The sequence below is a fragment of the Pedobacter gandavensis genome (genome assembly GCF_032678745.1).
GTDB classification, from domain to species: domain Bacteria; phylum Bacteroidota; class Bacteroidia; order Sphingobacteriales; family Sphingobacteriaceae; genus Pedobacter; species Pedobacter gandavensis_C.
This window is the reverse complement of the sequence record NZ_JAVTST010000002.1, coordinates 57,672-288,357: the sequence shown is the minus strand read 5'-3', so window position 1 is coordinate 288,357 and position 230,686 is coordinate 57,672. Positions and strand designations below refer to the sequence as shown.

The window sequence follows — 230,686 nt, the reverse complement described above, 5'->3', positions numbered from 1 at the left end:
GATACAGAATTGCATCCATTACAAGCCCGTTTTCAGGATGCTGTATTTAACGCTGTAATTAGTAAACCAGGAGATTCTTTGAATATAACCGGCAAAGATGGTTATGTTTTTAAATTAGAAAAGAGCGATTTAGTGACCGGTACAGTTTATAATCTTCATCAGGATAGTACAGGATATGGTTTTTATAGATTAGCAATTGTTGCGATTGGACTTGGCGTGTTTGTTTTTGTCTGCAAGGTGTTCAGTAAATTATACTATTTTCTGGACGATTCGGCAAAAGGAGAGATTTTTACATTAAAAAACATAGGTCGTATTAAAGATATTGGTCTTTCTTGTATTTATTTGAGCATACTGCTGTGGGCTGGGGACTTCGCTGCATTTCTAAAGAAACAGGAATTGTTTAAGTTTACAACTTATCAGGTGGTGTACGACTTTGATTTCAACTATACTTTATTTGCGGCGGGAATGCTCACCCTGGTGATCATGTATGTTTTCAAAAAAGGATACGAGTTGCAAAAAGAACATGAATTAACGATATAAAGATGGCGATAGTGGTGAATTTAGATGTGGTGTTGGCGCAGCGCAAAATGTCATTGACAGAACTAACGGAACTGGTAGGGATTACGATGTCAAACCTGTCTATTTTGAAAACAGGGAAGGCAAAGGCGATTCGGTTTGAAACACTCGAGGCCATCTGTTTGGCTTTGGATTGTCAACCCGGTGATCTTTTAGAATACCGTAAGGAGAAGTAAAAAATGTAAAAAATAAAGCCTGTCTGTTTTTTAAATGAAACGGACAGGCTAAAAATATTTGACTGATAATGGTTAACTCAGATCCGAAACCTCGGCGTCTGGTGCATTCTTTTTAACGGATTCAATTCCGTTATCACGACTGGCTTCCGATTCATACATTTCACTGGTGCCAATCACTTGTCCATTGGTGGCTTTTAGATTGAAGTAAGGTTTTCCATTAGTAGAGGTTTTGCGTTCAAATTTACTGTCGTCTTTGGAGTTCTTTTTAACGGATTCAATCCCGTTGTTACAATTGGCTTTAGTAGTATAGCCTTCACTTGTGAGGATAACCTGGCCATTGCCTGCTTTCAAATCGAATTGAAATTCGCCGTTTTTCCTTGTTTTGATTTCGAATTTTCCCATAGTCGTTTAATTGGTTTTTTGTTTCCAGGTTGAAATTTTTATTTCAATTTATAAAAAATAACACAGTAAAACAATATTTTGACAATGATCATTCTATTCATTATCAGTCGATTTTCTCAAAAAACCTTAGGGAAATGGTAATTGTCTTTCGCTTTCATGTAGAAATAATTGGTCTTATAGGGAAATGTATATTTCATTTCGTGATACCTCAGGAGATTGAATATTCTGGAGAATACCTGGGCGCTAAAAAAAACTGATCAATAATCGGTCTGTATTACTCCGTGTTTTCTAGAGTATTTTACCGTCTTTTTGACGCTTCTTGTTTTGCTCTTGTTTTGCTTTTGTTTTGCTTTTCTTTTGCTCAGATTTTGCCGGAGCAAAAGAAAAGCAAAAGAGTAGCAAGTCATTTACAAGGAAAAAATAGGGGCTTATTCGGTTTAACTATTGATTAATATCGGACTTGCTCGGAAATAGGAAATCCCGAAAAAAAAGGAGGGCTTGTAAAAATAACCAGGGCTAAAGGCCAAATTATTTTTACAAGCCCTAGGCTTGATGTTAAAAAAATGAATTATAGACTGGCCAGGTCGAAGGTACGATCCAGTTTAATGCCTTTTTCCGTCTGTTGAAGCGTACAACATTCGTTCACTGCATCATGTTCCAGGATCAGGATGTATTGTTTTTCAGCAGCTTCCTGAAGGAAGGATTTTTTTTCTGTCAGGGTTTGCAAAGGGAACATGTCGTAGGCCATTACATAGGGTAGGGGAATGTGTCCTACCGAAGGCAATAGATCGGCCATGTAAACGAGGGTATGCCCTTTGTATTGAATCTGCGGCAGCATCATCGCATCGGTATGTCCATAGGCAAAGCGAATGTTGATGCCTTCATGAAATTGAACGCCTTCTACATCTTCTACGAAACGCAATTGTCCGCTTTCCTCAATAGGAAGGATGTTCTCTTTTAAAAAAGAGGCTTTTTCTCTATCGTTGGGGTTTACTGCCCAATCCCAGTGTTTGGCATTACTCCAATAAAAAGCATTCTTAAATGCAGGTCTGAGTTTGTCGCCCTCGCGGACAATAGAGCCTCCGCAATGGTCAAAATGTAGATGGGTTAAGAAAACATCAGTAATGTCTCCTCTGGAGAAGCCTTTTGCTGCCAGAGATTTATCAAGTGTATCCTCACCATGGAGGTAATAATGGCCCATAAACTTCTCGTCCTGCTTATCGCCGATACCATTGTCTACTAAAATTAGTCGGTCGCCATCTTCAATCAACAAGCAACGCATGGCCCAGGTACACATGTTGTTTGCATCTGCAGGCGTCGTTTTCTGCCAGATAGATTTTGGAACTACGCCAAACATGGCTCCGCCATCTAATTTAAATAAACCGGTATCGATCGTATGTAAGTTCATTAGGATTTGAATTTGGTACAAAATATAAATGTAAAAAAACCTATTGGAATTCCTACGAGATATGATTACCACGATAAAATACTGCTTTAGTGGTATTTATTGGGCTGCTGTTTCTAGTTAATTTTGTGTGCTAAGATGAATGATCACAAATAAACAACCTATTATGAAAAATCTATTATTGCTGTTTTTATTCTTGCAAGGTGCTACAGTTTCTGCTCAGGTAGCATTTAAGCATCAGAAATTAGCCCTTCTCAATGATGTGTTTTATAACACGACAAAGAACAATATCGCCTCCTATATGAAGGATAAAGGGTTTGAAAAATTAGGTGATGAGCAAGTTGATGATGGTGAGATTAAGGAGATCCACACCTTCAATTCGAAAAATGACTTCGTAAACGTGTATTATACTAAGGAAAACAAGGTGTTTAGCGTGAATTGTATTTATAATGGAGCCCCAAATAATACTTTTATTGAAATGGAGCTAAAGGATAAAGGATATAGTGCTAAAAATGTTCAACAAGAAATTGAAGGAGAAAAAATAGAGAAGAATGTATGGAGCAAAGGAGGGGGGAAGCTTAAATTTATTACCTTTTCGAATGCTGAAGAAAAGATGGGTGCTGTTTCCTATGGAGTTTATTAAAAAAAAGCGATCAGGAAAAGAGTGCTTTTCCTGATCGCTTTAAATATACCTTCTGAAGAAGGTTGTGTTTTTACAAGTGAATTACTTCACCGTAAGCATCAGCTGTAGCTTCCATAATGGCTTCGCTCATGGTTGGATGCGGGTGAACCGCTTTCAACATTTCATGACCAGTAGTTTCCAATTTACGGGCAACTACGATTTCTGCGATTAATTCGGTTACGTTAGCACCAATCATGTGTGCACCTAGTAATTCACCGTATTTTGCATCATAGATCATTTTAATAAAACCATCTTTTGCACCTGCTGCACTTGCTTTACCTGAAGCTGAGAATGGGAATTTACCAATTTTCAATTCATAACCAGCTGCTTTTGCTGCTTTCTCGGTATAACCTACTGAAGCAATCTCAGGAGAGCAATAAGTACATCCAGGGATGTTGTTATAGTCTAAAGGCTCTGGTTTGTGACCAGCGATTTTCTCTACACAGATGATACCTTCTGCAGAAGCTACGTGTGCTAAAGCTTGTCCTGGGACAATATCACCAATTGCATAATAACCTTTTACGTTAGTGTTGTAGAACTCATCTACGATCACTTTACCTTTTTCAGTTTTAATGCCGGTTTCTTCTAAACCAATGTTTTCAATGTTTGCAACTACACCAGCAGCAGAAAGAACGATGTCACATTCTAAAGTTACCATACCAGCAGCAGTTTTAACCTGAACTTTACAGCCAGCACCGCTTGTGTCTACAGATTCAACGCTAGAAGAAGTCATCACTTCGATGCCTGCTTTTTTGAAGCTACGCAACAATTGTTTAGAGATGTCTTCGTCTTCAACAGGAACAATGTTTTCCATGAATTCCACTACAGTTACTTTAGTACCTAAAGTAGCGTAGAAGTAAGCAAATTCAACACCAATTGCACCAGAACCTACTACTACCATAGATTTTGGTTGCTCAGGCAATACCATTGCTTGTCTGTAACCGATGATTTTTTTACCATCTTGTTTCAAATTAGGCAATTCTCTTGATCTACCACCTGTAGCCAATATAATGCTGGTTGCAGTATAGTCTTTCTGAGTACCATCAGCCGCTTTAACTTCCACCTTGTTTCCAGGTTTAGCTTTACCGGTTCCCATGATCACGTCAATTTTGTTCTTCTTCATTAAGAATTGAACACCCTTGCTCATGCCATCAGCAACACCACGACTACGTTTAATTACCGCTGCGAAATCAGCCTCAGCCTCCGCAGTTTTGATGCCGTACTCAGCAGCATGATTGATATATTCAAAAACCTGCGCGCTTTTTAACAAGGCTTTGGTTGGAATACATCCCCAGTTAAGGCAGATTCCGCCTAAAGATTCGCGTTCTACTACCGCAGTTTTCAAACCTAACTGAGAAGCTCTTATTGCAGCTACATATCCACCAGGACCGCTGCCTATTACAATTACATCGTAGTTCATATCTTATATAAAGGAATTTTAACTTAAGTAATTGCCAAAATTAAAAAAATTGTTCATTAATACCGCCTCTTAGATTTTTGTGCATTGCTTTTCAGGTCTTTAATTTAAATACTAGCTCTGAAACACTCTTATTGTGTTTATTTTAGAATTTAACAAATTACTGACAAACTGTACGTTAGATATGTTAAAGAAGATGTTAAATGTTGAAAATTATTGTGATATTTAATAATAATTTAACATTGAAAGCATGCTGCTGGATGAATTAATATTTACCTTTGTGGCGATATTTTGTATTGCAGTATCATAAAAAAACAAACATTAATCAGAAAAAGTATGAAGAAATCTTTACTATTTAAGGTTGCAGTAATCATTTTTGCGTTCGTAGGATTTATCTCTAACGTAAATGCCCAGGTTACTACATCAAATTTAAATGGGATCGTTGCTGATGCAAAAGGTCCATTGCCAGGAGCAACTATAGTAGCTGTCCACAATCCTACTGGAACAAAATACACTGCTTCCTCTAATGGAGATGGAAGATATAGTTTTGCAAACATCAATACTGGTGGTCCTTACACAGTAACAGCTAGCTATATCGGTTACAAATTAGAAAAAATTGAAGGTATTTATTTGAAATTAGGGGAAACATTTACGCTGAAAATTAAATTGAGCGAAGGTGGTCAGGACTTACAAGAAGTACAGGTTATTGCGAAAAACAGCCCTGTAATGAACAGTAAAAGAACTGGTGCTTCTACTACAATTGGTAAAAAACAAATCGAAGAAATGCCAACCTTGAGCAGAAGTCTTTCGGATATCACCCGTTTAACTCCTCAGGCAAATGGTAACTCTTTCGCTGGTGCGAACAATCGTTTCAACAATATCACTATTGATGGTGCGGTAAACAACGACGTTTTTGGTTTATCTTCAAACGGTACGCCAGGTGGTCCAGCAGGTACTCAACCGATCTCTTTAGATGCGATTCAAGAAGTTCAGGTATTATTAGCTCCTTATGATGTTACTCAAGGTAGCTTTACAGGTGGTGGTGTAAATGCAATCACCCGTTCTGGTACAAACACAGTAGAAGGATCTGCTTATTTTCTAGGTAGAAATCAGAATACAATCGGTAAAAGTATCGATGGCTTAAATACTAAAGCCAATGAGTTTTATAACACTACTTTTGGTGCCCGTATCGGATTGCCAATTGTTAAAAATAAATTATTCTTCTTTACAAGTGTTGAAGCAACCCGTGTTCAAACACCTACAACTTTCAACGCTGGTGATCCAGGATCTATCATTTCAAAAGCTGATGCGCAAGCAATTGCAGATAGTACAAAGAAATTTTATGGCTATAATGTAGGTTCTTATGATGAAGTTCAGACTAAAACTCAAAGCAATAAGTTCTTTGCACGTTTAGACTGGAACATTAATGATAAGCACCAATTGACTTTACGTCACAATTACATCAATGCTTATGATGATAACCTTTCAAGAAGCACTACTGGTTTCCGTTTTGGAAACAACGGTTATAGATTCAAAAATAATCAGAATGTATCTATCTTAGAGTTAAGAAGTCGTTTCAATCAAAACCTTTCTAATAACCTGATCGTTGGTTATTCTAGAATCAGAGACAGCAGAAATATTAATGGTGACTTGTTCCCTCAGGTTACAATTAATAACATCAATGGTGCTTCTACACAATCCTTAACATTCGGTTCTGAAAGAAGTTCAGGAGCAAATGAATTGGATCAGGATATTTTTGAATTCACAGACAACCTTAAATTAGTAGCAGGTAAACATACCTTCACATTAGGTACGCACAATGAGTTCTTCAAATTCAGAAACTTGTTCATTAACAATGTAAATGGTTTCTACCAATTCAATAACATTAGCGACTATAATAAAAAACTACCTGCTAGAGTTCAGGCAGCTTATTCAATCGTTCCAGGTGATAACCGTCCTGCAGCTGAGTTTGCAGCAGCACAATTAGGTTTTTACTTCCAGGATGAGATTGAAGTTGATGACAACTTTAAGTTAACTGCAGGATTAAGAGTTGATGTGCCTTTATTCTTTGATAAGCCATTACACAATCCTTTAGTAGCGACTACTTTCCCAGGTTATGATACTTCTAAATTGCCAAGTGGACAAATCCTTGTTTCTCCAAGAATGGGCTTCAATTGGGATGTAACTGGCGACAGAGCGATGCAGGTAAGAGGTGGTATTGGTCTATTTACCGGAAGAGTTCCTTTCGTATGGATGGCTAACCAGTTTACCAATAGTGGTATGTTATACGGTAGTGTGGATCAAAACAATCCTCCTGCGCTTGTACCAGATCCAAACCAACAAAGTACTGCAGGTACTCAAGGTAAAACTTATGAAGTGAATTTATTGGCTAATCAGTTTAAATTACCTCAGGTATTGCGTTACAGTTTAGGAACAGATATTAAATTACCAGGTGGTGTTCTTGCTACTTTAGATGGTATCTACTCTAAAACAGTAAATAACGTTACTTATTCAAACATCAATATTAAAGGTCAAACAGGTGTAATTCCTTCAGCACTTTCAGGTGGTGCAGACAACAGACCTGCTTACGGTGGTAAAGTAAACTCTACTTTCACTAACGTACTTTTATTAGACAATACCAATAAAGGTTCATCATACACATTATCAGCACAGTTGTCTAAAACATTCGATTTTGGTTTAAGCGCAATGGCTGCCTATACTTATGGTAAATCTGAAGATGTGAACAGTGGAGCAAGTAGTACTGCTTATTCAAACTGGCAGTTTGTTCAGATCGTTCAAGATCCAAACAATGCACCAGTTGCTTATTCAAACTTTGATTTAAGACACCGTGTAATCGGTAGCTTGAGCTACGGTGTGAACTATGGTAAAAACAAAACTTTTGGTACTTCGATCTCTATGTTCTACATAGGTAAATCAGGTTCACCATTCACTTACCTTTATTTTGGTGATGTTAACGGTGATGGTGCAAACCAAAATGATTTATTGTATGTTCCTAGAAATGCAAGTGAAATTAAGTTGGTACCTTACTATTCAAGAAATGCTCAAAATGCAGTAGTGGTTACTCCAGGTACAGCTACACCAGCAGAACAATGGACAGCGCTTGATAATTACATCAGCAATGATCCTTACCTAAGCAAACGTAGAGGTCAGTACACTGAGCGTAATGCAGCTAGAATGCCATGGGAACACCAATTTGATGTTCGTATCATGCAAGATTTAGGTGGTATGATTCATGGTACTAAAAACAGACTTCAATTGTCTGTTGACATTATCAACTTCGGTAACTTATTGAATAAAGATTGGGGTAGAAAATACTTCGTAGCTAACAGTGCAAGTACACTTGTTAACTACAGTACTACTAACGCGGCTGATAGAGGTTTTAACTTTAAAACACCTACAAATGGCCAAGCATATACTGAGTCAGCATTTGATTCAAGATGGCAAGCTCAAGTTGGTATTAGATACATTTTCAACTAATATTGATTATTCATCATAAAAAATCCCCGCCCTTTCAAAAAGGAGCGGGGATTTTTTTTAGAGGATTAATTTTCTTTGATCACCAGCATATAGCCTTTACCTGCCGGAACAGGAATCTCCTGATCTAAAGTATAGCTTGCTGCAGGCTGGAAGTTTTTGATCTCCGCTGCAGTTATAGTCGCTTTCGCAGGGTCGATGCCCAATGCTTTCCAATCGATTGCTAATCGAACATTGACAGCTATTGGTGCCCAACTAGCCATTGCCACTAACACGCTTTTATCTTTCTTGTAAATGGTGACCGGTACATTGGCGTTATTACTTTTTACCGGATTGTTTTCTACCCAGTAACCGATCATTTTGCTGCCTTGCATCCCAAAGTTATCCCATACCTTCCAGATTGGACGTGGATCCGCGCCATCGCTCCATGGCATCCTGTTGGTCATGCCGTAGAGCATACCTCTCCAGGCATTTCCTCCGTCCTGCAGCATTTCGCCCATTAAGCCAAAAGGAATTCCAGATACTTCAGTCAGGAAGAAATCAGGACTGTTTTTGTCGTAGTAGAAATATTCACCAAACCAAAGTCTGTTCAGGTAAGGGAAATGTTCCATATAAAGATTTGCGCTGTTGTTGAAGCCATCGCTTTTATTGTACTGATTGGCGGAGTGTAAATCGATGATCCCCGGATGTCCGTCTTTTGTTAGTACTCTTTTTATCCGCTTCATCGTAGTACGATCAAAGGCCACATCATCAAGATAAATACCATCAATTCCTACATTTTGTACCAGCCAGTTCATGCCTTCCACATAGTAATTGTGCCATCTGCTCATGCCACTGTTTACTACTGCTGCATCTTTGATTTCCGGTACATACCAAGCCGCGATATAATCTTTACCCAGGTGTTCCTGTAGCCAGGAATAGCCTCCGCCAGTTCCAGGAGAGTAAATTTCATGCCCAAGGCTGCGCAAAGGGAAGGTTTCATAAGCACTGTTAGACAACTCCCTCACGGTATTGTAGATCTTCACTTTTAAACCTTTCAAATGCGCCTCATTGATATATGATTTCATCTCTTTATGCGCAATAAAAGGATAATTGATAAAGGGATTTATTGGGGTAGCATGATGGATATTGATCAGGTTTGCGCCCGTTGCTTTAATCGTATCCAGGTTGTCATATTTATGATAAAACCTGTTGCTCCATTGAAAGTCAGTATTGATCGGGTGGAAAGGAGTGATCAGTAAATTGAAGTTATAATATAAGGTATCTCCCTTCTTCATGTTTTGAGCGCCACTGTAGTTGTCCGACAAAATAGATTTCCCTTTTTTAAACACATCGATACCACCTTTACCTTCATTTCCCCAGGAAGTAGGGAGTAACAAAGGCTTCTGTAGGTAGAAATTAGTGTTTAGTGGGCGGACGTAATGGTTGTCTTTTAAAGTGTATTGTAAGCCCGCATTGACATCGCCAATCCATGCACCATCCTGGTTTTTGTTCGCAACATCCCATTTCCATTTTAGCGTGTCAGGTCGGTAGCCACCTTTCAATCCTAGGCCCATCATGTATTTGGCCGCTTGTTCTGTAAAAGGAATGTGCAAACGGACATCATTTAATGAGATGTCCTGCAAAGCGATGATCCTCACGGTATAAGCAAGAAATCCATCGAATTCTATGTTTCCGTCAACTTCCATTTTTAGGCTGTCGGAAGTGTTCGTAGTATTCCATCTTACAGTTCCTGGACTTTGTTCGGTAAAGGTTAAAGGGCCGTTTTTCCAGACCAGGTCCTTGCCTTTTGTGTTTTTTACATGGAAATGAATCGGCTCTGTCAGGATGTCTTTTCCTATAGTCGAAAATTCAGTCATTTCCGGAGTAAAAAACGTCTGGATCTGCGCAGGGAATCCATCTTTGTTTAAGCTTATTTTTCTGCCCAGCAAAGCGATGCTTTGGTCTTTTACCAGCAAGGGAATGTATGGAGCAATCACTTCATTTTTCTGCGCCAGGCTAGAGTTTAACCAGGTTAAACGGGTTTGCTTCCAGGGTTCGTTGATACCTCCATCAGCCAGGATCTTAGTACTCACAGTCAGGTTTAAACGAATTGGGGTAGCAGGAACGCCATTGGCAGTAACAGTAATGGTGCCGGTATAGGTTCCTGGAATGGCATTCTTTGGAAGGTTGGCCAATACCCAAAGGGCTTGAACCTGCGTTTTAGCTACGTCAACTGTTTTGCGTAAAGTTTGCGTATTCCAGTTCGTTCCATCAGTATTTAAACAGGAAAGTATACTGGCCGGGAGACTTGCACCGGTTTTACTTTTCAGGTCGCTGAACTTTAGTTGAACATTTTTGATGTCCTGCTTTACAGGGTAAATACCCAATTGAAAAGCATAATGCTCTCCTTTAGCAGCTGTTCCGGAGAACTGATGCTGTAAACCTTTTAAGATCCAGCGCTGCGGTAAATCATCGACCATCTTTATCGGATTCAGGCGGTCTTCCGGAAATACAAGATAGGATTTTTGGGGATGTGCCTGGATCAGATCTTTAGTTTCTTTTGCAGTAGCGATGACTTCCATCGGGTAATTGCTGTTCATGGCATTAACCGATTGGATCTCCTGGACTTTGACGGTTGCTAATTTAGCTTCGAAAGTCGGCCAGGAAGGGTTTGTATTGGCTTTTCTCTTGAGGTAAACTGCATTGGGGTAATTGGAACGGCCGTCTACTTTGTAGGGTTGATAATAGAGATAATAGGTGCCGATTCCAGAGCTGGGTTCAAAATAAATAGTGCCTTGCTCCCTGTTGATTTCTCCAACCTTGAGTTGTTTTACCATTTGATTGGTTTTCGCATCTACTACCCAGATTTCCTTTAGTTCGGGCTGTAGGTCTCTTCTGCGCCAGGGGATGATAGCTTTGGCTACAGCTCCATTACTGGTCACATTTAGTACCACGCGGTGGTTTCCCAGGGAGTCTGGGTTCCATGAATCTTTCCCATTGGTATATTTCAGTTCCTGTGCCGATGCAGACCCGGCCAGAAGCACCAAAATAAATGGTACAAAGTATTTTTTCATAAAAACGGTTGTGTTGATTTTTAACTAAAATTAGTTGTTATTTAGATGCAGTGTGAAAAATAATCAACGCAATCGTTTGATCATGAGTATAGATATCTTGAAGGGGGTTTCGTAAATAAAAATTGGCCTAAGTAAACAATGTTTGGGACTTCATTGTTTTAGAGTAAGGCTTGGCAGATTAAAAAGTATCCTCATAACTTTCATCTGTATGGCAATAGCTTTCGAATTAAAATCCATGAAAATGAAAAGGTCTTACGGTATCACAGCATTGGTAGCAATCTTAGTACTTAGTTTTAGTTCCTGTGGCGGAGGGAAAGAGGATAAATCAGGAACGAACTCAACTACCGAGGAGCAATGGGCACCTCCACCGGTGGAGGAAATCAGTAATACGCTAAACTTGTCAGCACATGATGAAATGAAGTATGATCAAACGGTGTTAAAAGCCCTTGCAGGGAAGCCGATTACCTTAACATTTACGCATATTGGGACCATGGATAAAAATGCGATGGGACATAATTTTGTCCTGCTTAAACCAGGAACCGATATTGACGATTTTGCGAAAAAAGCCTTGACTGAAAAAGCCAATGACTTCATCCCACAATCTGAAAGCAGTAATATTATAGCGCATACAAAATTACTCGGAGGGAATGAATCTGATACCATCGAATTCACAGTTCCTGAGAAAGGTACCTACGACTATATCTGCACCTTTCCCGGACATGTGGCTACAATGAGGGGTAAACTGATTGTAGAGTAAGTTTTTTAGCTTAAGAATGCTGTTTTTTAGCCAGGTATTGTCTGGCCGAATCAGACAATGCCGTAAAAGCCCCAGCCATCATAATCAGGTCTTTCACAACCAATCTTCCTCTGGCAGAAAGTAAGGGAAAGCCATTGTTTGGATCTCCAAGATCTGGAACCCAGGAGTCTTTGGTCGTGATTAAAAAGGAAAGAGTAACGATTGACATGATGATCACCAATGCAGCCCCTGCCAAGCCAATACCAGGATGGTAAGTGTTTAACAATAGCATGATTCCCATTATTACCAATACAGCTCCTAGTCCATAAGAGAATAAATAGGTATGATTTGCAGTATGCCAGGCAATTTTTTCATGATTGGCTTCTCCTTCTTTTTGCATATACGGCTTGTATTCGTCAGGATGCGCGTAGAGGAAGGACATCACCGGAGAGTTGGCTACAAAAGGAACAATCCCTTCCGCCTCATAGTTGTAAACTTTTAAAGCACCAATCCAGATGAGTACTATGGCGATGGCAATGCGGATGAAACGGATACTCAGCGATGATAAACCTGCTAAGGTTTGAAGTAAAGAGGAAAATTGACCTGACATAATCTTAAATTTTATGGGCCAAAGTTCGGAATCATAGGGCGGTTAAGCCATGGACATTACCTGCGATTAGATGGACAAATCAGCCACAATAGATATTCCGGTCTTTTCTCTGAAGATTTGAGGGGATACGCCTGTCATCTTTTTAAAGAAACGGCTGAAATAGTATTCATCCTCAAAATTAAGCGCATACGCTACTTCCTTAATGCTTTTCCGGGTAAGGTGGAGTTGTTTTTTAGCTTCTAAAACCAATCGCTCCTGGATGAGGGTGGTAGGTGTTTTTCCAAAATGTTTTTTGCAGCGCTTGGTAAAGGTGTTGGGATTGAGGTGTAGCAGGTTGGCATAGTCGGCAGGTTTTCGCAACTGCAGGAAGTTTTCTTCCAATGCGCTTTGAAAGGATTCCATCAGTTCTTCCCTTGCCGGCTGTACTTTTGTTGTACTGGTTTTTAGTTTAATGCGACTGGATTGGGCGAGGAACAATTGCAGATAGGCAGTCAACACCGCCTCATTTGGCTGCTCCTGATGTAGCTCTGCTTTTAGTTGGCCTAATAAAAAGTCAAATGATTGCGCTTCTTCAGGTACTAAAGTGATGGAAGGTTCCAGAAAAATATTGTTGAACAAAAGGCCATTACAAGCCACTTCTGCTTTATGGTAAGCGATGCAGTAGAAATCACCATGAAACTGCAACATCATGATTTTCCCCTTTGGGACTTCTTTAAAATGAATGGTTTGGAAGGGTGTTGCAAAAAAGATCACTGGGCCTTCAAATGGGAAGTTTCCAAAATCCGCCTGAAAAGAACCTTTGCCATTGGGAATCAACAAAATGGTATAGAGCGGATAGGATACCGGCTCTGCAAGTTGTTTCGCAGAAAGCTGTGTAAGGGATAACAAGGGGGCACCTGAAACCGAAATGATCTTTTTTTCTGTATATTTCAATTGTTGTAATTTTGGTCAATATCTATAAAAATATGAATTCATCCAGTATAAGCAATTATATCAATACGCTTTTTCCTCAATTTGAACCCGCTTTAAGACAGTTGTTAATTGAGCAGGTAACGATCAAAGATGTTAAAGCTGGAGAACACCTGATGCAAACCGGGCAATATTTTAGGTCTACGGTACTGATTGTAGAAGGTAGGGTGAAGTTGTACCGGGAAGGTAATGAGGGGAATGAGTTTTTTATGTATTACCTGCAACCGGGAGAAGCCTGTGCGCTATCTATGATCTGTGCGGCTAAACAGGAATCCAGTAAAATCATGGGAAAGGCGATCGAGGATAGTACAATTTTGATGGTGCCGATTGCTTTGATGGATCGGTTAATGAAGGAATTTCCAAGCTGGTATTATTTTGTGATGGAAACTTACCGCTCCAGATTTGAAGAATTATTGCTGGTGATTGATAGCATCGCTTTTAACGGATTGGATGAAAGGCTCAGCTTTTACCTTCAAAAACAAGCGGAGCATCTTCAAACAAATGAGCTAAAGCTGACACATCAGGAAATTGCCTCCGACTTGAATTCTTCTAGAGAAGTGATCTCCAGATTACTGAAGAAAATGGAACAAAAGGGCGAAATAAAGTTGTATAGGAACTATATTGAGTTGAAAAAATAAAACTCGGTGACAAAAGTCACCCTAAGTAAGGTGCAGAATCTACATCTTTGTCCTAAAGGATTTAAATATGGAAATTGTTGCATACCTGGCCTCGGCGCTAATTGGTATTTCATTAGGGTTAGTAGGCGGTGGTGGTTCCATTTTAACTGTTCCTGTATTGGTGTATTTGTTTGGGATTGCACCATTAATGGCCACTTCTTATTCTTTGTTTATTGTAGGGAGTACGAGTCTGGTTGGGGCATATCAGAATTATAGAAATGGACAGGTACAGGTGAGAACCGCCTTGCTATTTGGTTTAAGTTCGGTTAGCACTGTGTGGCTCAGCAGGAAGTTCCTGATTCCAGCCATTCCCCCGCATATAGCCTCTTTTAAGCATTTTGAGCTTACCGAAAATATGTTGATGATGAGCCTTTTTGCTATCCTGATGCTGATCGCTGCAATAGCCATGATCAGAAGCGGAAAGGATAAAACAGCGGAAAGCGCTCCTGCAAAAAACTTAAATCTGCCAAAACTAATGCTGTTTGGCGTTGGTATTGGTTTAACTACTGGACTGTTAGGTGCCGGAGGTGGTTTCTTATTGATTCCAACACTAGTGGTTTTGCTGGGATTGCCGATGAAGGAAGCGATTGGTACTTCCCTTTTTATCATAGCGCTCAATTCCTTAATCGGATTTTCCGGAGACCTTGGTCATTTTAATATCGACTGGATATTTTTATTGAAGATTACACTGATTGCCATCCTGGGGATCTTCATTGGTGGTAATCTGAGTAAGAGGGTAGATAGTAAGAAACTGAAAATTGGTTTTGGCTGGTTTGTTCTGGTTATGGGGATTTATATCCTGACTAAAGAGCTTTTTTTTTAGAAAGAATTGCCTTTTGCTAATGCTATAGATGGAATATAATAAATAATAGAAAAAAATAATAAGATGAATGAGATGTTAGAATTTATAAGACAACCCTGGCCCTGGTACTTTTCGGGCCTTATGATTGTAGTGATTATGTTATTGCTCAACTTTTGGGGTAAATCCTTTGGTTTTTCGTCCAATTTAAGAACGATGTGCAGCATAGCCGGTGCAGGGAAAAAGGTTAAGTTTTTTGATTTTGATTGGAAAACGCAACGATGGAATTTGTTGTTTTTAATTGGTGCTATTGTTGGTGGCTGGATTTCTTCCACCTTCCTTTCCAATCCTAATGCATTGGAATTATCTGCTGCTACAGTAAAGGACCTTGAGGGGATGGGAATTCAATTTAATGGGCAATTAAATCCTGATGAGTTGTTTAGTCTGGAGGCGCTGACTTCTGTGAAAACCTGGCTGTTGTTACTTTCAGGAGGAGTTTTGGTTGGCTTCGGTTCGAGATATGCTGGGGGTTGTACTTCCGGTCATGCGATATCAGGCTTGTCGAACCTGCAATTGCCTTCTTTAGTAGCCGTAATAGGCTTTTTTATCGGAGGATTGATCATGACCTGGTTGATCTTACCTTTCTTGATTTAAGGAATCACATTATTAAAAATTAACACATGAAGTCATTAAAATATATACTTGCCGGCATACTCTTTGGCATTATCATGAGTAAATCAGAAGCGGTATCCTGGTTCCGTATTCAGGAGATGTTTCGCTTTCAATCTTTTCATATGTATGGAATTATTGGAACAGCAGTGGTACTTGGTGCCCTATCCGTTTTTCTGATTAAAAAGTTTCATTTGAAAGATTCAGAAAATCAACTGATTCAATTTCCTGAAAAAGACAAGCGCTATAAGAAGTACATTATTGGAGGTACGATTTTTGGGCTGGGTTGGGCGCTAACCGGTGCTTGTCCGGGACCAATGTTTGTGAATCTTGGCTATGGCTACCTAACGATGGTTATTGTCATTTTTGGTGCTTTGCTGGGAACTTACCTTTATGGATTGTTAAAAGATAAACTCCCACATTAAAATAGGAGGATTAAATGATCAATAGCTTAGTGCTGTGTGATTTTAGTCACAGATTAACTGCCTTTTATTGCTGAAATTTGTATAGTAATAAATGCCAAAGGGTATAGTAATTAGGTTTTTACGTTAAATAGAATAAAATGATTATAGAACAGTTTAAAGATGAATTTTTAGCACATTACAGCTATGCAATACTGAGTGAATGTGAGCAAAAGATCGTGCTGATAGATCCTGCACGTAATCCTGAACCCTATTATGAATTTGCAAAGAAGTTTGATGCTCAAATTATTGGGGTCATAGAAACACATCCACATGCCGATTTTGTAAGTAGCCACCTGGAGATTCATGAAACAACTGCTGCAAAAATATATGCCCATAGTTTAACAGGAGTTGCTTACCCGGTAATTCATTTTGACGAGGGTGAAAGCATCAGTTTTGGTAAAATAAAATTAAGCAGTATCCATACTCCGGGCCATTCTCCAGACAGTATTTCGATATTGTTGGAACATGATGGAAAGGCAAAAGCAGTTTTTACCGGAGATACGTTGTTTATCGGTGATTGTGGCCGTCCGGATTTAAGAGAATCTGTGGGAAACTTGCAGGCGAAAAGGGAAAAACTAGCACTTCAAATGTACCATTCGCTAAGAGATAAATTAATGGTACTGGATGATGAGGTATTGGTTTATCCTGCCCATGGCTCCGGCACTTTATGTGGTAAAGCCTTAAGCACGGCAAATTCCAGTACTATTGGTGCAGAAAAGCTGAGCAACTGGTCGCTACAGGAAATGACGGAGATAGATTTTATTAAAGAACTGACCACAGATCAACCATTTATTCCTAAATATTTTGGTTATGATCTGGACCTGAATAGAAAGGGTGCCCCTCATTTTAGACCATTGGTGGATCAGGTGAATGTGATCAAACAACCGGAACTGGAAGAGATCAATGCCGCCATTATAGTGGTGGATGCACGTCAGGAAGCTGATTTTAAAGCAGGTCATTATCCAGGAGCAGTGAATATTGTTTACGGTAAAAAGTTCGAAACCTGGCTTGGAAGTATCATCAGACCCGGTGAACATTTTTATTTAACAGCCGCCAACGCTCTGGAGCTGCAAGAATTAATTTATCGTTCTGCAAGTATAGGATATGAAGGCTTTATTAAAGCTGCATTTGTGACGCATTCTGGAGATGTATTCATGCCGGTATTGCCTTTGGAATGCTTTATTGCTAATCCAGAGGAGTTCACCATTATTGATGTCAGGAATGAAAATGAAGTGAGAAATAAAAAGGTATTCGACAATTCCATGAACATTCCCCTAGGAGAATTAAGGGAGCGCATTCAGGAAGTTCCGGCAGATAAACCAATTGTGGTACATTGCGCAGGAGGGAGCAGAAGTGCTGCCGGAAGTAGCATCATCGCTGCGGAATTTGGCGCAATAACTCCTGTTTATGATTTGGGTGCCATAGTTCGTGATTTTGCGAAACCTGAGGAATAAGCATGGAGGACTAAGTCCATTTTCTTAAGATATTAGGCAATAAAAAAGCAATTGAGCCCTGGTTAAAATACCTTAATGTAACTAATCATTAGTGTTTTAGCTGGGGCTTAACAATTTGTTTACATAGATTCTAACTCAGTTTTACAGAAAATTTAATTAATATTGAGGAGGATCTTCCAGAAAATTGGTAATGAATCCTCAATAATGACCCCGTATACCACTTTAGCCGATTCTGATTTAGTTGTCTTTTTGAAAAATGGCGACAAGGCTGCTTTTACTGAGATTTACAATCGGTATAAAGGCTTGTTGTATATCCACGCCTATAACAGACTTAGAAATCAAGCGGAAGCTGATGATGTGGTGCATGAACTTTTTGCGGCACTCTGGACCAAAAGGGCAGAGTTGGTTTTAAAAACACATTTGTCGGGCTACCTCTATCAGGCCGTTAGAAACCGGATTATTGACCTGATTTCCCATAAAAAAGTAGCTTCGGAATATATGGTCTCACTACAACATTTTATTGACCATAGTGCAGCTGAAACCGATCATCTGGTACGGGCAAATGAGTTGGCAGCCTTGATTGAAAAAGAAATCACCGCATTGCCACCAAAAATGAAAGCAGTTTTTGAGCTGAGTCGAAAGGCTAACCTTAGTCATAAAGAAATTGCTACCCAATTGGAACTCTCCGAAACTACGGTAAAGAAACATGTCAATAATGCGCTTAAAATCCTCAGAGGAAAGTTCGGTATACTAGCTTATCTGGTGTATATCAGCTACCGTTAAAAATATTTTCATTTTCTTTTACGCCCAAAGGCCTAGCTAACCGTCTATAGGTTAATTAGCTTAAAAAGAGGTATGCAGGCACAAGAATTATTAGAGAAATATAAAGCAGGGAATTGTACAGATGCGGAAAAAGCAATTGTAGAAACCTGGTATTTGAAATTCTCCAAACCGGCAACTGAGCTGAGTCATGATCAATTGGAAGAGGCTACAGACCGGATCTGGGAGCGGTTACCTATTCATGATCATACAGAAGAAATACCTACTCCTGTTAAAAAGTCTTATTTATGGCCTCGTATTGCCGCTGCTGCCGCAGTATTGCTGGTCACAGGCATCGCCCTCTTTATTTTTAAAAGTAACAGTCCTTTAACTGATCCTGATTTATCGGCAACAGCAAACTATGGTGCAAAAGCTCCCATCCTTCCAGGAGGGAATAAAGCAATATTGACGCTTGCAGATGGTCAGCAGATTACACTTGATGAAGCCGGAAATGGGAAACTGGCAGAGCAATCGGGCATTACCATTACTAAAACCAAAGATGGCCAATTGGTTTATACAGTTTCTGCAGCTGCAAACGCCCTTAAAACCGCCATGAATACTATTGCGACTCCTAAAGGCGGACAATACCAAATCAACCTTCCGGATGGCACAAAAGTATGGCTCAATGCCGCATCTTCTTTGCGTTATCCTACTGCATTTTCAGGGGAAGAACGTGAGGTTAGTCTAAGTGGTGAGGCCTATTTTGAAGTGGCCAGATCAATACCTAAGAAATCTTTTAAAGTGTCTACCAGCAAACAAACCGTTGAAGTATTGGGCACTCATTTCAATATCAATGCTTACGCGGATGAGCCAAGTACAAAGACTACTTTATTGGAAGGCTCGGTAAAGGTGAAAAGTAATGCAGGCGAGGACCGTTCTATGGTGCTTAAACCTGGTCAGCAGGCAGCCCTAACTGATCGTCAACTCCTTGTTAATTATGGAAAGGAAGAGGAGGCTATCGCATGGAAAAACGGGGTATTCAAATTTGAAGATGAAGATCTGCAAAGTGTGATGCGCTCCGTAGCACGCTGGTATGACCTGGATGTAGTGTATGAAGGTACGCTTCCAAGCCGACAGTTCTCTGGTGAGATTGATAGAAACAGTAACCTGTCGCAGGTACTGGACATCCTCAGCTTCTTTAAAGTGCATTTCAGTGTAAACGGAAAGCAGATTACAGTGAGGCCTTAACCAGCAGGCTTAAAATTAAAAAATTATAAATACCAAACCATATTCACCAAACAAACCCATTCAGAATGAAAACAAAACTACTAGAACACTGACCACCACAAGGGATAAACAGCACCGGTTTTAAGGTATAAAAAGAACCGCAGAAGTGTTCGAGCACAACTGCGGTAAATGCTGAGTTAACCCTTCCCGGAAAAGATCCGGGACAAACAATTTTGCTAACTATTCACGGTATTAACCCAAACATTACAAAAGTATGAATTTTAATGCTATTACTACAGCTATGTCTAAGACATGGCTGCCCCCTAAATTGCTACTTATTATGAAGTTGACCACAATCTTATTGTTTCTGGCTTTTATGCAGGTCAGTGCAAAAGGATATAGCCAAATCAATTTAAAAGAGAAGAATGTCCCGCTGGAAAGGATTTTAGAATCCATCAAAAAGCAAACGGGCTATGTGTTCTTTTACGATAGTAATGATGTCCGCCAAACCAGGATGTCGATTGAAGTAAAAAACGCTTCTTTGGAAACTGTATTAAGGGAATGTTCAAACGTGCTTCCTTTAACCTTTAAGGTGGTTGGAAATAATGTCTTGCTGAGAAGAAAAGACCTGAGCATTTCTATGACCAATGATGCCTTTAAAATGGTGGTGTTGAAAGGAAAAGTTTTGGATGAAATCGGAAAACCGTTGCCAGGCGTGAGTATTGTCCTGACCAGTGATGATTTTAAACAAAACACCCAAACCAACAGCAATGGTGAATATGCCTTTAATCTTTCAAAATCCGGTAAATATCAAATGACTGCCTCTTTTGTAGGTTATGAGAAATTTGTATCCAATATAGAGGTGAAAAATGCGGATGTGATGGCCAACATTACATTGGTTCCTTCTAATCAGGATCTTGCTGAAGTAATGGTTGTTGCTTATGGTACGCAAACGAAAGCTTCCTACACGGGTTCTGCCAAAATGTTGAAAGCAGCTGTGATCAACGGTAATCCAAATGCGAGTGTTCAGGAAACTTTACAGGGAAATGTGGCTGGTGTTGCAGTATCTAGTGGTTCAGGACAGCCAGGTGCGGTTCCTAACGTAAGGATTCGTGGGATTGGTTCTGTTACTGCAAGTAGCAGTCCACTTTATGTAGTGGATGGAATTCCTTTGGAATCCGGACAAATCAATGGATTGAATAACTTTGATGTGGAGTCGGTAACGGTATTGAAAGATGCTGCTGCGGCTTCTATGTACGGTTCAAGAGCAGCAAATGGTGTAATCTTAATCACTACCAAATCTGGTGTTGCTGGTAAAACAGTGATCAGTGCTTCTGCTCAGGTAGGTACAAACAGGGTGACTAAAGTTAAAGGTCATGACTTGTTGAATACCGGCGAGATGTTAGAACTGTTAAGAGAAGGTTGGGCTAATAAGAAAAATGATCCAGCCCTTTTTGATAAACAAATGGTGACTGATGGGGTAAATTCTGCAGTGAATACTGACTGGTATGATTTACTAACCCGTAATGGAAACTATTCTCAATTTGACCTTTCGGCGAGTGGTGGTACTGAAAAAACAAAATTCTATATTTCAGGAAGTCACTATGTAGCTAAAGCAGCTTTATTGGGTTCAGAGTTTACTCGTAGTACAGGAAACTTGAAATTGACAAACCAGGCTACCGACAAGCTGTCGTTTTCTGGTGGATTACAAGTGAATTACCGTAAAAACCAAACTCAGGCAGATGGCGGAACTTTCGGAAATCCAGTGCGTATGTACACACTTTATCAGCCTTGGCTAAGAGCTTATAACGACGATGGTACTTACGATTTTAGCTATTACAATCGTTATAACCCGATGGCTCAGGTAAAAGAGAGTTATGATAAAAGCAATTCTTATGGGATGCTGGGTAATTTCTTAGCGAAATATCAAATCCTTCCTTCTTTATCTATTGAGAACCAGAGTAATATCAATTTCTTGTATAGAGAGCTGATCAGCTATAACAAATCTGGTGTAGGTACTTCGCGTTCAGATGGTGGTAGAGCAACTAGTTCTACAGCTAGAATGAGCAATTTTGTAAATACCCTGATTCTTCGTTACAATGAAACTTTTGGTGATTTTGGCTTGAAATCTTATGCAGGTTATGAAGAACAAATCGTTGATGAAGTAGGAAACTATGTTTCTAAACGTAACTTCCTGCCTAATACTTATACTTTAGACAATGCTTCCATCTTAACCGGTGGTGGATCTACCGCAACAGGTAATTCCCTGAGCTCAATTTTCTTCAATGCTTCATTTGATTATTTAAACAAGTATTATTTAAGTGTTTCTTCTCGTCGTGATGGTTCTTCCAGATTCGGTTCAGAAAAGAGATATGGTAATTTCTTCGCTCTTGGTGCTTCATGGAACATCAGCAAAGAAAACTTTATGCAAAATCAGAATGTGATTTCCGACTTACGTTTCCGTACCAGTTATGGTGTAAATGGAAATCAGGACATCGGGAATTTTGATTCCAGAGCTTTATACAACGGTTCCAGCTATGACAATGCTCCAGGCTTGGTATTCGCCAACTATGGTAACAACTTGCTGACCTGGGAGAAAAATAAGCCTTTCAATGTGGCCCTTGATTTTGGTGTGTTGAACAACCGCTTAACAGGTACTTTTGAATACTACACCCGTGCTACTTCAGACTTGTTACTGGACAAACCAATTTCGGCAACCAATGGTGTAACCAGCTTTACGGATAACATCGGTGCCATGAGAAACTCAGGATTGGAACTGGAATTAAACAGTGTCAATGTGAAACCTGATAATGATGGCTTTGGCTGGAATACCAGTTTCAACATCTCTACCATGAAGAACAAAATTACCAAATTAAATAGCCCGCTTGTGGGTGGTAGTTACAACCGTTTTGTAGGTGGTGATTACTATCAATTGTATCTGGTAGGCTATGCTGGTGTAGATCCTGCAAATGGGGATGCATTGTGGTATAAAGATGGTTCAAAAACAGAAACTACAAACGAATATAATAAAGCTACTCAGTTTAATCAAGGTAGCGCTTTACCGAAAGTATTTGGTGGTTTAACGAATGCGTTTACTTACAAACGTTTCTCATTGAGTTTCATGCTGTATTTCAACTTGGGTAATAAAATCTTTGATAACTATGGTGCAACAAGTTTCAGCGATGGTTCAGGAGGTTTTGCGCCAACTACTAAGATGACACGTTACTATTACGAGAACAGATGGACGCATGAGGGTCAGGTTACAGATCAGCCTAAAGTGGTGTTCAACGGAACGCAATCGGGTTCTTCTTCTCAAAGTTCTACCCGTTTCCTTTATGATGGTGATTATATACGTCTGAGAGATGTAACGCTAGGTTATCAATTGCCTGATCAATGGATCAAAAAGCTGAACTTATCCAGCGCAAGAATCTATTTCAGAGCGAATAACCTATTTACTTACATCAGAGATAAACGCATCAGCTTTGACCCTGAAGTAGGTATTGACGGATTTGCAGATAAAAATATTCCAATTTACAAAACTGCCCTTCTAGGTCTTGATCTTAAATTTTAATTACAGCTACAGATGAAAATGATAAAATATACCTCAAAAATATTACCATTAATTGTGGTGGCCTTGTCCTTTGGCGCTTGTAAAAAGGACCTTCTTAATATTGATCCTCAGCAACAAACTGATGTGGAATTGGTGGTGATCGATTTACCAACTACTAAAGCTGCAGTAATGGGTACCTACGGACTTTTGCAGTCCGCTTCTTATTATGGTCGTAACATGATGATTTTGCCAGATCTAATGGCAGATAATATGTATATCAGTAAGAAAAACTCTAAAAGATATATCAATTACGATTCATATACAGTAGCTACAAATGATACCTATTCAAATGCTACCTGGAATATTTTATACCGTACCGCGGTGAATGCCAATATCATCATTTCCAAAGGGAAAGTATTGACGGTTCCTGAATCAGAAACTGCTGAGGTAAACCACCTGTTGGGAGAAGCTCATGTGTTAAGAGCTTTGGCTAATTTTGATTTGGTGCGTTTATATGGTGCCCCTTATAATGCTACTGTAGACGCAAGCCATATTGGTGTACCGGTAGTAAGCGTGAGTGGTACCAGTAAAGAAGATATCATCAGTCCAAAGAGAAATACAGTAAAAGAAAGCTATGCGCTGATCGTGGCAGATTTAAAAAGAGCAGTAGAGATTTTGCCAATTGCGCCAGTAGGTTTTACGGCCAGCAATAGAGGTCACATCGGTCATTTTGCTGCAGAAGCCTTGTTAGCAAGGGTATATCTGTACATGGGCGACTATGTGAATGCAGAGCTTGCCGCTACAAACGTGATCAATAGTGGTAAATATACTTTGTTGAGTAATGCGAATTACCTGAATTTCAGGACTCAGAATAACTCGGAGTCGATCTTTGAAGTACTTTTCAATACCACCAGCAACAATGGTACAGATGCTTTATCCAACTTCCTGACTCAAGGTGGTAGTTATGGTGATGGCCTGGCAACCGAAAATCTGTTCAATGCTTATAAAGCAACGGATGTGAGAAGAGGTTTTATTGTGAAAGGTAAAAGAACGGGTTCAGGTGGTGAAGATCCAGCTTATTTGATCACGAAGTACAATAACATCAGTACTTATGAGGAAGGAATCAAAGTGATTCGCTTCGCAGAAGTTTACCTGATCCGTGCAGAAGCCAGAGCAAAACAAACTGGAAAGGATGCTTTAGCAGCAGCTGATCTTGATGTGATCGCTAAACGTGCAGATTTAACAGCAACCACAACTACAGCAACAGGACAGGCTTTAGTGGACCTGATCATCGCAGAAAACAGAAAAGAATTCGCTTTTGAAGGACACCGTTTGTTCGACTTAACGCGTAATAAACTGGCCTTTACCAAATATGGTATGAGCGATCTGATTATTCAGATTCCTAATAATTCTTTGAAAACCGTTCTTCCAATTCCTTTGAATGAGATGAACGCAAATCCAAACATGGAACAAAACGAAGGTTATAAATAACAATTATGAAATTACTAACGATAGCCTTGCCGCTGATTTCCAGCTTGATCGCATTTTCTTCCTGCGCTGCCACTCCTTCAGGAGACGGTCCTTATGTGTTGTACAAAAACAACCAGATTGAAGTAAGGAGTATTGTGATGGAAAACGGTGTGCAGAAAGTAAAACTAGAAACCTATCCCATCAGTAAGAAAGCTGAGGTACCGGTAAATGTGGAATTTTCTGAGCATCCGGAATGGAGCTTCTCGGTAAAATTGCAAGCCGCAGTTAAAAATGAACCTGCAGAATTTAAGCAACCGGATAAGTTGCTTGCCCTTTCTGATATAGAAGGGGAGTTTGAAGCACTTAGGAAGCTCCTGCTGGCCAATAAGGTGATGGATGAGCAATACAACTGGACTTTTGGTAAAGGACAGCTGGTGATCTGCGGTGACTTATTTGACCGCGGACAAGAAGTGCCGGCCACCATCTGGCTGTTGTATAAGCTGGAGCAAGATGCGAAAGCTAAAGGAGGGTATTTACATACCATTCTTGGCAATCATGACATCATGAACCTAAGCGGCGACCTGCGTTATGTAAAATCAAAATACTTCGATAATGCTAAGCTGATGGGCTTGGATTATATGCAATTATATGGTCCGGATGCTGAGCTTGGTAGATGGTTAAGAAGTAAAAACCTGATCGAAAAGATTGGTGATAACCTTTGCCTGCATGCAGGTGTAGCGCCTGTCATCAATACTTTGAAGATGAGTTTAAAAGACATCAATAACCGTTGCAGACCTTATTACGATCAATATAAAAAACCAGGGATGATTCCTGATAAAGAAGTCATGATGTTTTTTGATGGTACACGTTCTTCTCTATTCTGGTACAGAGGATATTTTGTAGAACCTAAGGCAACAGCAGCAGAAGTAGATCAGACACTGGCACTGTATAAGGTGAAAACCATTATCGTTGGCCATACGATCACCGATACCAATGTAGGCTTTTACTATAAAGGAAAGGTGTTAGGAATAGATGTGAACCAACACGCAGGAAAACATGAAGGTGCTTTATATGAAAATAAAGTCTGGCATAAAATCGATACCACAGGAAGTAAAACTTCTATCGGTACTTATTAATTAAGGAAATGAGCTCCATTCTATAAGGAGATCATTCCGAATTCTAAAACAGCTGCCTATCCAAAATAGGCAGCTGTTTTTTTTGAATCAAGATCTGATAAACTTAGCACCTTCTAAGTAATCATTCTTTATTTTAAGCTATTTATTTGTTAATTAATGATTTAATTAATGGATATTATCAATAATTTATGTTATTTTTAATCCTTGTATTTAGAGAGATTTGGATATTTTGATAATACTGGCAATATTTATTGTCGGTTGCTCCTGAAAAAAGGGGCGATCAAATACATTCCGGGGGGAGTGGAATATTCCGATATTGATCCGCTCTCTTATACTATCTTCAGCAGCTCTTCGATAAAAAGAGTTGCTGATTTCTTTCTAAACGCGCCTTTCTGCCACAAAATATAAGCTTCTTTATACAACTCTTTCCCTGTGATGGGTATTGCTACGAGGTTTTCCCAACCAGTAATCGCTTTTTCATTGATGATCGTAACCCAGTTTCCGGTATCGACCAGGGAAAGCAGGGAATGGGTATCATTCATTTCTATTTTAATGTTAGGAATAATGTTGTTTTTCTTAAAGATTTCATCCAGCATATCCCTTGAGCTGAATCCTTTATTGGCCAGGATCATTTCCGTTTGTGCCAACTCTTTTAATGAGATCCGGTTTAATTTCGAGAGGGGGTGTTTTTTAGAAGTCACCATCTTTATTCGGGAAGAAAACAAGAGCTGCATCTCGAGTCCCTCATTGTCGGATTGCTCATGAAAGGCCAGGATAAAATCAAGGTCTGCGGTTTTTAGTCTGGCTTCCAATGCGCCGGCGATGCCGGATTCTATGTGCAGCTTTATGCCAGGGTATTTATTGGAAAAAGGAGTGAGGGAGGGAAGTAATAAGGAACTGAAGGCATAGGTAACTCCAATCCTCAACTCTCCGTTCACGAGGTTATTCAATTCAAAAATCGCTTGCTTAGATTTCTTGATTTCCAGCATGATCTGTCTGGCATGATTTAGAAACAGTTTTCCCGCCTCAGTGAGTTGTACATGTTTTCCCACCCGATCAAAAAGTAACATTCCCAGTTCTTCTTCCAGCTGCTTTACCTGTTGAGATAAGGTAGACTGGGTAACGAAACATTGCGCTGCGGCCTCAGTAAAGTGTAATAATTCGGCGGCTTTAATGAAATAACTGAGCTGTCTGAATTCCATAATGAAGGGGGTTGAGATAGAATAATCAATCGTTAAAACTAATGAATATCATTAAAACTATCAATTTTACAAATATATTCTTTATCCCGAGATTTGTGATCAGACGATAAAAGCTCATTAAATAAGCCCGCATGACATTATTCAGATCACTCAAATCCCGCAACTTTAAACTGTTTTTCTACGGACAATCTATTTCCCTGGTGGGAACCTGGATGCAGAAGACGGCTGTGAGTTGGTTGGTGTATCAATTGACGGGATCGGCCTTATTGCTGGGGGTGGTAGGCTTCGTAAGTCTGATTCCTTCCTTACTGTTATCTCCCTATGCTGGGAGTTTAGTAGACCGCCATAATCGTTATCATATTCTGGTGCTTACTCAGGTTGCCTCCATGGTTCAGGCAGCTGCCCTGGCAGGAATCATATTCTTTGGGTATTACAACATCCTGCTCATCATTGCACTCAGCCTGATTCAGGGGATCATCAATGCATTTGATATGACCTGTCGACAATCACTGATGGTGGAAATGGTAGACCATAAAGAAGACCTTCCAAATGCAATCGCACTGAATTCAACAATGGTGAATTTTGCCAGGATCGCTGGTCCTGCGGTGGCAGGGATTATTTTAAGCACTTTCGGTACGGACTTTTGTTTTATACTGAACTTCCTGAGTTATATTCCGGTGTTGATCTGCCTGTTCATGATGCGTTTAAAGGTAGTGCTGATAACGAAATCTGAGAAAAGCATCTGGACAGAGCTGGAAGAAGGATTTAAATACGTTTCCGGCGATAAAAACCTCAGCAGTATGCTGATCATGATCGGACTCAGCAGCTTATTTGTGATCCCTTTTAATACGCTCATGCCCATCTTTGCCAAAGATATTTTTAATGGTGATGCAAGAACATTCAGCTGGTTTGAGAGTGCTGCCGGACTAGGTTCTATCATCAGTGCGGTTTATCTGGCGAACCTAAAGCACAGCAATGGCCTGATGAAAATGGTGGCGATAGCTGGCGGAATCCTGGGAGGGAGCCTGCTTTTTCTTGCCTACGCACCACAATTGCCAGTAGCTTTGTTTTTCATGACGCTGACCGGGGTAGGGATGATGGGACAAACTTCTGCCATCAATACTTATATACAAACACATTCAGTTCCGGAGATGCGTGGCAGGGCCATCAGCTATTATGTAATGGCTTATCAGGGAATTCTTCCTATCGGTAGTCTGCTCATCGGTTGGCTGGCAAATGTAATGGGCCCCAGACCAGCCATCTTCCTGGAAGGGCTGATTGGTATCGCTGCCACCATTGGTTTCGTCATTTATAGGAGTAAATATACCCAGAGAAAGACGGTAAGCTTGTAATTTATACCTATTAATGGTCACAATTACTTAACTTTGGTTATCACTAACTAATTTATTATATCATGAGAAAAACAGTTTATCTGCTGTTGTGTGCAATGGTTTTGTCCTTTGCGAACACGGTTAAAGCAGATGAAGGGATGTGGATCCCAATGCTGATAGGAAAGAACTATGAGCAAATGAAGAAGCAAGGTTTCAAGCTAACCGCAAAAGACCTTTACAATGCAAATGGTTCTAGTTTAAAAGATGCTATCGTTCATTTCGGTGGCTTCTGTACTGGAGAGATTGTTTCTGATAAAGGACTGATCTTTACCAATCACCACTGTGGTTACGATGCGATCGCTTCGAATTCTACTCCACAAAATAACATCCTTGACAATGGTTTCTACGCTAAAAATTATGGTGAAGAAAAACCTATCGACGGATTATTCGTTAAATTCCTATTGAAAATGGAAGATGTAACACCTCAGGTGGAAGCCGCTACAAAAGGTCTTACAGGTGCTGAAAAATCTTCTAAAATGTTAGAAATATTCAATACGATCTCAAAAGCCGCAGTAACCGGCCCAACCATCGAAGCGAATGTAAAAGACTTTTATAAATCTAACCAGTTTATCCTTTTTGTATACGAGCGTTTCGACGATATCCGTTTGGTAGGTGCGCCTCCTCAAAATATTGGTAAATTTGGTGGTGATACTGACAACTGGGAATGGCCTCGTCAAACAGGAGATTTCTCGGTGTTTAGAGTATATGCCGGTAAAGAAAATAAACCTGCAAAATATACTGCAGCAAACGTTCCTTATACCCCTAAAAAGTTCCTTCCGGTTTCTATTAAAGGTGTGAAAAACGGTGATTTCTCTATGGTTTATGGATACCCTGGTCGTACGGACAGATATTTAACCTCTTATGGTGTTGATCTTGCTACTGAAAAGGTAAGTCCTACTATCGTTAAATTGCGTGATATCCGTCTAAAATCATGGAAACAAGAAATGGATAAAAGCGTTGATACGCGTTTAAAATTATCTTCTCAATATGCGAATATTGCCAACTACTGGAAGTATTTTATCGGTCAGACTGAACAGTTGAAAAGACTTAAAGTGGCGGATTCAAAAAGAAAAGAAGAGAAAGCTTTCACGGATTGGGCAGCTCAGAAAACAGAATTTGCTGGTCTGATGGAACAATATGCTCAGATCTATAAAGACATCGACCCGATCTCTGTACAACGTACTTATATCAATGAAGGTTTTATGGCTTCTGCATGGGTGCCTAATGCTATTGCTATTGTACGCTCTTACGCTGCCGTAGAAGCGAAAAAAGGTGATGCTGCTTTTGCTGAAAAAGTAAAAGCAAGTCTTCAGACTGCTGCCAATGCTTATGAGGAAACTTATGTAGAGCCAGCAGATAAAAAGATCTTCGCTAAAATTCTAGCTTCCTTCTATCAAGATGTTCCGGTAAAATCTCAACCTAAATTCTTCGCCGAAATCGCTGAGAAATACTGGACAGGAAATCCTGAAACTACTTTTGAGAAGTTCGCCGAATACCTATGGGAAAACAGTAACCTGATTAAACCAGCGAAATTGAAAGCTTTCTTAGCTAGCAACCCTTCGTTAGAGGCAATCAAAGCTGATCCAGCCTATAAATATGCTGCTAATGTTTACCCTCCAGATTACATAAAAGCCAACTTTGGTTCTTTAGTAGCTGATTTTGAAACTAAAAAAGCAGAACTAGATCATCTATACCTGAAAGCTACTCTGGAGAAAAACAAAGGTAAACTGATGTATCCAGATGCAAACTCTACCATGCGTCTTTCTTATGGAAATGTTCAGGATTACTCTCCTAAAGATGGTATCGTGTATAAAACTACGACCACTATTGATGGTATGATGAAAAAATACATTCCTGGCGACAGTGAGTTCGACCTTCCTGCCAACCTTATCGAAAACTATAACAAAAAGAATTTCGGTCAGTATGGTAATAACGGCACACTAACTGTAAACTTTATCACCAACAATGATATTACTGGTGGTAACTCAGGTTCTCCGGTAATCAATGGTAATGGCGAGTTAATAGGTCTTGCTTTTGATGGTAACTGGGAAGCAATGAGTGGAGATATCGCTTTTGATAAAGAATTTAAACGTACGATCTGTGTGGATGTGCGCTACGTATTGTGGTGTATTGACGTGTTAGGTGGTGCGAAAAACATTATCAACGAATTGTCTATTAAAAAGTAGTCTATTCGAAAATAAAGGATATTCGCTCTTTTCCTACTCGAATCTTTGCTGAAGGGCAAACCTTCGCAGGTAGTCAAAGAGGAACATCCTTTATTTTTTAAAAAAATACTATTACATCATAATTTTACAGCCGGTATGGTGTTTAAAAAACAGAAAGGGATCAGATGTTATGTCTGATCCCTTTTTTTTATACGCTAGTTTCGGGGTTTAAATGGTTTATCCTTAATAAGCCTGTTAAATATGTTGTTTGATAATCCTATGTTGCTTGATCAGCCTGTTTAGCAATCCTACTCTTTAACATTTTCCTTTAACCTCTCTCCCTATTTTATTTTCCGGTTGTCGAGTGCCGGGAAGAATAACCTATTTGCTGAAAAAAAGGAATACCTTCTCAGAAAAGGCATAGCAGGTTTTGCGCCCTTCAGCGCAAGGCTTGCAGCCTTTGAAGAGTGAGGTATTCTTTTTTACTTCTTTAACTTCCCAAAACAAGAAAACCGGCAATAAAATCACCGGTTTCCTTTTATAATCGCGCCTTTCAGCGAAAAATCTAATTAATTATATACAAACGTACCTTTGTCGCTTTCAATCGTTACTTGTTTCTTTTCAGAAGCTTCTACACGACCAATAATTTGCGCATCAATATTGAAGCTTTTAGAAATTGCAATGATGTCCTCAGCAATTGCTGCAGGAACATATAATTCCATTCTATGGCCCATATTGAATACTTTGTACATTTCTTTCCAATCAGTACCAGACTGCTCCTGAATCAATTGGAACAATGGAGGAACAGGGAACATATTGTCTTTAATGATATGAACATCATCATTTACAAAGTGAAGCACTTTAGTTTGCGCACCACCACTGCAATGTACCAGACCATGAATCTGATCTCTATGAGCATCTAATACTTGTTTAATTACCGGTGCATAAGTACGTGTCGGAGAAAGTACTAGTTTTCCAACTGTAATCTCAGTATCCTCATCAATCTTAATCGTATCCGTTAACTTTTTGCCACCAGAAAATACCAGGTCAAAAGGAACAGAAGGATCGAAACTTTCCGGGTAGCTTGTGGCTACCGACTTATCGAAAACATCATGTCTCGCAGAAGTAAGTCCATTAGAACCCATACCACCGTTATATTCTGTTTCGTAAGTAGCTTGTCCGGATGAAGAAAGACCAACAATTACATCGCCAGCCTGAATTTTATGGTTGCTGATGATCTTATCTCTTTCAATTCTGCAGGTCACGGTAGAATCTACAATGATGGTACGCACAAGGTCGCCCACATCAGCAGTTTCACCACCTGTAGAGTAAATTGAGATACCTAGTTCTCTAAGTTCTGCAAGGATTTCTTCCGTACCATTGATAATTGCAGCAATTACTTCTCCAGTGATCAGATTTTTATTACGTCCGATGGTAGAAGATAAAAGGATCTGGTCTGTAGCACCTACACAAATCAAATCGTCAATGTTCATGATGATGGCATCCTGAGCAATTCCTTTCCACACGGAAAGATCGCCTGTTTCTTTCCAGTATACGTAGGCGAGGGAAGATTTAGTTCCTGCACCATCTGCATGCATAATGTTGCAGAATGTATCGTCATTCCCTAAAATATCAGGTATGATTTTACAGAAGGCTTGCGGGAAAATACCTTTATCTATATTCTTGATGGCTTGGTGCACATCTTCTTTTGACGCAGAAACGCCACGTTGGTTGTACCTGTTATCACTCATGTTGTTGCAAAGATAGGGAAACGGCCGAATGTTGAGGCCTTAACTATAAAAAAATAACCCTTCAAAATTCATTGAAGGGTTATAAAACTAAAATTTAGTGGTTTATTAAGGTTTGGTTTATTTCAAAAACAATAATTCTCTGAATTTTGGAAGAGGCCATACGCTGTCATCAACGATTTGCTCCAGTTTGTCAGTGTGGTAACGGATGGTATCGAAGTATGATTTAACATTCTCATCGTAAGCGATTGCTTTATCACGGCTATCTTCAATTGCATTCGTTAGTTTACGTTCTTCCAACATCTTATCGATGTTTACTTTAAGACCGCTTAAATGCTCAGAAACTTTGTTGATAATGTTAACCGGAGTTTCTAATGCTTCTTTTGATAAACCAAGATCTTTAAGACCTTTAGCGTTTTCAATTAATACATTTTGGTAAGTGATGGTTGCAGGGATGATGATACTGTTTACCATTTCGCCCATTACTCTTGCTTCGATTTGAAGTTTCTTGAAATAGCTTTCTAATAAGATCTCATGACGAGCGTGTAATTCACGTTTGCTGAAGATGTTAGTATTAGCGAAAAGCTCAGTAGTTTTATCAGTTACATAAGCATCAAGCGCCTTAGGTGTAGTTTTGATGTTTGATAAACCACGTTTCGCAGCTTCATCTTCCCACTCCTGGCTGTAACCATTTCCTTCAAAACGGATGTCTTTTGATTCTTTAAGGTATTTTTTGATGATGGTTAATAAAGCCACATCTTTTTTCTCTCCTTTTTTGATCAACTTGTCAACTTCAACTTTGAATTTATTCAATTGATCAGCAACGATTGCATTTAATACCGTCATTGGTGCTGAAGAGTTCTCAGAAGAACCTACTGCTCTTAATTCAAATTTATTACCTGTGAAGGCGAAAGGAGAAGTACGGTTACGGTCGGTAGTATCAAAAGAGATCTGTGGGATCTTAGGAATACCTAACCATAATGAGTCTTCGCTTTTTACTTTTTTAATGATGCTTCTTGAAGATTCGATTTCATCTAACACATCGTTCAATTGAGAACCAAGGAAGATAGAAATGATGGCTGGTGGAGCTTCGTTAGCACCTAGACGGTGGTCATTGCTCACTGAAGCAATACTTGCTCTTAAAAGGTCTGCATGTTCGTGTACCGCTTTGATGGTGTTCACGAAGAACGTTAAGAACATTAAGTTGTTTTTAGGCGTTTTTCCCGGAGACAATAGGTTTTTACCAGTATCCGTAATTAATGACCAGTTGTTGTGCTTACCTGAACCATTGATACCTGCATATGGTTTTTCATGTAATAATACTTTGAAGTCATGTTTTACCGCAACTTTCTCCATTAAGTCCATCAACAATTGGTTGTGGTCAATGGCAAGGTTGATTTCTTCATAAATCGGCGCACACTCAAATTGAGATGGTGCAACCTCATTGTGACGGGTTTTCAAAGGAATACCTAATTTCAAAGCTTCGTTTTCAAAATCCACCATATACGTAAATACACGCTCAGGAATAGATCCGAAATAATGATCTTCTAATTGTTGTCCTTTTGCAGAGATATGTCCAAATAAAGCACGGCCTGTTAAAGCTAAATCCGGACGGGCATTATACAATGCACGGTCTACAAGGAAATATTCCTGCTCAATACCTAAAGAAGCGGTTACTTTAGTGATGCCTTTGTCAAAATACTGACAAACGTCAACTGCAGCTTTATCTAAAGCAGATAATGCTTTTAAAAGAGGGGCTTTATAATCAAGGGCTTCGCCTGTGTAAGCAATAAATACAGTAGGGACACAAAGTGTTTTACCTGCTTTGCTTTCCATAATGAATGCTGGAGAAGAAGGATCCCATGCAGTATATCCACGTGCTTCGAACGTGTTACGGATACCACCATTAGGGAAACTTGAAGCATCTGGCTCTTGTTGAATCAATGCACTTCCTGCAAATACTTCAATTGCACCATCTTTACTTGGCTCAAAGAAAGCATCATGTTTTTCTGCAGTAGAACCAGTTAATGGCTGAAACCAATGCGTATAGTGTGTTGCACCCTTAGACATTGCCCAGGTTTTCATTGCTGTAGCGATGTGGTTAGCATCTTCATGATTGATTAACTCACCCTGGTCAATTGATGAACTTAATTTTTCAAATACTTCTTTTGATAAGAAATCTTTCATTTTTTTCTTATCAAAAACATTCACTCCGAAAAACTCAGAAATCTTAGTCGAAGGCGACTTTACTTCTGGTGAAATTCTTGATTGTGCCTCTTTTAATGCAGTTGTCCTTAAGCTTTTCATTTATTTGTTTAAAATTTGGTCAAAAATATATTTTTTGTTTGGTATTTCTCTTGATTTGTTTGTAAAAATACGAATGTCGTTAGATAATCAAAGAAATATTTCTCGTTTTTTGGTGTTTTTGGAAAAATAGGTCCTAAAATGGTCTTATTGGGCTTTCTGTTTAGGGGTTTTCTGGTTTTTCGCTTAAACTAGTAAAAACAGGCTGTGATTATGGAATATCGGGAATAATTCCATCATTAACTAAAATAAACCCTTCGAATTATGCTAAACTCCTCTTCAAACCTGTACAAGTCCGAGTGGCTCGACCTTGTTTTTAAAAACAGAAACCAAAACTATGGTGCCTTTGTGTTGAGGGCGGAATCTTCAAAAATCCTTTTGCGTTCCCTGCTGATTGCAACGCCTGTATTCGTGATCCCCTTTTTATTAACGATGATCAATCGTCAGCCAGATGTAGAAAAAAGAACAGATGTGGTGTTCGAACTTCGTCCGCCTGCAGTAAATCAGCCGCCTAAAAAGCAGGAGGAAGCACCGAAGTTGGAACCTGTAAAAGAGAAGTTAAAGATGTATAAAGCTGTTTCCAGTCCGGTGGTAGTGGCAGAACCGGTAGCGGATCCACCTACTTTGGAAGAAATGGATCATGCGGTAGCCGGTCCGGTAACGCAGTCTGGCTTGGAAACCAATTTACAGGTGCTGCCAGAAACAGGAAAAGGTGGTAAAGGTACTGAGGGTACAGGTTCAGGTGGTACGGCAGAAATAGACAATCAAATATATAATGCATCAGGCGTGGAAGTCTATCCTGAATTTGAAGGAGGGATGAAAGCCTGGGCGAGGTACCTGCAAAGAAATCTGAGGTATCCTAATCAGGCGCAGGAAAATGAGGTGCAGGGAAGAGTATTGGTGAGTTTTGTGATCGAAAGAGATGGTTCCATTTCTGATGTAAAACTGATCAGTGGTATTGGTGCAGGCTGCGATGAAGAAGCCCTAAGGGTGATTCGTAAATCTCCCAATTGGAAGCCTGGCCGACAAAATGAGCAGACCGTAAGGGTAAGGTATACCATGCCATTGGCTTTTGCATTGGCGCAATAATAAGATGAATTTGATATTTATACTATATGTATTATATATACATATAGTATAAATACTAGTCCCTGGTTTATACTGCTGTCAGTTTGCCTTCATAATTTTGGGGAGTATAAACGCTTTTTTTCGACTTCTTCTTTTTCTTTTTTTTCAACCAAATGATAAAACCAGTGATTGGTAGGCTTGCAGAAATCAAGCTGGCTATGGTGGCTACAATTTTACCGAATAGACCAAAAAACTGTCCGGTGTGTACATCATAGATACTGGCTTCAATTACATCAGCGCGATTAAAATCTTTATAAAGTTTAGAGCGGATGAGCTGCCCATTCTCTGAGTTGTAAAAAAACGTGTTCCGTTTCCTTGCCCATTCTGCAGGGTAATTTAAGCGGAGTCTGATGTTCCCATCTTTACGTATCGATAAACTGGTTAGGTTGGCACCAGGAAATTGAACCATTGCTTTCTGGTACATGTGTTCATATCGTGCTGAAGTTGTGCTTGCCGTGTCAGGCATTATGCCTGGAGCCGCTTTTTTTCCTTCAGTTAATTTAGATCCGCTAAAAAAGCTAAAGACAGTTTTTATTTCTTTAAAGCCAAAATAGAGTCCGGTTAAAGAGATGACCAACAAAATGCCTGAAGCATAAAAACCAAGGACATTGTGCAGATCGTAATTCACACGTTTGGTAGAACCCTTCCATTTAATAGTTAGGGCTTGTTTCAATAATCTCATTTGGCCCGGGAACCATAAGATTAAACCGGTAATCAGCATGATCACAAAAACCACTACCGACCAGCGGATGATAAATTTACCTTGATCTCCCAGTAGGAGGGAAGTATGGATTTCTTCCACGGTATCCAGGAAGTCTAGCTTAGACTTTTTTACCAGTTGACCATTGTATGGATTCAAATAATAAACCAGGTGTTTGTTGGTATTAAAAGCAACAGTGGCATTTTGTGCGGTATGACGAATGGTGATGCTGCTGATCTTTTGATCAGGAGCCATCTTTTCAAAACTCCGCAATAATAAACCTAAACTGGCTTGTGGCGCTTGTTGGACAGGGACAAAAGCATAGTCTTTATCCAGGTATCCCCGAATTTCCTTTTCGAAAACATAGATGCATCCGGTGAGGCTAATGATCAATACAATAATACCAGTTAAAAGGCCCAGCCATAAATGGCTAAACCTCATTACCTGCTTAAATTTTTTATTGATTTTCATTAGTAAGTATAAGTTAGGGCAAGATTAAACCTACGACCGTTTCCTCGGGCATAAATGTTGTTATTTCCGTAGAACTGAGAAATACTTGGGTAATAGGCTTTATTGAATAGATTTTCCAATCCCAGGCTTATTTTTAAAGCTTTCGATGCTTGATAAGCAGAGGCCAGGTTAAACAGGCTGTAAGCTTTTACAGGTCCTTCTCCGATGGAATATCTGTTGGTTTTAGGGTTAACTTCAAAGCGATCTCTACTGCCAATGTTCATCCAGTTTAAGTCCAGCATTAGATTTTTTATGCCGGTATACCTTAGGTAAACTGTAGCTTTTGAAGGCGGGATACGGGTAGTATTTAAGTATACATCTGTTTCACCATCATATTTGCCATCATCATCTACATCACCTTTTCCTTCTACATAAGCATAATTACCACCTATTAGTAGTTTATCCATCAAAGGATAATCTGCTTGAACCTCAAATCCTGAAACCCTTTCTGGTATCCTTTGTGAAATGTAAACACCATCAACTTCTAATAGGTTTGCACCTAGTTTAGAGGTACTGATATAGTATGCTGCGCTCACATTTAAATCACCAATTCTACTGCTAAAACCAGCTTCGTAATTGTTTACGATAATCGGTTTGGTTTGTAATTGTGATAAGGTATTGCTTTTAGCGGAACGCAATACTCTACCCAATTCAAATACAGAAAAAGATTGTGCGTAACTGATAAAAGGATTGAATAGTTTATGAGCTGAATATCTGGCACCCAAGTTAAATACCAATGCATTGTAGTTTAAGTTTCCACCTTTAACAGCGATACTTCCAGCATTATTGGCGCCGGTAGCAATGGTGTTAAAATCATCAACATCAATATTGATGTTCTCTACCCTCAATCCACCTTTAATCGTTAGGTCGTTTAAAATGGTGGTGGTTGCCTGTAAATAAGGGGCAAAGTTAACCATGTTCATTTTTGGTACCCAAACTCTACCGTCAACCAGGTCTTGTGAGGTTTGGTCATTCATTAAATCTATTCCATAATTAAGTTGTGCATATACGCTTTTTGAAACGGAGAATGGGGTGTTGAAATTTACCCTTGCACCCTTTTTAGTAGATTTAATGGCAGATTGGCCGCCTTCATAAAATGAAGCTACATTGGAATATATGGTGTAAAAATCCTGTAAATAAACGTTGGCTTGAAAGTCAGTCTGACCAAATATTTGGCGATGGCTGTACTGAAGATTTGCATTGTGATTGTAGCGTGTACCTTCATCTGCACCTGTTCTTGTTCCTTTAACTCCAATTGCAGGCTCTTTTCCATAGATACCGTCTTTCAAGACGTAGTCAGAATGTTGTCTGGAACTGAAATAATTGTACATTAATTCCAGTCTTTGTTTTGAAGAGAAGTCATAGCCAATTTTAGCAAAAGCATTGTAGGTTTTTGTTTCACCCAAACCGTAATCCGGGGAAATGACAAGGCCCTTAGCATCTTTGAAGACTCCTGTTTTTTCATAAGAACCGCTGGCAACATAATCAACTTTTCCGCTTTTTCCATATAATTGTTGTACTACGCGGTAGCCAAGTGTACTGTCTCCCTTAGTATTGCCTGTCATACCCATTTGAGTATAGCCACCAAGGATTTTGTTGGTTGGTGCTTTTTTGGTGATGTAATTGATTAAACCACCTTCTGCACCATTGCCATAAATCGCAGTTGCGCCTTTAATAACTTCAATTCTTTCTATTACTGAAGGATCTATGCTACGGATGTCGCGTCCACCTGCTCTAAGCGGGGTAGATTGTGGGATGCCATCAATTAATACCAAAACCGTTCTTCCGCGTAGTGTTTGACCTGAGTTTCCGGTTTGGTTGGTCGCTGCACCTAGTCCGGGAACACTATAAGCTAGTATGGTGGCTAAATTCGGGCTGATAATTGATAAGGAACTGATCTCTTTAGCGGTAAGAACGGTAACTGACGAAGGGGTTTGTGCCAATGATTCTGCTTTTCTACTCGCTGAAACAATGACCTCCTTCAAATCCGAATGTTTATCTTTTAATATGAAATCCAATTTTAAGGTGTCATTTTCAATCACAGAGATCTGAGTTTCATTGGTTTCAAATCCGGTCATTGAGATGCGGAGTTGATACGTTCCTGCAGGAATGCCCTTTAATTGAAATTCACCATTTTTATTTGAAGTAGTTTTTAGGTTGAGCTTTTTTAATTGTACCGTAGCATAGCTGATCTTTTGATGTAGACTGTCCGTTACTTTTCCAATCAGTATGCTTTTTGGCTGCTGAGCTTGGGTTAAGATTGGGAAGAGCAATAGGGTTATAGGTAAAAGGAGTAAAAGTCTAAGCTTCATGGAGTTTGTATTTTCGGCAAATATATAATTATTTAGACTAATTATAGATAGAGCTATTGAATCTTTCTTTTTCCTTCTTGGTTTCTCTAAAATGGGGTATTTATCAATTTCTTAGACCGATCTGGGATGATGTATTTTGAAATAGATAATTAACAATTGGGATCAGGAATGTCTGATATTTTTTAGGAGGTGAAATTTCTGTTCAGTGAGGATATTGTATTCATTTCGATCATTTTTGGGTTAAAAGTGTTATTGGGGCAGTTTTTATTGTTTTTTTTAATGGAAGCCTATAGATTAGTCCAGTTTATATAGGGGACAATGAAAATACTTTTTTTATGCATTTGCATGATGGTCATCCATTTTGCCAAATCGCAATCTATTCAACGCCTGGAAGAGGTGTTGCCTGAGGATACGCTAAGGGAGGGTCAGGGGATTATCTACGGGAAGTTTTTACAAAGGATTGGTTTCAGCGGATTGGGCTTTCCTCAGGATATCCAAATAGAATGTCTGGAAACGAGAAAGAAGTTCTCTTTTAGGGTGAAGGATGCCTTTAAAATTAAGAAATCACGGGCTTTCCTTTATCATGTCCCCGTTGGGAATTATAAGATCCTGAATTATTGCTGGACACAAAGTAAGCTGTTGGGGAGTGTGGTTTATACTGAGCCAATATATAAGGGCTGTAATGCTTTCGAGATTTATAAAAGTAGCAAGGCTGGTGATTTCTTTAAGAAGCAGTTACAGCACTTTACTTTTTTTGTAAGCGGGGGGACCTTGAACTATTTGGGGACCTGGCGTTTTGATCAATCAATTGTTTCTTTTGAGGAAGATAGGGAAGGATTAGAGAATCGGTTGAGTGGAAGGTACCGTCGCCTTAATTTTATAGCAGCAAGAGTAGCATTACCAAAATGATGATCAGGGTTGCATTTCCAGATCAAAAGATTTGTATAAAAAAAAAGCAGCCTTTTCAGACTGCTTTTCAAAACTGGGGTCCCTTATGGTACTGATTAATTCTCGGTTTATTGCTGATTTGAAGCGGTTGGCCGATTTGAAAAGAAAAATGGATGAGTTTGACGAGCTTGGAAAAGGGCTAAAACTAGCGAATTCTCGTCCACGAAAATGATATTGTATCCCGCTAAATTTCATCACTACTAGAGGTGTATTAATATCTCTAGTAGTGATGTTTAGTTCGCTTTTATTACCAGTAGTGATAAATATCTAAGTTGATTCACGACGAACTTAGAATTCCACTTTCCTCGTCCTTATAGCTTTTGAAATTTTGGTAATAGCCGGTAATGGCGTTGATGACTCCCTAATTTTACAACGTTCATAGTCCCATTCATAAAACTGTATGGTTTTTACTGAAAGTTAATGATTTCGGCTAACTTCACGGTCAGCCAAAACCTTCAACTATGGACACTCAACAACTGATTAACGATTTTTATCTCAAGCCCTACATTCAAAAATTTGATAGCCTTAGAGGCCTCCTCAACCCTGATCCAAAGATGCATCTATATTCGCATCAAGTTAACCAAAACTTGGATTTTGAGGAACTTAACCAATTGAAGTTGGGTCTTATCGTAGGCGAACCCGGATGCGGAAAAAGTCAGATGATGCAAAAGCTTAAAGAACATAAGGGCCAAGACGCAATTATCATTGACTGTAAAATACTTGCTAACTCTACGTTATCAGCTATAGCTAATCTGGATCATGCGACTCATATTTATTTTGATGGTCTGGATGAGGTAGCTCCCAGGGATTTCGGTCTTATTTTACAGTCTATTGCAGATTTTTCAGAACAACATAGCCACTGCCACTGTTTTGTATCATGTCGTATCCATTATTTAGAGCGTTACTTTGAGTTCGTCAGCAAACTAAAAGATGCTTTCTACATACTCGTACGGCCATTTGAAGATCATCAAATCCGTGCCTACCTTGATGAGTTCATCAGTGATCACGATCTGATCAGTAAAATACTACAAAACTCTAAAGCTGTCAACTCACAAAAATCAGTACTAACGATCCCCCGATACCTGAGTGCCTTTGTCCTTTTCATAATGCAATCAAAAAAAACAGCTTCAGAAATAGAAAAAATGAAGCGTACAGAAATCTTCGAAGAGGTTATCTATTACAAACTACACAATGACATAAAAACGCAGCGGCCAGTATCTATGCTTAGTGAGAACAGTAATCCAAACTCGGAGACACAAGTTGCTTCTTTGATTGAACAGGTCATAAACCGGCTTTCAGAAAAAAAAGTTCAATACAACGAAAAATTTATTACCAAACGAGTACTGGAAAAACTAGCCTTCATCATGGAAGTCTATCAGCGAAATAGGATCAGTCATGAAGAACTAGTAACGTTTCTCGATGAAACTAAATCAAACATTAACCTCATCTTCCTTAATCATAGCAGTCTGGACACATTTATAGAGCGGACTTTAAAAACAGTCGACTTTGGTTTCATTGAATTTGAAAACACCGAGTTCCAGGAATATCTGGCTGCCAAAGAAATGGCAAGACTAGCCAACAGCGAACAGGCACTTTATGATCTTATCCTGCAACCTGACCTAAACCTTATTTATCTCAGCTGGTATGATGTTTTACAATACGCAATAGAGTTAAATACTTCTCCGGTCATCTCGGCATTGAAAAACTACCTGAATTTATATTCAGCCCGCCCACTGGATATACGATTGATAGATCTCCTAACCAGCTCTGAAGTAGCGCAGGCGGAAACTGGATTGCAAACTCAGCTCTTTCAAGTCTTGTTTAACTACTATCAGTCAAGTGGTACGTATATCTATCAAAAATATGATACCATAGCCCAACTGTACCAACCGGCGAATAACGAACTCATTATTCTAAAGGAACTGCAAAGCAAAAATCAAAAAGAGCTCATTCAATTTATTAATCGAGCCTTACTGGTCGGAAGCGTAAGTAAAGTAGCTAACCTCGATTTCCAGTTAACAGAAATCTGGAAAAGCTATCTGATTAAATTACTAAAAGACAAGGGGTTTAGTGGTTACGCAGAGACTTTATTTTGGGTCTTAAATGCCTTATGCGCGGAAAAAGAATTAGTTGAGATGTATCAAGAAATTCAATCCAGACCTTCTGAATTCGTAGAGATATATGCAAAATCACTTGCCAATACCTGTGCCAATCAAGGAGGAGACATACTTATCGATCTCCTTCAAAATTATCCGTTAACTGCGGGAAAGGATATATTGTTAGAGCACATTACAGATCCAGTTGTCTTGCACAAAGTATTAGATGCCATAGCCACCGATGAAGCTATGATTGTAAGCTTATTTGCTGATGACAACAGCCACACTTTATTCTATACATTGTTTGATCGAATCAAAGAGATCAATGATGTTCAGTTGGACAAGAAAATAGAAGACCTGTTCTTCAAATGCTGCGCTGCTCCTCGTCTTTATAGCAGAAGTGGTGCAAGTAAATATTTCCTGGAAAGAACTTTAGGATATCTGTTGGAAAAAGATGAGCAGTTTTTAAGTAAATTCATGAGGGTACCTGACTTCGATGAAGTTCAGCACAATTTTGCAGAAGAAATCAGCAAAAGGCTGACTAAAGATCAATTTAAGCGAATCCTTGATGAATTTCAAACCGGAAGTTTTTATTTTTACGGGGTTCGGAACATCGTACATTACCTGACCCATAGTGCCAATCCTGACCGTATCAACCTTACCGAGGACCTGAAAGCCGCACATCCAGATCATTTCAACCAAGATGAAAAAAGCAAAGAAGCGCGCAGAAAGCAACTGGAGCACCAAAAACTACAAATTAAACAACAATTCACCTCTTTAACCTGCCCTGGACAACCTATATTTGATAAAGAGTTACTGAAATTTTATTATAGCAACCGGGAAACCCTTGATGAAATCATCACACTTGATCAAAAAGAATATCTCAAAAAGATCGTTACTGATCACATCAACCTGATTGACCCTGACCAATACATCATCAAGCTGACTGTCAGCGCAGGCGGCAAAGCGTTTGATATCAACAGTGACATTTGGTTTAACTTTGCGTTATATTTCCGTTTGGCTCAGCATCTAGGTCTAACTTCGATCCTAGAAAAAAATCGCCATAAAATTTTAAAGTATGTACCTCTGATGAATCAATACTTGGTTAACGAGCACAGTATTGTTGAAGAGATTATGGATTTTTTAGGTACAATCACCGAGAAAGAAATCAATGATTTATTAGATTTTTGTATTTCCCGCAAAGACGATTATCTGTTTTCTTCCGCGCGGAGCTTTGCGAATCTGATCGGCCAGTTTAAACTTAAATCCTTCAAACCAGTGCTAAAACTCATAATCCATTCCCCGAGCTGCGATGTTTCAGACAAGCAAGAAGCCTTGTACACTTTCGGTAAAATGGCTGAACCTGAAGATCAGTCGTTTCTCCAGGATATCTTCAACCAAAACCTAAATATATTTCCGACACTTGCCGAGGCAGCAAATGAAGCACTGATCATCCAATTTGAAGACAGAAATGCCATCGATTGGAGGATAAGTCAAATGAAGCAAATGCAAATTGATCTGAATGGCCAGGCCAGCCAGGGGGAACATGAATTCTTTATGGGGCGTTATCTGGAACAGCGGACGCTTGGCAGTTGTTTCTGCGATTTCGACCTACCAAAATTCGATGCAGAAATTGAAGACCTGTTCCGCTTCGCTTTATCTAACCGTAAAACAGGTATTACTGATAAGAACAGCGACTATCTTTATCTAATCATCTCCAGTTATTTTAAACGTTACATATCCCTGCCAGGCCTCAGCCTATTGAGAAGAATCATTGAAGAGCCAGTAAATCAGTTAGTTGGGAGTACATTTCAACTATATCTCCTAGAGCTAGAATATGAGTACGTTGGTAACTATCAGCAATTCAAGAATATCAGTGAAGCCATCAAACAATATAATCAAATTAAAGCGAAGTCGTATTTGCCAGTTTACAATGATGCCGATCTCCAGCTCATCGTCTCTCAAAGTTTTGATGGCCTTAAAGACTTTGTGACCTACGAAGGCTATGGGCGAAATGCACAACAGCTTTCAGGAAAGAAAATCGGCAAAAGTAAATTATTCAATGAAGACATTTTACAAAAAACATTCAAGCTTTTTCTGGAAAAACATCTATTGAGCAGAGGCATCCGTCAAACCGATATTTACCGAGAAGTGCAGCTCTACGATGACAAAAGGCTGGACATCTTAATTAAATATGGGTTCATCGGGCCAATAATGGCCGAATTGAAATTGCTCAGCAATGACGAAATTACTGACGACGCGAAAAGAACCGCTTACAAGCCAAAACTTATTCAATACATGAAAGCCACCAACAGCAAATACGGATTTTACCTCATCTTTAAAACCGCGGATGATCCCAATGGCAAGCACATGGCAAGCTATACAAAGCTAGTCAGCGAATATGCCGACATACCCGGATTGGAATTCAAGCTCATTGACTGCACATAGGGCAATTCCCAGTTTATTGCTGATTTGAAATGGTTGGCTGATTTAAAAGAAAATGGATGAGTTTGATGAGCTTGGAAAACGGCTAAAATTAGAAAATTCTCGTCCACGAAAATGATATTTTATCTCTTTAAATTACATCACTACTAGAAATGAGATAACGTCTCTAGTAGTGATGAATGATTTCTTTTTATCCATACAATTGTCTTAATATAGTTTTGGTGGGTAATGTTGATATTTATTTACTGAACTTTACCAGCAAGCAAACTTTTATGTACAACAGATATCTAGACGAAGATTATTTAACTCCAGCAGGCACTCTCGTTGAGATATTAGCACACCCTTTGTACCAAAATTCTGAGAGCATTGAACTGGCGATGTTCTACGAACATCGGTATGCATTCTTCTTTTGGCTAAAATGGACGCGCAAATTAAGGGAAGAAAAACACACACTTTCTCCACCGGCTCTGATATCATTAGATTGGCATCAGGATCTATGTTATCCGGAAGATAAAACAGCTCTAGCTGCACTTGATCAAAGTAACAATAAAGAAATCGCCACATATTCTTGGCTTGGACTGAACCCCAATAATGACGGACAAATTATGTCTGCGGCCTACTTGAATGCAGTTGGCAATATATATGTTTTATGTAGACAAGGTACTTTTTCATCTGATTGGGAAGATGAATACTTAACAGATGTCGCGGGAAATGTGCATACTGTCAGAAAATACAAAACCTATGCGAACTTGCTTCAAGACTTAAAAAGCTCTGATGAAACGGCTATTTATTTCGATATCGATCTTGACTTTTTTACGATTGATAATCCATATAACGACAGCAGTGATGAGTTTACATTTTTAAGCACTGAAGAAATAAAAGAAATCTTATCCCCGGAAAGCGAACTTATGACGTGGATTTTTGAACGGTTGTGTGGTTTCACTATCGCCGTGGAACCCGAACATACGGGAGGATTAAGTATTGCGAATAAATACCTTGATTTAATTAACGATATCTTGTTCAGTCCACCCTTATTTACAAATTATGGAGATCAGTGGACAAAAGGTACTCAATGGCGACATCTAAGTAATCATAAATTCTAGCATGGAAAATCTATTTCAAGAGCTATATTTATCTTCCTATAAAAAGAAACTTGAAGGGACTAAGTATTATTTGGCTTCAGTAAAACCAGTTAGCGGGGGTGAATGTATTCCTGAAAACATAATGTTTTCAGGAATTTTAATTTTGTTTCATTAGTATAAAACGGCTATATTTAAGTTATATGCTCCAAATGCTTGAAGAACTAAAGTTTAACGGATGGTGTGAAATTTCCTCAGACTCTAGCACAGATAAGCAATTACTTGATTTAGCTAGCCAGATAGGTAGAATTTACGCGCATCCAAATGGAAATTTAATCGATCAAATAATACCAAAAACCAAAAGTCAATCGACAAAAAACACTTTCAGTTATAACTATCAGCTTGAGGCATTTCCTTTTCATACTGATACTGCTTTTTGGAATTTACCCGCAAGATTTGTTTTACTAAGCAACGCAACATCAAGCAATGTAGCGACGACAATTATCCATATAAATCAATTGTTGGCATCGCTGACTGATAAAGAGAAAAATGTAATGAGCAATGCGATCTTTTTATTGAAGACACCAACGGCTAATTTCTACACAAAGCTTTTAAATAAAGTCAATAACAAACCTTTTTTTAGGTTTGACCCAAACTGTATGAAGGCCATGAACAAAGACGCTATGGCTGCAACAGAAATTATTAAGTTTAAGCTCGAAGCAATTTCAGTAAATCGGATAACTTGGGAACGCCAAAAAATCTTAATTTTTGACAATTGGAATACCCTTCATGCAAGAGAAATAATTGGTTGTGATAGAAAAAGAATGTTAAAACGTATATATATTAATGAAATATGAGCTGGGAAAGAGAACCACTATTTTTAAAATCCAAACTGTTTTTCGAGAAAGCGTTTGAAGAAGACAAAACTAGTCCATTTTTTGGATTATGGTGCGCAATGGGTCTTGAATTATTGATAAGATCTGCTGTCGCAAAAATAAGCCCCATGTTACTTGCAGACCCAGATCCTACACATCAAAATTTGCTTCATGCACTTAATTACGGATCTGCAACTAGCAAAAAGAAGTCGTTAATTACAATCCACGTTTTAGGATTATGCAAAACATTAATACCAGATTTTACAGATGATCAATCTAAGATAGCATCATCAATTATTAATCAGAGAAACGAGGAACTGCATTCTGGAACAGCTGCATTCGAGGCGTATCCTACTTCTCAATGGATAGGTGGCTTTTATAAATGTTGCAAAATATTGAGCGAATTTCAAGGTGAAAGTTTAACATCACTTTTCGGTGAAGAAGTTGAGGAGGAAGCCACAGTTATCTTAACTGAACTACAGCAAGAAGTAGTTAGCAAAACCAAAGGTCTAATCGCCGCTTATAAAAAGGTTTTCGAAGAAAAAACACCAGAAGAACAAAGATCTTTGAAAGAAGAAGCAGAGAAAAATAGTGAAAAGCTTGCCTATCGTGGTCATCATAGAGTTGAATGCCCTTCATGTGGAAGTTTAGCTACAGTTTATGGGGAGCCATTTGGAAAAGAAAATGTGCATATTGGCGATGGTGAAATAACAACAAAGCAATCCATACTACCTACTAAATTTCATTGTATTGCCTGTGACTTGAAGCTGAATGGATATAGTGCATTAAATTCAGCAAATCTTGCTAGTCACTATACCAGAAGAATAACAATTAGTCCTGAAGAGTATTTTGATATGATAGATCCGGACGATCAAGATGCAATTTCAGCTAAATTTAGAGAGTTTCAGGGATATGACGAATACAACAATGACTAAGAATGGGAAAAAACTTCTTATTGATATTGGTAGATATAAAAGCTTACCTGGACTACCGTCATCTTTTTATCTTTATTTATGACAAAGCTGATCATGTTTCCAATAAGCGTGCCTTTGGTGCTGATCTGGAGAAACAATAACTGTCGATTTGGCAATTTCAACAGTTATTGTTCCTGAGTAAATTACCAAAGAAAACGTCCCTGAAGCGATGATAGAAAAAAAACATCTTGATACCAGTTATTTAATAAGTAAGACAACAAACATTTTCGATATTGAAGATGAGGCTTGTGCTGATTATGTAGCTCGCTTTAAAAGTTCAAAAAAATTTATAGCAGCTTTCAGGAAGTCTTATGATTTTTTATTGGCCTATCATGGAACAAACATCGATGAAAATGAAGCTTTAGTAATCAAGTCGCATGGTTTGAAAATAGCGTCGATTGAAATGCTCACATCTAAGGCAGGTATGCGGTTTATTAAAGAAACAGATGATGAGATGCTGAAAGAGAAGATCCTCAACAGTATTAGTGAATTTTATAGCACCAAAGATCACATAACTGTTGGGGAAATCAACTTTACACTAGATAAAGACCCTTTGCAAGGTGAAGCCTATCAATACTTACTATTTGGCCCCGAATCTATGCTACCACTTGCTGATTCGCTGAATAAGGATTTCAATATCAACTTTAGGCGACGTATGGCGGATTTTGGCATTCCAACAATCGTCAAAGTTCATGTTCCTTTAACAGACATAAAGAATTGTTGGTTAGAAGGTATATTTGAGTACATCAATCACGGCTGGGTCGAATCCTGTGTCGTAATTAGAGCCAATGTTCCGCCAGTAAATGTCTTGGCACTTGAGCGTGTAGAAAGGCCATGCGACAAGTATGGCTTCCTAGGGATATGACAAGTGATAAGTTTTTTCTTTGCTACCGGCATTTCCCAAATAATGGATTTGTTACCGGACTTTTCCAGTACCATTTTTTCAATTTCTGGCTATTAAAATCATAGGAAATACAGGTGAGGTCTATTTCATTTGAGTTGTAAGGTAAAAGCCAACTTTTCTGCACCTGCATTATGAGGTAAGCTATTTCAAAATATCATCGCACTCCACTCATTTCCACCGTGACATCTTATCTACCAGAAAAAACAAACAGTTACAAGTAAAAAAAATGGGACAAGGTCTTATTTAAAGAGCTTGTCCCGTTTAGGTCGTTGATGATACTGATCGACCAATATTTATTTACTTAGACAGTTAAAATGCGCTCTCGACAACCATATATTGCTCTCTAATTGGACGTAATCTGCATCTTCCTTTATGAAGTAATACCAGTAAAATTTTCCTTTACCTTGATTTTGTGCAGCCATAACATTATGCAATATAGATTTAGACACAATTACCGGAGTACTTCCATCAGCATAGATAAATTCCGTAACATCAAGTTGATCAACTAAAACCTCCTTGAAAGGATTTACGGATTGATCCTTGTTTGAAATCTTAAAAGTATATTTTTCCAGTTCTCCCTTGCTATATCGTTGTACATCAGCATTGATCAAAAATGAAATAGCCGGACTGTATTTAGCTACCTTCTCACTGTTGATTGCAATCCATTCCTTTTTATAATCATCGTCACTCCAGTACCATTCCGGATTTCTTACAGAGATATTAATTTGTATTTCCATGATAATGCGCTATGTATTTATTAAACCCTTCCGTGGTCACTCAAATATTTAATTGTATTGGAGAGTTTTTCCTGAACACTTTCATGTGTGGCATCCTTATTATACTGAGAAAAGTTATCTACTATTCCCTTTGACACATTCTTAAAAAACTCGTCGTTAATACCAGTCACTAGTTTGAGGGCATATTCCTCATAAGGTATGTCAAATGGTGGCTTATAAGGCACTTTATAACGCTGAGCAAAAGGCTTAAGAACATGGTCAATATCAATCTCATCATTTTTGAATTTATCAATGATTTCCTCACCAATTACGGTTCCAGCCCATTGTTGCTGTTCTGCTTGAAGATGCGCCTTTACAAGGCCTTTTCCGAAAACCGAATTAATGTTATAACTACCACCAACATTATTTTTATAGTTAAAAGCTACTGACTCAAGTTCATCTAGAACAATCATACCCCTAATCGGGAATGTCATTGTTACAGAGCGATGGTTGAACCGATATGCCGCTTCAAGTAGTTCCATAAAAGAATCAAGGCTATCATCATTTGTCCAGATTACAATTGTGTCAGAAAAATTTATCGCATTTAAAGTAGACTTGCTAAGATCAGCTACATATCCTCCGTGTTTACCCAGTCTATGTTTACCTTGTGCTATGCCATCTTCAATATCCCTAAAGTTATTGTTCATGATTTCTATCTGAAAATTTAGATCATTTTTTTCAATAAAATCCTTAAATCCTAGATAGTCAAAGTATGCTATAAATTTTTTCATTCTGTATCCATTAGCCATAAAGCTATAGAATATTTGTGGCAATTAAAAAGTAGTAAGCTGTTTCCTAGGCCTTAAATTTTTCTGCATAGAGCAGTGTATTCGCCAATTTTAACGGTGCCGTTCCTCCCATTCCCTTTTTATCACGTTTAAATATATTGTCCAAATCTCTGCACAGATTTTTAAATGCCACGTCATTTAAAGAGCTTGAAACAAGCCTTAAAGCATACTCTTCAATTTGATCAGCAGGGGGAGTCTTATATGGCACCATATATTTAATAGCGATCGGAGCTAAAACTGAACTATCACCATTGCTTACTATAAAATCTTCAAGAGACTTATCCATAACAGTACCTGCCCACATCTGGTTTTCGCATTTCAGATGTGCATTGATTAATCCTTTACCATACATAGTATTGACGTTGTACATCCCACCAGCCAAGGTATTGTGCGCTCCTTTTATGATCTCTATTTCTTCGTAGACTAACGCTCCGCGTACCGGGAACTGGTATGTATTCATCTCCTTGTTAAACTTGTAACAGACATCCATAAACTCTGTTAAGCTGGCCTGGGAATCATCTATTGTCCAGAACATGATCGTATCGGAAATGTTCAAACATTGGATTCTGGAGTTTTTCAAATCTGCTGCATAAGTACTATCAGAGACATCCTCACGCTCTCCACGGCCAAGTGCACTTTCGATAGTTTGGAGAACATGTCGCAATCTTCGTCTTACCTCGGCAGTATCATTGTTTAAAATGAATTCCTTATAGCCAAGTAGATCAAAATATCCAATAAAACGCTTCATATTTGGGGGAGTAGAATACAAATGTAACAAATCATTCACCATAATTATTTATTGCCTATATTCATTATCATTAAAAAAAATAAAAAATGGCATCCAAAAAAAACATGCTTAAGGAGGATATTGAAACCTGTTGGAAGATATTAATTATCACAAAGGAAGTGCTAAAATTCTGGGCATCCTTCGAGAAGCCAAGCACTCAATTGGAACGATTCTATTTGTCAAGGGACAAACATTTGACTTTCCTAGGCTTGTCATTATGGCGACTGTTAATTATTGAGTTAAGTAAACTTTTTAGCGATTCGGGCAATCAAAACTATAACCTCCTAAAACTACTCAGAAAGCTAAGCAAAGCGGGAGATTACAGGTCACTTCAATTTGAGGAAAAAATACTAAACAGTTTACAAGGAAAAACGAATCATCTACAAACTGCTATCAATGAGATAACAAGACTTCGTAACGGCTTTTACGCACATGCAGACAGCGACCCATTTGGAAAAATTAAAACTACTCTTACTACCGGAGATTGCGAAAAACTAATTGATCTAGCGGAGGAAATCATCAGAACCGTAGCAGGCAGACTTACAGAGATTGACTATATCGTTTATCCACTTTATTATAACAGTAAAAATTTTGACCTCATATATAACCTTGCCTACTATGAACAGGAAGAATATCAGAAAATCGCCGATCAGCAAGGCATGAGCTTTAAAGACCTAGTTGGACATGATCCCTTGAGTTAATAACTTAGCTATCTTTCCTCCGTCACATCATATTTGGCCAACCTGATCAAAGCTGCCAATAAAAGGTGTATTTTGTCCAAATTATAATCCAGGAAATTATAGAAACAATGTGCCACATTATTCCTTAAATTCATACCGCCCTCATTAGCAAACATATATTTAAAAAACTGGATATCCTCGGCATCAAAATATTCCCGAATAATATCGTTGTCCAGAATATGGTTGACATAAGCTTCTTGAGTCCCCTTCTTTCCACCAACAGTCGTAGAAACATTCAGGCGTTCCGCAAAATTCCTGAATAACCCCTCCATCTTCAATGTCAAGCTGTCGATGCAAAGAATAAAATTAGGCTGATAAGAATTATTCTGGCTCAATACCCAGCTTTGAACCTGCATAAAATAATCACAAATAGCAGGACTGATCAAGCTCAGCCAATTTATGTCTATTCGATCACCACCAAGATCTGCCTTAATATAAGGTTTGCCCAACCAGGTGTTTTCGGCAAGAAAGGCAATAAAATTCTTAAATGTTAGGTGTCCTGATTTTATTCCAGGAATGAAAGTCATATGGAGATATTGTAGCGTAATGTTGTACAGATAGCTCTGGTATGCTTCATGAAATTGCTTATTTTTACTTACATCATTTTGCTCATTGCTTACATTTTTATTCCTATCAAATTGGATTACCGTAAAAAAATCAAAACTTGATTTAACCTTTGCAGTCTGTTTTTCGATCGTATTTTTTGAAGGGAAAAACCACCCCTCGATCAAATGGGCATATATCTCTTCGGGCGGTTGCTTTAGCAGCTCCTCACATTCCTTCTTGATATATTCATGAGCCACCTGCAAGGCGGCGATCTCTTCTTCGCTTTTCTTGAGGCGAACTTTGCTGAGCTGTACTTTGGGTTTTAATTCGAATATCCTTTGTTCAATGATTTTCTTTTGGTCTGTATTGCCTGCAGCCCGATAAGCGTCTATCGCCGAGGCATAAGATTTAAGTTTGAGCCACATGCGATCTGGCTTTACCTCTCGCTCTGCAACCTCGACATGCATATCGCCCAGGATGTTGTGCCATCTATTGATATCACTTCCCGTTTTACGAGCGACCTGAATTGCAGTGTCGATATAGTAATGTATCCATAAAAAGCTATCCTTATCATCTTTTTCGTTTAAAGCCTGCTGAAAAATGTTTAGTGTATTTTCAAAATCGATAGGTTTAAAAATGCTGCTTCTTTCCAGCATATGTTTCATAAGGGAGTTCTTTACATAAAACGGAACACTTTTCATATCAAAGAGAATCTTGGCAATGAGCATTTTAGTCTTTTCGATATGAACTTTTACCTCGCCAACCAGTTCTATAAGATTCTCTAATTTATTGGAAGCTTGCAGGTTGCTTTCTCCATCTCCATCCTGATCAAAAAGATTAAAGAATGCTGGAATAACTTCTAAATAAGCATCAACCGCGGATATCGCGTATTCTTTGTTTTTAACTCCTTTGGGCGATTTCCATAACAGATGGTTATACCGAGCAATCAATAATGGATTTTTAGCTTCCTTTGCCCTTTTCTTTAAATAATCAAACCCTTCAATCTGAAAATTATCCAGTTCAGGAAACTGCTTTATCTGCCCTATATCCTTTCCGGTAGAGTAGGAATATGAAAATACATCGTTTCCGCGTATGGTAAAAAGAAAACATTCAAGCTCCCACTGCGCAAATTGCTTTTCTTTATCAACTGCAGTTTGATTTCTATACTTGACCAGGATATCAGTTATATCCCAATTACGGGTCAACAATAAGGCACTTTCTTCAAGAATCAGGTAAAGTTCATCCATAGTGTGGATGTCTGTCATATCAATATTGGAAGATCTCATGATTTAAAATAAGTGATATTATAATAACGGAAATTGTTTGAATCCTAATTTAAAACTATTGGATTCCATATATGCCTGAGTATATTTGATTCCTTTGTACCCCGATGATTCAAGGGTATCTACGATAGAATAAACATCCTCTTGCCTAACTTTACATCCGAAAATAATTTCGACAAGAGCATTTTTTCGAAAAGCAACAGCCCCGTGATTCGGGTTAATGCTCCTATACTCGCACTCATAAGCCCAATCATCCGATTTGGTCACTATTAGGAACATCAAGCCAATATGATTCTGTTCGTAATAATTGACAGGTATAAATTCCTTGGCATAGCGTACTTTACAGATAAAAAATGATTGAATATCTTTTCTGGGTTCAAAAACCATACAAATTCCAGAGTGGTTTTTAGCATAGTGTGACCACATTAAAGTATTTTTATAATTAAGAGTAAAACAACAAATGCCTTGTTCGTTAATTGTATCAGGCAGATTAGAAAACTGTGCTTCAGGAAGGAATCCAGGGTTTGCTAGAAAATATTCTATTTCCAGCTCCAAAGCTCGCCCTTTTAAATGAGTAGTCTTAGTAACGAAAGCTAAAATATCATCCTTTGACGGTTCAAATTTTAAAAGGTGCCTGTAACAATCGTAGGGATCATTGAATGATGAGGGGCTGGAATACCATAAATAACCCTCTCGCAAAGCCTTAAGTGTATTTTCGCTTATCGATGCAAACTTATAGATTTTTTCGGGAAGTCCATCAGGTAAAAACTCTTTCATATACGTTTTAACTGGAAAATCCTCGATTTCATTGTTACCGACCATAACGATAGCTTTTTATTTCTAAAAATAATTATAAATAACAAAAAGTGAAAATAGTAAACTTTTCGGTAGAAAATAAACCTTACACCTAAAATGTTATATTTGCTAAAAGTTTGAAAAAGTGTATAATACTGGTTTCAAATCTCAGAAACTTGATGAGTGAATTCCCAACAGTTTCAAAACAAAACAGGATAATTACGAAATTGCCAATGATAAACTGGATTAATCACAGGTTTGGAATAAATCTTAATGCTAATGATCTTGAAAGCATCAAGGATTTTTCATTAATATGGAATATTTTTGAACGCTTTGTTTGTCAAAACAACTTCAGCATACAGGGAGTGGAACAAGCCATTGCTACCAAAAATATCAATAGGGCGGAATTTCAACCGCAATTGGAATATTTTAGAAATAGATATATATCCAATGGAATGGTGAATCTTAAATTCCATAACCTTCATCTCAGGGCAAATGACCGAAGTGCATTCGTCGAATCCGTTTTAAAGGGAAATGCAAATGCGGACTTAGAAGTGATTTTAGGTATGGTCATTATTGTATACCGGTATCGTAACAATCTTTTCCATGGGATCAAAGACATTCAAGTAATAGACCAGCAAAAAGGTAATTTCGATAATGCTAATATCTTTCTTAAATCATTACTAGCGTATTTCTGATATTATTGCCCGTTAGGGCCGCCCACAATCTTTGATCATTTTTAACCTTTAACAACTAGTAAATTTGCATTCAAATTAGAGAAATATTTTTATAGATGGTTTAAATCTAAAGTTGTAACATTTTTTTCTAGCCTTTCATTCGTACTGAGTTTAACAATGACTTCATTATGAAAAATAACTAGGGGATTAATTCCCCTAGTTATTAGTTAACTATATTATTCCTAGTTTTACAAAATCACTACACAAGTCAAATGCTTTTTGGCTTCTCTGCAATCCTGTACCGTACATAATTGATTTGAATTTGCTTTCTTCGTCTCTGTAGCTTTTTACATTTTGGTAATATCCTGTTATGCTATTATAGGCACCGTATAATGTTCCCTTCGTTGTTTCTTCTTGTTGCATAGGGCTAGACATTGCATATTCAAAAACACTTTCTACTGTATTTTTATAAACCGAAGAAAAATCTTCTAAACTGCGATAGCGTAAGGTTTCGATAGTTTCTTTGTTAGGAGCCATAGTAATCTGAATTAACTTCTTCACCTCGTTATCTGTAATTTTCACTCTAGACCAATGATTAAATACCTCCTCCAATTCGTTTGCTAATTGGTTACTTAGCCCCAGCAGTTTATGCGCTACTTTTAACCTATCTTGGACATTAGCTGTATGTTTAAGCCGAATGCAGTTAGTTTTGTTACGCATGGCAGCATTTAATGTATTATTACATACAATTCTTATAGGTGTAAATGCAGCAGTTATACTACCATAACCATCGTGCGAAGTAGTCAAGAAAAGATATTTTTCTATGCAGTCGTCACGACCTACACGAATATAATCAGGCAATTTAGCTGTTATAAATATGCGTTCACCTTTGCCTAATGCACCAGAGGTTTCATATATTATACCTTCTTTACCGCCAACGATACTGTCGAAAAATTCAAATGCCTGTATATTCTGTACAATCTCATAATCCTTACCAACCACACCCAAGGCCTCATTTGTATCTGTACGGATTGTAGCATAATAATTTGGAACTTCCAACTTTGAATATTCCATTTCGTTATATTCATTTAAACAGCCACCATCGACTGTAAATAATGACCGTTTTTCTACATGATAATTTAAACCTGCAAATTCTAGAGCTTCAGCACTTGTCGGAAAATCTTGCACTAATTGACCTAAGCCATGCCATGCTTTTTCCTTTGTGCTGAAAAATGAGTGTTTGCCTGTCTTTTGATTAAAATGAATATTATGTGCCATGATAATTATTTTAAGGGGTTAAATGATTCTGTTAATAAAATTTTTGTTTGTTGTACTTTCACATTCTCCGCATCATGGAAGATGAGAGTCTGTTTCCTATTCAAATTCCTCTATGATATCAGAAAGACTTTCTAACTGACTGTTTGTCTCTACCCATACACAGGTGAATAAAAGATGAGTTTTTATAATTTAGATCTTCAATAAGGGAGTAAATGCCCCTGTTTTAACAGGGGCACAATTTGTTAGGCTGGAATAAGGTTAACAATATCTAGCTCTACTTCTTCCAGTTTATCAGCACATAGGTTATTAACTTGCTCGGCAACTCCTCTAATGATTGTAGGATTCTTTGTAGTAAAAGTTCTGCCTTTATCATCTTTGATAGTCAATAAACAGCCTTGATAATAATTTCCATCCGTTTCATCAACATTGTCTTTTAATTCCAGTTCAAATTCCTCGAGTGTGGTAATTATATTTTTTAAATTATCCCTGTGTTTGATTTTACGAGCCAATTCATCCCCGAGTTTGATATGACGTTCCAGTGTAGCTCTTTGCTTTGCTATTCTTTCGGCAAAACCGGCCTTTATTTCCAACGTTGTTGGCTCTGCATATGGTGATTGTGCTTGTAAATTAGTTGCAGTCTGCTGCTTTTTTGCTTCTTCGTTCACATTTACGAACCCGCTGTTAACGATTTGATCTCGAATTTCTTTTTCAGTTTCAACCTTTTTAGATACTATGTTTACTGGATTACCTGCTACAAATTGAGGGGCATTTTTTTCTTCTTTTACGGAGTTCACCACTTTAGTGTCTCCACTTGCTTTTACTTTAGTTTCCATTTTTTAAGGTTTTAAATTTTTCAACCTGCCTACTACTATTCAGCAGGAGCCTATCCTGGCTTTTTGTTAAGCACCCTCGCCTGATTTAGCGGAGATTAAAGGCAAGGCTTTTGGAAAAAAAATACTACCCAAGCGAAGCGCAGGTGTGGAGATTATTTTTTCAAAATCAGCGGAGTTTACGGAGCCGCCTTGACTAGGTAATCTCCGTTGATCAGAAATTTCGGAACAAACAGCCTCAAGAAATAACATTTATAATCAATCCAAAACCCTCATTAAAACCACATGAGGATTAATAATTACATTTCATTGTTAACTAGGTTTAGAAAAGATTAATTTCAATAGCAAAAATAAAGTCATTTGTAGCTTACAGTCTTTAATGCTATCTTCATTAAATAACCAGACCTTCAATTAACTCTCTTAAAAGGTGAAAAAAATCGATCTACATATTCATACCGTCTCATCAATTAGTGATTACGAATTTGAATTCTGCCTTGAGCAATTAAAAAAATATGTTTCTAAGCTTGAAATTGATTGCATTGCTATAACCAATCATAACCTATTCGATTTAGAGCAATTCAAACTAATTTCCTCAGAATTAAATATAAAAGTCCTGGCAGGTATTGAAATCAATTTAGAGGGCGGGCATTTATTGTTGATCTCAGAGAATTCAGAATTAGTTGATTTCGATGCAAAGTGCAGAGAAGTCCAAATGCTAATAAAAAATAAGCATGACTCAATAACGGTTGAAAATCTAATTACGATTTTCCCGGATTTAAGCCGCTATTTGTTAATTCCGCATTATGACAAAAATCCCAATATTAGTGACACGACATTGGCTAAGTTGCAGCCACATATCCATGCAGGAGAGGTTACTAGTACAAAGAAGTTCATATCATGTATAAAAGACGTAGATAGATTAACACCAGTAATTTTTAGTGATGTAAGGATTTCAAGTAATATGCAGTCGTTCCCGACAAGACAAACTTTTGTGGATCTTCAGGAAGTAACATTACGTGGCATTAAAGCTTGTCTTTGTGACAAAACAAAGGTATGCTTATCTAAATTGGATGGTAATAATTATTTTCAAGTAACGGAAGATGGTCTTTTCCTATCAACAGGATTAAACGTGATGCTCGGTGAGCGATCTACCGGAAAAACACACACATTGAATAGGATATGTGAATCATTCGATAACGTTAAATATATTAAACAATTTGCTCTTCAACAGGATGATGAAGATAAGTTTGAAAAATTACTTTCTTCAAGGCATAGCACAGTAAACGAACAATTTTTAAGCGAATTTAAAGATGTTATATCAGACATCAAATCAATTGATATCAAAGGAAATAGACTTGAAGTAGAAAAGTACTTAACTAGTCTTATAAAATTTGCAGCCGAAAGTGATAAACTGGATAGCTTTTCCAAGGCAAATCTCTTTAGTGAAACCTTATTTCCTGAATCTGATCTTAAAAACCTTGAGAAATTGATAGAGGCAACCATTTTGCTAATTGACAACAATGAATATCATGATATAATTAGCAAGCACTTGGAAGAAGAAAACTTAAAGAAATTGGCAGTTGAGCTTATTAATAAATACATAGAAATTAATGAACAAAACCTAAAAAAACGCTGGCTAAATGATTTGATTACAAAAGTAAAAGAAGATCTTAGACTTAAAACTTCAACTACACCTCCCAACGAAATTGATTTCTACAATATAATCTTGGAAAATGAAAAGATCAAACGATTCAATAATGTAGCCATTGAAATCCAGAAAGATCGAGAAATTGAAAAAAAACAAATTCGTGGCTTTAAAATAGTAGCTAGAACTAAAAAATTTACTGGAGCTCAACAAATGAAGACAAAAAGTCGCAAACTATTAGCTTTCGCTGTCCCATTTAGTAAATATTCCAATCCATATGGTTTTCTTAACTCATTAAAAGAAATTCAACTCGAGGAAACAGAATTTTATAAGTATTTTGTTGATATTGAATATAAAACATTAAACAAACATAACTTTCAAGTGTCTGGTGGCGAGCGATCGGAATTCAACTTACTTTATGAAATAGGTGATGCTATGCAATATGACATACTATTAATAGACGAGCCAGAATCATCATTTGATAACTTATTCTTAAAGAACGATGTGAATGAATTGTTAAAAGAGATTTCACAGGAAATACCTGTTGTGATCGTTACCCATAATAGCACTGTAGGTGCATCCATCAAACCAGACAACATCATTTACACAAAAAAAAGCATCATTGCTAAAGAAGTGAAATATCAAATATTTTGTGGATATCCATCAGATAAAAAACTTAAATGTATCGATGGAGATGAAATAGATAACTATGATATATTGCTAAGCTGCCTAGAGGCTGGAAAAGATGCTTACAACGATCGAATGACAACAACATATGATATACTTAAAAATTGAGAATAACAAGGGATATTTTCTAAGGAAAAAGTCGGATGAAACTATTGAATTTACTGAAATAGATCAAATTACCAAAGATGACCTTTTTTACCTATTAAATCAGGTTTTAAATGATGACTATGAAATGGATGAATTCAATGAAAGTATTTTGTCGAACAAGGCGCATCAAATAATTTATAAAAATTTGCACGAAAAGTTTATAGAACTACTGTCCAACAAAACTAGATTTAAAGATGAAAGTGAAAATTTATATAAGACTGCTTTAGATAAATATACTGTTCAGGATAACTAAAATTTCACTAAACAAACTAATGTATGAAGCTTCTTAAAATGGAATAAAAGTTGAAATGACTTTCAAATCTATCGTTTTACTTCGGATGACAATAACAACCCTTCGTCATTTATTTTATATGAAGAAGGGTTGATGTGGTATAAAAAATATTATTCTACCAATTCAAGCATAAAATCAATCCTATTAGGGTCCATTGATATTGTTTGTGCTTTACGGCTTACTCCATATGTTTTAAGGAGTGTGTTTATGAAGGTCAATAACTGTGGATCTTTATTGGCACTGATAATTTGATCTATTTCTATTTGATTCAGCGTAATTACTGCTGATTTCTTCTCCGCACTGGTATTAAGTACATCATAGCTAATACCCGCTTTTAGGAGTTTTGCTTTGTTTGCAATAATAGAGACTTTGCTTCTGAAAAGAAAAGTGACAGACCAATTAAACTTATCTGATCCAAAGAAAAGATTTTGGTTGAATTTTGAGGTATAGATTCTCCCAACCATTTCGTCTCCAAATTTTTCCTTAAAACTAATAAGAGACCGAATATAGGTATCCTCGTCTTGTAAAAAAGGATAGTGTTGAAGGATAAAAAGATAAGGTGAGTTAATTTCTATTGAAGATTTTTCGAAAATTTTGATTAGTGAAGTACTGTTGGATAATATGCAGAACTCGTATGCAAATATTGCTAGTTCTTGTTGATTTATTTTTTTAGAATCTAGGAGCTTTGTGAAGCTATCATCAATTAGAGATTGGTGACGAGGAAGAATATAAAGAGATAATAACTGACTAAAAAGGGCCTCCTTTGAATTTATCTTACTCTCTCTAAGCTTCACCGATTTGAAACAACCTATTATCGCTTTTTCAAAAAGCAACCTCTGCTTTTGTTTACTGACATTTTGTAAGTATTTAATAATCTGAAGGAAAAAAAGCAAGGCATCGGTTCCATTCTGGTCTATTTGATTTTCAATTATATTGTCAATTATTTCGGCATCAATCATCTGTTCATCAATTTTACAGATCAAAAGCTCTAAAACAACTGCCCATGAAGATAGGCCAATATTTTCATCTAGTAGTTCCTTAAATACGTCTTGTTTATTGATCTTGTTAAAGATATTGCTATAAATAAAGTAGGAAGCAAAATACTCTAAAAAGGTTTTATGGGTAAATTTATTCTCTAGGTATATCGATCTAGTCTTGGCAAAAGATAAAAAATCTTGGGCTGCTTGTTTTGCCTGGAACTCACTATCATATTCTTCGTTTTTAATCAGGTATTGCTTAACGAAGCTTTCAACCTTGCTAAAAGTTAAATTTTGATCCGTTCCCTTTTGGTTAAATTGCCAGAAGGCAAGTGCGGAAAAGATAGATATCTTGTTTCTTGGCTGGATGGGGGCAGTAAGTTTTTTTTCTTTTGTATCTCTTGAGTCTACGATGGTGTAGGTGCAGCCTTCGTATATTTTAAGTTTACTTGTGGGAATTTCTCTATCGCTTCTGTATAGGATAAGTATTAAAGAAAGTAATAATGGATTATGTTTAAGTTCACTATCAACACCTTTCAGCTGTTCTAGGCAGTGAGCGATCTCATCCTTTCGTATATCGGCGTTCTCTTCCTGTAAGCTATACCACTTGTTTACATACTCCATAACTTGTGTTTCATCGAAGTCTTTTACAACGACGGTTCTAAATTGCTTGGAATTCATGCTTACTTCCTGATAGGACTCAAATCGGCTAGTTACTATGCCTTTTATATTTGGATAGCTTTTGAGGAAGTTTTCAATATCGTTTCGTACTTGAAGACGCTCATGTACATCGAATATCTCATCAAGCCCGTCGAAGAATACCATTATAGGGAAAAATTTGAATAGATATTCAAGGTTACCTGATGAAATATAGGTTTGATATTCCTCTGCTAGAAGATTCTCCATGTATCTAGAAAGAGTAATAATGCGAGTTGCTTTAGCACTATTGTATTTGTGTAATTCTATTCGTAAGGGTAGTTGATTATATATATTAGGTGAAGAAAAGATTGTCTCATCTTCTTCCAAAATCTTACATATAGAATATTTGATCATCGAGGATTTTCCTGCACCTGGATCTCCGAGCACAACAAGGTTTTCAGAACCGTCATATAATTCATCGAATTTAATATTATTGCCAAAGAAATTTTTATGACTGAAACTTGTGAACTTTTCAAAAGCACTGATGTATTGGATGCTTTCGAGTTTTACTGATTTTTGATGGAGATCGATTAGGTTAATCTCTTTAACAAAATCAAATTTCTTAATGGTATTAGATATATTCAATAAATCATCAAATGTATGGGCTTCGAATACTGGAGGGACAAACAGTGAATAAAGCTCTACTTCTCTTGGTTTGTTATTGATGAAAAGTCCAAAGAAATTGAGTCTAGAGAAGTTTGTCAGACACTTTTCTCGATAACTTTTCTTAAATCCATCAAACTGATCGAAAGTGAATCCCTTATGTATAATTGAATCACTAAAGTTTTCCTCTAAGATATCCGCAACGAATTTTGACTTAGGAATGTCATTATTAGATTTAAGCATACCATAGATGTCAGCAGCATCAATAATATTCTTTTTCACTGTAAAGTTCAGGTTTCCTTTGGATCTATCTATACTTTGCTGGGAGTATTTTTTCTGCTTGTCTGTCAGCATATAGATATATACTGTGTCAATTTCATTCCTGAAATTCGACTTTACAAACTTTTCTAAAGTTGATTTTACTTTTGCAATCTTAACAGTTGATGTAACCTGTATTCCAATCCTTTTTTTGACATCGATTAAATCTATTGCTTCAGCATTTTTCTTAGAAATATTTGCATTTACAAAATTGGCATTAAATGCTACGTTTAAGATCGGAATTAAAGTGTTTTCAGAATGGATATTTATATCATACTCATTATTGCTTGTATTGATCTTAACAAGTTGCTGATACCTAGATAGGTATTTTTTAATTTTATTAAGATTATCAATCTGATTCATTTATGTTTAGTTTGGGTTTGCTAATTAGTTAGTCAATTTTTTGAAATTGATTGCATTTTTTTCGTGAACTTAGTGAAATTGTATTTAAAATTCAAAATTTTTGTAAAGAGGTTAACCAGTGTGCAACTCACTATATTTAGTAGAAAAACATAACGTTATAATTTATGGAGGATTCAAATCCACTGCCTTATTAATTGAAGATAGAATATATGGAGTTGAATTGGATAGTTCTCTAGTCGTCAATAATAACATTAACTTTCGAAATGAATTACTCCATGGTTTGATGGAAATGGCACTTTTAAAGAAATATGTCCAATACGTTTGTTAGTTGTGTTTAAAAACAATTGTGCAAACCAAGACGGTCTTTCCAGAAGTAAAGGAATAGGAGTTTTATTCAAATTTCTGGTTTTAATTAAGTGTAAAATCGAATAATGGGACTAGCATATTTTACAAAGTTTCCCTAAGAATGAATTTATCGCAAATAAATAACTCAATAGTTTTTTATAATCTCATAAGAAACCATTGACCACCAATGATCTCTCATGAGATTATATTTACATCAGCAATCGATATTCCTTATTTCTTTAATTTTCTGAAATGCTGACATCCAAGAATAAGGTTTAAGTAGTTAGATGAAAAATAATTTTTAATTGGAGGATGAAGTGTCTAAATTGCAATTTGATTATTTTTCGACTTATCCTTCTCTTTGCCAGGAGACAAATCCTTACCCTGCCTAACCGAATTCTGGAATTGTTCTCTGTTTTCAGCTTTCCCATTCAATTGAAAAAAATTGAGATTACAATAACGAGGTATAGCCTGTATTCGTAAGGTTACTGCCTCATCTTTACCATTAGTAACTGTAACAACCGGACGGTTCCCGTCTTTCATGTCAGCCATAATCTCATTAAGTTTTTCTGGCTTATCTAATTCCTTTATCCTATAGTTTTCAAGGTTCTTTTGAAGATTGAAGGGATAACCTTCACCATATTGCTTGATCTTTAGGTTACCGTATTTATCACGCGCTTCATTGAATTGGTAGGTGTTCCATGCTTGATATCGGTTACCTAAGCGGCTCACCAGATCATCACGATAGGCCGAGCCACCTTCCAGCATATTTCCAGCTTGTATGACATTATAGCCTACACCACCGTTCACATATACTGTGTTTGTGAGAGGCGGACTGTAATATACCTCTTGAAAATCCTTGGTGACATAGTCTACTTTTCCATCTTTCATAGTGGCTACGGGCATATAGTCTTTAATACTTTTCCCTATAGCAAGTTCTGCATCACCTTCGCGTTTCTTGAAGTTTTCAATGGCATCAATAGAGCTTTTAAAATTTTTAAATTGTTTTTTACCGCCCTCACCAGTGGAAATGACCATATAGTTTTTGCCTTCTTCAAGCGGTTTGACCTTACTAAGAGATAGGTCATACCGGTTAAAAAAGTAATAGTTGTATTTGCCACCTTGTTTAATGTGGATAGTCAGATCCTTTGTTCCTTTCAAGGCGGGTAACTGTCCTGTAACTTTAATAAAAGGCAGGCCTTTTTCCATCAAGCCTAAAGCTTCTTCAATCATTTCCTTCGGGACTTTAAGGGCAGTGGCCTCATGTCTGAACTGTTCTTCAATATTTCTGTTCATATCTTTATCTTTTAATGAGTCTTCTATTACTTTAAACACCTAAATCAAGTCGCTAATCATACTTCTGCCTGGCAGTGTCTTTCTCAATACCTTTTCCGAAAACATCTTCGAGCATGATCATTTTGTCCTGCCAGTTTTCCCAAAGCACAATTGCTCTATTAACTTGCCTTCCCATATTACTTTAATCTTTTAGTATTGTCCTTCAAGAGCAAAGGATAACCTGCTTTCAATTTCTGTTTAACTCGCTTAATCCTTTTGGAAAATAAAGATTTAGCTGCATCTAAACCCGTTCCTGCAATTTGAGTCGTTAAACTTTGATCAATGCCCATTAATCCGATACTGCTGATTGCATCACTGCTGCCCCCGTTTATAGCATCAGTCAATAAAGCTTCTGGTGCATTGATACCCAGCATGGCATCACGTTTATCAAAGACGGTGAGGTTTACTGGAATGACCGAAGTACCTAACCTGATATTTTTGATTTGAAGGTTTAGTCGTTGGTTGCTAAATTCTGCAAGACCAAAGACAGAATGCCCTTTGGGGATCATCTGACCATTTAACAAGATGCTATCCAGTAATCTGAGTTCTATCACTGACCCTTGGATTGCCTTTTGATTGGTCGCGATTATGGCAGGAATGGCCTTAAATAAGCTATCTGCACCAGCAGGATTACTTTTATGGGACTGTTGTCTTACCAGTTCTGGATTTTGAATAGCCATAATCTTGTCCATTAGTGAATTGAGTTGTGCCATTTCTGGATCATCACCACTAGAGGATTGCATGTTTTTCATTAGGCTTTCGAGTTTAGCTACGTCTTTTGATAAAAGACCATCACTCGAGCTGGAGACTGCTCTTTTGTTGACTTCTTCATAGCTTTTTGAAGGTACTATTGGGTTATTTATCTCCCTGTTAATCGCTGCGAGTCGGTCGTTGATCTGCTTGGTCTGAGGATCTTCAGATGGAACAAATCCTAAACGTCCGACCACTGCTTCAATTCCATTTGATGTGGATGAATCATTTTCAGTCAGCTTGTAAATGTCCATTTTATCGGTTGGTGGCTCTGTTTTAAACTGCGCATCTGGTAAATTCGGATTGATGCCTTTTGCCGGAACATCTAAGGACGTTTTGTCTGTATTTCCCCAGCCCATAGCATAAAAAATTGCTGCTGAAACCAGGAAGATCACTAAAGGCAGAAATAATAATACTCTGCGTTTGTCTACACGTTGTTTTTTCATCGTAAAATTTTTTGTTTAATAATGTTTTGATGGTTAGTTAAATCCCTGCACCATTAGTAGCAGACAGTAGCATCCAAATGTTGCGAAGAAACAGATCAGTATGAACACCCAGCTTTTACCCGAAATACCTGCTGTTTTGCAATTCAAGTAATCAGCTGTCTTTCGCTGTGCCTTTAGAATGTAGCCGGCTATGTTTTCTGCTTTTTTCTGTTGCCACTGTGTTAAAGTCTTATTCTTGTTTTTCTTAAATAGGTTCATGCGCATTCGGATTTACGTCTGTATTCAATACCGTTTCCCAGCTTTGTATTAAAAAACCATGTGGATTATTATCCGTCTGAACATTTAAGTCTCTTACTGTACCTTGCGTGACCAGCTTACGAAGCACCGTACTACTTGCACGAACTAGTTTTTGGGTAGCATAACAGGTGAAGGTGTAGGGATATTGGTTAATGTTTAACTTGGTGCTATCTATGGTAATTTCCTGCGAAACATTTGCGGAGATGAGGTTATTGTAATAACCTTGTTCTTTAAGGTTATCAAATGCTTTTTTTGCACTTTGATCGGCCAGATACAATGCTTTTGAAATACTGGCTTTTATCGCCTTATCATCAGGACTAAGGTTGAAAAAATATTGATGAAAAGTCCTAATATGATCCTTTAGCACAACTTCAAGGTTACTCTTTTTATCTGAAGCAAAAGCTTCAAGCACCTTGCCATTATACAAGATATGCACCGTTTGTCTTTCTTGCCGAATGACTTCACAAAACTTATAGATGCCAAAACAAACCGTTACTACATTTGCCAATAGAAAAAAGAGGCTAAATTTTTTGATGTGCTGAAAAGCACTATCTATGTTCTTGAGTTGTTTAAACATAATTTTAATGGTTACTGGATAATTTGTCTTTGAAATAATGATTCCCACTTGCTTCAGGGTTCTCTAGCCTTTTTTGGAAGCCATATTGCTTCCAATCATTCCTGCTCCGCCTTGTACAACTCCCATTGCGGTGCTACTTCCACCGGTAACTAGTGAGTTGACTTTGCTTAACATGGCATTACTACCACCTGCCTGAATGATGTAATTGGCAACATTCGGTACGGTAAAGTAGCCTACAATACCAATGACGAGAAAAACTAAATAAGCGGTATCTTGAGTGCTGAAAAATGTATCCCCATCAGCACCAATCTGGGAAATATCAATCTTCAGCATATTTTCCTGTATCTTTCCCAGAATACTTCCGAAAATATTGGCCACGGGTAGCCACATGAAAATATTGACATATCTAGCCATCCAAGCAGTCAAAGTATGTTGAAACCCATCGAAGACCGAAAATCCGAAAACGAGCGGGCCAAGGATAGCAAGTACAATCAGGTAAAAAGTTCGAATGGTATTGATGCAAAGAGCAGCTGCGGCAAATAAAACCTGTAAAATTTCGGACATCCATTGCTTAATAGAGTTCTTGAAATTGTAATAATTCTTATCCATCCAGAACTTCACATCGTTACCCAACCCTTCAAAAACGCCTTCTTTTGTGCGTTCAGGATCTTTTGGATGTGTAAATTTATACCACTTGTCACTGTCGCCATTTCCACTGTCTCCCACGTACATCTGCCATTGTTTACTCTTTTTTACAGCCGCTTCTTTTTGTTTTAATAAGGCTGCAATTGCCTTGTCAGAATCTTTTACCATGCTACCGGTAGCTGTAACGACTGGTTGTAAGATGCCATTCATTACAGAAATCACCAATGGAAACATGATAATGGCCATACCTAAGGCGAAAGGGCGTAATAAGGGATAAAAGTCCACTGCCTCCGCAGCAGCAATCTGTCGCCATACCCTTGAAGAGATATACCATAGGGCACCAAACCCCGCCAGACCACGTGCAACACCAATAAGCTTACTGCAAAGGGGTAGCATATCGTCATATACATTATCCAATACAGGCTGCATGCCACTTATGGAGCCAGCTAGTCCTGAACCACTTTGCGCGAAACAAATTTCAGGTAAAAGCGACAATAGCATAGCTGATGCCGTAAAAAATACGGTCATTAAATTCAATTTACATTTCATAATTAGTTAAGGTTATAGAGCTGTTTTGTTCCTGCTACATCTACTTTTTCTTTTTGCCTTTGGATGTTCAGCATATTGGTTTTGAGATTGAAACTCCTCAAGAACATCAGTTTGTCTTGACTGTCAGCAAAAATCCGATCAATAGCCTGCAAACGTTCATCATCAGTCATTCTAAGCTTATTAGCAGTAATCACCATTGTTAGCTGGTCTAAATTATCAAGACTTTGATTAAAAAGTTGACTGTACACCTTGCTCAAATAATCCAGTTCAGAAAGTGTAAAATTGCCTCCAGAATTGAACCACTTAAATGCAGATTTGTATTCCGAAACAATGTCAGACTGTGCAGTTATAATATCTCCAATTCGTCTGTACTTTTTCACCTCTGGGCTGACCAACATCATGGCATCAAGAAAAACTTCATGTAGAGAAAAATTGCCCTGGGCTATGTTTTTTACCGAATTGTACCCCTTGGAGACAACTACATATCCCTTTTTCATACTGGATAGGATGCCTTTAAGTTGACTTAACTTCTCTACATTTAATAACAATTGTTGTGCTTCCTGCGACTGTCCAAATGATTGGTTTATAGAAAACAGGAACAATAGAAATAAAAAAATCCTTTTCATAGTCTATTCGTTTATGTGAAACATTTTTATCAGATTGCCAATCTCCATCTGTTCTAACTGCTTTTGCCTAATTAATTGAGCAGTATGATTACAGAAATCCTGTGTAAACCCCGACTTGTCCAGCATGCTTTTATAAATTTTGTCTAGTCTTTTCAGGCGTTCATCTTCTTTCATTTCTAGTTTTCCAGTAGTAATGACCAAGAGTAATTCTTCCAAATCAGCATAACATTCAGTCGCAATTCCATCGGCGACCAGTGAGATATAAGCGATATTATCGGCAGACAGAAAAGAACTACTTTTGATTCCAGTAAATGATTTTAGTATTCCTATCTGTAAAGAAATGATTTCCGCTATTCGAGCATCTTTGCGTATTACAGGACTAACTTGTTTTAACGAATTGATAAAAGAATCATGCAGTTTAAACTCACCATTTGAGATATCCTTAATAGTTGTTAAACCACCGTCTACAATTTTGTAGCCTTTATTAAGGTATCCGACATAAACCTCAAGCGCTACGATCTGCTGTAGCAAGTACTTCTTCTGCGTTTTTTTTTGCTTAAAAAATTCTGCCCAAGTTTGGGCATGACATGGAGATATTGCATTCATGAGGCATATAAAAACCAGAAGGAATTTCATTTTCTTAATCCAATTCATACATCTGCTTTAAGGTTTTCACTTCTAAATTTGATTTAGCACGTTGTATAGACAGCGTAATGTTCTGTTGATTGAACTGTTTTAGATCGGAATAATTTTGATTCATTTGATCAGAGGAAGCAACAATCAATTCCAGTCTTTTAGCATCGGACATTTGTGTTTTGAAAGAATTAACGACTACAAATACCTGATCTAAATTCCTAATACTGGCATCCAGTATTCCCCTATATACTTCTTCCATATACAGTAGTTCATCTCTTGTAAAATGCTTATCCTTATGGAACAGACTGATTGCCCATTTATACTCCTGGACAATGGCAGCTTGTGTTTCCGCCAGATCTTTGATCCGTTTATAGGTAGAAATCAAGGATTTGACTTCCCACAACTTTTTATAGTAATCCGCATATAATAGCTTCTGTCGTTCTGTCCAGTCAGAAATTTCCGTGAGTTTGAACTTTGATAGTTGATTTTCAATGACCTTTTGTGCATTTTGAAGCCAAATTGTTTCATTTTGAAGGCGCTGAACTTTGAGATCAACAGCCTTGATTACTTTTTTCACACCTGCCTTTAACACCTCTCCAATTGCCAGCTGCGCATTTGCCCCTTTGGGCAAAGCAACCAGCAAAGTTATGGCACTAAGCGGCAGGACAACCATATAGGTTCTCATACGTTTAATAATATTTTTCATGATAAATTCTGTTAATTGATACGCTTAAAAACGCCTTTCTCAAGCATCAATAAGCCTTTTTTGATGTCAAATGAAATCTCTCTGCCTTTTCTAGTTTCAATAAGGATCTTTGAATCCTCATTATAAGATCCCATCAATTCTTCTGTTTCATAAAGCATTTTACCTGCTTTACCCGTGTTGTCTATGATCTGAACTCCGGTTTTACGATGAATCAAATAATCATTGCCTTTATTGTGTTCTACGATTAAAGTGTCAAAGGCAATACTAAACTCACTCGAAGCTCGATTGATATAGGTTCCAGGGATATTGTTTTGGATAGAGCTATTGCAAGCAAAAAATGATAAGGTAATTAACGTGGTAACCAAGAGTTGAATTTTAAGGCTTTTCATAACATCGATAATTAAATGGTTTATAAACTAGTAATTCCGTTACGGATATCAGCTGCTAGTGCGGCGACCCCTTTATGGATGTCGCCGTATTTGGCAGCGTACTCTTCCACCTTCATCTTTTCACTCTCCTCAGTCGTATAAACCAAATATTCTTCAAGACAAAGTTCATTTCGGTAAACGTTCATCTGCTGACCGCCCTGATCTATAAAGATTTCCCTATAGGGATTTCCTGGTTCATTAGCCAAATTCAATGACAAGAGCAAGGTTTTGGCTTTATCTGACAAGCCTAATGCGTCTTGTAACTTCTCAAATTTGTTCATGAACTTCCGCATGTCTAATAAGAGTTTTGTATCTGAAAGATTGATTACCGTTTCCTTAATGATCGGCGAGCTGATCAGGTCGTCTACTTCCTGAGTGATCAGAGCAGCAATCCCGTTGAACTTTCGAACCGTCTTGTACAAGTATTTAATGAAATTTGCCATACCAGACTTAGCAATAGCAATCCAGGCCTCATCAATAGCCAATATTTTACGTTTCCCCTTTAGCTTACGCATTTTGGAAATGAACATCTCCATGATGATAATTGTTACCACTGGAAAAAGGATTTCATGAGATTTGATATTATCCAATTCAAATACAATGAAGCGTTCATTCAACAGATCTAGGTTTTCAGTAGCATTAAGCAGATAATCAAATTCTCCTCCTTTGTAATAAGGGTTTAACACATAAAGGAAATTAGATATATCGAAATCTTTTTCCTTTACATCCCCATTCTTTAGAACGACCAGGTATTTTTCCATAAGGAAATCATAAAAGGAGTTAAAACAAGGGAAGACTTCGGTATTTGCACTCAGATGTTCATAATACAAGGTAATAGCACCCGAAATTGCTACATATTCACTTCGATTATAATCCTCACTATCTTTCTTCCAGAGGGCAATGAGCAAAGTTTTTAGGCTTTCTTTTTTTTCTACATCCAGCTTATCATCTTTCCCGATATAAAAAGGGTTAAAACGAATTGGATTATCCTCAGTGTAGGTGAAATAATACCCTTTAACAGCATCACACAAACCTTTATAACTACCTCCAATATCAATGGTTACACAATGAGCGCCATCATCATACAAACTACGTAGGAGGTGGCACATTGCTAGACTCTTCCCAGCACCACTACTGCCACAACAGAACAGATTTCTATTCGTTATCAATCCAGATTTCATTGGAGCATTGAATAAATCAACAAAGAGTGGTTGACCACAAAGCCGATCACCTAAGCGCAGGCCTGACTGATCAGATCTGTTACTGCCTTCCATATTCATAAAACAGGTTGCCTGTTCTGCAAAAGTGTCGAACGTATCGTTCATTGGAAAATCAGCTTCATTGCCAGGCATTCCGGCATACCAGATCTGGGGGGCTCCATCAGTCTCTTCTTTACAAACTGAATCCATAACTGACATTGCAGAACCGATCTTATTCTTTAATTCTCCCAATTCCGAAATCTGATCAGCCCATGCTAGGACATTGAAATGGGCTTTGACTGGAAGTTTTTGAGTAGCAATAGCCTCATTTAAAAAATCATTGCAGGCATCCCTGCTAATCGCATTTTCCCGAGAGTAAGCAGATAAAGACTGTAATCGCAATCTCTTTGTTTCTAGCTTTTTAATGGTTTTTTTGGCATCACCAATAAATACAAATTGGTTGTAAATATGGTTACAGTCCAATAATTGACCTAGTGGGGTAGCAAAACCAATACTGTATTTTGTCTTATCTGTTGAGTACTTATCATAATTAATTCTAGATGCGCATGTAGCTGGTAGGTCTACAGGATCGGACAATGTATATAATTGACAATGCTTGTCGCCAATGCGAATTTCATCTTTAATATGGATGTCTCTGATCACAGACTGCTGGTTCCGACCCAGGAGAAAGCAGTATTTTTCAATAATACCAGGTTTGTTGGCTGTCCCAGCCAATTCATCATCATTTAATCTACGGAGATGAATGGCAGAACCATCCGAAAGTATCCGCTCAAACTGCCCACAAGATGATAAGAAATTAGCCAGTACTTTTTCATCATGAGACATTACTGGTGTAATAGATTTCCGAAGTATATTGGAATACGCTGAGGACGCTAGCTTTCTTCCCAGAGGTTTTTGAGTTAAAAAGATAAAACATTGATGATCTAAGTAAGGTCGTCCTTTGAAGAACTGTCCAGCTGCCTGAGTAAGCAAGTTTTCAGTATTTTCAAATGCTTCTACTTTAGATTTCATGAACCAATCAGCTTTGTGAAAAACCGTTCCATTTCTTAATACCCTTAAAGCTTTAACAAACCTTTGGTGAAGTGCTTCAAAATCCTGAATGGACTGAGTGCCGATCACGGGTAAAGTCACTTCATACGCGATTGTCACATCACCGAACATAGAGATCATTGCACCTGATTCAACTTTCCAGATTGGCAGTATTTTTTCAATTTCGATCATACTAATTTCCTCCCCGATCTCAAGCCAGTAAATGCACGCCTTGATTTAAACTTGATATACCTCGGTAAGCCACGTTTGGTAATGTACTTGCTCAATCCATGTACACCAAAGCGCTTTGAAAGCATCGTGACCGAAAAGAACAATCCAGTTCCCAATCCAACAACTACCGGCAGCAAAACGATCAAAGGCACACCGATGATGTATAACATTGAAAACGAGAGGAGCAGAATCACCAGGCCGGAAGCAAGGTAAGCTATGTACTGGCCATACAGACCCCGAAACTCTATTGGCTTATTAATGCCTTTATTGATTTGATATATTGAACTCATAAAAGTTGTTTTTATTTAATGGCGAGCAGAACAGCGATGCCATTCTTATACAGGCGGTGCGTTCCGCTCACCATGAATTATTTGTTAAATACCAAAGAATGATTTAAGTACAGTTGCCACTACAACTAAAAAAATACAAGAGCCAAACCATGCTGCTGCCACCTTGTTGGTGTCAGGTTCTCCAGCATTCCATTTGTTAAATACTTTCACAGCGCCGATCAAGCCTACTACTGCACCTATGGCATACATTAAATCACAACCGGTATCGAAGTAACCTGTTACTTTGTTTGTTGCTTCTCTTATTCCTGCTTCACCATCCTGAGCGAAAAGCTTGATACTACAAAGCATACTGTAGCTGCAAAGGATGATGGACAGTAACCAGCATTTGGTAATCATTTGTTTTTTTTGACTTTCAAAATTTTCCTTCATGTATTCGTTAATTTTAGTTCCTTAATTAGTAGCTTTCTTTTGCCACCATCGTTATCTGAAAAGAAACAGCAATCGAGTCATACACTTCAAAAAAATATCTCTCCTAAATCCAAAGGCGTTCTAGTTCTTCTTCTTCCAGGTGAAAAGGCAAATGCTCCAGTATAAATTCATCAAGCTGTGGTAATAAATCAGATGAACTAATTTTTGGATATTTATTTTTGATCAAGCTGAATAATGAAAAGAAATCTTCCTTAGTGCCGTCTTCCTTTTCCAAAATCCTGCAAATGCTCTTAATCTCCTCCTGTACATCTGCAAGTTCTCCTAATGAGTCCAACTTCGTAGTGGATTCCAATACAGGTAAAAAGTTGAACTCATCTGCTTCAATCACGCTTACACCATGTTCCTCCACCTGTTTTCCAACGAGGTCTGCATCCGTGTCATCAACCTCGTCTTGCCAGCTATGAAGTAGTGGTTCTGGATTTTGAACGTTTCTGCCAGGTGAAAAAAAATTGGAGATCTCAGTTTTGTAGTATAAAAATCCGACACCTAAGTACCAGACTACACTCAAGATCAGTGCAGCAACTAAGAAGTGCTGCCATGTGAATGCTTCTAACATCATAATTTTTTTGATTTTATCCGCTGCAACATTGCCTCGGAATTACAGAAACAAAATTTGAAAAGTTGGAACTGAGTTAATCTCTAGTAGTGATCAATAAATATGTTATGGCTTTAATTATAGATTTAATGATGTAGTAGCATAGATTTATCAATCATCATCATCCATATAATCCAGCAGGGCTACCCGGATCTGATCAATAAAATGAGTACGGGAAATTCTTTTTCTGCGTTTGATTTCCCTAAAGCGATTAGCAGGGATGCCAATCGTTACGCCAAAGCTCTCCTCAAGCCAACGAAATATATCCGCTAGTGAGGCTTTATTATTATTGAGTTGTTTCGAAAGATAAAGCGCATACCCTAATTCGACCAAGTTTACAACTTCACCAGTCCAGTCAAATCGTTTAACTGTATTTCCGGTTGTGGGTATAATTGTCTGGATTTTTTCATCCAGTTTTTTAAGCTGATTCAAAATAAATTCCTGCAACAATTCATAGGCAATAAATTTGGCGAAAAGGTAATCACCTCCTGTGCAGAAAGCAAGATTAAGCTCAGGTACTTCTGTAAGTAGTTTTGAGGGAACAAAGGCCTGTCTTAGAAATAAAGAGTCATCCAATTCAGTAAATCCTGAACGATAATATTCATAATAGAAAGCGTGTTGCTTAAAAAAACGCGAGATAAAGGCTAGTTCCTCTAAAAAATATGTTCTAACCATTTCATCAGTTCCTACAGGCTTCTGGTTTATTAAAGTAAAAATGGCTCCATGAAAGATTTTCTGAGCATAGTATTCGGGTTTTTCAAATTTAAAGAAATAGATCTCCTCAAATTTGTCTTTAAAGTCCATAGCAGTGACAGTTGTTCTGACTTCATCCAAGAAATTATCAACAAGATGAAGGGACTGGTTGAACTTTTCAAGAGGAGTAAGTTCTTGTTTGCTCAAAATTTCGGAAAGTTTGGTACATAGATTTCTAAAATCTTGCTTAGAGGTGTTTTTACGCATATAGATGATTGTTAAAGTAAACCTACCCTTGCCTGTTGACTGGCAATAATTAATTCACAAGGCGTAGGAATTAGTAGATGTTTACCATAGGCTACTTGATTTTGATCAAAGGCCAAAGTGCAAACGGATCAATAAAAAAACATCAGGGTATACCCTGATTTTCAGATATAGGGATAAACCCCTATATGTCAAAAAACAAACTCATCAGCAAAAAACAAAAAAACACGCTCAGAACTTAATCTGAAGCGTGTTAATCACATTCTAAAATTTTGCGGGTACTTCTATAGCTCCTCAAGCATTTGAGTTACTCCATTATTAGATCTGGATGGTCATTGAAAAGCTCCTTGAGTGTTTTACCTTCCACATCTTGATTGGTGAGTTCCCCAAGCTCAAAACCAAAAAGTTTCTCTAGTCTAATAACTTTTTCGTAAGGAATGTCTTTTGATTCACCAACCTCAATTCGTCTATAATTATGAAATGTATTATAAGCGATTCCTAAAATTTCTGGAATCAATTTACTAGCTTTTTTATAATCTGTTACATTCAAAGAATACAGATATTGATCAATTTTATACTTTTTCATACGATATTAATATTTTAAGTGATTAATAGATGTTTCAAATGTGTCGACAGCTTTTATTGAGTCAATTACATCAATTGTTTGATTTACGTAGTAAATTAAATAAACTGTCTCAATTAATTTTTCAGTATATTCCTGAATAATTACCATCTCACTACCTTCCTCCATGACTTCATCAATGGTGGTTTCCCTATAGGCGTATTCAACTAACTGACTAAAAGTAAGTCTCCATTCATTGAGATTTTTGTGATTAAAGAAATCCTCGAAGAATACATTTGTATTTGACAGTTCCTTAGTCGATAAGAGTCTGAGACAAGAAGATCTAATATTATTGAAGGACTTTTTAAAGGCAATTTGATCTAAATTGCGTAATGACTCACTCTGATACATAGAGAATGTTTCATCCTGAGATAAAAGGATGTGGGATATTTCCAAAAATTTCAATAACTGTCTATAGTTAAAAAAATAATTGTCGCTATTGCCGCATTTCTGATTTGAACAAGCCGATTTTATAAGATCTAAGATCTGCTGTCGGAATTCATTTAAATCACATTCATAGGTGCAAAAATCAACAATAAATGCTATTGGATTTTCTCTTTCATTGTCTGAAAGATGGGTGTAGTGAAGTTTATTTTCCATATACTCATTATTAGCACTGTTATAATGAGCCTTGACTAGTAGATTACCAATAATCACAATAGGGCTGATTACCCACTTAGTCTATTGTTCATTGGCTCTGACAAAGCCATCCTAACCTTTCGGTTAAGCACCCAACAAAAGACATAAGCGAGCACCAGCCCTATAGTACAATATAGGGTTTGGCTGCTACACTTACACTCGTTGGGTTCTAAACTGTCAGATTTATGAACGAGGCTCGATAAGCAGTTCTAATTTTTACATGAAGAACTGCAAAAATATTATTTATTCTTAATTACTATTAGTTTATTTTAAGGTTGCATAGTCTTTTAAATTATAATCAATGTAAAAATTGACAAATAATAAATGAATATAAACAATAATCAATTAAAATCAAATAATTAATCAATAAAAAATAAAGAGTATAGGTTTTACTTTTAGATACGCTAAAATATTTACAAATTGAGGAAACCCAAAGATTTAAAAGGAAGAGGAAAAAGTTTGTATGCTGCGGTAGTAATGAGCAGATTTTCAAATAAAGATGCGGCATTGAATGCAGGATACAAGGAAAATACATTCTATTCTCACATCAAGCAAGAATATTTAGATTTTAACATTCTTGCAAAATATGGCAGAGCAATAAACTATGATTTTTCTATGGAGTATCCTGAGATGGATGATATATTTCCAAAGGTAGTTAGTAAGGGTGCAGATCAATACAAAGACTACGATGCCCTACAGACGAAATACATGACACTCTTGGAAAAACACAAAGATTTAATGGAAAAATACACAGAAATCCAGGAACGAGTTAATTCACTAGAGTATAGACTAAAAAAATAAGTCCTAGTGTATTTACCACTCAAGAAGTAAAATCATTAAAAATCATCAATTAACTCGGGTAACAAAGCCTAGTGTCCCTTGTAAATCTATTTTTTTATTTACTCCAGTTTTAGAAAATATTTTCTGAACATGTGAGTCTACAGTTTTTTCTGTGATGTAGAGCATTTCCCCAATCTGTCTGTAGGTCATTCCAACACATAGGAGTTCCGCAATTTCACATTCCCTTTTAGTCAATTTATAATCATAGCAATTGTGCTTAAAATCCTCTCTCTGCTTCTCTAATAGTTCATCTCTAACAATAAGACGTTCTTTTTGTTTCCTTTCGTCCTTTCCAGACCTCATTAAAAAGAGAATCGTTATGATTACAAATCCAAGGTTGGTAAACAACACTTCAATCCACTGACTGATGTTAAAATATGCAAATACAGCTAAACAAACCCATGGAAATACGGCAAAATAAACCAAAACCATTTCGGTTTTTTTTAATGGGTATGAGGAAGCTTGATTTTGTTTAATATATTTTCGAATTGCCCAGAGAATCGACCATAAGATAAACAACGAGTATAGAAATGGAATAATGAGTCCATAATTAATTGAAAAGTCAAGATCCTTTGTGTACGAATATATAATAACAAAAAACACTACAAAAGGTAAAAGGACAAATAGCGGGACACCATAAATAGCGGTAAAGCGCAGGCTTTCCAGATTAAAGGCCTTGTAAAAATAGTAAGGAAAGTATGATGCCATTAGAAATCCTGATCCATAGGCTATTATATTTTGAATATGAAAGGGAATGAGTGAGATGTTTTCATCAGGAAATAAGCCACCGGTGAGATTGTAAATGATTAGTAACAGAAGTAAAATGAGATACCACAATCGGCCTTTGTCGTCTGGCCATACATAATAACACCAAAGTTGTACGCCAAACATCATAAGTTCAATGATCAGAAAAATAATAGTCAATGCGTGCATTTCGGAATCGAAAACCGTCATAGAGAGCCGTTAATAAGGATGATATTTTGATTAAATTGTAATTAATACCTGAGAAAGTATAACCTGTACCCAACATCCACATCATTATAGATTGACAAACCATTTGCAGTATAAAATGATAGATTTTTCTCAGTTGAAGTCTCCAAAATTAATTGGCGTTTCATTTTTCCACTATCGATTATTAATTCTGAGAGCAGACTTTTACCAATACCTTGCGATTGAAAAGCTACATCTACTCCAATAAACCAGACGTAATATTTTAACCCTTCGGAATACTGAACTTTAGAAACGATAGATTCTTTATTCAGAATTTTAGCGACATTGAACAGTCCAATGACTGATACAACCAATCTGAAATTTCTTAATATTGATTTATAGGTCATCCTTTTTTTCTCAGGAAAGAGAACAAGAGCACATGCTTTCAAATCTTCTGAGATATAGACTATCCCGAAATCCATACATTCATCAAAAGCATAATTCATCAGTTTATAAATCCGATTGTTACGCCCCTTACGATTACCAACCAAGCTACCGATACTCTTATTTTCCCCGAAGGAATAGCTTAAAATTCTAATTATTTGTTCTTTATCTGAAGCTGTAGCTCTTTTCATATCTATAAACAGGATTTATGTCAGGCAATGTGCAGGAATCTTTAGCAGTAGCAATCTTATCTATAGGTATTTAGGCTATTAAACGATAAAATAATTGCTATTATTATCACATTAAAGATATTAAGTTAACAACTAAATAAAACAGATTCTTTTATTTTCTTATTTATTATAATAGAAAAACCCTTAAGCTCTAAAATATCAATAATTGTTTATTTTTAAGATATATGTATTATCATGATCTGACTCGAATCGCTTGATAAAGAAACCTTTAGAGCTTACAACATGTAGATGAAAGCTCATTAAGGATATTTCGCTATACCCTTAGGAATATCTTTTTGGCCTGTGAAGAAATTATTTTATCTAAAATTATGCATTTGAGTATATTTGAAAAGAGAGTTTTGGTATTCAGCCAGCATAATAACCCCAAAATAAATATGAAAAATCATTTATTAGCGCTACTCAGGTATTTTGACCGTCAGCTTCAACGGGGAATTATAAAAATGGAAGCTAGTTCAATGGAAACTATTAACCTTAATACCACTCCTCAACACGCATTTCAATCTTTATCACCTATAAGTAATGCAGATCCAGAAGGCGAATATACAAAAGCACTGACATGGGCACTTAAAAACCGAAAACAGGCCGATATTAAAAATCTTGCCATTACTGGAACTTATGGGTCAGGAAAAAGCAGTATACTCAAAACATTTCAAGCTCAGAATAGTGACCCTGATTTGTCATTTCTTAATATTTCATTAGCTACATTTAAAGAGGAAACTGCAAATAAGAATTCGCCAAAGGGATCCGATTTACTAAGATTGATTGAGTTAAGTGTTCTTCAACAAATCTTTTATCATGAAGAGGATGATAAGATCCCAGACTCTCGTTTCAAAAAGATCAAAAGTTTTAAACGGAAAAAATTATGGCTGTTATCTGTAGGGCTATTTCTTTTAGCTATTTCGACACTACACTTGATTAAACAGACTTGGTTGGAAGATTTAGTCGGGTTCCAATTCTCTAATCTAACTAAACAATTATTAACTTTTTCAAGTTTAATAATCGCCGTCGTTGGATACTTCTATATTATCTTCAAATCTATTCGCACAATTAGCAGTATAACTGTTAGCAAACTCAATGTTCATGATGCAGAAATTGAAATTAATAAGAACATTAGTAAATCTATTCTCAATAATCATTTGGATGAGTTATTATACTTTTTTGAAGTAACCGACTATACCGTAGTGATAATTGAAGATTTAGACAGGTTTGAACAAACGGAAATTTTCACAAAGCTTCGTGAATTAAACTTATTACTTAATTATTCGGATAAGATAAAGCGGGACATTGTTTTTATCTACGCGGTGAGGGATGACATGTTTAAGGACAAAGACCGCACCAAGTTCTTTGACTTTATTCTCCCAGTGATACCAGTTATAAATTCATCCAATTCAAATGAAAAGCTCCTTGAAATCGTCAAAAACAATAATTATACTATTAAATCAGAACTAATTGAAAATTTGTCGCTTTTCATAGATGATATGAGATTGCTGTACAATATTACCAATGAGTTTTATATCTATCACAAAAAATTAGGTAAATTAAATCAGGACAAGCTAATATCTATGGTTGTCTATAAGAATATTTATCCAAATGATTTTGTTGATTTAAGTAAGGGAGAAGGGCAACTGTATAACGTTTTCAATAAGAAAGCTTTTTTTATTAAAGAGAAGTTAAAAGAGGTTGATGATCAGATACATGGAATCAGAAATGATATTAAAGAAATTGAAGAAACCCAGATTACCGATGTCCATCAGCTTAGAATGATATACGTATATAAATATCTTGAAAAATTATCAAACATCTGTGCTTTTGTTATGAATGGCAAAACCTATAAATTCCATGAAGTAACTACTGAAACTGTATTTGAGTATTTTTTAAACGATAAAGTAAGTTATCAGTTTTTTACAAACGGATACAACAACTATACTGTGGCTAGTAGTTCTTTAAACTTAAAATTCACTGACATTGAAGCTGAAATTGATCCGGACCATACCTATTTGGAACGTCTAAATAGACTGAATGAGTGGAATACTGATAAAGTTGAGGACCTCAAAGTAAGAATAACCAAACTGGAAAGTGAAAAAACTAAAATCCGGCATTTTAAAATAAAAGATATTATCGCCTTAGGAGGCTGTAATATGGAACTTGAAAATAAGAAACAGTTACAACTTGTTAATATATTGTTGCGAAATGGATATATAAATGAAGACTACCAGGATTACATCTCTATTTTTTATGAAGGTAGCATAACAAAGGAAGACCGCGAATTCCTATTAAACGTGAAAGCACAGATTTCAAGTGAGTTCGATTATAAATTGAATAAAATTGACAAACTGATACCAAAGATTGATCCTATAGACTTTACTAAGGATTATATTCTTAATTATGATTTATTAGATCATGTACTTTTAAAAACGACTAATAAAACTCAAAAGCTTTTGATTTTTGATATTCTAAAAAATGAATCGGATAATTCAATTGCCTTTATCAATGGCTTCATAGATGATAGTAAGAATTTGGGGCTATTCATTAAAGAGCTTGCTAAGGTTTGGCAAAACATGTGGCATTTTATTTCCCAACAATCTTTATTTTCGAAGGAACAGATCAACGTCTATTTTATACTGATCATGAAATTTGCTGAAATTGATGATATCAAACTTCTTGCATCCAAATCTAAACTTAAGGCCGAAATCGCTAGTAGTCTTGACTTTTTAAACATTGATATTAATACCGAGAAAATAAAGCAAGTCATTACAGCTTTAGATATAAAATTCATTCACCTCAACCTCCTTAACGCCCCACAAGAACTTGCACTATTCGTTTATCATAAATATCACTATGTTTTTAATGAGCAGATGATCAGATCTATGATTATTTTGAACGGTAACTATAACGAAGATGATTTTAACAGAAAGAATTTCTATGCTATTAGCGAATCTGGATGTGCCCATTTAACTACTTATATCGATCAGTATATTGATAGCTATGTTTCAGGTGTTTATTTAATGCTTGATAAGAATACTGAAGAAGATGAAGGTGCTTTACTTGATTTACTAAATCATGCTAACCTGTCAGTGGAAAATAAGGAAGCGGTAATTGATCAGGTAAATACTAAGGTCATTGATATTGAAAATGTCGAGTTGATCGAAATTGCTCAGCTTTTGCTCCAAACGTCCAAGCTCACAGCAAAATGGCAAAATCTGATTTATTATTACCATGAGATTGAAGATGTACTCGATGAATATATTGTGGATTTTATAAATATAGAGTCTAATGCAAAAGACCTTTCAGGTGCCATGATAGACAATAAAAATCCAGTCCCAGACTTGATTACCGTTGAGAAATTTATAAAGAGCTTGATACTTAAAGAAAGTATTCATAATAGTTGCTATAAGCTTCTTTTAAAATCTGTACCTTATACCTATCGTAATTTGGCTTTTCAGGAACTCTCCACTGAGAAAGTGAGTTTAATTATAGATAGTAATTCCTTAACCTTGAATATTTCCAATTACGACTCACTACGAGACAATTATGAAAAATTGCATATAATGTTAATCGAGCAAAAGCAGGTAGCATTTATTGCAGCGATTGATGATTATACGATAGAGGAAATAGAAGTATTTGAATTATTAGCTTCAAAAACCTTCACGGATCAAAACAAAATGCAAATTATAAATCATGTCGATGAAGCTGTGATAATCGGCAGCGCTAGAGTATCCAGTATAATTGGCTTATTTATGATTAATAATGATCATGTGCAGGTAACTAAAAATATTCTTCTTCATATTTTACTCAACTGTCTCGATAGCAATCAGCGATTAAAGTTACTTTTCAGAAAAATTGCGCTTTTAACTAAGATTGAAATTACAAGTGTTTTAACCGCCTTACCTAAACCTTATTCAGAAATTGCTATGCTTGGAAAAAGACCTAAATTGGAAAGCACCCAGGAAAATTGGGCTTTTTCCAATAAATTGCTCAGTTCAGGATATATTAAGAACGCAACGGAAGAGAAAGGTAAAATCAGGATATCAACATACAGGCAATAAAATACCTTTCATTTCTACCGATAGATATATTGAGCCAATAACAGATTACAGGTATCATTCCAATTTTTATTGTTACCACATGTCAAAACAACTGCTTTGTTATTGGATGTTTATGGCTTAATTGTTCTATATCTTAGTTGCTATATTAAAGAGAATTACATAGACATAGGTTTTTGATTTCCTTTAGTTTTTGGAAATGGAACTGCTTTACGGATTGGGCGTTTTTTAGCACTAGACTTGGTTAATGATGTTTCTTTTTGCAGGTCTTTCAACTCATCTTGTAACAATTTTTGAATATCATTTTTGATCTTAATGTAATTCTCCTGTAAATCATCGTAACCGACTTCCTTTATCAAAGGAATAGGCACATAAAGAGCCTCTTCATATGCAATAGCCTCGTGGTCATTCTGTATTTCTGCATGAAACATTTTCAGATTGATCTTTTCATTTGGGCTATCAGCTACAATACCTACAAACTCGCCCGAAGATAAAGTAGCAATCTTTGATCCTGGTATAGCATAATCCATTTGGGTCGATTTCGAAACAGATGTTTCACTACTGTTGATGCTTACGCTTTCCCTGTCTTGTACAATCTTACCAAAAGTTTCAGAAAGCTTCTTGGCGCTATCACCAGTAACCTGGCCACTAATAATATTACCGGAAATCCCGGCAATGATTTCGGCAAATTCGCTACCATATTCCTTCTTCATCTGCTCAATAGACTGAATTCCCAGCGTACAACTAATTAAATTGGATCTGCCTGTACTGATCGTGCTAACGATGCCCATTGCTACTAAAGTCGGAAATTCATCAAAAATTAGGCTGGACTTCAATTTACCCTTCTTGTTAACCAGTTTCAATAGCCTACTTACATATAAAGACAATACCGCACCATAAGTATCAATTTTTTGGGGATTATTCCCCATACACACAATTTTTGGGGCATCGGGATTATTAATGTCCAAAGTAAAATCATTCCCAGACAGGACGTAATACAGTTGTGGGGATGATAGTCTCGCTAATCCAATCTTGGCACTGGCAATCTGTCCTTCTAACTGCGCCATTGCATTGTTCCTATAGGCTGAGATGAACGGATTAATCAATGCTTTAATTTCTTCTTCTTTTTCCAGTAGGGTAAACAAAGGGCCATAATCGATCATCATCAGTTCTATCACATGCGGTAGGGTGCAATATTGACCATTCTTATATTTACGTAAGTACCAGATGATTGCCGTCAAAAAGTTAATCGGACTCTCAACAAAAAAATCTCCGGTCTTTTTTAACCATTCCTTGTTTAAACCGAGCATGATCGTCCTACTTGATTCTGTAGCATCAGTAATGTCATCCATACTTTCAGGATGGAGGGGATTGCAACGATGTTTGGGATGCTCCAGGTCAATGACGTAAAATTTCGGTTTAACCTTATAGTTCTTATAGTATTTAAGCAACTTATTATAGGCCATTTTACTCAAATCATCAAACTTGAAATCATACACGAACATGGAGAATCCCTTTTTTAAATGCTGATCTATAATGTGCCGGATGACAAAATAAGTCTTTCCTGAACCTGCTGACCCAGAAACCAAAATACTCCTGAAAGGGTTCACACAATTGATCCAGCCATTTCTGACTTGGTTTTTAAGTCTATATTTTGTGGGCAAATTGACAGAGTATTCATTTTCTAATAGCCGTTCTTCCTGCGGAAAGGTTTCATTCTCCGAATTAAAAACGTCCTTGCTGAGATTCAACTTAATCAGTCTTGACAGCCAAGTGCCACCAGTAAGGATCAGTAAATACCCGATGCTAGTCAAGCCAATGTATAAGCCAGATATGAGAAAGATACTTCCTGATAAGTAAAACACCAACAGACTAAGAAAGTAAATTAACGTACCACCTAACAGGTAAACAACTATGCTATTCTTTTGAATTTTCTCATCCTTTTTCCCTTTTGTGCCCAGCAAGGATATACACAAAAACAATAAGGTTGCCAGTTTTGGTTTAAGCCAGTCGCTAAAAAGCCCCGTTTTAACAATATTGCTAATTATACGATCTGTGATTTCAGCTGTAAAACCCCATAGCTGAAAATCTTTATAGCATAAGACATAAAAGTGAATGACTAGTATGGCTATACTGATTAGCCTGGTCAGATCAATGATCTTACGTAAGCCTTGTGTATCCTCTCCGGTATTCATAATTTAGTTTTATAAAGTGAGTTCCTGATTGATTTGTTGATAGCGTTTTCTACGCTTTTTCTTTTTACGTGGTATTCCTGTATTATATTCAGGTTGTGGTGTATCCAATAACTTTTCTAATAAATTAGGATTGGGTAATCTTAAATAAGTATTTGAGATGGAATCAGTTTGACGTTCCCTTCGAAGTGCAGGGCGCAATATTGGTTTCTTATCGGCATTAATCTGTTTACTGATTTTGTTGAACCTTTCCGTAATTGATTTTGCACTGTAGTCTTTTCCTAAATCACTACCATTGAATACCACTTTATTTTGGTGATCTATAAACGTGATGCCGAAAATCACCCCTTGTTCATTTTCCCTAAATTGAAGGTCAATTCTGAGTTTATTAGCTTCTTCCTCAAATTTGGATTTGGTAATACTACTGTATTTGCCAAATACCAGATCAATCCGCTGTTTAAGATTAACCTTATGTTTCTTTCGCTTATCCGAGTTTATTTCAAATTTCTTCTCCAGGTTTCGCAGTGTAGGTTTACTATAGAATGAACTGGCCTTTACTGGAACACCTACAGGGACACCTCTTGCATCTAGTAGAGAGAACATCAATCCCTTATTCTGATACATAGGTGTATGTTCTGCACCGCGTAATGCCGTTACATTAAAACATTTCAGGACGGCATTATATTCAGCTAATGATGTAAACTTATAATCCCTAGAGACTGCTGTGATGATGTTACTGATTGCCCGTTTCGTAGGTATTTTACCATACTTCACTTTCTGCGGATCGGCCTTTATGATTCCAGATTCTTGTTTAATGGCTTTGGATTCTGCCTTGATGAGATTGTAATCTTCCTCAATTACCTTTCTAGCTTCTTCGGACTTCAGCGCATTGTTATGTAGATCAATCCTTTTTCCCTGGGCGGTGATGTTTGTCGTTACTATATGTACGTGCATATGGGCGGCATCATCGTGGCGGTAAACCAGAAAAGGCTGATCACCATAGCCAATCTTTTCCATATAGCTATTTGCAATCTGTTGTAACGCTGTATCGTCAAGCTTTTCACTGGAATGGAAGTTTAGTGAAATGTGAATGGTATTCGTTTTTACATTAGGGTTTAATTCCAATAAATGCTGGAAGCGGTTCAATTTCTGATTGAAATTTAGTTGCTCAATTTCCCCAGCAAACCCACTTGCCATAATCAAAATAGCTTCGCCTTCAATTACTTTGTTCTCATTGTAGTGCAGTGCCCCACGAATACTTTTCCCTGCGGTTATTTTTGCAACCATTTGTCAGCGAGTTTGGAAATGAGGATTAACAGATCATCTACTTTTGCATCCACCTTTTTATATTGGTCTGCAATTTTCAATACATAAAATGCCCTGTGCGTTTCTGCTTTATCCTGATTAAAGCTACGTGTGATTTGGTTGATGTTGATACCGATTGCCTTTAATTCCTTACGGATCAGCGCCAGTTCTTCCATAGTGGAATTAAGGGTCATGTCCTTATGGAACATTGTGATCTTTTCCTGGCTCAATATTTTTCTTGCTACACTACCAACAGAATGGCAATCACTGTTCAGGCGGATCTTATCCAGTCGCAGGTAACTCTTTTCTGTTACTCTTGTCCGTACAAAACGGGTAAGAAGCTGATCAGGATGAGGAGATTTCTTTCTTGGCATGACATGTATGTATAGAAGTTAAAAGAGGCAAGTTCCGCAGCCGATTTAAGCCATCGAGAATGGTTTTCGTGGACGAAAATATATCTTTGCTTAGACCACACGGGCTACAGAAATCTCCTTACAGAAGTGCTTTTAAACTCTGATAAATGGTGAAATGAAGATTGATGGGTTGGGGAGAAATTATTGTGATTTCTTTTCTAATTTCTGGATTGAATGAATCTGTTCCAATGGGAGGAAACTCCTCAGCAATTGCCGAATTCTCTGCCGGGTTGATTGTTTCACCATTTTAAATTTAAGGTGAGGGGTGCCGTTAAACTTTCTACCTTTTACATTTGGATCTTTTTGTCTGCTCATGGCTATCTGTTTTTTGATAGTCCAAAATTGAGTAGACTGAAAGTGAGTTGGTCTCTAGTAGAGATAAAAAAGTATCTTTAGTTAACTACTAAGTTGTTAAACTAATATGCTCCACATGATTCATAAATCCCTTTGCTCAACTTTCGATGCAATTGATGCAATAAAAGCGCCTCAAACTCTAAAATTAGAGACAGAGCATTACCTTTTAAAAAACTACGATATATCCATTGTTAAGGTTGAAAAAGCTTATTCAGCAAAAATTTTTTTTAAACCGTTTGCGGGGTACAACTCCAGCCAAATGCATTCTGTTAAATTTTCTCAACCTGTAAAATTAACCAGTACAAATAGTACATATTTTATTCCTGAAAATGCGATCCATCTGAATCAGCACTTTACGGATTTCAACAGTGATGATCCAACTATTGAAATAACCGGTAGCATAGACAGACTTTCAACCGCTGGAGATGATTCTAACTTTGATGGGAAGTATTTAAGACTTGTAATTCCAGTTATTTCGAACCATGGGAAGCTACGGGAGGTTCGAGGATGGAGCTATACTGCTGACCTATCTGTAAAAGACCGGAACCTTATAAAGGTCATTATTAATAATCATGAGTATCATTTTTTTGAATTTAAGTTTGATGAAAATTCATATCTAGTAATTGATACTACAGATATATGTAATGCACACATGTTTAAAAATATAAGCCATAACATTTTACTTGCTCTGGGTTTTCTTTATGGGAATCTTTATTTAGATGAAGGCTTTATCTTGTCTTCTACGACAGCCGAATTTGGTCAAATAAATGATGTAAGCTATTCGACTTACCGTGAATCCATAATGACAGGCTATAGAATCCATACTACAAATGCGTACTCTGTTCACAACATGACAGGTAAGGATGAAAAAGAAATTAAGGCAAATGAAGTTAAAGTCAAAAAATGGATCGATGATCTCGTTGAGATTGAAGAGCCCATATTTAGTGCTCTTTGCGAATTATTTTATAATAATGAACCGATATCCCGCGCCGTTATAGTTACTCTCCAAGGAAATCTACTTGCGTTGGAAATAAAGGGATCAGCATATAGCCTTGCACTTGAAGCAATAACAGCGGTTCTTATGGAAGAAAATAATGAAAACAGACCAAAACCAGTTACAAAGGAAGTATTCAAAGAACTGAAGACTAAATTTCTAAAAACATTAGATGAAATGTTGCCTCCAAACGACGAAAATAAACCTGCTCGTCTGATTTTTAAAAATCGTATAGAAAATTTAAACACTCCTACTAATACAGACAAGCTTAAAAGATCATTCGAGATAGTCGGTTATGATCCAAACAAGGACGAAAAATCTGCTCTAAAAGCAAGAGATAAGTTTCAACATGGCGAACTCCCTGTTTCTGATAACTCCGATGATATAGTATTTCAAGAAGTTTATTTCATGACTTTAATTATGCATAGGTTGATTTATACATTGATTTTAAAACGTATTGGTTACAGTGGCTATATAATTAATTATCCACAACTACACTCTGATATAACACGTAGGGATTTAAAAGAAGATCTATTTTATAAACTATAGCAGAATTATTAATAAAACATGTTTAAACCACTATGGTATAATTCTTTTTTAAGACGGTCTTTTTAAAATTTATTCATCATTACTAGTGATGAAGCTACTTTGTATCTATCCAGATTTGCGGTTTAAACTTCCAAAGTATGCAACAATATTTAAGATTTGAAAAACTTACTGTTAATCCTGAAAAAGCGATTAAACTACTTAAAGACCATGGCACAGTCATCACAATAGAACAGGCAAAAGCTGTATTGGATTTCCTCTATAAATTAAGTAACTTGTCTGTAAGTCAGGCTATAAATCGTGTAATCCAGCACCAAAATGAAGGTTTGATTAAAGAACGATATGGTGAAACTAAAAAACAAATTTTATGAAGACCGCTGATTTGTACATCAGAGTAAGTACAGACGAGCAGGCGGAAAAAGGGTACTCTTTGAGGAGCCAGCAAGAAGTTTTAAAAAGGCACTGTGAACATCACAATATCAAAGTAAGAGAAGTGTTTATTGAAGATTATTCTGCAAAAACATTCAATCGCCCGGAATGGAAAAAGCTATTAATCTATCAACGTAGGAACAAAGGAAAGGCTGATTTATTACTATTTACCAAATGGGATAGGTTTAGTCGAAATGCAGGCGATGCCTATATGATGATCAACAAGCTAAGATCGTTAGGGATAGAGCCGCAAGCCATAGAACAACCTTTAGATCTAGCAGTGCCGGAAAATAAGATTATGCTGGCTTTTTATCTTGCAGCTCCAGAAGTTGAAAATGACCGGAGAGGATTGAATACAAAAGTCGGGATGAGACAGGCCAAAAAAGAAGGTCGCTGGATGGGTAAAGCTCCGATTGGCTACATCAACAGGGTTCGTGATGATGGGAAGCGTTATATTGCCTTGAAGGAGCCGGAAGCGTCAATTATGAAGTGGGTGTTTGATCAACTGGCTGAAGGCATTTATTCCGGTGAACAGATCTTAAAAGCAATGCGCGAAAAGGGTATAGAATGCAGTAAAAACAATTTCTACAACACGATCAAAAACCCTGGGTATTGTGGAAAGATTAGATTAGCTAAGTTTGAAGATGAGGAAGCCCGTCTAGTGCAAGCACTTCATGAGCCTTTAATTACTGAATCGCAGTTTTATACTGTTCAGGAGGTCATAGAAAACAGGAAACCTAAATTGGGAACTCCAATAGCCACGCCAAAGGAATTACCGCTTAGGGGCTTTCTTAGATGCCCCAAATGTCCAACAAGAATGCTTACGGGTAGTGCATCAAAAGGAAAAAGAGGACATGTCGTTTATTATCATTGCACTTCTAAATGTGGTATTCGTTACAATGCAAAAAAAGCCAATGATGCTTTTATTGAAGAACTCATGCAGTTTGTGCCAAGGAATGGCTATCCTGAATTGTTTGTGGAGCTGATTACAAATAGCTATAACAACCAAACCAAATCACTACGTGAGGAACGTAAAGACTACATTCGGGACATTAATGCTCAAACTAAGCGTATGGACACTGCAAGGGAACTTTTGCTGAATAGCGATATTGAAGCCGCTGATTACAGAATAATAAAGGATCAATGTAACGAGAAAATAACCCGGCTGGAAGCAAGATTAAGTGATCTAAACGCAGAGAACCATAGTATTTTGGATATAAAGCCAATAGCCGAAGAAGCAATGAACAGCTTACGCTTATTGGACGAATTTTATGAAAAGGCTGACGTAGAGGGTAAAAGATACCTAGTAGGGATGTTGTACCCAGAGAAATTGACCTTTGATGGAAGCATGTATCGAACACCCTCAATGAATTTAGCAGCCGGACTCATCTATCAGAAAAACAAAGAGTTACAGGCAAAAAAAATGGGACGAAAGTCTCTTTTAAAGACTTCGTCCCATTTGGGGTGGAATATGGGGCTCGAACCCACGACCCTCGGTACCACAAACCGATGCTCTAACCAACTGAGCTAAAACCACCATGTTTTTTTCAAGGCCACAAAAGTAGCATTAAAATTTGATTTTACAATATTTAACTGAAATAAATCTATTTTTTTACCTTTGCCGCGTTTCCAATCCCCCACTAAGGTTTACACTTAGTTTTATATCAACCAATTACCATACATGGGCAGTATTTTTAAATTTAAAGAATTTGAGGTCAATCAAACTGGCTGTGCCATGAAAATCAATACAGATGGGGTTCTACTGGGCGCCATTGCCACACAAAACAATCCTCAATACGGTTTGGACATCGGCACAGGAACCGGGGTTATTGCCATGATGTTGGCGCAACGCTTTCCGAAAATGCAGATTGATGCTGTAGAAATCGATGAATCTGCTGCAAATGCGGCAACCGGGAATTTTGCAGGTTCAAAATTCGCAATACGTACTGCCGCACACCTCAGTCCCATTGCAAACTACCAGACCAGCCGAAAATACGAACTGATTGTCTCCAACCCTCCTTTTTTCGTTAATGATCTAAAGAATCCGGAACTTAGAAAAGGGATCGCCAGACACGCTGACGAAGAGTTTTTCAACTCTTTACTCCAAAAGGCAAGCGAAATCCTAAGCCCAGAGGGTACTTTCTGGTTGATATTACCTGTAAAACAAGCAGAATTACTAGTGGAAGACGCCATCCCCTATGGGCTACTCCTTCAAAAACGGATAGAAATTTGCTCCGACTTAAGCAGACCAGTAATTCGTCACATCATCTGCTTATCGAAAAAAATACCAGCTCCACTAACATCTGAAACCTTTTACATCTATGAATCAAAAGGTGTTCATACCGCAGCTTACAAGCAATTACTGAAAGATTTCTTCCTGGCTTTTTAACTGCGTATTTCTAGCCTTTAAAACATTTCTTTCCGCCCTTTTATGTGGATCTCCTGATCAATATACATAGCTTTGTGTAGACAACAAAAGCTATACTTTGAAAAAAATAGGACTTCTTTCTGATACACACGGTTTTCTTGACGATGCCGTTTTCAAACACTTCGATGAATGCGATGAAATCTGGCATGCCGGCGACTTTGGCCCGGATGTAGCCGAGCGACTCGCCGCCTTTAAGCCACTCAAAGGAGTTTACGGGAATATTGACGACAAGGAAATCCGCGCAGCATACCCGGAACACCTGAGGTTCAACTGTGAAAAAGTCGATGTATGGATGACACATATTGGTGGATACCCCGGAAAATACGCTCCAAACTTAAAGCGTGAAATATACACTAAGCCCCCTATGTTATTTATCACAGGACACTCTCATATCTTAAAAGTAATGTTTGATCCAAAAATCAATTGTCTCCATATAAATCCCGGTGCAGCAGGAAATTCAGGCTGGCACAAGGTGAAAACATTAATCAGATTTTGTATTTCGGAAGAAAAAATCCATACCTTAGAGGCCATAGAAATAGGAAATAGATAACGTATAAAATACACTAAGCAACATGTCAGGCATCAAAACACTAGGCCAATTTATCATTGAAAAACAAGCCGATTTTTCATACGCAAAAGGAGAACTCTCCAGATTGCTTCGAGATATAGGAATTGCAGCTAAAATCGTGAACAGGGAGGTCAACAAGGCTGGTTTAGTCGATATCCTGGGGGATGCTGGCACTGTCAATATTCAAGGCGAAGGCCAAAAGAAACTCGATGTATTTGCCAATATCCAATTCATTAGCGCGCTAACTAGTGGTGGAGAATGCTGCATCGTAGCCACAGAAGAAGAGGATGAATTTGTACGAATTGACTCCCCAGTTTCCAAAAATGCGAAGTACATTGTATGTATCGACCCTCTGGACGGCTCTTCAAATATTGATTGTAATGTAGCCGTTGGAACAATTTTTTCAATTTACCGCAGAAAATCTGTAGAAGGTGAAGCGACATTGGCAGATGTATTACAAAAAGGCACCCAACAAGTGGCAGCAGGATATGTAATCTACGGCTCTTCTACCATGTTGGTATACACGACAGGAAAAGGTGTGAATGGATTTACACTCGACCCATCCATAGGCGAGTTTTGCCTATCTCACCCTAACATGAGAATCCCTGAAGGCGGAAATATCTATTCTTTAAACGAAGGAAATTACGTTCACTTCCCTGAAGGAGTGAAGAAATACCTGAAATATGTACAGGTTCATGATGAAGAAACCAATAGACCGTATACCTCCAGATATATTGGCTCCATGGTTGGCGATATCCATAGAAACCTCATTAAAGGAGGGATCTACATCTACCCTACTACTGCCAAATCACCAAATGGAAAATTAAGACTATTGTATGAATGCAATCCAATGGCTTTTATTGTAGAGCAGGCAGGCGGTACAGCTTCTGATGGCTTCAACAGAATCCTCGATATAGAGCCTACTGAATTACACCAGCGCAGCTCTATTTTCATCGGCTCTAAAGAGATGGTGAATATGGCAGAAGGAATGATGACTGAATTTTCTGCGGAAATGAACGTCAACGCAGTAACTCCACAAAACTTAAAACAAGTAGGCTAGTCCCTACCTCAGCAAATAAATAAAGGAACGTTACAACAACGTTTCTTTATTTCGCTCTTTTTCAAACTCTACATCTATTGCTAGTGCAGCTTTATTTTTACCTGCTGCGACTGCTAACTGATCACAACGCTCATTCTCAGGATGGGCGTTATGCCCCTTGATCCATACAAATTTTACATCATGTAATTTATAGACATCCAGGAAACGAATCCACAGGTCTTTATTCTTTTTGCCTTTAAAACCAATCTTTACCCAACCGAATACCCACTTCTTTTCTACAGAATCTACCACATATTTAGAATCTGAAACGACAGTTACCTGTTGCCCCGGAGTTTTTATCGCTTTTAATCCCTCGATCACAGCCAATAACTCCATCCGGTTATTGGTTGTCATGCGGAAGCCACCACTCAGTTCTTTATAATGCTTTCCTGAGCGTAAAATGACCCCATAACCACCTGGTCCCGGGTTTCCACTTGCTGCTCCGTCTGTAAAAATCTCAATCATATATGGACAAATCTATGTTTTTAAGCTTTAATTGCAATTCATGGTCGATAATAAATATTTTTATGAAAATTAAATATGCTGAAATTGAATCGGTTAAAAGAAAAGCTGATGTTAAACCTCAAAAATATTTGCATTAAATAATATTAATCGTACTTTTGTGACGTTGAAAAAACATGGTGGTTTTAGCTCAGTTGGTTAGAGCATCGGTTTGTGGTACCGAGGGTCGTGGGTTCGAGCCCCATATTCCACCCCAGTTTTAAAAGCAGTCTGAAAAGATTGCTTTTTTTTTTGCCTGAATTTTTTCGCAGCTGATAATTCTTTGTTTTTCGGGTAGATGAGTTCGGCTGCTAGATTCATTGAGGGTGTTCGATACATCACCCCATCAAAGGTCAGTTTCTCTGGGTACAACATCCCTACTAGGGATCTTTTACCCTCTATGTCAGCTTTTTCATAAAATTCGTCCAATAAGCGTAAGCTGTTCATGGATCAAGCGGAATTCTTGGGGGTAATGAGATTTAAGCATAGATCTTAGATAGCCTGAATAGGAAAAATTTAACCCTTTTAGGGATAATTTATATGCCTTGTTTAACTCTGGACTTTTGTATTCAATCCTCTGCGGTCGTTTTCTACTTCTGGGGCAGCAAGTAATGATTGAGCTGGACGGATCTTCCTATATCATTACCGCATCCCATGTTATAGAAGATTGGTCGAATGACAGCAAACTTTTTGTGCCGTTTGACGATACGTTTATATCCGTTGTGGGGCATGCAGGGATATGATTCCCTGAGCGATGACGCTTACACCGGAACTTCTGATAAACCGGATAAGCATCCGGAAGATCATGAAAGTCATACGGGAAGTTCTTCAGAAGATTTTGATGATAAAAATAACTAATTTCCTAAATCAGGCGATAACTACAATTGCGCTTCCCGAATGGTTTTTTTTGAATAGCGGCCCTGATGGGGTCAATTGGAGCAGGGGGGGACATAAAAAACGGCTCCGTCATTTTACTGTGGTGATGGCTCACCTAAAACACATCCTCTGTTACTAAAGTAATTAACAACAAAGCAGGTTAGCTTTGTATATAAATGCCTATTTTTATTTTTTTTGCACGAAATGGCTAAAATTTTTATCGTCGAAGACGAAGCAGAAATACGGGAAGAACTGATACAATTAGTTAGTGCGCGGACTCATGATGGTATCGTAGGGGCCTGCGGCTCGGTAAAAGAAGCATTACTACTCATCCCATATGCGGCTCCGGATATTATATTGATGGACATAGAACTTTCTGATGGCCAGAGTTTTGAGATATTGGAGCGCCTTCCTTCAACACCTTTTTCGGTAATTTTTGTAACTGCCTATGAGCATTATGCGCTACGTGCCATCAAGGCGGGGACATTGGATTATCTATTGAAGCCCATAAAGGAAAAGGAATTGTATGACGCCCTCGATAAAGCCAGCTTGCGACCTAATGTCTTGCATGCGGTACAAAAGGAAATCCTCTTCGATAAGCAATCGACAATGTTAGTATTGAAAACCCTTAATGAAACGTATTTTGTGCGCCATTCCGATATTCTATATTGTAAGGGAGATGGTGGCTATACTACCTTCTTTTTACTTGATGGCAGAGAAATTACAACAAGTACAACACTCAAAGAATATGAAACCTTGTTGCCGGAAGGTTTATTTCTGAGAATTCATAAATCTTTTCTGATTTGTCTAAACTTTATTATTTCGTACCATCATGATGGCTTTGTTTTTTTACAAGGAGGTATACAAGTACCTGTATCTACCCGTAAGAAAGATTTATTGATGCAAAAAATGACAATTAATAATGCATAATAACCCCTTGAAGATCTCCTACCTAATCTCTATTTGGCTAATCATTACCCTATTTATCAGCTGTGGGGGGCCTTCCTCTCCGCGAATAAATCAAGGACAGTTACTAGATAGCTTATTTGAGCAGATAAAACTAAGTAAACAGCCTAAAAAAGCAATACCGCAACTACAACAATTAATAAAAGAAAATCAAAGGGATAGCACCATACTTAGTCGGGCTTATTTTTACCTCAGCTATTGCTTACTTAAAAATAAACAAGATTCTGCTTCGTTTGAATTGGCCCAAAAAGCTTTAAATATATTGCCTTTGTCGGAAAAAAATGGAGCCCAGGCAGCTACCACTTTCTATTGGATGGGCTATCTTGAGCAAAAAAAAGCCCAATATTATGCGGCAACTTATTACTACACACAAGCGGCATATCTTATTGATGCAGGCAATTTGAAGCTCAGTTTTCCAAAATCTTCTGGTTTTATTTTATTATGGGCATCACAACTAAACAGCTTCAATAACAGATTGGATTTATCTAATAGATTTGCTAGGAAAGTGCTCTTTCTTTTGAAAAAAGATACCAGTATGTTGGCAAAAGACTTGTCTATATCCGCGAATTTATTGCTTTCACTAGGGTATTTGGATAAGAAAGGACTGGCTAATGACTCCGTTCGATTCTATTTAAATCAGGCCACAGAAATAAAAAAGAAAACCAAATTTACCCGTATAGATTACAATTATTATATATCAAAAGCAAAAATATTTTACGAGGGTAAAGAATTAGATTCTGCCCTTTACTATCAATTAAAAGCCTATAAATCAGACACCTCCAATGCTCATGTGGCCTACAGTAATCTATTGGGCATTTATGTAAAAAAGCATCAATTGTCAAAAGCACGTGTGGCAGAGGGTGAAGTTACCAAGCGGTTAAGCCAATTTGATGCAGATGATTACCTGATGTATCTGGAAAATAAGATCGCGTTTGCTATTGTTCGTGGCGATAATAAAAAGGCACAATCGTCATTTGAAGAGTATGTTCAAAAAAAGAAAGAGAGAGAAGAAAATGAAAACCGAAAAGCAGCAAACGAAATATCTTCTCTCTATAAAACAGTGCAAAAAGACCAACAAATTGGTGCATTAAACAAAAACGTAGATAAGATAACGGGACAATTGGAGTTGAACAGGCTCTGGTTGGCGGTGATTATCCTTTTTTCAGGATTGCTATTTGCGATCATATTATTACTGTTTTTAGACCGAAGGAGAAAAGAACTCATTACCGAAAATAAGCAGGTTTCAGATCTTAATATCAAACTTGAATTGGAACAAAGGTTGTTGCGGAGCCAAATGGACCCGCATTTTATTTTCAATTGCTTAGCGAGTATTCGTGCTTTGGTTCGGCAAAAGAAAACTCAGGAGACACTCACTTACCTGGATCATTTTTCCGTTTTGATGCGAGAGAAACTAACGGCAGGTAAACAACGAAATATTGACTTGAAATCTGAAGTGGACTTTCTGGAAAACTATTTAAAGCTGCAGCAAATGAGGATGCCAGGCAAATTCGACTATGTATTTGAATTGGACAATGAGGTTGCTAATATGTTTGATGAAATAGAGATTCCGGCAATGTTGCTTCAGCCATTTATAGAGAATTCTATTTTACATGGATTTAAAAACATCAGTTATAAAGGTCAAATACACGTATCAATGGCCATTAACAATGAGGTTTTAAAGATCATCATTAACGACAATGGAGTTGGTTTGGATACCACTGATAAGCCGACCCATACTTCGCGTGCCACCCAAATTGTAACAGAACGAATTCAGTATTTACAAACTGAAGGTTTAGGAGAGGCTAGCCTGTCGATGAATTCCCAGGTGGATGCTCCTGGTACAATTGTCATTTTACGGATTCCGGTTTAAGTGTAGCGCTCGTTAACTGAAAGCCAGCACTTCTTTATCGCTTTGTCCACCTTAGATTTTATTTGTTTTATTTGTTTTTTAAGTAATTAATTGGCTTAAAATGATCTGCTGCGCTTATAGATTTCCAGCAATCCCGATGCCATTTGAAACAAAAAATAAATATGACGAAAACAATTATTTTAACTGCATGTATTGCGTTTGCAAGCCTAAGTTTAGTATCTGCAAAAGCAAAAATCCCTATTTGTACTCCCTGCGAATCCATCGAAACTGTGCAGGAATTACCTACAGATTCTGAAATTCAAAAATTGGCCGGACAAAAAGTAAACCTATCTTATGCTAATAAAGAATATGGCATTTTTGGGTTGTCCATTTTGAACACTAATGGAAGATTTGTATTGAGTGACATTTCAAATAATACGTATTTTGAAATTGATCCCCAAGTAGCTAAAATATTAAAAGAGAAACATGATTTTGATGTGGAAACTGCAGAAAATCCTTTGTCTTTTTGGAAAAAAGTAGGAGGAAAACTCGTTTTCTTAGTAATAATAGCATTACTAATTTGGGCAAGTATTCCTTCAAAAAACAAAACTAAAGATGTAGAACCAACTAATATTTAAAATAAGTATCTTCTATGAATCCATTATTCTTAATTCCTGCAGTATTAGTAATTGCCGGTGTGTGTTTTATGATCTACATGAACAAAAAACATCAATCAGCAAAATCAGAAATAGACTTAGATTTTGAAAGAAATAAATATGATGTTTACAAACAAGAAGTTTTAGCACAAGATTTCCCGCAAATAAAGCAATGGATGAAAGGAAAATCAATAGATGCCTATACCTCTGCATCTGTACCTCAATCTACAGCAAATAAAGTTCAGGATGTGATAAGTGACGGCATAAAAAACGTAGCACTCTCTGCAATTGGTGTAAAACTTAGACGAATAGAAACCGAATGCTTTTGGGTGTTAAGTGGCAGTGATTTACATTTTTTTAGTACCAATACTGTTGGCGAATTAGATGAACATGTGGTTTTTGACAATTTCAGAATTGAAGAAGCAACGCTTCAGTATGGAGGTATATTAAAATCACAGTTAGGTGTTTACTTAAAGTCTTCGGAAGAGTATTTACCAAAAACACACATTATCACATTTAACATCGATGGTACTCCTTTGTCACTCGAAGTTCATGACAGACTAAATTATGTACCAGACCCAACGGATATTTTAAACATGAACAAACAGTTAATCACAAGAGTTAAATATCAAGTAGTGGGTGAAAAATTTGTAAAAATATTGCAAGACAAGTTCCCAAACCTCCAAGTAGCATAATTGCATGAGCATATTTTCGAAATTTATTAACGCCTTTAAAAATCTAAGACTAAACGATAAAAATGCAGTAATTGGGCTGCAATTAGATCATCTACTAATTAGTTCAATGTATGCAGAACAACAAGCTGCCTATCTTAACTCTTATGAAACTGGGCTTGATAAAGGCACATTGAAAACAATTCTAGAGGATTATTGGGAGATATTTGACAAAGATGATGCAATTGAAGTTCTTTCAGATCTGCAAAATAGAAATCAAGACGAGTATTTAGATATTGTGTATAATGCCTTTGAGAATAGGGAAAACTATGTAGCTATTTTAAAATCTAATCTACCGGATGAAGAAGACGTTTTTAAACACTATGTGGAAATATATCGAAAATTAAGCAATGTTGTGCCTGAGCTTGTAGAACAGAATGTATTCCAGGATTTCTCAGCTATTAAGAATATAAGAGATACTGCCTGGAATTATGGAAGAGGTGCATTTTTATCACGCTGTTGTTATGAAGCAGGCTATATTTCTGAAGTAGAATTGATTGAATATTTACAGAAATCACATACAGGGCTAAGAAACTATTGCAGAACCTGGAAAGAATACACAACCAGTTATATTTTCGGAAGAGCAATCTGGGGTGGTTCAAACAACGATGGAATGATACAGATTGCAGACGATCTGCTGAATAGTGAAAAAAGCCCATTGAAAAACAAAATCTATTTGTAAAAAATGCCGGTCAGCCTCTACAATTTGGTAATAATGGAGGTTGACCGGCAATAGGTGGTATCATTAATCTGAATCAATCTCTTTTTCGTACTTCGATTGCAGGTTCAGAATGTATAGTTCCCAAACGATTTCTTCTTCAACAGAAAAAAAATCACATTAGATCACAATTGGGCTAAAAATGAAATTCAATATGAAATTTAGACTTTTAATTTTGTCTTTAGTGATCCTTGGTTGTGAAACAAAAAAACTGGAAACAGTAAATGAAAAATTTCCTATTGGTAACATCAATAATTACAAAGAAAATGACACTTCATTTGTAAGTTTGAAACGGAATATAGAAACCGATGAAATTGAATGCGGAGAAAATAATTGTTTGATAAATATTGAATTTACAGAAAATATCCCCAAAATAAGTATTGACCAAAGTTTGGGGATTTTTATTTCTAAAACGGGAGATTTAAATGGCGATAAAGCAAATGAAATAATAATTTTTTCTCGAACCAATGAGGGTTACTGGAATAATATTTCAGTCTGGTCATTTAAAGGCAGAAAGTGGAATGAAATTGCAAAAACTAGAGCATTTATATCAGAAAATCTAGATTTTGAAAATAGGATAACTAAAGAAGACGGCAACTATTATTTAATTGGAGAAAACCAATGGGAGGAAGATGAAAACGGAGATTTTAAAAAAATAAAGGTCAAAATATAAAATCCACATCGCTACGCTGCGGGAGGTTAGCGTTAAGTTTGACTGGCCGACTGCAAGTGACAGAAATAAACATTAACTTAAAATAAAAAAAATAGGGGAGCTTGGGGATACGGAATATTTGACGACGACACAGAAAAAGTTATCAGTCACAATTCTGAACTAAATGAACTTTGGACAGACAGCGAAGATCTTTACCCCAAATGGAAAAGGAATATTGAAAAATTAATAGAACGACTGAAATAGAAATGAGTAGAAAAAACCAAATTTCAAAACATTTTGGAAAATCAGTTTTAATTGCCTTTAGCCTAGCTGCGGTTTATGCCATAATTGCACCTGTTTTAATAAAAGGAATGTATGCTGAACTTTTTCATTTTTCCGTTGCAGTTGGTCTATTTTTAGGAAGCATTATTTTTTATTTCATTTTTATATTTTTCAGATCTATACAAAAATTACCATCGCTTTTTGGTGGTATTGCTGTTTATATTTTTATTGTAGTTATAGCCAATACTGATGTTGATATTTATTTCAGAAACTTATTTAACATTAGTCATTTACCTCAGCAATACAGTGAATATCAAGACCTAAAACAGCCTGTATTACAGTTTAAAAACAAGGAAATGAAACTTGTAATTGATAGCAGTACTGATTTGGAACACTATTTAACCACAAAAAATCACTTAATAGTAGTTGAGGTTAAACATGAAAGAACAGGTGCTGAAGCTATACAACAAAAAGAATATTCTAAATTTGATAGTCTAGGCAATTTCATGGCTAAATACAAACCAACTAATTCCAACGAAATTTTGTTTGAAGGTTATCTGATCAATGTAGATGAGAACTATTACAGAACCTGGCCTTTAGATGGTGATACTTCGAAAATAAAAATCGAAACGCAGAACGCAGATTTTAGTTTCGATGCGAACAAAGAAGCTGATTTTATTGCAAACTTTGAGGAAAGGGCTACTTTTCTATTTTCAAAACAATGTTGGACAGCTGACCAGCCATCCAGGAAATTTATAAAAACAATATTTAGGGAAAACGATAAATGGATTGCGTTTTATAATGATACAAAAGCCAATCAGACTATTAAAAGTAGAGGTACGGTTTATAATGATCTATTCAGATATTATTCAAGAGAAGATTATAAATTGGTTCCATATGATAATGAAAACATTCAATACCAATATTTTCAAGAAATAAAGTTGAAGCGCAGTGATTCCGGCGCGGAAAATTGGGATGGTTACTTGTATACTAATGTCATTGTTAACAAAGACACTTTGAAAATCAAGGAAGCTTTAAAATTGGGTGTGGAATGGGGAATCAACCAATCAAAAATTAAGGAGAAAGTTGTTGGAGGTCTGTCCAAAAAAAGCCAGGGAGAATATTCACGTTATTTTTTTTATAATAACCCCAAACTTCAATATCAATTATTTACAAACCATCTCGGCAAACTGTATATCATCAAAAATAAATGAAAAAATCACAAAAAAGCATAAAACTAGTTGCATACTATTTTTTAATCATCATCTTTTTAAATTCTTGCTCTTCGAGATATATTAAATTGGTAAGTCCTGATACAAAAACAGAATTTGGAATAACACTAACAACGCCTTCACAAGGAATATTTTTTGTGGAAAATGAAAAAGTTGGTGCCTCAAAAAATAAAATTAAAATCCATACCAAAACTGCTAACTCAATTTACAACAATTATGGACCAGCAACAGACAAAAGGTTTGTAGGAAGAACAAATGCCCGACAATTAAAATTTAATGTCAAAGACAAAACATACCTAATAGATATTACAAAATTTAAAAAAAGAACTGCTATGGTTTTGTTTAACGGAGAAAGTAAACCTATAATTAAGTATAACGCAAAAAAATACAATGTTGTAATTAGGGATTATTTTTCTGCACAATACAAATAATATGCTTACCACTAACAAGGGTTCCTGCTTAATTTAAAAGTGGTTTTACATTTGCAAAGTCAGTATTTAGCTGAAAGTTTATGCTTCGAAACCAGTTTCTTCAACAAGCTACCACAACCGTAGGCGGTAATTTTAGACAGACCAAAACCATATGAAAATAACGGACATTAACACTACGATGAATATCAACAACGTTATAAATTTCGTTAGCTTTTTCATAAAATTCGTCCAATAAAAATCCAATTAAAAGTAATGGTTGGTATATCAGCTTTCCGGGAATACTATTTTAAAAGTTGTGCCTTCGCCAATTTCTGATTGAATACTGATCTGGATTTGATGGTATATGGCAATGCTTTTTACAATGGCTAGTCCTAATCCATAGCCCACATCTCCTTCCAGATTGGTTTTCATGAAACGGTCAAACACGAATGGTAAATCCTGTTTAGGGATTCCTATGCCAGTATCTCTAATGGTTATTTCATAAGCACTGTTGCTTAAATGTTTTTCAGTTATGAATATCTTTCCGTTGTTACGATTAAACTTTATGGCGTTATGTAGCAGGTTGAAAAATAGCTGGAACAGTAGATCCTTATTCACGCCTGTTAGGATCACCTCTGGTGAAACATCCAGAAAGATTTGTATGTGTTTTTCTTCTAATCTATGACTGATTTCTTCTATGATCTCCTTAAATAAAAGTAGTGGTTTAACCTCTTCCTTTCTGATGTATTGCTCATTTTCAATTCTGGAAATTAACAACAGAGACTTTGTGATATTTTTTAACCTGTCTACAGTTTTCATCATTTCTATAATAGCCATAGCCGATTTTTCATCGAGTGTTTCATCCGCGAGCAGGTTTTCCATTTTATTCTGGAGGATACTGATGGGGGTCATCAGTTCGTGTGAAGCATTGGAAGTAAACTCTCTTTCCTTGTAAAAGGCTTCATTGATCTGGTTCATTAAAAGTATGAGTGATTCATCCAGATATTTAAAATCAGCAGTACTGGTTTGAACCCGCTTTTGGTCGTCTTTAAAGGGAAATCTTCTGTTAATCAATTTGCTGCTGATAATTTTTTCTAATGGGCGGATCAGCATGCGGATAAAAGTCAGGTCAATCAACATCGTAAGGACAATCAGGAAAATCAATACATACAAGGCAAATCGTTGTAATGGTTTGTTATACTGATTGATACTTGTTGTCGTTTTTCCGATTTCAAGGAGATAATTTTTCCCCTTGTTTTTAAAGGTATAGCTTAAAACTCTATAATTTAAAGTATCACTTTCAATCAGTCGTTGAGAATCTTTTATGAAATTCATGCTTACTCTTTCATCAACTGGTAGTAAGGCTATAAATTCTTCTTTAAGCATGGTGTAACTACCATAGTTTTTATCACCTTGAAAATAATAATCCAGACCATTTTTTTTGACAATGTTAAGCACTTGTTTTCTCTGCTGCTTTAATGTGAAATTGGTGTATTCAGAAGCGATCTGTTTCACCAGGAAGGGTAGTGCCAGCACAAACAACAATACAGTCACCAGTTTTGAGCCGGTGATGAAAAGGGTAAGTTTAGTAGATAGTTTCATATCATTTCTTAATTCGGTAGCCTACACCACGTACGGTTTCCAGCCATTCGGTATTCGCCCATACATTTAATTTCTTACGAATATTCTTAATATGAGCATCGATATAATTTGAGTCATAATCATCATTGACAAAAGTCCCCCAAATGTGTTCACTTAGCTGAGCACGTGTCAGTACCCGGTTTTTATGGAGGATAAGGTAACTTAGCAGATCAAATTCTTTGCGGGATAGTTCGATCTTTTCCTGCCCAAATGTGACCACTCTTTTTGGGAGATCTATATGGAATTCGCCGATAGCTAATAACTCTTCGGTGATGCTGAATTTTCGTCTGGCAATAGCCTGCATTCTGGATTGCAGTTCTAAAAGGTAAAATGGTTTGGCCAGATAATCATCAGCACCAAGGTCCAGTCCGCTAACCCTGTCTTTTAGTTGAGTTCTTGCGGTAATAATAATGTAAGCTGCGTCGGGGTTGTTCTGTTTTGCTCTTTTTAAAATCTCCAGTCCATCGCCATCCGGTAAACTTAAATCTATTAATATAAAGTCGTACCTGTTCAATTCCAGTTGCTCCAGTCCGCTTTTAAATGAATGTGCAATATCACACAGATAAAAGCTCTTCTTTAGAAAAGCCTCCATTTCATAAGCTAATGATTTTTCATCTTCAACGATTAATACCTTCATAGGGAATTAGATTAAAACTGATAGTAAAAAGCTAGGCCAAAAAAAGATTGCTGACGTTTTAGTTCAGCTTCAGCTTTTGGCCCAAGAAGAGATAACTGGTAACTAATCTCTGCTAAGTAATTTGCCCGGCTTAAGCTTAATGGTAATTTGAAATTGTAAGACAATATATTAAAGCTATCAGAAGATACAGTAGTGGTGATCGTTGAATTGGAATTCCCAGGGGAGACAGGGCTTTTGCCTTTTCCATTAGATTTTTCGCGTTTGCTTTTTTCTATGGTATAGCTTTCATAGAAATGTCTGGTACCGGCTACCAGTTCGATGGCAGGTTCTAATGTAAGGGTGTTTTTCTCATTAAATAAAGTACCGATGCCAATCTCTTTTGAATGGGCGAGACTTATAAAAATATCATCTTGTTTACCAAAAGCATAATCGGTGCTAAGCGAAGTTTTGATCCATGGCCATGCATATTTTACGGATAGGTTCAGATTGTTTTCATTCGAGGCCTGTAATAGTGGTGAGTTTTCAGGAAAAAAAGAGCGTGTATAAGCGATGCCTGTAGAAAAATTATCATTAAAATCATGATCAAAACCAGCTCCAATATCTGTCTCGGATATACCCGAGCCATAATTCAGCAGCTTATAGGAGCCGCCAGAAAGGTAGATACCAATAGGAAACCTTACTGTTGCATTGACAAGTACATAAGGAAGCTTTTCATTGGTAGCCTGACCATAATAACTCACATTACTGCTATATAACGCAGCCAAAGTTATTGTCGTTTTTTTAATGCTGTCCTGTTGTGCCTGTACTTTAAAGGAAGTTATGCAAATCAGGATGACTAAGGATGTGAATCTCATTGGTTACACACTAATGTCTTTTAATATTTGGACGAATAACCTTAATCGGTTTTACTTTAACATTTGGCTTAACTACTACTGGTGGCCTTGACTGCTTACGTGCTTTAGGTACTTCTCTGATGACCGGCTTATCCGGGGTTTGTGTAGGATCAGGCTTTTCTTTGCTTTTTTCTTTTTTTTCATCTTGTTGTTGCTGCCAGGCAGTATCCTCTAAAAATGAAAAATCCCTTGGTATTTTCTCTTTTATAGGGATGCTCGCCCGAACTAAAGGAGCGAGTATCAAAACAAAGATAGTAGTTAGTAATGTATTGAAAATGAATGCTCTGCCCATTGGGTAAATATAAAGAAGTTTGTAGTCCTAACAAATGTCACAGTCGAAGATGAAATTAAGATGAAATTTTGGGCTCAAATAAACTCAGGATTTCATGTTGAATTCATGTTCAGCCTTCAACTTTGAGTAACGAAAATGTTAATATTCACAAAATCTAAAATTATGAGAAAGAGAATTATGTATTCCGGACTAGCATTGTTTTTTATGGGACTTGCTATTCTTATCGGATGCAAAAAGGACAATAACAGTTCAGCAAAGGGAACAACTAAAGTTGAAATTAGAATGACCGATGCTCCAGGGAATTTTGATGAGATTAATCTGAGTGTAAAGGAAATCGTATTATTGTCAGAAGGCAAACCTTATCGCTTTGCTGCAAGCTCAAGTATCTTTAATATTCTTGACTTCAGAATTGGAAGTAGTAATCCTGATATTCTGGTAGCTTCAGGGGAAATGCCAAGTGGCGAAATCACTGAAGTAAGACTGGTATTGAACGATTCAGGAAATACCATTGTTGTTGCCGGAGTTTCACAGGCACTAACTACGCCAAGCGGACAATCTTCGGGCTGGAAAGTTAAGCTTAAAGCAAACCCATCATTGGTACCGGGGGTAACTTATTCATTATTGCTTGATTTTGATGCAGCGAAATCTATTGTAAGTACCGGAAATGGTAAATATCTGCTTAAACCTGTAGTAAGGGGGATCACAGCAGCTACATCTGGTTTAGTATCGGGAACTGTATTGCCGTTGTTGAGTCATCCAGAAGTATTGGTGATTACAGGAACTGATACCGTAGGTACAATTGCAGATCCTTTGACTGGAAAATTCACTGTTGGTGGACTTGCAGGAGGTAGCTATTCTGTGAAATTTGTTCCTGTAATTGGCTACAAAGATAGTACGATAACAAATGTTAATGTGGCTCTTGGTCAAAACACCAGCTTAGGAGTTGTTACGCTTAAACAATAAATAAAAGCCATTTGTTTATTTACTAAAGTAACTAGCTAATATTATGAAAAGGTTATTTATAACTCTTCTGCTCGCAATTGGATTTATTTCATTGAGATCCTCTGCGCAAGTGAGTATAAACGTAAATATCGGATCACAGCCCCTATGGGGGCCTGTTGGTTACGATTATGTAGATTATTATTATCTCCCTGATGTAGAAAGCTATTATTATGTTCCGAAGAGACAGTTTATTTATTTTGATAATGGCAGGTGGAATTTTTCAGTATCCTTACCATCCAGATACAGAGGATATGATTTGTATAATGGATATAAAGTAGTGATCAATTCAAGAGATGCTTATCGTAATTTTGATAATGATAGGGTTCGTTATGCAAAATATAAAAAAGTTAAAGGGCAAAAGGCGATTAGATATAGTGATGATCCCCGCTATTATGAGGTTAAAGGCCATCCTCATGGAATGCCACCCGGACAAGCCAAAAAGATGCATTCGAAAGGCCATGGGGGCGGAAAAGGGAAACATTAATATTTATGCTGTTGTCCTGGGGCTAAAGGTTTAGCCGAAATTGTATATCAATATTGAGCTATTTGAATTATTGAAAAAATAAAACTAATAGAGTAGCGTTTGTATTTTTTAGTTTTGAAAGCAGTCTGAAAAGACTGCTTTTTTGTTTTCAGGTAAATTCTTTCCAAGCTTGAAGCTTTTCTGTACTGATCTATTTAATCTTCAAGGATGTTCCTGCAACGGTTAGTGACTTTGCTAATTCTATAAAGCTGCTGAAGTGTTTTTTATAAACAACATCATTTTCGGCAGAAAAAACACAAACGATTATGGTATGCTTACTTTCTGCAATCAACAGTACCTCTTTTCTTTTATTTGGATATTCGTAGGTTATCGTTTTATATCTGCCAGTCAAATGCTCGTTTTCCTTCAGATTTTCAAACTGAAGATGTAAGGAGTCTACTTTTACATCTTTATAATTATTGACAACAGTTTGGGTATTGCCATTGATCCAGCCATTTATATCTGGATTTATGGAGAAATCAAGTCCATAAACATAAGAGTAAGTTTCTTCGGCGACGTTTTTTTCATCCGGCTTGATTAAAAATGGCAATTGGTCGTGATGGGTTTGTACCCATTGTTTTGGAATTTCCAGTGATATGGTGTGTCGTTCTCCCACAATCCATTTGGTTTGTGAAAATGAGTTTAAAATAGAGGTAAAGAAGAGGCACAAAGTGAAGATTACTATTTTAGTCATATGGCAATTAGGTTAACAGCGCTAATTGACTGTAATACATCCGAACCATACCAGGAAGCCATTTCTGAATGGTACAACATATTTCCCTCAGACTGGATAGCCGCTGTTTCTTTATTTAGGTTTTGCGCCTTTGCTACAGAAAATCCGCAAAAAAGGACGATGGAGAGCGTTTTAAATTTCATTAAATGAGTTGATTTTAATCAATTTAATGGTTTTAGGGCAAAAAGAAAAATTATTTATGCATTCTTTTCAGGCTGATTGATTTCAGGATATTTCAGGTTTCACTACTGTGTAAAGTTGAACGAAAGCTATGTTTAGCAACGATAAGATGTAATGATTGTGGTTGTAATTGTGCTGTATCTTTGAAGAACCGTTATCTTTGTAGCGATGACTAGTCAAAGGTGCGTTTTTTTTAAGCAGCAGTTAGTCAGGTTTTTATTGACCTGTTCTATAGTGCTGTCGCTTTTTTTTACCTCAGGACTTATCAGGTTATCCTCTCTTCCGTTACAAAAGTACCAGACGGAGTTGCGATGGTCAGAGCAGCATAAAATTTCATCACATCATACCTGGAGTTACTTCAATCTTTCAAGGGTAAGTCCGGCAAATGGTATTTTATTCAGAACTCAGTTTGAGTGCCAGGCAATACTGATATATGCCTGTTTACAGATGGTAAAACTGAACCAATTGAAGAAAGAACAAAAAGTGATAAAGCCTAAATTACTTGTTAACTATGATTTTTTGGCTTTTGTTAATCTTCAAAAAAGTCCTTCGATCAGATTCAACTTTTGCCTGCCTCAGGCATATTCTATGAGTTAATCAACGCTACTGAGCATAGTAGCTATTTCTAAATTTTAATGATTGACATGCGAAGTTTAAAGAAAGCTTTTAAGCTTGTATGCTGGACTTTGCTTATTATTTTGGCTTCGTTTGGCATAGGCTTAAGCGGTGGTGTCGCTATACCTTCAGTTAGAAGAAAAGAAGATACTCCTTTCACCATTGAGATGGTTGAATTCGAAAAAGAGACCTCTGAACTTAATTCTGAAGAGGAGGATAAAACATAGAAATGGAATAAATATTAGATAGGAACTGGCATTAATCTAAATATGCCAGTTCCTTATTTGTTGAAGTTATGGTAATATGCTGAAGGATTGGTAACTGGTAGTGTAAATAAGTCCCTGGAATTTTTGTGTAAAAATCTCTATCTTTTTTATAATCAGTCAGTTTTATTTATTTTTGTAAAATAAATAATACAATGAGCTAATAAATATTTAATATTAGCTGATAAAGCAACCAACTAAACCAATAACAAACTAATGACCTCTTACGAGAACCTTTCCGACAGTACTCTGGTAGAGCGACTCCATTTAGGAGATCACAGGGCTTTTGGGGAGATCTATGAGCGGTTTTTTGGATTATTATACAAGCATGCCTACAATCGTTTTCGGGACGAGGAGCAGGCAAAAGATGTAGTTCATGAGCTATTTGAAGATTTATGGCTGAAAAGAGAAGTCATTATTATTGAACGCAATCTTTCCAACTACCTTTATACCGCTACCAGAAATAAAATCTTAAAAATCATTGCACATCAAAATGTGGTGACCGCTTATGCCGCAAAACAAGTGATCCTGATTAAGCCTGACGAGGGACTTACAGATCACCGGGTAAGGGAACGCCAGTTGGCTGAAATCATTGAAAAAGAAATTCAGTTGCTACCTCCAAAGATGAGGGCTGCTTTTGAGCTTAGTAGAAAACACAATTATACCTATAAGGAGATCGCGGAAAAATTAGACATTACTGAGCAGTCTGTACGTAGTCATGTTAAAAATGCACTCAAAATTTTGAGAATTAAATTCGGCTTATTGATGCTTGCTACTGCTTTATTTTGTTTATTTTCATTTTTCTGATAAATATTTAAAATAATTTACCCCCATACCCCCCTAGGTAAAGGTCTATAGTTTAATACGCTTAGAATAGCTTTTTTAAATTTATGCCGGAAAAGATCGACCTCACAGACTTACTTCAGAAATACCATCATGGTACATGTAATGCAGAAGAACTTGCATTGCTGGAAAGTTGGTATAACCAAAGCACTCCCTGTGATCAGCCGATTCCAGAAGAACAACTATTGCTAACCAAAAATAGTGTTTGGCAAGATTTAAAATCCAGCCTTAATTTTAATAGAGAGCGCATTCGTCTATGGACGAGTATCTCTGCTGCGGCAATGTTATTGATTAGTCTTTCTGTTGGTATTTTGTTTTATTTTAAAGAGGAGGATACTAAGTCTACAAATGAGCAGCCTGGCAAATTTGCGAAAAATGACATCAGCCCCGGTGGAAATAAAGCTTATTTAACCCTTGCAGATGGTAAAAAGATAGTTTTAACTGATGCTGGACTGGGAACTTTGGCTGAAGAATCTGGAATTGAAATTAGTAAAAATGCCGAAGGGCAAATTGTTTATAAAATAGCTGATCAGAAAGGTAAGGCCTCTACTTTAACAGCTGTAAATACTATTGAAACTCCGAAAGGTGGACAGTATCAGGTTTTCTTGCCGGATGGAACAAAAGTATGGTTGAATGCCGCATCAAAATTGACTTATCCTGTTTCATTTGTGAATAGAGAAAGAACGGTGGAACTCATTGGGGAAGCTTATTTCGAAGTTGCTAAAGATGCTGCTCATCCATTTAAAGTAAAGAGTATTGGACAAGAGATAGAAGTTTTAGGAACGCACTTTAATGTGAATGCTTATCCAGATGAAACTGCGGTGCGTACTAGTCTGATGGAAGGATCTGTCAAGGTTTCTTCAGGTTCAGGAAATGGAACGCTGCTTAAACCGGGACAGCAAAGTACGCTGATTGGCAAGTCGATTCAGGTTGAAGAGGTCAATCTTGAAGAGGTACTGGATTGGAAAAATGGGAACTTTATCTTTAATGATGAAGATCTTAAAAGTATTTTAAGAAAGGTATCCCGATGGTATGACGTAGAAATTGTGTATGAAATTGATCCTTCAGGACTTTCCCTGCTTGGAAAAGTTTCCCGTACAAAAAACGTCTCTGCTATATTGGATGCGATCGAACAAACAGAACAAGTACACTTTAAAATCGAAGGAAGGAGGATCATTGTGATGAAATAATGCTACTTAACATCATAGGGATCTTGAAAAAAGAGCCGTTGTGCTACCAACACAAACGGCTCAGATAATTAATTATCACTTGTTCGGGAAACCCATTTTACTGCGACTAAACAACTCAATCAATTAAACCCAAACAATCAAATATATGGTTTTTTACCGTCTTTTTAGGGGTAGGCCTTTGGCGTATATACCTATTCAATTCATAAGAGTTATGAAGCTGATAATTATTTTAATGTCTATTGGTATTCTTCATGTAAGTGCCAGTGGATATGCTCAGAGAATTACTTTATCTGAGAAAAATGCCTCTCTCGAGAAAATTATTAATAAAATTAGAACGCAGTCAGGCTACGACTTTCTGGGTAACACCAAGTTAATTCGTAGCGCAAAACCGATTAGCATCAATGTTAAAGGTTCTACTATTGAAGAAGTCCTGCAGATTTGTTTTGCAGGGCAAGACCTAACTTATGCGTTGAACAGCAACATTGTTGTGATCAGAAAAAAAGCTGAAACTACAAGTTTATCCGGTTTTACAGTCGCTGTTGCGGCAATTGACGTACGTGGACGTGTTATTGATGAAACCGGACTTCCTCTTGGTGGCGCTTCGGTAAAATTAAAATCCGGTGCTAAAGCAGTAGGGACGGATGCAGCAGGAAATTTTGTGCTTAAAGGCGTAGAAAGAGGTGCCATTTTAGTGGTTTCTTATTTAGGTTACCTTCCAAAAGAAGTTAAAGCAACAGAAAATCTGGGAGATATCAGACTGGATCAGGACGCCAAAGTACTTGGTGATGTGCTTATTAATGTCGCTTATGGAACTTCAAAGAAATCTGCATATACAGGCGCTGTAGCTACTGTAGATGCTAAAGAATTAGAAAAGAAACCAGTAACTAATTTGCTATCTGCACTAGCAGGAGCCGCACCAGGTGTTCAGGTGAACGCTGGAAGCGGACAGCCGGGTTCAGGGCCAGATATTCGTATCCGTGGTTTTGGTTCCATCAATAGTTCGAATAGCCCATTGTACATTGTAGATGGAATCCAGTATGATGGAAATATTGGAAACCTAAATGCGGATGATATTGAAAATATCAGCATCCTGAAAGATGCGGCGTCCTCGGCTTTATATGGTTCAAGTGCTGCAAATGGGGTGATTTTGATTACCACTAAAAAAGGTAGGGCGAATAAAGAACAACTGACTGTTAGAGCATTGCAAGGATTTACCTCACGAGGTGTTCCTGAATATGATAGGGTTAATGCTTATGAGTATTATCCACTTGCATGGCAAGCTTTTAGAAATAGCTTGGTGTATCCAGTGAGTGCTACCGCGGTACCTATGCCAATAGATGCAGCTAATACCTTGGCGAGTAATGAGATCAAAAACTTGTTGATGAACAATCCATTTAATGTAGCTGATAACTCAATTGTAGGGACAAATGGTTTGTTAAATCCGAACGCACAATTGAAATATGCGGATGATCTGGACTGGTTAGAAGGTTTGAAAAGAACCGGATCAAGATCAGATTACAGTATGGCAGTTAGTGGTGGTTCAGAAAAATCTGATTATTATGTTTCTTTGGGCTACCTAAATGAAAAAGGTTATATTATCCGTTCTGATTATAACAGATTTAATGGAAGGATTAATGTGAATTCTAAACCGCTTAGCTGGTTAAAAACAGGGATGAATATTTCTGGTAACATTACTAAATCTAATCAGGCTGATGCTGATGGAAGTGCAAGTTTTGTAAATCCGTTTAATTTCTCCAGAGGTATGGGACCAATTTACCCTGTGTATGCACATGATCCGGTAAGCGGAGATTACTTGCGTGATTCAAAAGGAGATAAAATCTATGATACTGGAGGTCTACAAGGTGTTTTAGGGATCCCTAACAGACCTTCTGGCGCAAGTCCAGGTCGTCATATCCTTGAGGAGACCTTGTTAAATCAGACACAGATCAAGAGAAATGTATTGGGTGCAAGAACTTATGCCGAAGTTACCTTTTTAAAGGATTTTAAGTTTACTACCAATCTAGGTGTGGATGTTACCAATTATTTTTTTAACGATTATCAGAATAAAATCGTTGGTGATGGTGCGCCAAATGGTAGGGCTAGAAATACGTCGACCACTACGACCTCTTATACACTTGAGCAATTGTTAAACTATAACAAAAAGGTAGATAGACATACTTTTGGTGTTTTATTGGGACATAACAATTACGATTATGATTATAAATATTTAACTGGTGCGAGAACTGGTCAGATTTTGGATGGAAATGTGGAGTTGGGGAATTTTGCGACTACAACTGATTTGGATTCCTACATTGACGATTATAAAAAAGAAGCTTATTTCGCAAGGATGAATTATGATTTTGACTCGAAATATTTCTTTTCAGCTTCCTTCCGTACAGACGCCTCTTCTAAATGGAACGATGGAACCCGATGGGGTAAATTCTATGCCATAGGTGGAGCATGGGTTGCCAGTCAGGAGGATTTTATGAAAAATATAGAATGGATTAATTATTTAAAAGTTAGAAGTTCTTATGGATCATTAGGTAATGATGGTTTAAGTTCGTTATATCCATCAAGAAGTTTTTATGCCTTAGGTTATAACAATGGTCCTGAACCAGGTGTGCTATTTGCTAACCTTGCAGATCCAGTTTTGACTTGGGAAACTAATACTCAGATAGATCTGGCAGTCGAATTCGGTTTATTTAATAATAGACTACGTGGTACATTTGAGTTGTTTGACAGACGTTCAACCGACTTATTGTTTAAAGTGCCATTGTCACTATCGAGTGGTATTGGAATTGAAGATGGGGATCCTTTCGGTAGCAGTATTTCCAGAAATCTTGGAAACATGAGTAATAAAGGTATTGAGATTCAGATTGGTGGAGATATTGTGAAAACTACCGATTTTAATTGGGATCTTAACGTAAACTGGACCTTGGTGCGTAATAAAATCACAAAGATGCCAGAAGTACAGCCTACTATTATCGATGGAACAAAACAATTGGCTGTTGGTGTTTCTCGTTATGAATACTGGTTACGTCAATTTGCAGGTGTAGATCCAAAGGATGGTGCATCATTATATCAAATGAACACTACTGCTAATCACTTACCAGCAGACCTCAGAACAATTGATGGACAGACTTATACCATCAATGCTAATAATGCACTTTTTGCCTATTCTGGAAATGCAATTCCTAGGTTTGACGGAAGCTTCACCAATACATTCAGGTATAAACAACTGACACTTTCTGTACAGATGAATTATGGAGTAGGTGGAAAATCATACGATTCTAACTACCAGAGCTTAATGTCTTACAGTTCTTATGGATCGGCACTACATGTGGATGCATTGAAGAGCTGGAAGGAAATTGGTGATCCTTCGGGAATTCCAAGACTTGATGTGGGTAGATCTACGATGAACAATGCCACTTCATCACGTTTCCTTATAGATGCTTCTTACCTTGATCTTCGTTCAGTAAACCTGAGTTATGCTGTGCCTCAAATGTGGGTAAAAGCTACTGGTTTGAACAAACTTAATGTTTTTGCAACAGGTGAGAATCTTGCCTTGTTCTCTAAACGTAAAGGATTAGACCCAAGACAGAACTTTAGTGGTGTGAATTCAAATGCTTATACTCCATCTAGAATTGTGAGTTTAGGATTAAGTGCAACATTTTAAATTAGACAATTATGAAAAATCTACACAAAATATATTTGCCATTGGTAGTACTCGTTTTGTCAGTGAGTGCGTGTAAAAAAGAATACCTGGATGTTGAGCCTACTAATCTTGTAGCTGTTGATGCAGTTTTCACGACAACAGCAAATGCCATGACTGCCTTGAACGGAATCCATAGGTCTCTGTATGTTCAATATGCCAGACAGGAAGAAGGTGGACAGGGTGCTGTGAACCTGAATATTGATTATATGGGTAACGATCTGATCAATTCTGTAAGTACGACTGCATTTGGTGTTCATAAATGGGTGACTCATAGAAGTGCAACAAATGGTAATAATAGTTTTCTCTATACCTTTTATTATAGGATTATTGAGAATGCAAATATGATCATTGACAAGATTGATGCAGCTGAAGGAACTGATGCTGATAAAAAGCAGATCAAAGGTCAGGCTTATGCCTACCGTGCCTGGGCTCATTTCGCCCTGGTTCAGGTTTATGCAAAACGTTACGACAAAGGTGCTTCAAATACACAAGCGGGTATTCCAATCAAAATCACTTCTGTTTTGGATAATGATACCCCAAGATCTTCTGTTGAGCAAGTGTATGCTCAAATTAATAAGGATCTTGATGAGGCTATTGTTTTATTGAATGGTGCAACTCCAAGAAAGAACATCTCACACCTTAACCTAAATGTAGCAAAAGGACTAAAAGCCAGGGTTGCATTAGCACAAGGACTGTGGACTGTTGCAGCTCAAAATGCTGTGGAAGCGAGAACTGGATTAGCGCTGATGCCGGCTGCCGATTACCTGAAAGGTTTTAACAGTGTAACTAACCCGGAATGGATGTGGGGAAGTATGCAGCAAGAAGATCAGACTACTTATTTCTATTCTTTCTTTGCTTATATGGGTACTTACTCTTCCACTGCAAACAGATCTAATCCTAAACGCATTAATTCTGCCTTGTATGATAAAATTGCGGCAACTGATATCCGTAAAAGTGTTTGGGATCCAACAGGAACCAATACAGCTTTCCCGATCCCTACGGGTGGAATCAGATCTAAGCATATGCAAAGGAAATTCACGAATGCAGGTGCAAGTAGTATTGGAGATGTGGTGAACATGAGGGTTGCAGAAATGTATTTGATTGAAGCAGAAGCTAAAGCTCATTTAGCAGTGGAAGGTAATGCGGCTGAAAATGTGAATGCACAGAACGCCTTGTTTACGCTTGCTAAAAATCGTAATGCGTCTTATGTACTATCAACTAACACAGGTGCTGCGCTTTTAGAAGAGATTCTTGTTCAGAGAAGAGTGGAACTTTGGGGAGAAGGATTTGGTTTCTTTGACCTGAAACGTCTGAATTTGCCTGTAGATAGAACAGGTGGAAATGCAACACTTGCAATTTCTGGAGTGCTTACTGTTCCAGCAGGTGGAATTGAATGGCAATGGGCAATCCCTCAAGCGGAAATCGATGCAAATAGGGGTATTGGTCCAGGCGGACAAAATCCATAGTTAACCTTATATATTTTATAAAAGGCTGCCCCTCCGAAAAGAGAAGGCAGCCTTTTTTGTTTGAATATCCGGGCCAGAGATGAGGCGAAAAAGATCAGATCAGGGTCATAACTCAGGCAAATCAACTGCTTTTACCCAATGATTCTTGTTATTTTAGTCTTTTTCAATTGCATCATTATTACTTTTTAAAGTATCTTTGCAGCACTTTATGAATATGATCTCTTTCTTCGAAACCCCATCTGCCAAGATTTATGTCTTGCAAGTAAACCGAAGCCTTACACCAGCTGATATTTCAAAATTAAGTTGGCTGTTTGGAGGCGCAAAAGTTAAAACCGAAACTTCCTTAAGTGGTTTCTTTGTAGGCCCAAGGGCAGCAATGGTGACCCCATGGAGCACGAATGCGGTAGAGATAACCCAAAATATGGACCTTCATGGTATAGTTCGTATCGAGGAGTTTGAAACGGTAACTGCTGACGCTTCGGATTTTGATCACATGTTGTTTCAAAAATATGAAGGACTAGGTCAGGATGTATTTACAACTAATGTTCAGCCAGAATCTATTCTGGAAATCTCTGACATTGCTGCTTATAACAAGCAGGAAGGATTGTCATTGAGCGACGAAGAAGTAAATTACCTAAACCAGTTAGCTGAAAACCTTGGTCGTAAGTTAACCGATTCAGAAGTATTCGGTTTCTCTCAGGTAAACTCTGAACACTGTCGCCATAAAATCTTCAACGGAAGATTCGTAATCGACGGCGAAGAAAAACCTTATTCTCTATTTAAAATGATCCGCCATACTTCAGAAGCACACCCTAACGGTATTGTTTCTGCGTATAAAGATAACGTTGCCTTCGTAAAAGGTCCGGTAGTACAGCAGTTTGCTCCAAAAAGAGCAGATGTGCCTGATTATTACCAGGTAAAAGATTTTGAATCCGTAATTTCAATCAAAGCGGAAACACATAACTTCCCAACTACAGTAGAGCCGTTTAACGGTGCTGCAACTGGTGCAGGTGGAGAAATCAGAGACAGACTGGCAGGTGGACAAGGTTCATTGCCTCTTGCAGGTACTGCAGTATATATGACTGCTTTGTCGAGATTAGAAGAAAATCGTCCTTGGGAAGCTGGTGTTGAAGAAAGAAAATGGTTGTACCAAACGCCAATGGATATCTTAATCAAAGCTTCTAACGGTGCTTCAGATTTTGGTAACAAATTCGGTCAGCCACTAATTACTGGTTCTGTGCTTACTTTTGAGCATGAAGAAGAAGGTAGAAGATTAGGTTTTGATAAAGTGATCATGCTTGCAGGTGGCGTAGGCTACGGTAAAGCAGATCAGGCCTTAAAACATAAACCAAGTACAGGTGATAAAATTGTCATCTTAGGTGGTGAAAATTACCGTATTGGTATGGGTGGAGCTGCGGTTTCTTCTGCAGATACTGGCGCATTAGGTTCTAGCATCGAGCTGAATGCCATTCAACGTTCTAATCCGGAAATGCAGAAAAGAGCAGCTAATACCGTTCGTGGTATGGTAGAAAGTGATATTAACCCTATCGTTTCTATTCATGATCATGGGGCTGGTGGTCACTTAAACTGCCTTTCTGAATTGGTTGAAGAAACAGGTGGATTGATCGACCTGGATAAACTTCCAGTTGGAGATCCTACGCTTTCTGCGAAAGAAATCATCGGAAACGAATCTCAGGAACGTATGGGATTAGTGATCGGAGCAGATAGCATCGATACTTTACATAAAATTGCAGAACGTGAGCGTAGCCCAATGTATACCGTTGGTGAAGTGACCGGTGATCATCGTTTTACTTTCGCTTCTAAAACTACTGGCTTAAAACCAATGGATCTGGAATTGAAAGACATGTTTGGCAGCTCGCCAAAGGTGGTGATGGAAGATACTACGATCGACAGGAAATACGAGCCTGTTACTTATGATATTAATAAATTAGATACCTACCTTGAGCAGGTATTACAATTGGAAGCTGTAGCATCTAAAGACTGGTTGACGAATAAAGTTGACCGTTGTGTAGGTGGTAAAGTAGCCAAACAACAATGTGCTGGTCCATTACAATTGCCATTAAACAACTGTGGTGTAATGGCATTGGATTATCAGGGAAAAGATGGTATCGCGACTTCAATAGGTCATGCACCAATCTCAGCTTTGATTGATCCTGCTGCAGGTAGCCGTAACGCTATTGCTGAATCTCTTTCCAACATCGTTTGGGCACCATTAAAAGACGGATTAGATAGCGTTTCGCTTTCTGCCAACTGGATGTGGGCTTGTAAAAACGAAGGTGAAGATGCCCGTTTATATGAAGCGGTTAAAGCATGTTCGGAATTTGCCATTGAATTAGGAGTAAACATTCCTACAGGTAAGGATTCCTTATCGATGAAACAGAAATATCCTGATGGAGAAGTAATCGCTCCAGGTACAGTGATCATTTCTGCAGGTGGTCATTGTGATGACATTACCGCAGTTGTAGAGCCTGTTCTTCAGAAAAATGGTGGTTCTATCTATTACATTAACTTATCAAATGATACTTATAAATTAGGTGGATCTTCTTTTGCACAGATCATGAACAAAATTGGTCATGAAACTCCTGATGTAACCGATGCTGCTCAATTTAAAAACTCATTCAATACGATTCAACAATTGATCAAAACTGGTAAAATCCAGGCAGGTCATGACATCGCTAGCGGTGGTTTAATCACTACGCTATTGGAGCTTTGCTTTGCAGACAGAGACCTTGGGGCTGCCATCGATCTTTCTGAATTGAGCAATGATGACTTGATTAAAGTGTTGTTCGCAGAGAATATTGGTATCGTATTCCAGGCTGATGCTTCTGTAGAAGGATTATTAGTAGAAGCTGGTGTTGCTTACCATAAAATTGGTATCGTGAAATCTGAGCCAACATTAACGGTGAAGAACGCAACAAGCAGCCATAGCTTTGATATTGATCATTTACGTGATGTATGGTTCAAAACTTCTTACCTATTGGATCAAAAACAAGCAGGTGCTGTGAAAGCGAAAGAACGTTTTGATAACTACAAAAACCACGTCTTAAACTATACTTTCCCATTACAGTTTGATGGTAAAAAACCTTCTTTTGATGCTTCTAAACCAAGACCAAAAGCAGCGGTATTGAGAGAAAAAGGTAGTAACTCTGAGCGTGAATTGGCGAATGCCATGTACCTTGCAGGTTTCGATGTGAAGGATGTACACATGACAGATTTAATATCTGGTCGTGAGACTTTAGAAGATATCCAGTTTATCGGTGCTGTTGGAGGTTTCTCTAACTCAGACGTGTTGGGTTCTGCGAAAGGTTGGGCTGGTGCATTCTTATACAATGAGAAAGCAAGAGTAGCTTTAGAAAACTTCTTCAAACGTGAGGATACGCTTTCAGTAGGTATCTGTAACGGGTGTCAGCTATTTGTGGAATTAGGATTGATCAATAAAGATCATGAAGAAAAACCCAAAATGCTGCACAATGATTCTCAGAAACATGAGAGTATCTTTACCTCATTGACGATCCAGGAAAATCACTCTGTGATGTTATCCAGCCTTGCCGGAAGTACATTAGGAGTATGGGTTTCACATGGTGAAGGTAAATTCCAGTTGCCATATGCAGAAGATCAGTATGGTATCGTAGCTAAATATGCTTACGAAAGCTATCCTGCTAATCCAAACGGTTCTGATTACAATACTGCAATGATGTGTGATCAATCAGGAAGACACTTAGTAATGATGCCACATATTGAACGTTCATTGTTCCAATGGCATTGGGCTAACTATCCAAAAGGACGTAAAGACGAAGTATCTCCATGGATGGAAGCTTTTGTAAACGCCAGACAATGGTTAGAAAGCAAATCTAAATAATATAAAATTAATCGCCTCCTGAATCAAATTGGGAGGCGATTTTTCGTTTATAAGGAACCAGATTCCTACTTTAGCAATGCTTAAAATCATTGTTATGAAGAATGTCTTGCTAGCCAGCACCTCTACCTTATTTGGAGAAGAATACCTTGCTTACCTGTTGCCGGAGCTTTCTGGTTTCTTTAACGGAGTTTCCGAAATTGTATTTATTCCTTTCGCCCGTCCCGGAGGCATCAGTCATGATGATTATACCGAAAAGGTAAGGGAAACGTTTGCAACAATAGGGATTAAGGTACGCGGATTGCATACTTTTTCTGAGCCTGAAGCCGCCATTGCGAAAGCAGAAGGCTTTTTTACCGGTGGTGGAAATACCTTTTTACTGGTTCAACAACTCCATGACTTAAACCTGATGGAGGTATTGAAGCAGAGAGTAGAAAGCGGGATTCCTTATTTAGGAACCAGTGCAGGCAGTAATATCGGCGGGGTTAATATGAAGAACACCAATGATATGCCGATTGTGTATCCTTCTGATTTTACCACAATGGGCTTAGTTCCCTTTAACCTTAACGCCCATTATCTGGATCCTGATCCAGAAAGTACACATAACGGAGAGACTCGCGAAACCAGGATCAAAGAATTTCATGTATTTAACGATACCCCTGTAGTTGGACTGAGAGAAGGTAGCTGGGTACGCGTAAATGGTTCGGTTGTGACTACGGAAGGCAGTAAGAATTCCAGGATCTTTCTTGCCAATACGGTACCTTACGAATTGAAACCAGGATCAGTATTGAAATTCTGATAACGGAAGGTGATGAAAAAAATAAACACTTATACTTTTTATCCGCTCGGTGATTCAGCTATTGTGATTCAGTTTCCTGATCAGATTAGCGAAGCCATTCATCAACAGCTGAGGGCAGTAACGGCTTATCTTGATGAAAATTCATTCGAGGGATTCATCGAGTATACCCCTGCTTTTACTTCAGTAACGATCTATTATCAGCCCTGGATTATACGCTATGAAGAGATACAGGGCTTATTAGAGGAGATGATGAAGGAGTTGATGGAGGATTCAGCGCCTCGCACTGCAACATTGATCGAAATTCCGGTGGTTTATGGGGGAGATTTTGGCCCTGACCTGGAATTTGTTGCAGCCCATAACCATTTGAGCGTTGAAAAAGTTATTGCCATCCATACGGCTGCCGAGTATTTGGTTTATATGATTGGATTTGCACCAGGTTTTCCTTACCTGGGTGGGATGAATGAAAAAATTGCTGCGCCTAGAAAAGCACAACCCAGGGCAAAAGTTGCTGCAGGAGCGGTAGGGATTGCAGGACAGCAAACGGGGATTTATCCTATAGAAACACCTGGTGGCTGGCAGATTATCGGCCAAACGCCGCTGTCATTATTCGACCTGAACCGCAAAGAGCCGGCTTTACTAAAAGCAGGAGATCGATTGAAGTTTGTGGCTATTTCTGAAAAAGAGTTTATACAAATAAGGAGGAATGATGGGGATTAAGGTTATTAAAGCAGGAATGCTAACTACTGTTCAAGACCTTGGCAGAACGGGATACCGTAAAGATGGACTTACTGTAAGCGGTGCAATGGATGAGGATGCGTTAAGATTAGGCAATTTATTGCTGGGGAATGCAGCAGGAGAAGCCGGTTTGGAATGTACTTTAACAGGTCCGGAGATACTTTTTGAAAGTGATGCACTCATTGCGATTACCGGTGCTGATTTGTCGGCGAAAATAGATGGACTTCCTGCTGAGCTATGGCGTCCGTTGTTGCTGACTAAGGGTTCGGTCCTTACTTTCGGACAAGCCATTGCCGGTTGTCGTACGTATTTAAGTGTTCAAGGTGGTTTTGACCTAAGTCCGGTATTGGGAAGCCTTTCCACTTATCTGCCTGCAGGTTTTGGTGGTTTCGAAGGACGAGCCTTAAAAAAGGGCGATCGGATTGCTTTTAAGTTGGAAGTTCCGCATTTACCGGTAGCTATGAACTGGACCTTAAGTAAGGATCTATATACGCCAACCGATAAAAATATCATCCGTGTAATGAAAGGACCTGAGTTTGAATTGTTCGGAGAAAAAAGCCTTGCCGATTTATTTATTAGTCCATTCAGCATCAGTAAAGCTGCCGATCGGATGGGCTACCGACTGGAAGGTCCAGTATTGCAATTGAAAACAGCTAAAGAAATGCTTTCTTCAGCTGTTACTTTTGGAACGGTACAAGTGACCTCAGAAGGAAGTCCGATTGTTTTAATGGCTGATCATCAAACCACAGGTGGGTATCCAAGGATCTTACAGGTACTGCGTACAGATCTTGGGAAATTGGCACAACTCCATTCCGGAGCGCAGATCCAGTTTGAACTCCTTAGCTTGAAGCAGGCACAGACGCTTTTAATTGCCAGGGAGCAGGAAATTAATCAACTTAAACAGAGTTTAACTTTTAAATATATTTCATCATGATTAAATCCCTTACTGTAGACCTGAATTGCGATATGGGGGAAGGTTTTGGCGCATTTGACATCGGTAATGATGCTGCAATTATGCCTTTTGTTTCTTCCGTTAATATTGCTTGTGGTTTTCATGCAGGAGATCCTGCAGTGATGAAAAAGACGGTCAGGTTAGCGATCAGTCATGGTGTAGCCATCGGGGCACATCCTGGATTGCCGGATTTGCAAGGTTTTGGAAGAAGAACAATGGCGATTTCGCCAGAGGAAGCTTACGATATGGTCATTTATCAGGTAGGTGCCCTTGCTGCTTTCCTTAAAGCGGAAGGTGGAAAGATGCAACATGTGAAACCTCATGGAGCATTATACAATATGGCAGCCACCGATAAAACGTTGGCAGAGGCTATTGCACTGGCCATTTATAAGATCGATCCAGCTTTGATTTTGTATGGTTTATCGGGTTCTGAATTGACCCTTGCTGGTGAGAAAATAGGTTTATCGGTAGCCAATGAGGTCTTTGCCGACCGGACTTACCAAGAAAATGGAACGCTTACGCCTAGAAAAGAACCGAATGCTTTGATCACAGATCCAATATCTGCAGTTGCCCAGGTGATACAGATGATTACAGCGGGGACGGTGCTATCCACGCAGGGAACACTGTTGAAGATTGAGGCAGATACAGTTTGTATCCATGGAGATGGGAAAACTGCGGTCGCCTTTGCCGAACAACTTCATACGGCATTGAAAAGTGCAGGAATGCAACTTGGTTTACCAGATTTATCAAACCCTAACGTATCGACCCAATGAAAGTCATAAAAAACCGAAGTGTCCTGATTGGGGCTGCCTTCTTAATGGCAACTTCTGCCGTTGGACCGGGTTTCTTAACCCAGACTACCTTTTTTACACAGTCTCTGGGCGCAAGTTTTGGCTTTGTGATCCTGACTTCTATCATCATAGATATTGGCGTACAACTCAATATATGGCGGGTAATTGCTGTATCTGGGAAAAGAGCGCAGGATATTGCAAATATGCTCTTGCCTGGATTGGGAGGTTTTATCTCTTTTCTGATTGTTCTTGGCGGATTGGCCTTTAATATTGGAAATATAGCGGGGGCAGGCCTGGGACTTCAAGCGTTATTAGGGATTTCTGTGATCAATGGATCGATCATTTCTGCCGCCTTGGCCATAGCTATTTTTTTAGTCAGAGAAGCAGGGAAGGCGATGGATCGCTTTGCACAGGTAATGGGTTTTGTGATGATTATAGTGATCATTTACATTGCAATTACCTCGGCGCCTCCAATTGGAGAAGCCGCATTACGTACGATTGTACCCTTAAAAATAGATTTTATAAGCATTGTAACCCTGGTTGGTGGTACTGTAGGTGGCTATATTACATTTGCTGGCGGCCACCGTTTACTGGATGCAGGAATTAAAGGAAAAGAGTCACTGCCTTCCGTAAATACGAGTGCAGTAATGGGGATTTCGGTAGCTTCATTGGTCCGCGTATTTTTGTTTTTAGCCTCTTTGGGTGTAATCAGCCAGGGATTGGCCATTAATGCAGCGAATCCAACAGCTTCCGTGTTTCAATTGGCGGCAGGTGATATTGGTTACCGCTTGTTCGGATTGGTGATGTTCTCTGCTGCGGTCACATCTGTGATTGGTTCCGCCTATACTTCGGTGTCATTCATCAAATCTTTTAGCGTTAAAATCAAGGAAAAAGAACGATTGGTGATCATTGTCTTCATTTTGATTTCAACGATCATCTTTGTGCTGGTCGGAAAACCGGTGAAACTGTTGATTCTGGCTGGTGTACTGAACGGATTTATCTTGCCGGTTACCCTGGCTACAATTCTTTTCGCTGCGTATAAAAAGGAGATTGTTGGCGATTATAAGCATCCGATCTGGCTGAGTATTTTTGGCGGATTGGTTGTGCTGATTGTAGGGGTGATGAGTGTAAAAGTGTTGATTGATATGATTAGCGGGTAGCGGTTTCTTAAATAGAAGCCGCTGCCTGCAAGGCTCTTTGTATAAAGCTTTGTTGTTTCAATTTTTCTTCTGCCTCGCCGATCGCTTTTAGTAGGTTGTTTTCGGTATCGGTAACCTCTGTCAATATCTGTGTCATCAGCTGCCATACTGGTTGCATTTTAGCAATCAATTCTTCCCCTTTAGGAGTCAGCTGGATGAGTCTTTTGCGTTCATCTTTCTTATCTTTTTTAGATCGGATCAGCTTTTGTTTTTCCAGTTCTTTCAGTAAGCTGATGGTGGAAGGATGGGTATAACCGATTTCCGTGGCCAGTTCTACAACGCCAAGCGGTTGTTTATGGTGAAGCGTATAAATCACCGGAAACCATTTCGGTTCGAAATCAATTTCATAGGTTTTGTAGAGTAGGGCACCGTCTTTCCGGAGTTGTTCACTCAATCGCTGTAAGCGTGTAGAAAGGGCCAGGATACCAAGTTCGTCAATGACGTTCATTATAATTATAGGGCTAATTGATAAAATACAGAATCTCCACCCATCAATGGGAAGTGTGCTGGTAGTGCTGATTTTTCCATTTTCTGAAAGCCATTTCTCTCATAAAAACGAAGGGCAGCCTGTAGTACTGGAACTGTTCCAAGGTAAAGATGGTCAATTCCGTTGCTTTTACAATGAAGGATCAGGTTTTCCAATAAGCGTTGGGCGATGCCCAGCTCTTTTCCTCTGAAGGTTTTGTTGACAAACATCTTTCTAAGGGCAACAGAATTTTTATCGAATTTAATCATGGCAATGGTTCCCACTAGCTTGCCTTCCACTTTAGCACCCCAAAAGGCGCCACCGCTTTTGTAATAAACGTTATCAATATCTAATAAATCCGGTTGATCGCTTAAAGTAATGGCTACTTTAAATTCGATTTGCTGGATTGGTAATACCAAGTCAATTATTGCTGCTGCAGCTTCATTTTTTATTTGCGCTATTTGTACTTCCATCGGTTTATTTTTATTGTACGGTTCAAAACTACGTAGTTGACTACATATATCCAAATCGATTGTTATATTTTTACTTATCTTTGTCTCCTTGTCAAATTCTATGTCCTGTTTCGGTTACTGTAATGATTGTGGAGAGATTCACGAATTGCCATCTGCACTTGCTATTCCTCATTGTCATGCCCTTATGGCTGAGCTTTCCGCGTATAAAAGAATAGATTTTGATGTGCCATTGGTAGCTGCCGATCCCCGTTTGTCGACGGATATTTTATATTCAAAAATGAGGGGAAGAATGTTTGGGATTCTGGTTTGTGAAGATGGGAATGGAAAGGAAGTGATCCTTCGTGCCTTCTCTTCCCGCCACAATGGCGTTTGGAATGTAGCAGGCTGGGTACCACCCTTGGTAGATGAACATGCTTTTGTTGCTACCGTAGAACGAGGGAACCTGGATCTTCATCCCTTGACGGATTTGATTGATACTCTCCAAAAAGAGTCGAAAGAATGGTATTTGAAACTGGCAGAAAGAAGGTTGGTCTCCCATGGGATTTTGGCCAAACTAAATGCCTTGTATACCTTTCATAATTTTAAACAGGAAAAACGTAGCCTTGAACAGGCATTCCAATTGAAGAAAGGAATTCCTGTAGGAACCGGAGATTGCTGCGCACCAAAACTATTGAACTATGCGGCAATACATCATTTGAAACCTCTGAGTATTGCGGAGTTTTTCTGGGGAAAGGAAACTGCATCAGGTCATCGGATCGAAGGGGGATTTTATGATTCTTGTGAAGAGAAATGTCAGCCTATTTTAGGTTTTATGCTCTGTGGGAGTAAACAAGTTGTTACAGTCTAAACCAACTCTAGCTATAATTAACCTGTTGTTTTAGCGTTGTTATAAATTATGTTTAACTTTGAATGTAATAAATGGAGTCGGGAAACCGATAGAAATTTATATTGATCTTTTTATAATCAATGAAAAACAAACAACGCTCTTTTCTTCTCATTTCCGCAGTTATTGTATTATTTATTGGGTTTTTATTTCGAAATTCAGTAGTTCAAAGGGGGCAACAGTCTACCCTTGTTTCTAGTCTTAAAGAGCTAGAGGATAATAGTTTAAGGATTTCAAAATTAGATACCATTACCCTGAGTTTACAGACTGCTGAGAATAATTTCAGGATGTATACCACACTCTGGGATACCACTTATTTTAAGAAATATACCAGGGATATTAAGTTGATTTCCAGCTTGCTAAGAGAGCTGGAACAAGGAGATAGTAGTGATATCTCTAGTGCTATAGTTGGAGATTTACAGAGTAAGAGGGGGCAAATGACCATCTATGGGGAGCTTAAAAGACTCACAGACTCTTTAAATAACATCAATGTAGAGCTGGAATTGTTAAAGATTACCGGAAATAAGCCGAAGCTACAGGCTTACCCTAAAGTAATGCTGAAGAAGGTGACCAAGGTAGAGGAAGTCGTTGCAGCGCCTGCTGCACCTAAGCAAAAGTTATTTAAAAGGCTGAGAAATGCCATTGCAAATAAAGAAACGCGTAAAGATTCTACGAAAACGCTTAAAACAGAGGTGACTTATGAACAGAATGCTTCTGAAGTAGAGGCTTACAATAAAAAGCAATTGCAGCATATTGAAAGTTTCTATGCCCATCTTTTTGAGGACCTGAAGAATAACAGAAATGTCTTAACTAAAAAGGAAGAAACCATTCTGAAGCTAAATGAAAGTATATTCCAAAATATTAAACGCTTATTTCAGGAGTTTAGAAATAGAGAAAGTGTCAATGCTGAGCTGAAAAAAGCAATTTTAAAGAGTAGAGCAACGACCTCTTTGGATGCTATTGGAAGGTCCAGACAGATTAACTTTGGGATAAGTGTACTTTCTTACCTGGCCATCATTCTATTGATGTGGAAGCTTTACAGAGCCTATGATAAAACTTTAAGGGCCAATCAGCTGGCTGCAGAGCAGGTAGTGATCAAATCCAGATTCTTTACCAGTATAAGCCATGAAATGAGAACGCCATTAAACGCCATAATTGGGGTTTCAGAGCAATTAAAATCTACACCTTTAAATGAAGACCAGCAGCAGATGTCTAAGCTTCTGGACAATTCTTCTTCGATGTTATTATCAGCGGTGAATGAAGTGCTGGACTTTTCAAGATTGGAAACCGGAAAACTGGCTCTGGCCAAAACTCCTTTCCGTTATAAAAGGATTTTAGAGGATATTGCGGCTACCGCAAGGATATTGGCCGATCAAAAAGACCTGACTTTAGAGCTGGTCATGGGTGATTCGCCGGATTTATTGCTGGATGGCGATCCTTATCGCTTAAAGCAGATGGTCATGAACCTGATCGCAAATGCAATTAAATTCACTGATAAGGGCAAAGTGAGCATCAAGGTAAGTGTTAAAAAAGCAGATGAAAAACACATTACTCTGCTCATAAAAGTGAAAGATACCGGAATCGGTATTTCCGCAGAAAACCTTCCTTTGATTTTCAATGAGTTTTCACAAGTGATCAATTCTAACCGTAGTGATTGGCAAAAGGGCTCCGGACTTGGACTAGCCATTAGCAAGAAACTTGTGGAGATGCATAAAGGTAAGATCTCTGTAGAAAGTACGCTGGGTAAAGGCTCTACTTTTGCATTGGAAATCCCTTATGTCATTGCCGAAAAGGATAGTGAAGAACTGGATGTACAAAAGGCTACAGTGATTAATAGCGATCGCTTTAAAAATCTCCATTTGCTGGTGGTTGATGATTCTGAAATGAACTTATTGGTGATTAAAATGATCTTTAAGAAAATAGGGATCAGTTTTGATACGGCTAGTAATGGGCAAGAGGCACTGAGCTTCCTGGAAGCTAAAAGGTATGATATGGTACTCACCGATATTCAGATGCCTGAAATGGATGGGATTGAGCTCACTAAGAGAATTCGTGCGCTGGGTGACCAGCAAAAATCTCATTTACCAATCATTGCCATCACCGGACAAATTAGCAGTGAATCGCATGAGAGGTATCTTTCTGCGGGCTTAAATGATTATATCATAAAACCTTTTACCGAGTCTGAACTGATGGAGAAAATCCTGGATTACCTTAAATAATCCGGAAATCGCTTTTCGGGCCTTCTGAATTGTAAATTACGCAATCGTTTGCAATGCTTAATGCAAACGATTGTGTAATTCTTTCTACTTTTTTATAGATTGTTTTTGGTTAATATTTCCTTACAATTGTGTAAGGACAAGCCTGGATATTGCGCGGTCCTTTACCTTAAACAAACCAAATATTTTTATGAAAATTAAATATCAGGCGCGCTTTTTACTCGCGGTGTTATTGATGGCTACCTCACCGGTACTGGCCCAGTTTAACATTGTTCCTCTCCCACAAAAGATAGTGGAAACCGGGGCTTCATTTCTAATTAAACCACAAACAAAGATTTTTTATACAAAAGGACTGAAAAAACAGGCTGAATTGCTGGTTGCTGCACTATCGCCAGCTACCGGATACGATTTTGTGCTGCTGGAATCTGCTAGTCCGCAAAATGGCATTGCACTGAGTACGGGAGATTCCGGATCAACGAATAAAGAAAGCTATAAATTAAGCGTAAATAAAGACAGGATTAGCATTAAGGGTAATACCAGTGCAGGTGTGTTTTATGGCATCCAAACCTTGCTTCAAATGTTACCTCCTCAGGTTTATCATAAGGAACGCCAGAAAGGCTTGAAATGGGAGATTAAAGGGGCGGAGATTACAGACGCACCCTTGTATCCATGGAGAGGAATGATGTTGGATGTGGCCCGTTATTTCTTCTCAAAAGAATATGTATTGAGGTTCATTGATATGATGGCCATGTACAAAATGAATGCATTACATTTTCACCTGACGGATGATTCTGGTTGGAGAATAGAGATTAAAAAATATCCGAAACTAACTTCGGTTGGTGGATTTAACGGCGTTGGACCAGATAGAAAAGGTGGGTATTATACCCAGGAAGATCTTAAGGAGATCGTTGCTTATGGGATAACAAGGAATGTTGATGTTATTCCTGAGTTGGAATTACCTGCTCATGCACAAGCTGCAGTTGCTGCTTACCCTTATTTATGCTGTACTGGCGAGCAATACGATGTGCCGTCACAACATTTTATCAGTAGAGAGCTTTTATGTGCTGGTAAGGAAAGTACTTATGAGTTTATCGATGACATTATTAAAGAGACGATCGCACTTTTCCCTTCAAAGTATTTGCATATAGGCGGTGATGAGGCGGTTTATACACGTTGGAAAGCTTGCCCACTTTGTCAAAAGAAAAAAACTGAACTGGGTCTGAAAACAGAAGAGCAATTGCGTCTTCATTTCAACCGCCGCGTTCAAAAGATCGCTACTAAATATGGTAAAACCATTGTAGGATGGGATGAAATTATTGAAGATGGTTTAGAAGATAAAGCTGTTGGTATGATCTGGCACGAACCAAAGAAAGCGTTTAAGGCTGCGGAAGCAGGACACTATTCGGTAATGTCATTGACAGGTTATTGCTATTTTGACGTCGCAGAAAGTGCAATTCCGGGAGAAATTAAAGCTGCAGGTTGGTTGCCTCCAATCTCTTTAGAGAAAGTTTATCAGTTGAATCCAATGCTGGAAGGAATGGATGAGAAATACCGTCCGTTGATTTTAGGTGCATCTGCTACATTATGGTCTGATCAGTTTATTCATGGAACGATTCTTCAGGAAATTCCATTGCTGAATGAGAATCGCTCCGAGCAGTATTTTGATTACCTGACGTTCCCAAGAATGTCTGCTTTGGCAGAAGTGTTATGGACACCATTAGCAAGACAAAATTGGAAAGGTTTTGAAAACCGTATGCGCAGTCAATACAGTCGCTATGATGCCGCAGGTATCGGTTACCGCATGCCATTGCCAAAATTGATCAGTAAGGATAAAGGGGCGAATGGCTATGTGATTAAATTGGAAAACCTGGTAGATGGAGCGGAGATTCGTTACACCACAGATGGTAGTATTCCAAGTGTTTACTCCCCGGTTTATACCAATGCAGTTACTGTAAAGGAATTAGAGGATTTTTATGCGATTACCGTGTTAAATAGAAGCCAGTTCTCTTTACCGCTTTACTTCCCAGGTAAACACGAGCAGTTTAAAAAATATGGTGAGCTGGTTGCAGAATGGAACCCTCAAAATGTTCAGGGAAAAGACTTTGGTATTTTAGAAATGAACAGCTCCGGAAAGATCAATGGAAATGGTGCTTACACGCTTCATTTCTGGTATACCGATGGAGATTCCCGTCTGGATATTCAATCTGTAGAAGTATATAAAAACGGTGTTAAGGTTGCAGAGGATTTACACGAAGGCTTTACCGGATCTGCAGCAAAAGATAATAAGTACAGTTTCAAAATTGACAACTATGAAACCGGAGCAGTGTTTACCATCAAAGCAAAAGTTCGCGGCGATGTAAATGATAATACTAACGGCGTGATCATGATCAAAAAGAGCTAAAATTGATCAAGAACTATAAGCAGGGGATACCCTGCTTATAGTTTTACTTGTCGGATGATGTTTTTCACATTCAACTCTATAATGTCTGTCATGGTTTCACATTCCAGATATTGCTCGTCAGCAAAATGAGCAGCCATTCCCAGTTTTAACATATTGATGTTTTCAACGGTAGTAAGGAGCTCCTGATTGGATACGTCTCTTAAGTCAGCCAAACGATGACGCTCACTACGCACCCTGTGGAGTATCGCTGACTTCTCTTCCTGTTGATATTGCAGGAAGGTTTTATCAGTGAGCTGTTCCGTACATAGTTTTACAAAGGGATAGTTTTCTTTAAAAAATTGTGGTAAATATACTTTCACATTTCCCTCATAAAATTGCTGGTCAAAATCTATGGCCCTGATTTTAAATTGGATGTCGTCAAAGTCTGGTGTGACTTGTACCACGAAATTATAAGCCCTCATATCTCCTAAAAGCATGACTAAACATCGCTCATTGAATTTCACGAATTCCTTTGCAATTCGCGTCTGGTTGTATTCCGGATTGTGTAAATAGGTTTTTGCAAATACATCACCAGGGATTCCGGCAATGTGTTCTTCAATTAGCGTGTCCCGATCTACCAGATAATTTACCTGATTTGGTGATAAGATTTCCTCGAGTTCCAGACCATAGATACGGGAAGCATCGGCCCTTTTTACATAGAAATAATCATAAACATCATTTAAGCGATTCACAATCCTGATCCGGAAGGGGTGAGTATTACCAAAAGTACAGTACTCAATCTTATCAATGTATTTATGTTGTACAATACGGAGGTTACCAGACGCTTTTAAATTCGCATAAACCACCTTTAAACCGTTATGAAGATTTTCAATGCGATCAGAAGAATAGATGGGCCCTTCCCATAAAGAATCTCTTCCATATTTATCCATGACGGGATATGACTCATCAAACATCATCAAATCATCGTAACTGATCGGAAGTCTAGACTCCCGTTGGTAGCTTTTCAGGTATTTCTGTAAGGCAGGGGAAACCGGGAAAATCGGTTTCTTCTTGGATATTTTTACGTCATTAGGTTCCATCTTTCGTATTTACGCTCAATTTAGTGTTTTCTCCGGCCAATCAAGCTATCGCCGGAATAATTTGAATCGGTCTTATTTTAAGAGTTTTATGTCGGATCCTTCCATTCCAGGGAAGGCGAGGCCCTTACTTTTGTCTTATAAATCAACACTTAGAAAGATGTCATTAAGAAAATATATAGTCGTAAAAGGAAGACCGATATTATTTCCAACAGATCTGATTCATGCAGAGGTAGCTGGCAAACAAAATGAAGTGGAAAGTGCAGGCTTTTTCGTGATCATTAAAGATAAAAAAGGGAAACGTGTGGTTTGCATTGGTGAAAGTAGCTCACTATCTATTGCCAGCAAGCCAGAGAGAGACCAAAAGCTAATTGCAAGTTACCTGGGCATTGCAGAAGAGCATTAGCCAGATTCAAAATAAAAACAACCATTATTAATTATAAAAACAACAAGATGAAAAACAAATTTTTAGCCGTATTACTAGTGATCGCAGCCGCATTTACTGCCTGTAAAAAAGATAAAGTTCAAGCACCAGAAGAAAAAACACTGCCATCAGGAAAATACAGATTGATTGAAATGGTACAATCGGATGCTGCAGGGAAAGATTCAGTAAGTACCAAATATCCGGTTAGTAGCTTAAGTCTGACCTTTGATCAGGATAAAAAAACAGCTAATGTTTCTGGTAAACCCGAAATACTTCAAATAACAGGAAGTTATAATGTGAAATCTGATGAGGTGTTAGCGGATGCGAAAGTTTCCACTTCAAGGAATGTTCCCGGAGAAAATGACCTGAATGTAGCGGATTTATTAAGCGCAGGAGAAAAATATGAATTAAAAGGAGGGAGCGTAATTATACATGCGAAGAACAAGGGATTCCTGGTTTTTAGTATGCAGAAGTAAGGGATTACTTTTAATTGCGACAAACAGCAGCCGTTTCTTACGCGCTGCTGTTTTGTTTGATCAGTATTTCTCCAGGCAGGGTGTCAAACTTATGTTTATAAACTTTAGTGAAATAATTTGGGCTGGTATAGCCTAGTTCATAAGCAATTTCCTGTACGCTGGAAAAGTTGCCACTTTGCAAAAGCTGTTGTGCCAGCAATAGTTTCTCATTGAGGAAAAATTGGTTGGGACTATCTTTTAGTATTTTTTTGAAGAGTCCTTTATACTTAGAAACAGACATTTCTGCCATGTCTGCCATTTTTTGTAAGCCTGGAAACTCATAGAGTAAATTCGCCATCAGGTATTCGGAAGTTAGAAATACCCGTTCTATATCCTGATTGGAGAGTTTATTGATGATGGGTTCAAACCTGCTGGCCCGTTCTACCAGGTAACCTAAAAGGTATAAGGCTGTGCTTTTTAGTTTCAATTCAAAGGAAGGACTGCTGTAGTCATTTTCCTTTAGCTGGCTCAGTAAGATCTTGCTTCTGCTATCGATATGGCTATAAAAGAAAAGAGTGTTTTTAGTTTCATCAAAAAGCAGGTTATTCGTTTCCTGGTCTCTGGTGGAGCCTGCCAGTTCCTTTAAATGATTTTTTTCAATGAGTAACCTTAAGCTGTAAGAGCGTTGTCCGATAGGGGGCATGAGGACGCCTTTAGAGCTGCAATCCATGAATCCCATGCCCAATTTAGCATGGTAACCGGCTCTATGAACGGTATCTCCAATAATATGTGTGGTGATCTCATCGCCAATATCAAAATATGCCATATAATATTTATGGTCTGTAGGGATTCTGGTGATGGCTACAGGTACTTTAAAAGTCATATCCATCAGGAGTACAGACAGTCCTGGTGTAACTTCCAGAAATATGGAGCCTCCATCAGCAATACTTTCCGGCATCGTTAAAATCTTGTTATCCGTCAGGGTGGCACCAATCCCGTTCACGATTTGCTGTTGCCATTCCGGGCCTAATGTATAATGATAACAAAACTCTATCCTTTCATGCGTCATAATTACAATTGGCTAAGGTATTCTTTGGGTGGGACACCGTAGGTGCTTTTAAATTGTTCTATCAGGTGACTGGAGTCAAAGAACCCAAATTTATGGGCAATTTCGCCAATGGTAAATTCACCTGTTTCCAGCATCTCCTTAGCATAGGAGAGCTTATTGCTTAAGAAAAATGCATTCGGACTAATGCCACTGATCTTTTTGAATAGTTTTTTGTATTTGGTTTCCGACATATTAGCCTCTGTTGCCAGCGCATGAATTCCGGGAAAGGCCGCCTCAATATGGCCGATTAAATAGGCTTGTGAACTCACAATATTTCCCACATCCTCAGGGAGGACCTGTTCAATAATGATTTCCTGATTGATGAGTTGGTCCATATAATCGGCAATTAGGCCGTAGACAGTTCCGGTGATGAAGGTGTCGTATACCGGTCCTGCTGGTGGTACTTTTCTGAGTTCATTCATTAGCCACCAGGCATGATTGCTCATTCTGTCAAAGCGGACAATCGTATTCAGTTCCGGATTGAAAATAGATTCTACGATTTGCTGGTGTTGAGGGATTCGGGACAGATATTGTTTTAAAGCACTTTTCTTAATGAAAATAGCAATCATATAGGTCGTTGATCCGGATTTTACCTGAAAATCACCATTCAAATCGGCATCAAATATACCAAGATTGTATCCCCAGCGTCCGGCAGATCTGGTCACTTCATTTAAGATGTGGATGGAATCCCCTTCACTAAGGTTAAAATAGAGTCCTACAAAGTCGCTACGGGTATTTCTTAGTTTGAAAACTACATCTTGCCGGTAGGTGACATCAATGATAAAGGCTGTTAAATGATCATTGATTGGGAGTACATAACGATTTCCTTTTTGTACTTCATCGGCTATCCGGATGTAATTTCCCTCTACATAGCCGCCTAGTTCTGCGGCGAGACCTGCCACCCAATCTAATTCTACACCATACTGGTGGATCACCTCCTTCATATAAGATCGTCTTTATGTTTTTTCACAAAAAATTAACCTTTAACCAAAGATAGTTTTTTCCGTCTGGTATTTCTTGAGGTTTTGGTCTAGAATTCCTTAAAACAAGGGCTATAGGCCGATTGGATTTTTCATTTCTAAAAATAATACGTAATTTTCTACCTTAATAATTAGCGACAGATTCTCCATCTTACATCTCATGAAAAAACCAGTGCGTTACCGGTCATCATTATTGTCCCGTTTTAAAAAATGGCTGCAATCTATTGTCAATCGCTGGAAAAATGGAGATGATGCCCCCTCAAATCTGGAGAAATTCCCCATATTAAATATTAAAGAAGTAGCCCTGGTTAGAGCGGAAATTAATACCGGAATTGTTTTGGATGAAGCTTGTAATTATGCCGTATATCCTGATCAAAAGATCTATACCGTTTTTGAAAGTATAGAGAAGGGATTGAAACATGCCAGAGAAATCATTGAAGAGCGTAGAAATATCGAATGCGTTCTCTATGGTATAGATCAGAGGGTTTTACATTGCGTAAATTGCAATAATTTCGAAGCTTACTGATATCCTTCAGGATAGTTCGCAGGCCATGATTTTTCATTGTTATTGAGGTAGCCCATAAAAATGGGCTGTTTATAGGGAAATATTCTTTTTATATCCGAAATTGGCCTCATAGATCCTTCTGGTCTTATATCTTGATGGGCAGTAAAATTATTCGGTTTATATTTTTTGGAAATTACTTTGTAGGCATACTGGCTGTTGCATTAACATTGGAAGCAACCATGCAACTTAAGTTGCCCTATAATTCCATCAATTATTACCTATTGTTGTTTTTAGCGCCAACAATTTATTATACCTATGCTTACCATAAAATGTCGGCACAACCTGCGCCAAATAATCCTCGGAGCCAATGGTATTTTCAGCATAAAAACTTTATTAAATGGAGTCAGGCGCTGCTGTTTACGCTCTGCCTGGGCTTAATGATCAATTTGCTGTATCAGAATTACCAGAATATCCTGGACCTTCCTGCGACTTATTGGGCGGCAATAGCGGTGATTGTTTTTGCCGGGGCTTTCTATTATGGTTTGTTGCCAAAGTCCTTCCGACAATTGAATCTGAGAAATACGGGATGGCTAAAGGCTTTTGTAATTGGGTTTGTATGGGCCTGTTGTGCCAATGTGATGCCATTGATCATGCTGAAGATTGAAACTGGTGTAGGCTATCATGATCCCTTACTTTGGACCTGGTTATTCATTAAAAACTGGATGTTCTGTACCGTGAATGCGATTATTTTCGATATCAAAGATTATCCTAACGATGCGAATAAACAATTGAAAACTTTTGTAGTCCAGTTTGGCTTAAGAAAAACCATTTTTTATATCCTGATTCCTTTGTTAATTGTAGGGATCATTGCTTTATTCATTTTTGTGAGCTATAAAGGCTTCGGGCCAATTCCATTTTTACTCAATTTATTGCCCTTCTTACTGACCATTTATATTGCCTATACCATGAGACGCAGAAAAAATATCTTATATTATCTGATGGTAATTGATGGATTGATTCTGTTCAAAGCCATTTGTGGTATGCTGGCCATGCAATTTATGCCTTTACCCTAATACGCTAGGTTTATGATGAATAATTATGATCATATCGCTCGTTATTACGATCGGTTGAGTCGTCTGGTTTTCTTTAAATCTCAACTGAATGCACAGCTGGATCAGCTTCAATATCTTCCGGAAAAAGGACGGGTTTTGATTGTTGGAGGAGGCACGGGTTGGATTTTGGAAGAAATTGCTAAGGTTCGTCCGGATGGGCTATCCCTGGTTTATGTGGAGATTTCAACGAAGATGATTGAATTGTCAAAGCAAAGGGTGATTGCCGGAAATACAGTGGAGTTTGTGAATCTTGGCATTGAAGATTTTTCAAGCGATGCCCCTTTTGATGTGGTCTGTACACCTTTTCTGTTTGATAATTTTGCAGAACAACGCGCAGTGATGGTGTTTAAACACTTGGATGTAATGCTTCGTGGTGGTGGACTTTGGTTTCATACAGATTTTAGCTTAGCAGAAGGAACTGGGAGTAAAAATAAAGTAAAGGGAGGATGGTGGAAAGCTGCCTTTTTATCAGTTATGTATCGGTTCTTTAAATTGGTGGGTAATGTAGAAGCTTCTTCTTTGATCAATATGATGCCCTATTTTATAACCGCAAACTACAAACTATTGGAAGAAAGGTATTATTATAAGAAATTTATTCAGAGCTTAGTTTTTCAAAAAGCAACAGAGAACATCAAGAGGGATAACAATAAAAAAAATTGATCATTAAATCGCATGGAAGCAACAGCGCATTTTTATCAGGATTTGGTTAGCCATAAGTTGTCGCTTCCGGCGCTTTTGATGGAGGAAAAATACTTCGATACCATTCCGTCCGACTGGCATATCATCATTACAGATATTAAAGGTTCTACGGAAGCCGTAGCGGCTGGTCTTCACGAAACTGTTAATTTGATTGCTACTGGAAGCATTGTAGCTGTCCTTAACCTTGTTTATAAAGCAGGAATAAGAATTCCGTTCTTTTTTGGAGGAGATGGGGCTACTTTTATTGTTCCTGAATCCATATTAGCGCCCGCCATGCAGAGTCTGTTAAAGTTTAAAAGCACTACGCTATCTAATTTCAATTTAGAGTTGAGGGTTGGAACTGTACCTGTTCAGGAGGTTTATCAGCAGGGAAAGGAATTAAAGATCAGCAAGTACAGTGTTTCCGAGGTCTTTTCTATTCCGGTAGTTTTGGGCTCTGGTTTAAGCTATGCAGAGAAATTGATCAAAGGGGAGGAGTACCTCTTGCCTGCACAATTAATTCCTGCCGAGGAACTGGATTTAAGGGGTATGCAGTGTAGGTGGGATAAAATTGATCCACCGGAACGGAACCATGAAATCGTTACGTTGCTGATTATTGCAAAAGAGGGGAGGATTTCTTCAAAGGTGTTTAGTAAGGTGATCACCTTGCTGGATGAAATTTATGGTAGTCCAGAAAAAAGACAACCCATATCGGTTGGTAAGTTGCGGTTAAAATCTACATTTGGTAGGTTGAAGATGGAGATGCGTGCAAGAATCGGTCGTACTAAGCTTTTTGAACTGATTCAGTCCTGGTTGATTAATGGGTATGGATATATCTATTTTAGAACTGAAAAGGGAAGGAATTACCTGAATCGCCTGGTGGAAATGTCGGACACGCTGGTGATTGATGGCCGGATCAATACAGTTATTTCTGGTAATTCAAATCAAAGGATGTTACTCAGCAATGCTTTAGATCTGATGGAACAATCAGGGGATATTTTATATGGAATGCAGCTCAGCAGAGATTCGGTCATGTCTTGTTATGTGCGTGATCTTGAAAACGATCACATTCATTTTGTAGATGGCTCGGAAGGTGGCTATACGCAAGCTGCGAGGCAGTTAAAGACTAAGATCGCCAATCAATCGCTTTGATTCTGACTGCCAATAACTTTCGTGTTTTATCAAAGAATCCTTAACTTGGAACGACCAAATGATAACCAAGAACACACTAAATGATGAAAAAATTAATGCTTACGACGTATGTTGTACTCCTGTTCCTATCCGGAACTTTCGCGCAGTCGCGCAACCAGAAGATTCCTGTTGATCCAGCTCATCGGGCAGATTGGTTCAAAGAAGCCAGGTTTGGAATGTTTGTCCACTGGGGCCTGTATAGTATTTTAGGTGGCGAGTATAAGGGACACCGTTTGCCAGATAAGACCTTTAAGTATGGAGACAGCTGGTATGCTGAATGGATCCAGCAGCGATTAGAGATTCCTGAAAAAGAATATCAACAGTTGGCCAGTCAATTTAATCCCATTCATTTCAATGCCGATCAATGGATTCTGGAAGCTAAAAATGCTGGAATGAAATACTTCGTGATCACCGCGAAACACCATGATGGCTTTGCTTTATGGGACAGTAAGGTTTCGACTTTTGATATCGCCAACAGCCCGCTGAAAGGACGTGATGTACTTGGTGAATTGGCAAAGGCTTGTAAAAAGTATGGCTTGAAATTGGGCTTTTACTATTCTCACTGGCAGGATTGGGAGCATCCTGGTGGAGATTGGCCGGAATGGAGCAAGGTTAAAAGAACTGATGCAGACTTCGAGAAATATTGGCAACAGAAGTCATTACCTCAGGTAGTAGAGTTAATTCAACGATATGATCCCGATTTGTTGTGGTTTGATACCTGGGATGAGCCGAATAAAATCACTGAACATAGGAGGGACGAATTGATTGCGGTAGTTAGGAAATGGAGTCCTAAATGCTTAATCAATGGACGTATTCGCTATCAGGGGCCAGGTGATGACATAGACTTTTTAGAAATGCACGACAATCAGTACCCGGATAAGATTTTAGAAAGGCCCTGGCAAACACCAGCTACTATGGTGCATTCCTGGGGATGGCATTCGACAGATTATAGCTGGAAATCGGCGACAGAAATGTTAGGTTATCTGGTTAGCAATACCGCAAAGGGTGGGAATTATCTGCTAAATGTAGGACCAATGCCTGATGGTCGGATACCTGTTGCTGCAATTCACCGTCTTAGAGAAATGGGAGGCTGGTTAGTCGGCAATGGTGCAGCTGTGTATGACACGCAACCACTAAAAGGCATAACTGCTGCTCCAGGTCTGGTATTTACCGAAGCCAGGAAGAAGAAAAAGGGAGAACGCGAAGTATTTGTCAGCATCATTAAGCCCCTGACTACAGGAGAATTAAATTTGCCATTTAATCAGTCGGACCTAATCAGTTGCAGTATGCTGGAAACAGGTGAACCGGTAGCGCTTGGTACAACAAATAACCGCTTGTTGAATCTCAATCTCAATAAATCACAGTTTTCTATGGCAGATGGAATTCCTGTCATTAGGCTACGCTTAAAAACTGTTGAAGATCATTAGGAATTTAAATATAATTGTATATTTAAATTATACCAATCAGGTTTTAGTCATATACAATTATGAAAACTTCTACAAATGATCCCTTCGATTTAGACACTTGTATCAGAGGCCTTAGTATGTTATTGGCCTCTGTTCATTCTGATCTCTATGAATTTGTATATTATTTCACCTTTAAAAAAACTTTTAAAGAGTATTATAGTGAATTTAATAGTCCCTGGGAACACCCAGTTGAAGATGGGACTTTCTTTGAAGATGTGGAAGATCCGTATGTTAAAAGCTGTCTAAAGTCTTTTACACTTGTAGGTAACACAAAAATGGAGCTGATTGCCTGGTTTGGGATTAATGAAAATCGGGATGCCCAATCTGCAAAATATGTTTTTGAAGGAATGCGCTTTAAGCCTTATCAAACGATTTTTAAGCGTGGTCAGAGCTATAAAAAGCTTAGGTTGTGTTATGAACGTTCCCTTGCAGAATTGATTCATAGCTTATTTTTATATGCTTGTGCCCTGACTGCCGAAAGCAATAAAATCCCCTTATTACTGAAAAGACAGTTTAAACTGAACAATGATGAAGCATTTAGATTGCTGAATCGTGATGATGATCAGGTTGCCTTACTTATAGAATTGATGAAGGAGCTGAAAAAAATACTTAATGAGCTTCGCCTGGTGATTTATATGCCCATCATTACCGCCAAAAAACAACAGGGTAAATCCAATGTGAACTCTAATAATCAGGATAACTCCAAAAAATAAGGGCTTAAATGAATTGTTAAATACCCTCCTAAAAAACAATGTCTATCCTAAATCCGTTGTACTACAAATTTAAGTACAATGGATCTATTATTAGGATGACTATTAATTTCTTTGCCATTTACCAATAATCTCTGATAGATCTTTACTTTTTTTTAAATGTACTGTATTTGAAGCTTGTCTTATACAGTCTATTGCAGCTCTGCTCCCTGATTTTGATTCTTTTGTTTTTTAGCAAAGGATTCAGGGAATGGAACCAAGCATTTTGATGAGTGAATTAGGTATATCAAGATGAAAAAGATTAAGGCTCCAGGTTCAGATGTCACATTTGAAAAGCAATTAAAGGCTTATCAGAAGAGAATTTCCAATATATTGGAAAGCTTTACTGATGCTTTTTTTGAGGTCGATAGCAATTGGACGGTTACTTATTGGAATAAAGAAGCAGAACGGATGTTGTTGATGCCCAGGAAAGCAATCATTGGTAAAAACTTATGGGAAGTTTATGCTGAGGCGATTCCGCTTAAATTTTATAATGAATACCATCGAGCTGTTGCCGAAAATACCGCCGTACGTTTCCAGGAATATTTTGAACCCCATAAATTATGGGTAGAGGTTGCTGCGTTTCCATCTGGTGATGGCTTATCAGTTTACTTCAAAGACATTACAGCGCATAAACAAGCCACAGTACAACTGGAAAAGGAAAAACAGAGGTATATTGACTTATTTAACCTCAGTCCGCTTCCGCAATGGGTATACGATCAAAAAACACTTGTTTTTTTGGATGTCAATGAGGCTGCAATCAAGTTTTATGGCTATACGCGGAAGGAGTTTCTGAAAATGACGATTAAAGATGTTCGGCCTATGTCAGATCGGGAAGCATTAAAAGAGGTCTCCATTAAAATACTGGATATCGGTGACAATAGCCAGTCGATTACCCGTCATTGTAAAAAGGGTGGGGAATTAATTTATGTGACGGTCGAAAGCAAGGAAGTTTTATTTAAGGATATTGTGGCTTGTTTGGGATTGGTCATCGACCGTACCAAACAGATTATGGCAGAAAATGCCTTGTTCAGCAGTGAGCAAAGGTTCAAAGCGATGGTTCAGAATGGATCAGATCTGATTGCCATTATAGACACTAAAGGAATTTATAAATATGTAAGTCCGGCGCTGATTGCCATTTTGGGTATTCAACCTGAAGATTTGCTGGGGAAAAAGATTTTCTATTTCATTCATCCCCAGGACCTGGAGGAGACAAAAGACCAGTTTAACCGGATAAAAAAACATAAAGAAGCACCTATTCCTTTATTTCGATTCAAAAATAAAGCGGGAGTTTACCGTTGGATGGAAACGATTATGACTAATATGCTGGATGACCCGGCCGTTCAGGGGATTGTCTGCAATTCAAGGGATATTACCGAAGATATCGAGAATAAAAGTAAAATCGCAGAAAGTATCGGGAGGTATAATATTGTGTCTAAGGCTACTAGTGATGTGATCTGGGATTGGAATATGGATACGGGAAGTATCCTTTGGAATAAGGGCATTAGAGAGGTTTTTGGCTATACTAGTGTCCATAATGATCGGGATTGGTTCCTGGAAAGAATTCATCCTGATGATGTTGAAAAGGTATTTGAGGAATTTGAATTGCTCAGTGCTAATAAAAAGACCAGATTAAAATTGGAATACCGTTTTCGTTGTGCAGAGGGTTCTTATAAATCGGTCTTAGACCGCTCTTTTATTGTTTTTGATGCCATAGGAAAACCAATCCGAATGATTGGCTCGATGCAGGACATTACGGAGAGAATCAACCATATGAAAGCTATCGAATCCCAAAACAGTCAGTTGAGAGAGATTGCCTGGATTCAGGCGCATGAAATTCGTGCCCCTTTGGCGCGGATTATGGGTTTGGTAGATCTATTAGAATCATTTTCTACCGATCAGGTTTTAAAAGATTACATCACTCATTTAAAATCTTCTTCTGATGAACTGGACAAAGTAATCAGGGCAATTATGAAAAATGTAAACCATGAAATTGTGGATGTGAATCGAAAGTAACACTTCTTATCCTACATCAATGGCAGATCGTTCAAGCTGAGGTATCTTTGTATACAATAATTAATTCGCTAAGTGTTAAACAGCTTTTTGTATTAGCGATTGGTTGTTGTCTAAAAAAGGAGAAATATAATGAAAAAGGTAATTGAAAAAATCGTGACAAATTCTGGCAGACCACACATGGTTGGTGATGGGTTTAGGGTATTTAATTATATCCCGGGAGCAGGTATCCCTCAGGAAAGAATCAGCCCGTTTTTACTCCTGGACTTTAATCCTGAGTATGATTTTGGTCCTTCAAATCACGTAAGAGGTGTAGGTGTCCATCCACATAAAGGTTTCGAAACGGTAACTATTGCTTACAAAGGAACTGTAGCGCATCATGATAGTACAGGTAGTCATGGCGTGATCAACTCTGGTGATGTGCAATGGATGACTGCCGGTAACGGTATTTTACATAAAGAGTACCATGAAGAAGCGTTTTCTAAAAAAGGAGGTCCTTTTGAAATGGTGCAATTATGGGTGAACCTACCTAAAAAAGATAAATCAGTAGCACCACATTATCAGGAGTTAACTGCTGCGGGAATGGGGAAATTAGAATTGCCAGATGGGGCAGGAGTAGTAAATGTAATTGCCGGTAATTTTAATGGTATCGCAGGCCCAGCTCAAACTTATAGCCCGGTAAATCTGTTTGATATAAAATTGAATGAAGGTGGAACGGTAAGTACCCAGGTTTCAGCCAGCCACAATACCGCTTTATTAGTGGTAAATGGTAGTGTTGAGGTCAATGGAGAAGCTGTAGGAGAGCATAATTTTGTATTGTTTGCGAATGAGGGAGAAGAAATTCACTTGAAAGCCAATCAAGATAGTGTGATCTTATTGATGAGTGGAGAACCATTAAATGAGCCTATCGTGAGTTATGGTCCGTTTGTAATGAATACAGATGAAGAAATCAGTCAGGCAATCGTTGATTTCAACATGGGTAAATTTGGTGAATTGGCTGATTAATTAAAATATATAGGACTATGAATGAAGAATATGTGAGTCTTCCTCTGGTTAAGAACCCGGAAGAGAATCGTTTTGAACTAAAAGTAGGAGAGTATACAGCGTTTATCGAGTATAAAGAGCGCGATAAAAAGATCTGGTTGATCCATACTGAAGCACCTGTAGAGTTACAGGGGAAGGGGGCAGCTACGGCAGTGATCGAGAAGACCTTAACTTACATTGAAGATAATGGTTATAAATTGATCCCGCTATGTCCGCTGGTTGCTGCTTATTTGAAACGTCATCCGGACTGGAACAGAATTGTAGCCTGAGGTATTCCATTTGTAATCCTTAACAAAAGCAAGCATCAAATAAGATGCTTGCTTTTTTATGTTTAAAGCTTGAGCCAGTCTGCTTTACTGATTTCAAACCAGTCGCATTTTATCCCCTCATGGTCAAAATGACCAGTGATTTTTAACCCTGACTTCTGTAAAGCATGTCTTGACCCTGCATTTTCTCCATGGGCCATGGCATAAACGGTTTCCAGATTCATTTCTTCAAATGCATATTTCAAGCTTGCTTTAGCGGATGCTGTTGCATAGCCTTTGCCCCAGTGTTCTTTTAGAAAACGGTAACCTACTTCATAAAAGTGGTTGCGCTCATTGATGGGGATGGTGATAAATTTCAGACCTCCCCAGCCAACAAAGGCATTACTTTCTTTATCAATAACTGCCCATCGACCGATACCATTATCCTTATATTGTTGCCTGATGAAACGAATATTCTCTTCCGATTCTTCGATGTTTTTAAAAGGTTTATTACCCAGATATTTATGGACATCCGGGTCAGAGTCCATCTGAAACATCGATGGTGCATCTGCTAGTGTAAGCTCTCTTAAAATAATACGATCTGTTTCTGCGAAGATTTTCATGTGGGTATAAACTAATATAGAATTTTTAATGGGACAGCACTAAACGATTGCAAAATTGCTCAATACATTAGAATTATAAAAGTTTTGCTTAATTTAAAAAATAATCATATGGAATATAGTTTAAAGACTAAAATATTCTTATTATTGGGTTAAGTATATCATGAAATCAAAAAAGATAACTACGGAGCGTCTTTATTTACTTCCATTTACGATGCAGATTGCAAAGGAGGTGATGGATGGACAATTTACAGCATTGTCAAAGCTGGGCATAAGCTTAGGTAAAGGCTGGCCTGATGAGGAACTGATGGAATGTTTGCCAAGAATTATTAAAAACCTGGAATTGGTAGAGGAGCCATCTGGCTTTGAGTCCTGGATGATCATTGACAAAGAAAGGAAGATACTGATTGGTGACGCAGGTTTTAAAGGACGTCCGGCTACAGAAGGCATCGTAGACCTTGGCTATGCAATTATTGCGGCAGAAAGACAGAAGGGCTATGCTGCTGAGGCAGCAGAAGGACTGATCAAATGGGCTTTTAAGCATCCAGAAGTGAAAATGATTACTGCAAAATGCCAACATGTCAATGAAGCTTCTACCAAAACACTCGTAAATCTTGGTTTCTATCAGAAGTTCATTAAAGAAGAGATGGTACATTGGTTTTTACTCCGGGAGCCTAATAAAAAGATCGCGCTGTAAAAATTAATAGGCATAAAAAACGGGATAGGAATCTGTAAAGGATTCGCTACCCCGCCGAGAATAGGGAATTATATAGTTTTTGGGGAATATACCTTAATCTGTCCGTCGCCCTCACTACTCAATAATAGCAAGCTCTTTTTAGTAGGACTATTTTTTGCGGCAATGAAAAGCACACCTTCCGGTGCATCTCCTGTTTTAAGCAACTGTAGGAATATAGGTTTTGAAGGATTGCTGACATCATAAATGGCGACTGCATCCGATCTTTCCAATCCTACAAAAGCAAGCTGTTTAGTTCCAACCGTACCAATGGTTATGCCTTCCGGTTCTACACTTTTATCATCACTTCTGGTGTCATCAAAGAATCCTGCCGCTATATTTTTTACATCCAGTTCATTTTTACTGTCGTACAACTGCAAGCCGGTATTGCCATTCCATACACTGAAGGAACGTGCGCCAAAAGAGTACAGTTCGTCATAATCGCCGTCAGCATCGGTATCACCCAAGGTAGTAGTAATGTTTAACCTGCCGAGCTGCTCATCTTTTTTCAATAAGCTTGCAGTAGGAAAGGCTGTAGGGTCTAAAATGATACTTTTGTCTTTGATCCGCTGTAACTCAGAAAAGCCTCCATATTCTCTGGCATCACCTTCATTGGCGCTAAACAAATAAGGTGTTCCTCCGGATTCCAGTACTGCAATGGCATCAGGCAGATACATTCCTTTAACTTTCCACTTTCCTAGCAGAACAGCATTGTCTTTGTCGCTGGGATCAATTTCATTGCCTTCCAGGTTGTAATCTTTAAATCCTAAAGGGAAGATATCGGTCACTGTTTTACTGCTAATGTTAATTTTAGCGATGGCATTGTTTTCCTGTAAGGTTACCCAGGCTGTTTTTGAATCCTCCGAAATGCAGATGTATTCTGGCTCAATATCTTTCGAAAAATCATTTCCAACACCAAAAATACGGAAGCCTTTAGCCATTAAGGTGGCCTTTTGTGAGGCGAAAGCAGAGAAGTCAATGGTGTTTACAGCATAATTGTCTGCCACTGAGATGATAGATACTGTTCCAATAGGGTCATTGGTGTAAGCATCATTTGGTTCTCCTTCATTGGCAGATAAGATGTATTTCCCATCTGGGGAGAAGGTCACCATATCAGGTAAGGCGCCCACGGTTACTACCTTGATTTCGCTATAGTCGCTGGTTTTGAAAACCACGACTTTCCCATTTGCCTGTTTATCTGTTGATTCTATTGCTGCCGCAAGTTTCCCATCATGCACGCTTACACTATTCACAAAACCTCCGTAAGCGGATACAGGGATGTTGCCAATGCTTTTCATCGCTGTAGGGTCTTGAAAATCGATAATTTCAATTCTATTATTTCCTGAGGCATTGTTGACTACAAACAAACGTTTGGTGATCGGGTCGAAGGCTGTTATTTCTGCAGCACCTGCTCCGCCACTAGTTCCACCAACGGCAAAGCTGCTGATTTCAGCAAAAGTTCCCGCATCTTCATTAACGGCAAGTTCCGGAATTTCCTGAATTGGGCTTTCTGATCTTTTACAGCCTACCAAGGCGATCAATAGAAAACTAAATAGTAAATTTTTATTCATATCAGTGGTTTTGGGGGTATAGATTAGCCCAAAGGTATCCTCCTGATATGAGCAGCCCTTAAGTTTAAGATTATGATATTGTTAAGGTCCCAGCCAATTTTACCCGGAATTTGAGTAGAATTTTTAAAACTTAATATACCATTTTGCGTTATCACAATAATTTAAAAGCTTATGTGTTCATTCAATGGTATTATTCTCGACTAAATTTTGGTAAACATGAGCAACACGCTTTCTAATGAATCTGGTGATTGTTTCTATACGGGACCTGATTTTCAGAACTTTTTCAGAGCATCACCACAATCGGTGGTTTTCAAAGCGAATTCTCCGGATTTTACCATTTTAGCAGTGAGTGATCAATTTGTAGAGATTTCTTTAAAGTCGCGGGAAGCCTTATTAGGTCAGAAGCTATTGGACGTTTTTTCCGGTAGAACTAAAGATACCTATGCCAGAGAGTTTGCTTTTAATGCGCTGGAAGAAGTCATTCGTACAAAGAAACGCGTGGATCTTCCGATATATAAGTATGATATTTATTCGAGTGAAACCGGTAAGATGGAGCCTTTATATTGGTCAAATTCCAATCAGCCGGTATTAAACCATCATGGTGAGGTTGCGTACATCATTAATACTACTGCCAATGTGACGGCACAGGTTATGTTAAAAGAGATGGCAAATACCACTGAAGAAAAACTGCTGCAGCAACAACAACGCTTACATAAAATGTTTATGAAAGCGCCGATTGGAATGGCGCTTTATGCCAAAGACGACTATGTCATTGAATATGCCAATGAGGCCATTTGTAAGATCTGGGGCAAAGGAGGACCTTTAGAAGTTTTAGGACATTCCATATTCAAACTGCTCCCTGCTATGGAGGATTTTGGCTATCGGGAGATCTTCGACCAGGTGGTATTGACTGGTCAATCTTATCAGGGTAGGGAATCGCCGGTTAAATACGAGCGTGATGGGCAGATGGAGACTTTTTATTTCGACCTGAACCTGGAACCAGTTTTTGGTAAGGGGCAGGAGGTATCAGGAGTTCTTTCTGTAGTCAATGATGTGACAGGAATGGTACTCACCAGGAAAACAATTGAAAACGCAGAAGAGCGACTGCGGTTGGCTTCTGAAGCCACAGGGATTGGCAGTTGGGACCTAGATCTACAAACTATGGAGGTCTTCTACTCTGCAAGTCTGGCGGACTTATTTGGAATGCCGGGAAAAACCGATCTGACTTTCAGGGAGCTTCGTGGAGTGATTCATCCTGAGGATACCAGTATTGTGGAACAGGCTTTTCAAGCGGCATTGATCTCCGGGAAATATAATTATCAGGCAAGAATTAACAGACCTGATGGGATCATTTACTGGATTAGCGTAACCGGAAAGGTGATCTTTAATAATTTAGGAACACCTGTCAGGATGTTGGGGACGGTGATGGATATCACCGAAAGTAAGCAGGAGGAGCTACAGAAAAATGACTTTATTGCCATTGCAAGTCATGAGCTTAAAACTCCTTTGACCTCTTTAAAGGCATATGCACAATTGCTAAAATCCAGTAAGGCAGCCACAGACCCTGGGTTTATCAAGAGTGTTGGTGCCAGGATAGAAGGGCAAATTAATAAAATGACAAAGTTGGTGTATAGCTTCCTTGACCTGTCAAAAATTGAAACCAATAAGACAGAACTTATAAAGGAATTAATTGATGTGAATGAGCTGATCAAAGAAGTTGTGAATGATTATTTATTTCAGGAAAAAAACCATCCGATTCTCTTTGATGCGAAAGAATTACCATTAGTATATGCTGATAAACATAAAATTACCCAGGTAATTGACAACCTGGTCAGTAATGCGATTAAGTATTCCCCTCAGGGAGGAAAAGTATTGGTTTCTGCAGAACTACAAAATGAAGAAGTATTGATTTCTGTGAGAGATCATGGGATCGGTATCGATAACAACCACCTCCATAAAATCTTTGACCGTTACTATAGAATTGACGATTTACAGGTAAAAAATGCCTCTGGTTTTGGTATTGGATTATACCTTTGCGCAGATATTGTAGAACGGCATCATGGGGAAATCGGCCTGGAAAGTGAGCCTGGCAAAGGAAGTAGGTTCTTTTTCACCTTGCCAGTTGATGCTCCTTCAAAAATCCAATAGGAATAGGTTATGCGAGTACAAAGACAGTCATGTTTTTTGGACCATGGGCACCAAGCACCAATGATTGCTCAATATCGGCGGTTTTTGAAGGACCGGCGATAAAAGCTCCAAAGCCATAACTAGAATTTGCAATTTGCTGATAAGCTTCCTGCATATTGGATAAAATATCTTTTTTATGAACTACCACTACTAACTGCTGACAAATAAAAGGGATTACCCTTTGTCCCATTAAGGATTCCGTTAGCCAAAGTGCCGCATTTTCTGCTACTCCAAAATGGGCCTGAATTATGGCTACATCTACATCTTCATAACTATGTGGATCCTGATCTTCCCATCCTTTTTCCGTTAGAGAATTTAATTCCGGAATCGTAGAAATGATTCTTGGTAAATCAGCGAACTGGGTTTTGATCTGTACGATCATTTCTTCGTAGTCTTTTACAGGATGCATCATCCCGCCAATTCCATCGAGAACTTTACCAAACATTTCCATGGGATCGGGATATTTAACCATGCTGGTTAAATCTGGAGGTAAATCGGTTAAAGTAGGTTGGTTTTCTTTAACACGTGCAAGGATTTGCGCTCTGCTACTCATTGTTGTTCTTTTTATACCATTCACGAAAAGACTGTTGAGGTGGCTCTGGCATATCACGTTGATTATACCAGGCATTTAACTTATTGTTGACCAGGAAAGGTATGTTTTTCATCACCCAACGACCAGCTTTTCCAGCGGTTCTATACGCAGAAGGATGGGAGAGGGTGAATTCCATAGCTTTCATCGCCATCGCTTTTTTAGGATCTGCATAGCCCTCTTTCACGATAACTTGTCGCCATTTATAAAGTTGTTCATGGATGTTGATTTTCACCGGACAAACATTGGTACAGGAACCACAAAGCGTAGAAGCGAAAGGTAAATCTGCATATTGTTTCCTGTCCAGATTAGGCGCTAAGATCGCTCCAATCGGACCGGCAATAGCAGTATGGTAACTATGCCCACCACTTCTTCGGTATACCGGACAAGTATTCATACAGGCTCCACAACGGATACATTTTAGAGAGTTGCGGAAATCTGCTCTTCCCAATTGTTGCGTTCGTCCGTTATCTACCAGGATCAAGTGCATTTCTTGTCCTGCTCTTGGACTACGGAAATGACTGGAATAAGTGGTAATCGGTTGTCCCGTTGCACTTCTTGCTAATAATCTTAAAAATACACCCAGGTTGGCACGTTTTGGGATGATCTTTTCAATACCCATACAGGCGATATGGACTTCAGAAAGGTGTGCCCCCATATCCGCATTTCCTTCATTGGTGCAGACTACAAATTCGCCGGTTTCTGCAATAGCAAAGTTGACACCGGTGATCGCCGCTCTTCTGGTCAGGAATTTCTCACGAAGGTGTACCCGAGCAGCGGCAGTCAGTAATTGCGGGTCTGAAGCGCCTTTTGGAGTGCCCAGGTGTTCATGGAATAGCTCCCCGATTTCTTCCTTTTTCTTATGGATACAAGGCAATACAATATGACTTGGCGGTTCTTCGGCCAGTTGGACAATGCGCTCGCCAAGGTCGGTATCGATAACTTCAATTCCGTTTTGGTGTAAATATTCGTTCAGGTGGCATTCTTCGGTCAGCATGGACTTACTCTTTACCATTCTGTTGATTTCTTTTGCCTTTAAGATGGAGAGAACAATTCTGTTGTGTTCTGCAGCATCAGCAGCCCAATGTACGGTAACGCCATTTTTCTGGGCATTACTTTCAAATTCCGTCAAATAGTCGTGAAGGTTTGACAATACATTGTCTTTGATTTGAGAAGCATTCTCCCGAAGTGCTTCCCATTCGGAAAGGGTATTTGCTGCTTTATCACGCTTTGCGCGTACAAACCATAAGGTTTCATCATGCCAGTCTACGCGGGCTTCATCCTGATTAAAAATATCAGATAATGCGGCGTGGTCCTTTATTGCTGTACTCATTTTCTTAAAATTCTGCGGTAAAAACGTTTGATCATTAAATTTCTTCTGCATTTAGGATTTCTGCAATGTGCAGCACTTTCACCTCACTATTCTGGCGGCGTAAAATCCCCTCCATATGCATCAAACAGGACATATCCGCTGCGGTGATGTATTGCGCGCCATGGTTGATATGGTCTGCAACGCGGTCTTTGCCCATTTTAACAGATACGGCTTCTTCTGCCACACAAAAGGTCCCGCCAAATCCACAACATTCATCCGGCCTACTCAATTCTACCAGCTCCAGGTCTTTGACCATGTTTAACAACTGCATGGGTTTTGAAAATGGAGCAGCCACTAATTCTGTCATTTGAGACATCATTAATCCTCGTTGGCCATGGCAACTCTGATGTACGCCAACCTTATGTGGGAAACGCGCAGTCAATTTCTCTACCTTTAAAATGTCTGTCAGAAATTCCGTTAGCTCATATACTTTTTTACGAACACCAATGGCTTTTTCAGGTTGTCCATCGCTGTGCAAATGGTCTTTAATATGCAATACACAACTCCCGGAAGGAGAAACGATATAGTCGAACGCTGCAAAGTTATCAATGAAAAGTTCATTGCATCCAGTCGTTAGGTGTTCAAATCCTGAATTTGCCATCGGCTGTCCACAGCAAGTTTGTTGTAGCGGATAACTTACTTTAACACCCAATTTCTGAAGGAGCTTTAAGGTGGCGATTGCTGCATTCGGATAGAATTGGTCAATGTAGCAAGGGATAAAAAGGCCAACGGTCATAAAGAAAAATTTAAGGTTTAGTGATACCAGGTACCACATTAACGTTCCTAAGAAAGATGGAAGGTATCACTTTTGAAGGAATTTCAGACACTATCGGTAATTATGCTGAATATATTGCCAAAATAACGGAGGAGAAGGTGTTTTTGTAAAATATGAAAACGTTTTCATATTTATGAAAGAAATGACTAGCTTGCCTGTGTTTAATTTACTGAAAATTCAGTTTTATAGATGAATAAGGATAAAAAACCGCAACAAAACACGATTCTTGATATCGCTGAAGCATTGAAACTATCTCCGGCAACGATTTCAAGGGCGCTGAATAATCACCCTCATGTGAAGGAGAAAACAAAAAGCGACGTATTGAAAATGGCGGCTCAGCTGGGCTATAGAAGGAATCAGATGGCTTCTGGTTTAAGGAGCAATAAAACACATACCGTTGGACTAATTGTACCAAGGATTTCCATGTTTTTTCATGCAGAAGTGATCACTACGATTCAGAATGGGCTACATAAACAGGGCTATAACCTGATCATTTGCCAGTCTAATGATGTACTGAGTATGGAAGAAGAACTTGCAGATATTCTGTATGCTTCCAGGGTAGACGCATTGATTGTTGCCTGTACTTTACAAACGACGGATTTTAGTCATTTTGATAAGCTGGTGAGTAGCGGAATTCCGGTTATTTTCTATGATCGTGTTCCACTCAATTCCTATCGTGCAACTTATATTAAAGGCGATGATTTTCGTGGTGGATATCTGGCCACTTCTCATTTGATCGAAACAGGAAGTCAGCGTATAGCTCATATTTCAGGTAAATTAAGTTCTAATCTTTATCAGGACCGTACCGCAGGCTTTAAAAAGGCAATGGAACAACATCAGCTCCCAATACGTGCCGAATGGGTTTTTCATCAGGAATTGACGCATGAGCATGCAAAAGAAGCGATGGCGGAGCTATTCTCTGGATCGGTTGTTCCCGATGCTTTGTTTGCTGCAAATGATGTGACGGCCATTGCCGCACTGGAATTTGCTAAAGAGAATGGACTTCAGGTACCCCAGGATTTGAAAATTATTGGCTATTCAAATGATCCAAGAACTTCTATCATTAGTCCTGCTTTATCTACCATAGAACAGTATCCGGCTAAGGTTGGGCAAAAGATTGTAGAGGTATTAATTGAGCAACTGAAAAGTGGAGATCGGGGAGTAGAACAAGAACAAAAACCATATGTAATTCCAGTTGATCTGATCAGACGTATGTCTTCTTAACAAGTGGTCAACCTATAATAAAAGCACCTAAATAAATTAAATATAAATTTTGAATTAAATAGTAAATTATGCGGAAGCTCGTAGTTTTTTTAAGTTTTTTGATGATGAACAGTATTGTTCTGATGGCCCAGAATCCACCTGTAAAAGAAGGCATGCGCCAGTTAATTGATGATCAGTTTAAATTTGCCGAACAGCAATATAAGGTGCTCAGTAAAAATGTGCCGGCTGATGTAATGCCGCAAACCTATAATGCCGCGAAAAATAAAGTGCAAACCAGCGATACGAAATGGTGGTGTAGCGGCTTTTATCCAGGTACTTTATTTTATATCTATGAATACACTAAAGATCCTGAAATCCTAACGGAGGCTACCGCGAGATTAGGAATACTAGAAAAAGAAAAACACTATACCGGAAACCATGACCTTGGTTTTATGATGTATTGCAGTTTTGGGAATGCTTACCGCATCACTAAAAATCCTGCTTACAAAGCAACAATAGATACTTCTGCGGCCTCTTTGACCACAAGATATCGTCCTGCGGCGAAAGTTATTCAATCCTGGAATGCCAATAAAAAATGGGGCGGACCAGTAATCATTGACAACATGATGAATCTGGAGTTGTTGAGCTGGGTATCAGATCATGGTGGTGATAAAAAATTCAAAGAAGTGGCGATTACGCATGCCAACACGACTTTGAAAAACCATTTCCGTCCGGATTTTAGCTCTTACCACGTGGTAGATTATGATATGAAAACGGGTGAAGTAATGAAGAAACAAACGGCACAAGGTGCTGCAGATTCTTCAGCATGGAGCAGAGGCCAAAGCTGGGGTTTGTACGGATATACGATGATGTACCGTTTTACCAAAGATAAACGCTACCTGGAGCAAGCTAGAAATATTGCTAAATTCACCTTAAACCACCCTAATATGCCTGAAGATCTGGTTCCTTATTGGGATTTTGATGCACCGGGTATTCCAAATACTTATCGTGATGCTTCAGCAGCAGCAGTAAATGCTTCGGCATTATTGGAGTTGGCACAATATGTCAACAAAAAAGAACGCAAAACTTATGTGACTGCCGCAGAAAAAATGATTCGTTCCCTGGCTTCTGATGCATATCGTGCAAAATTAGGAGAGAATGGTGGTTTTCTTTTGATGCATAGTGTGGGCTCTATTCCACATAAAACGGAAATCGATGTGCCTTTAACCTACGCAGATTATTACTTTTTAGAAGCTTTACACCGTTATAAAAACTGGTATTTATAAGATCAGGTCTTTAAACCAGATTGGGTACTTAGCCTACAACAGCAATTTATTTATAAATAAAAGCCTGATTTTTAACAGGCAAAACATATTCAATTTTAAACTCATATAAATGAAAACATATTTTGACAGCAGGTTTGCAATCAGCCCGAATGAAGGAAAACAATTAGATACTCAGGGATTAAGAGATAATTTCCTAATGGGGCAGCTTTTTGAAGCGGATGCGATTCATTTGACCTTGTCTCATTACGATAGGTACATTGCTGGTGGTGTAATGCCTGTAAAAGGTGCTGTTCTTTTGTCTAATCCTGAGAATCTGAAAGCCAGCTATTTCCTGGAAAGAAGAGAACTGGGGATGATTAACGTAGGTGGTAAAGGTAGCGTAACTGCTGATGGAGTAACTTACGAACTGGAATATAAAGAAGCTTTATACCTTGGTAAAGGCACAAAAGAAGTGAGTTTCTCTTCTGCTGATCCGAATGCTCCAGCTAAGTTTTACCTCAATTCTGCGCCTGCACACCATACCTATCCTTCAAAGAAAGTTTCTAAAGCGGAAGCAGAAGTGGTGGAATTAGGTTCTGCAGCAACGGCTAATCATAGGATCATCAATAAGCTGATTGTAAATAGCGTATTGCCTACTTGTCAGCTGCAAATGGGCATGACAGAATTGAAAAGCGGTAGTGTTTGGAACACTATGCCTGCGCATACCCATGACCGAAGAATGGAAGTTTACTTCTATTTCGAAGTGCCGGAAGGACAAAGCGTGTGTCATTTTATGGGACAACCTCAGGAAACGAGACATGTATGGATGCAAAATGAGCAGGCGATCATCTCACCAAACTGGTCGGTGCATTCTGGCGCAGGAACAAGCAATTATACTTTCATCTGGGGAATGGCAGGTGAAAACCTGGATTATGGCGATATGGACCATTGCGCCATCACTGAGTTGAGGTAATTGCTCGATAAATTGATACCAAACAAAAACCAAATGATCAGGCTGTGTTAAACCCACAGTCTGGTTTTATAAATGTATGAAAAATGAAAAAGATTCACCTGTTTTTATGGGTATGCGCAGTTCTGCCAATTACCCTGTCCGCACAAACTAAAAATCTGAAGGCCACTATTAGTATTCAGAATCCTTCGAAACAGAAAAGAACAGCTGCGGTAACGGCTATTCCCTGGCAAAATGTGCTGGCCAAATTCCCAGCAATTGATACCGCCAACTTTAAAGTACTAAATGCAGCACAAAAGGAAGTTCCTTTTCAATTGGAATACAAAGGCTTAACAAGTCCACAAAACTTATTGGTACAGCTGGATGTGCCGGCAAATGGGAGTGTTAAAGTAACAGTTGTTCCTGGAAAAGCGGCAAAGCCTGTTCAAAAGACTTTCGGCAGATACATTCCTGAACGTAAAGATGATTTCGCCTGGGAAAATGATAAAGTAGCTTTCCGTATGTATGGAAAAGCGCTGGAAAGTACCCCAAAAGAAAATGCTTATGGCATCGATGTATGGGGAAAGAGAGTGAGCAGAATGGTATTAAACGAGCGGTATAAAAGAGGTAAATACCATGAAGATCTTGGTGATGGTAATGATTATTACCATGTTGGTTTGACTTTAGGCGGAGGGGATATTGCCCCGATTTCTGGTGATAAGATCTATTATCCTTTAAATTACCGTACCTGGAAAATTTTGGATCAAGGTGCATTGCGATTCACTTTTCAATTGAGTTATGAAAACTGGGACGTAGCAGGTAAATTAGTGAAAGTCGTGAAAACGATTTCTCTGGATGCAGGCTCTCATTTAAATAGGGTAGAAGCAAATTATGAATATCCAGGTGGCGGCGATTTACCTGTAGTAGTTGGGATCATCAAAAGAGCAGAACCAGGAACTTTACTGTTGAATGAGCGAACTGGAGTAATGGGATATTGGGAACCACAACATGGCGCTGATGGTACCATGGGGATAGGTGTGATCTTATCAGATCCTAAACTTCAAATGAGGGTAACTGCTGCGCAATTACTGGCAGAAACTAAGGCACAAAGTGGATCAGCTGTGGTGTATTATAATGGTGCCGCATGGGATAAAGCAGGAGAGATTACTACTGCTGAGGCCTGGTTTACCTACCTGAACAATTTTAAACAAACATTAGAACAGCCTTTAAAGGTGACTGTTCAATAAGTCTTATTATATAAAAACATCATCAAATGTCGGTACTGAATTTATTTAATTTAAAGGGCAAAACCGCCCTGGTTACAGGTTGTAAACGTGGGATAGGAAAAGCAATGGCTGAAGCACTTGCCGAAGCGGGAGCAGATATTATTGGCGTATCTGCCAGTTTAGAATTGGAAAATTCTGCAGTAGAAAAATCAGTAAAAGCATTAGGACGCAATTTCACTGCCTATCAATGTGATTTCAATGACCGCAGTTCTTTAAAAGCATTTATTGAAAAGGTTAAAGCAGCGCATCCGGTGATTGATATTTTAGTGAATAATGCAGGAACTATTTTGAGAAAACCAATCGCCGAACATCCAGATGAATATTGGGATGAGGTGATTGCTGTGAATCAAACTGCTCCATTTATTCTGACGCGTGAAATCGGAAAAGAGATGGTTATGAGAGGTTCTGGAAAAGTGATATTTACCGCTTCTTTGCTGACGTTCCAGGGTGGAATTACCGTTCCTGGTTACGCGGCAAGTAAAGGTGCAGTAGGACAGTTGACAAAAGCTTTTGCCAATGAATGGGCAAGTAAAGGAGTGAATGTGAATGCCATTGCACCAGGTTATATTTCTACTGATAACACCACCGCTTTAAGAGCAGATGAGGATAGAAGTCGCTCAATTATGGAACGTATTCCGGCAGGAAGATGGGGCGAAGCGGAAGATTTTAAAGGTCCAACAGTATTTTTAGCTTCCGAAGCTTCAAATTATATGCACGGTACAGTCATGACTGTTGATGGCGGCTGGATGGGGAGATAATATGAAAAATATAAGTTTTTCTCTGCTATTTCTGTTGGGCATTTCGCTGGTTGCGAATGCCCAACAAAAGAAAAATGACCGTCCCAATGTGATCATTATCAATATGGACGATATGGGTTATGGCGATACGGAACCTTATGGGATGACTGGAATCCCAACGCCTAATTTTAACAGAGCCGCCGCCGAAGGGCAGCGCCTCACTCATTTCAATACGGCACAAGCCGTATGCAGTCCTTCCCGGGCCGCATTGCTCACCGGATGTTATCCAAACAGGCTCAGCCTTGCCCATGCTTTAAGTCCGGAAGCAAAAACAGCATTAAACACATCTGAGGAAACTATTGCTTCGTTATTGAAAAAAGAAGGATACAAAACTGCGATGCTCGGAAAATGGCATTTGGGTTCTAAAGCACCATTTCTACCTACTTATTTTGGCTTTGATAGTTTTTATGGGATTCCTTATTCTCATGATATGTGGCCAGTGGGTTATGATGGAAAGCCACTGGATTCTTCTACCTATAGAGGAAAGTATCCGCGATTGCCGATCATTAGTGGCGAAAAGGTAGTCGGCTATAATGACAACCTGGAAGACCAGGGGAAATTAACCGGCACTTTTACTAAAAAAGCGGTAGAGTTTATTACAGCACACCAGCAGGATCCCTTCTTTCTATATTTAGCACAACCTATGCCTCATGTGCCTTTAGCAGCTTCGAAAGCATTTAAAGGAAAAAGTGAGCTGGGCGTTTTTGGCGATGTAATTATGGAGCTGGACTGGTCGATAGGCGAGATTATGAAAACACTGGATCGGTATAAGTTGTCGGAAAATACGATTCTCATCATCACGAGCGATAATGGCCCATGGTTGAATTTTGGTGATAATGCCGGCTCATCCGGAGGTTTTCGTGAAGGAAAAGGAACGGCCTGGGATGGTGGTACTCGTGTTCCATGCCTGATCAGATGGCCAGGTAAAATTCCCGCAGGAAGTATAAACTCTCAACTGATAGTGAATACCGATCTTTTACCTACAATTGTTGCCTTAACAAAGGCGAAATTACCAGTTCAAAGAATTGATGGGATGGATTTCTCGGCTTTGCTGACAGGAAAAACAAGTAAAGGTCCAAGGGAAGTTTTTTACTACTATTATGATGTCAATAACCTGAAAGCAGTACGTTATAAAAACTGGAAATTAGTGTTCCCACACAGTTCCAGAGCGTACACAGGTAGTTTACCCGGTAAGGGTGGTTACCCTGGACCAGCACCAGATGTAAAGGTGAAAATGGCTTTGTATAATCTATCTCATGATCCTGGAGAGCAATATGATGTTCAGGAAAACTATCCTGAAATTGTTAAGCAAATACAGGTATATGCAGAAGAGGCAAGAGCCGATCTTGGCGATGACCTGACGAATCGAAAGGGCGCGAATAGAAGGCCAGCCGGTAAAGTGAATCAATAAAAAGAAAAAATTAGCAATTAAATTATCCTCTTAATGATAAAATTGAAAATTAAAGTGGCGGCCAGTATTTCTTTTATACTGGTTGCTGCGGTTACGCTCGGAAGTCCGGAGCAAACCATGGCTCAGGTTAAACAAATGATGGTACAGGATAATTGTCCCATTATTCCTTTGCCCATCAGCGCTATAAAAGGCAACAGCACTTTTTTACTAAATGTAAAGACCCCTTTGGTTGTAAGTGATGAGGCATTAAAACCTATTGCCCAATACCTCCAAGCAGAATTATTGAAGTCGCAACACCTGCCTATAGGTATTCAGCCTGTCTCTGGGAAATTACCAGCGATAAAATTATTGCTTTCCCCAAAAAAGAAAACTGAAAGGGCAGAAGGTTACACTTTGGAAATCAATGCAGAGGGAGTCACGATCTCAGCAAAGGAAGTTTCAGGTGCTTTTTATGGCGCTACTTCTTTGCTTCAACTCATCAGACAAACAAAAAAAGTTAAAGGAACTATAGGTCTTGCGGCCTGGAAAATAACAGATCAACCTGCTTATGGTTGGAGAGGTTTTATGCTGGACGAGTCCCGGTTTTTCTTTGGGATGGAGAAGGTGAAATCGATCATCGACTGGATGGCCTTTTACAAGTTGAACAAATTACATTGGCACCTAACTGATGAGCCTGCCTGGCGTTTAGAGATTAAAAAGTATCCTAAACTAGCTTTGGTTGGTGGAATTGGTGATTTTCTCAATGAATTTACACCGGCTCAATACTATACACAAGAGCAAATCAAAGAGGTGGTTGCTTATGCCGCTCAACGTTTCATTACTGTGATACCTGAAATTGATATGCCAGGACATGCTACAGCAGCCAATAGAGCGTATCCGGAATTTAGTGGGGGTGGAGGCCCAGGACATCCGGAATTCACCTTTAATCCAGGGAAAGAAGCGACTTATGCCTACCTGACGAATATCTTAAAGGAGACCAATGTGTTATTTCCTTCAGCTATGATCCACCTTGGTGGCGATGAAGTGAGCTATGGTAATCATAAATGGGCAACAGATCCAGATATTTCAGCTTTGATGAAACAAAAACAACTTGGCGGAACTAAAGAGGTGGAGACTTATTTTATGAAAAGAATGGCAGACTCTGTGTATCAGATGAACGCTAAGCTTTTGGTTTGGGATGAGATGGTGGAAGCTGGACTTCCAAAAGATAAAACCATTATTTTCTGGTGGCGCCATGACCAGCCTGCAGTTTTAAAACAGGCATTGAATAAAGGATATGAAACGGTATTATGCCCGCGATTGCCGCTATATTTTGATTTTGTGCAGGACAGTACACATAATTATGGTCGTAAATGGAGTAAATTATTCAACCCGATAGAAAACGTGTATGCTTTTTCTGCGGATAGTTATCAATCACAAACTGTTGCTAAAAATCAGATATTAGGTATTCAGGCCAATTTGTGGACGGAAACTGTTCCCAATACACAACGTTTGGATTACCTGTTGTTTCCTAGGATTTCTGCCTTGGCAGAAGCCGCATGGTCTCCTAAAGAAGGGAAAAACTTTTCTGCGTTTATGCAACGTTTAAAAGGACATTATGCGCTTTATGAACAGGCAGGGCTATATTATTATGATCCTACTCAACCCCGTAAATATCCGGAACCGGTAAAGGTGGGGACTGGTGTGAAACGTTTTGATACTGCAGAGTAAAAAGCTAGTTAAGCATTTAAGCCGTAGAGAGGCCGATGAAATAAAGAATAGATCAAATTATAGAAAAGATCAAATTACAATTTAATGAGAAGAAGAAACTTTTTTAAGATTGCCCCATTAGCTGGATTGTTTGGTTTAATCAGTCCGGGGAAGGCGATAGCTGCAATTCCGGAAACCTTTAGTGTGGCTTCATCAGATCGTGAATACTGGTTGGCACTCATGATTCGAATTGCAGAGCCGGTATTGAAGAATGCTGCTAAAGGGGAATTAAAGAAAAATATGCCGCTGGAAACTCCGAAAGGATATGCCAAGAAAGTTGCTGAAGTGACTTATCTGGAAGCTTTGGGCAGAACGCTAGCTGGTGTATCTGCATGGCTTTCCTTACCTTCCGATCAATCAAAAGAAGGCTTAAAGAGAGCTGAGTTTGCTGAATTGGCGAGGAAAAGTATTCTGAATATTGTTGATCCGGCAAGTCCTGATTATACTGATTTCCTGAAAAAAGGGGAATCTCAGTTACTCGTAGATGCAGCCTTTTTAGCGCACGCTTTTTTACGTGCGCCTTTGCAACTTTGGGAACCGCTTCCTGCCGCAGGTAAGCAGCAGGTGATTACGGCTTTCCGTAACTTACGCTGGATTAAACCTGGGCAGAATAACTGGTTGTTGTTTGCGGCGATGGTAGAGGTTTTCTTTTTGAAAATCGGAGAGCAATGGCAACAGGAAAAAGTTACTTATGCCATCGATAAACATAAAGAATGGTATAAAGGAGATGGATGGTATGGGGATGGGGAGAAGTTCCATTTTGATTATTACAATGGCTTTGTGATTCAGCCGATGTTAGTCGATATCGTAAAGGTATTGCTCGAAAAAGGGTTATACAGCGAAAAGGACTATAATTTGATACTACGGAGAATGCAGCGTTATGGCGCGAGTCAGGAACGCTTGATTTCGCCGGAAGGAGCTTATCCTGCAATCGGAAGATCCGTGGTTTACCGCGTTGGCGCATTTCAGCCCTTGGGACAGCTGGCTTTGAATCACCAGTTACCGGCGATGATTAAGCCGGCACAGGTACGTTCGGCTTTAACCGCAGTAATGAAAAGACAGTTCGGAATGAAAGGAACTTTTAGTCCAGCCGGATGGTTACAGCTTGGCTTTTGCGGGCACCAACCCGAAGCTGCGGAAACTTATATCAGCACCGGAAGTTTATACCTGTGCAGTGTTGGTTTTCTGCCTTTAGGATTGCCAGCAAATGATGTGTTTTGGACTAGTCCGGCAGAAGACTGGACCGGTAAAAAAGCCTGGTCCGGACAGTTGTATCCGGAAGACCATGCTGTCAGTTTCTAATCGTTAGCTAAATCAATAATTGTCTAAATAAAAAAACGCCACTGCATCAGACATGCTGATAAAGTGGCGTTTTTTATTTCAAAGAGATTATTTACAGGTTGCTTTCTACCGCAGTTACTTTTTCTCTGTGTAACTCTACCGGGCTATCCAGCAATACGGCAATTACGGTTAAGCTTTTATCTAAGCGATCTTCAGGTACAGGAATGTAGACGATTCCCGGAACTGCACTCCAGTACAATTTATTGTAAATCTCTGGTTCTATCATGGTTCCTTCGCCTACAATACGTATTCTGCTGATCTTGTTTTTAATACCTTTTAAGGCAATAGGGCCTGTTGGCTTACCTTCTACAAACAGGAATAAAGTTTGTTTATCGGCAGATAATGCACTTTTCCCCTGGTAATGACCTTCCGGAAGTCCTTTAGTCGTTTTGTATAAACTTTCCGAATTCTTGGTGATCCAGTTGTAAATTTCAGGAGATAAGGTTTTCTTTTCTGCTTCCAGACCTAATCCATCTACAGTAAGTTTTGTATTCCCGAATGGGTTGTTTCCGTCATGGATAGCAGCGGTAAATTGTGCAATCTGTTGTTTGTCGCTAAGCTCTTTTTTAGGCCTTAGCGATACAGTTGATGTGGTCTTTTCTGCTAAACGAATTGGCTCCTTGAATTCGAGCGCCATCACTGTGACATCTTGATCTGCTGCGTTTTGGGGGATGCGTAAGCTCAGGTTATCTCCGTCTTTTTTGATACTTAACAATTGACTGCTACCTACAATTCTCGCAGATTTAACCTCAGAAAGCAGGCCAGTCAGGTTATATACTCCTCCGTAAGGTGCCCAATCTGCATATAAATACAGTGTTTTCTTGTCTTTTGAAAGACTGGTTTTTCCATTGAAGTGATCAGCAGGAATACCTGCGCGCGTTCCATAAATGGCTTCGCCATGTTTGCTGGTCCAACGGGCAAGACCTTTTAATACGGCAATTTGCTGCTCAGGAATGGTTCCATCGGCTTTAGGGCCAATATCTAACAACAGATTTCCACCCATGCTGATACAATCTACCAAAGTTCTGATGATCATATTTGGAGATTTATATTTGTTGTCGTAAGGCTGATAACCCCAGGAATCATTAATGGTATAACACAATTCCCAGTAATCTGCTGCCGGTTGAACGACAGGAATTCCCTGTTCCGGAGTTTCATAATCACCATGGTTATTCAGGCGGGAATTGATAATGATGTCTGAGTTGTAACTACGTAGGTTTTTAAGCACCTTTTGCACTTGCCATTCTTGGCTATTATGCTCCCAATCTCCATCAAACCAAATCAAATCCGGTTTAAAGTTCGCAGAAAGTTCATTGAGCTGTTGCTGATAATAGCTGCAGAAAGTATCCCATCTTTTTGGTTCAGCCTCCAATTGATACCTTTTATGTTCTCTTGTGAAACCATCATAGTCGCCATAACTCCAATCAGGTAATGAGAAATATAGTCCGGTTTTTAGTCCCGAAGCTTTTAATGCTTTTACAAAAGGAGCAATCAGGTCTTTTTTAGCCGCACTATGTTTAAGGGTAGTCGTGGCATTTGGTGCTTTAGTGTCCCATAAAGAAACACCGTCATGGTGTTTCGTGGTAATCACAGAATATTTGGCGCCACTTTCTTTGATCAGCTTAACCCATTCTTCCGGTTTATATTTGGAGGCATTAAAGCCATCCAATTGTTTCATGTAGTTATCATGACTGATGTAGTTATTGAAAAATGCCCAGGATTCTGAAATTCCTTTTACGGAATATACACCCCAATGGATAAATATTCCCAGTTTGGCATCTTTAAACCATTCCATCTTTTTGGTATTGGCAATAGCATTGGTCTTTTGTTTAGAGCTGTTTTCCTGAGCTTTGCTGGCTGTCATGGACAGGCAAAGAAATAAGGCTGACAGTAAGGTCTTTTTGTTCATAGAATTGTTTGGTTTCTTTGTTGTTTTGTGTGTGGTACTGGTGAATGTTGTTTGGATGGCGGCCCGGTTATTTCTGCAGATAAGATTTCTGGTAGTTTAATGGGCTTTTTCCGGTAATGATTTTAAAGTGTTTGTGAAAGCTGGCGAAGTTGTGGAAGCCACTTTCATAACAGATCTGCTTTACATTCATGCTGTCCTCAATCAGCAGTTTGCAGGCATGTCCCACTCTGATTTCGCTGATAAACTGGGTGTACGTTTTCCGGGTTCTCGACTTAAAATACCGGCAAAATGAATTTGGGCTGATGTTGGCCACTGCGGCCATTTCTTCCATCTGGATTTTTCTTTTGAAATTCGCTAAGGAGTAATTGTAAATCGCATTGATACGGTCGTTCTCTATCTCTTCGAAATCATGACGGAATCCGATAGAAGAAAGCAATTCATGCTGAGAACAGTTTTCAATGGCCAGTAATGCTTCCATCAAAAGAATAATTCTTTTTGTTCCTTCGGAGAGCAGGATAGATTCAATAATTTCTCCGATTACTTTCTTCGCCTTGTCAGAGATTTGAATTCCTCTTTGTGCTTTTTCCAGGATGAGCTTTAATGCCTTGTTTTCAGGTAGGTTCAGGAAATGATTCCCCCAGAAGTTTTCACAGAAATGAACGACGACTACGTCGGCATTTTCTTGTTCGTCTTCCATGAAATAGCTGTCGTCGAACCTCCAGTAATGGGGCAGATGGGCGCCAATCAACACCACGTCTCCAGACCTGAAACGCTTGATGCTGTCGCCAATAAACTGGGTGCCATTGCCTTTTTTAAAATAGATCAGTTCCACCTCGGCATGGTAATGCCAGCGGTTGTTGATGTAAGGGACTTTGTCTCTCCTTGCACTAAATGAATTCACAAGGTTGTTTGAAACTTTGAGTAGTTGTGGCTTCATGAAATTTGGTTAGGTCAGGCTAAAAATATAAAAATCTTTTATAAATACCTTGTAATTTCATTAATACAGTAATAACCGCCAATATTGCTGAATGATTTAACTGGAATCCAGGGCCCCGCTTAACCAACTCAGGATAATCTGTTTAGGATAAACCTTATTTCGTAAAAACTGATAACTTTGGATCATCACACATTTACAACCTTAAACCAACATGATGAAAAGAACCTGGAGAACCACGGTAATGGTCTTTATGCTTCCTATTGCAGTTATTCCAACGAGCCTCCAAGCTCAAAAACAACAAGAGCTGAAGAAAGCTCAAAGAGCTGACGCTCCTAATATCATTTTCATTTTAACAGATGATTTAGGCTATGGAGACCTTGGTGTTTTCTTTCAAAATCAGCGAAAACAAAAAGGGAGCAAGGCTTTACCTTATCAAATGACACCTTATTTGGATCAAATGGCTGCTTCAGGTGCAAAATTCACTAATCAATATAGTAATGCTCCTGTTTGTGCGCCTTCCAGGGCTTCTTTTATGACTGGTATGAATCAGGGGAATGCGAGTGTAAGGGACAACCAATTCGACAAACAAATAGAGGACAACCATACCATTGCGAATATGCTGAAAAGTGGAGGCTATGCGACTGCAGCTATTGGGAAATGGGGATTACAGGGAGAAACAAAAGAGGAGCCCAACTGGCCTGCGCATCCATTAAAACGCGGCTTTGATCAGTTTTATGGCTATATGCGGCATGCCGATGGACATGAGCATTATCCTTTTGAAGGCCTTTATAGAGGTAAAAAAGAGGTGTATGACAATTATACGAATGTAGCTTCCGGATTAAGCAAAAGCTATACTACAGACCTCTGGACTGCCTATGCAAAGAAATGGATTGTAAGTCATGAACAAGGAAAATCAGCTAAGCAACCCTTCTTTATGTTTCTTGCTTATGATGCACCACATGCGGTATTGGAATTGCCAACCCAGGCCTATCCTGCAGGTGGTGGTTTAAAAGGTGGTTTACAGTGGACTGGAAAAAATGGGGCCATGATCAATACAGCTTCTGGCGAAATTGATAGCTATGTACATCCTGATTATGTCAATGCCACATACGATGATGATCATAATGTGAATACTCCTGAAAAACCATGGCCAGATACCTACAAACGATATGCAACGGCGAATCGGAGGATAGATGACGCGATAGGTGATCTTATGAAACTTTTAAAGGACCTGAATATTGCCGAAAACACATTGGTAGTTTTTACTTCTGATAATGGCCCTTCCATAGAATCTTATTTACCAAAAGGATATGTGGCCAATAGTCCTGAGTTTTTTGGAAGTTACGGTCCTTTTGATGGGATTAAAAGAGATGTTTGGGAAGGTGGATTGAGAATGCCAACTCTGGTATCCTGGCCTTCCAAAGTAAAGTCAGGTAAAACTATTGCTAGTCCAAGTATGCTGTCTGACTGGATGGCTACTTTTGCAGCTGCGGCTAATTTGCCAGTACCAGCGAGGTTGAATAGTGTTTCTTTACTGCCAGCTTTAACGGGTACAGGTAAACAAGAGCAAGGGCAGGTATATGTGGAATATACAGAAGGAGGAAATACTCCGGAATTCAAAGATTTTGAAGCGGCTAGAAGGGGCAGAAAACGCAACCAGATGCAAATGATTCGTATTGGTGACCTGGTGGGCGTACGATATGCGATTAAATCAGCAGCAGATGATTTTGAAATTTATAATGTAATTAAGGACCCTAAAGAAAGGACCAATCTGGCCGCAGATCCAGCTTATCGCAGCTTGCAGGAGCAAATGAAAGCAAAAGTATTGCAAGGAAGGAAAGTAGATGCGGAAGCGGCTCGTCCTTATGATATGGCACTTATTCCGTCTATAAAACCTGATGCGAAACTCAGTCCAGGTCTTAACTGGAAATTCTTTAAAGGTGATTTTCCATGGGTAGTCAGCGAAAAAGGAAGAAAATCACAACAGCAGGGGACAGCAACAGAATTGAACGCCAATTCGATTCCTAAGCTTGCAGGTATGGTCTTATATGAAGCCTGGTTCAAGGCTCCTAATGATGGGGAATACAGTTTCTCTATAGAAAGTAATGGGAAAGCGTATGTGCGTTTACATGAAGCCGAATTGTTGGATGCCGATTTTGGATATACGGAAGGAAAGGAGATCCAGACTACCGTAAAACTCAAGGCAGGATACCATCCGATTAAAATTTATGTCAGACAGGAAACGGGTAAAGCAATATCATTGCGCTTAAAGAAAAAAGAACTCGGAGCTAACTGGCAGATACTGAGTGATAAAAATCTTTATAAGGTAAAATAACGTGCTTTAATCATTTATAAAGTAGATTGTACAGTAAAAAAAAGTGTTTAAACTTTCATTTAATCAAAAAGTTAATTACATTTGAGCTTACCCTTTCGAGGGTATGTTTTTCATAGGTAGATGTAGGGTCGGAAATTTATTTCCGATCCTTTTTTTTGCAAGTGATTTTAAGATCGCTACACTATATACATTCCATACACCGTATTTGTTTTAACTTTATCTTTGCAGTTGCTATGGATAAGAAGAAAATCATTGTTGCCATTACCGGAGCCAGTGGCTCAATTTACGCGAAACTACTCCTTGATAACTTAATGACCCTTTCTGATCAGATAGAGACAGTGGCTGTAGTGATGTCGGATAATGCAAAAGAAGTTTGGCGTTTTGAACTGGGCAATGAAGCCTACGACAGTTACCCTTACAAGTTCTATCCGAAAATGGACTTCAATGCTCCCTTTGCTTCTGGCTCTGCAAAATTTGACACTATGATTATCATTCCATGTTCCATGGGAACTCTGGGAAGAATCGCTCATGGCATTTCCAACGACCTCATCAGCAGAGCTGCGGATGTAGTCCTGAAGGAACGTAGAAAATTGATCGCTGTAGTGCGTGATACGCCTTTTAGCCTCATTCACATTAATAATTTAAAGATCGTAACCGAAGCTGGTGGCATCATTTGCCCGGCAAGTCCCTCATTTTACAGTCTGCCGAAAACCATTGAAGAAGTTGCACAAACTGTGGTTAGCCGCGTCATTGACCTTGCCGGTCTCCGTCAGGATAGTTACCGCTGGAATGAGGAATAATCTCAGCTAAAACCTTATCTTTGCGCATTCTCAAAGAAATTTTATAAGGGCTAAATGAAGAAGGTTGCATTTTATACACTAGGTTGTAAGTTGAATTTTTCAGAAACTTCAACCATAGGGAGGTTATTTACCGATGCCGGATATGCGGTGGTGGACTTTACAGCTGGGGCAGATGTATATGTGATCAATACCTGCTCTGTAACGGAACATGCGGATAAGAAATGCCGTAAGGTAGTTAAAGAAGTCCTGAAGTATTCTCCAGATGCTTATGTAACCATTGTAGGTTGCTATGCACAGCTAAAACCAGTAGAAATTGCCGAAATTGAAGGCGTTGATATGGTATTAGGAGCTGCTGAAAAATTCCGTATTGTAGAATATATCTCTGATTTAACGAAACAGCCTAAGGCCGTTATTCATCAGCAAAACATAGAAAAAGTAAACCATAACTTTATTGCAGCCTATTCCATCGGTGATAGAACACGTACTTTCCTTAAAGTGCAGGACGGTTGTGATTACCCTTGTACTTATTGCACGATCCCTTTGGCTCGTGGTGGCAGCAGAAGTGATACCATCGAAAATGTAGTCAATAGAGCAAAACAGATCGCTGAAAGCGGTGTGAAAGAAATTGTGCTTACCGGTGTAAACCTTGGTGATTTTGGAATCAGAGATGGACAGAGAGAAGATAAATTCTTTGACCTGGTAAAAGCACTGGATGAAGTTGAAGGAATTGAAAGAATCCGTATTTCTTCTATCGAACCAAACTTACTCAGCAATGAGATCATTGAGTTTGTTGCCCATTCTAAACGATTTGTACCACATTTCCATATTCCATTACAATCAGGATCTAACAAGATTCTGGGATTAATGAAAAGACGTTACCAAAGAGAACTATATACAGAACGTGTAGCCACTATTAAAGCATTAATTCCAAATTGCTGTATTGGTGTAGACGTAATTGTTGGTTTCCCTGGAGAGACGCATGAAGATTTTCTGGATACTTACCAGTTCCTGAATGAATTAGACATTTCATACCTACATGTATTTACTTATTCTGAACGCGAGCAAACCGCTGCGGCAGAAATGACTGGTCGTGTGGCAGGAAGTACCAGAGCGGACCGTAGTAAAATGCTCCACATCTTATCTGATAAAAAACGCAGAGCTTTCTATCAATCACAAATTGGTACGGTAGGCGAAGTGCTTTTTGAGGACGATCAAAAAGATGGTTTCATGCATGGTTTTACGAAAAACTATGTGAAAGTAAAGGCAAAATATGACCCGGTAATGGTAAACGAAATAAAAAGGGTGAAATTGATTGAACTTACTGCTGATGGCGAAGTAGAAGTTGCAGAAAGCGAAGAAGTTTTAGCTCATTAATCTTATATTCGCATAAAAACCTTTCTAAACGTATGTTTCCAACCGTATCCCATTTTATAGAATATCTCTTTGGTGTCCAGATACCGCTTCCTTTCAATACTTTTGGTGTTTTTGTAGCCCTGGCTTTCATTGCAGGTTACTGGGCATTTACAGAAGAATTTAAGCGTAAAGAGGCCCTAGGGAAGCTTCAGCCAATTAAGAAATACATTACTGTAGGAAAACCTGCGACGACCACAGAACTATTTTATAATGGTATTTTCGGTTTCCTGATCGGTTATAAACTGGTTTATGCCATATCAAATTATCAGTTATTTGTAAATGATGCCCAAACGGTGTTGCTTTCTACAAAAGGCAGTATTTTAGGCGGATTATTCTTTGCAGGTTTATTTGCCTACTGGGATCATAAAGAAAAAAACAGGGTTAAATTACCAGCACCAAAAACGGTAGAAGTGATTCAGCATCCTTATGAGTTGATGGGCAATATGATTGTCTGGGCAGCAGTATGGGGATTCCTGGGTGCTAAAATCTTTGATAACCTGGAGCATTGGGATACCTTTGTGCAAGATCCGATTGGTGGTTTACTGTCTTTCAGTGGACTAACATTTTACGGAGGCTTGATCTGCGGTGGTGCTGCGGTATTATATATTGCAAAAAAGAACGGCATCAAAATCCTGCATATGTTGGATATTGGTGGTCCGGGAATGATGCTGGCTTATGCGGTAGGTCGTATCGGATGCCAGATGTCTGGTGATGGTGATTGGGGAATTGACAACCTGAATCCTAAACCGGTAAGCTGGTTGCCAGACTGGTTATGGGCTTATACTTATCCAAATAACGTGGCCAATGAAGGGATTCCTATTCCTGGTTGCGTAGGCAGATTCTGCCATGAATTGGCAAACCCGGTATATCCGACGCCGATTTATGAAGTCATCGTTTGCTTTATCTTATTCTTTATCCTTTGGCGTATCCGCACTAAGATTAAACTTCCAGGTATGATGTTTGGAATTTATCTGATGATGAATGGTCTGGAAAGATTCTTTATTGAATTGATCCGTGTAAATACCAAATATGATGTTGCTGGGATCCGTTTTACTCAGGCGGAATTGATTTCCAGTATTTTATTTCTATCCGGTTTGTTGCTGGTTATTTATTCAGTAAGGAATAAAGAAAAGCTTGCAAACTATTAAAATCTAAGATTTGAATTACGAATTACTTTGTTCTAAAGTTGTTGCCATTGCCCGTCTGACAGGCAATTTTATCCGCAAGGAGTCCATGAATTTTGACGCTTCGGCGGTAGAAATTAAGGGGCTTAATGACCTGGTCTCTTATGTAGATAAGACTGCGGAAAAGCAATTGGTTAGAAACTTAGTGAAATTGATTCCTGAAGCGGGCTTCATTACAGAGGAGGAGACCATCAATACCACTGGTAAGGTTTTTAACTGGATTATAGACCCTTTAGACGGAACAACGAACTTTATCCATGGTTTGCCTACTTATGCGATTAGCATTGCGCTTTATGAAGAAGGACAACCTGTGATTGGAGTGGTGTATGAAATCAATAGGGGAGAGATGTTTGCTACCTATAAGGGTGGGGCAGCTTACCTGAACAATAAAGAAATCCGGGTTTCTAAACGTACTTCATTGGCGGAGACTTTAATTGCGACCGGTTTTCCATATTATCAGTTTGATAAACAGGAGGCTTATATGCAATTACTTTCCGAAATGATGCGTAGCTGTCATGGCTTAAGAAGAATTGGCTCTGCGGCCACCGATTTAGCTTATGTAGCCTGTGGTAGGTTTGATGGTTTCTTTGAATACAACCTGAATTCCTGGGATGTGGCAGCGGGTGCTTACCTGGTGCAGCAGGCAGGAGGGAATATCCTCAATTTTTCAGGAGGTACAGAATTTATTGAACAACGTGAGATCCTGGCTACAAATGCTGCCATTGATGCAGAAATGCTGGCCATTATGGCTAAACATTTTAAGGGTTAATCTTTAAAAGTATTTATATAGAAAAAGGCCTTGATTGTTAAAATCAAGGCCTTTTTGCTGTGATCAGCTTTATTTTTATAAAGCTTCAGATACTACTTCTTTCACTTCAGGAACCATACGTTGTAATAAATTCTGGATACCAGATTTTAACGTAATGGTAGAAGATGGACAACCACTGCATGAACCTCTAAGTTCTACAGTCACCACACCTTCGTCAAATGATTTATAACTGATTGCACCACCATCTTGTTCTACCGCAGGGCGAACATAGTCGTGCAGGATCTGTTGGATCTTGATTTCGATGTCTGTTCCAGTAAATGCCGGTGCAGCTTCGTCAGTTTCTTCTTTGATTTTATACTCTGATTCTACGGCACCTTTTACAAATTCCTTTAGAATCGGCTCAATATCTGGCCATTCTGCGTCTTCTGTTTTGGTGATCGTTACAAAGTTACTTGCAAAAAAAACGCCGTTTACAAAGTTGAACTTGAACAGTTCCTTTGCAAAAGGAGATTGCTCAGCACTCTCTTTAGTCGCAAAATCTTCGCTGCCATTGATCAATAATTTATTGACCATAAATTTCATGGTGGCAGGATTAGGGGTTTGTTCGGTATATACGTTGATCGTCATTGTCTTTTTTTCTTACAAAAATAAATAATTCAAAGCTGCAAATTACGGTATCGATGTCTGTTTTAGGTCATTAATTCCTAGAAGACACCAGTGTAGTTAAACGGAGTGATCTGCTTTAATTCTGCTTTTATAGTTTCGTTTACATTTAAACCATCAATAAATGTGGCCATAGTATCCGCTGTAATCTTTTGATTGGTACGTGTCAGGTCTTTTAAGGCCTCATAAGGATTCGGGTAAGCTTCTCTTCTCAATACCGTTTGAATCGCCTCTGCTACTACTGCCCAGTTGTTTTCCAGGTCGGCAGCGATGGCATCATTGTTTAAGATGATTTTGTTCAATCCTTTAAGTGTAGAAGACATTGCGATTACCGTATGCGCCATAGGAACACCTACATTTCTCAATACTGTTGAGTCTGTAAGGTCTCTTTGTAGACGGGAGATTGGTAATTTTGCTGCGAAGAATTCAAATAAAGCATTTGCAATTCCTGCATTTCCCTCTGCATTTTCGAAGTCAATAGGATTCACTTTATGTGGCATAGCCGATGAACCTACTTCTCCTTCTTTAATTCTTTGCTTGAAGTAATTTTTAGAAATATATGCCCAAATGTCGCGATCCAGGTCAATAATGATATTGTTGATGCGTTTTAAAGCGTCACATTGTGCGGCAAATTGATCATAATGTTCAATTTGAGTGGTATGTTGCGCACGGGTTAAGCCCAATACTTCATTAACGAAGTTATTAGAGAAATCTACCCAGTTTACGGATGGATATGCAATATGGTGTGCATTGAAATTACCTGTAGCACCACCAAATTTTGCGCTGTTAGGAATGTTTTTTAAATTATTCAACTGGATTTCCAAGCGTTCTGCAAATACCAGGAATTCTTTACCCAATTTAGTAGGAGAAGCTGGTTGTCCGTGGGTAAATGCCAATAAAGGAACATCCTTCCATTCTGTTGCCAATTCTTTAATCTTGCTGATTAAATTACTGATGTTTGGGTAGTATACTTCGTTTAAAGCCAGTTTGAAAGTATAAGGGATCGCAGTATTGTTGATGTCCTGAGAAGTCAATCCAAAATGTATGAATTCTTTGTAATCCTGGAAACCTAAATCATCAAATTGTTTTTTGATGAAATATTCCACGGCTTTCACATCATGGTTGGTTACTTTTTCCGTGTCTTTAATCTCCTGAGCATTTACATCTGAGAATTGCTCATGAATCAGACGTAGTTTTCCATAATTTGCTTTATCAAATTTCGCTAATCCAGGTAGTCCGATTTCACATAGTGAAATGAAATACTCTACTTCTACATATACCCTATATTTAATTAAGGCAGATTCAGAAAAGTACTTAGACAGGCTTTCAGTTGTATTTCTATAACGGCCATCTATTGGAGATATAGCTTGTAATGGTGATAAATTCATGGATATTAAGATTGTTTACGGTCGCGAAGTTACGTATTATTAGCCGTTTTTGGGAATGGAAGGCGCGTTAAATGAATTTCAGGGCATAAAAAAAGGCTTTGGAGATGTCCAAAGCCTTTTTTTATGGAGTTAATTAAAACTAGTGAGCAGCTGGTTTCTCAGCTTCAGTAGTAGTTTTAACAACTGTATCTTTTACAGTAGTATCAACAACAGTAGTATCAACTGTAGTAATAACAGCACCTGAGTCAGTTAATGTAGTGTCAGTTGATTCAGCTTTTTTCTCTGAAGTACAAGCTGCTACTGATAAAGTGATTGCTAAAGCTGCGAAACCTAATTTAAATGCGTTTTTCATTATATTTTGTTTAAATGTTAAATAATCAATTTTGTAGATTAATACCCTAATCAGGAAAAGGTAACCCGGCTTACTAAATTATTTTTATTTTTTTTTCAATTTAGTTTTTGAAGGAGCAGGAATCGGGTACTAGGGCATTGGCGAAGTGTCGGGACTGTCTTCGGGAGGTGCTGCAGGTTCAGATAGGGTTGGGAAGGGGTTCGGTTAGGGTTCAGTTAGGGTTGCTATAGTTATAGGTACGGCAACCCTAACCGAACCCCTTTCCAACCCTAACCAGATTCCGGTCTATCTCCGACCAGTTTCAAATGATTACAGGAGGGTATGGAGGATTGAATTTGCTGTTTCTTGCTGGTATTTCAGGAAAAGTATACCTGAGCCGGGAGATCCGGAAAATAGAGGGTAACAAAAAAGGTGCTGGAGAAATCCAGCACCTTTTTTGTTATTAGCCTTTTGAGCTTATTTTTTTGTTACAGTGTCAGTAGCAACAGTTGTAGTTTTTACAGTAGTATCTTTTACTGTAGTGTCAACAACGTTAGTATCAACTGTAGTAACAACAGCACCTGAATCAGTAAGTGTAGTATCAGTTGATTCACCTTTTTTCTCTGATGAACAAGCTGCTACTGATAAAGTGATTGCTAAAGCTGCGAAACCTAATTTAAATGCGTTTTTCATTATAATTCTATTTTAAATAATTAATTAATTTTGCAGTTTAATACCTGAAAGATTAAAAGGTAACCCAGTGAATTCAGAAAAAAATAAAATATTTTTTATTTGACAAATTTGGATGAGCTGACGTTTAATAAGGTATTAGGGGAAAGATCAGAAAAAAGTATTTTTTTTTGGTTAACATTGGGTTACCATTCACGTATAAATGTATTAATTGGTGAGTAATAAGTTAAGCAGTTCAGTTCCAACAGATAGAGAGGTAGTTTTAGGGATACTAAATGACTCGGAAGATACGCTAAATAAACTGTACACCGGATATTTTCCGATGGTATTGCAGTTTATCCTTAATAATAACGGTGACGAAGACGATGCAAAAGACGTGTATCAGGAGGGAATCATAGTTTTATACAATAAAATAAAGGGCGGAAATTTTGAATTAAGCAGTAAACTAAAGACCTATATATACTCAGTTTGCAGAAGAATCTGGTTGAAAAAGCTTTCGCAGGAAAGTCGGAAAACCAATAATGTCTCAGACTTCGAGGATATCATGGCAGTAGAGGTAGATTTGGAACAACATGAAGAAAAAGATCAGCAGTTTGATAAAATGAATGATGCACTTCTTCATCTTGGTGAGCCCTGCAAAACCATTATTCAGGATTTTTACATCAACGGTCTCTCTATGCAGGACATTTGTGAGAAATTTGGCTATACCAATACGGATAATGCCAAGACTCAAAAATATAAATGCTTACAGCGACTGAAGAAATTGTTTTTTCAAGTTTAAAGGTGATATGAGAAACGAGATTGAGTTAGAGGGTATAATTGAAGATTATTTAAATGGTAAGCTTTCTGAGACAGAAAGAGTAGCTTTTGAGCAACTTCGCAAGAATGATCCAGTTGTGGATCATAAAGTGGTTGCGCATAAGGTATTTCTGGAATCATTAGGAGATTATGCCAATAAGATGGATTTAAAAGCGAAAATGGATCGCTTCCATGCAGAAATTGATGTGGATACTTTAACAGAAACGTTGAGACCTCATCCTTCCTATATAGTTAACTTATGGAGGAAAAATAAAGCAGCCATTGCCGTTGCCGCTTCTTTCATTTTATTAACGGTCGTTACCGTTTATTCAATACAGCAAAACACCAAGCAAAGTGGTAATGTAGAATTGGTGAGCAGGGAATTAACGAAAATTAAGAATTCTCAAAGTAGCCTGATCAGAATTATCAATTCAAAAAATACACCTAAGAATGTGAAACCTGCCAATTTTGGAGGAACAGGCTTTGCATTAACGGCCAACGGTTATTTACTGACCAATCTACACGTAGTAGATGGTGCAGATTCTGTATATGTTCAGGACAATAAAGGAGAATCCTATAAAGCCAAAGTGGTGAGAACAGATTCTCAATACGACCTGGCCATTCTGAAAATTACTGATGCTTCATTTAACGGGCTTTCCAGCCTTCCTTATCGCTTGAAACAAAGTGGCATCGGAATGGGAGATGTGGTATACACCTTAGGTTTCCCTAAAGATGACGCCGTTTTTGGTGAAGGATATGTCAGTTCAAAAACCGGTTATAATGGAGATACCACACAATATCAGGTAGCCATTCCAGTAAATCCAGGAAATAGCGGTGGTCCTTTACTAGACCATCAGGGCAATATCATTGGCGTGATCTCTGCGAAAGAAAAACAAGTTGATGGCGCTACATTTGCCATTAAATCGAAATATATTCAAGAGGCTTTAAACTCTATTCCTAATGATTCTCTAGGTAAAAAAGTAGCCTTTAACAAAAGAAACTCTTTGCAAGGCCTGAGTAGAAATAAACAGGTGCAAAAAATACAAGATTATGTATTCATGATCAAAGTATACAAATAGAATTTCATTATAATTCCTTAGAAAACCCTACTGCTGATCTCGCTGTAGGGTTTTCTTTTTTTTAAGCCATTTTTCCTGAGTTCTTTCTTAAAAATTCCTAGTTTTATATTAAACCGGATTTAATAACGAAGACCTAATTGTAAAAAAACATGGATTTTGGAAAGGTTGCCACAGATGAACTTGAAAGAATAGATTTTAGCCTGCCAGCTGATGGCCAGCAAACCTCGCTGACTTTATCTGGTAAACCTGCAGCAAAAACACCAGCTTTTTATGTGGGCTGCGCGAAATGGGGCAGAAAAGAATGGGTAAATATGATCTATCCCCCAAAGACTAAAGAAGCTAATTTTCTGGATGAATATGTGAAGCATTTTAATGCAATTGAATTGAATGCTGTTTTCTATAGTCTGCCGAAGCCTGCGCAAATCAGAAAATGGAAAGAGAAGGCGGCCCTGAATTCCAGGAATGGTTTTCTTTTCTGTCCGAAGTTTTCTCAGTCCATTACTCACATGAAAAGGCTAAAGGGCGCAGAAGAAGTCACGGATGTTTTTCTCTCCGGTATCTCAGAATTCGGCGAATACCTCGGACCCTGTTTTCTCCAGATGGGAGATAACTTTGGACCAAAAAACAAAGATGTTTTAGCATCCTACCTCGAATCCCTGCCCGCAGATTTATCTATGTTTGTCGAACTTAGAAATCCGGAATGGTTTAGCATAGAAAGTAACCGTAAACCAGTTTTTGAGGTGTTACATCGCTTAAAGAAAGGTGCCGTGATTACTGATGCTACTGGCCGAAGAGATGTGATTCATATGGAATTGACCATTCCAGAAGTGTTTATACGCTTTGTAGGAAATGGGGCAGAATTCAAATCCTCTGATGAAGCGCGAATTGACGAATGGGTGAAACGCCTTAAAATATGGTTAGATCAGGGACTGGAAAAGGTTTATTTCTTCCTGCATCAACACGATGAAAAGGACACCCCAATCCTGGCGAATTACACCATTAAAGCATTCAACAAATATTTAGGAAGCCAATTGCCGGAGATTAACTTTATCGGAGGGGAAAATGGAGAAATTACAAAAGACCCACAATTATTCTGAAAAGTATACTAAATTTGTAGATATTATAATTTATACCCTAAAACCACAACATTATGAGTTTAAGAATAGGGGACGTAGCGCCCAATTTTAAAGCAGAAACTTCTATCGGTAATATCGATTTTTATGAATTCTTAGGAGACAGCTGGGGCGTTTTATTCTCTCATCCGGCAGATTATACTCCGGTATGTACTACTGAACTTGGTCGTACAGCTTCCTTAAAAGGGGAATTCGAAAAGAGAAATGTTAAAGTGCTTGCCCTAAGTGTAGATTCTGCGGAATCACATAAAGGATGGATCAGGGATATCAATGAGACACAAAATACCAATGTGGAGTTTCCAATCATTGCCGATGAAGACAAGAAGATCGCAGATCTTTACGATATGATTCACCCAAATGCTTCAGAGACTTTAACTGTACGCTCTTTATTTGTGATTTCACCAGATAAAAAAGTGAAATTGATGCTAACTTATCCAGCTTCTACCGGAAGAAACTTTGATGAAGTATTGAGGGTAATTGATTCTTTGCAGTTAACTGCAAATTATAGCGTGGCTACGCCAGCAGATTGGAAAGATGGTGATGATGTTGTAGTGATGAACAGCATTAAAACAGAAGATATTCCTGCTAAATTTCCAAAAGGACATAAAGTGATTAAACCTTATCTAAGAATGACTCCTCAGCCAAATAAATAAGATATTATCTATTTCTGCTGATGTCAAGGCATAAAAATGGCCCCATAATCGTTTAGATTTTGGGGCCATTATCATTTAAAGGAGATTGCTTATCCGATAGATCTCGTGAAGATGCTTTCGTAATTACTAAATTTGGATTTAATTGCTTTGTTCAACTCTGGTTGTTGATTTGCCTGAGTCAGCTCATCTAATCCATTTAATATAGAAAGGCCAATTTGTATCTCTCTTAAGCGTCTTCTTTGTTGTTCAGGTTCTAAAGAAGCGATGTATTCCAATTCCAGATCCAAAAAGGAAAGCGTTTCTTTAGCCATTAAACTGGCCTGTTTTATATCTTTCAAGTCATAGAAAAGACGGATGCTATTGTACCTGTTAATGGTATCCTGAATGGACCGTATTTCTAATGGCAGTTCGTTGGCACTTTTTTTCATGACAGCAAGCGCCTGGGCATTTTTACCCGCCAAAATCAGGTTGGTAGCCAGATTATTGTGGAAGGTCCAGGTAGTTTCCCCAATTCTTCTGCTTTCAATATCCAGGTATTTAGTTGATTTGAAACCGGAATAATCCATTTTACGCATCACATTATCGTACATCACCTCGGTATTGGTGACTTGTGATTCATCGCGCTCGGCCTTAGGATCTGTTTTTAGTGGCAGTAAACGGTAGGCATAGCCTTCCAGATAGAGGTATTTTTCTAATCCGATATAGGTGTCGCTAGATACAGAAGTTGCGAAATAAATTGGTCTTTCCCAATTGTTGTGGGCAAGGATATCATACATCGCGAGGTCTGCTTTACCAATATAATTTTTATCTACCAGCCATTCCATTTGTGCCGCGACTTTATCTTTATCAGCCGCTTTAATGGTGTTGGTTTTTACCAATTGCACTGCGTCAATGGTCATCTTAAGTTTTTTTGTTGGCAGGAAGTTCTCAAAAGAACCATCGTTCATCTGTGCTTTGTCGGCCTTTTCATCCGAAGTAAGTACCGTGAACAAGTCTTTCAATTCTACACTGTCCGTGAACCCATAATCAATATATGGGATATAGTCGCGTACGCCTTGCTGGTATTTCGCTGCGGGCATCGTGATCGGTAATGCAGCGGATTTGTTTTGTTGTCTTTTCAATTGATTGATGAAATCCCCATCACTTAAGAATTGGATACAGATCACTCTCACATCCGTTCTAATGCCTTCTACCTCCTGCGCGTACCATAAAGGGTAGGTGTCGTTATCCGCATTGGTAAAAAGGATCGCATTTGGGGCGCAGGAATTCAGGTAATTCTTCGCCCAATCTCTTGCGGTGGTTTTAGTAGAGCGGTCGTGGTCGTCCCAATTTTGTACAGCCATCAAGGTAGGAGCAAGGAGTAAGCCTGTTAATGCGGCAACAATCAGGCTCATTTTGGCCGGAGCAAAGCGGGAAAGTAATTCTTTTATAGCCAATACGCCAAAGCCAATAAAGATACAGAAGGCATAAAACGAACCTACATAGGCATAATCCCGTTCTCTTGGTTGTAAGGGATCCTGATTTAGGTAAAGCACAATGGCCAGTCCGGTGAAAAAGAATAAAGTGGCTATGACTAATGTTGCCGGTTTGTTTTTTCTATAGAGAAAGATCAGCCCTGCCATACCTAGCAGGAATGGTAAGCCGTACAACACATTGTGCCCTTTATTGTCTTGAATGGAAGGAGGTAGCTTAGTCTGCGAACCGAGTCTGATGGCATCTAAAGGTTTAATACCAGAAAGCCAGTTGCCTTCCTCCAGGTTTCCATTTCCCTGAATGTCATTCTGACGGCCAACAAAGTTCCATAAGAAATAACGCATATACATGAAACCAACTTGATAAGAACTGAAAAAACTTAGGTTGTCGGCCATTGTTGGCGCCTGATCTTTTCCCAATCCCATCCATTGCTGGTAAAAATCAATGTGTCCTGGCTTTGAGCTGTAGGTTCTTGGAAAAAGGATGTTTTTATCATAATTGACCTTAAAAGATTTTCCGGATTCTTCATATTTAGACAATCCCTTGCGGTATTCTGTGCCGGTTTCTTTATAATCGGTTTGTTTGGCATCAAAAGTTTTTCCGTATAATAATGGGGTATCTCCATAATTGGTACGCCCGAGGTAACTGTATAAAGAGAATGGGTTATCCGGATTTGATAAGTTGATACTTGGTTTGGCATTCGCCCGGATGAGGATCACAAAGTAGGAACTGAACCCGAAGATCACAAATGCAAAACAAAGCAGACTGAGGTTCAGGTTGTATTTGCGATGTTGAATCGAGTAATAAATACCATAACTGACTGCTCCAATCAATATAAAAATGAAAGCCAAGGCACCATAACCAAAGCTAAAACCTAAAGTGTTGACAAAGAAAAGATCGAATTTGGCGGCCATTAGCACCAGGTATTGTACGATTACAATTTGCACAATACCTACAATAAGACAGGCAATAGCAAAAGCCTTTAAGGTGCCAAACCAGGTCACTTTCTTTGTTTTTTTGAAATAATAAACCAGTACGATGGCAGGAATGGTAAGCAAACTTAAAAGATGCGCACCGATAGAAAGACCCACTAGAAAAGAGATGAAAACCAACCAACGGTTGTCCATGCTCTTTTCCCATTTAAGAATAGACCAGAATACCATTGCGGTAAAGAGGGTAGATAGGGCATAAACCTCTGATTCTACTGCCGAAAACCAAAAGGTATCAGAAAAGGTATAAGCCAGTGCGCCTACAATACCGGCGGCAATGACCCCCAGTGATTCCAGTTTGGTTTTTTCTTCTGAATATAGTTTGGAGGCCATCGCGGTGATGGTCCAGTAAAGGAACATAATCGTAGCCCCACTAAATAGCACAGAGCTGAAATTAACCCAATAAGCGATTTTAGTAGTGTCGCCAAGGGCGAATAAGGAAAATAATTTGCCAATCATCAGGAACAATGGTGCTCCGGGTTGATGGCCGACCTGGATCTTATCACTGGCAGCGATGAACTCTCCACAATCCCAGAAGCTGACTGTTGGCTCCATCGTTAGCCAATAAACAAGTGTAGCGATTCCAAAGAGGAAAAAGCCCACTATATTATTGATGCGGTAATAATTTTTCATGATTTAAGGTTTAATTTAGGGTTAACCAAAAATAATCAAATCATTAAAGCCTAGTCTTTTATAGATGTTAAAGTATGTTAAAAAGTGTTAAATGAATTAGGCGTATCTAATTGATCATGCCAGTGGGGATTTTAATAATGTTGCTCAATTTGAGCATCAATCACCAGATAGCCCTGCTTTTTACTCTGCGTGAAGATTAAAAAGCGTTGTTGATCAGGCTTGATTTTATACTTTTTGACCAGCTGTTCAGCTTTGTCGCGGTAATTTCTGGCGATCACATTTCCTCTCAGGTCTTTTTCTTTTTTCAGATCTGCCGGAGCTATAAGTCCCTTGATCCTGAACCTTCGTCCTGGGAAATCTTCTAATACTTTAGAAGAGGTGTAGAGCTGTGTCTGCGAATGTAATTTCTGCAAACCATACCTGCTGGCAATTAGATTGAAGGCGCCTCCTTTTAGTAAAGCGGTATCAGGTTCGTATAAGTATTGTTGTAAATCCAACCCAGGAATCTCGGCCTCACTATCTTCTTCCCCTTTGATAAAGCTAAAACTTTTTTCTTGCTCGTTAAGAGTGGTACAAACGATTTTTACTGGGCCTGTAGCATCATTTTCAAGAATCCAGAGCAATTCTTTACATTCGTTTTTTACACTGACTATATGGATTTCGCTTACATTTTTCAGTTCCTTTAATCCGGCGCTGAGGTCTAGTAAAGGTGCTGTTTTAACGATGATCCGCTTGGATTTTGACAATAGAAGATCCAGATGTTCCACCACATTTGGCGTACAATCTTTGAGCATAAACACTTTTCCGGAAGTGCTTCTTCTGGCAGGATCGATGTATATATTGTCGTAATGAAGACTACTTTCCTGAAGATATGCGATTCCATCAAGTGAAAGAAAAGCCATATTAGACTGCTTTAATACCACTGCATTGTGCGCCGCAATTTCGGAAAGCTCCGGATTAATCTCACAATGGGTGACAGATTTTAGCTTCCGCGCAAAGAAAAGACTGTCTACACCAAAACCACCAGTCAGGTCGATCAGACTTTCCCCAATGGTCAGGCCTGATTTATAAGCTGCTGTACTTTCTGATGAACATTGCTCAATAGACAATAGCGCAGGATAGTAAATCAGCTCCTGCTGGTACCAGGTAGGTAGTTTCTTAGCACTTTTCTGCCTTGCTGCAATCTGGTTGGCCAGTTCTTTAGAACTGACCTCCGGAAATGGACTTTTAGCCATAGCAATGGTAAATACATCCCCATTTAAATGGTTATTGATATATTCCTGTACTTCGCCAGCTAAAATATTTTTGTTCAAAAGGTTTTATTTTAAGCGTTAAGGGTACGGTCTTTCATTACAATCTGACAGGTATGTCTGCTTTTAACTTCCAGCAAAATGCTTTTGTTTACTGTCACACGATCAATAGTTTCCTGGTTGTAATATCTAATTGTAACCAATTCTAAACCCGTATTGTATTTTACTTTGTAATGAACGGAAAGTTCTTCAATTAGTTGCTTCAATTTCTCTGGATCTTCATCAATACTTACCGAAAAACTGATGGCAGAGTTCAGCATGGTATTGATCTTCACCTTGTGCTTATGAAAAAGACTGAAAATGTCACTCAGGTTTTCTTCAATGATAAAGGAGAAATCTTTAGGGAATATAGAAATCAATACCTGCTGTACTTTAAATATAAAAGATGGGACAGGCAATTGGTTTTCCGCATTGGTGATGTCGGTTCCTTCAGCCTCTGGGTTGAGGAAGGAGCGTACAAACAATGGAATATTTTTATTCTGAATCGGCTTAATGGTTTTTGGGTGGATCACCGTAGCTCCATAATAAGCCAGCTCGATAGCATCATGGTAAGACAATTGAGGAATTCGCTCGGTCTCATCAAACCATTTTGGATCTGCATTTAGTACGCCCGGCACATCTTTCCAAATGGTTAAAGAATCAGCATTCAGACAAGAAGAGAAAATGGCTGCTGAATAATCAGAGCCTTCGCGACCAAGGGTAGTGGTGAAGTTTTCACTAGTTCCACCAATAAAACCTTGTGTTACACCAATGTATTGATCCAGTAAAGGCAATAATTGTTGTTGTACTTCTGCTTCCGTTTTTTCCCAGTTCACATTCCCTTCACGGTAATTGTTATCGGTTTGAATGAAGTTACGCGCATCCAGCCATTTGGCAGATAGCCCAGTTTCAGTCAAATAAGCGGCAACGATTTTGGTGGAAATAATTTCGCCCATTGATACAATCTGATCATAGATGTAATCAGGTGTATCTGTGATTTCTTCCTCTACCAACCAGTCAATTTCGACAAAGCTGTTCGCTACATCATTGTAGATGGGGTGTTGATGGTTTGGGAACAGGTCCCCAATAATTTCAAAATGGTAAGCTTTTACGGCTTCAAAAATTTGTTGAACCTGCTCTTCTTCTCCTTTTAGGTAAGCTTTGCAGAGGTCTTCCAGTTTATTGGTCATCTTGCCCATTGCAGAAATGACAATCAATAATTTTTCTTTAGGGTAGCGGCTAACAATTTGCGCAAGGTTGATGACGCCAGCTGCATCTTTCACAGAGGCGCCTCCAAATTTGAATACGAGCATAGTTATTTTGTACGGTCTGTTAAAGTATTTGGCCTGGCTATGGCTTTCAAATCGCTGAAAGGAATGATCAATTCAGTGCTGCCATAAGCGTAGGCTTTAATTTCGTATGGGTTGTAAAGGAACTTCAATCCTTCTTTGGTGATTGTAAAATTACGGTTTAGATTGAACTTGTCATTTTCAAAGAAATAATTGTCTTTAAGGCTTGCCGTCGGACTTAATTTCTCATTTTTCCTGAAGATCTTTTCTGCAATGCTAACCAGTTGAGGCATACTGCCTTCATTGATCAGCGATTCTAAAGTGATTTCCTGTAAAGTTTTTGGATTTATATTCCAGTAGACTAAAGCGCTATTCGCATGTGCGCCACCAGAATAATTAACCAGACTGTGTTCTAAACCTAAATAATCCGGCTGATCCGTTAAGACCTTTGTTTCTGCATCTAAAAACCAGGCTCCCATCGTGCCTTCGCTATCTCTAATGCTTTCATAACCTTCTACAAAGGTATCGGCTATCTGCTGATAAGTCTGGTCTTTTTCAGCATCAGTACTTGAGATTGCAGCAATCGTTTTTTGTTCAACTAACTGATTCAACTTCTGATCCGAGAATACCGGATACACAATACGAACATAAGCAGTATCGGTAGTTTTTGTCTTTGCTGCAGGATTTGGTTTACTGAAAACTTTTAGGCTATCATATTTAAATGTCAAACCATTAGTCGCATTCATTTCCTGCGTAGAAAGACCAGCGCTATCTCCCTGATCACTTGCTTTTTTCTCACTCTGACAAGCTGCAAAGCTTAAAGCCAGCATTAATACTGCTAATTTTTTCATCTTCGGTAGATTTTAAAAGAGTCAATGAATTCAGTTAACCGAAATTTAAGCTATTTCGAAAGCTGTTCTTTAGAAAAAGAAGCATTCAGCCATTCTGCTTCTAAATGAGCTTCATATTTTTTGTAAAAATTAATGGCTGGTTCATTCCAATCCAATACCTGCCAGTTCATGCCGTTAAAGTTCTTGTCTTTTGCTTCTTTCATTACTCTTTCAAAAAGTAATTTTCCGATGCCTTTTCCTCTGTAACTTTCCGTAACAATGAAGTCTTCCAGGTATAACCTGCAACCTTTCCAGGTCGAATATCTGGTGTAATATAAAGCAAAGCCGATAATCAGCTGGTCGTTCTCTACTACAAATGCATTCCATACCGGATTGGAGCCAAAGCCTGCATCTTCAAACTCTGCTAATGTAACGGTTACTTCTTCAGGAGCTTTTTCATATAAAGCCAGCTCATGAATCAATTCTAATAGACGCGGACAATCCTGCTGTGTGGCAACTCTGATGTTTATATTCATTATGCTTCTTCTTTCCAGTGTTTAATTTTCCTTTTTCCAAAAATATTGCTGCCCACGCGAACCATGGTACTTCCTGCTTCAATAGCCAGTTTATAATCTCCTGACATGCCCATTGAAAGCTCTTTAAAGTTGTCGTCTTTTCTGAAGAAACTCACTTTGATGCCATCAAAAAGTACTTTAAGCTCGGTAAACTCGTCCAAGGTTTGCTTCTCTTGTGCATTGTTGCTGGCGATGCCCATTAAACCGGTAATGCGAATGTTTTTCATCGCTGCAAACTCTTCTGAACGCAACAGATCTATCGCTTCATCATAGCCTAAACCAAATTTAGTGTCCTCATCAGCAATGTAAATCTGCAATAAACAGTCAATTACTCGCTTGTTTTTTGCAGCTTGTTTGTTGATCTCCACCAACAGTTTCAAGCTGTCTACCGATTGAATCAGGCTGATAAAAGGGGCAATGTATTTTACCTTATTCGTTTGTAAATGACCAATCAGGTGCCATTCGATATCTTGTGGAAGTTGCGCCTGCTTTTCTACCAGCTCCTGCACAATATTCTCGCCAAATACCCTTTGTCCGGCATTGTAAGCTTCTAAAACTGCCGATGCTTCCTGGTATTTTGAAACCGCGATCAATTTCACCGCAACTTCATCCAATTCGTTTTTATATTTTAATAAGTTATCTGCTATACTCATTTATCAGTATTTTTGGTAAAATTAAGAACCTTACCGAACTTTGGCTAAGAAATAATGATGTTTTAAGCATAATGAGAAACTTTTTATATATACTATCCCTTTTTTTACTGATTTCTGCCTGTAAACCAGGGATTCCTAAAGACATCATCCAGCCTGATAAAATGCCGGGGGTATTGAGCGATATCCACTTAACAGATGCTTATGTGGCTTCATTCCCCTCCTCGGATTCGGCCAGGAAAGTTGCCAGTTCATTTTATAAGGGCATCTATAAGAAATATGGTATCGATTCAGCTGTGTTTGCAAGGAGTATGGCCTATTATAATGATAATCCAAAGCTATTGGACGAGATCTATACCAGTGTGGTAGACGATTTAACCAAGCAAAAGGCCGTGATTACGAAATCAGACTCTCTGGCAAATGAGAAGAATAGAAAAGAATTAATGTTAAAAATGAGTGCGGATTCCCTGGCAAGGAAATCACCGGACTATAAAATCCGCTTCCTGCTGAAAGATACTACCAATCTGCAGGATACCACCAAAAAGGTGATGGAGTTTATTCAACCAAAGATGGTTTATAAAACCCAAAATTAGAATTATAAGTATGTTATATCCGGAGAATTGTTTAGAGCGTTTGGGTTTTAGTGAGGTCAGACAACTTATTCATAAACACTGTTTAAGTCCGATGGGACAACAAATGGTCGCTAAAATGCAGGTCATGACTAAGTATGACCAGATCAATAAATTTTTACGTCAAACCTATGAGTTTAAAAGTATCCTGGAAAACCAGGAGCCTTTACAAATCAGTACGTTTTTTGATATTAAATCTTTAGCTGATAAAATTAAAGTAGAAGGAACTTACCTGGTAGAAGATGAATTACACCAGATGTACGCCTCCCTGCAAACCGTATTTTCAGTACTGCGCTTTTTTGAAGAAAGAAAAGAAATATATCCCAACCTGGAGGCTTTATTGGAGCATCTTCCGGTAGAGAAAAATATCCTCAAAAGAATTGAAATGGTGTTGGATCCGAAAGGGAAAATCAAACCCAATGCTTCCAGTACCCTGCAACAGATTATTGGCGATATTGCCAAAGCAGAGCAGGATGTGAGAAAGCGAATGGATTCCATTTATAAAACTGCAGTAGGCAATAACTGGGTCGCAGATGGTAGCCTAACCATCAGAGATGGTAGGATGTGTATCCCGATCCTCGCTGAGAATAAAAGAAAACTTAAAGGTTTCATTCATGATGAGTCTGCCTCTGGGCAAACCGTTTACATGGAGCCGGAAGAGGTATTTACATTAAATAATAAGCTTAGAGATCTGGAATTTGATAAGCGTAGAGAGATCATAAAGATCCTTATTGCGCTGACTACAGATTTAAGACCTTATACACCTTTATTATTGTCTTACCATGGATTCCTGACTAAATTGGATTTCGTGAGGGCTAAGGCCTTGTTTTCAATTGATATTGAGGCCGATATGCCGGTGTTGGTCAAGGAAGCAAAAACAAAATTGATCAATGCGACGCATCCACTCTTGTATCTTTCTTTTAAAGAAGATAAAAAGACAGTGGTTCCATTAAATATACAGATCACCGATGACCTTAGGATTGTCCTGGTTTCAGGTCCCAATGCTGGAGGAAAGTCGGTGTGCATGAAAACTGTTGGTTTACTACAAATCATGGTGCAATCAGGCTTACTGATTCCGGTACATGAGTCTAGCGAAGTAGGTATCTTCGAAAATATCTTTGCCGATATCGGAGATGATCAGTCCATTGAAAGTGATTTGAGTACTTATAGTGCGCATTTAACCAAAATGAGACACTTTGTAGCCCATGCTTCGCCGAAAACATTGGTCTTGATTGATGAATTTGGAACAGGTACTGATCCGCAATTTGGTGGACCAATGGCGGAAGCTGTGTTGGAAGTATTGAACAATAAAAAGGTGAGAGGGGTGATCACTACCCACTATTCTAACTTAAAGCTTTTCGCTGGGAATACCCCAGGATTGGAAAACGCCTCTATGTTGTTCGATAATGACCGCATGAAGCCTATGTATGTGCTGGAAGTAGGGAAGCCAGGTAGTTCTTATGCCTTTGAAATTGCACAGAATATCGGACTGCAGAAAGAAGTGCTGGAATTGGCAAGAGCAAAAACCGGAACCAACCAAAATCGTATTGATAGCTTACTGGTTGATCTGGAAAGAGAGAAAAAGCAGATTTATGATACTAAACTGCATTTGTCGAATCAGCAGAATAAAGTGAAAAATTTGGTAGCAGAAAATGAAAAGCTGAAATTGTTTTTAGATGAAAACAGAAAAGTGCTGATCAAAGAAGCTAAGTTGGAAGCGCAAGCAATTATTAAAAATGCCAATAAATTGGTAGAAAATACAATTGCAGAGATTAAAGACAAGCAGGCAGATAAAATAGTAACCAAGGAATTGCGTCAAAATCTGCAAAAGGTATTGGTGCAGCATCAGGTCAAAGAAGAAAAGAAACCTGAGGTAGCCGTTGCCCTAAATACACCAATAGAAGTTGGAGATTGGGTGCAATTGAACAATAGTGAAACTACAGGACAGGTTTTAGAGATCAACAGAGACAATCTGGTAGTCGCTTTAGGGGAGTTACGTTCCGTATTGAAGAAAAACAGGGTTTATAAAATCAGTAATAAGCAGGCTAAAAAAGCGATTCAGAATAATTCATATACCGGTAGCATTTCAGAGGCGATAGGCAATTTCACTGCCGAGCTGGATTTACGGGGAATGCGTGGCGAAAATGCCTTGCACGAAGTAGAAAAGTATCTGGATAAGTCGATTATGCTGGGTTTCCCTTTCATTAAAATCATTCATGGTAAAGGAGATGGGATTCTGAGAAAATTGATCCGCGAATACCTGAAGAAATATAGTCAGGTGAACCGGGTAGAAGACGAGCATGCCGACAGAGGCGGAGATGGAATTACCTACGTGTATTTCAATTAGTTAAACATAATCAGGACATTGCTTGTTATGAAACAAAGCAATGTCCTATGAAAATACTGATGATCAGTGCTTTGGCAATTATGCTCTGCACTACTGCCTGTAAGAAAAGCAAATCTACAGCCATTGTGGAACCTATACTTCCCGATGCTGAACTGAAAACAAAGGTGTTGGCCTCAGGCCTCGCCTATCCATGGGAAATCATTTATGGCCCTGATCAGCAATTGTGGATCACGGAAAGAGGAGGGAAGATCAGCAGGATCAATCCTCAAACCGGTGTGGTTACCTTATTACATACCATTTCTGAAGTAGTTGCTACCGGAGAAGGCGGTTTGCTGGGGATGGTACTTGCCCCAAATTTCACAACTAATCCATGGGTATATGTGGTCTATGATTATGGAACAGGAAACAATTACAGGGAAAAAGTAGTCCGATTTACCTATGGCAACGGAACATTGTCATCAGCAATAACGATCATTGATCAAATTCCGGCTTCCAGTGTGCATAATGGCTCCCGACTGATGATCAGCGCTGATCAAAAATTATTCATCAGCACAGGAGACGCCAGCAATGCTCCCAATGCGCAAAATATAAATTCTTTATCAGGAAAGATTCTTCGATTGAATCTGGATGGGAGTATTCCAACAGATAATCCGATGGCCAATAATCCGGTCTGGAGTTTCGGTCACCGAAACCCACAAGGGCTGATCCAGGTGGGCGATAAGATCTATGCTTCAGAACACGGTCCTAACAATGACGATGAAGTCAACCTGATTCTTAAAGGACGGAATTATGGATGGCCAAACGTAGAAGGCTTTTGTAACCTACCCGCAGAACAAAGCTTCTGTGCCGCAAATAATGTGGTAGAACCATTGTTTGCCTGGACACCTACCATCGCTACCTCCAGTCTCACCTATTATAATTCAGACTATATTCCGCAATGGAAAAACACTTTACTGCTCCTCAGTTTGAAAGGCACTAAACTTACACAGTTAAGTTTAAACACTAGTGGCGACAAAATTACGGAGGCTAAAGATTTCTTGTTTAATCAATTTGGACGGCTCAGGGCCATTTGTCAATCTCCGGAAGGAAGGCTATATATCACTACCAGTAATGGTGGGGATGATAAAATTATAGAAATCGCCAAATAAATTGTTCGAACACATTTTATACTATAATTTAGTAGCAAAACCTTATATATGATTAACAAAGTAGTTTCGGGTGCTGATGAAGCCATCAGCGATATCGAGAATGGGAACACCCTGATGCTCGGCGGTTTTGGGCTCTGTGGAATTCCTGAGAATTGCATTACCGCATTGGTAAAAAAAGGCGTTAAAGATTTAACATGTATATCTAATAATGCTGGTGTGGATGATTTTGGCATCGGTCTGATGCTGCAAAAACGCCAGGTAAAAAAAATGATTTCTTCTTATGTAGGTGAGAATGCGGAATTTGAGCGCCAGTTGCTGAGTGGAGAGCTGGAAGTTGAATTGATTCCTCAGGGTACACTGGCCACCAGATGTATGGCTGCTGGTTACGGAATGCCAGCCATTTTTACTCCTGCCGGAGTAGGTACTGAAGTGGCCGAAGGCAAAGAAGTGCGTAACTTTAATGGAAAAGACTACCTGATGGAATATGCATTTGATGCTGATTTTGCCATCGTGAAAGCCTGGAAAGGTGATACTGCCGGTAACCTGATATTCAGGTCTACAAGTAGAAACTTTAATCCAGTGATGGCTATGGCTGGAAAGATCACCATTGCAGAAGTAGAAGAATTGGTGGAAGCAGGGGAACTTGATCCAGACCATATCCACACACCAGGTGTATTCGTGCATCGCATTTTTCAAGGTGCCAATTATGAAAAAAGAATTGAGCAACGCACAGTTAGATCAAAAAATTAATCCTATAAAATATTTGTATGTTGGATAAAGACGGAATTGCGAAACGTATCGCAAAAGAAATCAAAGACGGTTTTTATGTGAATTTAGGGATTGGAATTCCTACACTGGTAGCCAATTATATTCCTGAAGGCATCAATGTAGTACTGCAATCGGAAAATGGCTTATTAGGCATGGGACCTTTTCCTTTTGAAGGGGAAGAAGATGCAGACCTGATCAATGCAGGCAAGCAAACGATTACCACCCTGCCAGGCTCTTCGATATTTGATTCTGCCATGAGCTTCGGGATGATTAGAAGTCAGAAGATTGACCTTACGATTTTAGGAGCAATGGAAGTTTCAGAAAATGGAGATATTGCCAACTGGAAGATTCCAGGTAAAATGGTGAAAGGTATGGGCGGTGCAATGGACCTGGTAGCTTCTGCAAAGAACATCATCGTGGCCATGCAACATGTTAATAAAGCCGGAGAAAGTAAACTATTGCCAAAATGTACTTTGCCTTTAACCGGAGTAAACTGTATCAAGAAAATTGTAACGGAACTCGCGGTATTAGATGTATTGCCTGGTGGTGGATTTAAACTGATTGAAAGAGCGCCAGGAGTGAGTGTAGATTACATCAGACAGGCCACAACAGGCAGACTGTTTGCCGATGATGACGTACCAGAAATGAGTTTAAACTAATTCTGTGGTTAAGAAATATACCTAATAAAAAAGGGATGCGTTGGCATCCCTTTTTTATTTACTCTGATTTATGTTTTAGGTATTTCACTTTTAAATCTGTGGAAATTTCTTCTGTGACTCTAATGATGTCATCAGGGGTATTGAAATTGTTGGTGATCAATTGATCACAGGTTTCTCTGTATGGCAACAGATATTCTTTATAAGCAGGTACTACATGGTTGTGCCATTTGTAAGTAACATCATCCTCTGGATAACCTCTTTCCATTCCATCACGTTTAATGCGACGTGCTAAGGCAACAGATTCTTCTGCTTCCACAAATATACGGTGGTCTAGTAAGGCAGCAATTTCTTTAAAATGCAAAATGAAAAGTCCTTCTACAATAATAATTGGAGCAGGATTGATTTCCAGAATTTTAGTGATGGCCAAAGGATTATTGAAATTGTATTCCTTTTTATAAATCACTTCTCCTTTGATCAATTTCTTGATGTCTAAAAGGAACTGCTGGTCATCAATGGTTGATGGCAGGTCGAAATTGTAAAGTTTGTTTTCTTCCTGGCTCAATTCGCCCACAGGAATGTAATAGTCATCCTGAGAAACCAGGGTTACTTCATCGTTCTTAAAATGATGTAAGAAACAATTTAAAAAAAAGGTTTTACCGGAACCACTTCCCCCCGCAATACCAATGATAAATGGCTTATTGTTCATTATCTTGTCCACCGTACGTTAAATTACAAAAAAATCTTTTATCTATAGCCCCCAACGCGTCCGCTACTGCTTTAGTCATCACAATGATTACATCTTTGGTAGATTCATTTTCCGTGAATTTACCTACCACCTTTGCAAAGGTAGACCTGTTGCTCATTGGGTTGGTAATTTTCATTACGGTTCCAATTGGTGCGCTGCGATGTAATACCAACATTTTTGAGGGATCAAGATCCGGATCTGAAATCCAGGTTCCTGTTCCTTTTTCGTCCATTTGATTTAAGCCATATCTGCTGGCTGGCAATCTTAATGACGGATTTTTTATAGAATTTAAGGTGTCTACCGGATTTTCAGTCTGGCGATTTGCCGAAGGAACTGGTTTTTGTGGGTATTGGCCTTTGATCAGTAATTTTTGACCTACTCTTAAAGAGTATCCATTCAGGTTATTTTTAGCTTTCACCTGATCCATCGTTAACTTATAACGCGTGGCAATAGAATAAAGGGTTTCATTAGAAGCCACAGTATGCTCAATAAAGTCTTCTGAAGTGTCAGCCGGAACATTTACTGCTGCCGCTGGACTTTGTACTGATGCAGCTTGTTGCTGTTGTTTTTTCGGGAAGATAGGGACCAGAATCTCTTCTTTCTTTTTATTGTCAGCAGGTGCTTTTGTTTCTGTATTAGCAGGTTGCTGAGCCACTATAGGCGTAGTCGTTGCTTTGCTTGGCGTTGGTACTGCTGCCGCTGCTGTTGTACTCGTTTCTGTTTCCGTAGTTTCTACTCCCTCATTGGCAGGGACTTTCAATACTTGTCCGATAGAAAGGTTAATGGTTCTCAGGTTATTGATCCTTTTGATCTCATTAACAGTAGTACCATATCTCTTCGCCAACATCCCCAGATTTTCTTTCTTTTGAACAGTATGCTCTATTAGAATACCATCAGGATCTGTGTTTTCATTCTTCTTCAGAATGGCGTTTTTATTGGTCGCAGTGATTGGTGTTTTTTCTGGTGCCGGACTATTAAAAGGAATATTGGTAGGTACTTTAATGATGACACCGATCTGAAGGAACTTATTGTCATTGAAAGTCATGATGTCTTTCGGTACCACATTATATCGTCTTCCTATGGCATAATAAGTGTCTTTTGCAGCTACTTCGTGGATAATTAACTTTTTGCCATTCCGGTTTTCTACTCCTATAGAATCCCTTGTATTGGTATTGGCATTGGCAGTGGGCAATTTTAAAAGCACTGCAAATAACGATACTATATAATATTTATACATTAATGTCTCTGTTAAATTTAATGAACAATTATACGAATAATAAAAGAAAGCGGAAATTTTGAATATTTAACGTCGTTTCCAAAGGGGTATTGTCTCTCAAAATAACATTTTTCAAAACCATTTAATTTTCGTGTTGTTGTATAGGCATGCCCTACAATTGGACAAAAATAAAACATTATATACTATGGACGCAAAAGAAATCAGTTTAAAAGAGAAAGACGTAAGACCTGTAGTGGACATGCTGAATGACTATCTGGCTAACTATCACATACATTACCAGAAATTAAGAGGATGTCACTGGAATGTAAAAGGTCAGAACTTCTTCACTTTACATATCAAATTTGAAGAGTTATATACCAATGCACAGTTAACAATCGATGAAATCGCAGAACGTGTACTTACTTTAGGTAAGCCACCGCATAGCCGTTTTGTTGACTACATTAAAGAATCAACACTTAAAGAGGTGGATACCATCGGCATGAAAGACATGGATATGGTAGAAGAGATTTTAGCAGATATGGCTCATTTAATTCAAATAGAACGTGATTTATTGGAAGCCACTGATAAAGCTGGTGATGATGGATCAAATGATATGGTCAACAGATTCATGCAGTTCAAAGAGAAAAATACCTGGATGTTGCGCTCATTCTGTGGTAAAAAATAAATAATCATTTTCCCCTGATGATTTAAAACCGCTTCCTAATCCGTTTAGGCAGCGGTTTTTTTTGTCGCTTTTTTGAGGGGAAGGTTAAGGTTAGGTTTGTGGCTCCGTAAGTTGTTGGAGGTAATTGTGCGGAGTAATTCCTTTTTGTTTTTTAAACTCGTAGAAGAAAGAGCTACGGGAGGAGAATCCAGCTTCACGGCCTAAGCCATCCAGACTGTATTGCTTGCAATGGTCTTTGTTTTGCATTTCTCCTAACACATAATTGACCCGATAGGTATTTATAAAATGACTAAAATTCTGCTGGAAATATAAGTTCAGTAAATGCGATAAATTATGAGGACTGAGTTGCAGCATCTCAGCAAGCTGCGCCAGAGAGAGTTTCTTCCGTAGATAGGGGCGGTGTTGTTCCAGATAAGACTCAATGTTTTCTTTTGATAGTATCTCTTCATCTCCCTTTTTATTGTAGGCACTCACAATTTTCTTTAGCGTAGTGATTTTTATGTTGAGGTAGGAGGCAACCAGTTCTAATGGTATTCGTGTGGCGTGATGAGGGTAGTTTTTTAAAAAGTCTGAATATTTATCTGATGCTGTGCCAATCCTAAAGAACACAGAGCGGTGATGCGCGATCTTATAATAAAGCTCCATTACTTTTCTCATCAGGATATTCATTTCCGGGTAAGTTGCAGTCAGCTTTTCCAGGTCATCTACATGTACACCTAATAATAAGGAATCCTCTTCTGCTTTGATGTCCTCGGTAGCTGGAACAATTCCATAAATCCCTTCAATCGCAGATACAAATTCCCCCTGCACACAAATGAAACTGGTGATGACCTGTTTTCCGGAAGTCGCCTCTCCAGTAAGGATACCTTCTATAATAAAGTAGACGAAATAACTATAATCACCTTTTCTCAATAAGTATTCATTCTTTTTGACATGAATTTCATAGCAAGTTTCACTGAGCAGAATCTTTGCGCCTAAAGGAAGCGGGAAGAAATGATCTAATCGTTCAAATACAGCGGACAAATATTTTTGTTCAGGCTTTTTCTGGTGGTGGATTGGTATTAACATCGAGGAAATTGTGGTTTGCGACTGCAAAGTAGCTAAAAGTGTGTATAAGATTATAATGTTGTACTCCTTAGTTGTTAAATTTTACTAATTCATAATGTCTTACGGTTACTTTTGTCAAAAATGTAAACGTATTGTCTTGGGCTAATAGTTAATGTGTTTCGTACAAAATATTTGTACCATTTACTGAGCCGGGATTTTATTATAGGTATTAAAGATTATGGAACGCTCCCATTTGTAATTGCTTCGCTTGCTATCCCTAGCAGCGGAGCTTTTATTTTATAAAAGGAATTTTTTTTACTTTTCTCTAAGAAATCGCTTTAGGCCAAACAACAATTGTTTAATACCTTTGGAAGGTAATGGGATATAAAAGTTTAGCAGAATGTGTGGCCGATTTAGAAAAACATGGCCATCTAATCAGGATTAAAGAAGAAGTAGACCCGTATCTCGAAATGGCTGCCATTCATTTACGTGTTTACGAAAAACAAGGACCTGCTTTATTCTTTGAGAAGGTGAAAGGAAGTCCTTTTCCAGCAGTGTCTAATTTATTTGGTACACTGGAACGCGCAAAGTTTATGTTCAGGGATAGCCTGGATAAAGTAGAGCAATTGGTAGGACTGAAGTTTGATCCAATGAGCGCATTAAAAAATCCACTAAAACTTCCTGCTATTGGCCTTACAGCGCTTACTGCATTGCCTTTAAAACAAACTTTCAAATCAACGTTTAGTAAAACTACCATAAGTGCATTGCCACAGATTGTAAATTGGCCTATGGATGGTGGTCCTTTTATTACCATGCCACAGGTGTATACAGAAGATATAGATAAGCCTGGGATTATGAATGCCAATCTTGGAATGTATCGGATCCAACTTGGAGGTAATGATTATATACCTGACCAGGAGATTGGATTACATTACCAGATTCATCGCGGAATTGGAGTACACCAGTCGAAAGCCAATGCAAAGGGGCAACCTTTAAAGGTAAGCATCTTTGTTGGAGGTCCACCTTCGCATCCGCTGGCAGCAGTAATGCCTTTGCCTGAAGGATTGTCGGAGATGACCTTTGCAGGTGCATTGGGGAACCGTAGGTTCAGGTATTTCTACGATGAAGAAGGTTTCTGTATCTCGGCAGATGCTGATTTCGTAATTACTGGGACCGTTTATCCTCAGGAAAACAAACCTGAAGGTCCTTTTGGGGATCATTTGGGTTATTATAGTCTAACTCATCCTTTCCCTTTAATGAAGGTTCACAATGTGTACCATCGCAAGGATGCAATATGGTCCTTCACTGTGGTGGGCAGGCCTCCGCAAGAGGATACTAGTTTTGGTGCATTGATTCATGAGATCGCCGGATCGGCATTGCCGAAGGAAATTCATGGATTAAAAGAGTTGAATGCAGTAGATGCGGCAGGGGTACACCCTCTGTTGTTCGCGATTGGCAGTGAACGTTATACGCCATTTCTGAACGAACGCAGACCTCAGGAGATCCTAACAATTGCCAATCATATTCTAGGTAAGAATCAGCTTAGTCTGGCTAAATACCTGTTTATTGCTGCCAGAGAAGACGATGAGACTTTAGATACTCATGACCTTTCTCGTTTTATACAGCATGTTTTATCAAGAATGGATCCCCGTACTGATTTACACTTTCATACAAATACCACCATTGATACTTTAGATTATAGCGGTGATGGTTTAAATAGTGGTTCTAAAGTGGTATTTGCTGCTGCGGGAGCTGTACGTAGAACATTATCGGAGGTAGTTCCTGCCGGTTTTACACTGCCAGAAAGCTTTACTGCGGCTTATATTGCTATTCCAGGAGTGTTAGCTGTTCAGGCTGCTCCTTATCTGAGCCATACTAAAGCAGTAGCAGAAGTAGCCGTTTTGAATGAGCAATTGAAAGGCCAGGATCTGGAAGGAATTGCATTGATTGTTTTATGCGATGATAGCGCTTTCTGTGCTGAAAATATAAACAACCTGGTATGGATTGCCTTTACCAGAAGTAATCCGGCTGTTGATATTCATGGTATTGGTTCTTTTACAACGAACAAACACTGGGGATGTACAGGCCCCGTAATTATTGATGCGAGAAAGAAACCACACCATGCACCTGAACTGATTAAGGATCCTCAGGTAGAAAAGAATATTGAGCGATTTGCATCGCTTTTTAAGTCCAATGGCTTTTAATCTGATAACTGAATAGACCAGACCAGTTTATTACTTAAGATACAATCATAAAAAAAGGGAAGTTGATTTAAATCAACTTCCCTTTTTTTATGATTGCTCGTAAATCAATACTTGAGCATCTGGCGGAAATTAGAATCTTACACCAAATGTTAAAAATACATTGTTTCTACTTGTTTTGATATTGGCTACAGGTTCTGGAGCCTCATTCTTATCTGCTATAAAGTAACTGTCTAAATCGACATTGCTTTCCACACGTTGGTAAGCAAGATCAAGATAATAGTTGCTTACACGGTAGCCTACACCACCAGTATAAAATTTAGTGCCAAAATAAGATTTAGTGTCATTTTTTATCGCAGAGCCATTGTTACCGTAACCAGCTCTTAAGCTAAAGCTATTGTCTACTTTATATTCTGCACCAACTCTATAGTTAACCGCACTTTGGTAGTTGTCTTTAATGAAATCGTTAGCTGTGTTTATTGCACCCTGGTTATTGTCCTGGTCAAGAGAATATTTGATGCCGGAATAATCAATGTAGTCAATATCTGCTGAAATTAGGGCTTTACCTCCAATTACATAACTTGCCCCTAAAGACCCTTTTGCTGGAGTACGCAATTGATAAGTTACCCCGGAAAGACCAGGATCATTGCTGAAAGTACCTTGTTGAGTACCTGCGTAATAAGTAGTAGTTAAAGAATGCGCTTGAACATCATCATAATACATCCAGCTTGGTGATTGATAAGTGGCACCTATACGTAAATTTGCGTCAGGTCTGTAAATCAAACCTACACGGGCATTGAAACCAGAACCTTTTACGTCTGAGTTTACTCTATAGTCAGTGTCGTAACTGCTGTTTACGCCAGTATTGTATCCGGATTCTCTAAACATACGGTCACTCTCATATCTTGAATTTACAAAATTCAGACTCGCACCAATATAGACGGTATTGGAAATATTTAAAGCACCAGCTACATTCATTTCTGAAGTAGATCCTGTTCTGATTTCTGTTTGACTTTGACGGTACGGTGCGCGGGTTGCAGCTGAATAAACATTGTTAGTTCCATCATAGTTAATTAGATAGTTGTCATACGCCATCTTCTCAATGCTGTAGTCGGCCAAAGTAGTTGGATCTCCAAGGGCAAAAAAGTTAGCTTCTTCTGCAAAGTAATTGTTGATGGAGTTCAGATTATTCGTTCCGTTAAAGCTGTATCTACCAGTGAAATCATTGTTGCGGCTATAACCTACACCAAAAACTGTACTGATCACCCCTTTCGTAGGATCCTGACCTTTAGGTTTGAAAGTAGGGTTATAAAATACTGCGCCTACATTATTCAGGTTCAACATATTCTTAGAAGAGTTTGTTCTTTCTCCAAGAAAATCTGCTTTACCTTTCATCATATTGAATTCAGGAGTAAAGCTAAACTCTGATTTAGTGAACAAACCAAGTCCGGCAGGGTTACCCCCTAATGAACTCATATCACCACCTACACCAATTTGCGCACCACCCATACTTTTGAATCGGGAGGTACTGCCATAATTAGTTTGAGAAAATCTCAGGGCATCAGGGCTGTATTGAGCATATAAAGAACCTGTAGTGGCTACTATAGCCACTAAGGAGGATAGAATTTTTTTCATGTTTGTTTTCTGAATGATAATAATTAGACCTGGTTAACCTCTTCCACCTCGAGAAGATCTACCTCCGCCACCACCACCGCCGCCGCCGGATGATCTGCCACCGCCGCTCTCTCCGCCACGTGATTGGCTAGGAGTATAAGTTGGGTTGCTTTGTGGTTGAGGTCTGTAACTTTCTCTTGATGGTCTGGCCTGTGGCTCCTGTCTGTTATTGTCACGCATTGGTCTACTATTTTGACCTGAGGCACGCTGTTGCGTTCCTTGTGTTCTGTTTGGGAGATAAGATTCAGATCTGCTTCCACGGGAAATTACATTTCCGTTCATATCAGTTCTTGTGTTGCCGCTTCCTCTTACTGTACTGCCGCCGTAACTTCTGTCGCCAGGGCTTCTTGATGGCCTTGGTGCATTATAAGTTCTTCCGGTATTGGAACCAATAATGATCCCGCCACCCCAGCCTGGATAGAAACCACCGCCCCATCCCGGGTAGTAGCCGCCACCCCATCCTGGGTACCATGGGTTATAACCAAATGAAGGGTAGAATCCGCCACCCCATCCATAATATGGATTGCCCCATGAGGAACCAAAGCTAAGGCCTAAAGAAAAGCCGCCACCATAGCCAAAACCACCGTCGAAATAAGGATCGTAGTACGATCTCCATGGACTAGCATAAGAAAATCTATTGATACGGGAAGAGTAATCCATGTCATAATAAGGATCACTAGTGCCATAATATTCATTATCGGCATCGTAATCATTTTGAGGAGCCACCACTCTTGGCTGAGGCGTATAAATCTGCGCCTTTGCATTAGAGTTGTACACATCATCATCTTGGGCACCTTGCTGCGCATACCTTGGCGCAGAGCAGGAAGCAACAACCAGGGTTGTTAAAGCCAGCATACCGGTGAATAAATGTCTAGGTTTCATAACTATATGTGTTGTTTGTGTGTTGCACGCTTTTTTGTAGACGATAAATTTATAAATTTGTAACCTACATTTCAAGCAAAGTTACACAAAAAACATTCCAAATAGTTATGAGCAAAGGTATTACAAGTAAAAATGAAGATTATTCGCAGTGGTATAACGACATTGTTATGAAAGCCGATCTGGCAGAGCATTCCTCTGTTAAAGGATGTATGGTGATAAAACCCTACGGATACTCCATTTGGGAGAAAATACAGGCGGTTTTAGACAAAAAGTTTAAAGATACAGGACATAGTAACGCTTATTTTCCTTTATTCATTCCTAAGTCATATTTTTCTAAGGAAGCGTCACACGTGGAAGGTTTTGCCACTGAATGTGCCGTGGTGACACACTACCGTCTTAAAAATGATGGAAATGGAAACATTATCGTAGATGAAACGGCAAAACTAGAAGAGGAATTAATTGTAAGACCAACTTCTGAAACAATCATTTGGAATACTTACAAAGGCTGGATCCAGTCTTACCGTGATCTTCCTTTGCTGATCAACCAATGGGCTAATGTGGTGCGCTGGGAAATGCGTACGCGTCTGTTTCTTCGTACTACGGAATTCCTATGGCAAGAAGGACATACTGCTCATGCAACTGCTCAGGAAGCTGTGGAAGAAACAGAGAAAATGTTGGAAGTGTATGCTGATTTTGCAGAAACCTGGATGGCTATGCCAGTTGTAAAAGGGGTTAAAACACCTAATGAACGTTTTGCAGGAGCATTAGATACTTACTGTATCGAAGCATTAATGCAAGATGGTAAAGCATTACAAGCAGGTACTTCTCACTTCCTTGGACAAAATTTCGCGAAAGCATTTGATGTGAAATTCACAAATAAAGAAGGTAAAATTGAACACGTATGGGCGAGTTCATGGGGCGTGTCAACACGTTTAATGGGTGCCTTAATTATGGCACATAGTGATGATGCAGGTTTGGTATTGCCTCCGAAATTAGCACCAATCCAGGTGGTGATTGTTCCGATTCATAAAAATGAGGAAGACCTGAAAAATATTACTACTTACGTAGATGAGTTGACGGCTAAATTGAAAAGTTTAGGTGTATCAGTGAAGTATGACGACCGTGAAGCACAACGCCCAGGATTCAAATTCGCAGAATATGAATTGAAAGGTGTACCAGTTCGCTTGGCCATCGGTGGTCGCGATATGGAAAATGGTACTGTGGAACTTGCTCGTAGAGATACAAGAGAGAAACAAACCGTTGCTCAGGAAGGCCTTGATATTTTTATCGTACAGTTATTAGATGATATTCAGTCGAATATTTATAACAAAGCTTTACAATTCCGTAATGAACATACAACCGAAGCGAACTCTTATGATGAGCTGAAAGAATTGTTAGATGGTAAAGCAGGATTTGTTTCTGCACATTGGGATGGTACTCCAGAAACAGAACAAAAGATTAAAGAAGAAACAAAAGCGACCATCAGATGTATTCCTTTAAACAATAAGCAGGAAGATGGTGTTTGTATTTATTCAGGCAAACCATCGAAACAAAGGGTGTTGTTTGCCCGCGCTTATTAATAATAACAAAGTAATTTGCGCGATATAGGAAACAAAAATTAAAAAATGGACACAGAAAATTACGCCAGAATACTGACTGAATTTGAAAATAAAGCCTCTTTAAAACAAGAGATCTACAGAAATACGACAGGAGTCTTTGAGTTGCTGAAAAAGCGACTCATGACCACTGCCGGTAGATTGAAACATGATTATCATGCCAAAGATCCATCTGTAGAAGTTGAATATAAAGAGAACAATAAGTTTGAAGTACAGCTGAAGTTTTCCGGTGATATGATGGTAGTGTCTATGCACAGTAATGTGTTTAACTTCGAGCCGGGACACACCGTATTTCAAACAAAATATGTGAAGGATGATCCATCCCTGAGTTATTGTGGAATCATCTATATCCATAATTTTCTTGCTGATTCCATCAAGTATAATCGTCTGGCAGACCAGGGGTCACTCATTGCCAGAATTCTTATCAACAAAGAAAAACACTTTATGGTAGAAGGGGAGGGCGCATTGGATTTTCTATATCCAGATTTCTCCGCCAATCTGGTCACAGAAGAAAGTCTTACAGATATCATTGAACGGTCAATTTTGTTCTGCCTGGCTGCAGATTTAATTATCCCCCCTTTTGCGCAAATAAAAGAAGTAACTTTAAATCAAAAACAATCGATGTTGGCCGCAAGCGGTTACCCAACAGGAAAACACCTGGGGTATCAGCTTAAGTCCGAAACAGAACAAAATAATAACCTATGAAGTTCGCAACAAAAGCTATACATGCCGGTCAGGAACCTGACCCATCAACAGGAGCAGTAATGACTCCAATCTATCAAACTTCTACCTACTGGCAAAAATCTCCTGGAGATCACCAGGGATTTGAATATTCCAGAGGTACCAATCCTACGCGTAAAGCTTTAGAGGATTGTCTTGCCGCTTTGGAAAATGCTAAATATGGTTTGGCTTTTTCAAGTGGAATGGGTGCTACAGATACGGTTTTAAGGCTGTTGCAACCTGGTGATGAAGTAATCACTGGAAACGATCTTTACGGAGGTTCGTACCGAATTTTCACTAAAGTATATGCGAAATACGGCATCAAATTCCATTTTCTGGACTTATCTAAGCCAGAAAATATGTTGCCATATATCAATGATAAAACGAAATTGGTATGGATTGAAACCCCAACAAACCCAACAATGCAGATCATCGACATTGAAGGTGTTGCCAAAATCACTAAAGAAAAGAACCTGATTTTAACGGTAGACAATACTTTTGCTTCTCCTTATCTTCAGAATCCAATTGATCTGGGTGCAGATATCGTAATGCATTCGGTAACCAAATACATCGGTGGTCACTCAGACGTGGTGATGGGTGCTTTATTAGTAAATGATGAGCAATTGTATAAAGACCTTTGGTTTATTTACAACGCTTGTGGTGCTACGCCAGGTCCTCAGGATGCTTTCCTGGTATTAAGAGGTATTAAAACCCTTCATTTACGTATGAAAGCACATTGTGAGAATGGTGAAAAAGTTGCCCGTTTCCTTAAAACCCATCCTAAAGTAGATAAGATCTATTGGCCAGGTTTTGAAGATCACCCTAACCATGACATCGCGAAGAAACAAATGCGCGGTTTTGGCGGTATGGTGTCTATCACTTTAAAAGGTGCTGACCTTCAGGAAACATTCAGAATTGCTTCTTCTTTCAAAGTGTTCACACTTGCAGAATCACTAGGTGGTGTAGAATCATTGATCAATCACCCGGTGAGTATGACGCATGGTTCTATTCCTAAGGAAGAACGTGAAAAAGTTGGCGTTACGGATAACCTTTTACGACTGAGTGTAGGAGTAGAAGATATCGACGATTTAATCGCAGATTTAGAACAGGCTTTAAGCTAATTTAAACATAAGAAATATTGGAATTCCTGGAACTTAAAGATTTTTTGGACTATAAAGTAGAGCAATACAACAAGCCCAATTTTATTACCAATGATCCCATTTGCATTCCGCACCGTTTTTCTAAAAAACAAGACGTTGAAATTGCCGCATTCTTTGCGGCAATTTTAGCTTGGGGCCAACGCAAAACCATTATCAATAAATGTACAGAGCTGTTTGAACGTATGGACAATGCGCCCTATGATTTCATGTTGCAGCATAATGATGATGACCTTAAAGGTTTACTGGGCTTTAAGCACCGGACCTTCAATGACACTGATTTGTTGTATTTTGTGTCTTTCTTTAAGTTTCATTACGAACAATCTGATAGTTTGGAAACGGCCTTTCTTGCACCCAAACCTTTATTCAGGGAGGAGTACCTGGAAGAACTGCCTTTAAAAGGTAAAGCAAAGAAGGGCTACGCTTCTGCCGCCTGTATGTTAGCTGAATTAGAGAAAACACCCCAGACAGAACAGGCTTTAAATTACTTCAGATCTTACTTTTTTTCTCTACCTGATTTCCCGAGACGTACGATTAAACATGTCTCTTCGCCCATGCAAAAGTCTACCTGTAAACGCCTAAATATGTTTTTACGCTGGATGGTTAGAAAAGACAATAAGGGTGTTGATTTCGGGCTTTGGAATACGCTGAAACCAGCAGATTTAATTTGTCCATGTGATGTTCATGTTGATCGGGTAGCACGTAAATTGGGGATGATTAGCAGAAAGCAAACGGATTGGCAAACTGCAGTAGAATTGACTAAAAAGCTTGTTGAATTTGATCCAATGGATCCGGTAAAATATGATTTTGCATTATTTGGATTAGGTGTAGAAGAAAAGTTTTAAATTATCCTATGGTTACTTTTAAAGCAGAGATAGAACGTTTTTCCGAAATGGGTGAAAAAACAGGTTGGACCTATATTTTCATTCCCTTTGCGATTGCCAATGAGATCAAAGCTGATTGCAGGAAAAGTTATCGGGTAAAAGGTAGATTGGATCAGCTGGTCGTTGAAGGATTGGCATTGGTTCCCATGGGCGAAGGTGATTTTATTATTGCGCTAAATGGGCCACTTCGTGAAAAACTGAAGAAAGAAAAGGGAGCCGTTTTGGAAGTCAGTCTGGAAGAAGACCTGACCTTTAAAATCCTGATGCCTGAAGATCTGGAAACCTGTCTTTCCGATGAACCACAATGGCTGGAAAGCTTTTTAAAGCTGCCGAAATCTCATCAAAACTATTACATCAACTGGCTGAATTCTGCTAAAACGGAACCTACACGTACTAAAAGACTGGTTAAAATCGTTACTGCGATGGACAAAGACTGGGATTTCGGAACGATGATGCGGGATGGAAAACCCCGCAAAGAATAAGGAATTAACGGCTGTAATTCCTGAACCAACTCCAAACTTTCATTTGAATAACTCCCAAAAATGCTTCTCTGAAAATACGGGTACTCATTTTGGAAGTACCTTCTGTGCGGTCAGTAAAGATGATCGGAACTTCGACTACCTTAAAGCCATACTTGATCGCTGTGAACTTCATTTCAATTTGGAAGGCATAACCCACAAATTTGATTTTATCTAAAGGAATGGTATTTAAAACAAGTCTGGTATAACATTTAAAACCCGCAGTAGCATCCTGAATGTCTATTCTGGTAATGACCCGTACGTACATAGAGGCGAAGTACGACATCAGCACCCTGCTCATTGGCCAGTTAACTACATTTACCCCATTCACATAACGGGAGCCTATAGCCAGATCTGCTCCATTGATACAAGCTTCACGAAGTCTGATCAGATCGTCAGGGTTATGGGAAAAGTCAGCATCCATTTCAAAAATGTATGCATACTGTGGGCGGGACAATGCCCAGCGGAAGCCATGAATATAAGCTGTGCCTAATCCCAATTTCCCTGTTCTTTCCTCAATGTGAAGCCCTGGGAACTCTTGTTGTAATCCTTTAACAATAGCGGCCGTTCCATCAGGAGAACCATCATCGATAATTAAGATTTCAAAGGAATAAGGCAAGGAGAAAACCTTTCTAATGATCTTCTCGATGTTTTCTTTCTCGTTGTAGGTAGGGATTATAATTAGACTGTCTGACACGTAATATAAATTTAGGAGCGAAATTATGGATTCTTAACGAAAAAACCCTCAGTATAATCTAATACCGAGGGTTAATTATGTTAAATCACAATAAAATGAGATTACTTGACGTCTCCCATTAGTTTTTTCACCAGTGGTGATAGGATAATCAGCAATACGCCTGCAATTAATGCATAAATAGCCAATTGCTTATAACCTTCTGTAAAGGTGATTAATTTTTGAGCTGTAGTATCATTCTCTCCACCTTTAGCCATGTTTGCACCTAAAATACCAGCTACATACTGACCATAAGCACTGGCAAGGAACCACATTCCCATCATCACTCCCTGTAACTTAACCGGGGATAGTTTGGTCATAATGGACAAACCAATTGGAGAAAGACAAAGCTCACCAAAGGTAATCACCAGGTAAGAAAGGGTAAAGGCATCTAAAGAAGCAATACCCTGTGCATTGGCAAAGAAACGAGTGCTATACAGGATAAAGAAACCACCTGCCAGAAAGATAAAGCCCAGCCCGAATTTTACGACGGTATTTGGTTCAATCTTTTTCTTCGCTAAACCGATCCATACCAAACTAAAGATAAAAGCAAAGATGATCACAAAGAAGGAGTTTGCAGAGTTGTTCACCCCATTTGGATCCAAGGTAATCACACCGAGCAATTTATCGTCCAGATTTCTTGCAGCAAAAAGTGCCATAGAACCACCACTTTGCTCATAAATCCCCCAGAATACAATAGAGAATAGAATAAATATGATGGCTGCAATCAGCTTTTTACGCTCTGCCCATCCGTATTTACTCATTTCATAAATGATGTAAACCAAGGTAGCAGGGCCAATGATATACATAAACCAGTCCGTGTATTGCGTTTTGGCAACCATGGTCATGATTACAGGAATGATAGCCAATGATCCCGCATATACCGCGTAATCGTACCATTTTCTATTGATTGCTTTTGTTGTGATCACCGCAGGTTCTGCAGGAATTTTTCCATCCAGACTTTCAGGTAAGATCACCGTCACTTCTTCGTCTTTAAATGGCGATAATCCGATAGGGCCCAGGCTCTTTTTAGTAAAGATGAAAGTTAGCAAACTAATGGTCATTACAATTCCGGCAAGGCCGAAAGCAAGGTGCCATGAATAGGTTTTTCCAAGATAAATACAAGCATAACCACCCAATAGACCACCAATGTTAATCCCAGCATAAAACAACGAGAAACCGGCATCACGACGAGGGTCATTGCCTTTGTATAATGAACCTACCATGGTAGAGATGTTGGGTTTAAAGAAACCGGTACCAACTACCGTGAAACTAATCCCGAGAAAGAAAAACTGATGTGGGTCATAGGAGAGGATCGCACTTCCGGCGATCATTAGGATACCGCCCCAAAAGAGCGATTTTCTGAATCCCAGGATTTTATCCGCAAAGAGCCCCCCGATAAAGGTGAAAGCATATACGAATGCCTGAGTGGCACCATATTGAAGATTGGCATCGCCATCTTTCATCATTAATTGCGTCACCATGAAATAGGTGAGCATTCCCCGCATTCCGTAGAAACAGAAGCGTTCCCACATTTCCGAGAAGAACAGGTACCAAAGTTGTTTTGGGTACTTGCCCTTGAAATTCTGAATTTGTTCTAAAGTAAGATTTTCAGCCATATCTTATATTGTAATTGATCTGTTAGTAAAAAAAGCCTTTGGAGAGTTCCAAAGGCTTGATTTTTTTATTTTACACCGTGCATTAAGCGTTTTAATACTGGAGTCAGCATCATGATAATCAAACCTAATCCGATAGGGATAAAGGTGAAAATCAGGAAGAAAGTACTCATTGAGTATTTAGAAGTGATCTCATCGATCATACCACCCATAGTACCTGCAATCTTATTACCGATTGCAATCGCCAAATACCAGATGCCAAACATGATGGCAATCATTCTTCCTGGAACCAGTTTACTTACATAAGATAAACCTACCGGAGAAATGAACAACTCACCCATGGTGTGGAAGAAATAAGCCAATACCAACCAGATCATACTTACTGAAGCAACAGCAGCACCCTGAGGGATAGAACTTGCACCATAAGCTAGCGCAGCAAAGCCGATACCTAAAAGGATCATTCCGAATCCGTTTTTAAACGTTGCAGATGGATTGTATTTACTTTCCCAAAGCTTAGATACAATAGGAGCACAACTGATAATGAATAGAGAGTTCAGGATACCAAACCAGGTAGCTGGAACTTCTGATTTCACTTCAGCATATTGGTTTTTAAGCATGTAGATTACAATCACCCAAATGATGATGAAACCGCAAGCTAAAATGATATTACCTACGGAATACTTACCGAAAGTTTTTGAGAACAACTTTAACAATACATAAGAGATGATCATTAAAGGAATAACAGTAATCAAAGTGTTTACAATATTGAAAATCACTTTAGAATCACCTGTTAAAAGTCGTTGCGTATAGTCTTTTGCAAAGATAGTCATCGAACCACCTGCCTGCTCAAAAGATGCCCAGAAGAAAATCGTAATGAAGGCCAGGATAATTACAGCGATCATTTTATCACGTAATACCGGGGTATATTGACTAATCCTTTTTACTAAGATGAATAAGAACAGCACCAATGCCGTAATGATCATGAAATTACTACCTTCCATGCCGCCAATCTTAAACGCGAACAAGTTCATGCTCGTGATTTTCGAAACAGGATCATTAATGATCCAGGATAAACCGATTGCAGCAATCAAACCGATCAATAACAAATCGAATTTAGAGAAAGGATTTCTTGTAGATTCTTCCAGGTTGTCAGAAACCTCTTCTACTTCATTTTTAACTGGTTTTAAGCCAATGTTTCCGAAAATACCTTGTGTGAAATAGAATTGGAGCATACCAATAAACATAAAGATACCGGCTAAACCGAATCCGTAAGCCCATCCCCAGTCTTTGCTCTCTCCGATATATCCACATAATAACATCCCTAAAAATGCACCTGCGTTCACGCCCATATAGAAAATGGTATAGGCACCATCTTTTTTCTCTGGGTGTTTTTTATACATCTGTGCGATGATAGAAGTCATGTTAGGCTTGAAGAAACCGTTTCCTACTACCAATAGACATAAGCCTAAGTACATGAAGAAATGATCGATTTCGATGGCCATCGATAAATGCCCTAAAGTCATTAATACGGCGCCTACAATAACTGCCCAGCGGTATCCGATGATTCTGTCGGCAATATAACCACCTAAAATAGGAGTTAAGTAAGCCAAACCTGTATAAGAACCATAAATCGCTAATGCATGGGCTCTAGGCCATCCCCATCCCGGATTGTCACCGATAATGGAAGAAGTTAGAAAAAGCACCAGCAATGCCCGCATCCCGTAGTAGGAGAATCTTTCCCACATCTCTGTAAAGAATAGAACAAACAGTCCTGCCGGATGTCCTAGTACCTTACTCTCAAAAAAGTTATTTGGAGTGTCCAAATTTTGTGCATTCATGTGTTGGTTTTTTTGTGTAATAATTTATTGAAAGGTTCAGTTAGTTCTTATAAATAAAATAATGAAGAGGCGCGTGTTTTGGTAAGGTTTTTGTTTGATATTGAAATAAACCATCGCGCAAGATAGGCACCCGGACTCAAACTCACAAATTTTTAAAGTAGTTTAAAACGGTATTACTATCCTTTAAAGCTTCTTGATTGCCTGGATTTTTTTGTCCTTAGGGTCGATGTAGAGTTCATCCATTTCATTGGGATCGTTCTTTAGTTCCACATTCTCAACGAGTTTAAGTTTGCCACCAGTCACTTTGTACGCATCAAAACTTAGGTCAGAAGCGTAATATTCAAAATTTCCTGCCATTTCTTCACTAAAAGGAGCAAGGTGGTCAAAAACGATCATGTTTACGCTTTTGTCCATAGTAAGGGTCATTGAATTGAGCTTATTGTACTCGAAGATCATACGGTTGCTGCCCGGATTCTTCGGCTGTACGAAGATGGCTTTTCCAAAGCTGGGTTCGCCATTTTCAAATGATAATACTTCGATTACTTTTTTGGACGTTTTACCGTTGTTTCCCTTCCAGCCAAGTAAAGCGAAACAAGGTGATTTTCCAGTACTGCTCACTGGAACTATCTGATAGTAATAAGCACCATACCAGTTCTTATGAGTAGTGATGGCATTTGGATCTTTTAGTTGATCAGTAGTATCTATTAAAGGGAATAATTTTAGCTTTCCATCTTTACTGGCCATTTGTATGGCGCCGAAGTAACGATAGGTACCATCATCTACCGGAAGGTACCAGGTAAACAGGCGAAAAGATTTATCAGGCGCATTTAGAACAGACACTCTTTTTAAGGAATCAAAATTCTGGTTAAATGAACCTGGAGTTTTCAAGGCCTCCACCAATGTTTTTATAAAATGTGCATTAGCCGCAAAACGAGCTTGATTGTTTTGCGCATTTTCAGTTTCATCGCTGATGCGGATTAAAGAGTCCTGATACCTGGCCATTGCCGGAAGATTCGTGAGTGGAAAAGTATGCTGCGCATGAACCATCGTCATCGCGCAGCATAAAATCATCACCAACAGGAAAGGTTTTGATGAAGTCTTGAGCATTTAACTTAACTTTTCAATAACTATTGCGCTGGCACCGCCGCCGCCATTACAAATTCCTGCTACGCCTATTGTTCCGTTATTTTGGGCCAATACGGCTAATAAGGTAACTACGATTCTTGCCCCTGAAGCACCCAGTGGATGTCCAATGGCTACCGCACCACCATTTACGTTTACTTTTTCTGCATCTAATTCCAATAACTTGTTATTCGCTAAAGAAACGACAGAGAAGGCTTCATTGATTTCAAAATAATCTACGTCGCTAATATTTTTACCTGCTTTTTTTAAAGCCAATGGGATTGCTTTTGCCGGTGCCGTGGTGAACCACTCCGGTGCTTGTTGTGCATCAGCATAAGAAAGAATTTTTGCCAATGGTTTTAATCCAAGTTCTTTCGCCTTATCAGCACTCATCAGTACCAATGCAGCAGCACCGTCATTTAGGGTAGAAGCATTGGCTGCGGTTACCGTACCATCTTTCTTGAATACAGGTTTTAAGCCAGGAATTTTATCGAATTTAACAGCAAAAGGTTCTTCATCTTTCGAAATCAGGGTAACCTCGCCTTTACGGTCTTTTACAGGAACTGGGACAATTTCAGAATCGAATTTGCCTTCATTTTGTGCAGCCTGCGCTTTTTGATAAGAACTGATCGCAAAAGTATCCTGATCCTCACGACTAATCTCACACTCCGCTGCGCATAATTCAGCTGCAGAACCCATGTGGTAATCATTATATACGTCCCAAAGACCATCCTTTACCAATCCGTCAGTCAGCTGACCATGGCCTAAACGGTATCCGTTTCTTGCTTTATCTAAATAATAAGGAACATTACTCATGCTTTCCATACCGCCGGCAACGATGATGTCGTTTTCGCCAAGGGCGATGCTTTGTGCAGCCAGCATAATGGCTTTGGTTCCTGAAGCACATACTTTATTGATGGTGGTAGCAGGAAGGTCGGGTAAACCGGCAAGCTTTGCAGCTTGAGTAGCTGGTGCCTGTCCAATGTTTGCAGACAATACATTGCCCATATACACTTCCTGAACGTCAGCAGGGCTGATGCCTGCTTTTTCTACAGCAGCCTTAATGGCTATGCCTCCCAATTGTGGAGCTGAAAAACCTGATAGCGAACCACCAAAACTTCCAATCGGGGTTCTAACTGCAGATACTATAACTACTTCTCTCATTGATGTCTTTTAATTTTGGTTAGAAGCAAAGTTAAGTAATTAGTAGTATCTGCTGGTTAATTCCATCGTTTTTAACGAGGTTCATCTGTATCATTTTTGTTTATCCGTCGTTTTCTTTTCGATTTCACAGCTTCATTCAACAGGTATTCTATTTGCCCGTTTATGCTCCTGAATTCGTCAGTTGCCCAGCTCTCAATCTCTTTGAGTAGGACAGGGTTGATCCTCAGGGCAAAAGCTTTTTTATCTTTCTCAGACATGTCTTATGCGTATTAATTGTATAGGGTACCGGTGTTTACTACAGGTTGTACATTCCTGTCGCCACAAAGGACTACCAAAAGGTTGCTCACCATAGATGCTTTGCGCTCTTCGTCGAGTTCTACGATGTTTTTTTCAGAAAGTTGTTCTAAAGCCATTTCTACCATGCTTACCGCACCTTTTACGATTAGTTTTCTGGCTGCAATTATCGCGGTCGCTTGTTGGCGTTGTAACATCGCACTGGCAATTTCCTGTGCATAAGCCAAATGAGAAATTCTGGCTTCAATCACCTCAATTCCTGCTCTGGATAACCGCTCGCTCAATTCCGCTTCTAACAGAGAGCTTACTTTTTCTGCACCGTCTTTTAAGGTAATAGTTGCTTCTTCATCTTCAAAATTATCATAAGGGAAGATATTGGCCAGGTGCCTTACTGCCGCTTCACTTTGAATCGCTACATATTGCAGGTAATCTTCTACAGCAAACATCGCTTTTGCAGTTTCCTGGATTTGCCATACCACAACTGCGGCGATTTCAATTGGATTGCCAAGCTTGTCATTTACTTTGATCTGATGACCATTTAAATTTCTCGCTTTTAAAGACACTTTCTTTTTAACCGTTAATGGGTTTACCCAGAAGAAACCATCAGTTTTTACGGTGCCTACATACTTCCCGAAAAGGGTCAGTACCTTAGATTCGTTTGGATTGTTGATGATGAGTCCTGGTAAAACAAGAATGAAGTCTACAGCAAGGGCGATAGCGCCAATGGTAAACTGTTCAATGGCCAATGCATAGATTCCGCCGCCTAACAGCGCCAGGAATACTACAAATGTAAGATAGCCTGAGGGAGGGGTGATGATTTTTTCCTGATACATAATGATATTGATTTGATATCATAAATTAACGAATGATATTCCATATTAGCAAGGAGATTCTTTGTAAATCTTATCCTTCCGTAGGATTAGCTTGCCTAAAAGCCGATATGAGGAAAAATTGTATTATTTTTGAATAAAATCAATTTATACCATTTTGGCAAAAATCAAGAAGAATTCCCACAGGGTACTTTACCGTAAGTATTCATCAAATATCAAATATGTGATGATGGTACTGTCCGTATTGATCATAACGGTGTTTTTACCTAAACAACCCAGGTTCAGATATGAATTTGAAAAAGGGGAGATCTGGAAAAATAAAGACCTGGTTTCTCCATTCAGCTTTGCGATCTTAAAAACAACACCTCAGGTGGCGACAGATAAAAAAGACGCTTTAAGTAATGTGTTGCCAATCTATAAGATGAATACAGAGCTGATTCATAATATAGAAGAAGCTTATTCCAATGAATTTGATGTAAAATGGAAAACCAATGCCTTTCCGGAAGAGGAAAAGGCCGCTTATAAAAGTGCCTCCCTTAAACTGCTGGAATCGATTTACAATAGAGGCATCATTGCTATGAATGTGAAACATCAAAAAGGGAATAAATACTATGATTTTGCGCTGATGACTAATAACATCAGTAAAAACCTGAGTACCCAGGATGTTTTTACCGTACCCTCAGCCCTGGAATACTTTGAGAAAAACTTTACTTCAGTGAACCTGAAGATTAAAGAGATGATTATTGGCCTGGTGGAAGACCATTTGCAACCCAACATTCTTTTTGATGAGAAACTAACTACCATCGTACAGGAAAATACAGTCAACAGCCTTTCTACTACGCGTGGGATGGTACAGAAAGGGGAACTGATCATTGCAAAAGACAATGTGGTAGATGATGAAATCTATCAAAAGCTACTCTCTTTTAAAGAGGCATATGAGGCGCAGACGAAAACTATTGGTGATAGTAAGCTGGTTTACCTCGGACAAATTCTCCTCGTCGGTTTTATTGTTAGTTTGCTGATGTTCTTCTTAAAGTTGTTTAGGAAGGATATTTTTGCAGATAACCGTCAGCTGTCTTTATTATTATTAGTAATTACGACGATGCTGCTTTGTTTAACCTGGGCTATTAAACTGAACCTACCGAGTATCTATTACATACCCTTCTGTATTGTGCCGATCATCATCCGGATTTTGTTTGATACCCGTTTAGCGCTTTACCTGCATTTACTGGTGATTCTGATCGCTGGTTTCTTTGTACCTAACAGCTTTGAATTTGTCTTTTATCAGATAACCTCAGGAATGGTGGCGATATATAGTATCAGAAACTTGATCAAAAGAGAACAACTATTATTATCAGCTTTGTTTATATTATCTGCTTACTTTGTATCCTTCCTCGGAATTGGCTTGTTAAGAGAAGGCTCTTTCTCAGAGATAGAATGGCTCAACTTTGTACCTTTCATCATCAGTGTACTCTTATCATTGCTGGCTTACCCACTAATTTATGCATTTGAAAGGCTATTTGGCATCACTTCGGATGTGGCCTTGATAGAATTGACGAATACAAATAATAAACTACTGAGAGAGCTGGCCTTTAAAGCGCCGGGTACTTTCCAGCATTCTTTACAAGTGGCTAACCTCGCGGAAGCTGCGATCTTTAAAATAGGAGGGAACTCCTTATTGGTAAGAGCCGGTGCCTTGTATCATGATATTGGTAAAATTGAAAACCCACAATACTTTATAGAGAATCAAAACACGGCGCTCAGTCCGCACGATAAGCTGCCTTATGAGCAAAGCGCTCAGATCATCATTAAACATGTTCACAAGGGCATAGAGATTACCCGCAGACATCAATTGCCGGAAAGTGTGATCGATTTTATCAGAACGCACCATGGAAATACAAGGGTAGATTATTTTTATCAGTCCTTTTTAAAGAACTCACCAGAGAAATTTGTCGATGAAAACATCTTCCGTTACCCTGGACCGATCCCTTTTTCTAAAGAAACTGGGGTATTAATGCTGGCAGATTCGGTAGAAGCAGCCTCAAGAAGTCTTAAAAATCCAGACGCGCAAAGCATAAATGACCTGGTCGAAAGGATCATTAACTATAAATTAGAACAAAATCAGTTAGATAATTGCGATATTACTTTAAAAGATTTAGAAACTATAAAGTTGATATTCAAGACGATGCTGATGAGCATCTATCATGTGCGTATAGATTACCTACAAAATGTTTAATTTTTTTTTGGAACTACCAATCATCTTCCTATATTTGCAATCCCGAAAAACAGCAACGGTTTTTGTTTAAAGCGGGAAAGTTAATTGAAAGTATTGAAATGGAGAGGTGCCTGAGTGGCCGAAAGGAACAGTTTGCTAAACTGTCGTACTGGCAACGGTACCGCGGGTTCGAATCCCGCCCTCTCCGCATAATGTAAAGAAACGTTCGTTTGGTTTAACCAAAACGATTAGTGCCTTTAAAACCCCTCGAAAAGGGGAGAAAGATGATACCAGTTCGGGGTGTAGCGTAGCCCGGTATCGCGCCTGCTTTGGGAGCAGGAGGTCGTAGGTTCGAATCCTGCCACCCCGACACAAATTACTCGGAAGAGTTTTTTATAATGACCAGTAAAAAATTGATACCAGTTCGGGGTGTAGCGTAGCCCGGTATCGCGCCTGCTTTGGGAGCAGGAGGTCGTAGGTTCGAATCCTGCCACCCCGACACAAATTACTCGGAAGAGTTTTTTATAATGACCAGTAAAAAAAGAATGATACCAGTTCGGGGTGTAGCGTAGCCCGGTATCGCGCCTGCTTTGGGAGCAGGAGGTCGTAGGTTCGAATCCTGCCACCCCGACACAACAATACAAGCCTTTAGATCATAAGATTTAAAGGCTTTTTTGTTTTATTAACCTCTTATTCAAATGAACAAAAAAACGATTTCATTACTAGTCATCTTATTGGGTGCCCTGTTTAATTGTTATGCTCAGGAAGGTACCAAGAAATTTAAACTGCTTGTACCTAAACAAAAAATAGCGCAGAGCAATTATAACAGTATCAGATTTATAGATTCCAGATCAGATACCTCGGTAATGGGAATGGGCTTTGTGCAAACAGGTATGCTCAATGGAAGGACCGCAGTTGTTGCAGAGCCTGCACTTTCTACGCAGTTGGGTGATGTCCTTATTGCTTTAACGGATTCCAATGCAGTCAAAAAAGAATTGCTTTTTCAATTGAGAGAACTGCGCTTTTCTGAATTAACTAAAACCACGAGCGAGAGAGGGACCTTTTCTTTTAGAGCTTCATTATATGCAGTTGAAAATGATGATTATAGGTGTATTGCCAGGATCGATACAATCAGTTCTTTGAAGTCTGGTATTGATGTGACCAATCCCTTGTTAAAGAAGACCAGCAGTGTTATAATCGATTTTCTATCTGCTAATCTCTCTGTTAAGCCTTCAGATCCCTTAATATATAAAATGTCTGATATCGTCAAAATAGATAGTCTGGAGAAACGAAGTCTAAAGCTATATAATACTTCAAGTTTTGTACCTGGATTGTACACTACCTATCAATCTTTTGTTAAGCAATCTCCCGATACCCAAATTTCAGTAAAAGAGAAGGATGGGAGTATTGATGAAGTTCATTCTGTAAGCTCAGATGGTAAACCAGAAAAGATCAAATTAAGAGATGTCTATGCCGTTGTTTATAATGGAAAGCCATATGTGGCTACTGAGTATGGCTATTACCCCTTAGAGAAAAGAAATGATGATTTCTTCTATACCGGAAAGTTAAAAGTAACTTCCAGTGCTGCAAATGTATTGGCAGCGAGTATGTTTGGTCTTTTAGGAGCTTTTTTGGTTGGTGATTCTAATTCGGTATACGAAATGAAAATGGACCATGTTAATGGTAATTTAATTCCTGTTAAACTCATCGAAAAGTAATTCATATAGTTATATCGTTGGCTCAATATCTTGCGTCCGACATAAATTAAAAGCCTTTAGGTCAAGATCTAAAGGCTTTTTTTTGTTAAACTTCTTTCTCTACTGAGGTTAATTCAAAATAATCCAGAATTCCTTCCGGGAACAATAAACTGATCATGATTTATTTCATTCCCCCAAGGGTTCCTCTTGATCTATTTTTTTGTCATAAACGCCTTGTTAATCCTTTTTTATGTAACAAAATAATAATGATTTAATAAATTCAATAAAAAAAGTCATTAAATTTTTATTATTATAATTTTTATCTATAAGTTTAGGAAATAATGTCTTAAATATCAAATATTGAAATTAAATTATCTATTATAAATACCTTATTTTAATTAAATCATACAAGTAAATAGTTGTATTTGTTTTTATTAAAATAATGTAATTAATTTCTTTAATTGAGAATGCAGTAGGATTGTTGTGTAGTCTTTTAAAAATTCCATCATAACAAATAAAAAATCACCCAAAACCAAAAATCAACACTATGAAAAAGAATTACGTGTTACTAACCGTAGTTGCCTTAACAGGCTTAACCGTTTTACACTCCTGTAAAAAAGAGAAATCCGCAACTGAAGTATTAAAAGAAGACTTTGTAAGCCCAAAAGGCTATGTCTCACAGTTCAAAGGAATGAAAAGACTTCCTAATGAGACCATAAAGATCAATGTATCAGATCCGGCAACACTTAAAAATCTTGCCGGCCTCCATAAAAAAAACACCCTGGAGGTAGAAAGCCAAACTGGAAACACATTGTTTATGCGTTCTACAGAGATTCCGGCAATAAATAATAGCGTCAGACAAGTCATTTATTTAGGTGCGATTGTTAAAGCTACAGATCTTGGCGATATTACAAAGATTGTTCCTGTCCTAACCACCACTGCAGAACGAAATCCAATTACAATATATGCAGATTTCCCAACTGACAGTATTTCAAGAGTCATTAAAAGTCCTAGTCCAAACTCAGATAAATCTTACATCCGCGCAGCACTGAAAGCAGGAAGTGGTAAACAACTATCGTCTTTCCGTTTTCAAATGGAAAGTTTTAAAAAGAATGAAGAGTTGAAACTAGCCTTCCGTGCAAACGTAAATATTGGGGGTCTTTTAAATATAACTGCTTTAGATTCTTCTAAATTCAGCCAGAAGAAAACGAGTGTCAGAGTTGAATTTACACAAGAGAACTTCGCAGTGAATATTGAACCGCCTATTGAACAACCATTTCTTAAAGATCCTATAAATAAAAACAAATTTGGCGATAACGATCCACTGATTGTTAGCTCCATTGTTTATGGAAGAAAAGGAATTATGACTATTGAGTCCGATTCTTCTTATTCAAGTGTAACACAAATGCTCAATATCGTTTTGAAAGCGCCAATATCTAAGCTGGTTGAAGCAGCGGATAAGGTGGCCGGAAATGACACCGCCTCATTGGGAGTTACCCTTGGCATGACAAAGGAGCAAATAAAGACACTTCAAACTTCCGTTATGAAGGTTTATATCATCGGTGTTAACGGAGACCAGATATTTAAGGTGGTACAAGGACTTACAGGATTCACCGATATATTAGCAGGCGGTGGAATATTCTCACCAGAATCTCCTGGCGTTCCATTGTACTATACCCTGAATTACCTAAGTGATTTTGCCCCTTATTGGAACAAGTTCCAGGTAACCGTTACAAAATAACATGAAGAAGTTTATTTATTGCGCAGCAATCTTGCTAAGCATCTTTAACTTCTCCTGCCAGAAAGACAAGTATACATCCCCCTCCTTAGATCAGGAGGGGGATCAAAAAAGCAATCTTTTAGCAACTAAGTATAAAGACCTGAAGATTGAACTTGTTGATCCAATTGTAATCATGAGTGGAAGGAGCATGCAAGAACTCTTAAATGCCAGAAAGCAAAATGGTGCCACCCTAATTAATCAATACCCCTCCTCAGAGGGATTGGTGAGAGAATTTGAATCCACTGAAATGATAGTTACCCCTGATAATGAGACTTACATTTATCCAGGCTCTATTATCAAAAGTGCTTCTATACCGAGTGATGATTTTGCGCCATTAATTGGCTATAAAAAGTTACCTATCGATGTTTCGACTACTTTCATTTCAGATAAATCGTTTGGTCGGATATTATCCCCATCCCTTTCACAAACTAGGGTATTTCTAAGAGATGCCTTGATGGACCCCTCTTTTTCAGGGAATCAACTGGAAGAATTCAGTACAGAATCCTACCTTTTCAACTCCTACAAAGAAACTAAGGTGGCCTTTGGATATAATATGAATGAGAAAAGGTTGTTTTCATCAACGAATACCTCGATGAGTTCATCTAGCTCAAAGATTACCAGTAAAACAGGTCTGATACTCACCTATCTGGTGAAAAACTTTACCATGAGTACTCCTAACCCACAGGTAGGCGAAATGGTAGACTATGTGAATACTCCTGCAAGTGTTTTTCAAGGAACATCCCCAGTTTATGTCAATTCAGTCACCTATGGTCGTTTTGGTTTTTTAATGGTTGAATCGGAATCAGATAGCGCTGTTGTACACAGGACCTGGAAGAAAGTCGTGAAAAAGCTTTTCCAAAAATCAACAGATACTTTTAGCTCCGATGAGCTGAAAGTATTCAATTCATGTAAGGTTACCGTATACCTGCTGGGAAGTTCTGTAGGCACGGTTACTGATCTGATTACCAATCCTGGAAGCTATGAAGCCTTAGCAGGATTCTTCTCCGACAATCTAGGGGTATTTACGGCATCTGATCCTGGTGTACCAATTCAGTTTAGTGCGAAATATCTGTCAAACAACACGCCATACAAGTCTACTTTCAGAATTGTAAAATAGCAATTACCTCAGTGAAAATTATCAAAGAAAACAAACAAGATCATCTGGAAGTAAGAACCGATCATAAGGCTAATCCTAGCCTTATGATCGGTTTGATTCTTTTTGCATTCTGCCTTTCAGCCTGCAAAAAATCTCCGGATCCAGAGAACGATAACAATCCCATTACGGAAAGAAAAGACAAAATTAACAGTAACCTGGACTCCATATTTCAGTATGCTCAGCAGATCTATTTGTGGAATGAACAATTACCTGCAAAAACAACCTTTAATCCTTCCAGATTCTTTAATGCCGGAGCAAATAGTGAGATCGCCATTTATAAAGATGAAATTATGGCAATCAGTAAGTTCGCCATTAATCCACTTAACAACAACCCATTTGAGTACAATGCCTTGAATTTAATAAAGCCAAAATACTCTTCCATCATTGAAATGAATGCCAGCCCTTCAACAGATACCAATATCAATACCTCGGATAATGATTATGGGATTGCATTTGTGGGTACAGCAAATAATGAAGTTAGGCTATTGTATGTTGATGCTAATTCGGCGGCAGGCCTTTTAAAGCTCCACAGGGGGCTAAAAGTAATGGCGATCAATGGCAAAACTGCGACCACCACACCTGATTATTATAGTTTTATCTCGGCTGCATTAAAGGAGCAGAACATGACGATAACCATAGAGGAACTAACCAATGGGCAGCCGAATTCTAAAACAGTACAGTTGAGTAAAAGACCTTACCGTAAGAATCCGGTCTTAGCCTACAAAATCATTAAGGAAGGACTGAAAAAGATTGGTTATATCGCCTATAACAGCTTTACCTATGAAGAAGACTCCAGGAGATATTTAGATCCCATCTTCAGTATGTTCTCTACAGAAGGTATTTCGGAGCTGGTTGTTGATTTACGCTATAATGGAGGTGGTTATCAAAGTACGGCAATATATCTGGCGAATAAGATAGCCCCAGCCTCAACCAATGGAAAGCTTATGTTTACCGAATTTTATAATAAAATGATGCAGGATGGTAAAGCAGATTTGCTTAAAAACCAACCCTTGCTGGATGGCGACGACCAGCCAATTTATATTGATGGCAGGATCGCCACATTAATGGATATTGATTATAGTCCTGCAGGGAACAGCTTTCTTTTTGAACAACAGCTGGGACCCTCAATTGAAGTCAGGAAAGTCAGCTTTATTGTAAGTAATAAAACCGCCTCTTCCAGTGAACTCCTGATCAATGTTCTAAAACCTTATATGGAACTGAAAATTATTGGTGTATCAACTGATGGAGCCACAAATGTTAAAACTTATGGGAAACCTGTAGGCTTTTTTGACATCAGGATTGATCGGTATAAAATGTACCTGGCCATGTATCAGGACAAGAATGCCCATGGTGAGGGCGACTTCTTTGATGGCCTGCCTGCAGACCTCTCTACCGAAGATGAAGTTAGTGTTGATTTCGGCGAAAAGAACGATCCTGCTATATCAGCTATTTTAGGGAACTCAAATACATTGGCCTCAAGAAAGGAGAATTCGGTCGCTAAATCTAGTCAGATTCGCTCCGGAAGCAGTTCTTCTAATAGGTTAACCTCAAAAACTTATCTGTTACCCGAGGCAGACGTTAGCGGTATGATCAAAACAGCTAAACAGTTTAAATTAAAAACAAAAAACATAACAGATGAACGTCAGCAAAAAAAACAGCTATAAACTACCAGCCGTTATCGCTGGTTTAATGATGATTTCGGGATTAAATTCCTGTACAAAGGACCATTCTTTGGATACTGTTGTGCAGGAGGAAAAGGCTCCCAAAGGTTATATTTCACAATTTAAAGGAGCCAAAAGGGCAGCAAACCCCTTCATAGAGGTGACAGTATCCGATGCTAAAGTTCTGGATAACCTGCTGCAAAGTAGGAAACAAAATACAGTAGAAATATTAAGAGATAGCGTATGGACTGGCGGAAAAACACTTTTTCTGAGGTCTACAGATATTCCTGCAATTAATCCTGAGATTAGAAAATCCATCTATTTAGGAGCGATTATCAAAGGAGAAGTAATTACTGATGTATCCGCCATTAAACCGTTACTATTGCCCTCATCGGAGCGTAATCCAATTACAATGTATGCGACTTTTATTACAGACAGTACTTCAAGAGAAGTGGCCAAACCAAGTCCTGAAGCAGACAGGTCTTACCTACGGGATGCATTGAAGGCCGGAAGTGGTAAGCAATTGTCTGCATTCCGCTTTAATATGGAGTCATTTTCAAGAACCAATGAGCTGAGGTTGTCTTTTGGTGCCAATGTAAATATCGGTGGAATTTTGGGAATAACGACTACAGAGACTTCCTTGTTCAGTGCGAAAAAAACAAGCGTAAGAGTCGAATTCACGCAAGAGAATTATTCCATTAACATTGAACCTCCTCTTGGTTTGCCTTTTATAAAAAATATGACAGATAAAACCAAGTTTGGGCTACTTGATCCTATGATCGTTTCCTCGATTACCTATGGAAGAAAAGGTATCATGACCTTTGAATCCGATTCAAACTATGAAGAGGTCGTAAAAACACTCAATATTATCCTGAAGCTCCCTATTCCTAAACTGGTATCAGAAGGTGGTAAGCCGTTGATCTCGGCGGAAATTGGCTTATCAAAGGAACAAATGAGTCTGCTTGAGAATTCGATCATGAAAGTTTATGTCATAGGTGTTAATGGCAAAGACGTATTTAAAATTGTCAAAGGCCTGGAAGGATTTATGGAAATCCTTGCTACTGGTCAGGAATTCTCTCCGGAAACACCTGGAGTGCCGCTCTTCTACACTTTACATTATGTCAGTGATTTTAGCAACTACTGGAATAACTTCAAAGTGAATATTGCCAATTAGCGATAATAGTAAAGTGACATCATCAGAAAATATTCAAAAATATAACAGCAACACGTTTAAATTCAAAATATACATTTAGCATAAATGAATACCCTTATAAAAAATATAAATATGAAGACGGCAGGATTCTTAATTCTTCTTTCTTTAACCATCATTACCGGCTGTCGTAAATCGGAAATTATGAATGCTGCCACCAACAATGGGAAAGATTGGATGAAGGATCTAAAAGAATTGGAGATTCCCTCTTTTACAATTAAAGACCAATACAAGGATATCAGCAGACTGGCCGAGGCATTGTCCAAAAGAAAATTAAACACAGACGGAACGGTGCCAAACCCTAATACTTCGATGGCTTCCTTTCCCACAGACCGTTGGACGATATTAGATGGCCTAAATGATTTTAAATTTCGTGCCATGGAACAATTCCAATCAAATGTATTTGTGATCTCCCCTGAAATGGGTTTGAGCATATATCCTGGTGCAATTCTGGATGCAAAGAGTATAACTGCAGAGAACTTTGCCCCTAGACCTCTGGTAGGGATTGAGGCCTATATGCGCCCGGCAAGTATGTCGACCAACTTACCTGTAGGATCTGGAAAAGTCACCAAAACTACCATTCTGAAACCATCCAGTGGTAGAGCATTTGTTAATGCGGCGCTAAAAGACCTTTCGCAGCTTAGTCCCGGGAAGATAGCTCCTGCAAGGTTTCAAGCCGAAATGAGTTCTTTCAATACCTATGATAAACTCAAAATGTTATACGGCTATAATAAAAAATTAGACCTATGGGCATTTGATAAAAGCACTGTAAAAGATGTTGATATGCAGGTTGCTAGAAGAAAATCGGGTATCATTATTAAATTTTTTATGGAGAATTTTTCTATAGATGTAGATGTTCCTGATGATCAGCAACTGTTCGACAGTACAGGTATGGATAAATCACTCTTTATGGGAGCGAGTCCAATGTATGTAAGTAGCGTCACTTATGGTAGAATGGGCATCATGACTATAGAATCTGAATCTGATGTCAGTGTTTTACAAAGTGCCATCCAAAAAAAGTTCAACATATTAAAAGGTGTGGTTAGTGGGGGTAATAACCTGACCCAGCAAGAAATACAGGCAATGGATGCATCCATCATCAGATATGCACTTACAGGGCCGCAAGGAAGCTCAGCACCCATCACCATATCGGGGATAGCCGCTTTTGAACAAATACTTAGTGAAAATTCCAGCTTTACTGCAGAGACTCCAGGAGTGCCGATTAGCTTTAGATTGAGACAATTGTCGAGCCACACGAATGTTCCGGCACTTTTTGAAATTAATTATGGTGAACTCGATAAGCCTTTTGCCAGAATTGAATACAGAGACGTAAAAGCTGAATATAAAGGTAAACAGGGCGTACATTCTAATGTCACCAATTGGAGGGCAAATATTTTTATCGCCTGTTATCGAACAGAAGCATGTTTAGATAGGGATCGAATCCAGCCACTAAACTTCATTACTTTTGATTACACCAGGAGAGAGACTGGAAAAAACAACTATGATGCCAATGGAAATATAACACCTGGAATTTATAATGTAATCACCTCAGATGAGATGAATAAAGAGACGATACGTAATACCAAAGGAAGCAATATACTGCTCTTCACATACTCTAATGGTATACCTCCAAGTTTTCCTAATACAACAGTGCAATACGCTCAGCAGCGTGAAGGACTGTATGGTAAAAATGATGATTTTCTATTTTTAATATATTCTGGTTACACTTTATTATCTGGAAAAGGCTACAAGGCTTTACCAACACTGAAACCTGTAGATGATATATTATATAACGGAGCACAATATTAAAACGGCTTCATTTCCAGGAAAAAAAATGTACTGAAAAAGAGGTTGCATCATTGATGAAAAAATGATGCAACCTCTTTTTTGTGTTCAGTCTCTATAGATTGAAAATATAGTTTACCTGAAAGAATCGACCTAAAAGCTGGTAGCTGGTATTTGCACTGGTATAGGCAGACAAATAATTTGTTTTATAAGATTTTATATTAGTAAGGTTAATCGCTGAAAACCGGAGCTCCTGCCTTGTTTTCGCAAATTTCCAACTCAAATCGGCATCTATAAACAAATACTTTGAAGCATTACTATTGGTGCTTTTGTAATACTGATGCTCCGCATTCATTTTAAAAACCAGCGTTTTTACTGGCAGGAGTACCAACTCCATTTTCTGATTTATAAAATTAGTATGTTGTGCCCTCGATTTAGTAGCCCTTGTTTTGGAACTCGTTGGAATATAAGAAGCATTGTATCTCAAATAAATTTGATCACTGAATTTTGTATCTGTACCGCCTCCAAATGTATAGACTGTGGTCTTAAATGGCAATAGCTGTGTATTTAGAACCTGGTTAGTGTAAAGCTGTTGCAAAGCAAAATTGGCCTTAACCGTTGTCCTCAGCTCGTAAATATATTTATTCGTATTTCCAATGAACAATAAATTTCTGTTATAGTTAACCAAAGGCAGCTGTAAAGTCGTTTGATTGAAATCATTAAAACTGATCCGGTTAATAGCATTGTTTTCCTTGATGCTATATAAGCCAAATACATTAAAAGAGAAAAGGCTGATGCTCTTACTGAAGTTATAGCCAGCTGAAAAATTATGCGTATTCGATTGGGACAAAAATTCAGGATTGTAAACATTCAGCGTTCTGTAATTTAACAATATATAACCCTGATATTGATTAGCCGCATCACCGAAATTATTTTTATACTGATACTGGACGCTGACCTTATTTTCTTTTCCCTGATTAAATTTAAAGGAGAGCTTAGGTTCAAAAATAAGCTTATTCTGTTGCTGTCTACTTCCATAAAGGTCATCTCCATAATTAAAGTTATTGTAGTTCAGTGGCAGCGCCAATAATATCCTTAATTTTTCATCAATGTAACTAAATGATGGCTGGAATTGGAGCCTATGGTATTTCCATCTCAAATGATTACCAAGTTGATCAGTATACTGATCATTTATAGCCGAATTAATTTCTTTCTCATCATAAGTATGAGCGATTTTATACTCCTGAAAAATTCTGCGACTGGAGACTTTTAAAGCTACACTATGGTTCGTAAATAGTTGAGGCATGTTGACCTGCTGTGTTTCATATCCATTAAAAACAGGGGGACTTAAATTTAAATTTTGATGGTTATTTGATTTACTGATGAAAGAGGAAAACTCTAATACCTGGTTGCTCTGAATGGCTCTAATGTATTTTGCTTCATTGTAAAACTCATAAGGCTTTGTTTTCAATAGTTGATTTACCGGCTTAGAATTAATCCTAACCGAAGCCTGAACAGCTGATCTTTCATTTTTAAAAACCAGGGTATTATTAAAGTAATCACTCTTTTTATTAATGGTTAAATCCGCCCTGAATTCCAATTTTTGTGGCTGATACCTTTGACTTTGTTCTTCAAAAAAACGTATGGTATCCGCTAAAACTATTTGCTGCGTTAATCTGGAGAAGCTAATGCGTTGTGTGTCCTTAAAGTAATGCCCCGAAAGCTTTAACTGAACATCATTCTTTAGCTTAAATAGCTGATTGCTGCTGCTAAGGAAAGCGCGATTAAATAAGTATTTATTTTGATTAAGATTAGGTGCAGAAATCGTATTCAAATCAATCAGGGCATCATTTACATTCCGACTTAATTCATTATTCTTCTCTGTAAAGTTATGCCCGGTAATTTCTCTAGCTAAATCATAACCATCGCTATTGTACTTTAGAATATTTAAGGTCTTATACCCCCTTTTTAGACTCATTAAATTCATTTCTTCTTTGAAATGATCATTTGTTCCAAGGCCCAAATTTGCAAGACCTGTGACCTTAATTCTCGCTTTTGGATTAAGAACGATATTTAAAGAAACATTATCACTGGCTGAGAATTTATGAAGCGCCTTTATCGGCTGATGGTTTTCAAAAACCTGCAAAGTATCAACCATCCCGGAAGGAATGGTTTTGGTACCCAAAGTATACTTATCGTCTAGTAAATTATCTCCATCAATAAAAAAACTGGTGATGGATTTCCCGTTATAACTGATTTTACCGAGGTCAGAAATTTCGATTCCTGGTATTTTTCTTAAAACATCTTCTACAGATCGATCTTGTGGAGTTTTATAAAAGGAAAAATCAAAGTTTGTGGTGTCTCCACGTTTTTGGATAGGGGCAGGCTTACTTTTGATTAAAACTTCATTTAGAATATGTAGTGATAATTTTAGCAGCACATCATATTGTTTTTGACTTTCCGTTATTGGTAGTGTCTTCTTTTCAAAACCCACAGCGGTAAATTGTAACTGTGTATACTTTGAACTCGTTGTGACTTGTTGCTTAAATGCATATTGTCCATCCTTATTACTTTGAGTATACCTGATGATTACACCCTTCTCTAATAAAGCTACATTAGCAAAAGCGATAGGATTGCGCAATGAATCCGCTATTTTTCCATGAATAAAGTCCTGCGAAAAGACCATATTCATGAAGAAAAGACTAAACATCAATAAGAAAAGACTCTTTTTCAAAAACATTAAGGCTGTAGCTCAATAGGATTGTTGTCTCTTTTTTTTGCATTCTTAAATATTTCAGGATTATTCGGCGAGAGTCTCACACCATTCACCTCATTTTGCGCAAAAAAAGCACTAGGGTCATTTCTTAACAGGTTAAGCAGTTTATGGTAATCTGCAGGACTAGCTGCAATAGCTACACTTGGAACAACAATACTTTCTAATGGTTCGGCGGGCTTTAATCCATCGAACATAAACGCTACTTCATTTTGATCGTCATAGGCCTGAAGAATTAATCCCGGTAGGCCACAAAGTTTCCAGGGACCGGTATTATACGGTAAATCAGGAGCAAACCAGGCGGTATAGTTTCGCCCTTTAAATGTGGTCTCTGCTTTTTGACACTTTATTCCCGATAGTAAAATGGTATCCTGACCAATTTTCCAATTTATATCAGGATAAGTTTCATTAATGGCATAAGTTTTAATCAGCTTGTCTAAAACAATCAGTTTCTTATCCGAAGGATAATTGAAAATCTGATCTACAGTCGTTTTCTTCCGATTAGAAGTATTGATAATATATCCCCCTTTACCATCTTCCTGTACAGTTGTTTTTTTAATAGAGTCATTTACAATTTTATCATAGCTTTTGTAAACTGAGGCATTTTTACCTATCCACAAAACCATTCTTTCTTTATAAAGGTTGGATTTATCTAGTGAATCTTTTAAATGATGAAACCTATAAAAAACAGTGACCAACGCCTGTTCCCCCTTTTGGGCTCTTACATTAAGAAATAGAAAGAGGGCTATTGCAATTAAAATATACTTTTTCATAGGAGCTGATAGGAAGGTGATGAATGGGGATATTTAATAATTAATTACAAATGGCATTATTGTACAAGTCGCTCAGTACTTCAAATGCTCGTTGTCTTTCCGAAGCACTTCCTCCTTCACTACACATGGTTTCAAAAAAGGTTCCGCAGCTGGCATTAATTTGTACAGGATAGCATTCCATTCTTTTAGTGACTGTCGCTTTTTTAATCGTTTTAACTTTTTTATTCCTGATAACGTTTTTTGTGGTTTTGTTTTCTTTGCTAAAACCGGTAAAAGAGATCGCAACAAATGCGATTAACAATAGGGATTTTTTCATGATTCTTTGTAAAGGATTTAATTGTTCATAAGGTAGAGCTAAATTTTCAAAAACTGTAACTAATCCCGTTATTCTAATAAAATAACTCAGCATATATGCATAAATAATTAAGGCAACAGATCAGCTCCTGAAGGTTCTTTTAAATTAGTACTTTTGGCCGCTTAACGAATTACATTTTTTCAGAACCTGACAATAGGTTCAATTAAAGCACAGTCCCGATTATAATTTATGGAACATAATTTTACAGCAATTGATTTTGAAACCGCTCAAGCCAAGCGCTGGAGTATTTGTCAGGTTGGTCTGGTACGAGTTGAAAATGGAATAATTAAAGAGACAATTAACCGCTTGGTTTGTCCACCGGATAACATCTATTTCTACAGGAATATTGAAGTACACGGGATTACTCCGGAACGTACGCGCAGATCCCCGGACTTTTCAGCTGTATGGAGGGAAATTTCTTCTTTTATTGATGGACAAACAGTAGTAGCGCACAATGGTGCTTTTGATTTCAGCTGTTTAGCGCAAACCTTAGATTATTACCAGATCGCACAACCAGTGTATGAAAAGCAATGTACCTATAAGATTTACAAACAGAAACTCGCTGTTTTATGTCAGGAACATCGTATTCCACTAAATCATCATGATGCCTTAAGTGATGCACTCGCTTGCGCGGAATTGTATAAAAGGCATCTATGTAAGTAATTCAGCTGGATATCTATAAAATGAGTCCAGTCTATATGATCTGTTTTGCTTCTTTGTTTATTTCCATGTCTGCTAGGTCCTATTTTGGGTTAGTTATCAACTTAAAAATCAAGTGTTCTTGATGTCATTCTGCCTTGGCCGATCAGGACAATTTTATTATGGTATAGTTCTATCACCCCATAGGCATTCTCACTTGCTGTTTCTACCATTCCTTCCAGGGTGATCGAAGGAATCTTATGGTAATAAGCAAAATTTCCCGTATGGTGATGTCCAGAAATTATGCCTTTAACATGGTTGTATTTATCCAGCACATTCAGGATTTCCCGGTTGTTTAGTGCTTCATAACCCGTTTCAGGGAAAAGTGGGTGGTGACTAAAAACCAGTACATTCTGTTTGTTTTCTTGAGCCTTTTTGAGCTTGTTTTCCAGCCAGGTCAACTGTATAGAGCTGATCCCCCCATTCCATGGGAGCATATTTTTTCTTCCATCTTTTTTTAAACTGTTCGCAAGTTCTTCCCATTCTTTTCGAAATGGAGAATCTATATTAGAGCCGTATTCAGAAACTTCATTTGTATTCAACACGATAAACATCCAATTTGCTTTTTCAAAGGCATAATAGGGGGAAGGCATGTTGAATTGCTGATAGATCTGCTCTCGGTCATTTACATTCACATAATCATGGTTGCCTAAAACGTTCTGATAATTTGCTTTTAGTGTATTGAGCAGTTCTATTACAGGTGGTAAATCTTTAGGGCCCTGATCAACCAGGTCTCCAAAAACAACATTAAATGCCAGTTTTTCCTGATTCAAATTCGCAATGCAGTTTTCCATTTTCTCTAGCGATTTCCGGTAAAATCTACTGCCATGATCATCTTTGTCCGCATATTGAATGTCGGCAATTACTCCAAAACGAAGAACTGGAATTGATTGCTGTCCTTTAACCATCACATGGGTAAATAAAAAAAAGCAAATCACAATGCTATAAAATTTTGTCTTTACCATAATTTGTCGATGTAGGTTTAATTGATATAAAGCAAGATAGTTATTTTTAAAAAAGTCAAATAGTCGAACTGTCATTTGGTAGAATAGCTGTAATGATCTCATGTTCTTAATATTAGTCCCTGAATTCTTGATTTCATAATCATTTATTGTTCTAAAATCAAAGTTCAATTAATACGCTAGCAACATCTTCGTACCATAAAAAATCTTAAATATATTATGGTAAGAAAACTACTATTTGCAGTATTATCACTGTGTTTTTGTGTTCAATATCCCCTTTTTTCACAAACTACTCAGGCTTCTATTTTTGGTACGGTTACGGATCAACAGAAGAAACCAATTCCAGGAGCTTCCATTCAGGTGAAAAATACCTCTACAGGCTTCAGCAGCAGAACCTCTACTAATGCTAAAGGAGAATATACCTTTCAGGAGCTTCCTTTGGGTGGCCCATATTCAATTACAGCTACTTTTATGGGCTATGCAGAACAAACCAGAACACTTGCAGCGCTGAACTTTGGCGATGCAGCAAGAGTTTCTATAGTGATGAATGAAGCCTCACAAGATTTGCAGGGGGTGGAAGTAGTGGCTTCAGGCCTGAAAAATAAGGTGCAGAACTTTGGGGCATCGACAGAAATATCTGCTAAAACGATGAACCAATTGCCTGTAAATGGTCGTAACTTCTCTAATTTAATGGACCTTTCTCCTTTAAGTCGTGGAAACGGAATTGCCGGACAGCTAGCTTCCTCTACTAATTTTACCATTGACGGAATGAGTGCTAAAAACCCAACCTCATCGGGAAGTACAACCAGTCGTAGTGGTGCACCTTACTCCATCTCCATGGAAGCTGTTCGTGAATTTAAGGTAGTGACTAATCAATATGACGTCACCTTAGGCAGAGCCGGTGGTGGTACGGTTACAGCGGTAACCAAATCCGGTACAAATACAGTTTCCGGTAGCGCATTCATGTATGGAAGAGCAGACTGGTTATCGAGCCCGTATGATATCAGAGGTGTTAAGCGTAATAACGACTTCTCTACTTATCAATATGGCTTTACGTTAGGCGGACCAATTATAAAGGATAAGCTGCACTTTTTTATTGGATTGGACCATCAGAAAGATTCTCGTCCTTTAATTATTGCAGACATTAACGGCCCTGCAGATGAAGCGAGATTTAAAATTACCAATGCTACTTTATCTAACTTTTTAGATATCGCACGCTCAAAATATGGCGTTGCAAATACACCTCAGTATGGTACATTCGACAGAACCCGTGGTTCTGATGCTGCATTCGCTCGTATCGACTGGCAAATCAATGAGAAAAACCTGTTAACTGTTCGTGACAACTATACGAACGACAGAAATCCATTAGGTTTGGCGGATAATACGGCCATCAACTTCTTCGAGAGTTATGGTAATGATAAAAATGTAGACAACAGCTTATTGGCCACTTTACGTTCTAATGTAAGCAGCAAACTGACTAACGAATTGAAAGTACAGCATCTTTATACTTATCAGGCGAGTACACAAAACGATGAGCTTGGCTTTTCCATTCCAAGGGCAGTGGTCGGCAATATCCCTTCTAAATTGTCGGATGGTACAAGCGCAAGTACTGCCATACAAATTGGTGGCCACCGCTTTGGACAAGAAGGTTTTACCAATAATGTATTCCAGTTGGTAGATAATTTATACTATAATACAGACAAAGTTAAATACACATTCGGTGTGGATTTAATGTACACCCATGCAAAATCACTTTATGGAAGTGAAGTAAACGGA

197 protein-coding genes, 6 tRNA genes and 1 pseudogene (2 of these 204 only partly in view) are annotated in these 230,686 nt (G+C 38.5%); 118 read left to right on the top strand and 86 right to left on the bottom strand.

The window, feature by feature from the left end; translation table 11 throughout:
- Window positions 1–540 carry the 3' portion of a DUF2975 domain-containing protein gene (locus tag R2S10_RS08890; protein WP_316840099.1) on the top strand. Its footprint begins 120 nt before the window's first position, so 540 of the gene's 660 nt are visible here — the last part of the coding sequence; the start codon falls outside the window, past its left edge; it ends in the stop codon at window positions 538–540.
- A gap of 2 nt (window positions 541–542) precedes the next feature.
- Window positions 543–752: a helix-turn-helix domain-containing protein gene (locus R2S10_RS08885; protein ID WP_182956109.1), complete on the top strand. Its 210-nt coding sequence runs from the start codon at window positions 543–545 to the stop codon at window positions 750–752.
- 72 nt (window positions 753–824) lie between these two features.
- On the opposite strand, the gene R2S10_RS08880 is transcribed toward R2S10_RS08885, so the two are convergent.
- Together R2S10_RS08880 and R2S10_RS08875 are read right to left on the bottom strand one after the other, a co-directional pair.
- A complete protein-coding gene (locus R2S10_RS08880) occupies window positions 825–1,154 on the bottom strand; it encodes a YegP family protein (protein ID WP_316840098.1) in 330 nt (109 codons plus the stop codon).
- A 568-nt stretch (window positions 1,155–1,722) separates the two neighbouring features.
- Window positions 1,723–2,562: an MBL fold metallo-hydrolase gene (locus R2S10_RS08875; protein ID WP_316840097.1), complete on the bottom strand. Its 840-nt coding sequence runs from the start codon at window positions 2,560–2,562 to the stop codon at window positions 1,723–1,725.
- 163 nt (window positions 2,563–2,725) lie between these two features.
- On the opposite strand from R2S10_RS08875, the gene R2S10_RS08870 reads away from it, so the two are divergent.
- Entirely contained in the window at window positions 2,726–3,202 is a 477-nt protein-coding gene (locus R2S10_RS08870) for a hypothetical protein (RefSeq protein WP_316840096.1), read from the top strand.
- A 70-nt stretch (window positions 3,203–3,272) separates the two neighbouring features.
- On the opposite strand, the gene lpdA is transcribed toward R2S10_RS08870, so the two are convergent.
- Window positions 3,273–4,661, bottom strand: coding sequence for a dihydrolipoyl dehydrogenase (lpdA, locus tag R2S10_RS08865; RefSeq protein ID WP_316840095.1), 1,389 nt, complete (start codon window positions 4,659–4,661; stop codon window positions 3,273–3,275).
- Between the two features lie 333 nt (window positions 4,662–4,994).
- Here lpdA and R2S10_RS08860 point away from each other — a divergent pair, with 333 nt between their 5' ends.
- Window positions 4,995–8,156 carry a carboxypeptidase regulatory-like domain-containing protein gene (locus tag R2S10_RS08860; protein ID WP_316840094.1) on the top strand — a complete coding sequence of 1,054 codons (3,162 nt, stop codon included), beginning with the start codon at window positions 4,995–4,997 and terminating at the stop codon, window positions 8,154–8,156.
- 65 nt (window positions 8,157–8,221) lie between these two features.
- Here R2S10_RS08860 and R2S10_RS08855 read toward each other — a convergent pair whose 3' ends face one another.
- Window positions 8,222–11,209: a glycoside hydrolase domain-containing protein gene (locus tag R2S10_RS08855; protein WP_316840093.1), complete on the bottom strand. Its 2,988-nt coding sequence runs from the start codon at window positions 11,207–11,209 to the stop codon at window positions 8,222–8,224.
- A gap of 241 nt (window positions 11,210–11,450) precedes the next feature.
- Here R2S10_RS08855 and R2S10_RS08850 point away from each other — a divergent pair, with 241 nt between their 5' ends.
- The gene (locus R2S10_RS08850; protein ID WP_316840092.1) at window positions 11,451–11,966 is read left to right on the top strand and encodes an azurin; all 516 of its coding nucleotides are present in this window, start codon (window positions 11,451–11,453) and stop codon (window positions 11,964–11,966) included.
- 10 nt (window positions 11,967–11,976) lie between these two features.
- On the opposite strand, the gene R2S10_RS08845 is transcribed toward R2S10_RS08850, so the two are convergent.
- Together R2S10_RS08845 and R2S10_RS08840 are read right to left on the bottom strand one after the other, a co-directional pair.
- Complete coding sequence (locus R2S10_RS08845; RefSeq protein ID WP_316840091.1) at window positions 11,977–12,555, bottom strand: DUF417 family protein; 579 nt, start codon at window positions 12,553–12,555, stop codon at window positions 11,977–11,979.
- A gap of 66 nt (window positions 12,556–12,621) precedes the next feature.
- Window positions 12,622–13,488: a helix-turn-helix domain-containing protein gene (locus R2S10_RS08840; protein ID WP_316840090.1), complete on the bottom strand. Its 867-nt coding sequence runs from the start codon at window positions 13,486–13,488 to the stop codon at window positions 12,622–12,624.
- A gap of 32 nt (window positions 13,489–13,520) precedes the next feature.
- On the opposite strand from R2S10_RS08840, the gene R2S10_RS08835 reads away from it, so the two are divergent.
- The 10 genes from R2S10_RS08835 (at window position 13,521) to R2S10_RS08790 (ending at window position 25,729) form a co-directional block, all read left to right on the top strand.
- Complete coding sequence (locus R2S10_RS08835; protein ID WP_316840089.1) at window positions 13,521–14,162, top strand: Crp/Fnr family transcriptional regulator; 642 nt, start codon at window positions 13,521–13,523, stop codon at window positions 14,160–14,162.
- A gap of 67 nt (window positions 14,163–14,229) precedes the next feature.
- On the top strand, window positions 14,230–15,024 hold the full coding sequence (locus R2S10_RS08830) for a sulfite exporter TauE/SafE family protein (RefSeq protein ID WP_316840088.1): 795 nt from the start codon (window positions 14,230–14,232) through the stop codon (window positions 15,022–15,024).
- A gap of 63 nt (window positions 15,025–15,087) precedes the next feature.
- On the top strand, window positions 15,088–15,654 hold the full coding sequence (locus R2S10_RS08825; RefSeq protein WP_316840087.1) for a YeeE/YedE family protein: 567 nt from the start codon (window positions 15,088–15,090) through the stop codon (window positions 15,652–15,654).
- Between the two features lie 26 nt (window positions 15,655–15,680).
- On the top strand, window positions 15,681–16,094 hold the full coding sequence (locus R2S10_RS08820) for a DUF6691 family protein (RefSeq protein WP_316840086.1): 414 nt from the start codon (window positions 15,681–15,683) through the stop codon (window positions 16,092–16,094).
- Window positions 16,095–16,231: 137 nt separating this feature from the next.
- Entirely contained in the window at window positions 16,232–17,587 is a 1,356-nt protein-coding gene (locus R2S10_RS08815) for an MBL fold metallo-hydrolase (RefSeq protein WP_316840085.1), read from the top strand.
- Between the two features lie 204 nt (window positions 17,588–17,791).
- On the top strand, window positions 17,792–18,370 hold the full coding sequence (locus R2S10_RS08810; protein ID WP_316840084.1) for an RNA polymerase sigma-70 factor: 579 nt from the start codon (window positions 17,792–17,794) through the stop codon (window positions 18,368–18,370).
- Between the two features lie 72 nt (window positions 18,371–18,442).
- Window positions 18,443–19,594, top strand: a complete 1,152-nt coding sequence (locus R2S10_RS08805) for a FecR family protein (protein WP_316840083.1) — start codon at window positions 18,443–18,445, stop codon at window positions 19,592–19,594.
- A gap of 319 nt (window positions 19,595–19,913) precedes the next feature.
- Window positions 19,914–23,144: a SusC/RagA family TonB-linked outer membrane protein gene (locus R2S10_RS08800; RefSeq protein WP_316840082.1), complete on the top strand. Its 3,231-nt coding sequence runs from the start codon at window positions 19,914–19,916 to the stop codon at window positions 23,142–23,144.
- A 12-nt stretch (window positions 23,145–23,156) separates the two neighbouring features.
- Entirely contained in the window at window positions 23,157–24,614 is a 1,458-nt protein-coding gene (locus R2S10_RS08795; RefSeq protein WP_316840081.1) for a RagB/SusD family nutrient uptake outer membrane protein, read from the top strand.
- A gap of 5 nt (window positions 24,615–24,619) precedes the next feature.
- Window positions 24,620–25,729 carry a metallophosphoesterase gene (locus tag R2S10_RS08790; protein WP_316840080.1) on the top strand — a complete coding sequence of 370 codons (1,110 nt, stop codon included), beginning with the start codon at window positions 24,620–24,622 and terminating at the stop codon, window positions 25,727–25,729.
- Window positions 25,730–26,058: 329 nt separating this feature from the next.
- Here R2S10_RS08790 and R2S10_RS08785 read toward each other — a convergent pair whose 3' ends face one another.
- Complete coding sequence (locus R2S10_RS08785; RefSeq protein WP_316840079.1) at window positions 26,059–26,931, bottom strand: LysR substrate-binding domain-containing protein; 873 nt, start codon at window positions 26,929–26,931, stop codon at window positions 26,059–26,061.
- A gap of 131 nt (window positions 26,932–27,062) precedes the next feature.
- On the opposite strand from R2S10_RS08785, the gene R2S10_RS08780 reads away from it, so the two are divergent.
- Together R2S10_RS08780 and R2S10_RS08775 are read left to right on the top strand one after the other, a co-directional pair.
- The gene (locus R2S10_RS08780; protein ID WP_316840078.1) at window positions 27,063–28,283 is read left to right on the top strand and encodes an MFS transporter; all 1,221 of its coding nucleotides are present in this window, start codon (window positions 27,063–27,065) and stop codon (window positions 28,281–28,283) included.
- A 59-nt stretch (window positions 28,284–28,342) separates the two neighbouring features.
- Window positions 28,343–30,508, top strand: coding sequence for a S46 family peptidase (locus R2S10_RS08775; protein WP_410478970.1), 2,166 nt, complete (start codon window positions 28,343–28,345; stop codon window positions 30,506–30,508).
- Window positions 30,509–31,056: 548 nt separating this feature from the next.
- On the opposite strand, the gene R2S10_RS08770 is transcribed toward R2S10_RS08775, so the two are convergent.
- Window positions 31,057–32,238, bottom strand: coding sequence for an AIR synthase related protein (locus R2S10_RS08770; RefSeq protein WP_316840076.1), 1,182 nt, complete (start codon window positions 32,236–32,238; stop codon window positions 31,057–31,059).
- A 117-nt stretch (window positions 32,239–32,355) separates the two neighbouring features.
- Window positions 32,356–34,542: a glutamine synthetase III gene (locus R2S10_RS08765; protein WP_316840075.1), complete on the bottom strand. Its 2,187-nt coding sequence runs from the start codon at window positions 34,540–34,542 to the stop codon at window positions 32,356–32,358.
- A 261-nt stretch (window positions 34,543–34,803) separates the two neighbouring features.
- Here R2S10_RS08765 and R2S10_RS08760 point away from each other — a divergent pair, with 261 nt between their 5' ends.
- The gene (locus tag R2S10_RS08760) at window positions 34,804–35,628 is read left to right on the top strand and encodes a TonB family protein (RefSeq protein WP_316840074.1); all 825 of its coding nucleotides are present in this window, start codon (window positions 34,804–34,806) and stop codon (window positions 35,626–35,628) included.
- 67 nt (window positions 35,629–35,695) lie between these two features.
- Here the strand turns inward: R2S10_RS08760 and R2S10_RS08755 are convergent, their stop codons facing one another.
- Together R2S10_RS08755 and R2S10_RS08750 are read right to left on the bottom strand one after the other, a co-directional pair.
- Entirely contained in the window at window positions 35,696–36,838 is a 1,143-nt protein-coding gene (locus tag R2S10_RS08755) for a PepSY-associated TM helix domain-containing protein (RefSeq protein ID WP_316840073.1), read from the bottom strand.
- Entirely contained in the window at window positions 36,838–39,189 is a 2,352-nt protein-coding gene (locus R2S10_RS08750; protein ID WP_316840072.1) for a TonB-dependent receptor, read from the bottom strand. Before R2S10_RS08750 ends, R2S10_RS08755 begins: the two co-directional genes overlap by 1 nt.
- A gap of 318 nt (window positions 39,190–39,507) precedes the next feature.
- Between R2S10_RS08750 and R2S10_RS08745 the strand changes: the two genes are divergently transcribed.
- From R2S10_RS08745 to R2S10_RS08715, 7 genes are all read left to right on the top strand, one after another.
- Window positions 39,508–40,098 (top strand): hypothetical protein, encoded by a 591-nt coding sequence (locus R2S10_RS08745; protein WP_316840071.1) that lies wholly within the window; start codon window positions 39,508–39,510, stop codon window positions 40,096–40,098.
- Window positions 40,099–40,598: 500 nt separating this feature from the next.
- Window positions 40,599–44,681: a hypothetical protein gene (locus R2S10_RS08740; protein WP_316840070.1), complete on the top strand. Its 4,083-nt coding sequence runs from the start codon at window positions 40,599–40,601 to the stop codon at window positions 44,679–44,681.
- 218 nt (window positions 44,682–44,899) lie between these two features.
- A complete protein-coding gene (locus R2S10_RS08735) occupies window positions 44,900–45,781 on the top strand; it encodes a hypothetical protein (protein ID WP_316840069.1) in 882 nt (293 codons plus the stop codon).
- A 188-nt stretch (window positions 45,782–45,969) separates the two neighbouring features.
- On the top strand, window positions 45,970–46,614 hold the full coding sequence (locus tag R2S10_RS08730) for a TauD/TfdA family dioxygenase (protein WP_316840068.1): 645 nt from the start codon (window positions 45,970–45,972) through the stop codon (window positions 46,612–46,614).
- Complete coding sequence (locus R2S10_RS08725; RefSeq protein ID WP_316840067.1) at window positions 46,611–47,567, top strand: hypothetical protein; 957 nt, start codon at window positions 46,611–46,613, stop codon at window positions 47,565–47,567. The genes R2S10_RS08730 and R2S10_RS08725 overlap by 4 nt, the downstream gene beginning before the upstream one ends.
- Before the next feature lie 2 nt (window positions 47,568–47,569).
- A complete protein-coding gene (locus R2S10_RS08720; protein WP_316840066.1) occupies window positions 47,570–47,707 on the top strand; it encodes a hypothetical protein in 138 nt (45 codons plus the stop codon).
- Between the two features lie 68 nt (window positions 47,708–47,775).
- The gene (locus R2S10_RS08715) at window positions 47,776–48,471 is read left to right on the top strand and encodes a hypothetical protein (RefSeq protein WP_316840065.1); all 696 of its coding nucleotides are present in this window, start codon (window positions 47,776–47,778) and stop codon (window positions 48,469–48,471) included.
- 332 nt (window positions 48,472–48,803) lie between these two features.
- Here the strand turns inward: R2S10_RS08715 and R2S10_RS08710 are convergent, their stop codons facing one another.
- The 3 genes from R2S10_RS08710 to R2S10_RS08700 all read right to left on the bottom strand — a co-directional run bounded on the left by R2S10_RS08710 (window position 48,804) and on the right by R2S10_RS08700 (window position 50,822).
- Window positions 48,804–49,247 (bottom strand): hypothetical protein, encoded by a 444-nt coding sequence (locus tag R2S10_RS08710; protein ID WP_316840064.1) that lies wholly within the window; start codon window positions 49,245–49,247, stop codon window positions 48,804–48,806.
- 20 nt (window positions 49,248–49,267) lie between these two features.
- The gene (locus R2S10_RS08705; RefSeq protein ID WP_316840063.1) at window positions 49,268–50,017 is read right to left on the bottom strand and encodes a hypothetical protein; all 750 of its coding nucleotides are present in this window, start codon (window positions 50,015–50,017) and stop codon (window positions 49,268–49,270) included.
- Between the two features lie 64 nt (window positions 50,018–50,081).
- On the bottom strand, window positions 50,082–50,822 hold the full coding sequence (locus R2S10_RS08700; protein WP_316840062.1) for a hypothetical protein: 741 nt from the start codon (window positions 50,820–50,822) through the stop codon (window positions 50,082–50,084).
- A gap of 86 nt (window positions 50,823–50,908) precedes the next feature.
- On the opposite strand from R2S10_RS08700, the gene R2S10_RS08695 reads away from it, so the two are divergent.
- On the top strand, window positions 50,909–51,562 hold the full coding sequence (locus tag R2S10_RS08695; RefSeq protein ID WP_316840061.1) for a hypothetical protein: 654 nt from the start codon (window positions 50,909–50,911) through the stop codon (window positions 51,560–51,562).
- An 8-nt stretch (window positions 51,563–51,570) separates the two neighbouring features.
- Here R2S10_RS08695 and R2S10_RS08690 read toward each other — a convergent pair whose 3' ends face one another.
- Window positions 51,571–53,433: a DUF4209 domain-containing protein gene (locus R2S10_RS08690; protein WP_316840060.1), complete on the bottom strand. Its 1,863-nt coding sequence runs from the start codon at window positions 53,431–53,433 to the stop codon at window positions 51,571–51,573.
- An 18-nt stretch (window positions 53,434–53,451) separates the two neighbouring features.
- A complete protein-coding gene (locus R2S10_RS08685; protein WP_316840059.1) occupies window positions 53,452–54,252 on the bottom strand; it encodes a DUF2971 domain-containing protein in 801 nt (266 codons plus the stop codon).
- Window positions 54,253–54,458: 206 nt separating this feature from the next.
- Here R2S10_RS08685 and R2S10_RS08680 point away from each other — a divergent pair, with 206 nt between their 5' ends.
- The gene (locus R2S10_RS08680; protein ID WP_316840058.1) at window positions 54,459–54,923 is read left to right on the top strand and encodes a hypothetical protein; all 465 of its coding nucleotides are present in this window, start codon (window positions 54,459–54,461) and stop codon (window positions 54,921–54,923) included.
- 210 nt (window positions 54,924–55,133) lie between these two features.
- Here the strand turns inward: R2S10_RS08680 and R2S10_RS08675 are convergent, their stop codons facing one another.
- Window positions 55,134–56,180, bottom strand: coding sequence for a DUF932 domain-containing protein (locus tag R2S10_RS08675; protein WP_316840057.1), 1,047 nt, complete (start codon window positions 56,178–56,180; stop codon window positions 55,134–55,136).
- 242 nt (window positions 56,181–56,422) lie between these two features.
- Window positions 56,423–57,013: a hypothetical protein gene (locus tag R2S10_RS08670; protein ID WP_316840056.1), complete on the bottom strand. Its 591-nt coding sequence runs from the start codon at window positions 57,011–57,013 to the stop codon at window positions 56,423–56,425.
- A 424-nt stretch (window positions 57,014–57,437) separates the two neighbouring features.
- On the opposite strand from R2S10_RS08670, the gene R2S10_RS08665 reads away from it, so the two are divergent.
- On the top strand, window positions 57,438–59,450 hold the full coding sequence (locus tag R2S10_RS08665; RefSeq protein ID WP_316840055.1) for a PHP domain-containing protein: 2,013 nt from the start codon (window positions 57,438–57,440) through the stop codon (window positions 59,448–59,450).
- A complete protein-coding gene (locus R2S10_RS08660; RefSeq protein ID WP_316840054.1) occupies window positions 59,431–59,742 on the top strand; it encodes a hypothetical protein in 312 nt (103 codons plus the stop codon). Before R2S10_RS08665 ends, R2S10_RS08660 begins: the two co-directional genes overlap by 20 nt.
- Before the next feature lie 149 nt (window positions 59,743–59,891).
- Here the strand turns inward: R2S10_RS08660 and R2S10_RS08655 are convergent, their stop codons facing one another.
- The 17 genes from R2S10_RS08655 to R2S10_RS08575 all read right to left on the bottom strand — a co-directional run bounded on the left by R2S10_RS08655 (window position 59,892) and on the right by R2S10_RS08575 (window position 76,114).
- Window positions 59,892–62,741: an SMEK domain-containing protein gene (locus R2S10_RS08655; RefSeq protein ID WP_316840053.1), complete on the bottom strand. Its 2,850-nt coding sequence runs from the start codon at window positions 62,739–62,741 to the stop codon at window positions 59,892–59,894.
- A gap of 666 nt (window positions 62,742–63,407) precedes the next feature.
- Complete coding sequence (locus R2S10_RS08650) at window positions 63,408–64,382, bottom strand: hypothetical protein (RefSeq protein ID WP_316840052.1); 975 nt, start codon at window positions 64,380–64,382, stop codon at window positions 63,408–63,410.
- Between the two features lie 52 nt (window positions 64,383–64,434).
- Window positions 64,435–64,557 (bottom strand): hypothetical protein, encoded by a 123-nt coding sequence (locus R2S10_RS08645; protein ID WP_316840051.1) that lies wholly within the window; start codon window positions 64,555–64,557, stop codon window positions 64,435–64,437.
- 1 nt (window position 64,558) lies between these two features.
- On the bottom strand, window positions 64,559–65,617 hold the full coding sequence (gene traM, locus R2S10_RS08640; RefSeq protein WP_316840050.1) for a conjugative transposon protein TraM: 1,059 nt from the start codon (window positions 65,615–65,617) through the stop codon (window positions 64,559–64,561).
- 244 nt (window positions 65,618–65,861) lie between these two features.
- On the bottom strand, window positions 65,862–66,491 hold the full coding sequence (gene traK, locus R2S10_RS08635; RefSeq protein ID WP_316840049.1) for a conjugative transposon protein TraK: 630 nt from the start codon (window positions 66,489–66,491) through the stop codon (window positions 65,862–65,864).
- Window positions 66,492–66,554: 63 nt separating this feature from the next.
- Entirely contained in the window at window positions 66,555–67,664 is a 1,110-nt protein-coding gene (gene traJ, locus R2S10_RS08630; protein ID WP_410478961.1) for a conjugative transposon protein TraJ, read from the bottom strand.
- Window positions 67,665–67,687: 23 nt separating this feature from the next.
- On the bottom strand, window positions 67,688–68,311 hold the full coding sequence (locus tag R2S10_RS08625) for a TerB family tellurite resistance protein (protein WP_316840048.1): 624 nt from the start codon (window positions 68,309–68,311) through the stop codon (window positions 67,688–67,690).
- 3 nt (window positions 68,312–68,314) lie between these two features.
- Entirely contained in the window at window positions 68,315–68,965 is a 651-nt protein-coding gene (locus R2S10_RS08620) for a hypothetical protein (RefSeq protein ID WP_316840047.1), read from the bottom strand.
- Window positions 68,952–69,653, bottom strand: a complete 702-nt coding sequence (locus tag R2S10_RS08615; protein ID WP_316840046.1) for a conjugal transfer protein TraI — start codon at window positions 69,651–69,653, stop codon at window positions 68,952–68,954. Before R2S10_RS08615 ends, R2S10_RS08620 begins: the two co-directional genes overlap by 14 nt.
- Before the next feature lie 11 nt (window positions 69,654–69,664).
- The gene (locus R2S10_RS08610) at window positions 69,665–70,042 is read right to left on the bottom strand and encodes a hypothetical protein (RefSeq protein WP_316840045.1); all 378 of its coding nucleotides are present in this window, start codon (window positions 70,040–70,042) and stop codon (window positions 69,665–69,667) included.
- A gap of 20 nt (window positions 70,043–70,062) precedes the next feature.
- Entirely contained in the window at window positions 70,063–72,522 is a 2,460-nt protein-coding gene (locus R2S10_RS08605) for a TraG family conjugative transposon ATPase (RefSeq protein ID WP_316840044.1), read from the bottom strand.
- Window positions 72,519–72,851 carry a DUF4133 domain-containing protein gene (locus R2S10_RS08600; protein ID WP_316840043.1) on the bottom strand — a complete coding sequence of 111 codons (333 nt, stop codon included), beginning with the start codon at window positions 72,849–72,851 and terminating at the stop codon, window positions 72,519–72,521. The genes R2S10_RS08605 and R2S10_RS08600 overlap by 4 nt, the downstream gene beginning before the upstream one ends.
- A gap of 84 nt (window positions 72,852–72,935) precedes the next feature.
- Window positions 72,936–73,280: a DUF4134 domain-containing protein gene (locus tag R2S10_RS08595; RefSeq protein WP_316840042.1), complete on the bottom strand. Its 345-nt coding sequence runs from the start codon at window positions 73,278–73,280 to the stop codon at window positions 72,936–72,938.
- 103 nt (window positions 73,281–73,383) lie between these two features.
- Window positions 73,384–73,899, bottom strand: coding sequence for a hypothetical protein (locus tag R2S10_RS08590; RefSeq protein ID WP_316840041.1), 516 nt, complete (start codon window positions 73,897–73,899; stop codon window positions 73,384–73,386).
- Between the two features lie 147 nt (window positions 73,900–74,046).
- Window positions 74,047–74,895 carry an RteC domain-containing protein gene (locus tag R2S10_RS08585; RefSeq protein WP_316840040.1) on the bottom strand — a complete coding sequence of 283 codons (849 nt, stop codon included), beginning with the start codon at window positions 74,893–74,895 and terminating at the stop codon, window positions 74,047–74,049.
- A 304-nt stretch (window positions 74,896–75,199) separates the two neighbouring features.
- Complete coding sequence (locus R2S10_RS08580) at window positions 75,200–75,478, bottom strand: hypothetical protein (protein WP_316840039.1); 279 nt, start codon at window positions 75,476–75,478, stop codon at window positions 75,200–75,202.
- Window positions 75,479–75,484: 6 nt separating this feature from the next.
- Window positions 75,485–76,114, bottom strand: coding sequence for a hypothetical protein (locus tag R2S10_RS08575; protein ID WP_316840038.1), 630 nt, complete (start codon window positions 76,112–76,114; stop codon window positions 75,485–75,487).
- A gap of 459 nt (window positions 76,115–76,573) precedes the next feature.
- Between R2S10_RS08575 and R2S10_RS08570 the strand changes: the two genes are divergently transcribed.
- Entirely contained in the window at window positions 76,574–76,954 is a 381-nt protein-coding gene (locus tag R2S10_RS08570) for a hypothetical protein (RefSeq protein WP_316840037.1), read from the top strand.
- Between the two features lie 45 nt (window positions 76,955–76,999).
- Here R2S10_RS08570 and R2S10_RS08565 read toward each other — a convergent pair whose 3' ends face one another.
- Window positions 77,000–77,947 carry a helix-turn-helix transcriptional regulator gene (locus R2S10_RS08565; RefSeq protein ID WP_316840036.1) on the bottom strand — a complete coding sequence of 316 codons (948 nt, stop codon included), beginning with the start codon at window positions 77,945–77,947 and terminating at the stop codon, window positions 77,000–77,002.
- 41 nt (window positions 77,948–77,988) lie between these two features.
- Window positions 77,989–78,558 carry a GNAT family N-acetyltransferase gene (locus tag R2S10_RS08560; protein WP_316840035.1) on the bottom strand — a complete coding sequence of 190 codons (570 nt, stop codon included), beginning with the start codon at window positions 78,556–78,558 and terminating at the stop codon, window positions 77,989–77,991.
- Between the two features lie 374 nt (window positions 78,559–78,932).
- Between R2S10_RS08560 and R2S10_RS08555 the strand changes: the two genes are divergently transcribed.
- Window positions 78,933–82,664, top strand: a complete 3,732-nt coding sequence (locus R2S10_RS08555) for a hypothetical protein (protein ID WP_316840034.1) — start codon at window positions 78,933–78,935, stop codon at window positions 82,662–82,664.
- Window positions 82,665–82,819: 155 nt separating this feature from the next.
- Here the strand turns inward: R2S10_RS08555 and mobC (R2S10_RS08550) are convergent, their stop codons facing one another.
- The 3 genes from mobC (R2S10_RS08550) to mobC (R2S10_RS08540) are packed head-to-tail and all read right to left on the bottom strand — an operon-like array spanning window position 82,820 to window position 86,532.
- Window positions 82,820–84,856: a conjugal transfer protein MobC gene (gene mobC / locus R2S10_RS08550; RefSeq protein WP_316840033.1), complete on the bottom strand. Its 2,037-nt coding sequence runs from the start codon at window positions 84,854–84,856 to the stop codon at window positions 82,820–82,822.
- 9 nt (window positions 84,857–84,865) lie between these two features.
- Complete coding sequence (locus tag R2S10_RS08545) at window positions 84,866–86,140, bottom strand: relaxase/mobilization nuclease domain-containing protein (RefSeq protein WP_316840032.1); 1,275 nt, start codon at window positions 86,138–86,140, stop codon at window positions 84,866–84,868.
- Window positions 86,125–86,532, bottom strand: a complete 408-nt coding sequence (gene mobC / locus R2S10_RS08540) for a plasmid mobilization relaxosome protein MobC (RefSeq protein ID WP_316840031.1) — start codon at window positions 86,530–86,532, stop codon at window positions 86,125–86,127. Before mobC (R2S10_RS08540) ends, R2S10_RS08545 begins: the two co-directional genes overlap by 16 nt.
- 469 nt (window positions 86,533–87,001) lie before the next feature.
- Here mobC (R2S10_RS08540) and R2S10_RS08535 point away from each other — a divergent pair, with 469 nt between their 5' ends.
- From R2S10_RS08535 to R2S10_RS08525, 3 genes and pseudogenes are all read left to right on the top strand, one after another.
- Window positions 87,002–88,468, top strand: coding sequence for a hypothetical protein (locus R2S10_RS08535; protein WP_316840030.1), 1,467 nt, complete (start codon window positions 87,002–87,004; stop codon window positions 88,466–88,468).
- A 137-nt stretch (window positions 88,469–88,605) separates the two neighbouring features.
- Entirely contained in the window at window positions 88,606–88,836 is a 231-nt protein-coding gene (locus tag R2S10_RS08530) for a hypothetical protein (protein WP_316840029.1), read from the top strand.
- Window positions 88,833–89,567, top strand: a pseudogene (locus tag R2S10_RS08525) (recombinase family protein); the annotation flags it as partial. The gene R2S10_RS08530 and the pseudogene R2S10_RS08525, both read left to right, overlap by 4 nt.
- 787 nt (window positions 89,568–90,354) lie before the next feature.
- Here R2S10_RS08525 and R2S10_RS08520 read toward each other — a convergent pair.
- A tRNA-His gene (locus tag R2S10_RS08520) sits at window positions 90,355–90,431 on the bottom strand.
- A 198-nt stretch (window positions 90,432–90,629) separates the two neighbouring features.
- On the opposite strand from R2S10_RS08520, the gene R2S10_RS08515 reads away from it, so the two are divergent.
- The 3 genes from R2S10_RS08515 (at window position 90,630) to fbp (ending at window position 92,950) form a co-directional block, all read left to right on the top strand.
- The gene (locus tag R2S10_RS08515) at window positions 90,630–91,283 is read left to right on the top strand and encodes a tRNA1(Val) (adenine(37)-N6)-methyltransferase (RefSeq protein ID WP_316840028.1); all 654 of its coding nucleotides are present in this window, start codon (window positions 90,630–90,632) and stop codon (window positions 91,281–91,283) included.
- A 97-nt stretch (window positions 91,284–91,380) separates the two neighbouring features.
- On the top strand, window positions 91,381–91,872 hold the full coding sequence (locus R2S10_RS08510) for a metallophosphoesterase family protein (protein WP_316840027.1): 492 nt from the start codon (window positions 91,381–91,383) through the stop codon (window positions 91,870–91,872).
- Between the two features lie 22 nt (window positions 91,873–91,894).
- Window positions 91,895–92,950 carry a class 1 fructose-bisphosphatase gene (gene fbp / locus R2S10_RS08505; protein WP_316840026.1) on the top strand — a complete coding sequence of 352 codons (1,056 nt, stop codon included), beginning with the start codon at window positions 91,895–91,897 and terminating at the stop codon, window positions 92,948–92,950.
- Between the two features lie 30 nt (window positions 92,951–92,980).
- Here the strand turns inward: fbp and rnhA are convergent, their stop codons facing one another.
- On the bottom strand, window positions 92,981–93,454 hold the full coding sequence (rnhA, locus tag R2S10_RS08500; RefSeq protein WP_316840025.1) for a ribonuclease HI: 474 nt from the start codon (window positions 93,452–93,454) through the stop codon (window positions 92,981–92,983).
- 176 nt (window positions 93,455–93,630) lie between these two features.
- Here rnhA and R2S10_RS08495 point away from each other — a divergent pair.
- From R2S10_RS08495 to R2S10_RS08450, 10 genes are all read left to right on the top strand, one after another.
- Window positions 93,631–93,707: transfer RNA gene (locus R2S10_RS08495), tRNA-His, on the top strand.
- Window positions 93,708–94,219: 512 nt separating this feature from the next.
- Window positions 94,220–94,348: a hypothetical protein gene (locus R2S10_RS08490; protein WP_316840024.1), complete on the top strand. Its 129-nt coding sequence runs from the start codon at window positions 94,220–94,222 to the stop codon at window positions 94,346–94,348.
- A gap of 222 nt (window positions 94,349–94,570) precedes the next feature.
- On the top strand, window positions 94,571–95,296 hold the full coding sequence (locus R2S10_RS08485; protein WP_316840023.1) for a LytTR family DNA-binding domain-containing protein: 726 nt from the start codon (window positions 94,571–94,573) through the stop codon (window positions 95,294–95,296).
- Window positions 95,297–95,600: 304 nt separating this feature from the next.
- Window positions 95,601–97,202 carry a sensor histidine kinase gene (locus R2S10_RS08480; RefSeq protein ID WP_316840022.1) on the top strand — a complete coding sequence of 534 codons (1,602 nt, stop codon included), beginning with the start codon at window positions 95,601–95,603 and terminating at the stop codon, window positions 97,200–97,202.
- Window positions 97,203–97,363: 161 nt separating this feature from the next.
- Window positions 97,364–97,819 carry a hypothetical protein gene (locus tag R2S10_RS08475; protein WP_316840021.1) on the top strand — a complete coding sequence of 152 codons (456 nt, stop codon included), beginning with the start codon at window positions 97,364–97,366 and terminating at the stop codon, window positions 97,817–97,819.
- A gap of 14 nt (window positions 97,820–97,833) precedes the next feature.
- Window positions 97,834–98,532, top strand: a complete 699-nt coding sequence (locus R2S10_RS08470) for a hypothetical protein (protein WP_316840020.1) — start codon at window positions 97,834–97,836, stop codon at window positions 98,530–98,532.
- 4 nt (window positions 98,533–98,536) lie between these two features.
- Window positions 98,537–99,250 carry a DUF1266 domain-containing protein gene (locus tag R2S10_RS08465; RefSeq protein ID WP_316840019.1) on the top strand — a complete coding sequence of 238 codons (714 nt, stop codon included), beginning with the start codon at window positions 98,537–98,539 and terminating at the stop codon, window positions 99,248–99,250.
- A 190-nt stretch (window positions 99,251–99,440) separates the two neighbouring features.
- Window positions 99,441–99,959, top strand: a complete 519-nt coding sequence (locus R2S10_RS08460) for a hypothetical protein (protein ID WP_316840018.1) — start codon at window positions 99,441–99,443, stop codon at window positions 99,957–99,959.
- A 245-nt stretch (window positions 99,960–100,204) separates the two neighbouring features.
- Complete coding sequence (locus R2S10_RS08455; protein WP_316840017.1) at window positions 100,205–101,434, top strand: hypothetical protein; 1,230 nt, start codon at window positions 100,205–100,207, stop codon at window positions 101,432–101,434.
- Window positions 101,431–101,883, top strand: coding sequence for a hypothetical protein (locus R2S10_RS08450; RefSeq protein WP_316840016.1), 453 nt, complete (start codon window positions 101,431–101,433; stop codon window positions 101,881–101,883). Before R2S10_RS08455 ends, R2S10_RS08450 begins: the two co-directional genes overlap by 4 nt.
- A 264-nt stretch (window positions 101,884–102,147) precedes the next feature.
- On the opposite strand, the gene R2S10_RS08445 is transcribed toward R2S10_RS08450, so the two are convergent.
- From R2S10_RS08445 to R2S10_RS08430, 4 genes are read right to left on the bottom strand one after another with little or no spacing between them, the layout of a single operon-like run.
- A complete protein-coding gene (locus R2S10_RS08445; protein WP_316840015.1) occupies window positions 102,148–103,464 on the bottom strand; it encodes a HAMP domain-containing sensor histidine kinase in 1,317 nt (438 codons plus the stop codon).
- A 1-nt stretch (window position 103,465) separates the two neighbouring features.
- The gene (locus R2S10_RS08440; protein ID WP_316840014.1) at window positions 103,466–104,140 is read right to left on the bottom strand and encodes a response regulator transcription factor; all 675 of its coding nucleotides are present in this window, start codon (window positions 104,138–104,140) and stop codon (window positions 103,466–103,468) included.
- 11 nt (window positions 104,141–104,151) lie between these two features.
- Window positions 104,152–104,994, bottom strand: a complete 843-nt coding sequence (locus tag R2S10_RS08435) for a hypothetical protein (protein WP_316840013.1) — start codon at window positions 104,992–104,994, stop codon at window positions 104,152–104,154.
- A gap of 10 nt (window positions 104,995–105,004) precedes the next feature.
- Window positions 105,005–105,325, bottom strand: coding sequence for a hypothetical protein (locus tag R2S10_RS08430; protein WP_316840012.1), 321 nt, complete (start codon window positions 105,323–105,325; stop codon window positions 105,005–105,007).
- 162 nt (window positions 105,326–105,487) lie between these two features.
- Here R2S10_RS08430 and R2S10_RS08425 point away from each other — a divergent pair, with 162 nt between their 5' ends.
- Window positions 105,488–106,288 (top strand): DUF4382 domain-containing protein, encoded by an 801-nt coding sequence (locus R2S10_RS08425; RefSeq protein WP_316840011.1) that lies wholly within the window; start codon window positions 105,488–105,490, stop codon window positions 106,286–106,288.
- A 43-nt stretch (window positions 106,289–106,331) separates the two neighbouring features.
- Window positions 106,332–106,811, top strand: a complete 480-nt coding sequence (locus R2S10_RS08420; protein WP_316840010.1) for a hypothetical protein — start codon at window positions 106,332–106,334, stop codon at window positions 106,809–106,811.
- A gap of 190 nt (window positions 106,812–107,001) precedes the next feature.
- Here the strand turns inward: R2S10_RS08420 and R2S10_RS08415 are convergent, their stop codons facing one another.
- Window positions 107,002–107,544 carry a hypothetical protein gene (locus R2S10_RS08415; RefSeq protein WP_316840009.1) on the bottom strand — a complete coding sequence of 181 codons (543 nt, stop codon included), beginning with the start codon at window positions 107,542–107,544 and terminating at the stop codon, window positions 107,002–107,004.
- On the bottom strand, window positions 107,541–107,726 hold the full coding sequence (locus R2S10_RS08410; protein ID WP_316840008.1) for a hypothetical protein: 186 nt from the start codon (window positions 107,724–107,726) through the stop codon (window positions 107,541–107,543). The genes R2S10_RS08415 and R2S10_RS08410 overlap by 4 nt, the downstream gene beginning before the upstream one ends.
- 681 nt (window positions 107,727–108,407) lie before the next feature.
- Here R2S10_RS08410 and R2S10_RS08405 point away from each other — a divergent pair.
- From R2S10_RS08405 to R2S10_RS08355, 11 genes are all read left to right on the top strand, one after another.
- The gene (locus R2S10_RS08405; protein ID WP_316840007.1) at window positions 108,408–108,605 is read left to right on the top strand and encodes a hypothetical protein; all 198 of its coding nucleotides are present in this window, start codon (window positions 108,408–108,410) and stop codon (window positions 108,603–108,605) included.
- 252 nt (window positions 108,606–108,857) lie between these two features.
- Window positions 108,858–109,448 carry an RNA polymerase sigma-70 factor gene (locus R2S10_RS08400; protein ID WP_316840006.1) on the top strand — a complete coding sequence of 197 codons (591 nt, stop codon included), beginning with the start codon at window positions 108,858–108,860 and terminating at the stop codon, window positions 109,446–109,448.
- 83 nt (window positions 109,449–109,531) lie between these two features.
- Window positions 109,532–110,674: a FecR family protein gene (locus tag R2S10_RS08395; protein ID WP_316840005.1), complete on the top strand. Its 1,143-nt coding sequence runs from the start codon at window positions 109,532–109,534 to the stop codon at window positions 110,672–110,674.
- Window positions 110,675–110,885: 211 nt separating this feature from the next.
- On the top strand, window positions 110,886–114,350 hold the full coding sequence (locus R2S10_RS08390) for a TonB-dependent receptor (protein WP_316840004.1): 3,465 nt from the start codon (window positions 110,886–110,888) through the stop codon (window positions 114,348–114,350).
- 11 nt (window positions 114,351–114,361) lie between these two features.
- Window positions 114,362–115,855 (top strand): RagB/SusD family nutrient uptake outer membrane protein, encoded by a 1,494-nt coding sequence (locus R2S10_RS08385; RefSeq protein ID WP_316840003.1) that lies wholly within the window; start codon window positions 114,362–114,364, stop codon window positions 115,853–115,855.
- Between the two features lie 214 nt (window positions 115,856–116,069).
- Window positions 116,070–119,735 (top strand): phosphoribosylformylglycinamidine synthase, encoded by a 3,666-nt coding sequence (purL, locus tag R2S10_RS08380; protein WP_316840570.1) that lies wholly within the window; start codon window positions 116,070–116,072, stop codon window positions 119,733–119,735.
- A 94-nt stretch (window positions 119,736–119,829) separates the two neighbouring features.
- Window positions 119,830–120,531 carry a dipeptidase PepE gene (gene pepE, locus R2S10_RS08375; protein WP_316840002.1) on the top strand — a complete coding sequence of 234 codons (702 nt, stop codon included), beginning with the start codon at window positions 119,830–119,832 and terminating at the stop codon, window positions 120,529–120,531.
- A gap of 12 nt (window positions 120,532–120,543) precedes the next feature.
- The gene (gene pxpB / locus R2S10_RS08370) at window positions 120,544–121,248 is read left to right on the top strand and encodes a 5-oxoprolinase subunit PxpB (protein ID WP_316840001.1); all 705 of its coding nucleotides are present in this window, start codon (window positions 120,544–120,546) and stop codon (window positions 121,246–121,248) included.
- On the top strand, window positions 121,235–122,200 hold the full coding sequence (locus R2S10_RS08365) for a biotin-dependent carboxyltransferase family protein (protein WP_316840000.1): 966 nt from the start codon (window positions 121,235–121,237) through the stop codon (window positions 122,198–122,200). Before pxpB ends, R2S10_RS08365 begins: the two co-directional genes overlap by 14 nt.
- Entirely contained in the window at window positions 122,197–122,991 is a 795-nt protein-coding gene (locus R2S10_RS08360) for a 5-oxoprolinase subunit PxpA (protein ID WP_316839999.1), read from the top strand. The genes R2S10_RS08365 and R2S10_RS08360 overlap by 4 nt, the downstream gene beginning before the upstream one ends.
- Window positions 122,988–124,169, top strand: a complete 1,182-nt coding sequence (locus R2S10_RS08355; RefSeq protein ID WP_316839998.1) for an NRAMP family divalent metal transporter — start codon at window positions 122,988–122,990, stop codon at window positions 124,167–124,169. The genes R2S10_RS08360 and R2S10_RS08355 overlap by 4 nt, the downstream gene beginning before the upstream one ends.
- Window positions 124,170–124,176: 7 nt before the next feature.
- On the opposite strand, the gene R2S10_RS08350 is transcribed toward R2S10_RS08355, so the two are convergent.
- Together R2S10_RS08350 and R2S10_RS08345 are read right to left on the bottom strand one after the other, a co-directional pair.
- Complete coding sequence (locus R2S10_RS08350) at window positions 124,177–124,656, bottom strand: MarR family winged helix-turn-helix transcriptional regulator (protein WP_316839997.1); 480 nt, start codon at window positions 124,654–124,656, stop codon at window positions 124,177–124,179.
- 5 nt (window positions 124,657–124,661) lie between these two features.
- Entirely contained in the window at window positions 124,662–125,147 is a 486-nt protein-coding gene (locus R2S10_RS08345; RefSeq protein WP_316839996.1) for a GNAT family N-acetyltransferase, read from the bottom strand.
- 100 nt (window positions 125,148–125,247) lie between these two features.
- On the opposite strand from R2S10_RS08345, the gene R2S10_RS08340 reads away from it, so the two are divergent.
- The 3 genes from R2S10_RS08340 (at window position 125,248) to R2S10_RS08330 (ending at window position 130,647) form a co-directional block, all read left to right on the top strand.
- Window positions 125,248–125,994: a hypothetical protein gene (locus tag R2S10_RS08340; protein WP_316839995.1), complete on the top strand. Its 747-nt coding sequence runs from the start codon at window positions 125,248–125,250 to the stop codon at window positions 125,992–125,994.
- Between the two features lie 119 nt (window positions 125,995–126,113).
- Window positions 126,114–128,249 carry an ATP-binding protein gene (locus tag R2S10_RS08335; protein WP_316839994.1) on the top strand — a complete coding sequence of 712 codons (2,136 nt, stop codon included), beginning with the start codon at window positions 126,114–126,116 and terminating at the stop codon, window positions 128,247–128,249.
- Window positions 128,250–128,436: 187 nt separating this feature from the next.
- Entirely contained in the window at window positions 128,437–130,647 is a 2,211-nt protein-coding gene (locus R2S10_RS08330) for a beta-N-acetylhexosaminidase (RefSeq protein ID WP_316839993.1), read from the top strand.
- A gap of 35 nt (window positions 130,648–130,682) precedes the next feature.
- On the opposite strand, the gene R2S10_RS08325 is transcribed toward R2S10_RS08330, so the two are convergent.
- On the bottom strand, window positions 130,683–131,726 hold the full coding sequence (locus R2S10_RS08325; RefSeq protein WP_316839992.1) for a hypothetical protein: 1,044 nt from the start codon (window positions 131,724–131,726) through the stop codon (window positions 130,683–130,685).
- A 157-nt stretch (window positions 131,727–131,883) separates the two neighbouring features.
- Between R2S10_RS08325 and R2S10_RS08320 the strand changes: the two genes are divergently transcribed.
- Both R2S10_RS08320 and R2S10_RS08315 read left to right on the top strand, forming a co-directional pair.
- Window positions 131,884–132,129: a hypothetical protein gene (locus R2S10_RS08320; RefSeq protein WP_316839991.1), complete on the top strand. Its 246-nt coding sequence runs from the start codon at window positions 131,884–131,886 to the stop codon at window positions 132,127–132,129.
- A 47-nt stretch (window positions 132,130–132,176) separates the two neighbouring features.
- Window positions 132,177–132,623: a hypothetical protein gene (locus tag R2S10_RS08315; RefSeq protein ID WP_316839990.1), complete on the top strand. Its 447-nt coding sequence runs from the start codon at window positions 132,177–132,179 to the stop codon at window positions 132,621–132,623.
- Window positions 132,624–132,660: 37 nt separating this feature from the next.
- On the opposite strand, the gene R2S10_RS08310 is transcribed toward R2S10_RS08315, so the two are convergent.
- On the bottom strand, window positions 132,661–133,671 hold the full coding sequence (locus R2S10_RS08310) for an AraC family transcriptional regulator (protein WP_316839989.1): 1,011 nt from the start codon (window positions 133,669–133,671) through the stop codon (window positions 132,661–132,663).
- A 2-nt stretch (window positions 133,672–133,673) separates the two neighbouring features.
- Window positions 133,674–134,654 (bottom strand): helix-turn-helix transcriptional regulator, encoded by a 981-nt coding sequence (locus tag R2S10_RS08305; protein ID WP_316839988.1) that lies wholly within the window; start codon window positions 134,652–134,654, stop codon window positions 133,674–133,676.
- A gap of 196 nt (window positions 134,655–134,850) precedes the next feature.
- Here R2S10_RS08305 and R2S10_RS08300 point away from each other — a divergent pair, with 196 nt between their 5' ends.
- From R2S10_RS08300 to R2S10_RS08260, 9 genes are all read left to right on the top strand, one after another.
- On the top strand, window positions 134,851–135,216 hold the full coding sequence (locus R2S10_RS08300; RefSeq protein WP_316839987.1) for a hypothetical protein: 366 nt from the start codon (window positions 134,851–134,853) through the stop codon (window positions 135,214–135,216).
- Window positions 135,217–135,350: 134 nt separating this feature from the next.
- On the top strand, window positions 135,351–136,268 hold the full coding sequence (locus R2S10_RS08295) for a UbiA family prenyltransferase (protein ID WP_316839986.1): 918 nt from the start codon (window positions 135,351–135,353) through the stop codon (window positions 136,266–136,268).
- Window positions 136,269–136,280: 12 nt separating this feature from the next.
- Window positions 136,281–136,967, top strand: a complete 687-nt coding sequence (locus R2S10_RS08290; protein ID WP_316839985.1) for a class I SAM-dependent methyltransferase — start codon at window positions 136,281–136,283, stop codon at window positions 136,965–136,967.
- A gap of 12 nt (window positions 136,968–136,979) precedes the next feature.
- Window positions 136,980–138,137: a DUF3095 domain-containing protein gene (locus tag R2S10_RS08285; RefSeq protein ID WP_316839984.1), complete on the top strand. Its 1,158-nt coding sequence runs from the start codon at window positions 136,980–136,982 to the stop codon at window positions 138,135–138,137.
- Between the two features lie 80 nt (window positions 138,138–138,217).
- Complete coding sequence (locus R2S10_RS08280) at window positions 138,218–139,603, top strand: alpha-L-fucosidase (protein WP_316839983.1); 1,386 nt, start codon at window positions 138,218–138,220, stop codon at window positions 139,601–139,603.
- Window positions 139,604–139,662: 59 nt separating this feature from the next.
- Window positions 139,663–140,355, top strand: coding sequence for a hypothetical protein (locus tag R2S10_RS08275; RefSeq protein WP_316839982.1), 693 nt, complete (start codon window positions 139,663–139,665; stop codon window positions 140,353–140,355).
- A 288-nt stretch (window positions 140,356–140,643) separates the two neighbouring features.
- Complete coding sequence (locus R2S10_RS08270) at window positions 140,644–142,407, top strand: PAS domain S-box protein (RefSeq protein ID WP_316839981.1); 1,764 nt, start codon at window positions 140,644–140,646, stop codon at window positions 142,405–142,407.
- Between the two features lie 129 nt (window positions 142,408–142,536).
- Window positions 142,537–143,409 (top strand): pirin family protein, encoded by an 873-nt coding sequence (locus tag R2S10_RS08265; RefSeq protein WP_316839980.1) that lies wholly within the window; start codon window positions 142,537–142,539, stop codon window positions 143,407–143,409.
- A gap of 17 nt (window positions 143,410–143,426) precedes the next feature.
- The gene (locus R2S10_RS08260; RefSeq protein WP_316839979.1) at window positions 143,427–143,717 is read left to right on the top strand and encodes a GNAT family N-acetyltransferase; all 291 of its coding nucleotides are present in this window, start codon (window positions 143,427–143,429) and stop codon (window positions 143,715–143,717) included.
- A gap of 62 nt (window positions 143,718–143,779) precedes the next feature.
- Here R2S10_RS08260 and R2S10_RS08255 read toward each other — a convergent pair whose 3' ends face one another.
- The gene (locus R2S10_RS08255; protein WP_316839978.1) at window positions 143,780–144,316 is read right to left on the bottom strand and encodes a GNAT family N-acetyltransferase; all 537 of its coding nucleotides are present in this window, start codon (window positions 144,314–144,316) and stop codon (window positions 143,780–143,782) included.
- 160 nt (window positions 144,317–144,476) lie between these two features.
- On the opposite strand from R2S10_RS08255, the gene R2S10_RS08250 reads away from it, so the two are divergent.
- A complete protein-coding gene (locus tag R2S10_RS08250) occupies window positions 144,477–145,010 on the top strand; it encodes a GNAT family N-acetyltransferase (RefSeq protein WP_316839977.1) in 534 nt (177 codons plus the stop codon).
- A 68-nt stretch (window positions 145,011–145,078) separates the two neighbouring features.
- Here the strand turns inward: R2S10_RS08250 and R2S10_RS08245 are convergent, their stop codons facing one another.
- Window positions 145,079–146,617 carry a choice-of-anchor I family protein gene (locus tag R2S10_RS08245; protein WP_316839976.1) on the bottom strand — a complete coding sequence of 513 codons (1,539 nt, stop codon included), beginning with the start codon at window positions 146,615–146,617 and terminating at the stop codon, window positions 145,079–145,081.
- Between the two features lie 216 nt (window positions 146,618–146,833).
- Between R2S10_RS08245 and R2S10_RS08240 the strand changes: the two genes are divergently transcribed.
- Window positions 146,834–148,765 (top strand): ATP-binding protein, encoded by a 1,932-nt coding sequence (locus R2S10_RS08240; protein ID WP_316839975.1) that lies wholly within the window; start codon window positions 146,834–146,836, stop codon window positions 148,763–148,765.
- A 7-nt stretch (window positions 148,766–148,772) separates the two neighbouring features.
- Here R2S10_RS08240 and R2S10_RS08235 read toward each other — a convergent pair whose 3' ends face one another.
- The 3 genes from R2S10_RS08235 to R2S10_RS08225 are packed head-to-tail and all read right to left on the bottom strand — an operon-like array spanning window position 148,773 to window position 151,501.
- On the bottom strand, window positions 148,773–149,357 hold the full coding sequence (locus R2S10_RS08235; RefSeq protein WP_316839974.1) for a lactate utilization protein C: 585 nt from the start codon (window positions 149,355–149,357) through the stop codon (window positions 148,773–148,775).
- On the bottom strand, window positions 149,350–150,726 hold the full coding sequence (locus tag R2S10_RS08230; RefSeq protein WP_316839973.1) for a LutB/LldF family L-lactate oxidation iron-sulfur protein: 1,377 nt from the start codon (window positions 150,724–150,726) through the stop codon (window positions 149,350–149,352). The genes R2S10_RS08235 and R2S10_RS08230 overlap by 8 nt, the downstream gene beginning before the upstream one ends.
- 34 nt (window positions 150,727–150,760) lie before the next feature.
- Complete coding sequence (locus R2S10_RS08225; protein WP_316839972.1) at window positions 150,761–151,501, bottom strand: (Fe-S)-binding protein; 741 nt, start codon at window positions 151,499–151,501, stop codon at window positions 150,761–150,763.
- 228 nt (window positions 151,502–151,729) lie between these two features.
- On the opposite strand from R2S10_RS08225, the gene R2S10_RS08220 reads away from it, so the two are divergent.
- The 8 genes from R2S10_RS08220 to R2S10_RS08185 all read left to right on the top strand — a co-directional run bounded on the left by R2S10_RS08220 (window position 151,730) and on the right by R2S10_RS08185 (window position 161,502).
- Window positions 151,730–152,764 carry a LacI family DNA-binding transcriptional regulator gene (locus tag R2S10_RS08220; protein ID WP_316839971.1) on the top strand — a complete coding sequence of 345 codons (1,035 nt, stop codon included), beginning with the start codon at window positions 151,730–151,732 and terminating at the stop codon, window positions 152,762–152,764.
- A 101-nt stretch (window positions 152,765–152,865) separates the two neighbouring features.
- Entirely contained in the window at window positions 152,866–154,029 is a 1,164-nt protein-coding gene (locus tag R2S10_RS08215; protein WP_316839970.1) for a glycoside hydrolase family 88 protein, read from the top strand.
- 109 nt (window positions 154,030–154,138) lie between these two features.
- Window positions 154,139–154,981, top strand: coding sequence for a 5-dehydro-4-deoxy-D-glucuronate isomerase (gene kduI, locus R2S10_RS08210; RefSeq protein WP_316839969.1), 843 nt, complete (start codon window positions 154,139–154,141; stop codon window positions 154,979–154,981).
- Window positions 154,982–155,064: 83 nt separating this feature from the next.
- Window positions 155,065–156,204, top strand: coding sequence for a DUF4861 family protein (locus R2S10_RS08205; RefSeq protein ID WP_316839968.1), 1,140 nt, complete (start codon window positions 155,065–155,067; stop codon window positions 156,202–156,204).
- Window positions 156,205–156,230: 26 nt separating this feature from the next.
- Complete coding sequence (locus R2S10_RS08200; RefSeq protein WP_316839967.1) at window positions 156,231–157,001, top strand: SDR family NAD(P)-dependent oxidoreductase; 771 nt, start codon at window positions 156,231–156,233, stop codon at window positions 156,999–157,001.
- Between the two features lies 1 nt (window position 157,002).
- On the top strand, window positions 157,003–158,451 hold the full coding sequence (locus R2S10_RS08195) for a sulfatase (RefSeq protein ID WP_316839966.1): 1,449 nt from the start codon (window positions 157,003–157,005) through the stop codon (window positions 158,449–158,451).
- A gap of 33 nt (window positions 158,452–158,484) precedes the next feature.
- Entirely contained in the window at window positions 158,485–160,161 is a 1,677-nt protein-coding gene (locus R2S10_RS08190; RefSeq protein WP_316839965.1) for a beta-N-acetylhexosaminidase, read from the top strand.
- Between the two features lie 84 nt (window positions 160,162–160,245).
- Entirely contained in the window at window positions 160,246–161,502 is a 1,257-nt protein-coding gene (locus tag R2S10_RS08185) for a DUF2264 domain-containing protein (RefSeq protein ID WP_316839964.1), read from the top strand.
- 91 nt (window positions 161,503–161,593) lie between these two features.
- On the opposite strand, the gene R2S10_RS08180 is transcribed toward R2S10_RS08185, so the two are convergent.
- Window positions 161,594–163,450 (bottom strand): alpha-L-fucosidase, encoded by a 1,857-nt coding sequence (locus R2S10_RS08180; protein ID WP_316839963.1) that lies wholly within the window; start codon window positions 163,448–163,450, stop codon window positions 161,594–161,596.
- 67 nt (window positions 163,451–163,517) lie between these two features.
- A complete protein-coding gene (locus R2S10_RS08175) occupies window positions 163,518–164,387 on the bottom strand; it encodes an AraC family transcriptional regulator (protein WP_316839962.1) in 870 nt (289 codons plus the stop codon).
- A gap of 211 nt (window positions 164,388–164,598) precedes the next feature.
- Here R2S10_RS08175 and R2S10_RS08170 point away from each other — a divergent pair, with 211 nt between their 5' ends.
- The 5 genes from R2S10_RS08170 to R2S10_RS08150 all read left to right on the top strand — a co-directional run bounded on the left by R2S10_RS08170 (window position 164,599) and on the right by R2S10_RS08150 (window position 170,888).
- Window positions 164,599–166,722 (top strand): sulfatase-like hydrolase/transferase, encoded by a 2,124-nt coding sequence (locus tag R2S10_RS08170; protein ID WP_316839961.1) that lies wholly within the window; start codon window positions 164,599–164,601, stop codon window positions 166,720–166,722.
- A 233-nt stretch (window positions 166,723–166,955) separates the two neighbouring features.
- Window positions 166,956–167,522, top strand: a complete 567-nt coding sequence (locus R2S10_RS08165) for a UbiX family flavin prenyltransferase (protein WP_182955912.1) — start codon at window positions 166,956–166,958, stop codon at window positions 167,520–167,522.
- Window positions 167,523–167,576: 54 nt separating this feature from the next.
- Window positions 167,577–168,896 (top strand): tRNA (N(6)-L-threonylcarbamoyladenosine(37)-C(2))-methylthiotransferase MtaB, encoded by a 1,320-nt coding sequence (mtaB, locus tag R2S10_RS08160; protein ID WP_316839960.1) that lies wholly within the window; start codon window positions 167,577–167,579, stop codon window positions 168,894–168,896.
- Window positions 168,897–168,928: 32 nt separating this feature from the next.
- Window positions 168,929–170,083: a prolipoprotein diacylglyceryl transferase gene (locus R2S10_RS08155; protein WP_316839959.1), complete on the top strand. Its 1,155-nt coding sequence runs from the start codon at window positions 168,929–168,931 to the stop codon at window positions 170,081–170,083.
- Between the two features lie 10 nt (window positions 170,084–170,093).
- Window positions 170,094–170,888 (top strand): inositol monophosphatase family protein, encoded by a 795-nt coding sequence (locus tag R2S10_RS08150; protein ID WP_316839958.1) that lies wholly within the window; start codon window positions 170,094–170,096, stop codon window positions 170,886–170,888.
- 75 nt (window positions 170,889–170,963) lie between these two features.
- Here R2S10_RS08150 and R2S10_RS08145 read toward each other — a convergent pair whose 3' ends face one another.
- The 4 genes from R2S10_RS08145 to R2S10_RS08130 all read right to left on the bottom strand — a co-directional run bounded on the left by R2S10_RS08145 (window position 170,964) and on the right by R2S10_RS08130 (window position 173,963).
- Window positions 170,964–171,515, bottom strand: a complete 552-nt coding sequence (locus R2S10_RS08145; protein ID WP_316839957.1) for a NifU family protein — start codon at window positions 171,513–171,515, stop codon at window positions 170,964–170,966.
- A 77-nt stretch (window positions 171,516–171,592) separates the two neighbouring features.
- On the bottom strand, window positions 171,593–172,939 hold the full coding sequence (gene purB / locus R2S10_RS08140; protein WP_316839956.1) for an adenylosuccinate lyase: 1,347 nt from the start codon (window positions 172,937–172,939) through the stop codon (window positions 171,593–171,595).
- Window positions 172,940–173,078: 139 nt separating this feature from the next.
- Window positions 173,079–173,291 carry a hypothetical protein gene (locus tag R2S10_RS08135; protein ID WP_316839955.1) on the bottom strand — a complete coding sequence of 71 codons (213 nt, stop codon included), beginning with the start codon at window positions 173,289–173,291 and terminating at the stop codon, window positions 173,079–173,081.
- 456 nt (window positions 173,292–173,747) lie between these two features.
- Window positions 173,748–173,963, bottom strand: a complete 216-nt coding sequence (locus R2S10_RS08130) for a hypothetical protein (protein WP_187666777.1) — start codon at window positions 173,961–173,963, stop codon at window positions 173,748–173,750.
- A 211-nt stretch (window positions 173,964–174,174) separates the two neighbouring features.
- Here R2S10_RS08130 and R2S10_RS08125 point away from each other — a divergent pair, with 211 nt between their 5' ends.
- From R2S10_RS08125 to R2S10_RS08110, 4 genes are all read left to right on the top strand, one after another.
- Window positions 174,175–174,741 (top strand): sigma-70 family RNA polymerase sigma factor, encoded by a 567-nt coding sequence (locus R2S10_RS08125; RefSeq protein WP_316839954.1) that lies wholly within the window; start codon window positions 174,175–174,177, stop codon window positions 174,739–174,741.
- Between the two features lie 7 nt (window positions 174,742–174,748).
- Window positions 174,749–175,837, top strand: a complete 1,089-nt coding sequence (locus R2S10_RS08120; protein ID WP_316839953.1) for a serine protease — start codon at window positions 174,749–174,751, stop codon at window positions 175,835–175,837.
- A gap of 149 nt (window positions 175,838–175,986) precedes the next feature.
- A complete protein-coding gene (locus R2S10_RS08115) occupies window positions 175,987–176,934 on the top strand; it encodes a DUF72 domain-containing protein (protein WP_316839952.1) in 948 nt (315 codons plus the stop codon).
- A gap of 53 nt (window positions 176,935–176,987) precedes the next feature.
- On the top strand, window positions 176,988–177,623 hold the full coding sequence (locus R2S10_RS08110; protein WP_316839951.1) for a peroxiredoxin: 636 nt from the start codon (window positions 176,988–176,990) through the stop codon (window positions 177,621–177,623).
- An 89-nt stretch (window positions 177,624–177,712) separates the two neighbouring features.
- On the opposite strand, the gene R2S10_RS08105 is transcribed toward R2S10_RS08110, so the two are convergent.
- From R2S10_RS08105 to R2S10_RS08080, 6 genes are all read right to left on the bottom strand, one after another.
- On the bottom strand, window positions 177,713–180,718 hold the full coding sequence (locus tag R2S10_RS08105) for a DUF2723 domain-containing protein (RefSeq protein ID WP_316839950.1): 3,006 nt from the start codon (window positions 180,716–180,718) through the stop codon (window positions 177,713–177,715).
- 131 nt (window positions 180,719–180,849) lie between these two features.
- Window positions 180,850–182,031 carry a hypothetical protein gene (locus R2S10_RS08100; RefSeq protein ID WP_316839949.1) on the bottom strand — a complete coding sequence of 394 codons (1,182 nt, stop codon included), beginning with the start codon at window positions 182,029–182,031 and terminating at the stop codon, window positions 180,850–180,852.
- Between the two features lie 11 nt (window positions 182,032–182,042).
- Window positions 182,043–183,320: an aspartate kinase gene (locus R2S10_RS08095; protein WP_316839948.1), complete on the bottom strand. Its 1,278-nt coding sequence runs from the start codon at window positions 183,318–183,320 to the stop codon at window positions 182,043–182,045.
- Between the two features lie 2 nt (window positions 183,321–183,322).
- Entirely contained in the window at window positions 183,323–184,147 is an 825-nt protein-coding gene (locus R2S10_RS08090; RefSeq protein WP_316839947.1) for a DUF3298 and DUF4163 domain-containing protein, read from the bottom strand.
- Window positions 184,148–184,197: 50 nt separating this feature from the next.
- Window positions 184,198–184,662 carry a GNAT family N-acetyltransferase gene (locus R2S10_RS08085; RefSeq protein ID WP_316839946.1) on the bottom strand — a complete coding sequence of 155 codons (465 nt, stop codon included), beginning with the start codon at window positions 184,660–184,662 and terminating at the stop codon, window positions 184,198–184,200.
- Window positions 184,662–185,354: a YggS family pyridoxal phosphate-dependent enzyme gene (locus R2S10_RS08080; protein WP_316839945.1), complete on the bottom strand. Its 693-nt coding sequence runs from the start codon at window positions 185,352–185,354 to the stop codon at window positions 184,662–184,664. The genes R2S10_RS08085 and R2S10_RS08080 overlap by 1 nt, the downstream gene beginning before the upstream one ends.
- Window positions 185,355–185,425: 71 nt before the next feature.
- On the opposite strand from R2S10_RS08080, the gene R2S10_RS08075 reads away from it, so the two are divergent.
- From R2S10_RS08075 to R2S10_RS08055, 5 genes are read left to right on the top strand one after another with little or no spacing between them, the layout of a single operon-like run.
- Window positions 185,426–185,944 (top strand): DUF4296 domain-containing protein, encoded by a 519-nt coding sequence (locus R2S10_RS08075; RefSeq protein ID WP_316839944.1) that lies wholly within the window; start codon window positions 185,426–185,428, stop codon window positions 185,942–185,944.
- Between the two features lie 10 nt (window positions 185,945–185,954).
- Window positions 185,955–188,327: an endonuclease MutS2 gene (locus R2S10_RS08070; protein ID WP_316839943.1), complete on the top strand. Its 2,373-nt coding sequence runs from the start codon at window positions 185,955–185,957 to the stop codon at window positions 188,325–188,327.
- A gap of 47 nt (window positions 188,328–188,374) precedes the next feature.
- Window positions 188,375–189,475 (top strand): PQQ-dependent sugar dehydrogenase, encoded by a 1,101-nt coding sequence (locus R2S10_RS08065; RefSeq protein WP_316839942.1) that lies wholly within the window; start codon window positions 188,375–188,377, stop codon window positions 189,473–189,475.
- Between the two features lie 48 nt (window positions 189,476–189,523).
- Window positions 189,524–190,225, top strand: a complete 702-nt coding sequence (locus tag R2S10_RS08060) for a CoA transferase subunit A (protein WP_316839941.1) — start codon at window positions 189,524–189,526, stop codon at window positions 190,223–190,225.
- A 17-nt stretch (window positions 190,226–190,242) separates the two neighbouring features.
- Entirely contained in the window at window positions 190,243–190,902 is a 660-nt protein-coding gene (locus tag R2S10_RS08055) for a CoA transferase subunit B (protein ID WP_316839940.1), read from the top strand.
- A 58-nt stretch (window positions 190,903–190,960) separates the two neighbouring features.
- Here the strand turns inward: R2S10_RS08055 and R2S10_RS08050 are convergent, their stop codons facing one another.
- Together R2S10_RS08050 and R2S10_RS08045 are read right to left on the bottom strand one after the other, a co-directional pair.
- Window positions 190,961–191,608 carry a uridine kinase gene (locus tag R2S10_RS08050; RefSeq protein WP_316839939.1) on the bottom strand — a complete coding sequence of 216 codons (648 nt, stop codon included), beginning with the start codon at window positions 191,606–191,608 and terminating at the stop codon, window positions 190,961–190,963.
- Window positions 191,598–192,884 (bottom strand): LysM peptidoglycan-binding domain-containing protein, encoded by a 1,287-nt coding sequence (locus R2S10_RS08045; protein ID WP_316839938.1) that lies wholly within the window; start codon window positions 192,882–192,884, stop codon window positions 191,598–191,600. The genes R2S10_RS08050 and R2S10_RS08045 overlap by 11 nt, the downstream gene beginning before the upstream one ends.
- 184 nt (window positions 192,885–193,068) lie before the next feature.
- Here R2S10_RS08045 and R2S10_RS08040 point away from each other — a divergent pair, with 184 nt between their 5' ends.
- Complete coding sequence (locus tag R2S10_RS08040) at window positions 193,069–193,548, top strand: DNA starvation/stationary phase protection protein (RefSeq protein ID WP_316839937.1); 480 nt, start codon at window positions 193,069–193,071, stop codon at window positions 193,546–193,548.
- Between the two features lie 90 nt (window positions 193,549–193,638).
- Here the strand turns inward: R2S10_RS08040 and R2S10_RS08035 are convergent, their stop codons facing one another.
- On the bottom strand, window positions 193,639–194,616 hold the full coding sequence (locus R2S10_RS08035) for a helix-turn-helix domain-containing protein (protein ID WP_316839936.1): 978 nt from the start codon (window positions 194,614–194,616) through the stop codon (window positions 193,639–193,641).
- A 356-nt stretch (window positions 194,617–194,972) separates the two neighbouring features.
- Between R2S10_RS08035 and R2S10_RS08030 the strand changes: the two genes are divergently transcribed.
- Window positions 194,973–196,799, top strand: a complete 1,827-nt coding sequence (locus R2S10_RS08030; RefSeq protein WP_316839935.1) for a UbiD family decarboxylase — start codon at window positions 194,973–194,975, stop codon at window positions 196,797–196,799.
- Window positions 196,800–196,928: 129 nt separating this feature from the next.
- Here the strand turns inward: R2S10_RS08030 and R2S10_RS08025 are convergent, their stop codons facing one another.
- Together R2S10_RS08025 and R2S10_RS08020 are read right to left on the bottom strand one after the other, a co-directional pair.
- Window positions 196,929–198,431: an OmpP1/FadL family transporter gene (locus R2S10_RS08025; protein ID WP_316839934.1), complete on the bottom strand. Its 1,503-nt coding sequence runs from the start codon at window positions 198,429–198,431 to the stop codon at window positions 196,929–196,931.
- Window positions 198,432–198,464: 33 nt separating this feature from the next.
- Window positions 198,465–199,352, bottom strand: a complete 888-nt coding sequence (locus R2S10_RS08020; protein ID WP_316839933.1) for a hypothetical protein — start codon at window positions 199,350–199,352, stop codon at window positions 198,465–198,467.
- 107 nt (window positions 199,353–199,459) lie between these two features.
- Here R2S10_RS08020 and proS point away from each other — a divergent pair, with 107 nt between their 5' ends.
- The 5 genes from proS to R2S10_RS07995 are packed head-to-tail and all read left to right on the top strand — an operon-like array spanning window position 199,460 to window position 204,211.
- A complete protein-coding gene (gene proS / locus R2S10_RS08015) occupies window positions 199,460–200,932 on the top strand; it encodes a proline--tRNA ligase (RefSeq protein ID WP_316839932.1) in 1,473 nt (490 codons plus the stop codon).
- A 45-nt stretch (window positions 200,933–200,977) separates the two neighbouring features.
- The gene (locus tag R2S10_RS08010) at window positions 200,978–201,673 is read left to right on the top strand and encodes a hypothetical protein (protein ID WP_316839931.1); all 696 of its coding nucleotides are present in this window, start codon (window positions 200,978–200,980) and stop codon (window positions 201,671–201,673) included.
- On the top strand, window positions 201,670–202,809 hold the full coding sequence (locus R2S10_RS08005) for a cystathionine gamma-synthase (protein WP_062547512.1): 1,140 nt from the start codon (window positions 201,670–201,672) through the stop codon (window positions 202,807–202,809). Before R2S10_RS08010 ends, R2S10_RS08005 begins: the two co-directional genes overlap by 4 nt.
- A 17-nt stretch (window positions 202,810–202,826) precedes the next feature.
- On the top strand, window positions 202,827–203,690 hold the full coding sequence (locus tag R2S10_RS08000; protein WP_316839930.1) for a TIGR02757 family protein: 864 nt from the start codon (window positions 202,827–202,829) through the stop codon (window positions 203,688–203,690).
- An 8-nt stretch (window positions 203,691–203,698) separates the two neighbouring features.
- On the top strand, window positions 203,699–204,211 hold the full coding sequence (locus R2S10_RS07995) for a YdeI/OmpD-associated family protein (protein ID WP_316839929.1): 513 nt from the start codon (window positions 203,699–203,701) through the stop codon (window positions 204,209–204,211).
- A gap of 4 nt (window positions 204,212–204,215) precedes the next feature.
- Here the strand turns inward: R2S10_RS07995 and R2S10_RS07990 are convergent, their stop codons facing one another.
- The 7 genes from R2S10_RS07990 to R2S10_RS07960 form a co-directional block, all read right to left on the bottom strand.
- A complete protein-coding gene (locus R2S10_RS07990) occupies window positions 204,216–204,944 on the bottom strand; it encodes a polyprenol monophosphomannose synthase (protein ID WP_316839928.1) in 729 nt (242 codons plus the stop codon).
- 101 nt (window positions 204,945–205,045) lie between these two features.
- Window positions 205,046–206,599, bottom strand: a complete 1,554-nt coding sequence (locus R2S10_RS07985; protein WP_316839927.1) for a peptide MFS transporter — start codon at window positions 206,597–206,599, stop codon at window positions 205,046–205,048.
- 65 nt (window positions 206,600–206,664) lie between these two features.
- Complete coding sequence (locus tag R2S10_RS07980; RefSeq protein ID WP_316839926.1) at window positions 206,665–208,434, bottom strand: peptide MFS transporter; 1,770 nt, start codon at window positions 208,432–208,434, stop codon at window positions 206,665–206,667.
- A 183-nt stretch (window positions 208,435–208,617) separates the two neighbouring features.
- Complete coding sequence (locus tag R2S10_RS07975; protein ID WP_316839925.1) at window positions 208,618–209,541, bottom strand: hypothetical protein; 924 nt, start codon at window positions 209,539–209,541, stop codon at window positions 208,618–208,620.
- Complete coding sequence (locus R2S10_RS07970; RefSeq protein WP_316839924.1) at window positions 209,542–210,720, bottom strand: acetyl-CoA C-acyltransferase; 1,179 nt, start codon at window positions 210,718–210,720, stop codon at window positions 209,542–209,544. It lies immediately after the preceding gene.
- 71 nt (window positions 210,721–210,791) lie between these two features.
- Window positions 210,792–210,977, bottom strand: coding sequence for an Arc family DNA binding domain-containing protein (locus R2S10_RS07965; protein WP_316839923.1), 186 nt, complete (start codon window positions 210,975–210,977; stop codon window positions 210,792–210,794).
- A gap of 12 nt (window positions 210,978–210,989) precedes the next feature.
- Entirely contained in the window at window positions 210,990–211,847 is an 858-nt protein-coding gene (locus R2S10_RS07960) for an SPFH domain-containing protein (protein ID WP_316839922.1), read from the bottom strand.
- Window positions 211,848–212,001: 154 nt separating this feature from the next.
- On the opposite strand from R2S10_RS07960, the gene R2S10_RS07955 reads away from it, so the two are divergent.
- From R2S10_RS07955 to R2S10_RS07905, 11 genes are all read left to right on the top strand, one after another.
- Window positions 212,002–214,080, top strand: coding sequence for an HDIG domain-containing metalloprotein (locus R2S10_RS07955; protein ID WP_316839921.1), 2,079 nt, complete (start codon window positions 212,002–212,004; stop codon window positions 214,078–214,080).
- 100 nt (window positions 214,081–214,180) lie between these two features.
- A tRNA-Ser gene (locus R2S10_RS07950) sits at window positions 214,181–214,267 on the top strand.
- Between the two features lie 88 nt (window positions 214,268–214,355).
- Window positions 214,356–214,429, top strand: a tRNA-Pro gene (locus R2S10_RS07945).
- 55 nt (window positions 214,430–214,484) lie between these two features.
- Window positions 214,485–214,558, top strand: a tRNA-Pro gene (locus R2S10_RS07940).
- Between the two features lie 58 nt (window positions 214,559–214,616).
- Window positions 214,617–214,690: transfer RNA gene (locus R2S10_RS07935), tRNA-Pro, on the top strand.
- A 67-nt stretch (window positions 214,691–214,757) separates the two neighbouring features.
- Complete coding sequence (locus tag R2S10_RS07930; RefSeq protein ID WP_316839920.1) at window positions 214,758–215,777, top strand: hypothetical protein; 1,020 nt, start codon at window positions 214,758–214,760, stop codon at window positions 215,775–215,777.
- A 526-nt stretch (window positions 215,778–216,303) separates the two neighbouring features.
- On the top strand, window positions 216,304–217,497 hold the full coding sequence (locus R2S10_RS07925) for a thiol-activated cytolysin family protein (RefSeq protein WP_316839919.1): 1,194 nt from the start codon (window positions 216,304–216,306) through the stop codon (window positions 217,495–217,497).
- Between the two features lies 1 nt (window position 217,498).
- Window positions 217,499–218,653: a thiol-activated cytolysin family protein gene (locus R2S10_RS07920; protein WP_316839918.1), complete on the top strand. Its 1,155-nt coding sequence runs from the start codon at window positions 217,499–217,501 to the stop codon at window positions 218,651–218,653.
- Window positions 218,654–218,664: 11 nt separating this feature from the next.
- Window positions 218,665–220,356 carry a S41 family peptidase gene (locus R2S10_RS07915; RefSeq protein WP_316839917.1) on the top strand — a complete coding sequence of 564 codons (1,692 nt, stop codon included), beginning with the start codon at window positions 218,665–218,667 and terminating at the stop codon, window positions 220,354–220,356.
- Window positions 220,328–221,527: a thiol-activated cytolysin family protein gene (locus R2S10_RS07910; protein ID WP_316839916.1), complete on the top strand. Its 1,200-nt coding sequence runs from the start codon at window positions 220,328–220,330 to the stop codon at window positions 221,525–221,527. Before R2S10_RS07915 ends, R2S10_RS07910 begins: the two co-directional genes overlap by 29 nt.
- 111 nt (window positions 221,528–221,638) lie before the next feature.
- On the top strand, window positions 221,639–223,372 hold the full coding sequence (locus R2S10_RS07905) for a thiol-activated cytolysin family protein (protein WP_316839915.1): 1,734 nt from the start codon (window positions 221,639–221,641) through the stop codon (window positions 223,370–223,372).
- A 91-nt stretch (window positions 223,373–223,463) separates the two neighbouring features.
- Here R2S10_RS07905 and R2S10_RS07900 read toward each other — a convergent pair whose 3' ends face one another.
- The 3 genes from R2S10_RS07900 to R2S10_RS07890 are packed head-to-tail and all read right to left on the bottom strand — an operon-like array spanning window position 223,464 to window position 227,210.
- The gene (locus R2S10_RS07900) at window positions 223,464–226,082 is read right to left on the bottom strand and encodes a carboxypeptidase-like regulatory domain-containing protein (RefSeq protein ID WP_316839914.1); all 2,619 of its coding nucleotides are present in this window, start codon (window positions 226,080–226,082) and stop codon (window positions 223,464–223,466) included.
- A 5-nt stretch (window positions 226,083–226,087) separates the two neighbouring features.
- Window positions 226,088–226,894: a GLPGLI family protein gene (locus R2S10_RS07895; RefSeq protein WP_316839913.1), complete on the bottom strand. Its 807-nt coding sequence runs from the start codon at window positions 226,892–226,894 to the stop codon at window positions 226,088–226,090.
- 40 nt (window positions 226,895–226,934) lie between these two features.
- A complete protein-coding gene (locus R2S10_RS07890; RefSeq protein WP_316839912.1) occupies window positions 226,935–227,210 on the bottom strand; it encodes a hypothetical protein in 276 nt (91 codons plus the stop codon).
- Between the two features lie 228 nt (window positions 227,211–227,438).
- On the opposite strand from R2S10_RS07890, the gene R2S10_RS07885 reads away from it, so the two are divergent.
- The gene (locus tag R2S10_RS07885) at window positions 227,439–227,912 is read left to right on the top strand and encodes a 3'-5' exonuclease (protein WP_316839911.1); all 474 of its coding nucleotides are present in this window, start codon (window positions 227,439–227,441) and stop codon (window positions 227,910–227,912) included.
- A 101-nt stretch (window positions 227,913–228,013) separates the two neighbouring features.
- On the opposite strand, the gene R2S10_RS07880 is transcribed toward R2S10_RS07885, so the two are convergent.
- Window positions 228,014–228,913, bottom strand: coding sequence for a metallophosphoesterase (locus R2S10_RS07880; RefSeq protein ID WP_316839910.1), 900 nt, complete (start codon window positions 228,911–228,913; stop codon window positions 228,014–228,016).
- Window positions 228,914–229,129: 216 nt separating this feature from the next.
- Here R2S10_RS07880 and R2S10_RS07875 point away from each other — a divergent pair, with 216 nt between their 5' ends.
- Window positions 229,130–230,686: the start of a TonB-dependent receptor gene (locus tag R2S10_RS07875; RefSeq protein WP_316839909.1), read on the top strand. It continues 1,647 nt past the right edge of the window; only the first 1,557 of its 3,204 coding nucleotides appear in the window; its start codon is at window positions 229,130–229,132; its stop codon lies beyond the right edge, outside the window.

Bases quoted from the DNA above. Each gene is read 5' to 3' on its own strand.
- R2S10_RS08885 (WP_182956109.1), top strand. From the start codon at position 543: ATGGCGATAGTGGTGAATTTAGATGTGGTGTTGGCGCAGCGCAAAATG.
- R2S10_RS08880 (WP_316840098.1), bottom strand. From the start codon at position 1,154: ATGGGAAAATTCGAAATCAAAACAAGGAAAAACGGCGAATTTCAATTC.
- R2S10_RS08875 (WP_316840097.1), bottom strand. From the start codon at position 2,562: ATGAACTTACATACGATCGATACCGGTTTATTTAAATTAGATGGCGGA.
- R2S10_RS08870 (WP_316840096.1), top strand. From the start codon at position 2,726: ATGAAAAATCTATTATTGCTGTTTTTATTCTTGCAAGGTGCTACAGTT.
- lpdA (WP_316840095.1), bottom strand. From the start codon at position 4,661: ATGAACTACGATGTAATTGTAATAGGCAGCGGTCCTGGTGGATATGTA.
- R2S10_RS08860 (WP_316840094.1), top strand. From the start codon at position 4,995: ATGAAGAAATCTTTACTATTTAAGGTTGCAGTAATCATTTTTGCGTTC.
- R2S10_RS08855 (WP_316840093.1), bottom strand. From the start codon at position 11,209: ATGAAAAAATACTTTGTACCATTTATTTTGGTGCTTCTGGCCGGGTCT.
- R2S10_RS08850 (WP_316840092.1), top strand. From the start codon at position 11,451: ATGAAAAGGTCTTACGGTATCACAGCATTGGTAGCAATCTTAGTACTT.
- R2S10_RS08845 (WP_316840091.1), bottom strand. From the start codon at position 12,555: ATGTCAGGTCAATTTTCCTCTTTACTTCAAACCTTAGCAGGTTTATCA.
- R2S10_RS08835 (WP_316840089.1), top strand. From the start codon at position 13,521: ATGAATTCATCCAGTATAAGCAATTATATCAATACGCTTTTTCCTCAA.
- R2S10_RS08830 (WP_316840088.1), top strand. From the start codon at position 14,230: ATGGAAATTGTTGCATACCTGGCCTCGGCGCTAATTGGTATTTCATTA.
- R2S10_RS08825 (WP_316840087.1), top strand. From the start codon at position 15,088: ATGAATGAGATGTTAGAATTTATAAGACAACCCTGGCCCTGGTACTTT.
- R2S10_RS08820 (WP_316840086.1), top strand. From the start codon at position 15,681: ATGAAGTCATTAAAATATATACTTGCCGGCATACTCTTTGGCATTATC.
- R2S10_RS08815 (WP_316840085.1), top strand. From the start codon at position 16,232: ATGATTATAGAACAGTTTAAAGATGAATTTTTAGCACATTACAGCTAT.
- R2S10_RS08810 (WP_316840084.1), top strand. From the start codon at position 17,792: ATGACCCCGTATACCACTTTAGCCGATTCTGATTTAGTTGTCTTTTTG.
- R2S10_RS08805 (WP_316840083.1), top strand. From the start codon at position 18,443: ATGCAGGCACAAGAATTATTAGAGAAATATAAAGCAGGGAATTGTACA.
- R2S10_RS08800 (WP_316840082.1), top strand. From the start codon at position 19,914: ATGAAGTTGACCACAATCTTATTGTTTCTGGCTTTTATGCAGGTCAGT.
- R2S10_RS08795 (WP_316840081.1), top strand. From the start codon at position 23,157: ATGAAAATGATAAAATATACCTCAAAAATATTACCATTAATTGTGGTG.
- R2S10_RS08790 (WP_316840080.1), top strand. From the start codon at position 24,620: ATGAAATTACTAACGATAGCCTTGCCGCTGATTTCCAGCTTGATCGCA.
- R2S10_RS08785 (WP_316840079.1), bottom strand. From the start codon at position 26,931: ATGGAATTCAGACAGCTCAGTTATTTCATTAAAGCCGCCGAATTATTA.
- R2S10_RS08780 (WP_316840078.1), top strand. From the start codon at position 27,063: ATGACATTATTCAGATCACTCAAATCCCGCAACTTTAAACTGTTTTTC.
- R2S10_RS08770 (WP_316840076.1), bottom strand. From the start codon at position 32,238: ATGAGTGATAACAGGTACAACCAACGTGGCGTTTCTGCGTCAAAAGAA.
- R2S10_RS08765 (WP_316840075.1), bottom strand. From the start codon at position 34,542: ATGAAAAGCTTAAGGACAACTGCATTAAAAGAGGCACAATCAAGAATT.
- R2S10_RS08760 (WP_316840074.1), top strand. From the start codon at position 34,804: ATGCTAAACTCCTCTTCAAACCTGTACAAGTCCGAGTGGCTCGACCTT.
- R2S10_RS08755 (WP_316840073.1), bottom strand. From the start codon at position 36,838: ATGAAAATCAATAAAAAATTTAAGCAGGTAATGAGGTTTAGCCATTTA.
- R2S10_RS08750 (WP_316840072.1), bottom strand. From the start codon at position 39,189: ATGAAGCTTAGACTTTTACTCCTTTTACCTATAACCCTATTGCTCTTC.
- R2S10_RS08745 (WP_316840071.1), top strand. From the start codon at position 39,508: ATGAAAATACTTTTTTTATGCATTTGCATGATGGTCATCCATTTTGCC.
- R2S10_RS08740 (WP_316840070.1), top strand. From the start codon at position 40,599: ATGGACACTCAACAACTGATTAACGATTTTTATCTCAAGCCCTACATT.
- R2S10_RS08730 (WP_316840068.1), top strand. From the start codon at position 45,970: ATGCTTGAAGAACTAAAGTTTAACGGATGGTGTGAAATTTCCTCAGAC.
- R2S10_RS08725 (WP_316840067.1), top strand. From the start codon at position 46,611: ATGAGCTGGGAAAGAGAACCACTATTTTTAAAATCCAAACTGTTTTTC.
- R2S10_RS08720 (WP_316840066.1), top strand. From the start codon at position 47,570: ATGGGAAAAAACTTCTTATTGATATTGGTAGATATAAAAGCTTACCTG.
- R2S10_RS08715 (WP_316840065.1), top strand. From the start codon at position 47,776: ATGATAGAAAAAAAACATCTTGATACCAGTTATTTAATAAGTAAGACA.
- R2S10_RS08710 (WP_316840064.1), bottom strand. From the start codon at position 49,247: ATGGAAATACAAATTAATATCTCTGTAAGAAATCCGGAATGGTACTGG.
- R2S10_RS08705 (WP_316840063.1), bottom strand. From the start codon at position 50,017: ATGAAAAAATTTATAGCATACTTTGACTATCTAGGATTTAAGGATTTT.
- R2S10_RS08700 (WP_316840062.1), bottom strand. From the start codon at position 50,822: ATGAAGCGTTTTATTGGATATTTTGATCTACTTGGCTATAAGGAATTC.
- R2S10_RS08695 (WP_316840061.1), top strand. From the start codon at position 50,909: ATGGCATCCAAAAAAAACATGCTTAAGGAGGATATTGAAACCTGTTGG.
- R2S10_RS08690 (WP_316840060.1), bottom strand. From the start codon at position 53,433: ATGAGATCTTCCAATATTGATATGACAGACATCCACACTATGGATGAA.
- R2S10_RS08685 (WP_316840059.1), bottom strand. From the start codon at position 54,252: ATGGTCGGTAACAATGAAATCGAGGATTTTCCAGTTAAAACGTATATG.
- R2S10_RS08680 (WP_316840058.1), top strand. From the start codon at position 54,459: ATGATAAACTGGATTAATCACAGGTTTGGAATAAATCTTAATGCTAAT.
- R2S10_RS08675 (WP_316840057.1), bottom strand. From the start codon at position 56,180: ATGGCACATAATATTCATTTTAATCAAAAGACAGGCAAACACTCATTT.
- R2S10_RS08670 (WP_316840056.1), bottom strand. From the start codon at position 57,013: ATGGAAACTAAAGTAAAAGCAAGTGGAGACACTAAAGTGGTGAACTCC.
- R2S10_RS08660 (WP_316840054.1), top strand. From the start codon at position 59,431: ATGATATACTTAAAAATTGAGAATAACAAGGGATATTTTCTAAGGAAA.
- R2S10_RS08655 (WP_316840053.1), bottom strand. From the start codon at position 62,741: ATGAATCAGATTGATAATCTTAATAAAATTAAAAAATACCTATCTAGG.
- R2S10_RS08650 (WP_316840052.1), bottom strand. From the start codon at position 64,382: ATGAACAGAAATATTGAAGAACAGTTCAGACATGAGGCCACTGCCCTT.
- R2S10_RS08645 (WP_316840051.1), bottom strand. From the start codon at position 64,557: ATGGGAAGGCAAGTTAATAGAGCAATTGTGCTTTGGGAAAACTGGCAG.
- traM (WP_316840050.1), bottom strand. From the start codon at position 65,617: ATGAAAAAACAACGTGTAGACAAACGCAGAGTATTATTATTTCTGCCT.
- traK (WP_316840049.1), bottom strand. From the start codon at position 66,491: ATGTTTAAACAACTCAAGAACATAGATAGTGCTTTTCAGCACATCAAA.
- traJ (WP_410478961.1), bottom strand. From the start codon at position 67,664: ATGACCGTATTTTTTACGGCATCAGCTATGCTATTGTCGCTTTTACCT.
- R2S10_RS08625 (WP_316840048.1), bottom strand. From the start codon at position 68,311: ATGAAAAGGATTTTTTTATTTCTATTGTTCCTGTTTTCTATAAACCAA.
- R2S10_RS08620 (WP_316840047.1), bottom strand. From the start codon at position 68,965: ATGAATTGGATTAAGAAAATGAAATTCCTTCTGGTTTTTATATGCCTC.
- R2S10_RS08615 (WP_316840046.1), bottom strand. From the start codon at position 69,653: ATGAAAAATATTATTAAACGTATGAGAACCTATATGGTTGTCCTGCCG.
- R2S10_RS08610 (WP_316840045.1), bottom strand. From the start codon at position 70,042: ATGAAAAGCCTTAAAATTCAACTCTTGGTTACCACGTTAATTACCTTA.
- R2S10_RS08605 (WP_316840044.1), bottom strand. From the start codon at position 72,522: ATGATCGAAATTGAAAAAATACTGCCAATCTGGAAAGTTGAATCAGGT.
- R2S10_RS08600 (WP_316840043.1), bottom strand. From the start codon at position 72,851: ATGAGTTCAATATATCAAATCAATAAAGGCATTAATAAGCCAATAGAG.
- R2S10_RS08595 (WP_316840042.1), bottom strand. From the start codon at position 73,280: ATGAAGGAAAATTTTGAAAGTCAAAAAAAACAAATGATTACCAAATGC.
- R2S10_RS08590 (WP_316840041.1), bottom strand. From the start codon at position 73,899: ATGATGTTAGAAGCATTCACATGGCAGCACTTCTTAGTTGCTGCACTG.
- R2S10_RS08585 (WP_316840040.1), bottom strand. From the start codon at position 74,895: ATGCGTAAAAACACCTCTAAGCAAGATTTTAGAAATCTATGTACCAAA.
- R2S10_RS08580 (WP_316840039.1), bottom strand. From the start codon at position 75,478: ATGAAAAAGTATAAAATTGATCAATATCTGTATTCTTTGAATGTAACA.
- R2S10_RS08575 (WP_316840038.1), bottom strand. From the start codon at position 76,114: ATGGAAAATAAACTTCACTACACCCATCTTTCAGACAATGAAAGAGAA.
- R2S10_RS08565 (WP_316840036.1), bottom strand. From the start codon at position 77,947: ATGACGGTTTTCGATTCCGAAATGCACGCATTGACTATTATTTTTCTG.
- R2S10_RS08560 (WP_316840035.1), bottom strand. From the start codon at position 78,558: ATGAAAAGAGCTACAGCTTCAGATAAAGAACAAATAATTAGAATTTTA.
- mobC (WP_316840033.1), bottom strand. From the start codon at position 84,856: ATGAATACCGGAGAGGATACACAAGGCTTACGTAAGATCATTGATCTG.
- R2S10_RS08545 (WP_316840032.1), bottom strand. From the start codon at position 86,140: ATGGTTGCAAAAATAACCGCAGGGAAAAGTATTCGTGGGGCACTGCAC.
- mobC (WP_316840031.1), bottom strand. From the start codon at position 86,532: ATGCCAAGAAAGAAATCTCCTCATCCTGATCAGCTTCTTACCCGTTTT.
- R2S10_RS08535 (WP_316840030.1), top strand. From the start codon at position 87,002: ATGATTCATAAATCCCTTTGCTCAACTTTCGATGCAATTGATGCAATA.
- R2S10_RS08530 (WP_316840029.1), top strand. From the start codon at position 88,606: ATGCAACAATATTTAAGATTTGAAAAACTTACTGTTAATCCTGAAAAA.
- R2S10_RS08515 (WP_316840028.1), top strand. From the start codon at position 90,630: ATGAAAATCAATACAGATGGGGTTCTACTGGGCGCCATTGCCACACAA.
- fbp (WP_316840026.1), top strand. From the start codon at position 91,895: ATGTCAGGCATCAAAACACTAGGCCAATTTATCATTGAAAAACAAGCC.
- rnhA (WP_316840025.1), bottom strand. From the start codon at position 93,454: ATGATTGAGATTTTTACAGACGGAGCAGCAAGTGGAAACCCGGGACCA.
- R2S10_RS08490 (WP_316840024.1), top strand. From the start codon at position 94,220: ATGCAGGGATATGATTCCCTGAGCGATGACGCTTACACCGGAACTTCT.
- R2S10_RS08485 (WP_316840023.1), top strand. From the start codon at position 94,571: ATGGCTAAAATTTTTATCGTCGAAGACGAAGCAGAAATACGGGAAGAA.
- R2S10_RS08475 (WP_316840021.1), top strand. From the start codon at position 97,364: ATGACGAAAACAATTATTTTAACTGCATGTATTGCGTTTGCAAGCCTA.
- R2S10_RS08470 (WP_316840020.1), top strand. From the start codon at position 97,834: ATGAATCCATTATTCTTAATTCCTGCAGTATTAGTAATTGCCGGTGTG.
- R2S10_RS08465 (WP_316840019.1), top strand. From the start codon at position 98,537: ATGAGCATATTTTCGAAATTTATTAACGCCTTTAAAAATCTAAGACTA.
- R2S10_RS08460 (WP_316840018.1), top strand. From the start codon at position 99,441: ATGAAATTTAGACTTTTAATTTTGTCTTTAGTGATCCTTGGTTGTGAA.
- R2S10_RS08455 (WP_316840017.1), top strand. From the start codon at position 100,205: ATGAGTAGAAAAAACCAAATTTCAAAACATTTTGGAAAATCAGTTTTA.
- R2S10_RS08450 (WP_316840016.1), top strand. From the start codon at position 101,431: ATGAAAAAATCACAAAAAAGCATAAAACTAGTTGCATACTATTTTTTA.
- R2S10_RS08445 (WP_316840015.1), bottom strand. From the start codon at position 103,464: ATGAAACTATCTACTAAACTTACCCTTTTCATCACCGGCTCAAAACTG.
- R2S10_RS08440 (WP_316840014.1), bottom strand. From the start codon at position 104,140: ATGAAGGTATTAATCGTTGAAGATGAAAAATCATTAGCTTATGAAATG.
- R2S10_RS08435 (WP_316840013.1), bottom strand. From the start codon at position 104,994: ATGAGATTCACATCCTTAGTCATCCTGATTTGCATAACTTCCTTTAAA.
- R2S10_RS08430 (WP_316840012.1), bottom strand. From the start codon at position 105,325: ATGGGCAGAGCATTCATTTTCAATACATTACTAACTACTATCTTTGTT.
- R2S10_RS08425 (WP_316840011.1), top strand. From the start codon at position 105,488: ATGAGAAAGAGAATTATGTATTCCGGACTAGCATTGTTTTTTATGGGA.
- R2S10_RS08420 (WP_316840010.1), top strand. From the start codon at position 106,332: ATGAAAAGGTTATTTATAACTCTTCTGCTCGCAATTGGATTTATTTCA.
- R2S10_RS08415 (WP_316840009.1), bottom strand. From the start codon at position 107,544: ATGACTAAAATAGTAATCTTCACTTTGTGCCTCTTCTTTACCTCTATT.
- R2S10_RS08410 (WP_316840008.1), bottom strand. From the start codon at position 107,726: ATGAAATTTAAAACGCTCTCCATCGTCCTTTTTTGCGGATTTTCTGTA.
- R2S10_RS08405 (WP_316840007.1), top strand. From the start codon at position 108,408: ATGCGAAGTTTAAAGAAAGCTTTTAAGCTTGTATGCTGGACTTTGCTT.
- R2S10_RS08400 (WP_316840006.1), top strand. From the start codon at position 108,858: ATGACCTCTTACGAGAACCTTTCCGACAGTACTCTGGTAGAGCGACTC.
- R2S10_RS08395 (WP_316840005.1), top strand. From the start codon at position 109,532: ATGCCGGAAAAGATCGACCTCACAGACTTACTTCAGAAATACCATCAT.
- R2S10_RS08390 (WP_316840004.1), top strand. From the start codon at position 110,886: ATGAAGCTGATAATTATTTTAATGTCTATTGGTATTCTTCATGTAAGT.
- R2S10_RS08385 (WP_316840003.1), top strand. From the start codon at position 114,362: ATGAAAAATCTACACAAAATATATTTGCCATTGGTAGTACTCGTTTTG.
- purL (WP_316840570.1), top strand. From the start codon at position 116,070: ATGATCTCTTTCTTCGAAACCCCATCTGCCAAGATTTATGTCTTGCAA.
- pepE (WP_316840002.1), top strand. From the start codon at position 119,830: ATGAAGAATGTCTTGCTAGCCAGCACCTCTACCTTATTTGGAGAAGAA.
- pxpB (WP_316840001.1), top strand. From the start codon at position 120,544: ATGAAAAAAATAAACACTTATACTTTTTATCCGCTCGGTGATTCAGCT.
- R2S10_RS08365 (WP_316840000.1), top strand. From the start codon at position 121,235: ATGATGGGGATTAAGGTTATTAAAGCAGGAATGCTAACTACTGTTCAA.
- R2S10_RS08360 (WP_316839999.1), top strand. From the start codon at position 122,197: ATGATTAAATCCCTTACTGTAGACCTGAATTGCGATATGGGGGAAGGT.
- R2S10_RS08355 (WP_316839998.1), top strand. From the start codon at position 122,988: ATGAAAGTCATAAAAAACCGAAGTGTCCTGATTGGGGCTGCCTTCTTA.
- R2S10_RS08350 (WP_316839997.1), bottom strand. From the start codon at position 124,656: ATGAACGTCATTGACGAACTTGGTATCCTGGCCCTTTCTACACGCTTA.
- R2S10_RS08345 (WP_316839996.1), bottom strand. From the start codon at position 125,147: ATGGAAGTACAAATAGCGCAAATAAAAAATGAAGCTGCAGCAGCAATA.
- R2S10_RS08340 (WP_316839995.1), top strand. From the start codon at position 125,248: ATGTCCTGTTTCGGTTACTGTAATGATTGTGGAGAGATTCACGAATTG.
- R2S10_RS08335 (WP_316839994.1), top strand. From the start codon at position 126,114: ATGAAAAACAAACAACGCTCTTTTCTTCTCATTTCCGCAGTTATTGTA.
- R2S10_RS08330 (WP_316839993.1), top strand. From the start codon at position 128,437: ATGAAAATTAAATATCAGGCGCGCTTTTTACTCGCGGTGTTATTGATG.
- R2S10_RS08325 (WP_316839992.1), bottom strand. From the start codon at position 131,726: ATGGAACCTAATGACGTAAAAATATCCAAGAAGAAACCGATTTTCCCG.
- R2S10_RS08320 (WP_316839991.1), top strand. From the start codon at position 131,884: ATGTCATTAAGAAAATATATAGTCGTAAAAGGAAGACCGATATTATTT.
- R2S10_RS08315 (WP_316839990.1), top strand. From the start codon at position 132,177: ATGAAAAACAAATTTTTAGCCGTATTACTAGTGATCGCAGCCGCATTT.
- R2S10_RS08310 (WP_316839989.1), bottom strand. From the start codon at position 133,671: ATGACGCATGAAAGGATAGAGTTTTGTTATCATTATACATTAGGCCCG.
- R2S10_RS08305 (WP_316839988.1), bottom strand. From the start codon at position 134,654: ATGAAGGAGGTGATCCACCAGTATGGTGTAGAATTAGATTGGGTGGCA.
- R2S10_RS08300 (WP_316839987.1), top strand. From the start codon at position 134,851: ATGAAAAAACCAGTGCGTTACCGGTCATCATTATTGTCCCGTTTTAAA.
- R2S10_RS08295 (WP_316839986.1), top strand. From the start codon at position 135,351: ATGGGCAGTAAAATTATTCGGTTTATATTTTTTGGAAATTACTTTGTA.
- R2S10_RS08290 (WP_316839985.1), top strand. From the start codon at position 136,281: ATGATGAATAATTATGATCATATCGCTCGTTATTACGATCGGTTGAGT.
- R2S10_RS08285 (WP_316839984.1), top strand. From the start codon at position 136,980: ATGGAAGCAACAGCGCATTTTTATCAGGATTTGGTTAGCCATAAGTTG.
- R2S10_RS08280 (WP_316839983.1), top strand. From the start codon at position 138,218: ATGATGAAAAAATTAATGCTTACGACGTATGTTGTACTCCTGTTCCTA.
- R2S10_RS08275 (WP_316839982.1), top strand. From the start codon at position 139,663: ATGAAAACTTCTACAAATGATCCCTTCGATTTAGACACTTGTATCAGA.
- R2S10_RS08270 (WP_316839981.1), top strand. From the start codon at position 140,644: ATGAAAAAGATTAAGGCTCCAGGTTCAGATGTCACATTTGAAAAGCAA.
- R2S10_RS08265 (WP_316839980.1), top strand. From the start codon at position 142,537: ATGAAAAAGGTAATTGAAAAAATCGTGACAAATTCTGGCAGACCACAC.
- R2S10_RS08260 (WP_316839979.1), top strand. From the start codon at position 143,427: ATGAATGAAGAATATGTGAGTCTTCCTCTGGTTAAGAACCCGGAAGAG.
- R2S10_RS08255 (WP_316839978.1), bottom strand. From the start codon at position 144,316: ATGAAAATCTTCGCAGAAACAGATCGTATTATTTTAAGAGAGCTTACA.
- R2S10_RS08250 (WP_316839977.1), top strand. From the start codon at position 144,477: ATGAAATCAAAAAAGATAACTACGGAGCGTCTTTATTTACTTCCATTT.
- R2S10_RS08245 (WP_316839976.1), bottom strand. From the start codon at position 146,617: ATGAATAAAAATTTACTATTTAGTTTTCTATTGATCGCCTTGGTAGGC.
- R2S10_RS08240 (WP_316839975.1), top strand. From the start codon at position 146,834: ATGAGCAACACGCTTTCTAATGAATCTGGTGATTGTTTCTATACGGGA.
- R2S10_RS08235 (WP_316839974.1), bottom strand. From the start codon at position 149,357: ATGAGTAGCAGAGCGCAAATCCTTGCACGTGTTAAAGAAAACCAACCT.
- R2S10_RS08230 (WP_316839973.1), bottom strand. From the start codon at position 150,726: ATGAGTACAGCAATAAAGGACCACGCCGCATTATCTGATATTTTTAAT.
- R2S10_RS08225 (WP_316839972.1), bottom strand. From the start codon at position 151,501: ATGACCGTTGGCCTTTTTATCCCTTGCTACATTGACCAATTCTATCCG.
- R2S10_RS08220 (WP_316839971.1), top strand. From the start codon at position 151,730: ATGAATAAGGATAAAAAACCGCAACAAAACACGATTCTTGATATCGCT.
- R2S10_RS08215 (WP_316839970.1), top strand. From the start codon at position 152,866: ATGATGAACAGTATTGTTCTGATGGCCCAGAATCCACCTGTAAAAGAA.
- kduI (WP_316839969.1), top strand. From the start codon at position 154,139: ATGAAAACATATTTTGACAGCAGGTTTGCAATCAGCCCGAATGAAGGA.
- R2S10_RS08205 (WP_316839968.1), top strand. From the start codon at position 155,065: ATGAAAAAGATTCACCTGTTTTTATGGGTATGCGCAGTTCTGCCAATT.
- R2S10_RS08200 (WP_316839967.1), top strand. From the start codon at position 156,231: ATGTCGGTACTGAATTTATTTAATTTAAAGGGCAAAACCGCCCTGGTT.
- R2S10_RS08195 (WP_316839966.1), top strand. From the start codon at position 157,003: ATGAAAAATATAAGTTTTTCTCTGCTATTTCTGTTGGGCATTTCGCTG.
- R2S10_RS08190 (WP_316839965.1), top strand. From the start codon at position 158,485: ATGATAAAATTGAAAATTAAAGTGGCGGCCAGTATTTCTTTTATACTG.
- R2S10_RS08185 (WP_316839964.1), top strand. From the start codon at position 160,246: ATGAGAAGAAGAAACTTTTTTAAGATTGCCCCATTAGCTGGATTGTTT.
- R2S10_RS08180 (WP_316839963.1), bottom strand. From the start codon at position 163,450: ATGAACAAAAAGACCTTACTGTCAGCCTTATTTCTTTGCCTGTCCATG.
- R2S10_RS08175 (WP_316839962.1), bottom strand. From the start codon at position 164,387: ATGAAGCCACAACTACTCAAAGTTTCAAACAACCTTGTGAATTCATTT.
- R2S10_RS08170 (WP_316839961.1), top strand. From the start codon at position 164,599: ATGATGAAAAGAACCTGGAGAACCACGGTAATGGTCTTTATGCTTCCT.
- R2S10_RS08165 (WP_182955912.1), top strand. From the start codon at position 166,956: ATGGATAAGAAGAAAATCATTGTTGCCATTACCGGAGCCAGTGGCTCA.
- mtaB (WP_316839960.1), top strand. From the start codon at position 167,577: ATGAAGAAGGTTGCATTTTATACACTAGGTTGTAAGTTGAATTTTTCA.
- R2S10_RS08155 (WP_316839959.1), top strand. From the start codon at position 168,929: ATGTTTCCAACCGTATCCCATTTTATAGAATATCTCTTTGGTGTCCAG.
- R2S10_RS08145 (WP_316839957.1), bottom strand. From the start codon at position 171,515: ATGACGATCAACGTATATACCGAACAAACCCCTAATCCTGCCACCATG.
- purB (WP_316839956.1), bottom strand. From the start codon at position 172,939: ATGAATTTATCACCATTACAAGCTATATCTCCAATAGATGGCCGTTAT.
- R2S10_RS08135 (WP_316839955.1), bottom strand. From the start codon at position 173,291: ATGAAAAACGCATTTAAATTAGGTTTCGCAGCTTTAGCAATCACTTTA.
- R2S10_RS08130 (WP_187666777.1), bottom strand. From the start codon at position 173,963: ATGAAAAACGCATTTAAATTAGGTTTCGCAGCTTTAGCAATCACTTTA.
- R2S10_RS08120 (WP_316839953.1), top strand. From the start codon at position 174,749: ATGAGAAACGAGATTGAGTTAGAGGGTATAATTGAAGATTATTTAAAT.
- R2S10_RS08115 (WP_316839952.1), top strand. From the start codon at position 175,987: ATGGATTTTGGAAAGGTTGCCACAGATGAACTTGAAAGAATAGATTTT.
- R2S10_RS08110 (WP_316839951.1), top strand. From the start codon at position 176,988: ATGAGTTTAAGAATAGGGGACGTAGCGCCCAATTTTAAAGCAGAAACT.
- R2S10_RS08105 (WP_316839950.1), bottom strand. From the start codon at position 180,718: ATGAAAAATTATTACCGCATCAATAATATAGTGGGCTTTTTCCTCTTT.
- R2S10_RS08095 (WP_316839948.1), bottom strand. From the start codon at position 183,320: ATGCTCGTATTCAAATTTGGAGGCGCCTCTGTGAAAGATGCAGCTGGC.
- R2S10_RS08090 (WP_316839947.1), bottom strand. From the start codon at position 184,147: ATGAAAAAATTAGCAGTATTAATGCTGGCTTTAAGCTTTGCAGCTTGT.
- R2S10_RS08085 (WP_316839946.1), bottom strand. From the start codon at position 184,662: ATGAATATAAACATCAGAGTTGCCACACAGCAGGATTGTCCGCGTCTA.
- R2S10_RS08080 (WP_316839945.1), bottom strand. From the start codon at position 185,354: ATGAGTATAGCAGATAACTTATTAAAATATAAAAACGAATTGGATGAA.
- R2S10_RS08075 (WP_316839944.1), top strand. From the start codon at position 185,426: ATGAGAAACTTTTTATATATACTATCCCTTTTTTTACTGATTTCTGCC.
- R2S10_RS08070 (WP_316839943.1), top strand. From the start codon at position 185,955: ATGTTATATCCGGAGAATTGTTTAGAGCGTTTGGGTTTTAGTGAGGTC.
- R2S10_RS08065 (WP_316839942.1), top strand. From the start codon at position 188,375: ATGAAAATACTGATGATCAGTGCTTTGGCAATTATGCTCTGCACTACT.
- R2S10_RS08060 (WP_316839941.1), top strand. From the start codon at position 189,524: ATGATTAACAAAGTAGTTTCGGGTGCTGATGAAGCCATCAGCGATATC.
- R2S10_RS08055 (WP_316839940.1), top strand. From the start codon at position 190,243: ATGTTGGATAAAGACGGAATTGCGAAACGTATCGCAAAAGAAATCAAA.
- R2S10_RS08050 (WP_316839939.1), bottom strand. From the start codon at position 191,608: ATGAACAATAAGCCATTTATCATTGGTATTGCGGGGGGAAGTGGTTCC.
- R2S10_RS08045 (WP_316839938.1), bottom strand. From the start codon at position 192,884: ATGTATAAATATTATATAGTATCGTTATTTGCAGTGCTTTTAAAATTG.
- R2S10_RS08040 (WP_316839937.1), top strand. From the start codon at position 193,069: ATGGACGCAAAAGAAATCAGTTTAAAAGAGAAAGACGTAAGACCTGTA.
- R2S10_RS08035 (WP_316839936.1), bottom strand. From the start codon at position 194,616: ATGTTAATACCAATCCACCACCAGAAAAAGCCTGAACAAAAATATTTG.
- R2S10_RS08030 (WP_316839935.1), top strand. From the start codon at position 194,973: ATGGGATATAAAAGTTTAGCAGAATGTGTGGCCGATTTAGAAAAACAT.
- R2S10_RS08025 (WP_316839934.1), bottom strand. From the start codon at position 198,431: ATGAAAAAAATTCTATCCTCCTTAGTGGCTATAGTAGCCACTACAGGT.
- R2S10_RS08020 (WP_316839933.1), bottom strand. From the start codon at position 199,352: ATGAAACCTAGACATTTATTCACCGGTATGCTGGCTTTAACAACCCTG.
- proS (WP_316839932.1), top strand. From the start codon at position 199,460: ATGAGCAAAGGTATTACAAGTAAAAATGAAGATTATTCGCAGTGGTAT.
- R2S10_RS08010 (WP_316839931.1), top strand. From the start codon at position 200,978: ATGGACACAGAAAATTACGCCAGAATACTGACTGAATTTGAAAATAAA.
- R2S10_RS08005 (WP_062547512.1), top strand. From the start codon at position 201,670: ATGAAGTTCGCAACAAAAGCTATACATGCCGGTCAGGAACCTGACCCA.
- R2S10_RS07995 (WP_316839929.1), top strand. From the start codon at position 203,699: ATGGTTACTTTTAAAGCAGAGATAGAACGTTTTTCCGAAATGGGTGAA.
- R2S10_RS07985 (WP_316839927.1), bottom strand. From the start codon at position 206,599: ATGGCTGAAAATCTTACTTTAGAACAAATTCAGAATTTCAAGGGCAAG.
- R2S10_RS07980 (WP_316839926.1), bottom strand. From the start codon at position 208,434: ATGAATGCACAAAATTTGGACACTCCAAATAACTTTTTTGAGAGTAAG.
- R2S10_RS07975 (WP_316839925.1), bottom strand. From the start codon at position 209,541: ATGCTCAAGACTTCATCAAAACCTTTCCTGTTGGTGATGATTTTATGC.
- R2S10_RS07970 (WP_316839924.1), bottom strand. From the start codon at position 210,720: ATGAGAGAAGTAGTTATAGTATCTGCAGTTAGAACCCCGATTGGAAGT.
- R2S10_RS07965 (WP_316839923.1), bottom strand. From the start codon at position 210,977: ATGTCTGAGAAAGATAAAAAAGCTTTTGCCCTGAGGATCAACCCTGTC.
- R2S10_RS07960 (WP_316839922.1), bottom strand. From the start codon at position 211,847: ATGTATCAGGAAAAAATCATCACCCCTCCCTCAGGCTATCTTACATTT.
- R2S10_RS07930 (WP_316839920.1), top strand. From the start codon at position 214,758: ATGAACAAAAAAACGATTTCATTACTAGTCATCTTATTGGGTGCCCTG.
- R2S10_RS07925 (WP_316839919.1), top strand. From the start codon at position 216,304: ATGAAAAAGAATTACGTGTTACTAACCGTAGTTGCCTTAACAGGCTTA.
- R2S10_RS07920 (WP_316839918.1), top strand. From the start codon at position 217,499: ATGAAGAAGTTTATTTATTGCGCAGCAATCTTGCTAAGCATCTTTAAC.
- R2S10_RS07910 (WP_316839916.1), top strand. From the start codon at position 220,328: ATGAACGTCAGCAAAAAAAACAGCTATAAACTACCAGCCGTTATCGCT.
- R2S10_RS07905 (WP_316839915.1), top strand. From the start codon at position 221,639: ATGAAGACGGCAGGATTCTTAATTCTTCTTTCTTTAACCATCATTACC.
- R2S10_RS07895 (WP_316839913.1), bottom strand. From the start codon at position 226,894: ATGAAAAAGTATATTTTAATTGCAATAGCCCTCTTTCTATTTCTTAAT.
- R2S10_RS07890 (WP_316839912.1), bottom strand. From the start codon at position 227,210: ATGAAAAAATCCCTATTGTTAATCGCATTTGTTGCGATCTCTTTTACC.
- R2S10_RS07885 (WP_316839911.1), top strand. From the start codon at position 227,439: ATGGAACATAATTTTACAGCAATTGATTTTGAAACCGCTCAAGCCAAG.
- R2S10_RS07880 (WP_316839910.1), bottom strand. From the start codon at position 228,913: ATGGTAAAGACAAAATTTTATAGCATTGTGATTTGCTTTTTTTTATTT.